Source organism: Mycobacterium sp. NTMscope_Eco_3 (genome assembly GCF_976985685.1).
On sequence record NZ_CDRJYZ010000001.1, the window covers coordinates 1605602 to 1834744 of the forward strand.

Below are 229143 nucleotides of genomic sequence, written 5' to 3' on the forward strand. Positions count from 1 at the left end.
GCGGCTGGTGCTCGGCGACGGCGCCGGGGGCCTGGCGCACTGCGAGGTGGAGCACGCCGGGCGTGACGGGCTGCGCGCGCGGGTGCTGGAGCGCTGGAGCGTCGCACCCGGGAGCCCGCCGGTGACGGTGGTGCAGGCCCTGCCGAAATCGGAGCGTTCCGAGCTGGCCATCGAACTGGCCACCGAGGCGGGCGCCGACGGGTTCCTGGCCTGGCAGGCGGCCCGCTGCGTGGCCAACTGGCACGGCGCCCGGGTCGAGAAGGGTCTGCGCCGCTGGCGCGCGGTCGCCCGTTCGGCGGCGCGGCAGTCCCGACGGGCGCACATCCCGTCGGTCGACGGTGTGCTGTCCACCGCGGCGCTGATCTCGCGGCTCCGGGACGAGGTGGCCGGCGGCGCGACGGTGCTGGTTCTGCACGAGTCGGCCACCGAGCGGCTCGCCGACCTCGACCTCGCGCGCGCGAGGACGGTGTTCCTGGTGGTCGGCCCCGAGGGCGGCATCGCCGATGACGAGATCGTGGCGTTGTCCGACGCGGGCGCGACGGCGGTGCGGCTGGGTCCGCAGGTGCTGCGGACGTCGACCGCCGCGGCCGTGGCGCTCGGCGCGCTCGGGGTGCTGACGCCGCGATGGGACGACCCCTCGAGCCTGTGAGCGCCCACAAGGTGCTGGACAAGGGCCTTCCGGCGAACACCCTGCCGCGGCGCTGCGCACTCGCGGCGTGCCGCACATTGGGGTCAGCGACGCCCCGGCGGTAGGATAAAAGCGCTAGAAAACGCCGGGATCGGCGAGCACTTCACACAAGGCAGGCATCGAAAACCACGTGACGCCCCGCGAGACCAGCGCTGCTGACGCAGCCGGAGCCCTCCAGGCCGACGCTCAAGTTCGCAGCAGCATCAATGTTCCGCCCGATACCGTCATGGGCCTGCTGGGTTCGGCAGACGAGAACCTGCGCTCCCTGGAACGCACCCTGGACGCCGATCTGCACGTGCGCGGCAACACCCTGACCATCTCCGGTGAGCCCGCCGACGTCGCGCTCGCCGAACGGGTGATCTCCGAACTGATCGCGATCGTCGCCGGCGGGCAGCAGTTGACCCCGGAGGTGATCCGGCACAGCGTCGCCATGCTGGCCGGCACCGACAACGAGTCACCGGCCGAGGTGCTGACGCTGGACATCCTGTCGCGGCGCGGGAAGACGATCCGGCCCAAGACGCTCAACCAGAAGCGCTACGTCGACGCCATCGACGCCAACACCATCGTCTTCGGCGTCGGCCCGGCCGGCACCGGCAAGACGTACCTGGCGATGGCCAAGGCGGTCAACGCTTTACAGACCAAACAGGTCAGCCGCATCATTCTGACCCGTCCGGCCGTGGAAGCCGGTGAGCGCCTTGGCTTCTTGCCGGGCACGCTCAGCGAGAAGATCGATCCGTATCTGCGGCCGTTGTACGACGCGCTCTACGACATGATGGACGCCGAGCTGATCCCCAAGCTGATGTCGGCGGGGGTCATCGAGGTGGCGCCGCTCGCGTACATGCGGGGCAGGAGCCTCAATTCCGCGTTCATCGTGTTGGACGAGGCGCAGAACACCACCGGCGAGCAGATGAAGATGTTCCTCACCCGCCTGGGTTTCGGATCCAAGATCGTCGTCACCGGCGACGTCACCCAGGTCGACCTTCCGGGCGGCGCCAAGTCGGGTCTGCGCGCGGCGATGGAGATCCTCGACAGCGTCGACGACATCCACGTCGCGGAGCTGACCAGCGTGGACGTGGTGCGCCACCGGCTGGTCTCGGAAATCGTCGACGCCTATGCCAAGTTCGAAGAACCCGACCTGACCATGAACCGGGCGGCGCGCCGGGCGTCGGGCTCGCGCGGTCGCCGATGATGATGCGGTGAGCGGGTTCCATGAGCATTGAGGTCTCCAACGAGTCGGGCATCGACGTCTCCGAAGCCGAGTTGATCAGCGTCGCGCGGTATGTCATCGCCAAGATGGACGTCAACCCGGCGGCCGAGCTGTCGATGGTGCTGTTGGACACCGCGGCGATGGCCGACCTGCACATGCGCTGGATGGACCTGCCCGGGCCCACCGACGTGATGAGCTTCCCGATGGACGAGCTCGAACCGGGCGGGCGCCCGGACGCCCCCGAGCCGGGGCCCTCGATGCTGGGCGACATCGTGCTGTGCCCGGAATTCGCGGCCAGTCAGGCCGCCGCGGCGGGGCACAGCCTGGGGCACGAGCTGGCGCTGCTGACCATCCACGGCGTGCTCCACCTGATCGGCTACGACCACGGCGAGCCGGATGAGGAAAAGGAGATGTTCGCGCTGCAGGACCGGTTGCTCGAAGAGTGGGTCGCCGACCAGGTCGAGGCCTACCGCCAGGACCGCCAGGAAGAGCGCGACCGCCGATTGCTGGACAAGTCAAGGTATTTCGACAATTGAGCCGACTCTGGATTCTGGTGGCGGCTGCCATCGCGTTCGCGCCGATCTCGATGGTCGTCGCCATCCCTGGCACGGTCGCGCAGGCGGCTCCCTGCGCCGGCGCGGGCTCCAACCCCGTGTCCTGCCAGCGCTGCATGTTCTACGTGAACGCCTATCACACGGCGAACGTGTGCAACGAGGACAAGCGCGGTGTCCAGGGCCCCCCGAGCAATGCGCCGACGCCGGTTCCGGAAGTGCCCATCCCGGCGTACGAGCCGCCCCCGGCCCCGCCGCCGGTGCAGCAACCGGTGGTCCTTCCGCCGCCCAACTCGGGTCAGAACACCGTCCCGGTGCTCGAGATCAATCCGCCGGGCCCCGATGCGCCACGCAACGCCCCGGTGGTCGCGCCGCCGAGAGGGCTCGAAGCGCCCTCGCTGGCGATCGCGGCGGCCAAGGCCGCGCCGGTGACCCGCGCTGACCCCGCCAACCCGCCGAAGCCGCCGACCGAGGTGGATTTCAACCAGCAGGTGCAGAACGTGGTGAGTTCCCACCGGCAGAACGTCGACGTCCTCAAGGTCGACGAGCACCGGTTCGTCCGGCCGCGCCACTGGGACTACCTCGACTACGACGACGCCTACCGCCGCCCGACCCTGTACAACCCGCTGAATCAGGCGATGACGTTCCGCTACTTCTACAACGGCGCCTACCAGCAGCTTTACCTCCCGCGCGGGGCGCGGATGGTGCTGGACGCCGCGACCGTCGGCGTCGTCCCCTTCACCGCGGTCGGCGACAGCTATGTCGCGTCGGGCAGCTTCTACGGCGGGGGCTCGATACCGCTCAACGGGTACAACGGGCCGCCGCCACCGGACTACAGGCCGCCGGCGCCCCCGAAGCTGTATGAGAACGTCGTCGTGTCCGTTCCCGCCAAAGGCGAGACCGTGGAGGTCGGCCACGTGGCGGTGGTGGGTCACGACGGTAGCCAACCCTCGGGCAGCCAGGACACGTTCCTGCTCGACGACTCCACCTTGGCCTGGGGACAGATCGACAACTCCAGCAGCGCCCCCGCGCAGATCCGGGTGATCAAAACCCAGCCGACGCCGGGCGTCGGCCTCACCGACGACGGCAGCTTCTTGGTGCTGCTCGCCGTTCACCACCAGGAACCCGGTCAACCCCACCAATCCGCGTGGACCATGGCGCTGCGCTTCGGTGGGTTCGCCGTGGTGGTGGGCCTGGTCGCCTGGCTGCTCAACCGCCGGCACCGCAGCGAGGACGACGCCGCTGAGTCCTCGTGATGCCCTAGGGGACTCAATGACCACATCGAGGTGTGACCGTTGACCGGCTGGTCCGAGCTGCTCGGCGCGGTCGCCTTGATCGCGCTGGGCGGGCTGTTCGCCGCGATCGATGCGGCCATCAGCACGGTGTCGCTGGCCCGCGTTCAGGAGATGGTGCGCGACGAGCGGCCCGGCGCGGTGGCGCTGTCCAAAGTGATGTCGGAACGTCCCCGCTACATCAACCTCGTTGTGCTGCTGCGGATCACGTGCGAGATCACCGCGACCGTGCTGCTGGTGGTGTTCCTTTACGACAACTTCGGGCTGACGTGGGGATTGTTCGGCGCCGCGGCGATCATGGTGGTGACCAGCTTCGTCGTCATGGGGGTGGGCCCACGCACCCTCGGCCGTCAAAACGCCTATTCCATCGCGTTGACGACGGTGCTTCCGCTGCAAGCGATCTCGTGGTTGTTGATGCCGATCAGCCGGCTGCTCGTGGTTTTGGGTAACGCGGTCACCCCGGGCCGGGGGTTGAGGAACGGGCCGTTCGCCTCCGAGATCGAGCTGCGCGAGGTCGTCGACCTGGCCCAGCAGCGTGGCGTGGTCGCGGCCGAGGAGCGCCGGATGATCCAGTCGGTCTTCGAGCTCGGCGACACCCCGGCCCGCGAGGTGATGGTCCCGCGCACCGAGATGATCTGGATCGAAAGCGACAAGTTCGCCAGCCAGGCGATCAACCTGGCGGTGCGCAGCGGGCATTCACGCATCCCGGTGATCGGCGAGAACGTCGACGACGTCGTCGGGGTCGTGTACTTGAAAGACCTTGTCCAGCAGACCTTTTTGTCGGGTGGCGGCGGGCGGACCACGCCGGTGGCGCAGGTGATGCGGCCGGCTGTCTTCGTGCCGGACTCCAAGCCCTTGGACGCCCTGCTGCGCGAAATGCAGCGCGACCGTAACCACATGGCTCTGCTCGTCGACGAGTACGGCGCGATCGCCGGGCTGGTCAGCATCGAAGACGTGCTCGAAGAAATCGTCGGTGAGATCGCCGACGAGTACGACCAGGCGGAGACGGCGCCGATAGAAGACCTGGGCGACAAACACTTTCGGGTGTCGGCGCGACTGCCGATCGAAGACCTCGGCGAGCTCTACGGCGTCGAGTTCGACGACGACCTCGACGTCGACACCGTGGGCGGCCTGCTCGCCCTGGAATTGGGCCGGGTGCCGCTGCCGGGCGCCGAGGTGACTTCGCACGGTTTGCGGCTGCACGCCGAGGGCGGCACCGATCACCGGGGGCGGGTACGCATCGGCACCGTCCTGCTCAGCCCCGTCGAATCCGACGGCTCACCCAATAGCTCACCCGACGGCTCACCCAATAGCTCACCCAATGGCGAGGAATCCCCGCAGCATGACTGAATTCCGTTCCGGCTTCGTATGTTTGGTCGGCCGTCCCAACACCGGGAAATCGACCCTGACGAACGCGCTCGTCGGGACCAAGGTCGCGATCACCTCGAAGCGGCCACAGACCACCCGGCACACCATCCGCGGGATCGTGCACCGCGACGACTTCCAGATCATCCTGGTCGACACTCCGGGTCTGCACCGCCCCCGCACCCTGCTGGGCAAGCGGCTCAACGACTTGGTGCGCGACACCTACGCCGAGGTCGACGTGATCGGGCTGTGCATCCCGGCCGACGAGGCGATCGGCCCCGGGGATCGGTGGATCGTCGAGCAGATCCGCGCGACCGCACCCAAGGCCACACTGGTCGCCATCGTCACCAAGATCGACAAGGCGCCCAAAGACCGGGTCGCCGCTCAGTTGGTCGCGGTCAGCGAGCTGGTCGGCGGCTCGGCCGAGATCGTGCCGGTGTCGGCGGTGGCCGGGACGCAGGTGGACGTCTTGACCGACGTGCTGGCCGCGGCGCTGCCGCCCGGGCCTGCCTACTACCCCGACGGGGAACTGACCGACGAACCCGAAGAGGTCTTGATGGCCGAGCTCATCCGGGAGGCGGCCCTCGAGGGGGTTCGCGACGAGCTGCCGCATTCGTTGGCGGTGGTCATCGACGAGGTCAACCCGCGGGAGGACCGCGACGACCTGATCGACGTGCACGCGCTGCTCTACGTCGAACGCGACAGCCAGAAGGGCATCATCATCGGCAAGGGCGGCGCCCGGCTGCGTGACGTCGGCACCGCCGCGCGCCACCAGATCGAGAAGCTGCTGGGCACCAAGGTGTACCTCGACCTGCGCGTCAAGGTCGCCAAAAACTGGCAGAGCGACCCCAAACAGCTTGGCCGCCTGGGCTTTTAGCGGCCGCGCCACCCGGCGAGCACGCGGATGGTCTTCAGCGACGGGTCCGCCGCGTCGGGCAGATTCATGCCGGCACTGACGCCCGAGCACAGATAATCCAGCACAGCATCATTGAGGCGTTCACCCGGCACGACGGCGGGAATGCCCGGGGGATAGGGCGTGATCTGCTCGGCGGCGATGCGGCCGGCGGCGCGGTCCGAGGGCACCGCCTCCACCCGCCCGAAGAACGCGTCGCGCGGTAATTCGACGGACTCCAATTGCATCTCGTCGGGCGACGGCAGCGCGATGCAGGGCGGCGGCTCGAACTCGTCGGCGGCGGTGCGCCATGCGCGCAGCGCGTCGGTGAGACGCCCCAGGGTCTCCTTGTCGTCGGCCATCGACAGCGTGGCCAGGATGCGGCGATGGTCGCTCATGCCCACGTCGATGTGCGCGTGCGCCCGTAGCCAGTCGGCGGCCTGATAACCCGAGGTGCCCGTTGCCGATACATCGATCAGCACCTGCATCCGGTCCAGGTCGTGGGACGCCTGCGCGCCGAGCAATTCATCGTCGAGCACGGCCACATCAGGGATGAGTTCGATCTCCTCCCGCACGCGTCGCGTCAAATCGAGTGCGGCACCAAGCAATTCGTGGCCATGCTGCACCATCTGCCGGCGCCACCCGTCCATGGCCGCGTACAAAAGGACGCTGGGGCTGGTCGTCATCAACTGATCCGCGCAGGCGGACAGGCGATCCCGATCGATCAGGTCACCCTGCAGGTGAAACACCGACCCCTGCTCGAAGCCGGCGCCCATCTTGTGCACGCTGACCACACAGACGTCCGCGCCGGCGTCCATCGCCCAGGTCGGCAGGTCCTCATGGAACGGCAGGTGCGCGCCCCACGCCTCGTCGACGATCAACGGCTTGCCGCGCCGGTGACATACCTCGGCGATCCGGGCGATGTCGGCGCACGTGCCGTACGGGCTGGGGCTGACGACGAGCGCACCGGCGGCGTCGGGGTGCTTGTCCCAGGCCTCTTCGACCTGCTCCGGGGAGGGCGGATGAGAAAAGTGGTGCGCGGCGTCCCAGCGTGGGGTGATCCAGCGCGGCTGCACACCGGAGAAGATCAGCCCCGCCACGATCGACTTGTGGCTGTCCCGGCCGACCAGCAGGCTGCCCTCGCCGCCGGCGACCGCCAACATCGCCGCCCGCACCGACAGTGAACTGCCGCACGTGGAGAACCAGGCGGTGTCCGCGCCCACGGCCTCGGCCATCAGGTCTTCGGCGTTCTTCAGGTATTTGTTGCTGGTTCGGCGGTCATCCAGGCCGCCGCTGGCCAGCACGTCGTCGAGGAAGGGCTCGCGGCCCAGGACTGCCAGGACCCGATCGTCGGTGCCGCGGCCCTGCCGGTGGCCCGGCGGCGTAAACCCGTATCGGTTCTTTTCGCGATACTCGGCCAGCGCATCGAGCAGTGGGGCGTCGGATTGGTCCATGCCGAACGTGTACCCGACTTGTCGGCCGGAAATTCCCCGCGCGACCTGGAAAGACGACGGGGCGCGGGGCGGTGTTTCAGCCGCTGGGCGCCGGTGCCTCCGGGGTGTCCGCGCTCTGGTTCCACCAGGGTTGGGGCTGCTGGCTCGCCCATCCGCACAGGGCTTCCAGCTCGGCGGCCAGCGAAATCAACATGCCCTCGCTATTGGCCGGGCCCATCAGCTGCACGCCGACGGGCAAGCCCTCGGAGGTGAAGCCCGCCGGAACGTTGATGGACGGCCACCCCAGGACGTTCCACGGGAACGTCAGCGGGCAGGCCGCGATCATGGCCCGGTCGGTGCCGAAGCCGCTCAACCGGTCGAAGGCCCGCGCCAGCGGCGGGGGCTGGGCGGTGGTCGGCGCCAACACCACGTCGACGATGTCGAAGATCGAACCGACCCGGCGCTGGTCGGCTTCCTCGTGGCGGCGGGCGCTGCGCAGAATCGCCTGCCCCAGCGCCGCGCCCATGCGCAGGTTGGACAGGGTGCGGGGGTCCAGCACGACGCCGTCGCCCAGGCGCTCCTCCCAATCCCGCAGACCCGCGGTGGACCGGGCGAGAAAGTCCCACGACAGCCGCATGCCGTAGTCCGGGTTGCCGGGCACCACGGTGTGGCCCAGCAGTTCGAGCTGGTTACCCACGGCGCGCGTCGCCGCCAGGATCTCCGGGTGCAGCTTGGGCCGGAAGCCGGTGTAGGGGAATCGGGTTGACAGCGCGATGTTCAGCGGGCCGGGCGCCTTCCCCACATAGTCGGAGGCGGTGATCGCGGGGGGCTTGTGCCGATCGCCCTCGACGTTGCCGGACGCCGCGTCGAGCACCAACGCCGCGTCGGCCACCGTGCGGGCCAGCACGCCGTTGACCGTGATGCCGTTGAACGCCTCCGGGAGCGGCCAGGTCGAGATCCGCCCGCGCTGCGGTTTGATGCCCACCAGGTGCGTCCACGCCGCGGGGATGCGGATACTGCCGGCGCCGTCGGACCCGATGGCGGCCGTGACCAGACCCGCGGCCACCGCCGCGGCGCTGCCGCCCGACGATCCGCCGGGGGTGTGCCGCCGGGACCAGGGGTTGCGGGTATGCCCGAAACCGGGCCCGCTGGTAAACGGCCACTGGCCGAGTTCGCAGGTGTTCGTCTTGCCCACGATCACCGCGCCGGCGGCCTTGAGGCGGCGCACCACCTCGGCGTCGTGCGTCGCCGGCGCGACCCGCCCCTCGGTGCCGAACGCGGTGGGCACGCCCGCAATGTCGACGTCGTCCTTGACGGCGATCGGAATGCCCAGCAGCGGGGCGGTGTCCCCGGCCGCGCGGCGCCGGTCGGCCTCGGCCGCGTCGGCCAGTGCCGACTCGGTCAGCACCACCCGGAAGGCGTTCAGCGTGGGCTGGCTGGCGTGGATGGCGTGCAGCGAACGACCCACCAGCGTGGTGGACGTCACCGAGCGGCTGGCCAGCTGATAGAGCAAATCGGTCAGCGTGGGCAGGCGCCGGCGGCCGGATCCGGGACCCGAGCCGGAAAGGGCCCCAAAACCCGACCCAGAAGCGCCAATCACGGGGTACGAGACTAACGGCGCGGATACCCGCAATGTCGCGGCGGGGTGCAAAACTATTGGGATGCGGCTATACCGAGACCGAGCTGTTGTGCTGCGCCAGCACAAGCTCGGCGAAGCCGACCGGATCGTCACCCTGCTGACCCGTGATCACGGGCTGGTCCGCGCGGTGGCCAAGGGCGTGCGTCGCACCCGCAGCAAATTTGGTGCGCGGCTGGAGCCGTTCGCGCACATCGACGCGCAGTTACATCCCGGCCGCAACCTCGACATCGTCACCCAGGTCGTCTCGATCGACGCGTTCGCCACCGACATCGTCAGCGACTACGGCCGCTACACCTGCGGGTGCGCCATGCTGGAAACCGCCGAACGCCTCGCCGGTGAGGAGCGGGCGCCCGCCCCCGCCCTGCACGGGCTCACGGTGAGCGCCCTGCGGGCGGTGGCCGACGGCCGCCGGTCCCGGGACCTCCTGCTGGATGCCTACCTGCTGCGGGCGATGGGCATCGCCGGATGGGCGCCGGCGCTGAGCGAGTGCGCCCGCTGCGCCACGCCCGGTCCCCATCGCGCGTTCCATGTCGGTGCCGGTGGCAGCGTCTGCCCGCACTGCCGCCCGGCCGGTTCGACGACGCCGCCGCCGGGGGTGCTGGATTTGATGACGGCGCTGCACGACGGCGATTGGGACTTCGCCGAAAAGACGCCGCAGTCGCACCGCAACTACGTCAGCGGTCTGGTGGCGGCGCACCTGCAATGGCATTTGGAGCGGAAGCTCAAGACGTTGCCGCTCGTAGAACGGACGTATCACGTCGACCGCACCATCGCCGATCAGCGCGCGACGCTGATCGGGCAGGATATGGACTGTGGCTAACGGGACGGTTGATGGGGACCGGGTGGGGCGCAAGTGACGAACCGCGGTTTCCCGCAGCTGCCCCCCGCGCCCGACGACTATCCGGTCTTCCCCGACAAGTCGACCTGGCCCGTCGTGTTCCCGGAGCTGCCGCCGTCCGCCGACGGTGGCCCGTGCCGGCCGCCGCAGCACATCTCCAGGGCGGCCGCGCCCAGGATCGAGGCCGAGCGGTTGCCCAACCATGTGGCCATCGTCATGGACGGCAACGGCCGTTGGGCCACCCAGCAGGGGCTGAGCCGCACCGACGGCCACCGCGCCGGGGAGGCGGTCGTCATCGACATCGTCTGTGGGGCAATCGAAATCGGGATCAAATGGCTCAGTCTCTACGCCTTCTCGACCGAGAACTGGAAGCGTTCACCCGAAGAGGTCCGCTTCCTGATGGGCTTCAACCGTGACGTGGTGCGCATGCGCCGGGTGAACCTGAATACGATAGGGGTCAAGATCCGCTGGGTCGGTTCGCGGCCGCGCCTGTGGCGCAGCGTGATCAACGAGCTGGCGATCGCGGAGGACCTGACGAAGGACAACGACGTCATCACCGTCAACTACTGTGTGAACTACGGCGGTCGCGCCGAAATAGCCGATGCCACAAAGGAAATCGCACGCCTGGCCGCGGCCGGACGGCTGAACCCGGAGCGCATCACCGAGTCGACGGTGGCAAATCACCTGCAGCGGCCCGACATTCCCGACGTGGACCTGTTCTTGCGGACCTCGGGGGAGCATCGGTCCAGCAATTTCATGTTGTGGCAGGCCGCATACGCCGAGTACGTCTTTCAGGACAAGCTGTGGCCCGACTACGACCGGCGCGACTTGTGGGCGGCCTGCGAGGAATACGCCTCGCGCGATCGCCGGTTCGGGAGCGCATAGTGCCATCACTGCAGGAGCGTCTGGCGTCGATCCTCGGCGATGTCGTTGCGCTGCAGGAGGAGACCGATGGCGCGCTGACGGTCCACCATGACGGCACCATCGCGTCGTTGCGGGTGGTGAATATCGCCGAGGACCTCGACCTGGTCTCGCTCACCCAGATATTGGCGTGGGACCTGCCGCTGACCAAGAAGATCAGCGACCAGGTGGCCAAGCAGGCGCGCGACAGCAACTTCGGCAGCGTCACCCTGATCGAGAAGGTCAATGACAAAGCCGTGCAGCGCAATTCGGGCAAGGGCGCGGCTAAAAGCGCCGACGTGATGCTGCGCTACAACTTTCCCGGCGCCGGCCTGACCGACGACGCCTTGCGGACCTTGATCCTGTTGGTGCTCGACACCGGCGCCCAGATACGCCGCACACTGACAGGCTGAATCGGGTCAGCGCCGGCAGTCTGAACAGGTGCCGAAGATTTCGATGGTGTGGCTGACGTCGGAGAAGCCATGCTTGGCGGCCACGGCCGTCGCCCACTCCTCGACCTCGTGATCGCCCACCTCGATCGTGGATCCGCAACTGCGGCAGACCAAGTGGTGGTGATGGTGCTCCGAACACCTGCGATAGACCGACTCGCCGGTGTCGGTGCGCAGCGTGTCGATCATGCCCGCCGCGGCCATCGACTGCAGCGTCCGGTAGACGGTGGTCAGCCCGATGTTCTCGCCGCGCCGGCGCAGCTCGTCGTGCAGATCCTGCGCCGAGCGGAATTCGTCGAGTGTCTCCAACAGCGTGGAAATCGCCGCGCGCTGACGGGTCGAGCGGACGCTCGCCCCTGACGTCACGGGGTGTCCTCGCTCGCGTGCGCGACGGCGTCCACCACGATGTGGGCGAGGTGATGATCGGCGAGCCGGTACAGCACTTCGCGCCCGGAGCGCTCGCCGGCAACCACGCCCGCCGCCTTCAGGATCTTCAGATGCTGACTGACCAGCGGCTGCGGCACGCCGAGCGCGTCCACCAGCTCGTGCACGCAGCGATGGGATTCCCGCAACTGCAACACGATGGCGATGCGCACCGGCGCCGCCAGCGCCCGCAACAACTCGCCCGCGGCATCGAGGATCTCCCGCGGCGGCGGGACGGGGTAATCGACCAGTCCGGAGTGCCCACCGGCGACGAGTTCGCCGTGATCGTGGGCGACCGCGTCCAGGTCCGTTCCCATGCCGCCGTCGGTGGCCGCCGGCATCGACGCAGAACGTGAGGGGGACATCATGGGAGCGGCATCACCTCGAGAAGTGCCAGGTAGTGGGGAAGTCTCCGCCGTATCGGCTGCCTCCACTGTCACATGCATGATGACGCATGTCAAAGACCGCGGCGCCGATCGCTACCATGACTGATGCTCTGCGCACGGCGGCCGACCGCCAGGCGCGCCCACCCAACCCCGGAAAGGGAGTGCACCGCCCCGTGGCGTCCGTCATCGACACCGTAGTGAACCTGGCCAAGCGGCGCGGCTTCGTCTTCCCCTCGGGGGAGATCTACGGCGGAACCCGGTCGGCGTGGGACTACGGCCCGTTGGGTGTGGAGTTCAAAGAGAACATCAAGCGCCAGTGGTGGCGCGCGGTGGTCAGCGGACGCGACGACGTCGTCGGCCTGGACTCGTCGATCATCTTGCCGCGGCAAGTGTGGGTGGCCTCGGGCCACGTCGAGGTCTTCCACGACCCGCTGGTGGAGTCGTTGATCACCCACAAGCGTTACCGCGCCGACCATCTCATCGAGGCGTACGAGGCCAAGCACGGCCACCCGCCGCCCAACGGACTGGCCGACATCCGCGACCCCGACACCGGCGAACCCGGGCAGTGGACCGAACCCCGCGAGTTCAACATGATGCTCAAGACCTACCTGGGACCGATCGAGACCGAGGAGGGCTTGCACTATCTGCGTCCGGAGACCGCGCAGGGCATCTTCGTCAACTTCGCCAACGTGGTGACGACCGCCCGCAAGAAGCCGCCGTTCGGTATCGGCCAGATCGGCAAGAGTTTTCGCAACGAGATCACCCCGGGTAACTTCATTTTCCGGACGCGCGAGTTCGAGCAAATGGAAATGGAGTTCTTCGTCGAGCCCTCGACCGCGAAGGAATGGCATCAGTATTGGATCGACACCCGGCTGCAATGGTATGTCGAGTTGGGTATCGGTCCGGAGAACCTGCGGTTGTTTGAACACCCGGCCGACAAACTGTCGCACTACTCCGATCGCACCGTCGACATCGAGTACAAATTCGGCTTCGCCGGTAACCCGTGGGGTGAACTGGAGGGCGTCGCCAACCGTACCGATTTCGATTTGTCGACTCATTCAAAGCATTCCGGCGTCGACCTGTCGTTCTACGACCAGGCGACCGACGCGCGCTACATCCCGTATGTCATCGAACCGGCGGCCGGTTTGACGCGGTCGTTCATGGCCTTCCTGATCGACGCCTACGTCGAGGACGAGGCCCCGAACGCCAAGGGCAAGATGGAAAAGCGCACCGTCCTGCGGCTGGACCCGCGGCTGGCCCCGGTCAAGGCGGCGGTGCTGCCGCTGTCCCGCCATGCCGACCTGAGCCCCAAGGCCCGTGACCTGGCCGCCGAACTGCGCCAGTTTTGGAATATCGATTTCGACGACGCCGGTGCGATCGGGAGGCGCTATCGCCGCCAGGACGAGATCGGCACGCCGTTCTGTGTGACGGTGGATTTCGACTCGCTCGAGGACAACGCGGTGACGGTGCGCCGGCGCGACGACATGTCCCAGGAGCGAGTCGCGATGAACACCGTCGCCGATTACCTCGCGGCGCGCCTCAAAGGCTGCTAGTCACTGCCGTCGCCGGGCCGCATTTGCGAATTAAGGTTTGCTTAAAAGTCCGGCCGTCGGCGGTGGCGGTGCCTTAGGATCTGCCGTGGGGCATAAGTAGATAGCCAGTTGAGCCGCGGGCGGATGTCGGGCCGTCTGACGCAGGAGCCGTTGACTCGGTCGGTTGGGGTGTGGATGATTCCCGCGTTCTTGTTCTTCCCTCCGGAAATCAACTCGGCCTTGATAGTCGGCGGCCCCGGTTCCGGTCCTCTGTTCGAGGCGGCTTCCGCGTGGGACGGATTGGCGGCGGAGCTGTCGTCCTCGGCGTCCTCGTTCAACACCGTGGTGACGGACCTGGCGGCGGGCCCCTGGACGGGTCCGTCGTCGGCATCGATGACGGCCGCCGCGGCGCCCTACGTGCAATGGCTGCTGATCGCCGCGGCGGAGGCGGAGGTGGCCGCGATCCGAGCCCGGCTGGCGGCGCTGGCGTTCGAGGGGGCGGTGGTCGCGACGGTGCCGTTGCCGGCGGTGCTGGCGAATCGTGCCCGGTTGCTGATCCTGATCGCGACCAACTTCTTCGGCCAGAACACGGCGGCGATCGCGCAGACCGAGCTTGAGTACGTCGAGATGTGGGCGCAGGACGTGGCCGCGATGGTGGGCTATCACGCGGGGGCCCAAACGCTGGTGGAGACGCTGCCGGCGTTCACCCCGCCGCCCGCGGGTCTCGGCGGCGGCGCGGCATCCGCGGGCCTGGCGGGCCTGGCCGACCTGGTGACGGCGCCCCTGACTTTAGCGTCACAGTTCTTCCAGGGCTTGTCCTCACTGGGGACCGCGTTCGCATCTCAGCTGCAGTCGGTGTTCATGGCGCTCTCGCCGGCCGTCTCGTCGCTGACGTCGTTGATGACCTCCACGCCGGTGGCGACCCTGACGACGGTGGCCCAGGCCGGAATGTACCCGGCAAGCGCGCTGATGCCGCCCATGGTGGCGCTGGCCCAAAGCACCGCTCCGGCGACCGTCGCGCCGGCGTCGGCACCGGCGCCGGTTTTGCTCACTGCCACCAACGTGGCCGGCGAGGCCCCGCACAGTTCGCATAGCGTGCTGTCCGATCTGCAACCGTTGGCCGGCGGAGGACTGGGCGCCCTCGGCGTCGCGTCGGCGGGCCTGGGGACCGCGCGGTTCGTCGGGGCGATGTCGGTGCCCGCGGCGTGGCAAGGGTCGATGCCGGCTTACGTGCCCGCGCCCGCGATGTCGGGCGTGGCCGGCGGAGCGCCGGCGACGGCGGCGACGGCGGGGGCGGCCGGCCCGGGCAGCGGCCCGCCGATGACGGCCATGCCGGTGAGCGAGAAAAACCCCAAGGGCGAGGACCGGGGCACCAAGGCCGAGGTGGTGCGGTCCCGGCCCAAAGTGGTGCCGCGGACCCGATAGTGACCGATGCCGCTGTTGCGGATGTGCATGGTGTGCACGGCGGTGAGAAACGGAAATCGATTAAGTTGGCCTGGACGCAGTCAGTCGCCGTATCGCATTGCGCGAATTCATCTAATACGTCCCGTAAAAACAGCAACGGCGCGCCCGCCCGCATGCGTTGCCCGAGGCCGAAGCGAGCGGCGCAACGCGTCGGACCCCGTCGAGCACTCGTGGCCGACCGCTCGATCCCGATCACCCTTGACCGCCTCAAGGTGCTGTGCGGCAAGGGGTTTGCGGGGAACAGGTTGCCCGGAGCCGGGTGAGTTCCCGACAGTTCCCGGCGCGCGTGGCCCACAAAGCGGCGGTCCTGACCGGCCAGGCGATGGGTCGGCGTTGGTCCGACACCGGCTCAACTTAATGGAAAATTGGCAATTCCCGCATATCTTCTTCGGTTTGTCTTACGATGTGACCGGTTGGTGTAAATAACTTCGCCACAGCGCCCGAACGCTTTGACCGGCTGTGGAAGGGGGCAGGGGTGCTTTTGCCTCTCGGTTCGCCGTTACCTGACGACACGGTGGCGGCAGTACGCGGTGAGTCCGGCGTGCTCGGTGGCTTATCGGTGCCGCTCAAGTGGGGGGTGGTCGTTCCACCGGACGATTACGACCACTGGGCGCCGAAGTCCGACGCGAGCGCCGAGACCGCGGAGGAGACACTCGACGCGCCCCGCCCGACAGCGGTCGCCGACGGCGTCTGGGGCGGGTGGGAAGGCGAAGCCGCGCCGCGGCCCGTCGGCGTCATACCGCATTCCCCGGCAGCCGGCTGAACGCCGGTAGGTAGCGAACCGAACTCGCCGCGGTAGCAGCGCGGCAACTCAGAATCGGCCGCCGCCACCCATGAAACCGCCGTCGGAAGAACCCGGGGCGCCACCGAACGACGTCGGGCTCCAGCCGCCGAATCCGCCCCGCATGCCGCCGCTGAGCAGGTCGCCGATGATGATGCCGCCGAGCATCGCGCCCATGTCACTGCCGCCGCGACGGGTGTAGGCGCGCTGCATCGTCTGCACATCGTCGTTGGCCAGCGACTGGGCATGAGAGGCCAGCGTCGACGCCGCATTGGCGTGGGCGATCGCTTCGCTCGGGTTCGTCGCGCCCATGTCCTGCGCGGCCTGCAGGTGGCGTTTGGCTTCGGCCAGCCGGGTGCGGGCTTCGGGGCCGATGCTGCCGCGGCGCGTGTCGATGTAGTCGGACACCGCGCGCACCCGTGTCTGCGCGGTGAACAACGCCTGCTCCAGCGATCGGTTGAGTCGCTCGGCGGTGGCCTGCTCTTCAGCCAGGGTGCCCAGCAGCTCGTGCAGCGCGGTGTCGGCCTTGGTCAGCTGTCCGAAGGCGCCCAGCGGATCGTCGGAACCGCCGGCGCGGGCGCTCTCGACGGCCCGGGTGGCCGCGTCGCGGGCCGCCACCAGATCGCCGGTGTGCGCGGATTTTTTCTGCAGCAGTTCGTTCGCGCGCGCGATGTCGTTCTTGATGTCGTCCATGGCCGACGGCAGCCGGTCGATCGCGTGCTGAATGTCGTTGGCCGCGTTGTCCACCGCGTCGAGCAGCGCTCGCGCCTGCCCGAGGGCCGACTCGGCGGCCCGGACGGCGTCGACCAGACCGGCTTGCCCACCGGTGACGGCGCGGGCGGCAAGCTCACGGGCGTTGCCGATGTTGCGGTCGGCGAACGTCAGCCGCTCCCTGGCCGTCGTGACATTGCCGGACACCGAAGTCAGTGCGGCGGGGCTGAAGTCGTGGTGCAGCGCCGCCAGCCGTTGCTCCGCCGGAGCGAGGCGGCTGGTGAGTTCCACATACTGCTGCGTCAGAGCGTCCAACCGTGACGCGGCGTTGATCACCAGATCGCGCAGCTGCTCGAACGCCTCGGTTTGTGACTCCAGCTCGCGGTCGGCCCGCGCCGCCGACACGATCACCTGGGTGAGCAGTTCGCGCCGCTGCGCCGGTGTCTCGGGTGTGCTGTCGTCGAGTTGCTGGCGCACCGTGAACGCTTGGGACAGAGCCGCTTTGGCATTGGTCACCGCGCGGGTGAACGGCTCGGTTCGCTCCTCGCCGAATTCGCCGACCGCCAGGTCCAGTTCGTTGGCGCTGGTGCGAAGCGCGTTGTCGACGTCCACCACCAGCGTGCGGGACAGGTCGTCGAGCGTCTCCAGCGGCAGCGCGGCCAGCGCGTCGACGTCGGTGGGGTCGACCCGGCGTGCGGCCGCCAACGCCGCGGCCCGCCGACGTTTGCCGCGATAGCGCATCACCAGCAGCAGGCCAGCCAGCGCGATGAGAATGGCCGCCAGTGTGGCCAGCAGGATCACCCGGCCCGACGAACCGGGCGACGCGTCGAGTCCGTTGGCCGCCGCGACGGCGGCGCCGCTCCAGTCGCCGCTGTGCAAGGCGGGTTCGATCTTGTTGCGCCGCAAGTTGTCAACCTGATTGGCGTTGACGCTCTTGATGGTGGACGGCACCAGGAATGCGTAGGCGCGGCTGGTGGTCGCGACGGCCAGCAGCGCGTCGTAGCCGCCCAGGTCGCTGGCGCGCACGGTGCGTTGCGCCCATCCCGTCGGCGTCTGCTCGGAGAAGTCGCCGACGTAGACCACCCACAGCCGGATGTGGCGGTCGGTGTACAGCTTGTTGACGGCGGCGGTGACCGTGCTGCGCCCGGAATCCGATAAGACTCCCGCGTTGTCGGTGATGTAGTCGGCCAACCGGAATGGCGGTTGCGCGCCGGCGGGCGGTGCCTGCAGCAGCCCGCCGCTGAGGCCGACCGTGAAGAGCGTCGCGAGCATGGCGAGCAGGCGAGCGGTGCGCATACGGCCAATCTAGCCCCGCGACGATGCAGGCCCGTAGGCCTGCTGAGGAGTGGGGCAATGCAGCACAGCCCCGCGACGATGCAGGCCCGTCGCGCCAGCCTTGGGCGCGCATTCCCTGGCAGACTGTGCGTCGGTGACCAGGAATCAGCGCGACCCCTACGACGACTTCGACCGTCAGCGACGGGTAACCGAAGCGGCCAAGACTGCGGGTCTGCCGGGCACGGAAGGCCAGCACCGCACCGACTTCGCCCGCGACCGCGCCCGGGTCCTGCACAGCGCCGCCCTGCGCCGGCTGGCCGACAAGACCCAGGTCGTCGGGCCGCGGGAAGGGGACACGCCGCGCACCCGGCTGACGCACTCCCTCGAGGTCGCCCAGATCGGGCGGGGAATGGCCGTCGGGCTGGGCTGCGATCTCGACCTGGTCGACCTGGCGGGCCTGGCCCACGACATCGGCCACCCGCCCTACGGGCACAACGGCGAGCGCGCGCTCGACGAGGTCGCTGCGAGCTACGGCGGCTTCGAGGGCAACGCCCAGAATTTCCGAATCCTGACCAGCCTCGAGCCCAAAGTGCTTGACGCACAAGGTAACAGCGCGGGGCTGAACCTGACTCGCGCGTCGCTGGACGCGGTCACCAAATACCCGTGGCCCCGCGGCGAAGGGGCGGGAAGCGCGGCCCGCAAGTTCGGGTTCTACGACGCCGACCGCGAGCCGGCGGCCTGGATGCGGTCGGGCGCACCGGAGGGCCGGATGTGCCTGGAGGCGCAGGTGATGGACTGGGCCGACGACGTGGCCTACTCGGTGCACGACGTGGAGGACGGCGTCGTCTCCCAACGCATCGACCTGCGGGTGCTCGCCGACGATGACGAGGCCGCGGCGCTGGCCAAACTGGGTGAGACCGAGTTTTCCCGGGTGCGCGCCGACGATTTCATGGCGGCCGCGCGACGGCTGTCGGCGCTGCCGGTGGTCGCCGCCGTGGGCAAGTACGACGCCACGCTCGCGGCGTCGGTCGCACTCAAGCGGCTGACCAGTGAGCTGGTCGGGAGGTTCGCCTCGGCCGCCATCGCCACCACTCGCGCGGCGGCCGGACCCGGACTGGTGCGCTACCGGGCCGAGCTGCAGGTTCCCGATCTGGTGCGGGCCGAGGTCGCGCTGCTGAAAATCCTGGCGCTGCAGTTCATCATGTCCGATCCGCGGCATCAGGAAACCCAGGCCGGGCAGCGTGAGCGCATCCACCGGGTGGCGCAGTGGCTGTACGCGGGAGCACCCCGAACCCTCGACCCGGTCTTTGCTGCGGCCTTCAACACCGCGGCCGACGACGCCGCCCGGTGGCGGGTCATCGTCGATCAAATCGCCTCCTACACCGAGGGCCGGCTGGAACGGATCGACGCCCGCCAGGCCGGTCCGTAGTGGATCGTCGCCCGCCACTCGTCCGGTCCGGGAACCGGCGCGGCCGCCGCGAGTTAGGCTGCCCGATATGAAGAAATTCAGCGGCTCTCCCTTGATGGCCTCCCTCGTGATGGGCCTTCCCGTCGTCGCCATGACTGCCTGCAGTTCACCGCAGCACGAGAGCAGCCAGCCGGGCACCACCCCGCCGGTGAAGTCCGCCGCCCCGACCTCCTCCGGGGAGACGACGACGCCGGCACCCGCCGGCGGCTCGCTCAGCGCGGAGTTGAAGACGCCCGACGGCCGGACCGCGGCCACCGCGACCTTCGACTTCACCGGCAACTATGTGACCGTCACCGTGAAGACGGTGGCGACCGGCATCCTGACCCCCGGCCTGCACGGCCTGCACGTCCACGAGATCGGCAAGTGCGAGCCGAACTCGGTGGCCCCCACCGGCGGCGCGCCGGGCAACTTCTTGTCCGCCGGCGGCCACTACCAGGCCCCCGGCCACACCGGTAAGCCCGAGAGCGGCGATCTGGCGACGCTCGAGGTGCGCCAGGACGGCGCGGCCTACCTGGTCACCACCACCGACTCGTTCACCCGCGACGACCTGCTGGCCGGTACCAAGACCGCGCTGATGCTGCACGGCGCCCAGGACACCGAGAACGCGATGGATCGCGTCGCGTGCGGTGTCATCGGAACCGGCTAGCCTTCCCCGCCGCGCCCTTAGACTGAGCCGATGTCAAGCCCGGCAGGTTCATGGAGCGAGGGCGACGGGCGCGCCCGGGGCCGCGGCCGGATTCCCGATCGCGACATCGCCGCCATCCGCGAACGGGTACGCATCGACGAAGTGGTCGGCGATTACGTGCAATTGCGGCGCGCGGGCGCGGATTCGCTCAAGGGGCTGTGTCCGTTTCATGACGAGAAGTCGCCGTCGTTTCATGTCCGCCCCAACCACGGCCACTTTCACTGCTTCGGCTGTGGCGAGGGCGGCGACGTGTACGCGTTCATCCAGAAGATCGAGCACGTCAGCTTCGTCGAGGCGGTCGAGATGCTCGCTGACCGGGTCGGTCACACCATCACCTACTCCGGCCCGGCGACCAGTGTGCAGCGCGACCGCGGAAGTCGCAGCCGCCTCGTCGCGGCCAACGCGGCCGCGGCCGAGTTCTACGCGGCGGCGCTGGAATCCGACGAGGCGGCACCGGCGCGCCAGTACCTGACCGAGCGCAACTTCGATGCCGAGGCGGCCCGTCACTTCGGTTGCGGGTTCGCGCCGTCCGGCTGGGACACACTGACAAAGCACTTGGTGCGCAAGGGTTTCGAGTTCAAGGAGCTGGAAGCGGCCGGGCTGTCGCGGCAGGGGCGCCGCGGGCCGATGGACCGCTTCCATCGCCGCCTGCTGTGGCCCATCCGTTCCTCGTCGGGCGAGGTGATCGGTTTCGGTGCCCGGCGGTTGTTCGACGACGACCCGATGGAAGCCAAGTACATCAACACCCCCGAGACGCTGCTGTACAAGAAGTCGAACGTGATGTTCGGCATCGACTTGGCCAAACGCGACATCGCCAAGGGCCACCAGGCCGTCGTCGTCGAGGGCTACACCGACGTGATGGCGATGCATCTGGCCGGGGTCACCACCGCCGTGGCGTCGTGCGGCACCGCTTTCGGCGACGAGCACCTGGGGATGCTGCGCCGACTGATGATGGACGACAGCTTCTTTCGCGGCGAGCTGATCTACGTGTTCGACGGCGACGCGGCCGGGCGGGCCGCCGCCCTCAAGGCCTTCGGCGGCGAGCAGAACCTGGCGGGGCAGTCGTTTGTGGCCGTCGCGCCGGACGGCATGGACCCCTGCGACTTGCGGCTGAAGTCCGGCGACGGCGCCCTGCGCGACCTGGTGGCCCGGCGAACGCCGTTGTTCGAGTTCGCGATCCGGTCAGCGCTCGCCGAGATGGACCTCGACAGCGCCGAGGGCCGGGTGGCCGCGCTACGCCGCTGCGTGCCCATGGTCGGCCAGATCAAGGACCCGACGCTGCGCGACGAGTACGCCCGCCAGCTCGCCGGGTGGGTCGGCTGGGACGACGTCGCGCAGGTCATCGACCGGGTGCGCGGCCAATCCAAGAACTCCAAAACCGCGGCCCGCGGCGCGGCCGGACCCAAGATGTCGCGGCGCGCGGAGCAGCCTCCCGCCGCGGCCCAGCCCGCCGCCCGTCGCCCCGACCCCCGCGACCCCACCCTGTGGCCTCAGCGGGAGGCGCTCAAGTCGGCGTTGCAGTACCCGGCGCTGGCCGGCCCGGTGTTCGACACGCTGACCGTCGAGAGCTTCACCCACCCCGGGTACGCCGCGATCCGCGCGGCCATCGAGACCGCCGGCGGCACGTCGGGCGGGATCACCGGGGCGCAGTGGCTCGAGGCGGTGCGCGACCGGGCCTCGTCTCCGTTGACGGCGGCCCTGATCAGCGAGCTGGGTGTCGAGGCCATCCAGGTCGACGAGGAGAAAATGCCGCGCTACATCGCCGGCGTGCTGGCCCGGCTGCAAGAGGTGTGGATGGGCCGCCAGATCGCCGAGGTGAAGTCGAAGTTGCAGCGCATGTCGCCGATCGAACAGGGCGACGAGTATCACGCGTTGTTCGGCGACCTGGTGGCGATGGAGGCCTACCGGCGCAGCCTGCTCGAGCAGGCTAGCGGCGACGAGTAGAGGACTCGAGCTCCTCGTCGGGCAGCGGCTCGACGTCGCGTTCCATGATGGCGGTTCGGTCGTCGATCTCCGCCAGCGTGACAAAGCCGGCGTCGGGGGAGATCCGATTCGCGATCTTGCGGCGTCCCCCTTCGATCATCGACTTGGCCACCGGGCTGCTGGTCAGCGCCTGATAGGTGCCGACGATCTGCTCGTATCGCCGACGACCGGCTTTCGAGCCCAGCACGTAACCCAGTCCCAGCACCACGACATACCGGATCAAAGCGTTCCTCCCGACTATCGATGGCTCCATCCTGCCTCACCGGGCGGGGTGCGCGCGCGGTCGACTGGGCCAAGTCGGTGGCGACCCGCTACGCCCGGCTGCGATCGACCGGGGCTCGATGGTGGCGACCCGCTGCGCCCGGCTGCGCCGCGCTTGCGATCGCCACGGGGCTCGATGGTGGCGACCCGCTGCGCCCGGCTGCGCCGCGCTTGCGATCGCCACGGGCGGCCCGCGCCAGTTGGGCGTGGTCGTGCCAGTACGCTAGAGTCGTCCCGCGATCGGGTTAGTCCCCTGTAGCTCAATTGGCAGAGCATTCGGCTGTTAACCGAAGGGTTCCTGGTTCGAGTCCAGGCGGGGGAGCAGATTTCACCAAGCGACTCGGCCGTCACTGCCCGATCGCGATATCCGTCGGATTTCCCGCCCACGCCGCCGTCGGCGCCAAACCCAGATGCTCGCGCAACGTGTGGCCGCGGTATTCGGTGCGGAAGCTGCCTCGTTCCTGCAGCAGTGGCACCACCTTGTCAACGAACTCATCGAGGCCGTGCGGCGTCAGGTGCGGCACCAGGATGAAGCCGTCGCAGGCATCCGACTGCACGTAGCGGTCGATCTCCTCGGCCACCTGCTGCGGCGTCCCGACGAACTGCTGGCGGCTGGTCACCTCGATGATCAGCTCGCGGATCGACAGGTTCTCGGCTTCCGCTCGCGCCCGCCAGGTTTGGGCGACCGTCTTGGGATCGCCGTGCCGGACCCGACCTCGCGTGATGTTCGGGTTCTCGACGGGATCGACGTCGGGCAGCGGCCCGTCGGGATCGTAGGCCGACAGGTCCACGCCCCACAGCTGCTCGAGGAACGCGATCGCCGTCGGCCCGCTGACCTGCTGCTCGCGGATGCGGCGCGCGTTGTCCTGCGCCTCACCGGGCGTGTCACCGAGCGCGAACGTCGCGCCGGGCAGGACCTTGAGCCGGTCGGGGTCGCGCCCGCGGGCGGCGGCGCGGCCCTTCACGTCGGCGTAGTAGCGCTGCCCCGCCTCGAGCGAACCGTGCAGCGTGAACAGGGCGTCGGCGTGCTTGGCGCCGAAGTCGCGGCCGTCGCTGGAGTCACCGGCCTGCAACAGCACGGGGTGGCCTTGCGGGCCGGCGGGCAGCGAGGCCGAGCCGCGGACGTCGAATTGCGGACCGAGGTGGTCGACGACGTGGATGCGGGCCGGGTCGGCGTAGGTTCCGGCGTCGACGTCGGCGATCACGGCGTCGGGCGCCCAGCTGTCCCAGAATTTGCGCGCGACGCTGATGAATTCCTCGGCCCGGTGGTAGCGGTCGGCGTGGGCGAGGAATCCGCCGCGGCGGAAGTTCTCCCCGGTGAACGCGTCGGAGGAGGTGACCATGTTCCACGCCGCGCGGCCGTCGGAAAGGTGGTCCAGCGACGCGAATTGCCTTGCCACCTCGTAGGGTTCGTTGAATGTGGTGTTGATCGTGCCGGCCAGACCGAGTCGCTCGGTCACCGCGGCGAGCGCGGCGAGCACGGTGAACGTGTCGGGCCGGCCGACGACGTCGAGGTCGTGGATCTTGCCGCGATGCTCGCGCAGCCGCAATCCCTCGGCCAGGAAGAAGAAGTCGAACAGCCCCCGCTCGGCGGTCTTGGCAAGGTGCACAAACGATTCGAACGCGATCTGGCTGCCCGCGCTCGGATCCGACCACACCGTGGTGTTGTTCACCCCGGGGAAGTGGGCGCCCAGGTGTATCTGCTTGCGCTGTCCCGCATCTCGAACGGTCATCCGGTCAGCCCCCATCGTTTGGCGATCAGTTCATGCGAGCGCAGCCGGTCGGCGTGCCGGTGGGTGACGGACGTGATGACCAGTTCGTCGGCGCCGGTGACCCGGCGCAGCAGCTCGAGCCGGTCGGCGACCTCATCGGGATTGCCGACGAATTGTGTTGCGGTGCGGTCGGCCACCAGCGCCTGCTGAGCCTCGGTCAGGGGTTCGCAGAAGTCGGGATCCGGGTAGGGGATCGCGCCCCGGCCGCTGCGAATCGAATACACCCAGTGGCCGTAGCTGGACGCGAGGTAGCGCGCGGTGGCGCTGTCCTCGGCGACCACGACGTCGGCCGACACCACGACGTACGGTCGCGCCAGTCGGGCGGACGGCCGGAAGGCGTTGCGGTACGCGGTGATTGCGTCGAGCGCGGTGCCGGGGGTGATGTGGTAGCTCGCGACGAACGGAAGTCCGCGGGCGCCGGCCACCTCGGCGCTCTGTCCCTTGGTGCTGCCGAAGATCCACGGTGTCAGCTGCGCGTGTTCGCCGGGAACGGCCCGCAGCGGATGGCCATCGACGGCGTAGGTGCCGTCCAGCATCGCTTCGATATCGGCGACCTGCTCGGCGAAATCCGCTGGCTGCGCGCACGGTTGGGCAAGCACAGACGCCTGCGCCCGCATCCGTTCGGATTTCATCAGCGGGGTTTGGTCGAACGGTGTGGGGATGAGCAGGCCGTCGACGTCCCGCCACGGCTGCGGCGCGCGGTCGGGTGGGGCGGCGAGCGCCGTGGCGGCCTCTTTGCGCCGTTGCCCGGACCGGCCCAGGCCCATGTCGATCCGTCCCGGATGCAACGCGTCCAGGATGCCGAAGCTTTCGACTACGGCGAGCGCCGTCGTGTTGCCGACCTGCACGGCGGCCGATCCGACGTGGATATGTTCGGTGGCCGCGGCGATCTGGCCGATCAGCGTCGCCGGTGACGAGCTGGCCACCGCGACGAAGTGGTGCTCGGCGAGCCAGTAGCGCTTGTAGCCCCATTGTTCGGCGTGCCGGGCCAGATCGATGGTGTTGCGCAGCGCCGTGGCGGCCTCGCTGCCGGCGCTGATGGGCGCCAGGTCCAGGATCGACAAGGGGGTGAGGCTCATGACGGCGCCGTCGCGTAGCGGTTGGGGGCGGGCGCCAGGCCGAGGCGCTCGCGCAGCGTCTCGCCCTCGCGGTAGCGGGTGCGGAACCGCCCGGCGCGCTGCAGCAGCGGCACCAGGCCGTCGACGATCGCGGGCAGATCGATCGCGTTGACCGCGGGTCGCAGCCGCACCCCGTCGGCCCCGGCGTGCTGCCAGGCGAGCAGCAGCTCCGCCAAATCGCTTGCGCTGCCACGGAAGACGTGCGCGTCGGAGGGTATGGCCGCGCCCGGCGTCAGCGGATCCTCACCCAGCGACACCACCAGATCGGCGTAGACCCGGATCGTGCGGCCCGCCGCACGTTGCGCCTGTCCGACCTCGGCCAGGATGGCACGCAGCGAGTCCTCGTCGCGTGGGGTGACAAAGACCAGGTCGGCGTTGGCGGCGGCGAACTCGTAGACTCGCGGCGCGTGCGCCAGCGCCGCCACCACCGGCTGGCCCTGGGGCGGGCGAGGGGTGATGGACGGTCCCTTGACCGAGAAGTGCTCGCCGGTGAAGTCGATGTAGTGCAGCTTGTCGCGATCGATGTAGCGTCCGGTCGCCACGTCACGGATGACGGCGTCGTCCTCCCAGCTGTCCCAGAGGCGGCGCACCACCTCCACGGCGTCGGCGGCCTCGCGAAACAGCTCGTCGCCGTCGGGGGCGGGTCGCCGGCCGAACAGCGCCGCCTCGTGTGCCGTCGGGCTCACCCGCACCTGCCAGCCGGCGCGGCCGTGCGAGATATGGTCAAGCGTCGCAATCGCTTTCGAGACATGGAACGGCTCGGTGTGGGTGACGGTCGCGACGGGGATGATGCCGATGTGTTCGGTGACCGGCGCGATGCGCGCGGCCACCAGTGTGGCGTCGGCGCGGCCGGCCAGGCGCCGGGACGAGATTTCGGGCCGGCGGCCCGGCTGCGCATCCAGGCTGTCGTCGATGGTCAGGAAGTCGAGCAGGCCACGTTCGGCGGTGGCCGCCAGCGAGGCCCAGTATCGCCCGCTGAGTTGTCCGCCGCCGGTTGCGTTGTGCGCGAAGGCGTATCGCCACGCGTGGGGGTGCCACCCGTAGCCGTCGAGTCCCACGGCCAGATGCAGTCCGGTCATGACCGGCCTGCGGAACCTGGCGTCGCGGCGCCGTCGTGCATCGTGTCCATAACCCACTGTGCAACGCCGTGGGCGACGATGCATTCCGAAGCGGGGTTATGTTCAGCGTGAGCAATACTTTGCCGAGCTCATCGCTAAAGAACGTGCCAATGCTGGTCTTTGGGGGCCGGTCCGCTCAGATGGAGAAGTCCTCGCCGTACCAAACTCCGGCTTCGGGGGGCCGGATGACGTGGTTGGTCTGCGCGCCGTCCGCCCGAGCCTCGAGTTTGGTCACCCGGGTCAGCAATGACTGCAGGCTGACACCGACGAGATCGGGCATCATCGAGTCGTCCGGACTGCCGGGACGGCTGCGGCTGATGACCTGTCCGGGCACTCCGATGACCACCGCGCTGGATGGAACCTCCTTGACCACCACGGCATTGGCGCCGATGCGGCTGTCGTCGCCGATTTTGATCGCGCCCAAGACCTTTGCGCCGGCGCCGATGATCACCCTGTCTCCGATGGTGGGATGGCGCTTGCCGGTGTCCCTGCCGCTGCCGCCGAGGGTGACACCGTGGTAGATCGTCACGTCCTCACCGACTTCCGCCGTCTCGCCGATCACCACGCCGGTGGCGTGATCGATGAACAGCCCGGGGCCCAGGACGGCGCCGGGGTGGATCTCGACGCCGGTCAGGATCCGGGTGATCTCGGCGAGGATGCGCGCGATCAGCCTCGCCCCGCGCAGCCACAGCCAGTGGTTGATGCGGTGAAACCAGATGGCGTGCACCCCGGGGTAGGCGAAGATCACCTGCAGCGTGGTCGGGGCGGCGGGGTCTCGCTCCCTGGCTGCCCGGATGTCGGTGCGGATGGCGTCGAGCATGATTAGTCGGCCAGGTCGGCGAACAGCGGCGTGCTCAGGTAGCGCTCGCCGAAGTCGGGCAGCACGACGACGACGAGCTTTCCGGCGTTCTCGGGGCGCCGAGCGACCTTCAGGGCGGCCGCCAACGCGGCCCCCGAGGAGATGCCGACCAGCAGTCCCTCTTCGGCGGCCAGCCGCCGGGCCAGGGCCATCGACTCTTCGTTGCCGACGGTGATGACCTCGTCCACCAGATCCATCGCCAGCACCGGCGGGACGAAGCCGGCGCCCAGGCCCTGGATGGGGTGCGGCCCTTTCTGTCCACCGGAGAGCACCGGGGACCCCTCCGGTTCGACGGCGATGAATTGTGCGGAGGGCTTACGTTCTTTGATGACCTGAGCCACCCCGGTGAGGGTGCCGCCGGTCCCGACCCCGGCGACGAAGATGTCCACCTTGCCGTCGGTGTCGCGCCACACTTCTTCTGCCGTTGTCTTGCGGTGGATTTCGGGGTTGGCCGGGTTCTCGAACTGCTGCGGCACGAAGTACCGTTGGTCGCTCTTGGCCAATTCCTCGGCCTTGGCGATGGCGCCGGGCATGCCCTCGGGCCCGGGTGTCAAGACGATCTCGGCGCCCAACGCGCGCAACAACATTCGCCGCTCGACGCTCATCGTCTCCGGCATGGTCAACACGCAGCGGTAGCCGCGTGCGGCGGCCACCAGCGCCAGCGCGATGCCGGTGTTCCCGCTTGTCGGCTCGAGAATGATCGTATCCGGCTTGATCACGCCCGCCTTTTCGGCCGCGTCGATCATCGCGACCCCGATGCGGTCCTTGACGCTGTTTCCCGGGTTGAAGAATTCCAGCTTGGCGACGACGTCGGCGACCGCACCGTCGGTGACCCGGTTGAGCCGGACCAGCGGGGTGTTTCCGATCAGTTCCGTGACATTCTCGGCGATGCTCATCTACCTTTTGTCTCCAACGATGTAGGACCAGGCCTCTCAGCCTGCCAGCTAATATCGAACTCTATGTTCATCTCGGTCGGGATCGCTAGCGCCGGGTAGGCGGGTCGAGCCTGATCAGGGCCGCCGCGGCTACCTCCCGCTAGGGCGTGAATCGGCTCGGACGATACGGTCATCGGTCGCAAATTTTCCTGAAAGGTCTCCGTGGTCCGCGTCTTGACGCCGCCGGACAAATACACCGAAACCGCCCTGACATGGGCGAGCGCGCGGATTTCTACAATGTCAGAGGCGTGCGGAAATCAACAACAGCGACACGAACAGTCCGCGACGCGCGACGGGACAAAGCGCAGCTGTACGGAGTGTTGCATAGTCTCCACTATAGGACAGTCGAGGCTCCCGCCCGCTTGGCTCAGCCGGGATCTGCGTCGTCTGGGCTGGTCATCGCCTCGATCTGGCTCGAGGCGATGGTTTCGGCATGATTTCCGCGCCGTGCCCTAGGCGCTCATACCCCACCCGAACAGGCGCGACGTCAGCAGCACGATGCCGAGGGAGACGGTGGCCACGACCGTCAGGCCGATGACCGCGACGACGAGCGGGCGCCAGCCGGTGCGTGCGATCTGACGGATGTCGGTGTTGAGCCCCACACCCGCAAACGTGAGCAGGAACGCCCATTTCGACACGTTGGCGAGGTTGGCGGTTTGGCCCTTGGTCAGCCAGCCGGCGGTGGCGATCGCCGACACCACCAGGAAACCGAGCACAAACTTCGGGAACTTGTTCCAGATGAACGCGGCCTTGGCCCGGGCGCCCGGCGCGATCTCGTCGGCCTGCCCGCGCGCGGCCCAATACAGCGCGAAGCCCAGCACGACGAAACCGATCAGCGCGTTGCGGGTCGACTTGACCAGCACGGCGATCTTGCCGGCGTGGTCGGAGTACAGGTAGCCGGTGGCGGTGGTTTCGGCGGTGTTGTCCACGGAAAGTCCTGCCCACAGCCCGAATTCGTGATCGGTGAGCCCGATCGCGTGGCCCAGGGGCGGCAACACGAACAGTGATACCGCGCCCAACGCCAGGATCGCCGCGATCGCGTAGCTGACATCGGAGTTGCGGGCCCGAATCGCGCCCTTGGCCGCCACGATCGCCGACACCCCGCAGATCGACGTGCCGATCGCCAACAACGAGCCGAGCTTGCCCGACAATCCGAACGCGCGGGCCACGATGATGATGATCGTTCCCGCGATGGTCATGTCCACCAGAATCTGCACCAGGCTGATCCCGCCGAGCTTGGCGATGTCGCCCAGCACGAAACGCGAGCCGAGCGCCACGATGCCGACCTTGAGCCAAAATTCGTAGGTCAGCACACCGGGGCGAAAGATCGGGTGCAGGCCAACGGTATTGGTGATGAGCAGCCCAATCACGATCGCCCACAACACGTATTCGATGTCGGGCACCGTCCAGTGCTGGTGTTTGGCCAGCGCGTTCCACCAGATCTGGGCGTGCTTGCCCAGCAACCCCACACCGATCAGCAGGAGGACGCCCGGGACATAGTCGAGCGGACGGGTACTGGTGAAGGTGGCCTCGGCAGGCGTTTCGCCGGGCTCCGCGCGCAGCGTGCTCACGCCGCTCACCACGGGACCTTCGGAAGCACGTCGGCCACCGCCAACGCGACGATCACGCCCGCCACGACGGTCGCCCACCAGTCCACCGATATCGCGCCGAGCCTCGCCGGCCCGTTCGGGCCCCGCAGCGCGTCGTCATCTGGCACGCCTTCACCCACGATGGCCACTCCTCACGCGACTCCTCAGGCGACATTGGCGGCTTGTGCAGCCGCATCCTGCTGACGGGAATCGTGGCCCGTGGCGCCGCCGCGGCCAAGTGATTGGCTCGGCCAGAATCTAGCTCGCCCGGGGCGGTCGATCAGGTTGGCAGGCCGCGCTTCTCGGCGTCGGCACGGTAGCGGTCCACCCACTCGTCGGAGCGATGGTCGGCCTGGCGTTCCAGCACCGGCTCCGGCGCCAGCTGCGGGTCAAGGCCCAGCGCCTCGAGGATGGATCCCACCACCTGGGTCAGGTTGCGCCACAACACCGGATACGAAATCTCCATCGGGGTGACGTTTTCTTCGGCGAACCAATTCCGCCAGCCCTCTTCTTGCGCGCGCAGCATGGTGACGACGTGCGCGATCGCTCCGGCGTGGTAGGTGGCGCGCGCGTCACGCGCCGGGTCGGGCCTTCCGCGCCAGACCCGTGTCTGCACCGCTCGCCAAAACGACACCGCCTGCGAGATCACGTCGGGACGGTAGACGTGAATCAGCAGCGGCTCCTCGCCCACCACGTCGCGGATCGCCGCCAGCAGGCCGTCGCCGCTGCGGTCCGGCAGGTCCTTGGCGCGGTTCAGCAGCAGCGGCGTCTGGTTCCACATCAGCTTGCCGCCCCACACCCCGTTCGGCGTCCGTCCGACGGTGCGAATGTAGGCACGCCAGATCTCGGGCGGCGCGAGGTCGGGTGTCCCCGCGTCCAGCGGATCGAGCAGGCTCAGGATCGACTCGTCCTCGACCCCGGCGAACCACTCCCGCGGCTGCGGCGACTGGCTGGTGGCCGGTAGGTACTGAAAGAACTCCTGCGGCTCGCCGGCCACGCCGGTCGCGCGCAGCGATTCGACCAGCAGCGTGCTGCCACTGCGCTGCGACGCCAACACCAGATATGACGACGGCCTATTTGTCACCCGCAGAGTCTAACCGGAAACGCCGCATCCCATCTCCGGTAGCGCGATCACGGTCAGCCTGAGTGAAACCGTTGCGTTGAACCACACTTGCCCGAACCGTGGCGTTCGGCGGGGATAGTCGAACGGGACGGTGGCCGTGAGTGCGCAACGGTTTTCGGAGCAGACGCAACGCGTCGCGAGCGACGCGTGCCGGTTCGCCCCGACTTGCGCTGTGCCGCAGGCCGGTTCCGGCAACGATGGGAGATCGGGTGCGCGCCGTCGCCACCGACCGCGTGCGCCGCCGTGGGCCATTCGTCGATTGGGTTACCGGCCGCGGCCACATTTCTTCTTGTTGATCGCAAATCTAACGCCGGGCATTGTTTTGCCCGTACATTCGCTGATCTGCGCGCACGAGCAGGCATTGGCGGCGCAGTAAAAAGTGCTGTTTGCTTGAGCGCCAGCCAATTACGAACGCATAAACGTCTGTTACGAACATGGGGGTCGAGTTGAGTCACCAGGACCGCCGTTGGGGTGGGCGAACAGCGTGAACGCGACGACCGTGGCGAAGCCCATGACCGCGTTAGGGCAATTCTTTCTGCTCAGCGCCGAGGCGTTGGTTGCCGCCGTGCGCGGTCCGTGGGCGTGGCGTGAAGTGCTCGAGCAGATTTGGTTTGTCGCCCGGGTTTCCATTTTCCCGACCATCATGTTGTCGATTCCGTACACGGTGCTGATTGTTTTCGTGCTCAACATTCTGCTCGTGGAGATCGGCGCCGGAGACCTTTCGGGCGCCGGTGCCGGCCTGGCCTCGGTGACCCAGGTGGGCCCGGTGGTCACCGCGATGGTCGTCTCGGGCGCCGGGTCGACCGCCATGTGCGCGGATCTGGGTGCGCGCACCATCCGCGAGGAAATCGACGCGATGAAGGTGATCGGCGTCAATCCCGTTCAGGCGCTGGTGGTTCCGCGCATCATCGCGGCCACGTTCGTGGCGGTCCTGTTGTACTCGGTGGTCGCGGTCACCGGGCTGACCGGTAGCTACATCTTCGTGGTCTTCGTTCAGCACGTCACGCCGGGCGCGTTCATCGCCGGGATGACGCTGGTCACCGGGCTGCCGCAGGTCGTGATCTCACTGATCAAGGCGACTCTGTTCGGCCTGTCCGCGGGCCTGATCGCCTGCTACAAGGGACTATCGGTGGGCGGCGGACCCACCGGCGTCGGGAATGCGGTGAACGAGACCGTGGTGTTCTCCTTCATGGCGCTTTTCTTCATCAACATCCTGACGACCGCGCTCGGGGTGAAGGTGACGGCCAAATGACCGATGCCGCACGCGAACCGTCGTGGTTCGTCACCCTGGGACCCAGGATGGTGGGCTCGACCCGCAAGCTGGGCGAACAGACCGTGTTCTACGGCCAATCCCTGGCCTCCACTGCCGATGCGGTGCGCCGCTACCCCGGAGAGCTGTTGCGCCTGATCGCCGAGATGGGCATGGGCACAGGCGCATTGGCCGTGATCGGGGGCACGGTCGGCATCATCGGCTTCCTCACGCTGACCACCGGTGCCCTCGTTGCGGTGCAGGGCTACGACACGCTGTCCAACATCGGCGTCGAGGCGCTGACCGGCTTCCTGTCGGCGTTCTTGAACGTTCGGATGATCGCGCCCTGCACGGCCGGTCTGGCGTTGGCGGCCACCATCGGCGCCGGTGCCACCGCGCAATTGGGGGCGATGCGCATCAACGAGGAGATCGACGCCTTAGAGGTCATGGGCATCCGGGCGGTCACCTATCTGGCCTCCACCCGGATCATCGCCGGCATCCTGGTCGTCATCCCGCTCTACGCCGTCGCCGTCCTGATGTCGTTCATCGCGGCGAAACTGCTCACGATCTACGTCTACGGGCAGTCGCGAGGCGTCTACGAGCACTACTTCGCCACGTTCCTGCGCCCCAACGACCTGCTTTGGTCGTTCCTGTCGGCTCTGGCGATGGCGACGGGTGTGATGGTCGTGCACACCTACTACGGTTTCACCGCGACCGGCGGGCCGGCCGGCGTGGGGGAGGCCGTCGGCCGCTCGGTCCGGTCATCGATGATCGTCACCGCGTTTGTGTGCCTGATGATTTCACTGTCCGTTTACGGGCAGTCCGGCAACTTCAACCTGTCCGGCTAGCCGCATGAGCAACCACACGCACCGCGGGCGATCGCAGCAGCGAAACCGGACCCGCACCAGCAGGATCGACCCAATATGGTGGGCGCCAACGCTGTTCATCCTCGTCGGCGGCCTAGTCGCGCTGACCGCGGCGTCGTTCTCCGGCAAGTTCGCGGCCTTCGTCCCGCTCACGCTGGTCTCTGACCGGGCTGGACTGGTGATGGAAGACGGCGCCAAGGTGAAGCTGCGCGGCGTCCAGGTCGGACAGGTCGCCTCGATCGGCACCGACGTGAAAACGGCCCGGCTGCAGCTGAAGATCCGCCCGGATGCCTTCAGATACCTGCCGGACAACCTCGAGGCCGAGATCAAATCGACCACGGCCTTCGGCTCCAAATACGTCGACCTGATCGTCCCTTCCCAGCCCAGCGTTACCGCCCTGAAGCCCGGCGCGGTGCTGCGCTCGCGCAATGTCACCGTCGAGGTCAACACCGTGTTCGAGAACCTGCAATCGGTGGTGCAGGCGCTCGACCCGGCCAAACTCAACGCGATCTTGTCGGCCTTCGCGCAATCGGTCCGCGGCAAGGGCGATCGGATCGGACACGCGGTCACCGACGCGAACAACGTGCTGCTCACCGTCAACTCGCGCATGGACACGATTCACCAGGACTGGAGGCTGTTCGGCAAGACCGCGGCCATCTACTCCGATGCGGCGCAGAACATCCTGTCGATCCTCGACTCGGCGGCGACCACCAGCGCGACCGTCACCGACGAGCAGCGCTCACTCGATTCCTTGCTGTTGTCGGCCGTCGGCTTCAGCCAGACCGGCATCAACGTCATCGGCCCCAACGAGTCGAACATCGTGCGGTCCATGAACCTGCTCGATCCCACCATCGCGCTGTTGCAGAAGTACTCGCCGACTTACACGTGCCTGTTCCAGGGCGCCCAGTGGTATGTGGACCACGGCGGCCGAGATGCATTGGGCGGCAACGGGTACTCGGTGATCCTGGACGCCGCGCTGCTTTTCGGCGACGACCCCTACCGATTTCCCAAACACCTGCCGAAGGTCAACGCCACCGGCGGCCCCGGCGGCAAGCCCAGCTGCGGATCGCTGCCCGACCCGAGCGCGAACTTCCCGGTGCGCGCGCTGGTCACCGACACCGGTTGGGGGGCGGCCCCGAACGAGATCCGCACCAACGTAGCCGCGGGCAATCCGTGGTGGGCCAACTGGTTCCCCACCACCAAGAACCCACCCGAGGCGCCGCGCTACTTCTGGCGCGGGGGGCAGCCGCCGCCATGAGAAGAAAGCTCTCCAGCATCGTCCTGCGCGTCGGGATCTTCACGACGGTCTGCTTGCTGTTCACCTTCGCGCTCGTCGCGGTGTTCGGCCAATTGCGCTTCGAGGATCGCACCGGCTATCAGGCCGTGTTCACGAATATCTCCGGCCTCAAGTCCGGCAATTTCGTGCGCATCGCCGGGGTGGAAGTCGGCAAGGTCGGCGAGCTGCGCCTGCATCACGACGGCACGGTCACCGTCGGCTTCGAGGTGGACAAGGGCGTGCGACTCACCGAGGGCACCAAGGCGGTCGTGCGGTACGAAAACCTCATCGGCGACCGCTATCTCGCGCTCGAAGAGAGCCCGGGGCCGCCGCGGCGACTCCCGCCGGGGGCGACGATTCCGCTGGCGCGGACCTCGCCGGCGCTTGACCTGGACGCGCTGATCGGCGGGTTCCGCCCGTTGTTCCGCGCACTGGATCCCGATCAGGTCAACGCCCTGTCCGGTCAACTCTTGCGAATCTTCCAGGGGCAGGGCGGAACCCTGGCTTCGGTGCTGTCGCAGACCTCGATACTGACCTCGACCCTGGCTGGGCGCAGCGAGCTGATCGGCGAGCTGATCACCAACCTGAACACCGTGCTGCACACCTTCGCCGCTCGCGACCACGAGTTCTCCGACGGCCTGGACAAGCTCGCCCAGCTGGTGGAGGGTCTGTCGCAGCGCAGAAACGACATCTCCACCGGCCTCGCCTACATCAACGCGGCCGCCGGCTCGATCACCGATCTGCTCGCTCAGTCCCGCCAGCCGATCAAAGACGTTGTGCACGAGACGGATCGCATGTCCGCACAGGTACTCTCCGACCGCGACTACGTCGACAATCTGCTCAAAGAGCTCCCCGACATCTACCAGGTGTTGGCCCGGCAGGGGCTCAACGGCGACTACTTCGGCTTCTACTTCTGCGAAGTGTTGCTCAAGTTGAATGGCAAGGGCGGCAACCCGATCTTCGTCAAGCTCTTGGGCCAGCCCAGTGGGCGGTGCACGCCGCGATGAAGGTGAAGATCCCCAAACTCACGTCGCCCGGCCCGCGCAACCCGTTCGTGTTGGGCGTGATGGGAACCGTCATCCTGGCCTGCGTGACCGTCGTCGCGTTCCAGTACAACAGGCTGCCCTTCATCAAGAACACGAACGACTACGCCGCGTACTTCGCCGAGGCCGGCGGCATCAAACCGGGCAACGCGGTGCGGGTTTCCGGCATGGGCGTGGGGCGGGTTTCCGACCTCCGGTTGGAAGGCACCAAGGTTCGGGTGGGCTTCACCGTGCGCGAGGGCGTCGAACTGGGCGACCGCACCGAGGCGGCGATCAAGACCGAAACCATTCTGGGCGCCAAGATGCTCGAGCTGACTCCGCGCGGAGACGGCCGGCTTTCGGGCACCATTCCGCTGGAACGCACCACCTCGCCCTACGACCTGCCGGACGCGCTGGGCGATCTGACGACCACCATCAGCGGGCTGGACACCGCCCAATTATCCGCGGCCCTAATCACATTGGCGAACACGCTGAAGGCGACGCCTGCGGATCTCAAGCCGGCGCTGGAGGGAGTCGCCCGGTTCTCGGACACCCTCAACGGCCGCGACGCACAGCTGAGGAGCCTGCTGGGCAACGCCGACAGAGTCTCGGCGGTGTTGGGCAAGCGCAGCCAACAAATCGCCGGGCTCGTCGCGAACTCCAACGCGCTGCTGGCCGCGCTGCTCGACGAACGCGATTCGCTGGACGCGCTGATGAACAATCTCACCGCGGTGTCGGGCCAGATCTCCGGGCTGGTCAACGACAACCGAAGCCAACTCAAACCAGCACTCGACAAGCTCAACGGCGTCCTCGAAATCCTGGACAACCGCAAAGACGACATCCAGAAGACGCTGCCCAAATTCAAGCGGTACGCGATGTCCTTCGGCGAATGCCTGGGTTCCGGGCCATTTTTCAAGGCCTATGTCGCCAACCTGGTTCCCGGCCAGATCGGTGGACCGGTCCTCGATGCGGACATGTACGACCGGTTCCTGGATCCCAACCAGAAGCTGCCGTCGGAGGCGGTCGATCCGCCCACCGGAACCCCACCCGTACCGCCGGAGAACGCGCCGGTGCCGCTGTGGTCACAGCCGCCGTCGCCGCCACCGTCGACCCCACCCGTGCGGACCATCCCCCCGCCCTCGCCACACGATTTCGACGAGCCGTGAACATGAGCCGGGGCACCCTTCGCAAAGTCACCGCGATCAGCCTGATCCTGACGCTGGCCGCGGCGTCGGTTCTGGTCGCGAGCAGGCTGTGGGACGACGTCGAGAAGAACACCTACTCGGCGTATTTCGCGGAGGCCAACGGTCTGTTCGTCGGGGATGAGGTCCGAATCCTCGGCGTCGCCGTCGGGGTCATCGACAAGATCGAGCCCCAGCCCACCAGCTCCAGGGTGACGTTCTCGGTCGACAAGCAGTATTCGGTCCCGGCCGATGCGCGCGCCGCCATCTTGTCCCCATCGCTGGTGACGTCGCGGGCCATCCAACTCGTCCCGGCATACTCCGGTGGCCCGAAGTTGAGCGACGGCGCGTCGATCCCGCTCAGCCGCACCGCGGTTCCCGTCGAATGGGATGACTTCCGCCGGCAGCTGGAAAAGCTGACCGACGCGCTGCAACCCACGAGCCCCGGCGGGGTGAACTCCGTCGGCGAGCTCATCGACTCGGCGGCCGACAACGTGCGCGGCCAGGGCGACACCGCCCGCGACACCGTCATCAAACTGTCCCAGGCCATTTCGGCGCTCGGTGACCACGCCGACGACATCTTCAGCACGGTGCGCAACCTGCAGCTGTTGGTATCCGCGCTGCACTCCAGCAGCGATCTGCTCGCCTCGTTCAACCAGAACCTGGCCGGCGTGACCACCCTGCTGTCGAACACCCCGAACGAGGTCGGCGCCGCGTTGAAGTCGCTGGATGGCGCGCTGACGGACGTGCGTGATTTCCTCGCCGAGAACCGCGAAGCGATGGGCGTCACGGTCGACCGGTTGGGTTCGATCACGACCGCGCTCAACGACAGCCGCGGCGATATCAAACAGATCCTGCATATCGCCCCGACGGTGTTCCAGAACTTCCTGAACATCTACCAGCCGGCGCAAAGCGCGATGACCGGCATCCTGGCGCTGAACAACTTCGCCGACATCCCGCAATTCATCTGCAGCTCGATCGAAGCGGCGTCGCGGGCGCGGTTGGCCCGCGTCTCGAAACTGTGCCTGCAGTACCTCAACCCGATCATCAAAAACCGCATCTACAACTATATTCCGGCGGGGATCAATCCGTTCGTCGGGACGCAGGCCCGCCCCAGCGAGATCACCTACAGCGAGGACTGGCTGCGACCCGGCTACACGCCGCCCCCGCCACCCGACGCGTCCCCACCGACCGACGCGCCGCCCCCGCCGCCCGAGCAGCCACCGCCCCCGCCAGCGCCGAGCGCGACGACCAACTCGCTTCAGGTCCTGCAGGATCTGATGCTTCCGACGGGGCCGTCATGAGACGCGCGGCCGCGGCACTCGTCGGAATGCTCTGCGTCGCCGCGCTTTCGGCGTGCGGATGGCGCGGTTTGAATTCGTTCAGCCTGCCCGGAACGGCCGGGGGAGGGCCGGGCTCCTACACCATTCAGGCGCAGATGCCCGACGTGGTGACCATCCAGGAGAACACCCGGGTCCGGGTCGACGACGTCAACGTCGGCAACGTCACCAGGATCGAGCTGCAAGACTGGCACGCGCTGGTCACCATGCGCATCGACGGCGACGTCCACCTGCCGGCCAATTCGACGGCCAAGCTCGGGCAGACCAGCCTGCTCGGCTCGATGCACATCGAACTCGCGCCGCCCAAAGACGAACCGCCGGTCGGCCGGCTCACAGCCGGGTCGGTCATCCCGTTGTCACGCGCCAGCCTCTATTCCACCACCGAGCAGACGTTGGCCTCCGTGTCGATTCTGCTCAACGGCGGCGGAATTGGGCAGCTGCAGGAAATCAACCAAGCGGTCGCGAAGGCATTCGCCGGCCGCGAAAACGACATGCGCAGTCTGCTCGGCCAGCTGGACGAGTTCATCGCCCGCACCAACGGCCAGACCGACGACATCATCGCCGCCGCCGAGAACCTCAACGCTCTGGCGGGTCAGGTTGCCGGCAACGACCCGGTCGTCGACAAGGCCTTGACATCCGTGCCTAAGGCGCTGGAGGTGTTGGCCAAGGAACGGGCCAAGATCGCCGAGACCATCGACCAGGTCGGCAAATTCAGCGCGATCGCCGCCGATACCGTCCATCAGAGCAGGGAATCGCTGGTACACAACCTGCGCAACATCGCGCCGGTGCTGCGCTCGCTCGCCGACGCCGGGCCCTCGCTCACCCGGGGCCTGGACGGCTTGGCGACCTATCCCTGGCCGACGTCGACAGTGCGGAATTGGTTCCGGGGCGACTACGCCAACCTCACCCTGGTGGTCGATCTGACGCTGAGCCGCATCGACCAAGGGCTTTTCACCGGGTCGCGCTGGGAAGGCAACCTCACCCAACTCGAGCTCCAGTGGGGTCGCACCATCGGCATGCAGCCGAGCCCGGTCACCGGGGGCAACCCGCTGACCTACCCGTACCACTTCGGGGGGTACTGAATGCTTCGACTGACCAGACGCACGTGGATCCAGTTGTCGATCCTGACGCTGGTGACCGTCGTCTCTTGTGGCGCAATGGCATTCAACTTCATGAAGCTGCCCGCCACATTGTTCGGGATCGGCGAATACAAGGTCACCGTGGACCTTCCGCAATCGGGTGGGCTCTACCAGACCTCGGTCGTCACCTACCGCGGCACCGATGTGGGGCAGGTCAAGTCGGTCGACGTCACCGCCACCGGAGTGCGCGCCGTGCTCGCCATGAGGTCAGGGGTCACAGTGCCCGCCGACGTCCAGGCGTCGGTGCACAGCCGCTCGGCCATCGGCGAGCAGTACATCGAGCTGACCCCGCAGCCCGGCAACGGCGGAGAACACGCCCGACCGCTGCAGGCCGGTGACGTCATCCCCGCGGGCCATGTCGACGTCCCCGTCGACATCGGGCGCCTGCTCGACATGACCAACCGTGCACTGCAAGCGATTCCGCGCGACAACCTGCGCACCGTGATCGACGAGACGAACCGCGCGGTCGGCGGCCTTGGACCCGAATTGTCCCGCATCGTCGACGGATCGACCGCGCTGGCCATCGCGGGAGGCCGGACCGTCGACCCGCTCGCCGCCCTCATCGATCAGTCGCCGGCGGTACTCGACTCCCAAGTCGAGACGTCGGGCGCGATCACCGCGTGGGCCCGCCACACCGCGGCCATCATGGCGCAGTTCAAGGCGCAGGACGCCGCGGTGCGAGACCTGCTAACGAACGGCGCGTCGGGCATCGAGGAAGGCCGCGCCCTCCTGGATCGGGTGACACCCGCGCTGCCAGTGCTTTTCGCCAACCTGGTGAGCCTCGGCGACATCGCCGTCGTCTACCGCCACGACATCGAGCAACTCCTGGTGCTGCTCCCGCAGGGCATCGCGGCCATGGCCGCGATCATCGTGCCGAGCTCCAACACCAAGCAGGAGTACCGCGGCGCCCAGCTGGACTTCAACCTCAACCTCAACCTGCCGCCCCCGTGCACGACGGGGTATCTGTCGCCGCAGCAGCGGCGCTCACCGGCCAGCGTCGACGCCCCGGACCGGCCGGCGGCCGACCTGTTCTGCCGGGTGCCCCAGGACTCGGAGTTCAATGTCCGTGGGGTGCGCAACATTCCGTGTGAGAGCAAGCCATGGAAAAGGGCGCCCACGGTCGAGCTATGCGACAGCGACGAGGAGTACGTGCCGCTCAACGACGGCTACAACTGGAAGGGGGACCCGAACGCCACGACCAGCGGTCAGGGCGTGCCGCTGTATCCCCCGGGGCAGGATTCGCGGCTGCCGGCTCCGCGGGCCACCGCGCCACCGCCCGCGCCGATAGCCGTGGCCACCTACGACCCGGCCACCGGCGACTACATCGGACCCGACGGGCGCCGCTACACCGAGTCGGACCTGGCCCACCCGCGCGCCAAGAGCTGGCAATCACTGCTCGTCCCGCAACCCTGAGAGTTCGAAGGAGCACGATGACACACGACAACGACGCGGCGACCGAGGTCGCCGAACGCCCCGGCCCGACCGAGGCCGAGGAGCGCATCGCCGAACCGGGCCACGACCCCGGCGAAAGCCGCCCACGAGGCAGGTTCACCCGCTGGCGCGAACGCGTTCAGCAGCAGCGGTTTTCGGCCGTCGTAACCGCCTTGGTCGCCGGCGGTCTCATCGTCGCGACACTGGCCGGCCTGAGCGGTTGGCTCGGCTACCGCGCCTACCAGCAGCATGACGCCCAGGCCCGCCGCAACCTGTACGTTGCGACCGCCCGTCAGGGCGCGGTGAACCTCACCACGATCAACTACACCCAGGTCGACACCGACGTGCAGCGCATCCTCGATTCGGCCACCGGCGCATTCCGGGATGACTTCGAACAGCGGTCCAAACCGTTCATGGAGGTCGTGAAGGCGGCACAGTCGAAATCCGAAGGCACCGTGACCGATGCGGGCCTGGAATCCCAAAGCGATGACTCGGCCCAGGTGCTGGTGGCGGTTGCGGTGAAGTCGCGCACGGCCGGCGGCGAGGAGGCGCCGCGGGAATGGCGGATGCGCATCGAGGTCCGATCGGTCGGCCCGGACGCCTCTGACGCCAAGGTCTCCAACGTGGTGTTCGTGCCATGACCACGGTGAGCGAGGATGTGAAAGCCGCTGTGGCCGAGGCGGAACCGGGCATCGACGATGCCGAGACCACCCCGACGCCCACACGAGACAGGCGCCCGACCGCCTGGTCGCGGATCGTCGCCTACGGGATCCTGCCGGGGTTGGCGTTGGTGCTGGCACTGGGCGCGGGTTACCTCAGGTGGTGGGCGGGGTCGTCCGCCGACCTGGCCGCGGTGCGGGCCGAATCGGTGCAGGCCGCCCGCGACGACGCGGTCGCGTTGTTGTCCTATCGCGCCGACTCGGTGGACAAGGATCTCGCCGCGGCACGCGAGCGGCTGACCGGTGAGTTCAAGGATGCCTACGCGGAGCTCACCCGGCAGGTCGTCATTCCCGGCGCGAAGGAGAAGCGCATCTCGTCGGCGGCGAAAGCCAATGCCGCGGCGTCGGTTTCGGTGACCGCGAACCACGCCGTGGCGCTGGTGTTCGTCGACCAAACCGTCACCATCGGCGACGGTGCCCCCACCGACACCCAGCCCGTCGTTCGGATGACACTGGACAAGGTCAACGGCCGATGGCTGGTTTCGCGCTTCGACCCCGTGTGATCCGAGAAAGCACATGTCCGTGCCGATTCGCTGCCCAGGCAGCGCGCTGTCCGCCGCCGTCCTTCTCGCCGGGGCCTCAACGTTGTTGGCCCCGGCCGTGCACGCCGACAACAAGCGACTCAACAGCGCGGTAGTCTCCGCCGTCTACACGCTGCAGCATCAGGCGGGCTGCACGAACGACGTCGTCAGGAACAACGCGCTTACCCTGGCCGCCGAATGGCATGCCGAAGACATGATCAACAACCGAAACATCAACGACGACACCGGCTCCGACGGATCGACGCCGCAGGACCGCGCCAATGCCGCGGGCTTCCGCGGCAGGGCGGCCGAGACGGTGGCCACCAACCCGGCCATCGCGATCAGCAGCCTCGAACTGGTCAACCAGTGGTACTACAACCCCGACGACATGGCGATCATCCGCGACTGCGCCAACACCGCGATCGGGGTGTGGTCGGCCAACAGTGTGGACCGCACCGTGGTGGTGGCGGTGTACGGGCAGCCGGATCCGCCCAGGCGGTAGGCGCCGCGAGCGTTCAGGTGACCCGCAGCGTCTCCGCGCCGTCCTGCCCTGCGGCGATCTCGCAGACGCACAAGCGCCTGCGCATCAGGTGTTGCGCATAGACCTTGTCGCGCTGATCACGCGAGAACGCGAAGTCCAGGTTGACGGGCAGCCCCGCCCAATCCACCCGCTCCTCCGCCACGCCGACGTGTCGCAGGCGGCATCGCAACGGGCAGCCGTTCTTGATGACCCGATCGGGTCCATCAGACTCCCGAGCCATATGGCGACCCCTTCAGGTGCGCGACCTTATGACTGCATCGTGCGACTCGGATGTTTCATCGGCGGATGCGCGATGTTTCCGCCGTATTACAAGTTCGACGTCAGCGGGGGAATCGGCGCTAGTAGACGTCGCGGTGGTAGCGCTTGTCGGCGCTCAGCGCCTGGACGTACGCCTGCGCCGCGTCCGGGTCGAGGTTGCCGAATTCGGCCGCGATGTCGCAGAGCGCGCGGTCGACGTCCTTGGCCATGGGGTCGGCGGTACCGCAGACGTACAGCTGAGCGCCGTCCTGCAACCAGCTCCACAGCTGCGCCCCGCGGTTGCGCATCAGGTGCTGCACGTAGATCTTGTGCTGCTGGTCCCGGGAGAACGCGAGGTCCAACTCGGTGAGAAAGCCGTCGTCGCGCATCTGCTCGAGTTCGTCGCGGTAGTAGTAGTCGGTGGCGGCGTGCTGCTCGCCGAAGAACAGCCAGTTGGGTCCGTTGTGGCCGAGCGCGCGCCGCTCCTGCAGAAAGCCGCGGAAGGGCGCGATGCCGGTGCCCGGACCGATCATGATCATGGGCGTGTCCGGGTCGCTCGGCGGGCGGAAATTGCTTGACGCCTGCAGATAGACAGCAACTCGATCGCCGGGGGAGCGGTCGGCGAGGTAGGTGGAACACACCCCGCGGCGTGGGACACCCTGGAAGTTGTAGCGCACCGGTGAGACGGTCAGGTGAACCTCGCCCGGGCACTCTTTGGGGCTCGACGAGATCGAATACAGCCGCGGCTGAAGGCGTTTGAGCACCCGCAGCCACTCGTGCGCGGACGCGATGACCGGCAGCTGCGCCAGCAGGTCGATGGACTGGCGCCCCCACGACCAATCCGCGAGCGCCCGCTTGTTTTCCGGCTTCAGCAGCTCCGCGAGTGTCGCATCGCCCGTGCGCTCCTGCACGAACCGCACCAGGTCCCGGCTGATGTGGGCGATCTCGATGCGCTCGGTGAGCGCGGAGCGCAACGACATCAGCCCGTGCTCGCCGACCTCGACCGGGGTCTGTCCGTCGAGCCCGGTGACGGACAGCCATTCGTCGACCAGCTGGTCGCTGTTGCGCGGCCACACCCCCAGCGCGTCACCGGCCTCGTAGGTCACGGTTTCTTCCGGCAGGCTGAAGACCAAGTGCCGCACGTCTTTTGCCGACTCCGGCTGGCTCAACATGGTGTTGCGGACCATGCCGGTGATCAGCGGATGCTTCTTGCTGTACGCGGTTGCTGCGGGCGGATTCGGGCGCGAGCGCGCCGCCATCGCGGAGGCGCGGGCCGGCGCCGCCGCCCTGCCGTCGCTGCCGACGGAGGTGGGTGTCCGGGTCAGCGCGTCGATGACGTCGCCCAGCCACTTGGCCGCGGAGTCGTCGTAGTCGGGTTCGCAGTCGACCCGGCCGGCGAGGCGGGTCGCGCCGAGCTCGGCGAGACGCGCGTCCAAATTGCGTCCGTGGCCACAGAAATCGTCGTAATTGGAGTCACCCAGCGCGAGCACGGCGTAGCGGGTATCGGTGAATCGCGGCGCGCTCTCGGACGTCAGCGCCCGCCACAGGCCGGCACCGTTGTCGGGCGCATCGCCGTCACCGGTCGTGCTCGTGATGAGCAACAGCTCCCGCGTCGTCGCCAGCTTGGCCGGCGGGAAGTCGTCCATGCTGTGCAAAGAGACCGGCAGCTTGGCGTCGCCCAGTTGTGCGGCGATGTCGGCGGCGAGCTCCTCCGCGGTCCCGGTCTGCGACGCCCACAGCACCACGATGGGGGCACGCTCGGGCGCGGGTTGAGGATCGGCCGGCGCGACGGGCGGTTGCTCGGCGGCCGCCATCGGAGGGGACGCCACGGGCAATGCCACCGGCTGGGGCCCGTCGATACGCGAGAACAAGCCCGCCAGTAGGCCATCCACCCACAGCCGCGTGCCGGAATCGAACGGCGCGCTCGGCGGCAGCGTGGGTACCCCCGCGGTGCGGCGGCCGGCGTCCGAGCGCAGGCCGGTCAGCATCCCGGCAAGGTAGGCGCGGCCGAGCTCGTTGAATTCCGGCTTGGGCAGCGTTGCCACACCGAGCAGTTCGCCGAGGGCGTCGACTTGGGTCATGCTGATCTCTCGTACCTGCGCGGCCGCGGGTTGCGGGGTGTCGGTGATCGCCGTTGTCGCGGCGCCCGAATCGGGTTGGGAGACGCTGACCTTCGTCAAGGTGACGGCGCACGCCTTGAACTCGGGTTGGTTGGAGATCGGGTCGACGGCATCGTTGGTGACGGCGTTGATCGACAGGTATTCGCCGAAGGCGTCGTTCCAGTGGAACGGCGCGAAGCAGTTGCCGGGGCGTACCCGGTCGCTGACGAGTGCGGGCAGCACGGCGCGGCCGCGGCGAGAAGCGATTTCGATCGGATCCCCGTCGGCAATATCAAGCCGGGCGGCGTCGCCGGGGTGGATCTCGACGAACGGCCCCGGGTTGAGCTTGTTGAGCTTGGCCACCTTGCCCGTCTTGGTCATGGTGTGCCATTGGTGCGGCAGGCGCCCGGTGTTCAGCAGGAACGGGTAGTCGTCGTCCGGCATTTCCTCGGGCGGCAGGTGCGGGCGGGCGAAGAACGCGGCACGGCCGGTGGGTGTCGGGAAGGCCAGCCGCGGCACACTGCCGTCGTCGCGGATCAACTGCGTTTGGCTGACACCGTCGTTCAGATAGCGGATCGGGTTGCGGTCGCCGTCGCTCTGCGGTGCGCACGGCCACTGCACCGGACTCTGACGCAGCCGCTCGTAGCTCACCCCGCGCAGGTCGTAACCGGTCTTCGGGTTGGAAAACCGCTTGATTTCCTCGAAGACTTCCTCGGCGGAGTCGTAACTGAACGCCTCCGAAAAGCCCATCTCGCAGGCGATCCGGGCGATGATCCGCCAGTCCGGCATCGCGGGGGCCGGAGCGGGAACCGCCGGCTGGAACAGCGTCATGTTGCGCTCGGAATTGACCATCACCCCCTCGGACTCCGTCCACAGGGCCGCCGGCAGCAGCACGTCGGCGTATTCGTTGGTCTCGGTCTCGAGGAACGCGTCCTGGGCCATCACCAATTCGGCGCGCTCCAGCCCGGCCAGCACCGTCTTGCGATTGGCCACGGAGGCAACGGGATTGGTGCAGATGATCCAGCAGGCCTTGATCTGTCCGCCGGCCATCCGGGAGAACATGTCGACGGTGCCGGTGCCGACCTCGGTGCGCAGCGTTCCGCGGGGGATGCCCCACAGGTCTTCGACGAACTCGCGGTCGTCGGCCGAGGCCACCGACCGCTGCCCCGGCAGACCCGGTCCCATGTAACCCATCTCGCGGCCGCCCATCGCGTTGGGCTGGCCGGTGAGGGAGAAGGGCCCGCTGCCGGGCCTGCAGATGGCCCCGGTGGCCAGATGCAGGTTGCAGATGGCGTTGGTGTTCCAGGTGCCGTGGGTGCTCTGGTTGAGACCCATCGTCCAGCAGCTCACGAAATTGTCGGCCTCGCCGATCATCTGGGCCGCTGCGCGGATGTCGCCCTCGGGGATGCCGGTTATTTCGCTGACCTTGTCGGGGGTGTACTGCTCCAGGAAGCTGGGCATCACCTCCCAGCCCTCGGTGAACTCGGCGATGAATTCTGGGTCGGTGTGGCCGTTCTCGACGATCAGGTGCAGCAGGCCGTTGAGCAGCGCCAGATCCGTCCCCGGGGCGACCTGCAGGAAAAGGTCCGCCTTGTCGGCGGTGGCGGTGCGGCGCGGGTCGACGACGATCAGTTTTGCGCCGGCCTTGACGCGGTCCATCATGCGCAGGAACAGGATCGGGTGGCAGTCGGCCATGTTGGCGCCGATGACGAAGAAGACGTCGGCGTGTTCGAAGTCCTGATACGAACCGGGTGGCCCGTCGGCGCCCAGCGAGAGCTTGTAGCCGGAACCCGCGCTGGCCATACACAGTCGCGAGTTCGACTCGATCTGGTTGGTGCCGATGAAGCCCTTGGTCAGCTTGTTCGCCAGGTACTGCGCCTCGATGGACATCTGACCGGACACGTACATCGCGAACGCGTCGGGGCCGTGTTCGTCGATGATCGCCCGTAACCGCCTCGCGCACTGGGTGATCGCATCGTGCATCTCGACGGGCTCCAGCGGTTCGCCGCGATCGGCGCGCGCGTACGCCGAGTCCATGCGGCCCGGCGCGCCGAGCATGTCCGCGGTGGTGGCACCCTTGGTGCACAGCCGCCCGAAGTTCGCCGGATGTTCTTTGTTGCCAACCGACTTCGTGACGTGACCGCGACCCGTTTCCGGATTCGTTGTGATCTGCAACACCATGCCGCAGCCGACGCCGCAGTACGCGCACATGGTGTTCACGGCGTTCTGCTGCGCCATGGACTCCGTGGTCACGCTTGCGTCCCTTTCGTCGAATGCGTACGGGTTAGCTCCGTATCGCGTGAGTTCATTGTGGAGCAGGCGTGTTTCGGCACCGCTCCCCGAAATTTCCCCCCGTTTACTTTTTTCTCTCAACGGCCGACACGCCGGTGTGAAATCGCCGGGGGAATTCGCGGCGGGGGATCGCGTTATCGCAGGTCACCATTGACCGTCCGCCTCGCCCGAGGTTACGTCGCGCGCCCCGCGCGACGCTTGTCAGAACGGGCTTTCCGACCAAACCAACGGAACATTCACAGTCTTCGCTAAGCTCACCGCGTGCGTCCGCTCATTGTGATCCTGCTGGTTTTGCTGGCCTCCGGTTGCGGCGCGAAGCCGGCGGCGCCACCGCAGGCCAAACCCGACACCTGCAAGGCTTCCGACGGGCCGACCGCCGACACCGTGCGGCAGGCGATCACCGCGGTCCCCATCGCGATCCCCGGCACGATCTGGGTTGAAATCGGGCGCGGCCATACCCGCAACTGCCGGTTGTCGTGGGTGCAGATCATCCCGACGATCGCCAGCGAGTCGACTCCCCAGCAGCTGCTCTTCTTCGACCACAACCGGTCGCTCGGGACCGCCACGCCGAACCCAAAGCCGTACATCACCGTGCTGCCGCCCTCGGATGACACCGTGACCGTTCAGTACCAGTGGCAGAAGGGAAATGATCAGCTGTGCTGTCCCAGCGGGATCGGAACGGTGAAGTTCCGGATCGGCCCGGACGGCAAGCTGCAAACCGTCGGCACGGTCCCGAACCAATAGCCCGTCACGCCAACGAATTCGACGACGCTTACCGGTTTCGTCCCGCCCGTCAGCTCGTGACGGCGTCTCCCAGGTTCTCCGGGTGCAGCATCTCGACGTAACGCAGCTGCTCGGGAACCCCGAAGCCGTCGACCAGTGTCGCGGCGTGCGGGCGCAGCACCCGGCAGCGGTCGTTGATCCCCCGGGTGACCGCCTTGGCGCGCTCCGTGGACAGATACCGGTGCTCGATGTACCACGCCTTGTCGTCCTCGATCACCGACAACGCGTACAGGTCGCACAGGTACCCCAGCAGTTCGCAGGCCTCTTCGTTCTCGCAGGCGTCGATCCCGGCGACGAACGCTTCGAGCACCACTCGGTCGATGTGGGCGCTCGCCGCGTGCAGCACGTGATCCTGCACCGAGTTGAACGCGTCGAATTCCGACATCTCTTTGGATTTCGCCTGTAGCCGGCGCGCCACCGACGCCAGCAGATATTCTTCGCGGTCCTCGAACATCTTGATCTGCGTACCGCGGTTGAACAGGCTGCCCTCTTCCTCACTGTCTTGGCGGGTGTCGACGATGGTTTGGATGATCGCTTCTGCCGCAGTGCGTTTGATGACGCGTTCACCGACGGTGTTGGCGGCGAAGCGCACCCATTCGACCGGGCTCATGCTCTTGATGTCGTCGGCGTACGCCGTCAGCAGCTCCTTGGCCACCAGCTGGGTCAGCACGTGGTTGTCGCCCTCGAACGTGGTGAAGACGTCGGTGTCACCCCGTAGCCCGATCAATCTGTTCTCGGCCATGTAGCCCGCGCCGCCGCACGCCTCGCGGGATTCCTGGATCGCGCGGCTGGCATGCCAGGTGTTGGCGGCCTTCAACCCGGCCGCGCGGGCTTCCAGCTCGCGCTGCTCGTCGGCGTCGGGCGCGTCCGCGCTCTGGACGTCATGGCATTTGCTGACCAGCTCGTTCTGCGCGAACTGCAGGGCGTAGGACTTCGCGATCAACGGAAACAGCCGCCGCTGGTGCACCAGGTAGTCCATGATCAGGACCTCGGAACTGTCGTCGGGTGCGTTGAATTGCCTGCGCTGCAACGCATATCGGGTCGCGATATCCAGCGCCACCCGCCCGGCGGCGCCGGCGCTGCCGCCCACGGTGATCCGGCCGCGGACCAGGGTGCCCAGCATCGTGAAGAACCGGCGGTTCGGGTTCTCGATCGGCGAACTGTAGGTCCCGTCGGGCGCGACATCGCCGTACTTGTTCAACAGGTTGACCCGCGGAACGCGGACGTGATCGAACACGATGCGGCCGTTGTCCACTCCGGGCAGTCCGCCCTTGTATTCGCAGTCCGACGTGGTCACCCCGGGCAGGTCGTTGCCGTCCTCGTCGCGGATCGGGACCAGCACGCAGTGCACGCCGTGATTGACGGGCTTGCCGTCCTCGGTGGTGATCAGCTGCGCGAAAACCGCTGCCATGGTTGCTGTTTCGGCCGCACCACCGATGTAGTCCTTACGCGCAGACGGGGTGGGGGAGTCGATGACGAACTCCTGCGTCTCGGCGTCGTAGGTCGCGGTGGTCTCCAGCGACTGCACGTCGCTGCCGTGCCCGGTCTCGGTCATCGCGAAACAGCCGCGCAACTCGAGGCTGATGATCTTGGGCACGTAGGTCTCGTGGTGGCGCTCGGTGCCCAGGTTCTCCACGGCACCGCCGAACAGCCCCCACTGCACCCCGGCCTTCACCATCAGCGACAAGTCCGACATCGCCAGCATCTCGATCATCGTGATCGCCGCGCCGACGTCGCCGGTGCCGCCGTGTTCTTTCCGGAAGCTGTCGGCGGCCGCGCCGAACGCCGCCATGATCCTCATCTGCTCCGCCACCTTGGTGCGGGCGATCACCGTGTTGGGGGTGTAGTGCGGGCGGAACAGGTCCTCGGTCAGCGTCGTCCGCATCCGGTTTCGGACATCACGCCACCGCCCGTCCAGCGCGTTGCGGAGATGTTCTGCGGTGCTTGTCGTTTCTGGCGCCATAAGCCGACAGTAATGCGCGGTTCGCGCCGCGGGGAACAAGAACGACGGTTCAGGTGGTCCGGGCCGACGTGTGGTGCTCGCCGGGCAGCGGCGAGCGCAGCCGGTAGAGCGTGAACCCGGCCGCGACGGCACCGAACAGGCAGAGCATCACCATGTCGAACACCCACCAGCCGCTGTAGTGGGTCCAGGTCAGGACGTTGGCGGCCAGCGTGTCGGTCCTGCGTAGATTCACCGTGGACGCCGAGGCCGCGAAACCCCACTGGGCCGGGACGAACCAGCTGACCTGCTGCAGCCCCCACAGGCTCACCAGCTGCACCAGGCTCCCGTTGAAGAGCGCGGATGCCAGGATCACCGGGACCACCAGCGGCAGGACTTCCCGCAGCGCCTTGCCCAGCGCCGACAGGGTGAGGCCGATCACCGCGGACACGATCGCGGTGGCCGCCGCGGTGACGTAGAGCTCGAGGGTGGGGTTGTGCAGTAACGCGGCGTCGCCCGCCGGTCCGCCCCGGACGGCGACGACGATCGCGAACATGACGGCCGTCCAGAGGGCCGCGGCCAGTCCGTACACCGTGACCTTGGCGGCCAGGTAGGCCGGCGCGGTCAGCCCCGCCTGCTGTTCACGGCGGAAGATGCGGTGCTCGAGAACCAGGGCGCGGATGGTCAGGGCCGTGCCCAGGATCACCGCGCCGACGTTGAGGGCGGCGAGGATTTCGATGGCTTCGTGCGCGTTGGCGCTGCCCGGCCCGGGCCTCGTCAGGCCCGCGTCGCCCGGTATCAGCAGCGTCAGCCCCGCCAGCGCGAACGGCAGGATCACCAGGAACGCGAAATAGCTGCGATGGGCGAGGAGCAGGCGCACCTCGCGTCGGGCCAGCACCCGGATCTGGCGGTGCCGGGGCAGCCCGGCCGGTGGCGTCCACGGCGCGGCGACCTCCGGCGGGGTCGTCAATGGTTGGGGCCGCGCGCGGAAGGCGCGGTGCGTCCCGTCGGGATCGGCGCTCACCCGGGCGAGGACCTGCGACCAGTCGCCGGTTCCCAGGGCGGATTCGGCCTGCTGGGGCGTGCCCAGGTACGCGACCTTGCCCGTTCCCGTGAGTACCAACACCTGATCGCACGTGTTGACGTCGGCGAGCGACGCGCGCGTCGAGATCGCGGCCACGACGACACAGCCGATATTGGCCTGGCGCCGCAGGACCGCCATGACGTGACGCTGCTGCGCCGGATCCAGCCCGGCGGTGGGTTCGTCGACCACGAGCAGGCTCGGCCGGGTGATCAGCTCGATCGCCAGGGCGGCGCACCGGCGCACCTCGGGTGGGAGCTTGCGGATCCGGGTGGCGCGGTGCGGCGTCAGGTCGAGCTCGTCGAGCACTTGGCCGACCACCCGCTCGCGCTGCTCGGTCGAGGCCTCCGCCGGTAGCCGAAGTTCGGCCGCGTACTTCAGGGCCTGTTCGACGGTGAGGTGCCGATGCAGCTGGTCGTCGCGCGCGACGATCCCGATGCGACTGCGCATGGATAGCGGTTCGGCGTGTACGTCGTGCCCATCGACCGTGGCGCGCCCGGCGCTGGGTGTCCTGGTGCCGGTCAGCACGGCCAGCAGCGCGGAATTGCGCGCGGCGGACGGCCCGATGACGGCGGTCATGGTGCCGGGATGCGCCGTGAACGAGATGCCCGACAGCAGCTGCTGCCCGTCGACTTCAACGCCCAGCCGGTGCGCCGTCACCCCGGTGGTGCGCGCCGCCGTTCGTAGCGGCAGGCGGAAGGTGGAGTTGGCTTCGTCGGTGCGGACGGAGGGGCGCTGGGCGCGCAGCTTCGAGGTGATCACCCGCTCGATCAGGCCGGGGCCTTTTTGTTGCTCGGCCGGTGCGACGGGTGGGTGCGTCGGTCCGACTGGTGGCTGAACGGGAGGCGGCGGCGCCGCCGGAGGAGGCGGTGCCGGTGGGGGCGGCGGTGCGGGTCGCGGGCCGGCGGGTGGCGGGGGCGCCACCACGGGCATGCGCTGGGTGGCGCTTTGGGTGGGGACCCGCGGATCGGGCCCGCCGGGCGGCGGGTGTCCCGGCGGCGCGGGTGCGACCTGGAAGGCGAGGCGCGGACCGTGCTGGGGATCGCCGATGGTGATCCCCAGGCCGTCGCGGATCTCGACCGTCGGGACTCGGAATCCGTCGACGAAGATGCCGCGGTGGCTCAGATCGATGGCCACCCACTGGGCTCCGGTGAACCGCAGCACCACATCGGGGTGCGGTGCGGGCGGCACCGGCGCGGGGCTTCCGAGGCGCTCCAGCGGGATGTCGCAGGCCGGGCCGTAGCCGACGAGCACGTCGCGTCCCGGAGCGAAGACGTACCTGGTCGGTCCGGCCCACACGGTCAGCGGGGAGGCCGGAACGGCCGAAGCCTCGGTCGGCATGGCCGCCACCTTTCGTCACCGGTCTTGAGTTGGTCTCGCCGTCAGGCGCCGGTCGCCCGTTCGGTTACGTGTTTACCCGTGCTCGCGGTCCGCTCACCAGCATTGCGGCGTTCACAGCGGGTTTCGGCGGCCCGCGAGTGAGGTGGCAAGGGAGGCATCGTCGAGCAGCCGGCGCAACACGTCGACCGCTTGCATCAATACCTGGCGGTCACCGGAGTCGAGCAGCGCCAATTGGGGTTCGATCGCCGCGGCACGGTCGGCCCGCACCGCGTTGAGCGTGCGCCTTCCGGCAGCGGTGATGCGGATTCGGACGGCGCGCGCGTCGCCGGGGTCGACCGTGCGGGTCACCAGGCCCGCTTCCTCGAGGCGGCGCACCTGCGTGGTCATCGTCGGTTGCGAACAGTGGTCGACGGCGGCGAGGTCACCGATTCGGGCCTCGCCGTGAACCTCGATGGTGGCCAGCAGCCTTGCCTGTGCTGCCGGCAGCGGCATCTGGATGCGCTGGGTGGCCAGACGGTTGAGCCGCGCGACCACGGCGAGCAGATCGGCCCCCAGTCCCTGCGCTCCCTCGAGCTTTGCGGTATCGACGACGTTGTCCATGTATCCATGGTTGCATAGCTTTGCTAAGCGAGGCCAAAATGCCGTCGCGTGCCGCGCGAACACCCTTCTGCAGCGGACACTCCCTCCGGGGACTGGCAGAATCGCCAAAGTGACCTTGCTGCGTTTCCGGCAACCTGGGGAAGGGGCGCTGCGTCCGAATGAGTTGGCACAGGCCGCGGTTATGGGGGCCCTCTGCGCGGCGATCGAGATCCTCGCCGCGGTAATCCCATTCGCTCAGGGGCTGGGCGTGCTGGGAACCGTCCCCATGGGATTGCTGGCCTACCGCTACCGTCCCCGGGCCCTGATGGCCGCGACGGTAGCCGGCGGGGTGATCGCCTTTTTGATCGCCGGACTGGGCAGCCTGTTCATGCTCGTCGACTGCGCCTGGGTCGGCGGATTGTGCGGAATCGTCAAACGCAAGGGCCGGGGCACGCCGACGGTCGCCTTGTTGTCGCTGATCGCCGGAGTCCTCTGGGGCGCCGGGTGGGTCGCGGTGCTGGCGGTGCTGACGCGGCTGCGGCAGCTGTTCTTCGACGTCATCACCGCCAATGCCAACGGGGTCGCGGCATTCCTGAATTGGGTACACCTGCAGGGCGTGGGCGACGCGCTGAAGCGATACGTCGCCGGCGGGATACACCATTGGCCGCTACTGATTTTCCCGTACATGGTCTTGTTGGTCGTCATCGTTTCGTTCATCAGCTGGTCGGCGCTGTCTCGCCTCTTGGAGCGGATGCGCAAGATCCCCGACGTGCACAAGCTGGACGTTTCCGAGGACGCGCAGGCCGGCGGCGCTCCGGTCGGGCCGGTCCCCGTGCGGCTGGACAACGTGTCGTTCCGGTATCCCGGCGCCGATCGAGACGCGCTGCGCGAGGTCAGCCTCGATGTCCGGCCCGGCGAACACATCGCCGTGACCGGGGCCAACGGCTCGGGCAAGACCACGTTGATGCTGATGCTGGCCGGCCGCGAGCCGACGTCGGGAACCATCGACCGCCCGGGCGCGGTGGGGCTGGGCGAAATGGGCGGTACCGCAATTGTCTTGCAGCACCCCAAGAGTCAAGTCCTGGGCACGCGCGTCGCCGACGACGTGGTGTGGGGGTTGCCGGCGGGGGCGCAGATCGATGTCGGCGAGTTGCTGCGCGAGGTCGGGCTCGAGGGACTCGCCGAACGCGACACCGGAAGCCTGTCCGGGGGAGAGCTGCAGCGTCTTGCGCTCGCGGCGGCGCTGGCGCGGGATCCGGCACTCCTCATCGCCGACGAGGTCACCACGATGGTCGACCAGCAGGGGCGAGACGCGTTGCTGGGCGTGCTCTCTGGTCTCGCGAAACGCCACCAGAGCGCGTTGGTGCACATCACCCATTACGACAACGAGGCCGCGTCCGCCGACCGCATCATCAGGCTCAGCGACTCGCCGGACAACACCGTCAACGTCGAAACGCCGAGCACGCCCGCGCAGACGGCTCAGGTCACACCGCGCTCGCACACGCCGGTGCTCGAGCTTGTCGACGTCAGCCACGAATACGCCAGCGGCACACCGTGGGCCAAGGTCGCCCTGCGCGATATCAGCTTCGTGGTGGAGCAGGGCGACGGGGTGTTGATCCACGGCGGCAACGGGTCGGGGAAATCGACCTTGGCGTGGATCATGGCCGGGTTGACGACTCCGACCGGCGGCACCTGCCTGATCGACGGCGAGCCCACCCACGAGCACGTCGGGGAGGTCGCGCTCTCGTTCCAGTCCGCGCGGTTGCAGCTGATGCGCGACCACGTCGACGCCGAAGTCGCCTCCGCAGCAGGCTTTTCGCATCTCGACCAGGACCGGGTGGCCGAGGCGCTGATGTCGGTCGGTCTGGACCCGGCGATGGGCAAGCGGCGCATCGACCAGCTCAGCGGCGGCCAGATGCGCCGCGTCGTGCTGGCCGGGCTGCTGGCCCGGTCCCCGCGGGCGCTGGTCCTCGACGAACCACTGGCAGGATTGGACGTCGGCAGTCAGCGCGGCCTGCTGCGGCTGCTGGAGAATCTGCGCAGGGAACGAGGTCTGACGGTAGTGGTCATCTCCCACGACATCGTCGGGCTGGAGGAGCTTTGCCCGCGATCCCTGTATCTGCGCAACGGGTCGTTGGAGACGGCATCGACGGCGGCGGGGGGAATGCCGTGACCGCGCCCGCGGACGCGAAGGCGGGAAGGACGCGGCGTACTCCCCGTCCGGTTGTCCTGCTGGTCCCGGTGCCGGGAACGTCGAAGATCCATCAACTGTGGGCCGGCACCAAACTGGTGGTGGTGCTGGGCGTTTCGATATTGCTGACCTTCTACCCGGGATGGGCGACCGTCGGGCTGATGCTGGTGTTGCTGATCACGGCGGCCCGGCTCGCGCACATTCCCCGCGGCGCGCTGCCCTCGCCGCGGCGCTGGATTTGGATTGCCCTCGCGGTGGGCGGCATCACCGCCGCGCTCGGTGCCGGCAGCCCTGTGGTCTCGATCGCCGGCGTCCACATCGGGCTGGGCGGGACGTTGCACTTCGTGCGGGTCACCGGGCTGTCGATCGTGTTGATCGGGCTGGGGGCGATGCTGTCCTGGACCACCAACGTCGCCGAAATGGGGCCGGCGCTAGCCGCTTTGGGCCGCCCCCTGCGCTGGTTGCGGATCCCGAGCGACGAATGGGCGGTTGCCCTGGCGCTCGCGCTGCGTGCCTTCCCGATGTTGATCGAAGAATTCCAGGTGCTCTACGCCGCGCGGCGCCTGCGTCCCAACCAGACACCGCGCAGCCGCCGGGCCCGCCGTCGCCAGCAGGCCCGGGACATGATCGACTTGCTCACGGCGGCAATCGTTGTGACGTTACGGCGCGCCGACGAAATGGGCGATGCCATCACCGCCCGAGGCGGTACCGGTCAGCTGTCGGCCGCCCCCGCGCGGCCGAAATTTGCGGACTGGGTGACCCTGGCCATCACCGCGGCCGCCGGGGCCACCGGGGTGGTCATCGACTCGATGCTCCAGCTTCACTAGGCGGGAAGCCGGTGCGCACCTTCGACGATCCGGGCACCTGGACCGAGCCCGGGGCGCACCACTCGGCGGCCACCGGGCTCGGAGGAAAGCCGTACGCCTCCCGCCGCCCACACCAGGCACGCCCGCGGCCCTCCCGCGGGCCGCGGCTGCTTGGCCGGCGCTGATTGCCGAACCGGAAACAGGAGGCGCAATTGGCAGCCACGTCGGTCGGCCTGAAGGAGCAGATGCTGCGGCGGCGCCCGGTGGTGGGCGCGCATGTCGCGCCCGGCGCCGCGGAGGGCCTCAAGCGCGGCATCGGCACCTTTCAGCTGACCATGTTCGGGGTGGGCTCGACGATCGGCACCGGCATCTTTTTCGTCATGTCCGTGGCCGTGCCGGAGGCCGGGCCGGGAGTCATCGTCTCCTTCCTTCTCGCGGGCCTCGCCGCCGGCCTCGCGGCCGTGTGTTACGCCGAATTGGCGTCGGCGGTGCCGGTTTCGGGTTCGTCGTACTCGTACGCGTACACCACGCTCGGGGAGGTGGTGGCGGTCGGTGTGGCCGCGTGCCTGCTGCTGGAATACGGGGTGGCTACCGCCGCGGTCGCGGTCAACTGGAGCGGCTACCTCAACAGGTTGTTGAGCAATGTGGTGGGATTTCAACTGCCACATGCCCTGTCGGCCGCGCCGTGGGATACGCAACCGGGCTATTTGAACGTGCCGGCGATAATGCTGATCGGGATGTGCGCGTTGCTGCTCATCCGCGGCGCCAGCGAATCGGCGAAGGTCAACGCGATCATGGTGATGATCAAGCTCGGCGTGCTCGTCGTATTCATGGTCGTCGCCTTTACCGCGTTCGACGCGCACCATCTGCAGGACTTCGCGCCGTTCGGCGTCGCGGGCATCGGGTCGGCCGCGGGCACCATCTTCTTCTCCTACATCGGTCTCGACGCCGTGTCCACCGCGGGCGACGAGGTGAACAACCCGCAAAAAACCATGCCGCGCGCGTTGATCGCCGCGCTGCTGACCGTCACCGGCGTCTACGTCTTCGTTGCGGTGGCCGCGCTGGGCGCGCAGCCCTGGCAAGCCTTCGCCGATCAGCAGGAGGCCGGGCTGGCAACGATTCTCGAGAACGTCACGCACGGCAGCTGGGCCAGCTCGATCCTCGCTGCGGGCGCGGTCATTTCGATCTTCAGCGTCACGCTGGTCACCATGTACGGCCTGACGCGCATCCTGTTCGCGATGGGGCGTGACGGGCTGCTGCCGGCAAGGTTCGCGACGGTGAACCCGCGCACCATGACCCCGGTGAACAACACGGTGATCGTCGCGCTGGCGGCCTCGATATTGGCCGCCTTCGTTCCGCTGCAAAAACTCGCGGACATGGTGTCGATCGGCACGCTGACCGCGTTCGTCGTGGTTTCTGTTGGGGTGATCGTCTTACGGGTGCGCGAGCCCGACTTGCCGCGGGGTTTCAAGGTCCCGGGTTACCCTGTCACGCCGGCCCTTTCGGTGGCGGCCTGCGGGTACATCCTCGCCAGCTTGCACTGGTACACCTGGATCGCGTTCGGCGGCTGGGTCTTGCTGGCGTTGGTTTTCTATTTCGTCTGGGGCCGCCACCACAGCGCGCTCAACGACGACACGGTCGGCGAGGCGTCGAGCGGCTCGCAATGATCAGGCGCTCACTGGCGCGCCGCGGCGGCGTTGGCCGCCGCCTGAGCCCGCTGTAACGTCGACGCGACGTCGCCGCGGCCCAAGAACATTTCGTCGAAATACGGCTGCAGGGCGTCATTGCCGGCGGCAAACCCGGCGCCCCCGGGGGCCGCGATGCGCGGCCCGTTCAGCACCGTGAAGAAGGGCGTGACATCGACGCCTCGGGCGGCCCAGTAGTGAAAGTAGACCGGCTGGGCCGACGACACCGCGGGGATCGCCGCACCGTAGCGGCCCAGATATTCGTTGCCCTGTCTGCTGCCCATCCAGGCCAGCACCTGGCGCACCGCGTCGGGATGCCGTGATGCCGCATTGCCCGCCGCCGCAATGCCGTTGGTGACGCTGACGCGGCCCACCGGGCCCGACGGCATCAGCGCCACACCCCAATGGAAGCGGGCGTCGCGGGCCACCGGGGCCAAGTTGTAGGTACCCGACTGGAACAGCGCCATCCGGCCGGCCAGGAATTGGTTGCGGGAAAAGTCGCCGTTGTCATTGGTGTCGGCGGCGGGAGGCGCGACGTGGTCGCGGTTGATCAGGTCAACCAGATACTGAAAGGCGGTCACGGCCCCCGGATTGTCGAATGCAAACTCGTCGCCGCGCTGAAACACGCCGCCGGCCGACCCGATGTAGTTCAGGTAGATCCCCTGGGGGTCATTGGCGGCGTTGTATGCCCACTGCCGCACCCGCCCGGCGTCGAACCCCTTGGTATCCCCGCGGTTTCCGTCGGCGTCCACGGTGAGCCGGGCGAGCATGGGCCGCAGCGTGTCGTCTCCGTCGGGGCTCCACCGCAAGATGCTCAGCCGGGCGGGGTCGATGCCGGCGGCGCCCAGCAGATCGGCGTTGTAGTACAACGCGATCCCGGCGTCGGTCAGCTGCGGCACGCCCCAAAGCGTGCCGTTGCGGGTGAACTGCCCGACGACCGGTTGCTCCCAGTCCGACGCGGCGGTGGGTCCCAGCGCCGCACCGATATCCAGCAGCCGGCCGCTGTCGGCGTAAGCCGCGAGGTAGGCGTTGGACAGCCAGAAGATGTCGTCGGCGCTGCCGCCGGCCACGTCGGTGCGCAGGGTGTTGAAGTAGGTCGAGTACGCCACCAAGTTGACGTGCACTTCGATGTCGGGATGGGCGCGGCTGAACTCCTGGAACGATTGCCGATAGGCCGTGGCGATCTGATCGTCCCAAATGCGCACCGTCACAATGGTCTTGCCGCCATGAGGCTGAGCGGAGTAATCCAGCAGCACCGCCATGGCCGCCAACAGCACCGCGACCACCCCAACCGCCGCGGCGACCAGCGTGGAAAACCGGGGCCGGGTCACTTGAGCCCCGAGACGACGATCGACGCGACGATGTGGCGCTGAAAGGCCACGAACAGTGCGACGAGCGGGGCGATGGCGATGGTGGTGGCCGCCATCACCAAGGTCCATTGTGAGTTGAACCGCGACTGCAGGTCGGCGGTTGCGACGGTGAGCACCCGCCACTTGTGCCCGCTGGTGATCACCAACGGCCACATGAAGTTGTTCCACTGCGAGACCACGGTGATCAGCGTCAGCGCGGCCAGGACTGGCCGGCTGGACGGGATCACCACGTGCACGATTACGTCCAGGGTATTGGCGCCGTCCAGGCGGGCGGCGTTGACCAAGTCATTCGGAACCATGCGAAAGTGCTCGCGCAGCAGGAAGATCGCGTAGGGCGAGCCGAACATGAACGGCAGCACCAGCGCCCAGAACGTGTTGCGCAGACCGAGCTGGGCCATCATGAGATACATCGGCACGATCGTGACGGTTGCCGGCACCATCAGCGTCGCGATGTACACCCAGAACAGCGCGTCGCGCCCGGGAAACTGCAAGCGCGCGAACGCGTATCCGGCCAGCACGGAAAAGGTCAACTGGCCCACCAGAATCACCGCCGTCATCAACGCGGTGACCGCCGCCGCGCGGCCGAACCCGGCCCCGGCCAGGTTGGTGAAATTTTCGAGCGTGGGTGGTCGCGGCAGCCGCAGCGGCGTGCTCGTGACGAATTGGTGCGCCGAGGTGAACGCGGTCATCAGCCCAAGCGCGAACGGCGCCAACGTGATCAACCCACCCAGCGTCAGCCCGGCATAGATGAGCGCGTTGGCCATGGTCGACGGTCCGACGCGCCCCCGCAAGCGGGAGGTACCCCCGCCTCGAGCCCGCATCGTTGTCGAACGGCGGCTAGGTGAGGTCATAGCTGATCCGCCGCCGGAAGTAGAGGTGCTGAAGCAGCGTGACGCCGATCAGGATCACGAACAGCACCACCGCCATGACCGATGCCCGGCCGATCGCGGCCGAACCGAAGGCCTCGGCGTAGATGCGGTGGGCCACCAGGTCGGTGCTGCCCGCCGGCCCACCGCCGGTCAGGGCGTACACCATGTCGAAAACCTGTGCGGTGCTGACGATCCCGGTCACCAGCACAAAGAAGGTCGTTGGCCGCAGCATGGGCATGGTGATGCGCCAGAACCGCTGCCACGCGTTGGCGCCGTCGGTGCGCGCGGCGGCGTGAACCTCGTCGGGGATGGCCAGCAGGCCCGCCAGGAACGACAGCGAGACGTATCCGACGTTGGTCCACACCACGACGGCCGACACGAGCGGCAGCGCAAAGCTGGGATCGGAGAGCCATTCGATGCTGTGTCCCAATACCGTGCTCACGGCCCCGTCGGTGGGAGCCAGGATCCACCGCCACAACACCGCGATCGCCAGCGGGGCGCAAATCCATGGCAGCACAAACACGGTGCGAAACAGGCCGGTGCCACGAAGCTGGCGGGCCAGCATCGACGCGGCCAGCAACCCCAACGCCGTCTGCGCCGGCACCACGATCGCCACGAAGATCGCCGTGACGATCAGCGAATTGCCGAACGCGCCGTCGGTCAGCACCGACCGCCAATTGGACAGGCCTACAAAGCGCAGCGGTCCCAGCAGATCCCACCGGCACAGGCTCAGCCAGATCACCACCAGGATGGGCAACAGCAGAAAGGAGAGGACGCCGAACAAGCTCGGCGCCAGCAGCGCATAGCCCAACGCGGTCGATCGAGGACGAATCCTGCGTTCGGCGCTGGCCATGGGGTAATTAAAGCGGGCGCTGCCGCGGTGTGGGGTGAGCGGCCGTTACGGTGGAGCCGTGACACCGAACCGGGGGATCGATGCCGACTTCCTCGACCTGCCGCGCCACGAACTGGCCGACGCCGCGCTTTCGGCCGCCACCGCAGCCGGGGCCACGTACGCCGACCTGCGGGTTCATCGCATCACCACCGAGATCGTCCAGCTGCGCGACGGCGCGCTGGAGACCTCGGTGATCAACCGCGAGGTCGGCTTGGCGGTCCGAGTGATCGTGGACGGCACCTGGGGATTCGCCTCGCACGCGGAGTTGGTGCCGTCGGTCGCCGCCGAAACCGCCAGGCGCGCGGTGCACGTCGCCACCACGCTGGCGGCGCTGAGCACCGAGCGCGTCGAACTGGCGCCCGAACCCGTCTACGCCGACGCGACCTGGGTGTCGAACTACCGCATCGACCCGTTCGACGTCTCCACCACCGACAAGATCTCCGTGCTGGAGGAGTACTCGGGGCGGCTGCTCAGCGCCGACGGCATCGATCACGTGTCGGCGGTGCTGACCGCCGTCAAGGAACAGACGTTCTACGCCGACACCTTCGGATCCTCGATCACCCAACAGCGCGTCCGGATCCAGCCCACCTTGGAGGCGGTGACCGTCGACCCCGCGGCGGGCAGTTTCGACTCCATGCGCACGCTGATCCCGCCGATGGGCCGGGGCTGGGAGGTCCTGGCCGGCGACGAGGTCTGGAACTGGACCGACGAGCTGGCGCAGCTGCCGGCGCTGCTGGCCGAGAAGGTCAAGGCGCCCACCGTCGTTCCGGGGCGCACCGACCTGGTGATCGACCCGAGCAACCTGTGGTTGACGATCCACGAATCCATCGGGCACGCAACCGAATACGATCGTGCAATCGGCTACGAGGCCGCCTACGCGGGAACGTCGTTCGCCACGCCGGACAAATTGGGCACCATGCGGTACGGGTCGCCGGTGATGAACGTGACCGCGGACCGGACGGACGAATTCGGTTTGGCCACCATCGGTTACGACGACGAGGGAGTGGCCGCGCAGAGCTGGGATCTGGTGCGTGACGGGATCTTCACCGGCTATCAGCTGGACCGGGTGTTCGCCCAGCGCCTGGGGCAGCCGCGCTCCAACGGCTGCTCGTACGCCGACTCGCCGCACCACGTGCCGATCCAACGCATGGCCAACGTATCGCTGCAGCCCGCCCCCGAGGACATCAGCACCGATGACTTGATCGGCCGGGTCGAGGACGGCATCTACATCGTGGGCGACAAATCATGGTCAATCGACATGCAGCGCTACAACTTTCAGTTCACCGGCCAGCGGTTCTTCCGGATTCGCGACGGCCACCTCGATGGCCAGTTGCGCGACGTCGCCTATCAAGCCACGACTACCGACTTCTGGAATTCGATGGAGGCCGTGGGTGGTCCGTCCACCTGGCGACTGGGTGGGGCGTTCAACTGCGGCAAGGCCCAACCCGGGCAGATCGCGGCGGTCAGCCACGGGTGTCCCTCGGCGCTCTTCCGCGGCGTGAACGTGCTCAACACCCGGACCGAGGGTGGGCGATGATCACCGCGCAGCACGTCGTCAACATCGTGCTCGACGAGGCGGCCAAGCTTGGCGGCGCCGACGAGACCATGGTGTTGGTCAGCGACAAGGTCGAGGCGACCCTGCGGTGGGCGGGCAATTCGATGACCACCAACGGGGTTTCGGTGAGCCGCAGCGTGTCGGTGATCTCCGTGATGCGCCGGGGTGCCAGCGCGCGCATCGGCACGGTGGTGTTTGCCGAGGCGGATCCGCGGGTGCTTCCCGGACTGGTGGCGGCCTCGCAGGAGGCCGCCGGCTCGGCGCCGGAGGCCGGCGATGCCGCGCCGCTGCTCGTCGATACCGGGGTGCCCGCCGACTGGGACGCGCCGGTGCCGGGCACCGGGCCACTGGTCTTCGCCGATGTGGCCGACTCCTTGGGCCGCGGCTTTCGGGGTGCGGATCGACTCTACGGCTTTGCGCACCATAGTGTTTCGACGACGTTCTTGGCGTCGTCGACCGGGTTGCGCCGGCGTTTCAGCCAGCCCACCGGTGCGGTGGAGATCAACGCCAAACGCGGCGACGCCAGCGCGTGGGCGGGTGTCGGGACGCCCGACTTCGTCGATGTGCCAATCGATTCGCTGCTCGAGCAGGTGTCCACCAGGCTGGGCTGGGCGCAGCGCAGCGTCGAGCTGCCGGCGGGGCGCTACGAGACGATCATGCCGCCGTCGACGGTGGCCGACATGATGATCTATATGGCGTGGTCGATGGCCGGCCGCGGTGCGCAGGAGGGTCGGACCGCGTTCTCGGCGCCCGGTGGGGGAACCCGGGTGGGGGAGCGGCTCACCGATCTGCCGATCACGCTGTTCTCCGATCCGATGGCGCCCGGCCTTGCCTGCACGCCCTTCGTCGCGGCGAGCAGTTCCTCGGAGACGCTGTCGGTGTTCGACAACGGTATGGAGATCACCCAGGTGGACTGGATCCGCGACGGGGTGATCAACGCGTTGGCCTACCCGCGGGCAACGGCCGACAAATACGACGCCCCGGTCGCGGTCGCCGCGGACAACCTGGTGATGACCGGGGGCACGGCCACTCAAGACGACATGATCGCGGCCACCGAGCGTGGCCTGCTGTTGACCACACTGTGGTACATCCGGGTCGTGGACCCCACCACGCTGTTGTTCACCGGGCTCACCCGCGACGGCGTGTACCTGATCGAGGACGGACGCGTGACCGCGGCCGTCAACAATTTCCGGTTCAACGAAAGCCCGTTGGACCTGCTGCGGCGGGCCACGGAGGCCGGCGTGAGCGAGAAGACCCTGCCGCGCGAATGGGGGGATTGGGCGACCCGCGCCGCGATGCCGTCGCTGCGGATTCCGGACTTCCACATGTCCTCGGTGAGCCAGGCCCAATAGATTCATTGCCGCCGGGCACGGCGCGCTCTAGCGTGTGACGAATGGCGGCTCCGGTTTCGGTTCGAGAAGACCAGCTCACGCGCCTGGTGGCGCTGTTTCCCGGGGCACCCGGCGATGCGCGCATCGCGGCGTTGATCCGGCGGGTGTGCGCGCAGACGGTGTCGCTGCCGCCGCTGCCCGCGGCCGTCGAGGTGAGCGACCCGGAATCGGATGCCGAGGTCGCCGTCGTCGAATTCGCCGAACAATTCAGCGCCGACGTCTCGTCGATCACCGCCGAGCAACGGTCCCGATTGTGGAAGCACCTCGGGGACCGCACTTTTGGGGTGGTGGTGCAGATGTACATCGCCGACTTCGTCCCCCGGGTGCGGGCCGGGCTGGAAGCGCTCGGCGTCGGCTCGCAGTATCTGGGCTGGGTGACCGGACCGGTCAGATGGGATCACGCCGCCGACCCGTCGGATCTGGTGTTCAACGACTTTTTAATCGCCGTGGCGCGAATGCGCGCGCTGGACCCGGTGACCTCGGAACTGGTGCGGCTGCGGGGCGCGGCGCAACACAATTGCCGGCTGTGCAATTCGCTACGCGAGGGCGGCGCGCTCGACTCCGGCGGTTCGGAAACGCTGTACGAGGAGATCGAGCGCTTCGAATCGTCGAGTTTGCTCGACGACCGCGCAAAAGCTGCGCTGCGGTATGCGGATGCGTTAATTTGGACCCCTGCGCACCTCGCCGCCGACGATGCCGCTGAGGTGCGCTCCCGCTTCTCCGAGGCGGAATCCGTCGAGCTCACGTTCGACGTCATGCGTAATGCCAGCAATAAGATGGCCGTGTCGCTGGGCGCCGACGCCCCGCGCGTCGAAAGCGGCACTGAGCGGTATCTGATCGACGCCGACGGGCAAACAGTATTTAGCTGACGGTGGCGGGTGCGAACCCGGTAGCCGCCCGCCATCCGGCGTTTGCCGCTGGGCCACGACGCCCGGCAGTAGGGGCCCGCAACGTTTGCGCAGCGGCGCCGCGAGCGGGTGAGCGATGTGCCCGTCCGGGGGCGAGGGCACGAAATGTTAACCATTCGTACATCGACGCGCAAGCGTGCGTTTTCGCTGTGTGAGGGGGTCATTCGCTAACTTAAGCCCCGTCGCCGACACTGAAATGACCACCGAGACGTGACGGTAGCGAAATGGCAGCGTGGCCCCCGCCGGGTAGGCCATGGGATGTACGTCATCAGCCGCCGTGCCGATGGATTTCCCGGTTCGTTGTGCAGCATTCGTAGCTTGGGTTTGCGTCGGAGCCAATTGTGTTCTGCGCGCAGAGGGAGGTTCGAACATGACAAGCAGCCGTACGCGCTCGCGCACGCGGGTGACATCGGTCTGGGCTGCCGGCCTCGCGCTGGGCGCCTCGATGCTCGGCGGCGCGGTGCTGTCAGCACCCCTGGCTTCGGCGACATGCGATTTGAGCCCCGCGGATGACCAGTACATCAACCTGCTGGCGCAGAACAACATGGTGCACACCGCCGAGTACAGCGATTGTCATGAGGCCGCCGAGGGCCGTTGGTTCGCCAATCAGGTGAAGAGCTCAGCCGATCCGTTCGCCAGGGCCAAGGATCTGGTGACGATGGTGACTAACACGACGCCGCTGAAGGCCGACAAGGCCGAGTGGGAGGTCGAGTCGGCGATCTATGTGTACGCGCCGGAAGTGATCCCGAAGATCAAGGATCAGGCCGCGAAACAAAACTGGCCGACCGAGTCCTAAACCCGCGCTTCGCGCTACGAATAACCAACGGCTGCAACAACTTTAGCTATCTGCGCTGGTGTGTTGACCTTGTCAGGTAATCGAATAGCGAGATATTGAGCAGCTGACGACGATGCCGGAAGCCGTCGTGCTGGTTGAGAGCTCGTCGATCCCATGATCGGGGCTATCGCTCGAATGGCTTTCTCGCGCCGCTCTTTTCAATCGTCTTTGTTCACCCATTGTTGGTAATGCCGCCGTTTGTCGTGCGCTCTGTCCGTGTACCCATGTGTGTGCGATAGGTGGATCAGCAAATTTCTACGCGAAGGAGTTCGAAAGATGACCGTCAGACGTACACGCTCGCGCGGGCAGATGCTGGCGTTGGGGGCTGCCGGCGCCGTGGTGGCGACGTCGATGCTGGGGGAAGCGCTGCTGTCAGCGCCGCAGGCAGCGGCCGCCTGCAACATGACCCCGAAGGACGACCAGTACATCAACCTGCTTGCTCAGAACAAGTTGATCCACTCCGCCGAGTTCAACGACTGCAACATGACCGCCGAGGGCCGTTGGTTCGCCGACCAGGTGCGCAGCGCTGACAATCCGTTGGCCGCCGGGAAGCGACTCGTGAACATGGTGACCAACACGACCCCCCTGAAGCCCGATCAGGCCGAGTGGGAGGTCGAGTCCGCGATCTTCGTCTACGCGCCGGAAATGATCCCCGCGATCAAGGGACAGGCCGCGCAAGGACCGTCCGCGGCCTAAGGCTTTGGCCGATGGGCGCCGCCGGGACGCGGCGCCCATCGCTCTGTGACTTGTGATGCGGGCGTGCGCCGCCCGACGGATACTGGCTTCGGTCTTCGACTACGGTTTCCTACGGAACTACCCCGTCGGGGGCGGTAGCTCAGTTGGTTAGAGCCGCGGACTCATAATCCGTTGGTCGCGGGTTCGAGCCCCGCCCGCCCCACCAAGTCTTTGTATGACGTCGGTTGATGCTTGTCGTTTCGCCTTCGGGTGATGCACGGTGTTTCGGCTGATGCTCGACAGCTACTTCGGCTGATCCTTGACATTCCGAAGGCCAGTCGAGCGCGGTATCAGTTGCACTGGCGGTGTCGCAGCCCCCAAGAAGGATGATCTCCTTCCCGACAAGAAGTCCGACGTATACCGGCCGAGGGAGGACATCCACTAGCCCCAGTGCGGCGGCACCTCGCTACCCGGACAATCCGCGTAGCGGCAGTTGACGTCCCGCACCCGCCTGCCGGTGACTTTGCCGTCGTTGTCGTAGCTGTATTCGACCGTGGCCTCGGCTGGGCGTCGGCAGTGCGGGCAGGCTTCCATTTCGGTTTTGAAGCGCGCCATCATGTCCTCCTGGTCGCAATGCTATTGAAGCGCGCCCCCGACCGAGCGCCGCGAGCGTAACGGCACTGCGAAAAATTAGCCTGACTTTCGCAGTGGCGTTACGCTCGCGGCCCTCAAGATCAAGGCACTGAAGTGAATTTCGGCGCGATCTCGGGTGGAATAGGGGCGGAGGGGAACCAGCGACGGTAGCGTCAGAGCTGGTCGAAAGCACATATGGGCGGGGCGATGCAACTGAACTGGTTGAGCGTTGCCGATCTGGTCGCTCAGGCCGGCGGCGATCCCTGGGCGGTCAATCAGAGTTTGCGGGCCGGTAACCCCTTTCAGATTTCCCAGTTGGCGGAGGCCTTCCATGCCGCGGGCCGATGCTCCACCGCGGCCCAAGACGAGTTCGAGCAGGCCCGCAAGCGCTTCGACGAGGCCTGGAACCACCAGAACGGCGATCACCCGATCAACGGCTCCGAAGAAGTACAGCGGCTGACCAAATCGCTTCGCCTGCAGACCGAACAGCTGCCCAAGATCGCCGCTGATCTGAAAAACATCGCCGCCATGCTGGCCGCCGCGCAAAAAGAGGGCTCCGCGGAGATCGCCACGTTGGAACGGCAGCTTCAATTGCTCGACAAACTGATCGGCGCGGCCACCAAAGATCTGCAAGACCCCACCCTCGACGCGAAGAGCCGCCGGGCACTCGAGACCTTGATCAAGGACGCCAAAGCCGACGCCGCCGATGACACGCGTGACGCCCTCAAACAGATGAACTCAATCCGCGACACCTACACGAAATCGCTGCGTCAAGCGCAGGCGAACGGGAACCTCACCCCGCAGGATGCCGCCGCGGTCGCCGAATTCAAGCCCGCGGGCTTCGGCGACGGACCAGGCTCTCCGCCCACCGACCCCAGGATCACCGGACCAGCCGGACCCCCCAAGCACGAGCAGAACACCTACGACCTACAAGACCAGTTTCAAGACGGCCAGGGCCCCACCTTCGGGGGAGATCCCCGAGATGGCTTTCCCCGCAGCCCGGCCTCGGAGCTCGCGCAAGGGCCGCCGGGCACCCGCCCGCTGCCGACCGGGACCGCGCTCGGTCCCGACGGCCATCGCTACGCGTTTTTCAGCCACCCGGATGGGACCGTGACCCCCGGGTTCAACGAATTCGCGACCAACGGATCGGTATGGGATTACACCGATCCCACCCATCCCGTGAAAGTCGGTGATCTGCCGGGGATTTACCAAGCCAGCGGCGTTTACGATCCCGCCACCAATCAGATGGTGATCGTCGGCAACACCAGCAACCGGGTCGGCGACACCACCCGTGGCATGTGGGTGTCGGGACCCATCGATCCGGCCAAACCCAACAGCTGGATCAACAACTTGCAGCGCGTCGGCACCGTCAGCCTCCCCGGCGATCGTGAAAGCCAACTGATCTCGCTCAAAGGCGGTGGATTCATGCTCGTCGGCGCGACCAACGGCGGGCCCGTGCAGGGCATCACGGCCGCCACCCCGGAAGGCCTGATGGGGGCGACACCCCAAACGCTGGTGGCCCCGAACCAGCTTCCGACGGTCTACGGGCCCACCGTCATGGGCACGACGCTCGATCCGGCGACCGGCCTCGAGACGGTTCAGCTTCGAGTGAGCACCTGGCCGCCCGGACCGACCTATGATCCCAACACGTGGACGACAACCTTTGGCGTCCAACACTAGGAAGGGTGACACCGCATGCTGAGCAGGGTGGCCCTAGCGGCGATAACAGGGACCGTTGCGGTTCTGGGCCTGGGTTGTTCCCGCAACGCCCCCGGCGTCGCGACGGCCACGCCGCCGAAATTCCCCGACCTGAACGCATTTCAAGCGGTCGATGCCGCGCCCTATACCGCCGCCGCCCGCGCCGGTGGCGCAGCCTATTTTGCGACGCCCTTCGGACTGCAGTGCATCCTGCCCAATCCGCCCAAGCCCGGCGATCACGTCAGCGCCAGCTGTGACGGACCACTACCCGGGCTGCCGGACAACGCCCCGGTCGGCGGCGACGGCTGCTCGGCGGTGGGATCGCCGTCATCGCTTCCGACGGACCTCAATCCCTACAGTTTTCAGAAGGGCACCGGGTGCCCGGTCATCACGTCGCCGCTGCTCAACGTCGGCCAGAAGATCACCAAAGGGGACATCACGTGCGTCGTGGGCGCTGACCGGCTGACCGCCTGCATCGATCCAATCCTGAACCGCGGCTTCGTACTTCAACCCGCCGGCTCGTGGACCTTCTAGCCCGCCGCCGTCCCCCGCATCGAGGCGGATGTGTTGGCAGCAAATTCGACGTAAGATTGTCTGCGTGAGTCGCATTCGCGGGTTGACGTTGGCGGCGGTGATCAGCGCCGCCGCGGTTGTCTTCGCGCCCGCTGCGGGCGCCGACCCCGGGTCCCCCTCGTACAACCAAGGCAAACAAGCCATCGACGACCAGGTCCTCAACCGCCACGTGCAGCTGCCGCCCGGCACCGACCTGTACCAGTACTGTGACCGTCTCCGCGCGAACGTCCTCAAAACCGGGATGATGGCCCGGGTCGACTCGCCGGCGGACTTCATCGCGGGGTGCCAAGACGAGGGCAACACCCTCATCGCGTCGCGCTGAAAGCCATTGCGGCCCAGAGTCTGCACGACCAGAAGCGCCAGGCGTAACGCCACGGCGAAAAATCAGCAATTATCTCGCCGCGGCGTTACGCCCGCCGAGCTCAGGGCAATCGGTCACAGACCGATGTAGACCGCCTTGGTGTTGAAATAGGCCTCGATGCCCTTGCGGCCGCGCTCGCCGCCCCACCCTGACTGCTTGTGGCCGCTGATCGGCATCGACGGGTCCGCCGCGAGTGAGGAGTTCACCCAAACCTGGCCCGCGCGAAGCTCATTCACCATCCGGTGGGCGCGGGAGAGATTCTCGGTCCAGATGGAGCCGGCCAGCCCGTAGTGCGTGTCGTTCGCGGCGGCGATTACCTCGTCCTCGTCGTCGAACGGGATCACACAACCGACCGGCCCGAAGATCTCCTCCTTGATGAGCCGCATGTCGGGTGTGGTGTTGGTGATGATCGTCGCCTCGTAGAAGTAGCCCTTGCGGTCCATCGGCTTGCCGCCGGTGATCACCTGCGCGCCGCCGGCCACGCCGTCGTTGACGATGCCTTCCACCCGTTTGCGCTGCTTGTCGCTGATCAGCGGCCCCAACACCGAATCGGGATCCTCGCTGCCGCCCATCGGCAGCATCTGGGCGAACTCGGCGAGGCGCTGCACCACCTCGTCGTAGATGCCGCGCTGGACGTAGATGCGCGACGTGCACGAGCAGTTCTGCCCCGAACCGGCGAGCAGGCCCATGCCCGCCCCCAAGATCGCCTTGTCGAGATTGGCGTCGTCGAACATGATCAGCGGCGACTTGCCGCCGAGCTCGAGCGTCAGCCGCTTGAGGTTGCCGGCGGCCGCCTTGACGATCAGCCGCCCGACCTCCGTCGACCCGGTGAACGAGATCTTGTCGACGTCCGGGTGCGCGGTGAGCGCGGCGCCCGTGGTCTCGCCGTAGCCGGTGATGACGTTCAGGACGCCGTCGGGCAAGCCCGCCTCGCGGAAGATCTCCTCGAGCTTCAGCGCGGTCAACGGCGTCTCTTCGGCGGGCTTGAGGACGGCGCTGCAGCCGGCCGCGAGGGCGGGCGCGACCTTGAGCATCGCGACGAAAAACGGCCCGTTCCAAGGGATGATGAGCCCGACGACGCCTACCGGCTCGAGCTGGGTGAAGGTGTGGTAAGTCTCCCAGGTGCCGAGCAGGCCGTCGGACACCAGATTGGCCGACTCGCCATGGATCTTGCCGACCCAGCCAGCGTAGTACTTCAGCATGTCGACCGACACCGGGATGATGTGCCGCGCGGCGGTCAGGTTCATACCGTTGTCTTGGCCCTCGAGCGCGGCGAGCTCGTCGGTGCGTTCCTCGATGATGCGCGCGGCGCGGAAGAGGACGTTCGCTCGGTGCGACGCGGGCGCCTTGCGCCACACGCCCGACTCGAAGGTCTCGCGCGCGCGGGCCACCGCGGCGTCGACGGCCGCCTGGTCGGAGTCGGGGACCTCGGTGATCAGCTCCTCGGTGGACGGGTTGAAGACCTCAATGGCGTTACTCACGGTTCTCAGTGGCCTTTCGCTCGCGAGAATGCTGTCGTTGCGCGACAGAGGTTACGCGCGTAACCAGTGGGTGTCCAGTGCGTGCGGGAGTCGGCCGGGCGCGAGTATCGGGCGGATTCTGCTGGGCGCTGACGTGCGAAAAGGCGATTCACAGCGGTTGGTCGCGGATGCGGCGCCTCCTGACCCAACGCGAATTGGCGGCTAAGTTACCTGTATGCGGATTGTTCGCCTGTTCGGTGCCGTCCTGACGATCCTCACCGCGGGCTTGCTGCTGGTGAGCCCCGCCGCCGCGCAGCCGCCGTCGAAGCTCACGGATCACATCACCGACGCCCAGGGGGTGTTGACCGATTCCGGTCGGGCCGCGGTCAGCGAGGCCATCGACCGGCTCTACCGCGATCGCCACATTCAACTGTGGGTCGTCTACGTCGACAACTTCAACCGGTTCAAGCCCGACAACTGGGCCGATCGCACCCGCAGCGCCAGCGGACTGGGCGGCCAGGATGCGCTGCTGGGCATCGCGACGAACACCAAGACGTACACGTTCACCGTGCCGCCGCAGGTGCAGGGCCCGACCGCCGCGGGGTTGGATAGTCTGCGGCGCAATCAAATTGAGCCCGTGCTGGGCGCCAAAGACTGGAGCGGTGCGGCGGTCGCCGCGGCCGACGGGTTGGACAAATTGGCGAGTTCGGCCAAGCCGGCGAGCTCGTCGAAGCCGATCTGGCCGCTGGTCGCGATCGGTGTCATCGTCGTTGCGGTTGTTGTGCTGCTTCTCGTGCTCTATCGCGCGCGTCGGCGGCGGCGCGCCCGTCTTGGCGGCGGACAGGCCAGCATTGAGGGGAGCGGTGATTCGTTGCCGCAGGCGCTGTCCACCGCGGATGCCCGGTTGCGCCAAATCTCCGACTACGTCGCCCGCCACCACGAAAGCGTCGGCGCCGAGGCGCAGGCCCGGCTCGACGAGGCCAAGCGGCATTTGGCGGCGGCGCACGGCAAGGAATCCACTAACGACGCCGAAGCGATCGCGCATGCCAACAAGGCATCGACGCTGGCCGCCCAGGCGCAGACGGCGGCGAACGCCGACGTGCTGGCAGCGCACCGCCCACGACGACGAGGTACCACGTCTAAGCGATGAGCGGTGGACTCAACAGGGATTGCACGACGCGGGTGCCGTCGTAGACGAATTTGTGCGCGGGATAACGCAGGGGCTCGACGGTGCTATCAGGGTGCACGACGAGTCCGCCGCCCGAGGGGATCCCGAGCCCGGTCGCTGCCCCTTCCAGTAATTGGATTGTCCGCGACAGCCGCCCCCAGTCGGCGCGTTCGTCGTGCACGTCGATCACCTTGGGGACGAGATTGAACACGTCGAACACGTCGGTCCCGCGTGATTCCGGCGTCTCGACGATTCCATAGCGTCCGAGCTGGACCGCGCCCGCCGAAATGCCCACCAGGACGGCCCCTTTGGTGTAGCGGTCCAGGATCGTCTGCTTCATGCCGGTTTCCTCGAAGGTGTTCCAGCCGAGGCGGACATCCCCGCCCGCGAGGACGATCAATTGGGTGTTCTCCAGGAAGGCGCGGTCGGCGGGGCCGAAGGACGAATGGATCATGCGACGGTCGGTGATCCCGACGGCATCGACGGCCGCCTCGAAGATTTCGTAGAACTCCGGCCGATCGCCGTTGGAGGCCCCGACGTAGGCGGCGCTCAACGGTTTGTCTCGGGGCAACCCGTCGAGCGCCGCTTCCAGTAGCAGCCGGCCGTCGCCCTTCCAGAACAGCAGCTGACTGTCTGCCAGTAGATACAACGGATTGAGTTGTGGCGCTGTCACTTCGGCTGATCTTTACCGGTGAGCTCATCGAACCGCGCGAGCGCGGCGTCGAGGTCTTCCTGGTCGAACGTTTCGATGCGGTCGATCAGGCCACCGCTCACAGTCAGAACGTTGACTTCGAGCCACTCGAGGTCGAAGCCGTCCTGCGAAGCACCACGCGACGACTGCGTGAAGACTGCTCCGAAATTGCTCAGCCGATGCACCGTATTGATATAGAACTTGGCTTGCGGCGCCAGCTCCCATGTGGCGCGGATGTATGGGACCAGCTCGCCGGGGGAGAACGCTCTTCCTCGGCGGTGGTCGACATTCACCCAGTCTGGCGTTGTCGTGGGGAGCTCGTGTCCGTTGAACGCGTGGAGGGCTCGCAAGATAACTGACCACGTATCCGCGTGGTCGGCTGCTTCGCCGGCGAGGTATCGGGCGTCGAGTTCCTCGAAGGCGGCATCGATATCGTCGGCGTCAAAAAAGACGTGGGCGGCGATCCGCCCGTCGGCGTGAATTTCCGCGATCCCCAGCAACTCTACGGCAAACCCCTCCTGCCGCGAGTCAGGATTGAACGAGCGGACGCGGGCGAGCGAGAGGCGCTCTCCGCGAGTCGCGATCGCCGTCAAGGATACCTGCGCAAGGCCCTCGGCCAGTGCTCGCATATTTGCCATCACGACATCGCGACCGTCCCAGAAGCCGACGTTTACCACTCGACGTCGATCGTCGACGAAACTGTCCGGGGCCAAGATCTCGGCTATCGCCGCCCAATCGTGGGTGCTCGAGCGGTCAAAGAGCCGGTGTTCTGCGCGGCTTGCCGCGTTCTCCAGGCTCCGCGTCTGGCCGTGCAGCTCATCGAACCTCGCCAGCGCGGCGTCGAGGTCGGACTCGTCGAATAGCTCACAGCGATTGATCCGATCGCCTTCGAAAGTCATCACGTCGATCACCTGCCACTCGGCGTCGAACCCCTCGGGCGAAGTCCCAACCGCGACATGGGTGATCACCACGCCAAGGTTGCCCAGGCGGTGCACGGCGGCGACGTAGAGGTGGGACTCCGACGAAAGTTCCCATGCGACAGAGAGGTATGTCGCCAGATCGCCCGTGCCGATCGGCACGAGTCGTCGATGATCGATGTTTACCCAATCAGATGTCGTCGCCGGGATTTTCCGCTGATTCAGCGCCACGAAGGCTTGGGTCACCAGCGTCCAGGTGTGGGAGTGGTTGGAGGCCTCCCCGGTGAGGTACCGCGCGTCGAGTTCTGCGATGGCCGCGTCGAGGTCGTCGGGGTCGAACACCACGCTTGCCACGATTCGGTTGTCATCGTCAATTTCGATCATGCCCAGCGCCGCAGCTTGAGATGCCTCGGGCAGCGAGCCTTGGCTTGCAAAGGTGAAACGACAGAGGGCGAGGCGTTCGCCGCGGGTGGCAAGCACGGTCGATCTCACATCAGTCATCCAGACATCGGCGCTGGCCCGCCAGTTCGCCATCTCAAGGTCTCGTCCGCGTCGGATCCCGGCGTTTAAGACGCGACGGCGATCGTCTGAGAAGAACCCGTCGGCGAGTAGTTCTGCCATTGTGTCCCAACCGCGGACGGCAAAATGCGCCAGAAACTTCTCGACAACCCGGGTTGCCGCATTATTTAGCCGCTGCGGCATCGGGCGCAATTCCTCAAACCGGGCAAGCGCTTTGTCGACATCGCTCTCTTCGTATATCTCCAACCGTGGCTCGTGGGGATCGAGCAAAAAGGAGCGGACCCATTGCAATTCGTTCCCCCGTGCATCAGTGCCTTCGATGATGGCGCTTGCGACAACGCCGTGGGCATCGAGAGCATGTACTGCCGTCGCCCAATAGCGGGCGTCTGGTACGAGGAGCCACAGCTCCTCAATCGCCCGCCGGAAGTCTCCATCCGCGAACGGGACTCGTCGATGATCGGTGTATGCAAGTCGCTCGATCATCGGTCCCGGCTCGTGGCTGTTGAGCTCGCGGAGGATGTCCAGGGCACACACCCAGGCGCTCGCGTATGGAGCCGCTTCTCCCGCGAGGTACCGCGCATCGAGTTCTGCGATGGCCGTGTCGAGTTCGTCCGCCTCGAATACGACGTATCCCGCAATTCGGTTGTTACCGTTGATCTCGACAACGGCGAACGCCGCAGCGGAATACGCCTCAGAGGACTGGTCGTGGTTTGTGAAGGCGTTGCGGAAAAGCGCGAGGTGCTCTCCGCGGATAGCGACGGTCGACGCCACGTGAGTGCTCCAGACTTCACTAGTAGCACGCCAATTCGCCATCTCTGCGTCGCGACCACGCCGAACCCCGGCATTCAACACTCGACGACGGTCGTCTGAGAAAACGTCCTCGGCGAGCAGTTCTGCCATTGCATTCCAGTCGCGGACCGCATAGTGCGCCAGGAATTTCTCGGCCACTCGGGCAGCCGCATTCACGAGCTCGGTTGTCGGCCGGCCGAACTCCTCGAACCTCGCGATCGCGGTATCCAAATCGGCCTCGTCGAACAACTCGCCCCGGCTGACCAGATCGCCTTCGAACGTGAAAAGGGCGATCTCCCGCCATTCGACGTCGGATCCGTTTTCCATGGTGCCATGCGCCCAGTGGGTGACGACTGCTCCTCGGTCGTTCATGCGATGCACCGCGAGGATGTGATTCTTGATGTCCCGGGCGAAGTCCCAACCGGCACGGAGGTATCCGATGAGGTCACCTGGCGGGAAAGCGGTCGCCCGCCGGTGGTCGATATTGACCCAGTCCTCGGTGTGGGCCGGAATCTCATACCTGTTGAGCGCGGCGTCGCCCGCCATGAGCAGCGACCACGTGTGCGCGTGGGCGGCCGCTTCGCCGGCAAGGTAGCGAGCGTCGAGCTCCTCGAACGCCGCGTCGAGGTCGTTGGTGTCGAATACGACCCGCGCAACGACTCGGTTTTCGGTGTCGATCTCGACGAGGCCGAGCACCTCGCTGTGGAACGTGTCGGGCCCCTGCTCGAGGCCGAAGAAACGGGTGCGGCCAAGGAAGAGGCGGTCGCCCCGGGTCGCGATGACGTGTGATGTCATTTTCGCAATCCCGATGTCAGCCCACGCCTTCATATTGTCGATATCGGCATCCCGGCCCAGTTGGACTCCCGCGCCCACAACCCGACGACGATCGTCACTCGAAAAGTCGTCAGCCGTCATCTCTGCCATCGCATCCCAGTTGCGCGCCGCGAAGTGTGCCAGGAAGCGGTCGCTGACTTGGCTTGCCGTGTTTTGCAGCCGCGGTGCCTGCTGGTGCAGCTCATCGAAGCGGGCGAGCGCGGCGTCTAAGTCGGTTTCATCGAAGAGCTCGGAGCGGTTGATCCCATCGCCTCGCACTGTCGAAAGGCCGATTTCCCGCCACTCAACATCGACGCCCGTATCGGAGATTCCGCGCACCACCCGGGTGACGACTGTGCCGACGGCGCTCAGCCGATGCACGGTCTCGATGTAGGCGTTCGGCGTCAGTACGTCCCACGTGGCGCGGAGGTACGGCTCAAGATCACCGGGCGCAAAGGATATTGTTCGCCGGTGGTCGATGTTAACCCAGTCTTGCGTCGTTGCGGGTAGCTCCTGACGGTTAACCGCCGTATACGCCTGCGTGATGACTTGCCACGTTCCCGCGTGCGGAGCGGCCTCGCCCGCGGCGTACCGAGCGTCGAGTTCGGCTATGGCGGTGTCGAAGTCGTCCGGGTCGAACTGCACGATCGCGACGATCCGCTCGTCGGTGTTGATTTCGGCGATGCCGAGCAAATCAGTGACGAATGCCTCGGGCCCTTGGTCTCGGCCCGAGAAGCGGAAACGCGCGAGGGCAAGGCGTTCCCCGCGGGTCGCCATGACGGTAGGTGCCCCTACTGTCCACAGGTCTGCGGCTTTCCGTAAGTCTGCGATGTAGGACTGTCGACCCTGGCGGATTCCCGCTCCCACCACGCGACGGCGATCCTCGTAGTAGAAGTTGTCAGCCAGCATTTCCGGCACGGCGTCCCACTCGCGGGCCGCGAAGCACGCTACGAAGCCCTCAGCCGCTCGAATTGCCGCGTTTTCCAGCCGCGGCGGCGCCGGCTCGCTGAGCTGGTCGAACTTCGCGAGCGCGGCGTCGATGTCTGCCTCATCGAATATCTCGGCGCGGCTGATCAAGTCGCCTTCGAACGTGATCAGATCGACCATCCGCCACTCGGCGAAAAATCCCTCTTGAGAGGCTCCGCTTAGCGAAAGGGTAACGACGATTCCGAGGCCGCTTAGTCGGTGGACGGCCTCGATGTAGATGCCGGCTTGCGGCGCGAGGTCCCACGTGGCGCGGAGGTTTGCGATCAGGTCGCCCGACGCAATTGTGATCACGTGCCGGTGGTCGATGTTGACCCAGTCCGGGGTCGTCGCGGGGAGTTCGTGCCGGTTGAGCCGGGCGAAGATCTCTACAGTGGTCGACCACGTACGCGCGTACGGCGCAGCCTCTCCGGCGGCGTAGCGGGCGTCGAGTTCGGCTATGGCGGAGTCGAAGTCGCCGGGGTCGAACGTGACGTAGGCTGCCATCTGGTTGTCGGAGTTGATCTCGACGACCCCGAGTTCCTCGGTGAGGACGCTGTCGGGCGCTCGGTCTGGGCCCGAGGAACGGGTACGGACGAGGGCGAGACGCGCGCCGCGGGTCGCAATGACTGTCGACGAAAAATTCGTGATCCCGACCTCAGCGATAGCTTGCAGGTTTGCAATTTGGGTATCTCGACCGTGTAGAACCCCAGCGTTCACCACGTGCCGGCGATCGTCGTGCGAAACATTGTCGGCCAGTATCGTCGCCACGGAGTCCCAATCGCCGCCTGCGAAGTACGCGAAGAAGCGCTCCGCCATCTGGCTCGCAGCGTTTTCCAGCCGCGGTGCCGGTCGGCTGAGCTCATCCAATCGCGCGAGCGCGGCGTCGATGTCGGACTCATCGAACATCTCGAAGCGATCTATCAGGTCGCCGTTGACCGTGTGAACGCTGATCACTCGCCATTCGGCGTGGAACCCATCTTGTGAGATCTCATGAGCCATCTGGGTGACGACCGCGCCACGGTTGTTCATGCGATGCACCGATTCGATGAAGGTGCTCAGGTCCGACCGAAGACTCCAGGCGGTGCTAAGCCACTCAGGTACTTCACCGGGCGCAATGGATGTCCCACGCCGATGATCGATGTTCACCCAATCTGGCGTTGTCGGGGGAGGTTCCCGCCGGTTCAACGCCGCGCAACTCCGCGTGATGACTGCCCACGTGCGTGCGTAGGGTGCAGCTTCGCCCGCGACGTAGCGGGTCTCGAGTTCGCCTATGGCACTGTCGAAGTCGTCCAGGTCATAGATAACGATCGACGTGATTCGCTGATCGGCGTCGACCTCGACGAGATTGAAGGCATCGTTTTGAATCGTCTCGGGGTCTCGACCGGACGCACGCACCTGGGTCAGGGCGAGGCGCTCGCCGCGGGTCGCCACGACGTCCGCAATCCCGATGGTGAAGCCGAGGTCGGCAGCCACCTGCAGATCCTTGATCACGGATTCTCGACTCCCTCGGTCCCCGGCATTCACCACTCGTCGGTGATCGGCACCGGAAAGTCTTTCGGAGACAATGGCTCCTACGGCAGCCCAGTCGCGTTCGGAGAAGTGCGACCAGAAGCGCTCGTACACCCGCGTCGCTACATTCTCGAGCTGCGCTCGAGGATGTATCTCCTCGAATTGACCGTATGCGGCATCGAGTTCGGCCATTGCGGCGTCGAGGTCTTCGAGGTCGAACCACACCTGCAGGGAGATCTGGCCATCGTTATCGATGCCATAAAGCAGCAGGAATTCGTCCTGCGGCGCCCCAGGGCCGACATCGTCCGCGCCTATCACCAATCGAGCGAGCGCCAGACGCTCGCCTCGCACGGCGATAACCATTTGGGTGACCCGCATAGGAACTTTTTCCAAAACGCGCCTGTTCAGCTGTGGAAACTCGCCCGATGGGACGTCGATCTGTCCAAACCCGACAATCTTGCGGCGGCTCTCGATGAATCCGTCCGGCGCGAAGAGTCGCTCGAACTCGTCCCACGCCTCACGATTTATCGCGGACGCCACGCGTTCGCCCGCGGGCACGCATGCGTTGTCCAACTCGACCCTCGACGGTTCTGGTCGAGCGGGTGCGCTCCGCTTCACATTCTCGCCGAGGATCGCGCGCGCCCTTTCCGCAAGCGCCGCAGCGCCTTTGCGTTCGTACAGCTCGACCGCTTGCTCGGCGGCGGCTCGCGCCGCTACGACGTCGCCGCCGCCCCCCAAAACCGTCGCCAGCGTCAGGCAGGCGTCGCCGTGATCAACCAGGGCGTCGGTGCGTTCGGCCAACGTCACCGCCGCCTCGGCGACTCGCCGAGCCGCGGCGTAGTCACCGCCGCGCCCCAGCAAGTGTGCGCGAAGGGTGCGCCACGCGATCGAGGCCTTCAGCGCGTGACCGGCGAGACGCTCGCTTTCCGAACACAATTCGTCTGCCTCGGATTCGCGGTCGAGAGCAAGATATGCGCGGCCCAACAACGCGGCGGTCTCGGCGGTATCGGCGTCTAATCCCATGCGACGAAAACCGTTGTAGGCCTTGCGCAGATGCGGTTCAGCCGCAGCCGGATCGTCGACGACGAGCTCGACGATACCGGCGAACTGCTCCACCTCCAGTAGCGCATGACGCAAGCCGAGCTCGCTAACCGTGCGCCGGGCCGAGTCGATCATCCGTCTGGCCGCGGCGGCGCGGCCGCGAAAGGCCTCCAGCACGGCCTGGCATCGCGTCGAAGTGGCCTCGACGGCAGGGGAGTCGGTCGTGATCCGAAGCAGCCGCACCACATCCAGACACCGCCCCCCGGCGCGCGGAACGGGGTTGGGGCCCCACAGCGCCGCCAGAGGAGCGCCCGCCAAAACCGCGTTTACCCGGCGGTGTTCGCCCGCGCGCCGCGCTGCGTTCAGCGCGTCGTCCAAAGCGACTTCGCAGTCGGCGATTCGTCCCAGGCGGGCGAGGCATCCCGCTCGGACGGTGTGCGCCTTGGCTTCTCCGGCGGCGTCGGCGAGCTCGGCGAGTTTGGCGGCGGCCGCGCCCAGCGCGGCTTCGACCTCGTCCAACCGTTCGGGGTGAATCAGCATCGACAATTGCCCGTCGAAGCATGTGGCCCACGCTGCGAGCCGAGCAGAATCGACTGTCGCCGCGCGCAATTGGGAGACCGCGCCCGCTGCCGACGCCACATCACCGGCGGCCAACAAAGCCTCGCAGCGCGCGACCAACAGCTCGGCGGTCTGATCGTCACGATCGGGCAGCTCGTCGTCAAGCTCTTCCAGCGCGTGCAAGGCGTGGCGGTACAGGTCGGCGGCACCTTCGTAGGCGAGTCGTGCCATCGCTTGGTCTGCCGCGCGCCGGCAATAGAAGATCGCCTTGGCTGCGTTTCCCGCCCAAGCACATTCGAAGTAGTGGTGCGCCAGCTCGGCCAGCAGATCGTCGTCGGCGCCCGGCAGCGTCTCCAGTATCGTGGCGATGCGCTGGTGCAATCGCATGCGCCGCACGGACGCCAGCTCGGCCAGCAGTGACTGGCGGACAAGAGCGTGGTTGAACCGATAGTTGCCGCCTGGTTCTTCGATGACGATGCCGGCCTTGCGCGCTTCGTCGAACGCGTCGATGAGGTCGTTGCCGACCACCTGCTCGACCAGCTCCACGGAGAACCGGCTCCCGACCACCGCGGCCGCGGCAAGCGCCTTGTTGGTCTCGACCGGCAGCCGAGAAAGTCTGCGGCTCACGGCTTCTCGAACGCCCTGCGGCAGGGTGCTCTGATCCCACGCGCCGCCACTCTCGTCGACGTGGCGCAGGGCCTCGATGAGGAAGAAGGGGTTACCGCCGGTGACCGACGCCAGGGCGTGCGCGAGTTCCTCGTCGTCGTAGCCGGCTTCGGTGACGTAGGTGGTCACGTCATCCTCGTCGAGGCCGCCGAGACTGAGCCGGTTGGCCGTGCCGTCGCGGTGAAGATCGGCGAGCATCGCCGCCAGGGGGTGGGAGCGGTCGAGATCGGTGCTGCGGTAGGTGCCGACGATCTGCACGCGGGCGTGGTCGCCGAAGCGCAGCAGGTGCCGCAGCAGGAGCAGCGTCGGCTTGGCTGCCCAGTGCAGATCGTCGAGGATCAAGAGCACCGGCGCGCTCGCGGAGGCGATCTCCAGCAGGGCAACGACGGCATCGAAAAGTGCGTACCGCTCGGTGTCGGGATCCGCGTGCGACGGGGGAGCGAGATCGGGCACCACATCGGTCAGCCCGGGCACGAGCGGCAGCAACGCTTCGACACCGCGCAGCCCCCGCAGCCGGTCAGCGCCCATGCACGGCACGAGCGAACGCAACGCTTCCGCGAACGGCTGATAGGGCGCTCCGAGGTCCTCGTCGCACCGGCCGTACAGCACGACCGCGCCCTGGTCATAGGCCCGCTGCGACCATTCACCCGCAAGGCGCGTCTTGCCGACGCCCGGTTCGCCGGCGATCAGCACCGTGCGCACGCCGCCCGTCAGCGCGCTCTGCCACGCGGACAGCAGCCCTTCGAGTTCGCGGCCACGTCCGACGAACGGCCCGGGGCCGACGAGCACCGCCGGAAGTCCGGGCCGCTCCATCGGCGTTTCGGTCGCCGCCGGCTCGGGACGCTGCTCGGCGGTTTCCAGTCGCAACTCGAAAACGTGCTCGGGCCGTGCGAGATTCCGCAGCTGGCGCATCCCGAGGTCGGTGAGCACCACGTCGTCGGCCAGCGAGTCGATGACGAGCTCGGCGGTCGCGCCCGAACACAGGATCTGGCCACCCTCGGCCAGCGACCGCAGCCGCGCGACCCGATTGACGGCCCGGCCGAAGTAGTCGCCGTCGCGGAGCTCGACCTCACCGGTATGCAGCGCCACCCGGATGCGGATGGGTTCCCGCAAGGCCCACGGTTCATGAGCGATCGCGTCCTGCAACTCAACCGCGGCCGAGGCGGCCGCAGAGGGCCGTTCGAAGACCGAGAAGGTTGCGTCGCCCTCGCCGCGCGTCTTGATCAGCCGACCGCCACGCGAGGTGACCACGTGTTCGATCAGCTCGTCGTGTCGGGCGAGCGCCACCGCCATCGCGTCGGCGTCCGCCTCCCAGGCGGCCGTCGACCCCTCGATGTCGGTGAGAAGGAACGTCACCGCCCGTGTCACCGACGGAACATGTTGTGCCACGGCAATATCCAGCGAAGAGTCCTGAGCGACGATCGCGGCCTCGAGCCGGCGAAGTTCGGGCCCGGGATCGACCCCCAGTTCGTCGGCAAGCAGCGCACGCGCCCGTTGGTAGGCGCCAAGGGCTTCGCCTTGCCGGCCGGCCCGGTAGAGGGCGAGCATCAGCTGGCCCCACCGCCTTTCGCGCAGCGGAGCATCAGCTATCGCGGCCTCGAGATCGCCGATGAGTTCCGCGGCTCGGCCCGTCGCCAGTAACGCGTCCGCCCGATCCTCCACCAGCGCGGCGTGCCCCTCCATCCACCGCGTCTTTTCGGACGTTCCGCGCCGGCCATCGGGAAGTTCGGGGATTCCGCGCCAGAGGGCAAGAGCCTCCTCGAATCGGGCCACCGCCTGGCTGGTGTCGCCCGCGGTGGCGGCCTCGCGCCCCAGTCGCGCTGCCGACTTGTAGCGCGAGGCATCAACCTCGCTGTCGGCGAGCACCCAACCCGCCCCCCGCGTCAGGACAAAGCCGTCACCCAGGATGCGGCGCAGCGACGAGATGTGGGTCTGCAACGCTTTGGCGGCGGTGCGCGGCGGATCCTCACCCCACAGCAACTCGACGAGCGCGTCGGCCGGCACAACGGAACCATCGTGCAACCCGAGCATCGTGAGGATGGCGCGAGGTTTCGCGCCCGGGATACCGACGGCCGCTCCGCCTTGCCGGACCTGGAGAGGGCCTAAAACCCCCAGTTCCACCGCTAAAAGGGTACTCACCTCGCCTATCGTCGGTGGGGCAATTCAATACGCGGTCAAGATTCAGTAAAGGCCCCAGCACCCGCGCGCCGGCAACACCACGCATTACCTTGGTGCCTATGGACAGCGACCGGAGTGACTCCGCCTTCACCTGGCAGGGCCGGCGCGAACTGGTGGGCCAGATGCACGACCAGCTCGATGAGCTGGAGGCGGCGCGCGACCAGATGGAACAACTGGTGCGGGTCATCGTCGAGCTCGGCTCCGATCTGGACCTGGACGTGACGCTGCATCGGGTCCTCAAGGCGGCGATGGAACTGACGGGCGCCCGCTACGCCGCCCTGGGTATCCGCGCACCCGACGGCAGCCTCGTTTCTTTCGTGCACGCGGGAATCGACGCCGACGCGGCGCGACGGCTCGGCGACCTCCCGGTCGGCGAAGGGCTGCGCGTCGACGATCTGAGCACTCATCCGCAGACAGCCGGGCTGCCCGCGCACGACCCACCGTTGCGGGCATTCCTCGGAATCCCGATCACGGTGCGGGCGGCCAACTTCGGCAACCTCTACCTGGCCGACGATCGGCCCGGCCGCGTCTTCACCGACTCCCAGGAGGGCGCCGTACGAGCGATGGCCACGGCGGCCGCCGCCGCCATCGACAACGCACGGCTCTTCGAGCGGGAGCGTGAAACGGCGAAATGGACGAAGGCCAGTCGCGAGATCACGACCGCGCTGCTGTCCGGCGACCCACAGACGGGGCCACTGCAGCTCATCGTCAACCGGGCGCTGGAGTTGGCCTCCGCCGAGCAGGCGATCCTGCTGGTGCCGCGGGAGCCCGAATCGCCCGTCGACGACGTCGAAACCCTGGTGGTGGCCGCAACGGCGGGACGCTACTCGTCGGAAGTGATCGGCCGGCAGGTTCCGATGGAAGGCTCCACCACGGGTGGTGTGGCACGCCGCGGCCTACCGCTGATCACCGATTCCTTCCAGTACCCGATCGAGGGATTCACCGATGTCGGTGAACGCCCGGCGATCGTCATCCCGCTGATCGCGGACGGCGCGGTGCTCGGTGTCATCGCCGTTGCGCGCGACCCGCACCAGCCCCCGTTCGGCAACGACTACCTCGACCTCGTCAGTGACTTCGCCCGGCACGCCGCGATCGCGTTGGCGCTGGCGGCGGGCCGCGAACATGCGATCAATCAGGAACTGGCCCAAGCCGATACCGTCGAGGAAGCGGTCTACGCCGCCGCCGAGGAACTGCGGCGGCTCTGGCGGGCGCGCCGGGTCCTGGCCGTCACGTTCCCGGCGTACAGCTCGTCCACGGAGACGGCCTTCGGCGCACCGCAGGTGGTGTCGGTCGGTGAGCCCACGCAGTGGGCCGACCTGCCGCCCCACACACAAGAGGCGCTCAGATCGTTGCGCGACGGCGACTTCCTCACCCCCACCGCGATCCAGCCGGGAACGGCGGGCATCGCGCTGCAGCACCCGGAGGGCGTGCTGGTCGTCTGCATCGACCTGACCGAGCAACGCCCGTTCACCCTCGAGGACCAGACCTTGCTCACCGTGCTGGCCGGCCGCCTCGGCCAGGGCCTGCAGCGGGTGCACCAAGTCGACCAGCAGCGCGAAACCGCCCTGGCCCTGCAGCACGCGATCCTCGGCCCGGCCGATCTGCCCAGCGGGTTCGCGGTGCGCTATCAGGCGGCCACCCGGCCGCTGCAGGTGGGCGGCGACTGGTACGACATCGTCGACCTCGAGGACGGGCGCATCGCGTTGGTTGTCGGCGACTGTGTCGGCCATGGCCTCGCCGCTGCCGCCGTGATGGGTCAGGTGCGCAGCGCCTGTCGGGCGCTGTTATTCGAAAACCCAAGCCCCGCTGCGGCTCTCGCGGGGATGGATCGCTTCGCCGCACGGCTGCCCGGCGCGCAGTGCACCACCGCGGTCTGCGCGGTGCTGACCCCCGACACCGGCGAACTGGTCTATTCCAGCGCCGGGCACCCGCCGCCCATCCTGGTGCACGGCGACGGCACCACCCAGATGCTCGACGACGGCCACACCATCGCGTTGGGAATACGGCGCGACTGGCCGCGCCCGGAGGCCCGCGTGACCATACCGGCGCGCGCGACCCTGCTGCTCTACACCGACGGCCTGGTCGAGCGTCGCCGCAGTCCGCTGGATCGGGGCATCTCCCGCGTCGCCGGCATCGCGCAGGACGCCCTCGGGCTGGGACTGGACGAGCTGGCCAACCAGATCATGACCCGCGTCGCGCCACAGGGCGGGTACCAGGATGACGTCGTTCTGCTGCTCTACCGCCATCCGGCCCCGCTGGAGCTGAACTTCCCCGCCGACGTCAGCCAACTCGCGCCCACCCGCAACGCTCTGCGCAATTGGTTGAGCCGCGTCCGGGTGGGGCCCGAAGAGGCGCTGAACGTGCTGGTTGCCGCCGGGGAAGCCGTCGCCAACGCGATCGAGCACGGCCACCGGCACAGACCGCAGGGCCTCATCCGCCTGGGCGCGATCGCGGTGGGCGATCAGGTGAAGTTGACGATCACGGACACCGGTTCGTGGAAGGCGCCGCAGCCGGCTTCGCACCATCGTCGCGGCCGGGGCATCCCGCTGATGCGAAGCCTGATGCACGACGTCGACATCCGGACGGCCAACGACGGAACCACCGTTCACCTCTCGGCCAGGATCACCTGATGACCACGCCGCTCACGCTCGACACCGCGCGCGGCAGCGACGGGAAACTCGTGCTGGTCGCGGCCGGGGAAATCGACCTGAGCAACATCGACGTCTTCACCCTGGCCCTGTCCACCGCCGCCACCGGCGGCGACGGGGCGCTGCTTGTCGACCTCAGCGCCGTGGAGTACCTGGACAGCGCCGCCATCAACGCCTTGGCGGCCCACGCCGACCGCATCGAGCTGGTCGCGCACCCGATCCTGATGCCCGTCCTCAAGGTCAGCGGTCTGACCGAGCTCACCGCCATCGTGCCCGCGCCGCCGACCAGGATGCGGTGACCACCCACTCGGTGCCGAATATTCTTGCGGCGCAAGATAAGGACGATTCTCGCTGGCCCATACGTCCTCCGCGTGCCACGATGGCGTGATGGCTGACGACGCGCTGAGCTCGGAACGTGAATTCAACGAGGACAACATCGAGGAGTTCCGCCGCAACGGCGGCAAGGTCGGGGGGCAGTTCGAGGGCTTCCCGCTGCTGTTGCTGACGTCAGAGGGGGCGCGCAGCGGCGCCCAACGGGTCAACCCCGTCGCCTACTTCGACATCGACGGCAAAATCTATATCGTCGGCTCGGCGGCGGGCCGGGACAAACATCCCGCCTGGGTGCACAACATCCGCGCCATTCCCGACGTGTCCATCGAGATCGGCTCCGACGCTCCCAAGTCGGTGACCGCGCGCGAATTGCCGCGCGAGGAAAGGGATTCGATCTATCCCGTCATCGTCGAGCGCGCACCCGGCTTCGGCGAATACCAGCAGCGCACCGATCGCGTCATCCCGGTCTTCGAATTGATGAGCGACTGAAGACCCTCGCTGCCAACAACATTCAAGCCCGTCAATTCGGCACACTAACGCACCGACTGCCGCACAATGATGTGCGCGGGTCTGGCCCGATGCGACGAGCCATCACCGCCCGCCCTGCCCGAAGACAAAGTGAGGTCGGCGATGAGACAGTATCTGCGGCGCTCCCTGATCGGCGCCTTCGCCCTCGCGCTGGCCGGGTTACCGGTAACGGTGCCCGGGACGCCGGCGATCGCCCGCGCCGACGGTGACTGCGCCCCGGGCTGGGGCTGGAGCGTCGAGTTGAATGAGTGCGTGTTCCTGCTGCCGGCCGCAAATGGACCGGGCGGCCCCGGCGGCCCGGGTGGCCCCGGTGGACCGGGCGGCCCCGGCGGACCTGGAGGACCCGGCGGACCGGGCGCGCCCGGCCACCCCGGAGCGCATTAAAAGCCCCGTCTAGCTGCGGCGACGCAACGCTCGCACCGGGGATCTCGCCGGATGGTCGGCCGCTGGGAACTCCACCGGCCCATCGGTCGTTATACCGGCTAAGTAACCGGTGATTCCGAGGGGGACAAGCGCCGCATGCCACGCACAGACAACGACACCTGGGATCTCGCGACCAGTGTGGGCGCGACCGCCACGATGGTGGCAGCCGCCCGGGCGATCGCGACCAACGCCGACAACCCGCTGATCGAGGACCGGTTCGCCGAGCCTCTGGTTCGTGCCGTCGGCGTGGACTTCTTCACTCGCTGGGTCTCCGGCGACTTGGTCGCCGCCGACGTCGACGACCATGAATCCGGCTGGAAGCTCGAACACATGCCCGCCGCGATGGCCGCCCGCACCCGTTTCTTCGACTCGTTCTTCCAGGCAGCGACGCAGGCCGGGATCCGGCAGGCGGTGATCTTGGCGTCCGGCCTTGATGCGCGCGCCTACCGGTTGGCCTGGCCGGCCGACATGACGGTGTTCGAGATCGACCAGCCGCAGGTGATCGACTTCAAGGCCACCACCTTGGCGCAGCTGGGCGCAGCGCCGCAGACCGAGCTGCGCACGGTCGCTGTCGATCTGCGTAACGACTGGCCAAAAGCCTTGGTGGACGCGGGCTTCGACACGAGCCGGCCCACGGCATGGATCGCGGAGGGCCTCTTCGGTTATCTACCGCCGGAGGCCCAAGACCGCCTACTGGACAACATCACCGCACTGAGCGCTGACGGCAGCCGGCTGGCGTGCGAAGCTATTCCAGACATGTCCGAGGTAGACACCGAGAAGGCGCACGAGATGATGCGAAGGGCCACCGCGAAATGGCGTGAGCACGGCTTCGACCTGGAATTCGGCGATCTCGGCTACCAGGGCGAGCGCAACGACGTCGCCGTCTACCTGGACAACCTGGGATGGCAGTCGGTCGGCGTCCAGATGAGTCAGCTGCTGGCCGACTCCGGCCTCGAGTCGATCCCGCAGACCAACGACTCCGTCTCGGTGGCCGACACCATCTACTACAGCTCGGTGCTGGCCAAGTGACTGCACCGCAGCGCCGCGGGCTCAATGAAGCGGTCACGCGGATGTGGAGCTTTCTGGCGCCGGCCTATGACCTGCCGTTTCTGCAACAGTGGGTGTATCGGCCGCCGCACAACGAGGTGATAGGTCAGCTGCGCAACCACGGGGCGCGAAAGATCGCTGATATCGCCTGCGGCACAGGGATTCTCAGCGACCGCATTCAGCGTGAACTGAATCCGGACGAGATCTATGGCGTCGACATGTCCGACGGCATGCTCAACCAAGCCCGGGCCAGATCGGATCGGGTGCAGTGGTTGCGCGGTCCGGCCGAACAACTTCCGTTTGACGACGGTGCGCTCGACGCCGTCGTGACGACCTCGGCATTCCACTTCTTCGACCAGCCCGCGGCGTTGCGCGAATTCCATCGCGTGCTCGCGCCGGGCGGACTGGTGGCCGTCTCGGCGCTGAGCACGCGGCGACCGCGGCTGCAGTCATCAGCGCAGAATCGGTGGAAGCCGCAACACAACACGTCGGCGCCCGAGATGCGGGCGCTGTTCGAAAACGCCGGGTTCGTGATCAGCGACCAGCACCGGATCCCGCGGCCGGTATGGACGCGCCTGGTGTCCGATCTGCTGACCGTCGGCACCAAAAGCTGAGACTCGCGTCGAGCACGAAATGTGTTTGTCGCCAACGGTATAGACGACGCTGCCCGCCTCGCCAATCGGCGAGGCGGGCAGCGCGTTCAGCGATCTTTACAGCGGAATCCAGACCCCGAAGAAGTCGAATCCCCACTGGTTGAAACGGGGGTTCCAGTACGGCGTTTCCTGGTAGCCCCAGTAGTTGATCGGGCCATAACCCCATGGACCGCCAGGCGGGGGGAGCGGCCGATCCCACGCCGGTCGCGGCGGCGCGCCGGGGCCCCACGGGCCAGGCCCGTCGCCCCACGGGGCGCCGTGGAAGTAGCCCCGCTGGTCATCGCCATGCCACGGACCACCGGGACCACCGGGACCGGCGGGTCCACCCGGGCCGCCGGGCCCGCCGGGTCCGCCCGGGTGATCGGGACCTGGGCCCCCGGGTCCGCCCGGGCCGCCCGGGTGATCGGGACCGGGCCCGCCGGGCCCACCCGGGCCTCCGGGACCACCGGGATGATTGGGACCGCCAGGACCGCCAGGACCACCGGGCCCGCCCGGACCACCTGGGCCGCCGGGACCACCAGGGCCGCCGGGATCATTCGGCCCGGTGGGAGCGTGAAAGCCCCCGGGTTGCGGTGCGCCATGACCACCGGGGCCCGGTGGCGGCCCGCCCGGTGCGGCGTTGGCAAACCCGGCGCCCATTCCCAAGGCCGCAGCACCGAGCGCTCCGGCGATGGTCACCCCTCCGACAAGTTGCTTCAACTTCACGATGCTTCACCTATCCACTAGGGACTTCTTCCACCAGGGATGCGTTCGGAACCTCCCCCTGGCACAACCCAGACGCTAGATAGCTTTCCTATGGACTAGCTGTGTTTGGCCCCTGCAGTGTGTGGGTGGGTAGCCGGACGCGCCGGTTTGGCAAGGCTAGGTTGGCTAGTCGGCCACGGTTTTCCTCTATATCGTTGCCGCCGTGTCGAGTACGTCACATCCCGCCGAACCGCACGTCGGATCGGTGTCGTCGAAGCTGAATTGGTTGCGCGCGGGCGTGCTGGGCGCCAACTACGGGATCGTCTCCACCGCGGGCATCGTCGTAGGCGTCGCGGCGGCCACGACCCTGCGAGGCCCGATCTTGACCGCCGGCAGCGCCGGACTGGTCGCCGGAGCGGTGTCGATGGCGCTCGGAGAATACGTATCCGTCAGCACCCAGCGCGACACGGAAAAAGCGCTGCTGCGCCAGGAGCGCCGCGAACTGCGCGACGATCCCGCTGCCGAACTGGACGAGCTCGCCACGCTCTACGAAGCGAAAGGCCTGACGGCGGCCACCGCCCGCACCGTGGCAGAGGAACTCACGGATCAGAATCCGTTGCTGGCCCACGCCGAGGTCGAACTCGGCATCAATCCCGACGAGTTGACGAATCCGTGGCAGGCGGCGTCGTCGTCGGCGCTGTCATTTGCGATCGGCGCCCTGTTGCCGTTGATCGCCATCCTGGCCCCGCCGACCACGTGGAGGATCCCCGTCACCATGGCGGCGGTGCTCGCGGCATTGGTGGTCACCGGCGCGGTCTCGGCCGGTCTGGGCGAGGCGCCAAAGCTTCGCGCCGTGCTCCGCAACGCCATCGGGGGCAGCCTCGCGCTGACGATCACCTACGTGATCGGTCACCTGGTAGGCGCCGCCATCGACTGACCGGCACGGCGCATTCGCCGACTGGAAGCGCAACTGTAACATTCACGGTTGCGGGTCTCAGCAGGGTTCCGCGATCCCCTGACGCGAAGGGTCATGCAGTGGCCGAGCCCAATGTCGTTCCGGATGAAGCTCGATGGGCGGAACCGGCGCCGTATTTCGTTCGCGACGAAAAGTATTTCGTGCCAACGCGAATCGCGCGCGGCGGCTGGGGTCCATCGCTCAGCGGCCACGTGGTCGGCGGGCTCCTGGCGTGGGCGGTCGAGCGGGCCGCTCCGGACGCGCACCTGCAACCGGCGCGGCTGACCGTGGACCTGCCCCGGCCCACGGCGCTCAAACCGCTCGAGGTGCACACCGAGGTGCGCCAGGACCGACGGCGATTGCGGCTGGTCGAGGCCGTCATCATTCAGGACGGCGCCCCGGTGGCACAGGCCAGCGCGCTGTTCTTGCGGCGCGGACCCCAGCCCGGCGGACAGGTCTGGTCACCTCCGGTGCAGATGCCGCCGCTACCGTCGGGCCAGGATTACCCGACGCTGTTCATGCGCACCTACGGCTGGGGCTCGGGGGTGCAGAACCCCGACCCGGACTGGCCCCAGACCGAGGGCCCGAAATACACCTGGTTGCACGAGGATCGCCCGTTGGTCGACGATGAACCGCTGTCCGCCTTCACCCGCGCCGCGATGGCCGGAGACATCACGGCCTCGACCGCCAACTGGGGCACCAACTCCCTGGAGTTCATCAACGTCGACTACACGCTGACGCTGGTCCGGCTGCCCGAGGGCGCGCACATCGGGCTGGCCTCCCTCACGCATCACAGCCACGACGGGGTGGCCAGCGGCTCCGCGGTCCTGGTCGACGAGAAGGGCCCGATCGGCACCGGGGTGTCGGTCGCCGTCGCGCAGTCGGGATTTCGTCCGCCCTCCACCGACCCGTCGGTGCGGTGACGTTGGCTGGGAACGGCACGTTCTGGGCGTTGATCGCCGATGCGGCGCAACGGGATTCGAACCGGCCGCTTCTCGCCGACGAGCATGGGCGCAGCCTGACCGCACGCCAGCTTCACGACGCAGCGTGCGCAACCGCCGCCGCCCTCGCCGAACGGGGGGTCCGCGCGGGAACCGTGGTGTCCTGGCAGCTGCCCACCACGCTGGAAACCATGGTGGTGATGGCCGCGCTGGCCCGGCTCGGTGCGGTGCAAAACCCGATCATCCCGTTGCTGCGCGAGAGCGAGGTCGGCTTCATCACCGGCCAGTTGAACACCGAATTCTTTGTGGTACCGGAGGTTTGGCGCGGCTTCGACCACGGCGGCCTGGCTCGCGACTTGGCGCGGGACAAGGGTTTTGAGGTCGTCGCCCTTGACCTGGAAACGCCCCCGGCCGGCGAGCTGCGGCTGCCCCGCGACCACCCCGGCTCCCTGCCCGCGCCCCCGAGATCGGCTGACGACGCCCGCTGGGTCTACTACTCGTCCGGGACCACCGCGGCTCCCAAAGGGATCCGCCACACGGACAGCTCGGTCATCGCCGGCTCGGCGGGAGTGGTGGGCATGGTGGGGGCCACGAGCAGCGACGTGGACCCCATCGCCTTCCCGATCGCTCATATCGGCGGGGCGGCGATGCTGGCCACCGCGTTGCTGACCGGCATGCGGCTGGCGCTGTTCGAGTCGTTCGACCCCGCGACGACGCCGCTGGCCATCGCCGCCCACAACCCGACGTTCCTGGGCACGGCGACCCCGTTCTTCGTGGCGTTCCTCGAAGCCCAGCGCGCCCACGGTGATCGGCCGCTGTTCTCGTCCGTGCGGGGTTGTCTGGCGGGAGGCGCGCCCATCACCGCCGAATTGGGGCGGCAGGTCCGCGAAACCTTCGGCATCGCCGGGATCGCCAACGCGTGGGGGATGACCGAGTTTCCGTGCGCGACTTCGCCTTCACTGACCGCCCCGCCGGAGGTGCTCGACCACACCGTCGGCCCGCCGGTGCCCGGGGTCAAGGTCCGCGTGGTCGACGGCAGAGAAATCGAACTGGGCGCCGGGCAGGAAGGGGAGCTGCGACTCAAAGGGCCGCAATGTTTCCTCGGCTATGCCGATCCGACGCTGGACGTCGAGGCGTTTGACGGCGACGGCTGGCTGCGCACAGGCGATCTCGGCCTGATCGATGCCGGCGGCAACGTCCGCGTCACCGGTCGCACCAAAGACGCGATCATCCGCAACGCGGAGAACATCTCCGCCCTCGAGATCGAGAATGCGCTCGCCACCCATCCCGCCGTAGCCGACGTCGCCGTCATCGGGATCCCCGACCCACGCACCGGCGAACGCGTCTGCGCCGTCGTGGTACCCGCCACACCCGACGGTGTGACATTGGAATCCCTTGTGCAACACTGCCAATCGCGGGGGCTGAGCCGTTACAAGCACCCCGAACATCTCGTGGTCGTCGACACGCTACCGCGCAATCAATTCGGCAAGGTGATCAAGAAGGACCTGCGCGAGACCTTCGGGTGACAATCCCTGCTCGCCGCGGGCGTAACGCCACGGCGAGATTCCGCTAAATTTTTCGCCGTGGCGTTACGCCCGCGGTGCGGTTCCCGCGGTTCCCGCGGTTCCCGCGGTTCCCGCGGTTCCCGCGGTTCCCGCGGTTCCCGCGATTCCTCGGCGGCGACGGCCCGCGCTATAGCCCCTTGGGCGCATCGCGAACCGCCTGCACCGCCGCGGCGTCGCCGTCGAACTCGACCTGCGCCGCGCGCCCGACGGAGAACAGCAACAGCTCCGCGGGCGCGCCGGTCACCGTGACCGCCGGGCCCTGACCTGCGGTGAGCAGCGTCTTGCCCTCCGGGGTGCGCAACGCCACCCGGGCGGGCACCTTGGCGAGGGTCAAACGGGCCATCAGCGGCAGGGTGCGCCGCAACATCGTGCTCAGCGCGGGCTCCAGCGCGCGCGGCTGCCAGCCCGGCTGCGCGCGGCGCACGTCCTCGTGATGAATGAACATCTCGGCGACGTTGGCCACCGGGTCGAGCAGCTTGAGCGGTGAGTAGACCGGCGGGCCGGCGGCGACCTTGTCGACCAGCGCGTCCCACTCGTTTCGCTCGCTCACCTGGGTTTGCACCTTGGCGGTGTGGGAGGCGAAGAACGGGATCAGGATGCCCGGGGCGGCGTCGAGGCGATACTCCCGGATCACCAGGTGGGCGGCCAGGTCCCGCGTCGTCCAGCCCTCGCACAGGGTGGGCGCGTCCGGACCGACGCCGCGCATGGTGTCCACGAGGGCGGCGCGTTCGCGTTGAGCAACAGACATGCGTTCAGCGTAGAGCGCTCACCCCCGAGCAGAACGGGTCCACCGAGCACCGACGGCCGGCGGCTCGGTAAATTTGAGACCGTCCGGCCCTGGAAAGGAGATGTAGGAGAAGCCATGAACGCGCGCGTCGAGCAGTTGGAGTTTCAGGCAGAGGCTCGCCAACTGCTGGATCTGATGGTCCATTCCGTCTACTCCAACAAGGACTCGTTCCTGCGGGAGCTGATCTCCAACGCCTCCGACGCGTTGGACAAGCTGCGGCTCGAGGCCTTCCGCAACAAGGACCTCGACGTCGACACGTCCGACCTGCACATCGAGATCGACGTCGACCACCAGGCGCGCACCCTGACCATCCGCGACAACGGCATCGGCATGACCCGCGACGAAGTGGTCGACCTGATCGGCACGCTGGCCAAGTCGGGCACCGCCGAGCTGCGCCAGCAACTCCGCGAGGCCAAGAACGCCAAGAACGAGGCCGCCTCAGAGGAACTCATCGGCCAGTTCGGCATCGGCTTCTATTCGAGCTTCATGGTGGCCGACAAGGTCGAACTGCTGACCCGCAAGGCCGGCGAGAGCGACGCCACCAAATGGGAATCCAGCGGCGAGGGCACGTACACGATCGAATCGATCGACGGTGCGCCGCAGGGGACGTCGGTCACCCTGCGCCTCAAGCCCGAAGACGCCGAGGATGAGCTGCACGACTACACCTCGGAGTTCAAGCTCCGCGGCCTGGTCAAGAAGTACTCCGACTTCATCGCCTGGCCCATTCGCATGCAGGTCGAGCGCCGAGAACCGGCCAGCGAGGAGGGTGGCGAGGAGACCGTCACCATCGAGACCGAGACCCTCAACTCGATGAAGGCCCTGTGGGCCAGGCCCAAAGACGAGGTCTCCGATGAGGAGTACAAGGAGTTCTACAAGCACATTGCGCACGCCTGGGACGACCCGCTCGAGGTCATCGCGATGAAGGCGGAGGGCACCTTCGAATACCAGGCGCTGCTGTTCATTCCGTCGCACGCGCCGTTCGATCTGTTCAACCGCGACGCCCAGACGGGCATCCAGCTGTACGTCAAGCGCGTGTTCATCATGGGCGACTGCGACCAACTCATGCCCGAATACCTGCGCTTCGTCAAGGGTGTGGTTGACGCACAAGACATGTCGCTCAACGTCTCGCGTGAGATCCTGCAACAGGACCGGCAGATCAAGGCCATCCGGCGCCGGTTGACCAAGAAGGTCCTGTCCACCATCAAGGATCTGCAGACCGAGCGCCCCGACGACTATCGGACGTTCTGGACCCAATTCGGCAGGGTCGTCAAGGAAGGCCTGCTGTCGGACTTCGACAACCAGGAAACGCTGCTGCAGATCTCGTCGTTCGCCTCGACACACAGCGAGGAGGAGGCGACCACGCTCGCCGAGTACGTCGAGCGCATGAAGGACGGTCAGACGCAGATCTTCTACGCCACGGGGGAGACGCGTCAGCAGATCCTCAAGTCGCCGCACCTCGAGGCGTTCAAAGCCAAGGGCTACGAGGTGCTGCTGCTCACCGACCCGGTCGACGAGGTCTGGGTGGGAACGGTGACCGAATTCGACGGCAAGCCGCTGCAGTCGATCGCCAAGGGCGAGGTGGACCTGGGCGCCGAGGGCGAGGAGAGCGAGGCCGAGCGCGAAGAGCAGCAGAAGGAATTCGCCGACCTGCTCACCTGGATGAAGGACACCCTGGCCGACCACGTCAAGGAGGTTCGGCTCTCCACCCGCCTGACCGACTCACCCGCCTGCCTGATCACCGACGCCTTCGGGATCACTCCGGCGCTCGCGCGCCTCTACCGCGCCTCGGGGCAGGACATCCCGGTGGGGAAGCGGATCCTCGAACTCAATCCGAACCACCCGCTCGTCACGGGCCTGCGCCAGGCGCACCAGGACCGCGGTGACGACCCGTCGATCGCCGAGACCGCCGAATTGCTGTACGGCACAGCGCTTCTCGCCGAGGGTGGCGCGCTCGACGATCCGGCACGGTTTGCCGAGATGCTGGCCGATCGGTTGGCCCGCACGGTGTAGACCGGGCTGTCGCCGCCAGATGACGAAGTTTTGCGGATTGAAACGCCGCGGGCGGGGATAATTAGGTCCCATGGCTGAGTTTCGCGTCATCGACCCGCACGGGCGGGTGGTCGCGACGAAGAATTTCGCCAACGCGGAGGCCGCCCACGCCTGGTTCGTCCACTCGGTCGGCGGCAACACCGAGCTGGGCTGGCGCATGGAGGTCAACGACGACGGGCAGTGGGCCTTCTTCGATGACACCGAAGGCTTTACCGCCCCGGTGAGCCGCCGGCCGATGAAGCGCTGAATCGACGATCGACGCGCGCGGGCGGCACGTAGGCTCCCCCCATGCATGTCGACGCGATGACGACGCCCCAGCCGCTCGGTCAAATCGGCGAGCTTGCCCGCCGGACCCAATCCGCCGGCTTCTCCGGTCTGTTGTTCACCGAGACGGGTCGCACCGCCTACCTGAACGCCGCCGTCGCGTCGCAGGCCGCGCCCGATCTCGAACTGTCCACGGGTGTCGCGGTGGCCTTCCCGCGCAGCCCGTTCGTCACCGCCGCCGCGGCATGGGAATTGCAGGAAGCGACCAAGGGAAAGTTCCGGCTGGGTTTGGGAACTCAGGTGCGCACCCACGTCGTGCGGCGCTACGGCACGGCATTCGAGCGGCCCGGGCCCCGGCTGCGCGACTACCTGCTCGCCGTGAAGGCGTGTTTCGCGGCGTTTCGCTCGGGGACGCTCGACCACCACGGCGACTTCTACGATCTCGACTTCATCACCCCGCAGTGGAGCCCGGGCCCCATCGGCGCTCCCGACCCGAAAGTCGATATCGCGGCGGTGAATCCGTGGATGCTGCGGATGGCCGGCGAAGTCGCCGACGGGGTGCACGTCCACCCGATCGGTGAGCCGGGATACCTGGCCCGTCACGTGCTGCCGACGGTCGCCGAGGGGGCGGCGAAGGCCGGACGCCCGGTGTCGGACCTCGCGATCATCGTGCCCGTCATGACGATCGTCGGTGACAGCGACGAAGAGCGGGACAAGCAGCGCGAAGTCGTGCGAGCCAGCATGGCGTTCTACGGCAGCACGCCCAACTACGCGTTCATTTGGGATGAGGCCGGTTTCGAGGGGACGACCGCCCGGATCCGCGAGAAGCAGAAGGCCGGAGACTTCGCCGGCATGGCGGCCCAGGTCAGCGACGACCACATCGCCGTCTTCGCCACCGAGTCAAGCTGGGACGGGTTGGCCGACGCGTTGACCGACAAATACGCCGGCATGGCGACTCGTTTGGTGATGTACAACTCCGTGGCCGACCAAAATCGCTTCGAGCGCTACGGCGAGGTGGCCCGCCGCATACGGCACCGCCAACAGGCTTAGGGCAGAAGGCGTTTGGGGTCGGCGTGCCCGGGCCGCTACTGCTTGTCGACCTTGGCGGCGATCTGATTGGCGATGGTGACGCCGAGGTCCCCGACGTCCTTGCGGCACGCGTCGACGTCGATGACGACGTTTCGGCGGGCCGTCAGGGCCCGCTGACAGGGCATCGTGACGTTCGTGCCGTCCCCGTTGACGGTCACGGTCACCGGAGCGCTCAGCACCCCATTGGCGTTGGACACCGAGCCCACCTTCCACTGGAGTTCGGGGTGGGTGCCGTCGGCGGGGACGGTGTCCTGGCGGTTGGCGCAGGCGGGCCAGCGCTGGGATGACGTGGTGAAGAAGGCGTTCGCCTGTTCGGGGGAGGGAAACAACACCACAAACTGGTAGACGTCAGGGCTTTCGAGTTGGCTGGCGCCGGTGGAAGTCGGCGCGAGGTCGTGGTAGCCGTACACGGCGGTGCTTCCGCTGTCGGCGTATTCGGAGGCCAACCCGGCATGGATCGTGTACTTGCATTCGGGCGGGAAGGTGTAGTCGGTGCGGTGCACCGGGTCTTCGCCGAGGTTGGTGAACGGCGGATCGCTCGTCGTTCCCCTGGTGCCCAGCGCGCTGTCGATGTCGTCGGGCGTGAGCATCACATCGGGCAGCGCACCCTTCGCGAGGGGAGTCTTCGGCGACGCGGTGGTGCCGCTCGACGACGCGGCGGTGTCGCCCGCGCTGCTGTCACCGCAGCCGGCGACGAGGATCCCGGCAGCAGCGACGGCGACGGCGGCAGTTAGCTGGCGCATGGTGGGTGCCCTTCCTGCTTGAGCCGACTCCTCAGAGGTCGTTTGCGGGGAGCATACGACAGCACCGGGCGTGGCGTGCCGGTTCGAAGCGAAGCGCTATCTTCGCGGGGTGTCCGCAGTGAACTTCGCTTCCGTCGCGCCGATCGTCCCCGTTCGAAATCTCGATGTCGCCCTGGACCGCTACCGGCGACTCGGGTTCGACGCGCGCGCATACGACGGCCCGGACCGCTACGGCTTCGTCGACCGCGGGCCGGTGTCGCTGCACCTCACCGAATGGGACGAACACGACCCGTTGCGCACCGCCGCGAGCGTGTACTTCTACGTCAGCGACGCCGACGCCCTCCACGCCGAGTGGTCCGCGCTGGAGAACCTCGAGGGCCGCTTGGTCGCGCCGCAGGACACGCCCTACGGCTTGCGAGAATTCGCCTATGTCGATCCCGACGGCACCGCGCACCGGGTCGGCTCGCCCCTGGCCTGATCAGGCCGTTTCCCTTGAGAGACTAGGGTTTTCGTCACCCGACGGGGCGGAAGTGGCCTGGCTGTGGGCCAGCGCCACCGTCGCCGCCGCCATCACGGCGATCGAAATGCCCAAGGCCACCAGGCCGGCGCCGTCGGTGTGCAGCGTCTCGCCCAACACGGTGACGCCGAGCATCGATCCGACGACGGGCTCGGCGACGGTCACCGCCGGAAGCGACGCGGTGAGCGGGCCGGCCCGAAACGCCGATTGCTCCCAGGCGGTCGCCGCGATCGCCAGTGCGATCCACACGTACATCTCGGGCGTCCGCACCAACGCCGGGACGCCGCGGTCGAGCTGGTCGACGACGCCCTTGGTCACGACCGAAAACAGTCCCCACAGCGAACCGGACATCAGGCCCAGCAACAACGCGGCGACCGAACCCGGGAACATGCGCGCACCGATCACACACAGGATCAGTGCCGGGCCCATGACCAGGGCCACGATGGTCCAGGTCTGCACCGACCCGCGCGGGGTCCCCGCCTGAGGGTCACCGACCGTCACGATCACCGCGACCGCGGCCACCAGCAACGCGGCCCAAATCGCTTGCCGGCGTGTGACTCTGCGGTGGTTCGCCCTCGCGCTGATGACCAACGCGAACAGCAGCGACGTCACCAACAGCGCCTGCACGAGCACCACCGAGCCCACGCCCAGCGCCGCGGCCTGGAACCCGAAGCCGGCGGCGGCCACCAGGCTGCCCGCCCACCATCGGCGATCGCGCAGCAGCCGGCGAAACAGCGCGACGGTGCCGACCGGTTGGTCGGTGACCTGTTGAGCGGATCGCTGCTGGGCGACGTCTCCGATGCCCACCATCAAGGCGGCCGCAATCGCGAGCGCCGCGGCAATGGCTGTCTTGTCCACTGGTCCTTCCCTCGACGATCAACCGCTTGCGCCGCAACGGCTTTGCGGTAGTGACGTCACGGCGCCCTGGTCGCAGGGGCAACATGCCCCTCCCCGGCGGGCCGACGCGCCCGGTGTGACCTCCGTGGTCATGGGGGCGGGTGATGCCGCGACGCGCGCGTCAGCTGTCGCGCCGGATCTTGAGCGCGGTGGTGATCATGGGAATCTGCAGGGGCAGCCGCGCCAGGGCGACGATCCGCATCGCCCACGGCTTGTTCCACCACAACCGGACCATGTTGACGTTGCCCGGGAAGACCCCGACGAACAGGGCCACGGCGGCCAGCGCGGCGGTTCGCCGGGTGCGTCGCGGCACCAGCAGCGCCCCGATCGCCAGCTCCGCCACTCCGGATCCGTAGGTGTAGAGCCGCGGGCTGCCGGGCAGTTCGACGGGGATGATCGAGTCGAACGGTTTGGGCGCGACGAAGTGCAGGGTGCCGATACCGAGCAGCATTGCCGCCACACGGTAGGCGAGTTGCTGGGTGGCGTCACCGCCAGCGAGGGGTTTGGTTGTCATGAAGACATTGTGCCCATTGCGTCCACTGCTTACGCCCGGTCGGCGTCGGTGAAGCGGATGATGCCGCGGACATTGCGCCCCTCGAGCATGTCGCGGTAGCCGTCGTTGATCTCCTCGAGGCTGTACTCGCGCGTGACCATGTCATCGAGGTTGAGCTGACCCAACTTGTACAGCTCCAGGATCGCCGGAATGTCGTGCTGCGGGTTGCCGCCGCCGAACAGGCTGCCCTGCAAGCTTTTCTGCATCAGTGTCAGCCCCGCCAGGTTGAGGGTGGTGTCGGTGGCCATCACGTTGCCCATGGCCGTCAGCACGCACGTGCCGCCCTTGGCCGTCAGACCCATCCACGCCTCGACGTCGCGGCCGTCGCAATGACCCACCGTGACAATCACTTTGGGGCACATCGCCCCCCACGTCGTCTCGGCGATGGCTGCGGCGGCGGTGGCGACGTCCGCGAAGGCTTCGGTCGCACCGAACTTCAACGCCTGCTGGCGCTTCCATTCGAACGGATCGACCGCGAAGATGCGGCGAGCCCCCGCGATGCGGGCGCCCTGTATCGCGGCGATACCGACGCCGCCGGCGCCGACGACCGCGACGTCCTCTCCGGGCCCGACCGCCGCGCTGCGCACCGCCGAGCCATAGCCGGTGGTCACCCCGCAGCCCACCAGGCAGGCCACGTCGAACGGGATCGCGGGGTCGACCTTGACCACCGAGGTGTGGTGCACCACCACGTAGGGCGCGAAGGTGCCCAGCAGCGACATCGGCACGACATCGCGCCCCTTGGCCGTCACCCGGAAGGACCCGTCGCAGACCGACGCCCCCGACAGCAGCCCCATGCCCAAGTCGCACAGGTTGCGCAGTCCGACCTGGCACGGCGTGCACTTGCCGCAGGACGGGATGAACGACATGACCACGTGGTCGCCGACGGCCAGGTGCTCGACGCCGTCGCCGACCTTGGTGATGATGCCGGCGCCTTCGTGCCCGCCGAGCACCGGGAAGCTCGGGATGGGGAAGTCACCTGTCAGCAAGTGGTGGTCGGAGTGGCACAAACCGGCCGTCTCCAACTGGACCGTCACCTCGCCGCGGCGGGGATCGCCGATCTCGATTTCGTCGATCACCCACGGTTCGTTGAGGTCCCAGACCAAGGCGCCTTTGGTTTTCAACGGGGAGGCCTCCTGCAAACGTGTACTAACCGCTTAATTGTTAGCGCGGTCACAGACCGGCCCCCACCGAACTTAGACCAATACTATTGTCTATACAGTATTTGAAACGATTCGCCGCGACTGAACGCCGCCAGACCGCTCGAGGTTGAAAACATGGGTACACCCGTAATCGTCGGAGCCGTCCGAACGGCGATCGGCCGTTCCTTCAAGGGAACGCTTGTCAACACGCCGCCCGAGACGCTGATCACCGCGGTGCTTCCCGAGGTGGTGCGCAGATCCGGTGTCGACCCGGCCGCCATCGACGACATCATCTTCGCCGAATCCCATTACGGCGGTGGCGATCTCGCGCGGTACGCGGCCACCGCGACCGGCCTCGAGCATGTCCCCGGCCAGTCGGTCAACCGGCATTGCGCGGGCAGCCTCACCGCGATCGGCAACGCGGCGGCCCAGATCGGCTCCGGCATGGAACGGGTGCTGATCGCCGGCGGCGTGCAGTCGCTGTCGATGACACCGCTGACCAACTGGCGCATCCCCGGGCCCGAGCTGAAGTTCGAGGAGCGCTGGATGCCGCCGACGCACGTCGAGACGCCCGACGCGCCCGCCAAGGACATGTCGATCACGGTCGGCTGGAACACCGCCCAGACGGTCGGCATCACGCGCGAGGAGATGGACGCCTGGGCGGCCCGCTCGCACCAGCGGGCCGTCGCGGCCCAGGATGCGGGCAAGTTCGTCGACGAGATCCTGCCGCTGAAGATTTCGCAGGCGGACGGTTCGGTCATCGAGTTCGCCGTCGACGAGCACCCGCGTCGCGACACCACCGTCGAAAAGCTGGCCGGCCTCAAGGTGTTGCACCCCGAGATCGAGGGCTTCTCGATCACGGCGGGCAACAGCAGCGGCACCAACGACGCCGCGGCCGCGGTCGCGCTGGTCGATCGCGACTACGCCGAGGCCGAGAAGCTCAACGTGATGGGCACGGTCAGGGCGTGGGCCGCCGCGGGCGTGCCGCCGCGGGACTGTGGCCTGGGTGCGGTCAAGGTCATCGGGAAGGTGTTGCAGCGCGCCGGGTTGTCGCCTGGCGACGTGGCGCTGTGGGAGATCAACGAGGCGTTCGCGTCCGTGCCGATCGCGGCGTGCCGGGAGTACGGCCTCGACGAGGAGAAGGTGAACTTCTCCGGCAGTGGTTGCAGCCTCGGCCACCCCATCGCGGCTTCCGGCGCGCGCATGGTGACCACGCTGGCGTACGAGCTCGCCCGCCGCGGCGGCGGTATCGGCGTCGCGGCGATGTGCGCCGGCGGCGGCCAGGGCGGCGCTGTCGTCATCGAGGTCTAGCGCGGGTCGGCCCGCCTTCAGGTCCAGCCTCGCGTCAGTTACAGAACGTGTAGCCGATGAACTGGGTGCCGCGCGTGTCGCCGCTGGCGTAGTTGGCGAAGTGCACCGCCGGTTTTCCGTCGTACTGGGTGTTCATCTGCTGCACGGTCGGCGGTGGGACGTCTTTGGGGAACGCCAGGATCATGTCGGCGAAGATCTCCAGGCCGGCCTGGCAGATGGCCTCGCGCCGGGGCGGCTGCGGATTCCACGCGTGCACCGCCACCGGCTCGGTCAGCTGAGATCCGGTCGCGCAATTCGGGTCGCAGAGCTTGAACACGGCCGTGCCGGTCCCGTCGGCGCCCTGGGGTCCCCAGGAGATCCACGACATGTCCTCCAGCGCAATCGCCACGCTGGCGCAGCCCAGGACGTTGAGTTTCTTGGGACGCGGGACCGGCGGGACAGATGGGTTGTAGCAGCCGGGGATGGCGAAGCTCTCCGGCGCCGACGGCGGTGGGCTGGTAGTGGGGCCCGTCGCGCGTTGATTGCCTTCGGTTACCCGCACCCCCACGACGGCCAATACCCCGACCAGCACCACCGCCGCAATGCCGATCGCGATCAAGCGCCGCCGCGAGATGTGCCGCAACCGCTGCGATAAAGGAACGTTGGCGTTGCCGCTCACGTCCACCAGATTACGGACGAATTCTTCGTCGGGGGTGGCGCCCGCCCGGCGCAGCTTCTCAGGGTAAAGTTGGTCATCACTGCCAACTTATTGAGGATTCCGTGGAGACACCGATGAATGATCATGATCTGGCCGCGCGGCTGGCCGCCGAGGCCGGTCAGCTGCTGCTCCGGGTCCGGCAAGAGTTCGCCGATGCGGAGGCGAGCGAACGGAAAGCGGCGGGGGACAAGCGATCCCACGACTTTCTGATGGCGGCGCTCGCCGCGGAGCGCCCCGGTGACGCGGTGCTGTCCGAGGAGGGCGCCGACAACCCGGTGCGGTTGCGCTCGGAGCGTGTCTGGATCGTCGATCCGCTGGACGGGACGCGGGAATTCTCCGAGCTCGGGCGCGACGATTGGGCGGTGCACGTCGCGCTCTGGGAGGCCGGCGAGCTGACTGCCGGCGCCGTGGCGCTGCCGGCGCAGGGCATCACGTTCGCCACTCCCGACATCGCGTCGCCCCCGGCGGCGCCGGGCAAGCCGCGCATCGTGGTCTCGCGCACCCGCCCACCCGCCATCGCGTTGAACGTCCGGGACGCCCTGGACGGCGTCCTGGTCGAAATGGGTTCGGCCGGCGCCAAGGTGGCGTCGATCGTCCAAGGCTTGTCCGATGTGTACGTGCACGCCGGAGGCCAGTACGAATGGGACTCCGCGGCCCCGGTGGCGGTGGCACGCGCCGCAGGGCTGCACACCTCCCGTATCGACGGATCCGCCCTGGCCTACAACCAGCCGGACCCGAACCTACCCGACCTCGTGGTGTGCCGTCCCGAGCTCGCGGAAGCCGTACTCGCGGTTACCCGTTGACATTCCCGCCGGCCTGCGTCCAAGCGATCGCTAAACCGTGACGAAGTCGGCCATCATGGCCATGTCCTCGTGCTCGAGGTTGTGACAATGCACCAGATAGGTTCCGCGATAGTCGGTGAACCGCACGATCACTTCCACGGCTTCGGCCGGTGCCACGTCGATGGTGTCTTTCCAACCGTGATCGAAGCGCCCCGGTGGCCTGTTGTTGCGCGACACGACTTGAAACGGGTTGAGGTGGACGTGGATTGGATGCCGGACATCGGTGATGAAACGCCAGATTTCGACGTCGCCGATGCGCGGTGTCGCGACCGGGGAGCCGGGCGCGTAGGGCTTGTTGTTGATCGTCCACACACCGGATCGGCCTTGTCCGAACAGGAAGGTGCGGGTGGTGGTGGCACGCCTGCGGTCCAGGGGAGCGCAGGTTTCGCTGAGCCGTTCGGGAACGGTTGATTCGTCCGATCGGTCGGTGCCGATGACGTCGAAGCGCATCACCTGCGTAGTGGTCTGTGTACCAAGGGTGTTGAGGAGCCGTACCCGGGTGCCGGGATGATAGCGCGAGAAGTCGATGACGACGTCGAAGCGTTCGGCCGGCGCGATGTCAATCTCGTCATGCGTGACCGGACCGGCCAGAAGGCCACCGTCACTGCCGATCTGGGTGAATGCCGGTCCCTCGGGTGGCGGTGGGTCGAGCCGCAATCGGTAGCGGCGGGCGTTGGAGGCGTTGAGTATTCGGAATCGATACCGCGCGGGGTCGGTGTCCAGCACGGGCCACGGCGCGCCGTTGACCAGTACGACGTCGCCCAGCACGCCGTTCATATAGGGGGCGGCGACGTCACCTCCGTCGGTGAGCGGGTACTGGAACGAGCCGTCCGCGGCGAACGATCGATCGGTGATCATCAGAGCGATGTCGCGATCACCTTTCGGCAGTGGGAGGTCGGCCTCTTCATCGTCGTGGACGATGTGAAATCCCGCGAGCCCTCGCCAGACGGCTTGGCCGGTGTAGCCCATTCGGTGGTCGTGATACCACAGCGTCGCCGCGCGTTGCTGCATGGGGTAGACGTATTCGCGTTGCCCGACAACGGAGTTGCGTGACATCCCCGAGCCCATGCCGCTGTCGGCGTCAGTAATCTTCGCGCCCTGGGGCTCGATGAGGTCGAGCGGATAGCCGTCACTGTCGGGTGGGGTGTGGCCGCCGTGAAGGTGCACAGCGACGGGAACGGGCAAGGCGTTGTGGTGGCGGATCACGGTGCGCCGACCCGACCGAGAGACGATTGTGGGCCCGGGAAAGGTTCCGCCATACGTCCAGGCGTGCGTCGTGAGGCCGGGCAGTATCGGCAGATCGGCGGCGCACTGGGTGATCTCGTAATAGTCGCTCGCGGCGTCGCTGGCGATGGGGGACAGCTGAATTGGGATCGGCAACCGCGCTTGGTAACGCGGCGGCGGCGGTACCTGGCTGCGCAGCAGCTTGCCGGGCTCGGCGGGACCCAGCGCCATCTGCGCCGCGGGCCATCCCGCTCCTGCGACACCGACGGCCGCCGTGAGCAGGCCGGCGCGCAGCAGGGTGCGCCGCTTCACGGCGTTACCTCGCCGGCGGCGGGGCGCCGAGCCGGTAGCGGTGTACGCCAGATCGCCATCGCCACTTGGACAATCCCGGCGACGAGCAGCACACCGAGCGGGATGTGTACGGCGGTCAACCGCAATTCGCCCGCGGCGAACTCGGCGACGAGCAACAACGTCTGCGCCACGCCGCCCAAGAACGCGCCCCGCGGGCCGCCGAGGCGCCAGTCCAGGCGAGGATGACGACTTGCACCGCGGACGTGATGGTGATCGCTCTCGCCACGAGCGCGTGCAGCATCAGCGCGTCGTACTGGCCGCCGAGAAAGTCGCCCGCCAAGATTGCCTGTACGAGCGCGAGCGCCACCATCAACGCGGTGCTGGCGCGCGCCAACAGCAGCGGCGCACGTGCGGTCGGGCCTTGCCGCACATCGGCGTTCACAGGACCGCCGGGTGTGCTGCGATCGCGACACCGAGGGCGGCGCAGTTCAGCGCCAGCAGGAATCCGCCGAACATCATCTGACCGCTGATGTCGTGGGCCAGCACGTGGGTGTACACCGCACACACGAAAAAGATCACCAGCCCCGCGGCAGCGGCAATGCCTATCGCGGGAATCCACAGGCCCACAATGAGTCCGACGGTTCCCAACGTCTTCAGGGTGCCGATAGGAAACCTCAACCACGACACCGGCACGCCCGCGCTTTGCATCCCGGGCAGAATCGGCGCAAAGTGCACTAGCGCCGCGACACCCGAGAATCCATCGAAGGCGATCGCAATGAATGTCACGATCAGATATGCGGTGTGCACCGTGCCCTCCTCTGGCGATTCATCGTTTCGGTATCGAGTCAGAGTCTTTGGCGGACAGTGCCTCTCGGCGCACCATTTGCCAAAGGGTCGGGGTGGACTGGGTCGTCGAGACGACCACGGTGCGGCCGACGGAAGTCGAGTCGGCGACGAGGGAAACCAGATAGTCGGCCAAGTCGAAACGTGCGGTGAACGCTCCCACCGGCTCGACGGGTCCGCTGATGTAATCGGTCGGTTCGGGCAGGTCGAACAGGCCGGACGGCCGAACGATCGTCCAATCGAGGCCGCTGCCGCACACGATGGATTCCATCCGGCGCATGTCGTCGTACACCGTCTTGCCGATCGTCGTCCTGATGACGGGGTCGACCAGTCGCACCATGAGCGGGGCGTGAAGGCGTCGCGTGGGATGTACCGACGTGGAACTCACGACGATGAGGCGGCGCGTCCCCGACGCACGCATTGCGTTGACGATGTTGGTCGCTCCGGCCGAATAGGTGTCGACCCGGCGGCGGGTGAACGGCACCCCGAGCGCCGAGACCACGGCGTCGGTTCCCGCGATGACCGCATGGACGGCGGAGTCGTTCCGCACATCAGCCCCCACAACCGTCAATTGCGGGTGGGCGATCGGGAATTCGTGTGGATGACGCGTCACGGCGGTCACGGCGTGGCCGGCAGTCAGCGCGCATCGGACGGCGAGTCGACCGGTTGGCCCGTTGGCGCCGAAGATGACCGTCTTCATCGTTCACTTCCCCAAGTAGTCACGATTTATGATTATCACGCTACATGACAATCATGTGTGGTGCCAGACGTGAATGGAGGGGGACTGAGGCCGGCGCTGAATCGGCGTCGGCAGCAAGGTGGCGGTGATTTCGCGTCGTATGACGCGGGGAAGCGGCTGACGAGCGCTTTGCTCGTCGCGCCGCTCGGTCAATGACCGGCGATCATGCCAATTGGGGATGAACTCCGGGAATGAGCCCTGCGCCCGTGGCGACGCGTTGAAGAAGGCGGCGCAGCGTGGCACGTTCTTTCGCGGACAGCGGCGCGGCTATTTCGTTTTCGAGGTCACGGCCCTGCTCATGCAGTGCGGGCAGCAGGCGGCGGGCCTTGGCGGTGAGCGTGACAGCGACCGCGCGCCGATCCTCCGGGCGCGGCAACCGCTTTGCGAGCCCTCGCTGTTCAAGCTGGTCGATGACCACGACCATGGCATTGCGGTGGATCCCGAGGCGTTCGGAGAGCTGACGCTGGGACTGGCCGTCGGCGCTGGCCAGTGCCAGCAGAACTGCGTACGTGCGGGGATCGGCCCCTATCGATGAAAGGCGGCGCTGGAAGTCGCTGCTGACATAGGCGCCGAGCTGCGCGAGGAGAAACGGGATTCGTTCGTCGAGTTCAGCGATGCCGGAGTGGTGTTCACTCATCGGCTTGGGCAACGTCGGCTCCTCGAGGTACTGGACTGTTTGCGCCGCAAAGCTTTACGTGTGAAGCGTTGCCGGCGCAAGGATTATCATCCTACAAGATCGTCATCGGCCGGTACAGTTTCTCCGCGGTTGCCGGTCGCGCGTAGTTCCCGTCGCGCTCGCTCCCCAAAAGAGCCCCTGCGCATAAGGGCGTCTCAGAGCAAGGCCTGCTGCCACGACAGGACGCGTTCGGCCAGTTCGGGTCCGCGGTCCTCTTGGATGAAATGACTGGCGTTGATGCGGGCGTGCGGCTGGCCCGCGGCGCCGGGAATGTGCTTGATCAGCGGTGTGTCCGCCTGCCCCAGGATGGGGTCGCGGGCGCCGAAGATGGCAAGGAACGGCTTGTCCCACCGGCCGAGCGCGTCCCACGCCCGCCTGTTGGCCGGAATCGCCGGATCGGTGGGCGAGGTGGGGACCAACTGGGGGAACGCGCGGGCCCCGGCTTGATACGTCTTGTCGGGGAAGGGGGCGTCGTACCCCGCCCGCACCTTCGAGGACACCCGGCGGACGGTCCCGGCGCCGACGATGCGGCCCGCGGGCAGCACGGGGGAGTAGCGCGCAAAGGCGCGCCAGGCGTGGAAGGCGGCCGGGGTGCGCCGTTGGGCGGTGGGCAGGAACCCGTTGGACACCACCAGCCGCCCGACGCGGTCAGGCTGCTCGGCGGCGATGCGCAGCCCGATCAACGATCCCCAGTCCTGCACGAACAGCGTGACATCGGTGAGGTTGAGGTGCTCGAACCACATCATCACCCATTCCACGTGCCGCTGGTAGGTGTAATCCTCGGTCCGGCTGGGCTTGTCCGAACGACCGAAGCCGATCAGGTCGGGCGCGAGCACGCGGTTCCCGGCGTCGGCCAGGGGCGTGATCATGGTGCGGTAGAGATAGCTCCACGTGGGCTCGCCGTGCAGCAGGACGATCGGGGGCCCTTCGATCGGCCCCTCGTCGAGGTAGTGCATGCGCAGCGGCCGGGTGTCGCTTGCTTTGACGTCGAGGTAGTGCCCTACGAACGGGTAGCCCTCCAGGTTTTCGAATCGGGAGTCCGGGGTTCGCAGCACATGCATATCAGCTCCTCCGGTGAACCGGCACCTCTGCTAGCCTCTCTCGCCGGCGCGCTTTCGTCTAGTGGGAGATTCATTGAGCTAGGCCGCGCAGGCCACTAAACTGGCTTATTCATGGCAATTCGGCGCGCGGTTCTGCTCATAGCCGACATCGGCGGTTACACGCATTACATGCAGTGGAACCGGACGCACCTTGCCCATGCCCAGCTGACGGTCGCCGGCCTGCTGGAGTCGGTCATCAACGCCGCCAAGGGTCTGAAACTCGCCAAGCTCGAGGGCGACGCCGCGTTCTTCTGGGCGCCGGACACCAACGCCAAAGTGGTGGTGTGCGAGCGGCTGTCACGGATGCGCACGTCGTTCCTGGAGCGGCGGGAGCGTCTGAAAAACGACATCGCCTGCCAGTGTGCGAGTTGCTCGCAGCTGGAGAACCTGTCGCTCAAGTTCGTCGTGCACGTGGGCGAGGTGGCGGATCAGAGGGTCAAACGCCATACCGAGCTCGCCGGCCTCGATGTCATCCTGGTGCACCGAATGCTGAAAAACACGGTGCCGGTTGCCGAATACGTGCTCATGACCGATCCCGTCGCGGCATGCCTCGACGAGCAGATGCGTGGGCTGTGCACACCCATGCTCCACGTGTTTGACGGCATCGGCGAAACATCGACGCACTACATCGACCTCGCGGCGCTGCAGCTTCCGGCCGTGGCGCCCGAGCGCAGCTTGTTGCGCCGACTCGGCGCGACGATGAAGCTCGAGTTCAACACCCTGCCGTTCACCCTGGGCATGAAAGAGCCCGCCGAAGGGTTCCGGAACCTGGGGCGAGGGGCCGAAGAAATCTCCGCGTAGCCGAAGGCCGCGCCCGCGGCGCTATCGAGCCGCGGCGAGGGCGCGGCCCATGCGCGACACGGCCTCGGTGAGGATGGCGCGCGAGGTGGCGAAGTTCAGTCGCACGTGCCCGGCTCCGCCCGTGCCGAACACGTGGCCGGAGCTGAGCGCCACCCGGGCGTGATCGAGGAACCAGCGGGCGGGTCCGGACAGGTCGGCCACCACCGCGAGGCCATCGCTGACCTCTTCGTCGACACCGAGTGCTCGGCAGTCCAGCCACGCGAGGTAAGTGCCTTGTGGCCATTGGTATTTCACGCCTGGAAGGTGCTCGGCGATCAACTCGCCCAGCAGTTTGCGGTTCTCGTCGAGGCCCCTCAGCGTCGCGTCGAGCCAATCGTCACCGCTGCGAAACGCCTCGGCGTGGGCGATGACGCCGAGGTGGCTGGGCCCGTGACTGACCTCCTCCGGCATCCGGTCCAGGTCGGCGGCCGCCTGCGGCCCGGCGATGGCCAGGGCCGCCTTCAGTCCGGACAGATTCCAGGCCTTGGACCCCGACGTCAGCGCGAAGGCGTTCTCCGCTCCGGGGACGGTCAGGAAGGGGGTGAACCGCGATCCCAGCAGGATGACGGGCGCGTGAATCTCGTCGGACACCACCCGGACGCCGTATCGGCGCGCGAGCTCGGCCACGGCGCGCAGCTCCTCGGCGGTGTGCACCGTGCCGGTCGGGTTGTGCGGATTGCACAACAGGTACGCCACGTTCCCGTGCGTCGCGCGGGCCCGGGAAAAGGCCTCCTCCAACGCGTCCAGATCGATCCGCCCATCGGCGAGCGGCGCTTCGATCACCCGGCGGCCGTCGTGCGCCACGAACGCGTAAAACGGTGCGTAGACAGGGGGATTGACGACGACGGCGTCACCGCGATCCGTGACCAGGCGCAGCACCTCGACGATGCCGAGCATGACGTCGGGAACGAGCGCGGTGCGGCCCACCTCCAGGTCATGCCACTGCCAGTGCCGCGCCGCGAACGCGCCGACCGCCTCCGCCAGCGCCGTGCCGCAGGGGTATCCGGTGTCGCCGTTGTCGACGGCCCTGCGCAGCGCCTCGGCCACCGTCGGCGGCAGGTTGACGTCCATCTCGGCGACCCACAGCGGCAGGACGTCGGCGGGGTGTGCACGCCATTTCATGCTGGTGCGAAGCCGCAGTTGCTCGAGCGTGAGCTCCTCGAGGGGATTAAACGTCACTCGGGCAGATTAGGTGGCGAACGCGTGCTTCGGAATCGTCAACGGCAGGTCGACCGAGCTGAGCAATCCCGGCTCGGCGGCAACGACATAGGGCACGGCATTGACGACGCGCATCGCGGTGGCGACCATGGCGCCCGCCCCCGAGGTCATGCCCGCGATCCCGGCCCTGCCGGGATCGCGCAACGTCGCCGCCAGGGTGCAGTCGAGGTCGGGGTCGCCGGTGATCGTGACGCGATAGGACAGATCGCCGATCCCGGTGGGCCAGTCGGGCGCGACGTCGTGGGCCAGCCGCGTGACGTGTTCGATGACGATGGCCTCGCGACCGCCGACCACCCCGATCGCCTGCATCCTCAGCGCGCCACAGGTTCCGGCCTCGACGGTACCCATCGCGACTTCCAGCGTCCGGTTGGTGACGGCGCGATCGAAACTCTCGCGGACTTCCTGGACTTCGGCCCCCAACGCGTCGGCGATCAACCGGATCTGCCCCTGCCATTCGCCGGCGATCGCGCCGGGATAGCTGATCCAGGGTTGGTAGTCGAGCGGACGGCCGAAACCCAGCGCGTCGCTCATGATGTCGGGCACCCCGTAGTCGTCGTAGAGGCCGATCTCGAAAGAGTGGATCTTTTCGATGAACGACGACTGGGTGGACAGCACCAGCGGCAGGTAGTCGGCGGCGAAGCCCGGCTCGATCCCCGACGCGTACAGCGACGCCTGGCCCTGCTTGGCGGCGGCGACGAGTTGGTCGCGCCATTCCGCGGGTTCGTAGGCGTGCGGGTTGACCAGCCGCGTGGTGCTGGTCGTCACGACGTTGATCCCGGCCTCGAGCAGCCTGACGTAGTCGGGGATGGCCAACGCGTCGCGTTCCGGGCCGCTGGCCGCGTAGATGACGCAGTCGGGCTTCAGCGCGATCAGCGCGTCAGCGTCGTTGGTGGCTTCCAGGCCGATCGGCTCGCCCCCGGCCAGTTCGCCCGCGTCCTTGCCGACCTTTTCGTCCGAGTGCACCCAGACGCCGGCCAGTTCCAGATTGGGGCGCCGCGAGAGGGCGCGGATAGCGATTGAGCCGATGCCGCCGGTCGCCCACACCACCACGCGATGTGTTGTCATCTCGTTCCTCCTCAGGTTCATCCGCCCGCCGGCGGTGTAAGGCTAAGGGCCGCCGCGCTTTTCGTGTGTTCGCGACGTGCGCGCCAATGCGGGTGGTTTCAGGTTAGGAAAGCAAGCACTATCTTAACGAACAAATTTTAGGTTAGTCTGCAGCGGTGAGCGCCGAATCAAGATTTTTCCCGCCTCCGGGCGACGATTCGGGACCGCGCTGTCGCTGCGAGGCGGGCACTTCACCCGATCCTCGGCGGAGCGCGGGCGGGAGTTGATGTTCACGCTCAGGTTCGACATGCGCGCCCCCGGGTGGGGCGCGCCGCCCACCGATCTGTATGCGGCGGCCATCGACATGTGCGCGTGGGCGGAGACGCGCGGCGCCGTGATGTCGGTGCTTTCCGAGCACCACGGCGCCGACGATGGCCACCTGCCGGCGCCGTTGCTGCTGGCGTCGGCCATCGCGGCCCGGACCCGAACGCTGGCAATCCTGCTGGCGGCGGTGCCGATTCCGTTGTGGGACCCGGTCCGGCTGGCCGAGGAAATGACCGTGCTGGACCTGATCAGCCGGGGGCGGGTCTCCTATGTGTTCGGCGTCGGGCACCGCGGCGAGGAGTACGACCACTTCGGCGCCGACATGGCCACCCGCGGGCGAAAGGCGGACGAAATCCTCGCCGTGCTCGGCCCGCTGGTTCGGGGTGAGGCCGTCGAATACCAGGGCCGCACGGTGCGTGTCACGCCCGCGTGCGCGTCGCCCAACGGGCCGATGATGCTCATCGCCGGGGGCACCGAAGCCGCCGCGCGGCGCGCCGGCAGGCTCGGCCTGGGCTTCGTGTCCCAAACGGATTCGCCGGCCCTCAAGGATTTCTACGAGGCGCAGTGCCGGGCCCACGGGCATGAACCCGGCATCGTCCAGTTTCCCGTCCCCGGCCATCCCACAACGGTTTTCGTGGCCGACGACGTGGACCGGGCCTGGGATGTCCTGGGTCCGCACCTGGTGCACGACGCCGTGATGGCCGCTTCCTACCGCCCCGATGACGACTCGGTGGCCAGCATCACCCGGGCCGACAGCGTGGACGCAATGCGCGACGAGGGCGGCCCCTACCGCATCTTCACTCCCGACGAGGCAACCGAGTACGTCCGTGGCGGCCGGCCGCTGCCCCTGCACCCGTTGTGCGGCGGCATCGCACCCGACGTTGCCTGGCCCTATCTAGAACGCGCCGCGCGCGCCGCCACCCGTGCGCACGATTCAGCGGGGCCGCGAGAGTGAATTCCACGACGCCGTGGCGGCGTGTCGCGTCGCAGGATTCACCCTCGGCGCAGAACAGGTGAGGAGAAGCGCTATGCGGGTTGTCGTGTGGTCCACCGGCGGCGTCGGCAAGGTCGCGATCGACGCCGTCCGCCGACGCCCGGATCTGGAACTCGTTGGGGTATGGGTACATTCGGCGGACAAGGTCGGTCGCGACGCCGGCGAGCTGGCCGGCGGCGACCCGCTCGGCGTGACGGCCACCGACGACGCCGACGCCCTGATCGCCCTGGCCCCGGACTGCGTGGTGTACGCGGCCAGCGGTCCGGAGCGCGACGGGGCGGCAGTGCCCGACTATGTGCGGCTGCTGACGGCCGGCATCAACGTCGTGTCGACGTCGTCGACCAGCCTGGTGCATCCGCCGTCGTATTTCGCCCCGGACTGGCGCGACCAGCTCGAGGCGGCGGCCACGGCCGGCGGTGCCTCGTTCTACGTGTCGGGCATCTTTCCGGGATTCGCCTCCGATCAGCTCGCGCTGCTGATGACGACGCAGTCGAAGCGCATCCGGACCATCACGGCCAGCGAGGTCGCGCTCAACGACCACTACCCGGTGGCCGACGTGATGATGAACGGGATGGGGTTCGGTCGTCCGCTGGATTTCCAACCGATGCTCGCCACGCCCGGCTTCATCGAAATGGCTTGGAAGGCACCGATATACCTGATCGCCAGCGGACTCGGGGTCGAGGTGGAGGAGCTGCACGGCGCCCTCGACCGGCAGGTGACCGATCGCGACATCGAGGTGGCGTTCGGCACCGTCAAGGCGGGCACCTGCGGTGCCGTGCGGACCCGGGTGGCGGGCGTGGTGAACGGCCGCGAGGCCATCGTCATCGAGCACGTCATCCGGATGGCCCGCGACGTCGCGCCCGATTGGCCGACCTCGGAGTCCGACGCCACCTATCGGGTCGACATCGACGGCGATCCCGACGTGCACTGCGAGATGACGATGGGGGAGGCCGCGGGCCACGGCGCCGGGCACGCCGCCATGGCGTCGACGGCGATGCGGGTCGTCAACGCGATCCCATATGTGGTCGCGGCGCCCGCGGGCCTGCTCAGCTCGCTGGACATTCCCATGACGCTGCCGCTTTACGCCTTCGACTGAAGGTGTAACGTGCATCACCAAGATTAGGCCACCTAGGAGTCTGCCGTGTACACACTGCGCTTCGACATGCGCGATCCCGAATGGGCCGCGGCCCCAACCGATCTGTACGCCGCGGCGCCCGAAATGGCCGCCTGGGCCGAGGAGCACGGCGGTCTCGCCGCCGTGCTGTGTGAGCACCACGGCTCCGAGGACGGCTACCTGCCGTCACCGTTTTTGCTGGCCTCGGCGGTGGCGGCGCGCACCCAGCGCCTGGCGCTGAGCCTGATCCTGATCCTGCCGTTCTACGAAACCGTGCGCCTCGCCGAGGACATGGCGGTCCTCGACATCATCAGCAACGGGCGGGCGTCCTACATCTTGGCCCTGGGGTACCGGCCCGAGGAGTTCGAGCACTTCGGCGTGCCCATCAAGAAGCGCGGCCGCGTCTGCGACGAGAAACTCGCGCTGCTGCGGCGACTGCTCGCCGGTGAAACCGTGGTCGAAGACGGGCGGCGGATCACGGTCACGCCGCGCCCGCTGACCCCCGGGGGCCCCGGCCTGATGTGGGGTGGGGGAACCCTGGCGGCGGCCCGCCGGGCCGGCAGGTACGGCCTGGGCATGCTGGGCAACGCCAACGCGCCGGGCATCCGGGGGGCCTACGAGGAGGCCTGCCGCGAGCACGGCCACACGCCGGGCCCGACGATGTTTCCCGACCGCAACACCCCCTCCGTCGTGTTCGTCGCCGAAGACGTCGATCAGGCGTGGAAAGAGATCGGCGATCACCTGCTGCACGACGTGAAAACCTATGCCGCGTGGAACCCCGGCGACGAGACGACGGCCGGCTTCTCGCACGTGAACACCGTCGACGAGCTGCGCGAGACCGGCACGTCGCACGTGATCATCTCTGTCCCCGAGGCGATTTCGCGGGTGAAGGCCGGTCAGGTGCTCAACCTGTCGCCGCTGTGCGGCGGGCTGCCCCCGGACATCGCGTGGACCTATCTCAAGCGGGTGGGCGAGGTCGTGCTGCCCGGGGCTCTATCGTAATTTTTCGGCGGTTAGCGCGGTTGGTTCGGGACGCCCGGGAACAGCTGGCCGGGCGGCTCGGTGGTCACCCAGCCGCCCAGCTTCGTCACCAGGTGGGGCGCGAAAACGGCGCCGTAGAGGACGTTTCCGATGACCACCACCGCGACGACGGACAGGATCGACGAGGCGACGCAGTTCTTCGCCCGGTTCTGCGCCCACATCTCGATGACGTTGCGTCCTTGGGCGTCGGTGCGGCCCAGCAGGTAGGTGAAGAGCATCATCTGGATGCCCATCGCCAGCGAGTCGTAGAGCGGGTACTGGTGCAGGGTGCCCTCGCGGATCGCGAGCCCGGGAATCACGCGGCCGTAATAGAACACGCCGAGTTTGGCGCCCAGGAACCCGTTGAAGAACAGCGCCCAGCAGAAGCCGACGACAAGGCCGACCACCAAGAGCGTTTGGGGCCTGCGCCAGTTGAACCGGGCGGCCACCCATCGCCCCAGCGCCGCGCCGGTCACGGCCGGCAGCACGAAGTAGGAGACGTAGCCGACGGGTACGAACAGCGGCAGCCCACCCCACGTCATGTTCAGCGGCCACCACGACGGCATCCGGGGGATGGCCGGCGGGAACTGCGCGTACATCGCCCAGTCGTAGGGGGCCTCGATCCACGAGAACGACATCGCCGAGATGCACAGCAGCAGAAGGGGGTGCACGCGCCGCTGGCGAACGCTCAGATAGATCCCCAGGGCGGTGAATGTGATGCCCCCGACGAGCGCGAAGTCGCTGGCCGCCTGCATCACCGGTGTCATCGGGGAGCTCACTGGTCGCGCCCTTGGCTGCGGCGTGCCTGGGGGTCGAAGCGCAGCACCAGCCCGAAGATCACGACGATCAGTCCGAACAGCGTGCCCAGCATGATGACGGCGCCCACAGTCGCAACCCCTTCCGATTCGAGCTCGACTCGTTAGATAGTGCACACTATCCTAAAGGCAGTCAACCATCGGGTGAGGAGGCAGCGACGTGGCCCAGCGGCCGTCCACCACGAAACGCAGCGCGGCGTCGGCCTCGGTGCGCCGGCCCCGCGGCGCTCCGCGCCAGCTATTGCTCGACACCGCCCGGGCCCGCTTCGCCCGCCAGGACTACCGCAGCACGACGACGCGTGAAATCGCCCAGGCCGCAGGGGTTACCGAGCACCTGTTGTTTCGCCACTTCGGCTCCAAGGCGGCGTTGTTTCGTGAGGCGCTCGTCCTGCCCTTCACCGATTTCGTCGAGGAATTTCGCCAGACCTGGCAGTCGGTCGTCCCGGAGGAGACCGACGAGGAGGAGCTGGCGCGTCGTTTCGTGGGGCAGCTCTACGACGTGTTCGTCGAACATCAGGGTCTGCTGCTGACCCTGATGGCTTCCGAGGCGCTGTCCGAGAAGGAAAAGGCCGACGCCGGCATCGCCGAGATCCGGCAGGCGGTCACGGCGCTCGGTCAGATCAGCGCCGAGGGCATGCACCTGCGCGGGCTGCGCTCGGACCATCCCGACCTGCCCGCCCATTCGACGGTCGCGATGATCGCCGGCATGGCGGCGTTGCGCTCGACCTACTTCGGGACCGAGCCGCCGTCGAGGGAGACCATCGTCGACGAACTCATCCAGGCCATCTTGCACGGCTTCCTGCACAGGAACGGCTGAGCTCTCCAAAGACCGCTCTACTCAGAGGAATTGGTTCATGACAGACACGAGCGCGATCGAGTTGTACTACGACCCCTTCGACTCCGCGATCGATGACAACCCGTACCCGGTGTGGAAGCGGATGCGCGAAGAAGCGCCGCTGTATTACAACGAGAAGTACAACTTCTACGCGGTGAGCCGCTACGACGACGTGGCACGCGAGCTGCCGAACTGGCAGACCTACCGATCCGGCCGGGGCACCACCGCCGATATCTTGTTCGCCAATATCGAAGTGCCGCCGGGCATTCTGCTGTTCGAAGATCCGCCGCTGCACGACCTGCATCGGCGCCTGCTCTCGCGGGTTTTCACGCCCCGGCGGATGCTGGCCGTGGAGGATCTGGTGCGCGGATTCTGTGTCCGCGAGCTGGACCCGCTGGTCGGCGCCGGGAGGTTCGACTTCATCGCCGATCTCGGGGCGATGATGCCGATGCGGACCATCGGCTACCTGCTGGGCATCCCCGAGGCCGATCAGGAAAAGATCCGAGACCGCAGCGTCGCCAACATCGAATTGTCGAAGGACAGCGACCCCGCTGCGGTCGATGCGAACGTTTTCGCGAATTCCATTGCCCTGTTCGCCGAGTACATCGAATGGCGGGCCAGTCATCCCTCCGACGACCTGATGACGGAGCTGCTGCGGGCCGAGATCGACGAGCCCGACGGGACCCGGCGCCCGCTGTCGCGCACCGAGGTGCTGGCCTACACCGCGATGATCGCCGGCGCCGGGAACGAGACGACCGCCCGGCTCATCGGTTTCATGGGACAGCTGCTGTCGGATCACCCCGAGCAGCGCCGCGAGCTCGTCGCCGAGCCGTCCCTGATCCCGGGCGCGATCGAGGAGACGCTGCGCTTCGAACCCCCGTCGCCGGTCCAGGCGCGGTATGTGGCGCAGGATGCCGAGCAGTACGGCCGTGTGGTGCCCGAGGGTTCATTCATGTTGCTGCTCAACGGTTCCGCCAACCGCGACCCGCGGCGGTTCGCCGATCCGGACCGTTACGACATCCACCGGCAGGCGGGCGGCCACCTCAGCTTCGGGCAGGGCCTGCACTTCTGCCTGGGCTCGGCGCTGGCCCGGATGGAGGCGCGGGTGGCCTTCGAAGAGGTCCTCAAACGCTGGCCGGACTGGGAGGTCGACTACGCCAACGCCGAGCGCGCGCACACCGCGAGCGTGCGTGGGTGGGCGCGCCTGCCCGTCGTGACGGGATAACTTTCGGCCCGTTCGCCCGCGAGCGTGACTGTGCGGTCACGCTCGGCGCCGAACGTGACTGTGGCGTCACGCTGGGCGCGGCTAAGGCGCCGCTAGGGCGCGGCTAGGGCGCGGCTAGGTGTGATGTCCAGGGACATTGTCCCGTTTGGTATCGGTGAGCCTGTGTGACAGGTGAAGGCCTCCGGTTATGAAGTGGAGCTGTCTAGAAACCGCTTCATCAACCAGGAGGCCTTCGTGTCCCACGCTAACGCTGCTTTGACGCCACGCGCTCGTTTGAGGCTTGCTCGCCTCGTCGTCGAGCAGGGCTGGACCTACGCCGCGGCAGCCAAGATGTTCATGGTCGCCCCACGAACCGCCAAGAAATGGGCCGACCGATTTCGAACCGAACGGGTGGCCGGGATGGCCGATCGCAGCTCGCGGCCCCGTGTCAGCCCGACCAGGACCGGGCCACGCATGGTGCGGCGGATCGTGCGGTTACGGTGGCGTCACCGGCTTGGTCCAGTACAGATCGCTGGCCGGCTCGGTGTGCCGGCCTCGACCGTGCATGCGGTGTTGACCCGCTGCCGTATCAACCGGCTGTCCTACATCGACCGCGTCACCGGCGAGCCATTGCGTCGTTACGAGCACGCCTCGCCCGGAGCGCTGGTCCATGTCGACGTCACCAAGTTCGGCAACATCCCCGACGGCGGCGGGCACAAGTTCGTGAGCCGACAAATCAGCAAGCACAACGCCCGACAGACCGCCCGGCGCACTGGCCAGCGCGGCAAGGACTATCGCCCCCGGATCGGAACGGCGTTCGTGCACACCGTCATTGACGATCATTCCCGGATGGCCTACGCCGAAATCTGCGCGGACGAGAAGGCGGTCACAGCGATCGGCGTGCTGCAGCGCGCCGTGGCGTGGTTCACCGACCACGGCGTCACCGTCGAACGAGTCCTCTCAGACAACGGCTCGGCCTACAAGTCCTACGCATGGCGTGATGCCTGCGCCGAGCTGTGCATTACCCCGAAGCGAACCCGTCCATACCGACCGCAGACCAACGGCAAGATCGAGCGATTCCACCGCACTCTGGCCGACGGCTGGGCCTACGCTCGACTCTACGAATCAACCCAACAGCGCGACACCGCTCTAGCCGGCTGGCTGCACTTCTACAATCACCACCGACCCCACTCCGCCATCGGAGGCCAGCCACCGGTCACCCGACTGACCAACCTCCCTGGACATCACAGCTAGGGCGCGCTCTGGTCGACCAGCACCGCGCCGTCGGGCTGGTTTCCCAGCGTCTGCAACGGAATGTCGTCGCCCTGGGCGGTGAGGCGCACGATCTGCGCCAGTTGTTCTGGGGCGTCGCACTGCAGATAGTGGTCGGCGCCCGGCACCAGCCAATACCGGTTGCGGCCGGGCTTGTTCCTCAGATACGTCTGCCACACGTGGTTGGGAACCCGCAACGGTGCCACGTTGTCGTGGACGCCCCACACCACGGTGGTGTTGACATCGCTCGTGGAAAGCGTTTCCAGCCAACTGGTTTCGTCGGCGGCGCGCTCGTTGAGGTATTGGATGGTGTCGGGCAGCACGCGGATTCCGTCGTTGTGGGCGAAGCATTTGGCCAAGGCGGCGATCTCCGGATCGTCCAATGTCCGTCGCGGCATGAACGTGCTGGCGCCCATCCCGGCCGCCAGCATCTCCGGCGTCGTCGCCGCCGCGGTGGCGCGCCCGGTCCCGGGATCGAGTAGCGCGGTCTGGAACGCGGTCAGATTCGAAAGTGGAAGGTAGATATTGGCATTCGTCACGATCAGGTCGGCGGGCACCGCGGGCGGATCAAGGGCCGCCAGCATGCCCAGCGCGACCATGCCGACGCTGCTGCCGCGGTCGTGGGTGAGCATGCGGTAGTCGGTGAGTTGCCACACCTCGGTGATGGCGTAGACCAGCAGCCGGGCGTCGTCGTAGAGCGAGTACACGTACGGCGCGGGCGGTTTGTCGGAGAGCCCGTAGCCGGGAAAGTCGAGCAGGTAGATGTCGAACTCCGCGGCGAGCTCGGCGGTCAGGGCGAAGTAGTCGATGCTCGACGTCGGAAAGCCGTGCACCAGCACCAGCGCGGGCGCGCCGGGGGTGCCGCACCGGCGGCTGAAAATCGCGACTTCTCTGGCATCGTTGGCCGCGGTGGTCGACCGCCAGCGAAGTTCGGTGCCGCCGTTTTGCCACTGCGCGAAGATGTCCAAGCTGTCAGCCTCTCAGAGGAGATCGCGGCAAACAACCGCGACGACTAAGGGCATGTCACGTGGATGCCGAATCTCACGTCGCGCACACCGCTTTGCCCGGGCGTGGTCGCCTGGCCCGTGCCGGTGATCGTGTAGCTCTTACCGTCCTTGGTCGCCTGCACCTGCGTCGGCGAATTGGTTCCCTGATAGGGCAGCTGATACTGGCCATTGTCGAGCTTGAGCGAAATCGCGAAGCCGTCCACGGTGGGGGGCCGTTCGTCCGAGACGGCCAGGGACACCGACGCCGCGTCGTCGTGCACGCTGATGCGGGTCGTGAGGTCTCCCGATTCCGGTGGCGACGCATTCGGTTGGGCCGCCGAGCTTGTGCAGTCGACCGCGGCGATGAGCGTGTGCTTGTTCCCGTCGATCATGACGGTCGTGCTCGTCAAGGCCGGAGTCGAACTTGTGGGAGCGGCCGGGTGACTTTCCTTGCCGGAACAGGCCGGCAGACTCGCCCCCAGTGCCAGCGCACCGAGCGCGGCAGCCGCACGAACGATCCACCGCTGAAGGTTTGTCATATCGGTCCTCCGTTAGACGGTCATGAGGACTATAGAACCTGGCATCCTGATTCGATACGTGTTTATATAGACCAATGTCGAATCAAACCAAGGAGTGTTGCCCCGCGCTGGGGGCGGCCGCCCTGGCCGAGCCGCAAGCCGCGCAGCTGGCGGCGATGTTCAAGGCGCTCAGCGATCCGGTGCGGTTGCGGCTGTTGAGCCTGGTCGCCAGCCACCCGGGCGGTCAGGCCTGTGTGTGCGAGATCTCCCCGACATTCGACGTGTCGCAGCCGACGATCTCCCATCACCTGAAGACACTGCGGTCGGCGGGCCTTTTGGATTGCGAACGACGCGGCACGTGGGTGTACTACTGGGTGGTCCCCGAAGCGTTGCAACAACTTTCGTCGGTGTTGCATGTTGACGCCCTGTCGGCCGCGGGATGCGGGTCATGAGCCAACCGGTAAGCGCGCGGCTATCGACGTTGGATCGCTTCCTGCCGGGATGGATCGCGATGGCGATGGTGGTCGGCCTGCTGCTGGGCCGGCTTGTCCCGGGCCTGGGAAAAGCCGTGAGCGCCGTTCAGGTCGACGGGATCTCCTTGCCGATTGCGATCGGGCTGCTGGTGATGATGTACCCGGTCCTGGCCAAAGTGCGGTACGACCAGCTGGACACCGTGACCGCGGATCGCAAATTGATGGTGACATCGCTGGCGCTGAACTGGCTGGTTGGACCCGCGGTCATGTTCGCGCTCGCCTGGCTCCTGCTGCCGGATCTACCGGAGTACCGCACTGGGCTGATCATCGTGGGGCTGGCGCGCTGCATCGCCATGGTCATCATCTGGAACGACCTCGCCTGCGGTGACCGCGAAGCCGCCGCCGTCCTGGTCGCGCTGAACTCGATCTTCCAGGTCGTCATGTTCGCCGCCCTGGGCTGGTTCTATCTGTCGGTGCTGCCGGGGTGGTTGGGTCTGAGCACCACCGGAATCGACGTGTCCGCCTGGCAGATCGCGAAATCGGTGCTCATCTTCCTGGGGCTGCCGCTGCTGGCCGGGTACCTGTCGCGCCGTCTGGGCGAACGCACCAGGGGCCGCGGTTGGTACGAGGGCCGCTTCCTGCCCCGGATCGGGCCCTGGGCGTTGTATGGGTTGCTGTTCACCATCGTCATTCTCTTCGCGCTACAGGGCCACCAAATCACCTCCCGGCCTTGGGATGTCGCCCGAATCGCGTTGCCGCTGCTGGCGTATTTCGCGATCATGTGGGCGGGCGGATATGCGCTGGGGGTGCTGCTGCGGCTCGGCTATGCGCGCACCACAACCCTGGCGTTTACCGCCGCCGGCAACAACTTTGAGCTCGCGATCGCGGTGGCGATCGCGACCTACGGCGCCGCCTCGGGTCAGGCCCTGGCCGGCGTGGTCGGACCCCTGATCGAAGTTCCGATCCTGGTCGCGCTGGTTTACGTTTCCCTGGCCTTGCGCCCGCGGCTCTTTGGTGCGGCCGACAGTTCCCGGTCGAGCGCCGACAGGCCCAGCGTTCTGTTCGTCTGCGTGCATAACGCCGGTCGTTCTCAGATGGCCGCCGCGCTACTGCGCCACCTGGCCGGCGACCGCATCGACGTCCGTTCCGCCGGAACCGAACCCGTCGATCAGATCAACCCCGCGGCGATGGCCGTGATGGCCGAATGGGGCATCGATATCACCGACGTCCCGAAGGCACTCGACGCCGACGTGGTCCGGGCGAGCGACGTGGTGATCACGATGGGCTGCGGTGATACCTGTCCGTTCTTCCCGGGCGTCTCGTACCGCGATTGGCCCCTGCGCGATCCCGCCGGCCAGCCGGTCGAGACGGTGCGGGCCATCCGCGAGGACATCGCCGAGCATGTGTATGCCCTCATCCGGGAGCTGCTCGGGATCACGATGACGATCGATGTACCCGCCACGAAAGGACGGTAACCATGTCGCGTATTCAACTGGCCCTCAACGTCGACAACCTCGACGAGGCGATCACGTTCTACAGCAAGCTTTTTGACGTCCAGCCGGCCAAGATCAAACCCGGCTACGCCAACTTCGTCGTTGCCGACCCACCGCTCAAACTGGTGCTGCTGGAAAACGCCGGCCACGGCGGCACCCTCAACCATCTCGGGGTCGAGGTCGCCTCCAGCGACGCCGTGCTCGCCGAGAACAGGCGGCTCGCCGAGACGGGACTGCTCACCGACGAAGAGGTCGACTCGTCCTGTTGCTACGCCACCCAAGACAAGGTGTGGGTGAGCGGACCGGGCGGTGAGCGCTGGGAGATCTACACCGTGAAGGCCGATTCCGAGACGTTCGGGCCCGCCGACGAATCGCAGCCCACCTGCTGCGCCTCGTAGGCGCCGATGGTGGACAGCGGATCCTACGTGGCGCCGCCGGACGGGGGATGGAGTTCGGCGAGGGCCTGCAGGTTCTCCAGGTAATGCGGCAGCGAGGTGTGGCGGAACGCGGCGCTGACGATGGTCGCGCCGTGCGCGGCGGTCTCGCCGACGAGGTCGCGGGTCCGTTCCGGCTCGCCGATCGGATCCAGCAGCGCGGGAGGCGGCAGAACGACGGCGAAACCGGGGCCGAACTCGAAGCGGCTCAGCCAGTCTCGCGCCTGGCGCAGGTTCACGTTGAACGGTGCCCACCCGTCGGCGAGGGTGGCGGCGCGGCGCAGCGATCGCAGCGTTTGCCCGCCGATCCAGATGGGGACGTGGTCCTGCGTCGCGCAGGGATCGACGACCATGCCGCCGAAGGAGTAGAACTCGCCGTGGTATTCGGGTTCGGGTGCCGACAGTGCGGCGCGCAGGGCCCGCAGGGCGTCGTCGGCGCGCCGACCGCGGTCGTCGAACGGCGCGCCGAGCAGATCGAACTCGGCTTTGAGGCTGCCCACGCCGACCCCCAGGATCACCCTGCCGCCGCTGACCTGGTCCAGGGTGCCGTAGCGTTTGGCGATCTCGAGCGGGTGGTGGTAGCCGAGCACCAGCACGTTGGTGGCCAACCGAATTCGTCGCGTGCGCGCGGCAAGGTAGCCGAAGGTCGCCAGCGGGTCCCAATAGCGGGTGCCGCGGCGGTCCGTCTCGGCCGCGGGCAGCGCAATGTGCTCGCTACAGGTCAGGTGGTGGTAGCCGAGCCGATCGGCGGCCTCGGCGATCTGCGCCAGGTCCTCGATGGTCGCGTTCTTTTCCCAGTCGCCGCTGCTCTGGGGGAACATCGTCACGACCGGGGTGGCCACCGACAGTTTGGCCGGCCGGCCGGTCATAACGTGCTCTTCCCAGGATGATTCATACCGGGGTAGATTCTAACAGTGCTCGAATCTGGCACGAGTCGACCGGCCGCTGCGAGTAAGCGAGGGTCGCGATGACGGCCGCGGTGCGCCGACCCTATGGCGAACTCGACCGCGCGCGCGTGGTGGCGTCCCTGCGGGATTTGGCCTGCCGCGTCGGCGTGCAGGGCGTGACGATGCGCGAGTTGGCGGCCGAGCTCGGCGCCGCGGTGCCCTCGGTGTATTACCACGTGCCGGGCAAGCAGGCCTGCCTGGATCTGCTCGCCGAATCGGTGCTGGCCGACATCCCGGTCATCGAGACGGGGCCGTGGGACACCCGGCTGGCCGAGCTCTACTGCGCCGCCCGCGAAGTCATCCTGTCGGTGCCCGGCATCGCGGGCGTCCTGCAAACCGGCGGCGGCGGCGAGTCGGCCCGTCGGCTCGACACGCTCAGCCGATCGCTGCTCGCCGAGGCGGGCCTGACCAAACCGGTTGCGGCGGCGGCCCATTCGGTGTTGTACACCTATCTGCTCGGCTCGGTGGGCCTGCAGGAGACGCGGCCCGGGCAACGAGGGAAGCGCCAGGCCGCCAACCACTTTCGCGCGGGCCTCGAGGTGATCATCGCCGGAATCAGGGCCTCGCTACGAGGAGGAACGGATCGGCGATGAGCATTGCCAAACCCACGCTGGTGAAATCCCTGGTCCCACAGAACCTGGACACCGCGGCCGACCGCGACGCGGCCGCCGTGCTGGACCCCGACACCTTCGTCACCGGCGCCCCGTACAACGCGATGACGAGGCTGCGGACCAGCTCGCCGGTACACCCGGTGCAGCTGCCCGGGTTGCCCAGGGCGTGGCTGTTGACCAAACACGCCGACGTGCGCCTGGTCAGCCGCGATACCGACACCTTCAGCAGCAGCAAGGGCAACACACTGGTGGAGGCCGAGGCCGGCCCCAACTCGGCGATGCTGCCCGGCATCGATCCGCCGCGTCACATCCACTTCCGCAAGCTGATCAACCAGGGCTTCACCGTGCGCAACGTGCAGCGGCTGGAGCCGCGGATGCGGCTCGTGGCCCGCGACATCGTCGACACCATCATCGACAAGGGCGAATTCGACGCCGTGACAGACATTTCCGCCGAGATGTCGCTGCAAGTGATCGCCGACGTGCTCGGCGTTCCCGCCGAGGACCGGATGGACGTCTTCCGCTGGAGCAACGCCATCGGCAGCCTGGGCATCGAAGATCCCGACTACGCCCCCACGCCGGAGGCGCTGGGCCAGGCCGCCGCCGAAATGTTCGCCTACTGCGGGGAATTGGTGGAGCATCGGCGCAAGCACGGCCTCACCGGCGACATCTTGTCGGCGCTGCTCGCCGCGGAGGTCGACGGCGAAAAGCTCAACCGAGACCAGCTCAACGAGTTCTTCCTGTTGCTGGCGATCGCCGGCAACGAAACGACCCGCAACACGTTGAGCCACGGCATCTTGGCGCTCGCCGAGCACCCCGAGCAACAGGCGCTGCTCGCCCGCGATCCCGCGGCGATCAAGCCCGCGGTGGAAGAGCTGTTGCGCTGGGCGACCCCGGTGATGCACTTCCGGCGCACCGTGACCCGCGACGTCGAGATCCGCGGGCAGCGAATCCCCTCCGGCGACTGGGTGCTGATGCACTACCTGTCCGCCAACCGCGACGAGGACGTCTTCGACCGGGCGGACCAGTTCGACATCACCCGCCCCGACGCCGGTCACGCCGCATTCGGGGGCGGGGGAGTGCACTTCTGCCTCGGCGCGCAACTGGCCCGGCTCGAGCTGCGCGTCATGCTCGAAGAGCTCTATCCGAACGTGCCCGGCCTGGCCGTCACCGGACCGCCCGACCGGCTGCGCTCGTCGTTCTTCCACGGCATCAAAAGGCTGCCGTGCACAACGTGATTCAGCCGCGCTCCACCGGACGGGACGGATCCGAACTCCACTCCGACCACGACCCCGGATACAAGGCCGCCTCCCGCCCCATCGCGGCGAGCGCCGCGATCGCGACCGTGGCGGTGACACCCGACCCGCAGTAGGCGCCCACCGTGTCGTGACGCTCGATCCCGCGATCGGATAACAGTTGCGCAACTGCATCCTCGCCGAGGAACGTGCCATCGGCCCCCAAGACCGCGACACTGGGAAGGTTCTTCGCGGCGGGAACGTGTCCCGCGGCGGCGTCGAGGGGTTCCACGTCACCGCGGTAGCGCTCCGGCGCTCGCGCATCGAGCAGCGTCACGGTGCCCTCGGCCACCCGCTCGGCCGTCAGCGTGGGACGGCTCCCGGCGTACAAATCACCGTGCGGCACAGTCACATTGCCGGTCGGCGGTTCGACGGGTCCGGCCTCGAGACCGTAGCCGGCCGAGCGCCAGGCGGCCAAGCCGCCGTCGAGGATGCGGACGTTTTGCAGTCCGGCCGCGCTCAGCACCCACCATGCGCGCGCGGAACCGGCGCGGTTCCAGTCGTCGTAGGTCACCACCGGCGCGCCCTGCCGGATCCCCCAGCGACGCGCGGCGGCCTCCACGTCGCGTCCCGACGGCAGCGGATGGCGGCCGCGGCCGGAGATCGAGTGGTCGCTGAGCTCGTCCTCGAGCGAGACATACACCGCCCCGGGAATGTGGCCGTCCAGGTAGGCCGCGCGCCCGTCGGGTTCGTCGATCCTCCACCGCACGTCCAGGACGCTCACCGGGTCGCCGGCCTCGATGATGCCGGCCAACTCGGCGGCGGTGATCAACACTTGATCGCGTGCTTGCACCGGCTCCTCCTTGTCGTCTGTATCGAGACTAGCCAGCCGAATGGCACGGTGTGAGCGGCTATGCGGTCCGTTCGGAGGCGCCGCCGTCAAAGGCCGGCGCACCCATCGACGCCAGCATTCCGGTCGCGGCCCGATGCCAGGTGAAGTCCTCGGCGCGGCGCCGCGCGGACATGCGGCGTTGCCGTTCGGGCCGGCCAGCGATGGCGCTGACCGCTTTTGCGATGGCGGCCGGGTCGTTGTCGGCCGACGCGCCGCTGTCCGGGGTGATGATCTCGGTCAGCGCCGACGTGCGCGAGACGACGGCCGGGGTTCCGCACGCCAGCGACTCCAGCGCCGCCAGCCCGAAGGTTTCGTGCGGTCCCGGGGCCAGCGTCACATCGGCCGAGGCCAGCAGTTGCGCCACGACGTGGCGATCGGAGATGAAACCGGTGAAGTCGATCGGTAGCCGCGCGGCCTGGCGTTGCAGCCGGGCCCGCAACGGGCCCTCGCCCACCACCACGAGCCGCGCGTCGACGCCGGCGTGGCACAACGCGCCCAGCGCGTCGATGCTGCGGTCGACGCGCTTTTCCACCGACAGCCGGCCGCAGTGGACCAGCAGCAGCTGTGTCGGCGCCGCCCAGCGCCGGCGCACCAGATACGAGTGGCGGCGCGGGTGGAACGTCTGTAGATCCACGCCCAGCGGGACGGTGACGGTGTTGCCGGCGCCGATCCGGTCGAATTCCTCGCGCGCGAAACCGGTGGTGCACACCACGGTGTCGTAGTTCGCGGCGGTGCGAGCGTTGGCCACGTCGGCGAACTTCCGCGCGGCCCGGCGCGGAAGGATTTGGCCCACAAGGCGATCCAGGCGTTCATGGGAGATCATCAGCGTCGTGGCGCCGTGATCGCGTCCCCACCGGCCCAGCGACCGCAGCGTGAGCCGGTCCGACACCTCCAGCGCGTCGGGTCGCAGCGCCGCCAGCAGGGCCTTGACGGGTCCCGGCATCACCGCACGGTAGCCGCCGGTGAAGGGAATCAGCCTGGCGGGAAGGGTGATTCGCACCACGCCGGTGTACAGCTGGACGCGCCCGGCGCGCTGGCCGGGAACGATCAAGAAGACCTCGTGACCGTGGGCGCAATATTCGGCGCCCAGCCGGTCGATCGCGGTGCGCAGGCCACCGGAGCGAGGGCCGTAGAAATTGGCGACCTGTACAACGCGCATTAGGCGAGGACACGCGGTGCGCATGTGCACTCACCAATGCCGACCCGACGCCCGCCTGAACAGTCTGTGAATTTCGCTTGCGCGCGGCGCTATCTGGTCGCCGGCGACCCGAACCAGCGGCGCAACGCCGCGCGCAGGGCCTCTGCGTGCGTCGCCCCGAACCCGTCGGCCGCCCATGCCACATAGCCGTCCGGCCGGATCAGCAGCGCCGCGGCGGGTGGCTCGGCGACGCTCGCGGCGACGACATCGACGCGGCCGGCCCAGGCTTGCGCCGCGTTCGCGAAGCCGCCGCCGAGGTCGAGCAGGACCGGCCGGCCATCGTGGAGAACTTCGGCCACCCGTCGGCCGTCATCGAGGGTCAGGTCCGGCACGAGGTGGCCCGACAGCGGGTGGTCGTCGCCCACGTCGTACCGCACGTCGGACCCGGCGAGCAGCGCCGCCATGTGCCGTTGTACGTCCGGGAAGGTGAAGAGCTCGCCCAACAGCGTTCGCAGCGCGGCGACTTCGGGCCCCGGCGCCATGAGCGCGATCTGGGACAGCGAATGCATCATGACGCGCTGACCGACCGGATGGCGCTCGGACTGGTAGGTGTCGAGCAATCCGGGCGGCGCCGTGCCGTTGATCTCGGCGGCCAGCTTCCAGCCCAGGTTCACGGTGTCCTGCAGCCCCAGGTTCAGCCCCGGACCGCCCATCGCGCTGTGCACGTGCGCGGCGTCGCCGAGCAGCAGGACCCGGCCGTCGCGGTAGCGTTCGGCGTGCCGGGTGTTCTGCCCGTTGATGCGCCGAAGGGCGTGCGGCCCCGGTCCTTTCGGCTCCTCGAACGGAACGTCGACACCCAGCACGCGGCGAGCGCTCTCGCGCAGCTCGGCCAGACTCATCGGCACCTCATCCACCGGCGGGCCGAATTCGATGGTCCCGAGCAGCGCACGACCCGGCTCGAACTCGGCATAGATCATCCCGCCTCGGTCAAAGCGACTGTGCCCGAAGCGAAGCGGACCGAAGCCCGGAACCTCGATGCTGGCGATGTCCGGGCGGCGGTACTCGTCGGGAATGTGCACGTGGGCTAGCCGACCGACCATCTCTGAGGTGGTGCCGGGAAAGTCGATGCCCAGGGACTTGCGCACCAGGCTGCGCCCGCCGTCCGCTCCGACGGCGTAACCGGCGGCGATGGCGTAGTCGCTTTCGGGTGACGAGACGTGCAGCGCAACGGATTCCGGCCCCGGCACGATCCCGACGAGGCCATGGCCCCAGCGCACATCCACCCCGAGGTCGCGGGCCCGCTTCTCGAGCAGCCGCACGAGCCGGGGCTGAGGCATGAGCATCGCGTACATCGGGTTGTCGTGGCCCTCGGAGAAGACCAGCGGCATGGCCGCGAACATCCATCCCGGGCTGGGCTGGGGCGGCCCCTCGTCACCGGTGAAGTCCTGATACATCCCGCGCATGTCGAGCATCCGAACGACTTGTCCGACAAGGCCGTTGGCCTTCGGTTCGGAGCTGGGCCCGGGGAGGACGTCCAGCACGACGGGCCTGACACCGGCCAAGGCCAGCTCGCAGGCCAGCATCAGCCCGTTGGGGCCGGCGCCGGCGATGACGACGTCGGCGTGTTCGTCAGCCATGGGCTGCCTTCTTTCTGGGGGGTTCCGGTAGCCCCGCCTCGACGTCGGCGAAGCCCGAGCGGATCAGCGCGGTGATCGCCACCGGGGGATCGGCCCACGCATAGGCGTCCGCCGCGGCGTCGCCGACGGCCCGCACGACGGCCATGACCAATCGCGGGTACAGATCATGCTTCGGGTCCGTGCCGGTGCGTTCGGCGATGACGTGGAGGAACTCGTCGAAAAGGTGCTGCGGCACCGAGTTTCGAACCTGTGGCTGCATGAGCAGCTTTCGCACCTCGACGAGTTCCTGGCGGCTGGGCGCCCGGTTCTCGTCGCCGTACACGTCGCCGAAGTCGTCCTCCAGCGGCTCCAGCACGGCGTGGGTGATCGCCGTCCACAGTGGCTCGTCGGCGGGGCGCGCGCGCAGCAATGCGATGCTGCGGCGCAGGCGTTCGGCTTGCCGGTAGGCCACCGCCTCATATTTGCCGCTGAAGTAGTTGTTGAACGTGCGCAGTGAGACGCCCGCCAGGTTGGCGACGTCTTCGCGCGTCACGTTGTCCAGCCCGCGCTCGAAAGCCAGGCGCAGGGCGGCATCGCTGAGCGCGCGACGGGTGTCGGCTTTTTTTCGCTCGCGCAGTCCGGACATAGGTGCCACCGTACGCAAAACATGCCCGATAGGCAATATTGCCCGGAAGGCAATTTGCGTTGAGTGTGCGCTGAGGGCTTCCGGAGTGAAGCCACGGCGGCGACCCGCCGTGAAAGGCCGACCAGGATTCACTCGCAGCGCCCAGGATTCACACTCGCCGCGACGGCGCGCGGACATTCACCGCAGGAGCCGAGAGCGCCTAGCGCGCACCCCAATCCCAGCGCGGCGTCGTGATCAGCGTCTGGCCGCCGATGCGTGTTTCGCCCTAGTCCTTGTACAGCTCGATCTCGAGGGCTCCGTCGGAGTCTTCGCTCAGCGGCACGGCGTCCAGGAACTCCAGCAGGGAGCGGGAGTGGGTGACCACCACCACCTGGGACTTGGCGGCGGTGGTGCGGATCAGCGACGCCAGCGGCGCCACCAGGTCCGGGTGCAGCGAGGTCTCCGGCTCGTTGAGCACCATCAGCGACGGCGGTTGCGGGCTGAGCAGCGCCGCGGCCCACAGCAGGAAACGCAGTGTGCCATCGGACAATTCGGCGGCCCGCAACGCGCGCAGCATGCCGCGCTGTCGCAACTGAAGGTCGAAGAGCCCGTCGTGGATGGCCACCGAGAGGGTGGCGCCGTCGAACGCCTCGGCGACGGCGCGGCTCAGGTCGTCGAACCCCGCTTCGAGGATCGTCTGGATCGCGGCCGCGAGGTCACTGCCGTCGTCGGAGAGCACGGGGGTGCGGGTGCCGACCTGCGGGTGCCGCGCGGGCGCCCCGCCGTCGACCCGGAACCCGTCGTAGAACCGCCACCCGCGCAGCCGTTCTCGCACGGCCGCGAGCTCGGGAAGCGCGTGCGGGTGGGCGTATTCGGCCAGCACGCTGTGATACGACGGCAGCGACCGGGACAGCTCGTCGAAACCGTTGCCGTCCTCGGCGCTGGCCTCGGCGAACACCCGGGACCGGCGCACCAGCGTCGTGCTGGGCCGCAGCACCGGGCCGGCGAACAACAGCTCCCGTTTGATCTCCGGATCGCGGGCGAACACCGACTTCCCGACGGACTGCGGGATGCCCAGATCCACCAGATAGCCGAAATCGTCTGCGGCGAAGCCCATTTCGAGGGACACGGGCCGGGTGCGCACGGTGCCCTCGGTCTTGCCGGTGCGTCGCGCACCGGCCACCTGCTCGGGGCCGGCCCACAGCACCGACTGCAGCCCGCCCTCGCGGGCGAGCGACCCGATCACCTCGCCGCGCCCGCAGTCGGCCAGCAGTCGCAGCGCGCGGTACAGCGACGACTTGCCGGACCCGTTGGCGCCGGTGATCACCGACAGCCGGCCCAGCGGCAGGATCACCTCGCGCAGCGAGCGATATCCGCGGATGGCGACCGTCTGCAGCATGCGGCCGACTGTACGGTCGGCCACCGACGGGCCCCTATTCGTCCTCGTCCTCGTCGGCCGCGGCGGCGAGGAGTTGCACTTCCTCGAGGTCCATCTCGTTCTGCAGCTCGCGCAGCACGATGTCGTCGATCAGGTTCTGGTTGCGCAGCGCGGTGATTTCGCGGCGCTTGTGTTCGAGCACACCCAAACGCACCTGTCGGACCTTCTCGCGGCCCTTGAGGATGCGGTGGTCTGGCGAGCCGTCCTCGGTGGCCAGCACCAGCGCGGCCTTCTCCTCGTACTCGATTTGCAGCCGCCGGCGCAGGTCGTCGCTGATGCCGACCTCGTCGGCGACCGTCGGCAACGCGGCGAGGGCGGCCTGGGACCCCCGACAACGCGCGAGTTGCAGTTCCTCGGCGTGGGTGGCGTCCTCGGGCATTTTCGCCCATCGGACCACGGCCGGCAGGGTGCTGCCCTGGACCAGCACGGTCACCAAAATGACGACGGTCACGATGAAGATCAGCAGGCTGCGGTCCGGGAACGGCGTGCCGTTGAGCGTGGTCATCGGCACGGCGACCGCGGCGGCCAGCGATACGGCCCCACGGAATCCCGCCCAGACGGTGACGAACCGCTGGCGCCAGTTGACCCGACGTTCGCGTTGCGCTTGGCGTCGGTCGATGAGCCGGATCAGCAGCGTGGTGATCTCGCCCCAGAAGATGCGGGACACGATCACGACGGCGGTGACCACCAGCGCGACGAACAGGGCGTGGCGAATGCCGCCGTCGACGCCGGCGATGCCGCGCAGCGCGCCCGGGATCTGGACACCGACGAAGACCCATAGCGAGCCGTTGAGCAGGAAGGTCGCGATGTCCCAGAAGGCCGAGGACTGCAGCCGCGAGCGCGCGCGGATCACCACGGGTCCGGCGTAGGCCAGCACCAGCGCCGACACCATCACCGCGACCACCCCGCTGCACTCCATCGATTGGGCGAGCAAGAACGCCGCGAAGGGCGTCACCAGGCTCAACGCCCCCTCCTCCTGGGGTGCGTCGATTCGCTTGCGCAGCAGGGTGACCGCGCCGCCGACCAGCAGGCCGGCGGCGATGCCGCCGAGGTAGGAGCCGATGAACCGGGCGGTCACCTCGGGCGGGCTGATCGCGGCCCCGCCGATCGCGACGTGGACGCTGACGGCGAACAAGACCAGGGCGGTGCCGTCGTTGATGAGACTCTCGGCCTTCAGCACGGTCAGCGACCGCCGTGGCAGCTTCTTCGCGAGACCGGCCACCGCCGCCGCGTCGGTGGGCGACAACACCGCGCCCAGCACGCCCGCCGCGTGCGGATTCATGCCCAACGCCCGGGCCGTCCACGACACCGCGACCGCGGTGGCGATCACCAGGGCGACGCTGAGGAACACGATGATGCGCGCGTTCGCCCGGATCTCGCGGAAGCTGGTGTTCAGGCCCTCCCAGTACAGGATCGCGGGGAGAAACAGCAGCAACACGATCTCGCCGTTGACTCGCACGTGACCGAAATGGGGGACCAGACCCAGCAACACGCCCATCAGGATGAGCAGCACCGGGGGACCCACGCGATAGCGCCGACCGATGACCGTCCCCACGATGACGGTGGACACCAGGGCGACGATCAGTTCGAGGCCAAACACCAGCCCATCCTGCCGGATGAGACGGTGGGCGGCTGCGCGGGCCGCGCGACCCAATGTCGACCCGTCGGGGTCACGCGCGATGGTGTCGGCGCCTATCTTCGGACTGGATCAGACCTATTAGGCTCCGGAGCGGAATTGAAGGGGGATCTGGTGAAGGTGAGGCTGCTGGCAACAGTCGCCGTGCTCATGTTGTCGTCGGTGGTGGGCTGCCACTTCGCGTCCCGGAATCCGCCGTCGACCAAAACCCTCCAGGTCCCCATGACCGAAGTGCTGACGCAGAGCGAGATCAGCCAGAGCATCACCCTGGACGTCGGCAACACGTTGGTCGTGGAGTTGGGTTCGAACTACACCACGCCCTACCGGTGGACGCCCGACACCAAGATCGGCGATTCGGCGATCGTCAGGCAGCTCAGTCACGAGTTCGTGCCGCCGGCCTCTGACGCCTTGGGGGCGCCGGGCACCGAGACGTGGACGTTCGCGGCCATGCGGCCCGGGACCACCACCATCGTCGCGACGTACAACAGCTTTGTGGACAAGGACGCCAAACCGGGGTGCGTGTACACCCTCACCGTGACCGTGCGGTAAGTCCTTGCGGCGGTAGCGGTTACGCGACGGCGACCTGGCGTTGGCGCGCGTAGATTTCGGCGAGGAATTGCTCGACGGCCACCGCGGTGTGCGCGGCGCGGACCGAGCCGAAAATGTCGAAAGCGTGTTGCGTGAAAGGCAATTCGGCGTAGAGCACCGGCTGCGCGCTGGCTCGGCGCAGCTTTTCGACGAACGTGCGCGCCTGTTCGACGTAGGCCAGTGAGTCGTTGCGGCCGTGCAGGACGAAGAACGGGGGAGCGTCGGCGTTGACGTGGTTGACCGGCGACGCCGCTTCGAACGTCTGCAGGTGCGTCGAGGGCTTTTGCTTGATGATCGACTTGATCAGCAGCCCCGGCATCATCGGGTGCAGCGTCTTGTCGAATCGGGTGAAGTCGTAGATGCCGTAGAACGGCACGGCCGCCTGCACGCGGGTGTCGACGTCCTCGAAGCCCGGCTGGAATTGCGGGTCGTTGGGGGTGAGCGCGGCCAGCGACGAGAGGTGGCCGCCGGCCGAGCCGCCGGTGATGACGATGAAGTCGGGGTCGCCGCCGTATTCGGCGATGTGTTGTTTGACCCAGGCGAGGGCGCGCTTGACGTCGACGATGTGGTCGGGCCAGGTGTTGCGCGGGCTGTGCCGGTAGTTGATCGCCACACAGATCCAGCCCAGTTCGGCGAGGTGGCTCATCAACGGATGCGCTTGCCCGCGTTTGTTTCCCGTCGTCCAGGCGCCGCCGGGGATCTGGAAGAGCACCGGGGCCTTGCCGGCCGGGTCGAGATCAGGGCGCCGCCAGATGTCGAGGTGGTTGGCGCCGCCGAATTCGCCGTAGCTGATGTTGGAGTCGTGGGCGTAGTCGCGGTAGATCCGCAGCATCCGTAGCAGTCCCGGCGTCTTGGCGGTGCCGCTGCCGCTCGGCCGGCGCCACAGGCTGGCCGATTCGGTGAGCCGGTCGGCTCCCAGCCCGCTGTCCAACGCCTCGGTCAGCGGCACGTTGGCGCGATGGCCCGCGCGGCTCAGGTTCAGCAAGCCGAGCGCCGAGAGCCCGGCGACCAACCAGGCCGTTATCCGCACGGGCCGCGTCAGGCGGCGTGCCGTCAGGGCCAGCCCGCCGAGCTGGCTCACCAACGTCTGCAGCGGCAACTCGGTGACGACGAGCCCGACCATCCAGGAGTACAGCGATGGGTAGCCGCCGCGCGCCAGGGGGCGGTAGGCGTTGAGGGTGGACGCCGCCGTCACCGCGGTGACCGCCAGCGACCCTATTTGCCGGGTGAGGTGGGTGATTCGAGCTGTCCGCATTGCCTCACCTTACGAAACGTGTGGGTTCGTGTCGGATCCGCTAGCGCCGGTGCTAGCGGATCCGGGACGGTCACATTGGTCTGGAGAGGCGGCCGGGCTCCGGGGAGCGTGGCTTTGGGGCCTCGTGTCTTCCCGCGCGCTCTCCGGGTGGGGATGAGTGACTCGCGAAAACGCTAGCGCCCGTGCTACTAAACCCGGCGTGAACCACTACACCTACCGCGTTGCCTGGTCACGGCATTACGACCGATACGACGCCTCGTGTCTTGAGTTGCCGTTCATGCGGCGCGAGGGGCGGACGGCGCCGGAGGCGATGGTTGAGATCGAGGAGGCCGTCGACCGGCACGTTCAGGCCATGCTGGCGTGCGGCGAAACGCCGCCGATCCCGATGGCGGACCGCAACTACAGCGGCACGATTGTCGTCCGAACGTCCCCGGAGCTGCACGGCCGCCTGGCCGTGGAAGCCGCTGAACAGGGAGTGTCGATGAACCAGTGGGTGGTCCAGAAACTGGCCGGGCGGCGACCCAGCGACACCTTCGGCCTGTCCGGATGGGATTAGCGCGCGGCTACGACGCCTCTGCCCTGCTCTCCAGGTCCTTCACCGGGGCGGGGTCGTTCTCGGTCAGGCCGACCTTCGCGGCTCCGCCGGGCGAGCCGAGCTCGGTGAAGAAGTCGGCGTTGATCTGCAGGTATCCGCTGTGCTCGTCGGGCAGGTCGTCTTCGTAGAAGATGGACTCGACCGGGCACACCGGCTCGCAGGCGCCGCAGTCCACGCACTCGTCGGGGTGGATGTAGAGCATCCGGGCGCCCTCGTAGATGCAGTCGACCGGGCATTCCTCGATGCATGCCTTGTCTTTGATGTCGACGCAGGGTTCGGCGATCACGTAGGCCACGAATGTTGTCCTTCCGTCTGGCTAGCGGGGTCGGCCGGCTGCGGGCCGCAGCAACTCGGTCAGGCTGGCTAATTTAGCGCGGCGGCATCCGCGCGGCTCACCGGCCCTTTCGAGGCGGCAATGTCCCCATGCTTCCGGTCCGCGCGGGGCGTGAGTAGAGGTTTGGCGTTGTGGTGTCACAAGCTATAGTTGTGGTCACACGATTTGATTGTGAGCGCCGCGCCATGCCACTCAGCCCTCGGCTGCCCGAACTGTCCTCGTTCGAGGCGTTTTTGGCGATCGCCGAGACCGGTAGCCTCGGCCGCGCCGCGCGCGAGCTGGGACTGACCCAGCAGGCGATATCGCGGCGCCTGGCCACCATGGAGGCCCAGATCGGCGTCACCTTGGCCGTCCGGACCACGCGCGGGTCGCAATTGACGCCCGCGGGCCTGATCGTCGCGGACTGGGCGACCCGCCTGCTCGACGTCGCCCACGAGATCGACGCCGGCCTGGGTTCGCTGCGCAAGGAGGGCCGCGAACGCATCAGGGTGTCGGCCAGCCAAACGATCTCCGAACAGCTCATGCCGCACTGGCTGCTGTCCCTGCAGGCCGATGCGGCGCGGCGCGGCGAAACCGCGCCGCAGGTCATTCTGACCGCCACCAACAGTGACCACGCCATCGCCTCGGTGCGCGACGGGACCGCCGATCTCGGGTTCGTCGAAAACCCGGGCACGCCAAAGGGTTTGGGTAGCTGCGTGGTGGGGGAGGACGAGCTGGTGATCGTCGTCCCGCCGGACCACAAGTGGGCCCGACGGTCGCGGATCGTGACCGCGCGTGAGCTCGCGCAGACGCCCTTGGTGTCTCGCGAACTCCATTCCGGCATCCGCGATTCGCTGGCGGCGGCGCTGCGCCAGGTGCTCGGCGAGGACACGCAGCAAGCCGCACCCGTGCTGGAGTTGACGTCGTCGGCGGCGATGCGCGCCGCCGTCCTGGCCGGCGCGGGCCCGGCGGCCATGAGCCGGCTGGCGGTGGCCGACGACCTGGCGGTCGGCCGGCTGCACGCGGTCCACATCCCCAAGCTGGATCTGCGCCGCAAGTTTCGGGCCATCTGGGTCGGCGGGCGTACCCCGCCGCCCGGGGCGATCCGCGACCTGTTGAGTCACATCATCAGCCGCGCAACGGCATAGCACGCTCGGCGGGAAGGGGAGGGGCCGGGAGCGCTCAGGCCGCGGCGTCGGCGGCCAGCGCCTCGTCGTAGCGGTCGAGCACGGTCTCGGCCACCAGCCGGTGCGCGCCCAGCGGGGCGGCCATTCGAATGCCGTTGTCGCGGGCGAAGGTTGACACGCCGTCGGTGATGAATCCCGGCGCCAAGAACCACGGCGCGATCACCAGCCGGCGCGCGCCGCGGCGGCGCAACTGGTCGGCGGCCCGGGCCACCGACGCCTCGGGCCGGGTGGCGAATGCCGTTGTGGCGCTGGCCCATCGGGTGCCGGCGGCCAGTCGGGACGCCACCTTCGCGGTGCGCGCGTTGGCGGCCAGGTTCGACGAACCGATCGCGACCACCATCACCCCGAGGTCGTCGTCGAGGGGCGAAACCCCGACCTCGGTCAGGCGCTCGCGCAGGACGGTGACCAGGCGGTCGTCCTCGCCGAGCACGTCGGCCTGCCGTATCCCGTGGGCGCCGGCGCGGGCGATCTGCTCGGGGATGTCGAGGCGCGCGTGGTAGGCGCTGGCCAGCAGCAACGGCGCGACGACGGCGCGGCGGCTGTCCGGCAACCCGGCCAGCACGTCCACGAAGTTCGGGGCGTTGAGCTCGAGGAACGCCAGCCGCACGTCGAGGTCCGGCCGCATCCTCCGCAGCCGGTCGGCCACGGCTTCGGCGTTGGCGCCCGACCGGGGGTCGCGGCTGCCGTGCGCGGTGAGGACGAGGGTGCTCACCGCAGGTCGTCCTCCTCGGCGCGCAGCGCCCAGGACGCGAAAGCCTCACCGGCGTCGCGCTTTTCGAGGTATTTGCGGGTCACCCGGTCGATGTAGTCGCCCAGCTCGTCGCTGGTGACCTTGTGCTGGCGCAGTTTTCGGCCGAAGCCGCTCTGCTCGCCCAGGCCGCCGCCCAGATGCACCTGGAAGCCCTCGACCGAATTGCCGTCGCCGTCGTCGATCCACTGGCCCTTGAACCCGATGTCGGCGACCTGGATTCGGGCGCACGAGTTCGGGCAGCCGTTGAGATGCACGCTGATCGGCGCGTCCAGCCGGGACTCGACATCGGCCAGGCGCTGTTCCAGCTCGGGCACCAAAGTCTGGGTGCGAACCCGGGTTTCGGCGAACGACAGCTTGCAGTACTCAATTCCGGTGCACGCCATGGTGTTTTTGCGCCACGACGACGGCCGCGACGGCAGGCCCAGCGCGTCCAGGCCCGCGACCAGCTCGTCGACCTTGTCGTCGGCCACGTCGAGGATGACCAGCTTTTGGAATGGGGTCCACCGCGCCCGGTCGGAGCCGGCCTTTTCCATCAGGTCGGCCACGGCCGACAGGGTGCTGCCCGACACGCGCCCCGCGATCGGTGCGACGCCAATAGCGTTGCGGCCGTTCTTGATTCGCTGCACGCCGACGTGGTCGATGGTGTGCTTGACCGGCGTGGGGGCCGGGCCGTCGATCAGCCTGCGGTTGAGGTATTCGGTTTCCAGGACGTCACGGAATTTTTCGACGCCCCAGTCCTTGACCAGGAACTTCAGCCGGGCCTTGGCGCGCAGCCGCCGGTAGCCGTAGTCGCGGAACAGCTGGGTGACGGCCTCCCAGACGTCGGGCACCTCGGCCAGCGGAACCCAGACGCCGAGCCGCTGGGCCAGCATCGGGTTGGTCGACAGGCCGCCGCCCACCCACAGGTCCAGGCCGGGGCCGTGCTCGGGGTGGTGGACGCCGACGAACGCGATGTCGTGCGTCTCGTGGGAGACGTCCTGCAAACCGGAGACCGCGGTCTTGTACTTGCGCGGCAGGTTGGCGTACTCGGGGTTGTTCAGCGAGCGGCGGACGATCTCGTCGATCGCGGATGATGGGTCGAGCACCTCGTCGAGCGAGTCGCCGGCCAGCGGCGAACCGTGAATGCCGCGCGGGCAGTCGCCGCACGCCTCGGTGGTCTGCAGCCCGACGGAGTCGAGGCGGCGCCAGATCTCGGGGACGTCCTCGATGCGGACCCAGTGCAACTGCAGGTTTTCCCGGTCGCTGATGTCGGCGGTGTCCCGGGCGAATTCGGTCGAGATCTGGCCCAGTGTGCGCATCGTGTGCGCGGTCATCGCCTTGCCGTCGGAGCGGACCCGCATCATGAAGTACTTGGCTTCGATCTTGTCGGTGTTCTCGTCGCCGGTCCAGCTGCCGTCGTAGCCCTGCTCGCGCTGGGTGTAGAGGCCCATCCAGCGGAAGCGTCCGCGCAGGTCGGACTTGTCGATGCTGTCGAAACCCTGCTTGGAGTAGACGTTGATGATGCGGTCGCGGACGTTCAGCGGCCCATCGTCGTTCTTGATCTTCTCGGTGTCGTTGAGGGGTTCGCGATCCCCCAGCGCCCACTGACCCTCATTGCGGGTCTTGACGGGACGTGCGGTGGTCATGCGGTGTATCTCCTTCGCGAACTTCCTCGCGGCGGCTCAGATTGGCGGCGGGCGGCCAGAGGCGGGCAGGGCCTTCGTGGCTACCGGGCATCGCGATGATGTTGGGTCTGTGGCACCCGCAGGTTCGTCATTGGACCCACGGGTCGCGATTTCCATAGTGCACGAGCTACGGCGACGTCAGTAGAGGTGCGATTGTTGTGGGGACACAACCGCTGGTTGTGTGCGCTGCTTCACGTCTTTGCCTTTGGCGGCCAGAGGGATTGGCCGCGGCACCGGTCGGACTCGCAGTAGTGTGGCCGCTTATGAGCTCCTCCGACGTCCACGACGTGATCATTGTTGGTTCGGGTCCTGCGGGGTATACCGCGGCGTTGTATACGGCGCGGGCGCAGTTGGCGCCGGTGGTGTTTGAGGGGACGTCGTTTGGTGGGGCGTTGATGACGACGACCGAGGTGGAGAATTATCCGGGTTTTCGTGACGGGATCACGGGTCCGGAGTTGATGGATCAGATGCGGGAGCAGGCGCTGCGGTTTGGGGCCGATCTGCGGATGGAAGACGTCGAGTCGGTGTCGTTGCGGGGTGCGGTGAAGTCGGTGACCACCAGCGAGGGCGAGACGGTGCGCGCGCGGGCGGTGATTTTGGCGATGGGCGCCGCGGCCCGCTATCTGGGGGTGCCTGGTGAGCAGGAGTTGTTGGGGCGTGGGGTGTCGTCGTGTGCGACTTGTGATGGGTTCTTTTTCAAAGATCAAGACATCGCGGTGATCGGTGGTGGGGATTCGGCGATGGAGGAGGCCACGTTTTTGACCCGTTTTGCCCGCAGTGTGACGTTGGTGCATCGGCGCGAGGAGTTTCGGGCGTCGCGGATCATGTTGGAGCGTGCGCGGGCTAACGACAAGATCACGTTTGTGACCAATAAGGCGGTCGAGGCGGTGCAGGGTGCCGAGACGGTCACCGGGTTGCGGCTGCGTGACACGGTGACCGGTGAGGAGTCGACGCTGGCGGTGAGCGGGGTGTTCGTGGCGATCGGTCATGACCCGCGCTCGGAGTTGGTGCGCGAGGTGCTCGAGACCGACGCGGACGGGTATGTGTTGGTGCGTGGGCGTACCACCAGTACCTCGCTTGAGGGGGTGTTCGCCGCCGGGGATCTGGTGGATCGCACCTACCGCCAGGCCGTCACCGCCGCCGGCAGCGGCTGTGCGGCCGCCATCGACGCCGAACGCTGGCTCGCCGACCACGAAGAAACCGACGTGGACGCCTCCGTGACGCCGGCGCTGGGTCGAGAGTCGTTGCGTAGCTGAGGTTTACACCGGCAGGTGAGCGGAAGTCGTTCTGCGACCGCCGAGGTGGGCCGGCAGCCGGGTGTATCCGTGCAAGTTGATCAGCCCTCGCGGTTGTGGGGGACCGGTCAGGCGCAGCTCGGGGAAACTCTCGAACAGTGCGCGCAGCGCGGTCGCCCCCTCGATGCGGGCCAGGGCGGCCCCGAGACAGGCGTGGATGCCGGATGCGAACGCGAGGTGGTCGCGTGCGTTGGCCCGGGTGATATCGAAAGTCGTTGGATCGGTGAACACCTTCGGGTCGCGGTTGGCGCCGCCGAGGAACAATCCGACCATGTCGCCGTCCGCGATGTGGGCGCCGGCGATTTCGACGTCGCAGTTCGGGGTGCGCGCGGTCATCTGAACCGGGCTGGCGAGCCGCAGGATCTCCTCGACCGCGGACGGCCACAGGTCCGGATTGTCGTGCAGCAGCGCCAATTGCTCGGGGTGCTGCAGTAACAGGACAATGCCGTTGCCGATCAGGTTGACCGTCGTCTCGAAGCCCGCGCCGACGATCAGCGCGGCGTTGGCGGTGAGTTCGCGGTCGGTCAGCGAGCCGTCGGCGGCCATGCGGCCGAACGGATTGTCGCTCTGCTGGGCGGCGCGCAGCCTGTGGAAGTGCTCGAGCAGGTAGTCGTCGGCGCCGCGCAGCCCCTCGATGGCATTGCGGTAGGTCTTCCAGTCGATCCCGATATCCAGCAGCGGGGAACCGCTGCGGCCCCACCCCAGCATGCGCGGATACGAATCAGGCGGCAGGCCAAGGATTTCGGCGATGATCGCCACCGGCAGTTGCGTCGCGAAGTCGGCGATCAAATCGGGCTGCGGTGTCGCGGCGATGCGCTCGATCAACTCCATCGTCACTTCGGCGACCCGGGTGTCCAGCGAGTCGATCGCCCGCGGGGTGAAGCTTTGTGCCACCAGTTGGCGGTAGCGGTTGTGATCGGGCGGATTCACGATCACCATGGCGGGCGGTTCGACCGGGTTGGCCACCCCGGGGTCGGTTTTGGCGATGAGCGCCTTCAGCGGGCGGGGCAATTCCATCTCGGTCGGCGAGGTGACACCAAAGCGCTTGTCCCGCAGGATTTGTCGACACACGGCGTGGTCGACACTGGCCCACACGTACGGGGAGCGCACCACGCGTCCGCGCGCCCGGATCTGCTCCATCAGCGCATAGCGGTCATCGCCGGCCGTTCCGCTGCGCAGCAGCAGCGCCAGGGGATCGCCGCGGCGGGCCTGAACGGCGAAGTACGCCCGCGGCACGCCGTGCATGGCCGCCCACCGGGCCCTGAGTCCGACACGCATACGGATCCCTCCCGGAACCTCAACCCCGCTCGCCCCTGCGATACAATGAGACCATAAATGTCTCGCATGTCCTGATCGCTACGATACGACGACCGCGACGAGCGGGCAAGGAGGATTCGTGACCTCGACGCGAACGGCGGAATTCGTGCGGCGACTCACCGAACCCGATCCCGTCGTGCTGGCGCAGGTCGACAACCCCGACGAGATCACCGCCCGCATCCTGGCCGCCACCGCCGAACAGGCCGAGCTGGTGGGGATGCGCCGGACCACCATGGAAGACGTCGCGCGGCGCAGCGGCGTCGGGCGCGCCACCCTGTATCGGCGGTTCCCGACCAAGGCGGCGCTCGTCGATGCCGTCGTGCTGGCCGAGGCGCGCCGCTTCCTCGAGGGCGACGCGCAGGCCTGGGCGCGGGGCGCGACGCTCGAAGACCGCATGGTCTACAGCACGGTGTTCTCGGTGACGTTCATGCGCGAACACGCCTTGCTCAAGAAGCTGCTCCGCACGGAGCCCGAAACGATTCTGCCCAGCCTGACCATCGACGCGGGCGCCATCCTCGACTTCGCCACCGAGCACGCCATGGGGCTGCTGCGCGCCGCGCTCTACGGCACCTCGAAAACCACGGCCGCTCAGGAGCGCCACCTGCGCACCGTCGCCGAACTGCACACCCGGCTGACGCTGTCATTCATCGTCACCCCGCACACCGGCATCAACCTGGCCACCATCGACGACACCCGCACGTATGTGCGCAACTACCTGATGCCGATGGTCACCGGGCCGAGCTAATCGGCTGCCTTTGGCGAGGTGGGCACTTCGTATGGTCGTCCGGCCCGCGGCGGCACCGGATTACCGCCCGCTAACCCGGCGGCGTGAGATGGGCGGTGACGATCGGGGTGACCCGCGCAACGAGTTCGTCCACCGGAGCCGACGCGATCGGCTCGACCTGCAGGACATGGCGCAGGTAGGCGATGCCCAGGAGTTGGCCCATGGCCATATCGACACGCAGTTCGGTGTCCGACCCCGCCAGCAGCTTGGCCATCTGCGGGTACAGCTGGCCCTGAATGAACTGACGCACCAGGGCGGCCGACTCGTCGTGGGTGGCGGCGCCCCGCAGGATCGCCAGTAGGGAAGCGCGGGAGTCCGGCTGCTCCCACGCTGTGAAGAACACCCGCGTCAGGCGCGCGCCGATTTCGTCGCGGTCGTCGTCGGCGATGTGCGCGCTGATCTCGGCCGGGTCGAACGGCCACCCCATCGTGGACCGGAACAGCTCGGCCTTGCTGCCGAAATAGTGCCGGATCAGCGCCGGGTCGACTCCGGCGCCGGCGGCGATGTCGCGGACCGAGGTCTTGTCGTATCCCGAATTGGCGAACAGCCGTCGCGCGGTCGCCACGATGTCGTTCCGGGTATCGGGGTTGCCCGGGCGTCGTCCAATGGGGGGCACAATCCAGAAATTCTACAGTCGTTGACTTCCGGATGCCCGGGAGTTAGCGTGGACTCATAAATTCCCCAAGTGAGGAGTTAAGGAAGATGCCAGCACCGCGATGGGTCGCCCGGGCCAACAAGGTCGGCCTCAATCGGTTCACAAAGTTCATCGCCCCGTGGGCGCCGGGATGGGGAGTGGTCGTCCATCGCGGACGTAAATCGGGGCGCACCTTCCGCACCCCGCTGTGGGTCTTCCGCCGCCACAACGGATTTGTGATCGCGCTGACGTACGGCCCCGAAACCGATTGGGTGCGCAACGTTCTCGCCGCGGGGGGCTGCGAACTGCAGACCCGGCGCCGGCGGTATCAGCTCGGCGCCCCGGTCGTGTTCCGCGACGAGGACGCGACCGACATGCCGGCGTTCATCCGGTTCATGCTGCGCAAGGTGATCAAGGCACCGGAGTTCCTCCGCCTCGACATCGTGAACCAATTGGCAACGGCGCGTTGACGATGGACCTACCGAGCAGCCCGCTGGGGGAACTGGATCCGCAATTCGAGAAGCTCGGACTGGAGGTGGCCGCGTTCACGTTCGGGCTGCCGGGAACGAGCGTCCGCGAAAAGCTGCTGCAGACCGTGACGCTCGACATCTGCCGCGCCCATCTGGGCCTGGCCTTCCGGATGCACGTCACGGCGGCGACGATGCACGGTGTTACCTACGCCGAATTGTTGGCCGCGATCCGGTTCGTCGCCCCGTACTCGGGTTATCCCGCGGCGGCGGACGCGCTGGCCCGTCTCACCGAGATCGCGGCCGAGATCGGATTGGACACAAGCGATCTCGGCGAACAGCCGGAGACCGGCGCGGTGAACGACGCCGCGGGGCGCCCCGACATCGCCGACGAATGGACCGCCAAATTCGTCGACTGGCAGCTATCGCGGGCGTGGTCGGAGGATCTGTTGAGCAGGCGCGAGCGCGCCATCATGGCGCTGACCTCCGATGTCGGCCAGCGGGATCTCGACGAGTCGCTGCGCCGCCACGTCGAACTCGCGCTCGACGCCGGTCTCAGCGCCGAGGACGTCCGTGACGTGATTCGCTTCTGCGCCGAGTACGGCATCGGGCGCGCCGCGGCGGCCCTGCGGGCGCTCGACAACGTGCTTGTCCGCTAGGGCATTTGACGGGATTACGCGTCACCCGACGCGAACACCACATCGGGGTTGAGGATCCCGGCTGGGTCGAAGCTGGCCTTGATGCGGCGCATCAGGTCCACCTTGACGGGGTCCTCGAGTTCGACGAAGTACGGGGCCTTGGCGCGCCCGAGGCCGTGCTCGCCGGAGATCGCCCCACCCAATTCCATTGCCAGCGCGAAGATATCGGTCAACAGCTTCTTCCGTGTCGCGGGGTCCGGGCAGAAGATGGCCAGGTGCACGTTGCCGTCGCCGGCGTGCCCGCATCCGGCTGCGGCGCCGCCGGCCGCCGTCGCCAAATCGCGCGCGGCGGACAGGAACTTCGGCATCGCGCCCCGCGGCACGACGGTGTCGATGAGGTCGTCGGCGTTGAGCGCCTTGAGCGTCCAGAACGCCTTCTCGCGCGCCTCGATGAGCTTGCGCGCCGCACCGCCGTCGAGCACATAGGCGTCGACGGCGCCCAACTCGGCGAGCAGCTCACCCGTCGTCTCGACATCCTCGTCCAACCGGTCGGCGGTCCGGTTCTCAAGCGCCACAACGAGATAGGCCTGGCAGCTGTCGCGGACGTCGTCGGGAACGCCGAGCTCCAGGTTCTGGGTATGGACGAGCGCGGCCATCGTCACGTTGTCGATGTATTCCAGGATGTAGGGAGCCATGCCGCTGGCGAGGATCTTCGGCACCGCCTGCATGACCTGGTCGAAGTCGGCGAACGGGGCCAGCACGGTGGCGCTGTGGTCGAGCCGCGGATGCAGCTTGACGACCACCTCGGTGGCCAGCGCCAGGGTGCCTTCGGAGCCGACGATGAGCTGGGTCAGGTCGTAGCCGGTGGAGACCTTGGCGATCTTGCCGCCGGTGCGGATGAGCTCGCCGGTGGGCAGCGCGGCCTGCAGCCCGAGCACGTTGTGGCGGGCGATGCCGTACTTGACCGCGCGCATGCCGCCGGCGTTGGTGCCGACGTTGCCGCCCACGCTGGACGACAGCTCGCCGGGGTGGACCATGTACCGCAGCCCGGTGCCCGCGGTCGCGGCGTCCAATTCGGTGAGCGTCACGCCGGGCTGGACGACGGCGACCTGGTTGGTGACGTCGACCTCCAGCACGGCGTTCATGCGCTCGAACGAGATCAGCAGCCCGTCGGCGCGGGGGATCGCCCCGCCCGACAGGCCGGTTCCCGAGCCGCGGGCCGTCACCGGAACCTGGTTGTCCGAGGCGGCCCTGAGCAATTGCGCCACCGCGTCGGCGGTCGCGGGCTTGGCCAGGTACGCGGGCCGTTGCGGGGGGTTGGTCAGCACCTCGTCGTGCGCGTAGTCGTCGGAGATGGCGTCGCCCGTTAGTATGTGGTGCGCGCCGACGATCGTCGCGAACCGCGCTGTCATGTCGGTCATCGAAGGCCCACCTTCTCCCGTCGGACAGGCACTCACTGTATCGGGAGGGTGGGGGACGCCGGCGCACCGTAGTTGCGGCCGACGCTGCCGTGCGGTTGCGACACGCGTGAGCCTGCGCACGTTATGTCGATGCCCGATTCGGGAACACGCGGGCTGGACTGTCTTCAACGTTGCGGAAGGATTGCGCAGTGGTTTCCTCGTCCCGCGGTTCGCGGCTCGGTACCCGGTTCGGGCCGTATGAGCTGCGATCGCAGATCGGTGCCGGGGGAATGGGCGAGGTCTATCGGGCCTACGACACGGTTAAGGACCGGATGGTCGCGCTCAAGCTGTTACGTGGCGAGACGGCCGCGGACCCTGGCTTCCAGCAACGTCTTTGGCGCGAATGCCGGAAGGTGACGCGGCTGCAGGAGCCGCATGTCCTGCCGCTACACGATTTCGGCGAGATCGACGGGGTGCCGTTCATCGACATGCACCTGGTCGACGACGGGGGCAGCCTCAAGGACCTGCTGCGCGAGCAGGGCGCGCTGGAGCCCTCGCGCGCGGCGTCGATCACCGCGCAGGTGGCGCGCGCGCTGGACGCCGCGCACGCGGCCGGGTTGGTGCATCTCGACGTCAAACCCGAAAACATCCTGCTCACCCACGACCACTTCACCTACCTGGCCGACTTCAGCATCGCCGAAGCCGCAGGCGACGAGTCCCTTTCGCGCACGTACATGGCGCCCGAGCGGTTCACCACCGGACGCGTCGGGGCGCAGACCGACGTCTACTCCCTGGCGTGTGTACTCTACGAGTGCCTCACCGGCCAGCCGCCGTTCGAGGGCGCCGACGCGGGGGAGCTCAAGAGCGCACACCTGCTGTCGCCGGCGCCGCGGCCCAGCATCATGCGCCGTGGTGTCGGCCGGGACTACGACGACATCATCACGCGGGGCATGGCCAAACAGCGCACGGCCCGGTACGCATCCGCGGGCGAACTTGCCCGCGCCGCCAGCGAGGCAGTGTTCGCGGCGTACGAGCCGGTTTCGGTTGCGGCGGGCGTGAGCGGGCCGCCGCGGACGCGCCCGCTGCCGATGGTGTCGCCGGATTTCGTTGACGCCGGCGACGGCCCGGAGTCGCCTCCCGCGGCGTCGCGGCCGGCGCGTCGGCTGATTGAGGGCCGCGCACCGCTCGTGGTGACCGCGGTCGCGACGGTGCTGCTGATCGCCGGGTTGGTGCTGTCGGTGAAATCCGTTGTCGGGACTCATCACAACACTTCGGCCGCGCCGCCTCCGACAGTGCACTCGGCGGCGCCTCCCGCCCCGTCGACCCCGCCGCCACCGTTGACGCCGACGCTGTCGCGTCCGGTGAAGGGCGCCGACGGGCTGGGGTTTGTCGGCGAGACGGCCCGCTGCGACCCGGGCAACCCGCCGGCCGCCGTGGTGCGCACCGCCCAGTCACTGGCCGTGGTGTGTCAAAACCTCAGCGGGACTTACTATTACCGCGGCGAGCGGATTCGCGATGGCGCCCACATCGAGCTTTCCAATGCCAAGCCCGTCGAGGACGGATTCGACGTCACCAACCCGGTCGACGGCGTGGTCTACGAGGTTCGCCCGCACCGGCTGCGGATCATCAGCTACGGGCACGTCGATTCGTCGGAACCCGTGCTGCAGTACGCGACGGCGTCGTAATCACTGGGAAGGCAACGTCTTCGGCTTACCCGGCCATGCCAACGCGGCGGGAGCCACATGTCTTTCGTGGGCTAGCGGATGTGATAGCGGTTTGCACACGATCCCGGTGCAAGCACGGCCGAAAGCATTGGTTGCCAACGGCTCTGCTTGAGCCGCGGTATCGACACGGCGTGGCTGGCGAGACCGATTCCCGCACCCAGGATGGGCCAGATCGGCCAGAAATAGGTGGCGTCGGTCGTCAGGGCGACGGCCGCCCAGACGGTGAGCACGACGACGACCATGGCCAGGTACGCGGCGAGGTGGGCGCGCACGCCGCGACGGGCCGCGGCGACGCGGGCGGCGCGCCGGCGGGGATCGTGGCGCCGGATGCGATCGACCGGCAGGTCGGCGAGGAGTTCGCGGAGTTCCTGGTCGGTCTGCGTCTGGAAAGCGGCTTGGAGCCGTCGGTCGTACTCGTCGATCTGCAGGTAGCCCTGGGCGAGGGCCTGGCCGAGCAGGTCGGCCGTGCGCTCCCGGTCGCGAGTGCCGGCGAGCGTGGATGTGGTCTCAAGCAGATTCGTCATGTCGTCTCCTTGGTCGCCGATGTGAATGTCATTAACATAGACCTTAATGTTAATGTCGTCAACATGGCTGTGAAGCGGTCGACCGTGCGCCGGCGGGAGAGCTATCACCACGGTGATCTCAAGCGCGCGCTCACCAGCGCGGCGCTGTCGCTGGTGGCCGAGAAGGGGCCGAAAGGGTTCACCCTCACGGAGGCGGCGCGCCGCGCCGGGGTCAGCGCCGCGGCGCCGTACCGGCACTTCGCCGACAAGGCCGAGCTGTTGGCCTCGGTCGCCGAACAGGGATTCCGTGACCTGCACGCCGAGTTGGCCGCGGCGGCCGATCGCGTGTCGGATCCGAAGGAACGGGTGACGGAGCTCGGGCGGGCCTACGTGCGGTGGGCCATCGCCCATCCCGATCACTATCAGGTGATGTTTGGGGCGTCGCTGAAGGCCGAGCAGGGCCTTGCGGTGGCCGGCGCGCAGGCGTTCGGGGACCTGCTCGAGGCGATCACCCGGTGCCAGGAGGCCGGGATCGTCGCGGCTCAGGATCCCCGCGAGGTGGCCGCGCCGCTCTGGTCGCTGGTGCACGGCATCGCGTCACTGGCCATCGGCGGCCACCTGCGCGCGGTGGGTATCACCCAGGCTCCCGAGGAACTGGTGGATGGTGTTGTCGCTCAAGCGCTTTGAGCGATCACCACGGCCGTTCTGTTTCCCGGCTGGCTCCCGGGGTGAAGGTGACCGGGAGCTTGCCCAGCCCGGTCATGCTCGGGTTGCCCAGGTATTGGTGGACGTTTTCGACGTCGACCTGATAGTCGGGGATGCGGTCGAGGACGGCCTTGACCATCACCGCCGACATCAGCCGGGCGAGGTGCGATCCGATGCAGCGGTGCGGTCCCAGCCCGAACGCGACGTGGCGGTTGGGCGCGCGGTCGAGGATGATCTCGTCGGGCCGGTCGAACTCGGTTTCGTCGTGGTTGGCCGAGAGCCAGCTGAGGACGACGCGGTCGTTCTTTCGCAGGCATTGGCCGCCGAGGACGATGTCGTGAGTGACTGTGCGGCTGAGGGTTTGGTTGACGGAGAAGTAGCGCAGGAATTCGTCGGTGGCGGTGCGGTAGAGGTCGGGGTGGTCGATGAGTTGCTGTCTGAGATCGGGGTGGGTGCCCAGGTGTCTTAGCGTCAGTGCGGTCTGGGAGGTGGTGGTGTCGACGCCGCCGCCGATGAGGTTCCACAGGATGTTGAGCAGCTGTTCGTCGGTGAGGCGATGGCCGTCGAATTCGAATTGCAGCAGGAAGCTGGTCAGGTCGTCTTCGGGGTTGCTGCGTCTGGCCGTGGCGAATTCGATGACGTCTTGCATCATGGCGGGCACTTTGGCGATCGCGTCGGCGTACTCGTCGCTGTCCTGCGGGACGGCCATGACGGAGTGAAAGAGGTTGGCGTACAAGTGCCAATTGTCGTAGGGCAGGCCCATTAGCTTCATGGTCAGGATGGCCGGGACCGGGCTGGCGTAGTCGAGCACCAGGTCTATCTGTCCTGTTGTGATTTGTTGGTCGAGGAACCAATGCGCGGATTGCTCCATGAACGGCTTGAGTTTGTCGACGGCGCCGGGGGAGAAGAACGGGGCCAGTGCGTGGCGGAGGGCTTGGTGGTAGGGGCCGTCGACCTCGCCGATGCCCAGGGCGGGTTGGCCGTCGGGGCGCGGGACGCCCATCTCGCCCTGGTAGTCGACGCCGTCGGGCGCGTGGGGGTCATATTTGTGGGCGAAGGTGTCGTCGTCGCGGGCGGTGTGGCTGACGGCGGCGTAGCTGCTGAGGTACCAGAAGCCGTTGTAGTTCTCATTCCAGGCGACCGGACATCGTTGTCGCAGTTCGGCATTGACGGCCAGCTCGTTGAGGTTGAACGCGTCGGAATGATGGTCGAAGTCGACGGTGGCGTCGGGCCGGGCCTTCGGGCGTGTGACCATCGAAAAGCTCTCCCACGGAAGCGGTCTGCTTAGTTGGCGGTGACGGGCGCGTATTGGTTTATCTTTGCATTATTGCGCTATTGACTGGCGTGGAGAAGCTTGGTTATAGCGCGGTAGCGATTGCGTTCGTCAGGGGTCTGACTTGCTGCGGAGGTTGGGTTGAGTAGTCATCGAACGGTTTTCAATCACGTTGGGTTGTGCGTGTCGGACCGCGGGCGGTCGCGGCGCTTCTACGAGGGTCTGCTGGGGTTTCAGTTCTGGTGGGAGCTTGACCCGCCCGATGGTGCGACGTCCCAGCTGGTTGGGCTGCCAGAGCCGCTTGGCGTGCACGCGACCTATCTGGTGCGGGATGGGTTTGTGCTCGAGCTGATGGACTACTCGAAGCGGCAGGTTAATGCCGGCTCGGAGCGGGTGATGGATCAGATCGGGCTGACGCACATCTCGTTCTCGGTGTCGGATCTTCCCGGAGTGCTGGCCCGGGTGGCCGAGCTCGGGGGATCGGTAGTCGATTCGTCAGTGTCCGCCGGCGCCGCGATGATCAGGGGTCCGGACGGGCAGTTGCTGGAGTTGCTTTCGGACGGGTGGTTGAAGGCTCTGCCGCCGCGGCCTCGTAATGGGTGATCCGTCCACTTGTCGGTGCTCTTCTATATACAGTTCTGTTCAGTTCAGCACGACGAGTTGAGGAGCGCGGGCGTGATCACCGGTGAGTTGAGAAGCAAGGTCGACCGGGTCTGGGACGCGTTCTGGTCCGGCGGCATCTCCAATCCGCTGGAAGTGATCGAGCAGATCACCTACCTGTTGTTCATTCGCAGGCTCGACGACCTCGAAACGCTCGCCGAACGCAAGGCCCGGGTTAGCGGGAAACCGCAGGAAGCGCGCTTTAGCCCCGACCAGCAAGACCTGCGGTGGTCGCGGTTAAAGAACGAGGAGCCGGCCGTGATGTTCGCGACGGTTGGGCAGAAGGTGTTCCCGTTCCTGCGGACCCTTGGCGGCGACGGATCGACGTACGGCGAGCACATGGAGGGTGCCCGGTTCACCATCCCGACGGCGCAGCTGCTGTCGCGGGTGGTCGACCTGCTCGACGAGATCCCGATGGCTGACCGCGACACTAATGGCGATCTCTACGAGTACATGTTGTCCAAGATTGCCAGTGCGGGTCAGAATGGACAGTTCCGAACACCGCGGCACATCATCAAGTTGATGATCGACATGACTGCCCCGGAGACTGCTGACGAGATCTGCGACCCGGCGTGCGGCACCGCTGGCTTTCTGGTGGCCGCGTCGGAGTACGTACGGGAGCAACACCCGTCGGTGCTGACTGACGCCGATCAGCGAAAGCACTTCCATGGCAGCATGTTTCACGGCTATGACTTCGATTCGACGATGCTGCGCATCGCCAGCATGAACATGCTGATGCACGGCATCGAGTCACCGGACATCCGGTATCGCGATTCGCTCTCGGAGGGAGCCAGCGAGGACGCCGAAAAGTACACGCTGATTCTCGCCAATCCGCCTTTTGCGGGATCGTTGGATTATGAGACAACATCGAAAGACCTACAGCGAGTGGTCAAGACGAAGAAAACTGAGCTGCTGTTTGTGGCTTTATTCCTGAAGCTGCTTAAGCCAGGTGGCCGTGCGGCAGTGATCGTGCCCGATAGTGTGTTGTTCGGAACGTCTAAGGCGCACAAGGATCTTCGCCGAATCTTGGTGGAGGATCAAAAACTCGATGGAGTGGTGAAGCTGCCCTCGGGCGTGTTCCGTCCCTACGCGGGTGTGTCGACCGCCATTCTGCTGTTCACCAAGACCAACTCGGGCGGGACCGACCAAGTCTGGTTTTACGACGTCACCGCCGACGGTTTCTCGTTAGACGACAAGCGGACCCCGGTTGAGGCCAACGACCTACCAGATGTCCTGGCGCGGTGGGGAGAACGTACTGGGTCTGAATTCGAGCGGTCACGGACTGAGCAGTCGTTCTGTGTCAAAAGACGACATAGTGGCGCAAGCTTATGACCTGTCGCTGAACCGGTACAAGGAAATTGTCCGCGGTGAGGCCAAGCACCGGCCGCCGCTGGAGATCATCGCTGAGATCGAGAAGCTGGAGGGCGAGATCGCTGTCGGGCTGGCGGAGCTGAAGGCGATGCTGTCGTGAATACGGTGGTGTTGGGGGACGTTCTAACCGACGCGCAGCCAGGCTTTGCCTGCGGTCAGCAGGACCCTGACGGAGTTTTTCAGTTCAGGATGCATAACGTTTCCAAGAGCAGCAACGTCGATCTCCAGAAGCGTCGCCGGGTTCCGCCCGGCGCGCATCGACAGCTGGAGCGCTTTCTTGTTAAGAAAGACGACGTGCTGTTCAACGCGACGAACAGTCCCGAAAATGTCGGGAAATCTATTGTTGTCCCGCCTTTGGACGAACCGGCAGTCTTTAGCAACCACTTCATTCGCCTCAGGCCTAAACCAGAGAGACTAGTGCCTAGCTTTCTATGGCGCTGGCTGCAGTGGAGATTTCAACGCGGCGAGTTCCGGGCAATGTGCCGGCAATGGGTGAACCAGGCAACCGTCAGCCGTGAATCCCTGCTGGCGTTGGAGATATTTTTACCTCCCGTCCACGAGCAACACCGCATTGCGGCGATCCTTGAACAAGCCCAGAAGCTCACCGAGCGGTACCAAACGATGAGGGCTGTTTTCGACGAGCTGATAGCTGCTATTTTTGCAGGCATCGTCAACGGACCGGACATCCCGAGACAGGATTTGCGGGGTTTGGGAGTGGACTTCAAGTCCGGTAAAAATATTATTGGTTCCGCCCAAGATTCGCACCCAACAAATCGAGTGATCAAAGTCAGCGCGGTTTCATCGGGCGTGTTTGATCCGGCCGAATCGAAACCACTGCCGCAGACGTACCGACCACCCCAAGACCATCGAATACATAAGAACGATATCCTCTTCGGGCGCGCTAGCGGATCCATTGACCTACTCGGCGCAACCGCAGTCGTAGATCAAGAGTGTGTAGATTTGTTCCTGCCCGATAAAGTATGGCGCCTTGTGATTTCTCCAGAGCATTTGACGACACACGAATTTATATTTGGTGTCTTGCGGTCGTCGGACTTTCGTTCATTCGTTCGTCACCACGCGAGCGGTGCTGCAGGCGTCAGAAACATCGGAAAGTCGACGGTGTTGAGTTATTCGGCTCCCGTGCCTTGCGCTTCCGCGCAACAGATGTACTCGGACCGAGTTGTGGCTATACGCAAACAGATGCAGAAGGCTTCAAGTGCAGCGACGATAGCTGCAGAGCTATTTGAAACCCTCCAATCCCGCGCCTTCTCGGGTCAACTGTGAGCTAGCCATATGTCCAACTTCACCTTTCTGCATGCGGTCAACTGGCCGGAGATGCACGCCGATTGCGCCCGGGCAGAGAGCTACGCCACCAACGATCCCCGAGCCTCGTGCGTTTACAGCCGCCGCGCAGTCGAGCACTTGGTCAAGTACTTGTACGACGTCCTGGCACTGCCGATTCCGTACAAGGACGACCTTGCCGCCAAGATCAATGACGCGAAATTCAAGTCGAAGATCGACGGCAGGATCGCCACCAAGCTGAATCTGATCCGCAAGTTGGGCAACACGGCGGTGCATGACACTCGGGCGATCCCGCCGCGCGCCGCGTTAGAAGCGTTGCGCGAGTTGCACCACGTGATGCTGTGGGCGGCTTTCCGGTATTCGACGAAACCCCAAGCGGTACCGATGAAATCGGCCTTCGACCCCATGGTCGCAGCCAAGACCGCGCCGCTGACCCGGCAGGAAGTCGCCCAACTCGCGGCGAAGTTCGCCGCCCAGGACGAAGCCCACGCCAAAGCCCTGGCGGAGAGGGACGAACTGGCGGTGCAAAAGGACGCGGAAATCGCCGCCCTGCGGAAGGCGGTGAAAGAGGCGCAGGCTGCCAACCAGCAGACCGACGACCGCGACTACAACGAGGCCGAGACACGCGACCGGTTCATCGATGTCATGCTCGCAGAGGCCGGCTGGCCCCTGACTGACAGTAAGGACCGCGAGTACCCGGTCACCGGAATGCCTACCGTCGACGGCAAGGGTTTCGTCGATTATGTGCTGTGGGGCATCGACGGCCTGCCGCTGGCAATTGTGGAAGCCAAACGCACCACCAAGAGTCCGCATATCGGTCAGCAGCAAGCCAAGCTGTACGCCGATTGTCTAGAACAGATGACTTCCCGGCGACCGGTCATCTTCTATACCAACGGTTTTGAGCATTGGATCTGGGACGATGCCGCCGGCTATCCGCCACGCGAGGTGCAGGGCTTTTACAGCCGAGACGAGCTGGAATTGATGACGCAGCGTCGCCAAACCCGCAAAGCGTTGACCGACATGCCGATTGACTCCGCCATCGTGGAGCGACATTACCAGCAGCGGGCGATCCGAGCCATCGACGACGCGTTCACCGCCAACCAGCGCGAAGTCTTATTGGTGATGGCTACCGGCGCCGGGAAGACTCGCACGGTCATCGCGCTGGTGAAGCAGTTGATGGAAGCCAACTGGGTCAAACGAGTGCTGTTCCTCGCAGACCGCACCGCATTGGTCACCCAGGCCGGAAACGCTTTCAAAGCGCACCTTCCAGATGCCACCACTGTCAATTTGGTGACCGAGAAGATCACCGACGGTCGTGTATACGTGTGCACCTATCCGACGATGATGAACCTGATCAACGACACCGATTCCGGCATAAGGAAATTCGGGAGCGGCTACTTCGACCTCGTCGTGATTGACGAGGCCCATCGGTCCGTCTACCAGAAATACCGAGCGATCTTCGACTGGTACGACTCCCTGCTGGTCGGCCTGACCGCCACTCCGAAGGACGAAGTCGACCACAATACCTACCGGCTATTCCACCTCGAAGACGGCGTCCCCACCGACGCCTACAGCCTCGACGATGCCGTCAAAGAAGGCTTCCTGGTTCCCGCGGTTGGAATATCCGTCGGCACTAAGTTCTTACGCCAAGGCATTCGCTACGCCGACTTGTCCGAAGATGAGAAGGACGAATGGGATGCCCTCGACTGGGGCGACAGCGATCCGCCGGACGAGGTTAGTTCGGAGGAAATCAACCGATTCCTCTTCAACGAGGACACCGTTGACAAAGTCCTCGCCGAGCTGATGAGTAAAGGTCATCGCGTCGCCGAAGGCGACCGGCTCGGCAAGACAATCATCTTCGCGAAGAATCAAGACCACGCCGAGTTCATCGCCCGCCGCTTTGACATTCAGTACCCGCAATACGGCGGACAATTCGCCCGCGTCATCACTCACGGCATGAGCTACGCGCAATCGTTGATCGACGACTTCTCCGTCACCGAGAAGGCCCCACACATCGCGATCTCGGTCGACATGCTCGACACCGGAATCGACGTTCCCGACGTCGTCAACCTGGTCTTCTTCAAACTGGTGCGCTCCAAAACCAAGTTCTGGCAGATGATCGGCCGCGGGACCCGCCTGCGCCCTGACTTATTCGGCCCCGGTCAGCACAAGCAGAACTTCTACGTCTTCGACTTCTGCGGCAATCTCGAATACTTCAGCCAAGACCTGCCCGGGTCCGAAGGCTCCCTGCAAAAGTCGTTGAACCAACGGCTCTTCGAAACCCGGCTGGGATTGATCACCGCCATCGACCACGCCTGGCCGCCGCAGCAGCCCGACCCTGCCGAAGGGCAGGGCACCGAAACCGAGCGTGGGCTGCGGGTAGACGTCGCGTGGTCGCTGCACCAGACCGTCGCCGGTATGAACCTCGACAATTTTCTGGTCCGGCCGCACCGCAGGTTGGTCGAGGAGTACGCGCAGTGGCCGGCATGGAACGCGTTGTCACTGGAAACCGCCGGTGATGTCGCCGAACAGCTCGCCGGGCTGCCGTCGGCGCACAAGGACGACGATGAGGACGCCAAGCGCTTCGACATGCTCATCCTGCGCCGTCAACTTGCCCAACTCGAAGGTGACGCCGTGGCCGCCGAACGGCTGCGTGAACAGGTCCAGAACATCGCCACCGGGCTGCTGAACCAGACCGCGATCCCTTCCGTTGCCGCGCAACAGATTCTGCTTGAGGAGGTCGGCAGCGAGGAATGGTGGGTCGACGTCACCCTGCCCATGCTCGAGGCCGCTCGGCGGAAAATACGTGGCTTGCTGCGCTTCCTAGAGAAGACCAAGAAGGTCGTCGTCTACACCGACTTCGCCGACGAGCTCAGCGAATCCAGCCTTGTCGACCTTCCCGGCATCACGCCGGGCACCAACTGGGAGCGTTTCCAGGCCAAGGCGAGGGCGTACCTCAAGCAGCACCAAGACCACGTCGCCCTGCACCGGCTTCGGCGCAACAAGCCGCTGACTCCCAATGACCTGAAAGCGTTGGAGCACATGCTCGTTGACAGCGGGATCGGTGATCAGGCCGACATCGATCTGGCCAAAGAACAATCCCACGGCCTAGGCCTATTCATTCGTTCACTCGTCGGCCTGGACCGTGAAGCCGCCGCGGAAGCCTTCGGCGCGTACCTCGACGGAAGCCGGTTCAACAGCGACCAGATCCGGTTCATCAACCTCATCGTCACCGAACTCACCGCCAACGGCATCGTCGAACCCGCCCGGCTCTACGAATCGCCCTACACCGACCACGCACCCACCGGACCGGACGACGTCTTCGGCGATGCCGATGTGGACAACATCGTCGCAATCCTCAGAACGGTGCGGGATAACGCGGCACCCGAAGGGGGTGCGGCCTGATATGGCCTGGAACGAAGCGAAAGGGCCAATGGACAGCGACGATTCGAGCAAGCTGCTGTGGGCTTTAGATAAGGCCATCGGTACAGCGGGCGGCCTAGCGAGACAGCGGGTCGAGTGGCTTCGGCGAAGCAACCCGCACTTATCGGATGCTCAGTTGCTGAAGAAGATCAACGTTGCGTTCTCTTCGGCGGTGACGAGCACAGGTGCCGCGACGGGAGCCGTTGCTGCAGCACCGGGTGTGGGTACCGCCGCAGGCCTACTAGCCGCGGCTGGGGACACGTCGTGGTTCCTTGCTGCGGCCGCCACCTACGTGTTGAGCGCCGCTGAACTGCGGGGGATTCAGGTTGAGAGTTTTGAACACCAACGTGCGCTCGTTTTGATGGTGCTGGCAGGTGGAGGTGGATCGACGTTCCTCACCAAGGCAGCCGGCCGGACCGGTCCGCACCTGGGGAAGGTGGTGACGAACGCGGTACCGTTGTCGACGATCCGGTCGATCAATAAAGTTCTTGGCGCAAATTTTGTGACGAGGTACGGGGCTCGGCGCGGGATCGTGGTGATTGGCAAAGTCGCACCGTTCGGCGTCGGCTTTGCGATCGGCGCCGGGGGAAATCTGGTCATGGCTCGCGGTGTCATCAAGTCGGCGAAACGCATGTTCGACTCCGCCGAAACGCTCAATGCAGCAGAGAGCGACTAGAGGTATGCGGCCCAGCCCCCACCTCCTGCAAGCCAGCATCCGATAAGCGCGCTCGTCGGTTGAGACGTCGCCACGCACCAGACCATTTCTGTCGGCAGTTGAGCGCACCTCCGAAACCACACCGCCGTGTCGGTAGTTAGGGCTACTATCCGTCGTGGTCCGCATCCAGGATCATCACTGAGCGAGCAGGAGTGAACAGGTGGCCGAGGCTGAGGAAACTGTTGAAGCGCGTCTTCTGAGGAAGGCCATCAACCTTTTCACGTTCCTCGGCAGAACCCAGCAGTTGCTCGTTAAGCCGGTGCGGAACGCCGAAAACTACGAGAAGCTGATGTGGTTCGGTGAACTGCCTGACCACTCGGCGATCCATACCGCTCACCGAACGGCGTCTCCGAATGCCGAGACTCCGATCCTCGCGGTGGACCGCGTTGGGAAGATCGACCCGCCCGAGCCGCCAGGCCGGCTACGACAATGGCTCACCGGCGAGATCGACAACGTCGACCAGCCGCCCACCCTTCGCGAGGCGATCAACAGCGAAAGACCTCGTCAAGCGGACGATGACTCCACCGATGAGCCTGACCTCGACCTCCACCGAATCGAGCTAGGCGACGCACCTGAGATCACCGAACTCTTCGGCAACTGGCTGACCGACTGGCAATTGTGGGCCGACCGAGAGCGGCACGACGCCGCTGCGCGTGATGTCTACAAAGAATTGTTCGCCATCCACCTATCGTCGACCGACCATAGCGAAGAGTTCGAGCTGGTCCTGGGCGTGGGCTGCCTGTCCTGGCGTCCACCCGGCCACGAGCAGGTTCGGCGACATGTCACTACGGCGCCGGTCTCGATCGGATTCGACGAGAGCACCGGGACCCTGGCGGTGACCCAGGTACCCGCGCCCGAAGCCGTCTCGATAGAGCTCGACATGTTGGATCCGGCGTTGATTGCTACGCCGGCCAAAATTGACGAAATCAGGCAGCTGGCCGCCGGGTACGAAGGGCACGTCCTCGACAAGACCGGCATGGGCGACGTATGCCGACGCCTCATTCATCGCCTCGATGCCGACGCGGAATACGACGACGAAGGCCTGGCCCCCCCGAGCACCGCTTCGCCTCGCGGTGCCTATGCACCCGCGCTGATCCTGCGCCGGCGGACCAACCGTGGCCTCGTTCAGATTTACGAAAGCATCGTCGCCCAACTTCGCGCCGCGTCGGAAGTTCCCAGCGGCATCCTGCCTCTCATCGACCCAGACAGACAGCCGGCCGAGGAGCCGAACTCACTACCGGGCGCGGTCGTGTCGATCGGCGATGAAGACTTCCTTCCGCTACCCGTCAATGACGCCCAGCGCCGAATCATCAGTAGAGTCGATCAGACCGCACAGACTGTTGTGCAGGGTCCGCCCGGCACCGGCAAAACGCACACCGCTGCAGCCTTGGTATCGCACCGGCAAAACGCACACCGCTGCAGCCTTGGTATCGCATCTCCTCGCCAAGGGCTTGCGTGTTCTTATCACCGCACACACGGACCGAGCGCTGCAAGAAGTCCGAATCAAGCTCCCGCGGGAAATCCAATCCCTGGCTGTATCAGTCATCGGCCAATCACGCTCGGACATGGCAGATCTCCGCACCGCGGTCGATAACATCTCACGACGTGCAGATGAGTTCGACATGGCCGATTCGGCCAAGGCGATTGACACGCACCTCGCCAAGATCGAAAAACTACGCAGACAACGAGCTGAGGCATACAGCCGCCTCATCACTATCCGCCGGCAAGAGGTGGAGACACGTGATGACGGACCAGAAGAGGGCACCCTGGCGGCGATCGCCTATCGCCATCTTCGGGAAGAACCGGACTTTGCCTGGATTCGCGAATTCGATATCGACCAAGATGCTTCCGGTGAGTCCGTCTCTACTGAAGACATCGTTCGGTGGCGCGCACTGCTGCGTGACCCAGACATCCTTGCCAACGAGGACGAGGCGAGTCGACTCCTACCTGACCTTTCAGCTCTGCCCTCTCCAGCCGGGTTCGGTGCGCTGGTAGACGCCGAATCGCTGGCAAACCGACAGAAAGACCATTATCAGAACCTGCTGGCGCACGAGTCATTTGAGTTTGTAAGGTCGTTAGCTCCGCAGCTGCGTGAAGAACTTCGCGCTCGAGTGTTCGAACTAGCCGACCACGCACTAGAACTCGAGCGACGCGAAGAATCGTGGATGAATGATGCACTTCACGACGTCCGCGCTGGTAAGCAACAAATGTGGCTGGCCCGCTCAGCGCAGCTGAAACAGCTCGCCGACCAAGCATCAGCTCTGATCCAGCGGTTTGGTCCCACCGCCACCATCACTGTTATGGGCGGAGACATTGACGTCCATCAGCAGATAGCCAGATCGCTTATCGAGCATCTAGATTCAGGTAACAAGCTGAAGGTTCTTCCCGATGGATCGCCAAAAATCGGTCCGTTCACTGCGAAAGCCGTAAAGCTGGCCGAGCCCTTCTTCACGCAAGTGAAGCTCAATGGATTGCCCATAGTGACACGAGAGCAACTCGGCCACTTTATCGACTGGGTGGAAACCGGAAGGTTGGTCAGCGCGATGGAACACGCATGGCCGATCAATGTCGTAATTCCCGATGAAGACACGTTCGATGAAAAGGTTCAGTGGCACAGAACCGAAGTGGCACAACTGGACAAAGTTCTCGCGCTGGGAGACCAGATCCAGGTGGAGCGCGCCTGGTTTGAACGCAACGATCTGCCCGTTCCTGACTGGAACAACCTTGATGCAATCCGGCGATTCTCGAGGCTGGTAGAGGCTGCTGCCGCCGCCGATGCCGCCGTCACCTCGAGAGCGCCCATCGATGACCTCATTCATCGCTTGAAGTCACACGAGCAGTTGGGGAACCATCCATCGGTTGTCGTGGATCTTCAAGGCGCAGTGGGAAAGCGAGACGTTGCAGGGTATGTCGCGGCACACGAGAGATTGACCCACCTGCACGCAATCTCGGATTCGATCGCGGAACGCGAGCGAATCCGTGCCCTTCTAGATCAGTTAGCACCGCGCCTCGCAGAGGCCGTCGCCGCAGAGCCTTCAGACACCGTGTGGGACGCCCGGCTTGAGCGATTCGAACAAGCCTGGCGATGGGAGATGACAGGACGTTGGCTCCTCGCCCAGGAGAGCGAAGACTCGAATGCACTCAAGGTCAGATTGAATGCCCTCGAACAACAGATCAGGAGCGAGGTCGAACTCCTCGCGGCCGAGCGAGCATGGCAGCACGCGGTTGCCCCTGGCCGCCTTACGGGCGCTGCTCGAGCGAACTTGACCCAATACGCACAACTCGTTGCATCTTTGGGTAAGGGTACCGGCAAGTACGCCGCGAAGAAGCGGGTCGAGATCGCGGAAGCGATGGACCGCTGCCGCCCCTCAGTGCCCGTGTGGGTTATGCCCATCTACCGAATTGCCGAGCAGATGCGCGTTCAGCCAAATTTGTTCGATGTCGTTATCGTCGACGAAGCGTCACAAGCCGGGCTCGAAGCATCCTTCCTGCAATATCTCGCACCGAAGATTGTGGTGATCGGTGATGACAAGCAGGTTTCACCGTCTGCGGTGGGCGTTGACCAGCAGCAGCTGCGCGACCTGGCCAACTTGTATCTTGCCGACGACACCTATATCGCTTCGTGGCTCGATCCCAAGCGAAGCTACTTCGACGAGGCAAACATGCGCTTCGGCGGCCGGATTACTCTCACCGAACACCGTCGCTGCGTCCCCGAGATAATTGGATTCTCGAACCGGATTGCGTACGAGCCAGAGGGAATTCGCTTGGTCCCTGTACGCCAGTTCGGCGCGGAGCGGCTTGAGCCGATCAAGGTCGTTCACGTCGTCGACGGCGTCGAGTTGGACAACAAAACGAACAAAGTCGAAGCAGATGCAATTGTCGATCAGATCCGAAAGTGCTTAGCAGATCCCCAGTATGACGGGGCGACGATCGGCGTGATCTCGCTGCTCGGAAAGGAACAAGCCAGGTTAATCGAGCACAAACTGCTCGACGCTGTTCCTCCCGAAGAATGGGCGGCACGCGAATTACGTTGCGGCGACGCGTCTGACTTCCAGGGATCAGAGCGCGATGTCATGTTCTTATCGATGGTGAAGGCGCCGACCGCCGACCGCCGACTGAGCGCTCTCACTGCTGTCCAGTACGTTCAACGCTTCAACGTGGCGGCATCACGTGCAAAGGATCAGATGTGGGTGTACCACTCGATGCCGCGTGAAGCTTTGTCGAACCCTGAGGATATGCGGTATCAGTTGCTCGATTACTGCTACGGCGTCGCGAACCGGTCGCGTAACGAACTTAATGCTCCAGCACCGGGGTTCGTTCCGGAAGACGTCTTAGTGCCGCCCTTTGATTCGTTGTTCGAACAGCGGATATTCAACCGGATAGTCGACCGCGGCTATGCCGTGATACCCCATTACCCCGCTCTCGGTTACAACATCGACCTCGTCGTGGTTGGAGCCAAGACAAGACTCGCAGTCGAATGCGATGGCGACTTCTGGCACGGCCCTTCGCAGTACGAAGCCGACTTGGCGCGTCAACGCGAGCTAGAACGCTGTGGGTGGGAGTTCTTCCGTGTCCGGGAATCTGTGTTTTACGCGGACATGCCTGGTTCTCTTCAGAGACTGTGGCAAACGCTCGACGAGCTCGACATCCGTACGGCGGATTGGCTCGATCAAGAACTCGCTGATGCCACCGATGACGTAGTGGACGGTCTTGATCTGGCAGATAACTCGGGGCTGGTCATCCAACCGGGTCCGGAAGTACGAGCTGGCGACGCACCGGCGCCTGCTGTTGACGCTGGTATTGCTGTGTCGTTCGAGTAGACAATCAGTACCCGCGGACAATAATTTCAAAGGTCAGCGGCATGCCGTGCAGCCAGTTTGGGACGCACGGTGCTGAGCGGCTCAGCGGTGTAGTGGTCTCGATCAAATCCTTGAGAATCGCGTCAGCGCCGTCGAATTGATGGGCTCTCTTTTGAAGATCTATGACGACTTCGAGTGGACACCACCGTCCGTATTGGCGGAGCTCGCGCACAACAAACGTCCATGGCTCTACTACCTCGCGACGGCTGTGCGCTTCGACTCCGGCACCGTCCGACCCGCAGACGATGGGGACGGCGAGAATCCACCACTGGGACCGCTGCATGTCATCACGGCCGTGCACCCGAATTCACACCCTGACAGCGCTGAGAACGCCGTGCGGATGGCAGTCCTCGACAGCGAGCTCGTCAGACGTGGCGTCGAGGCCTTACCTGCTGTCGGAGTCAGTTTCGATGACAACCATCGGGAAGACAGTCGAGCGATATTCGGCTTCACCGACAACGAAGCCCGCGCACTCGGGCGGAGGTTCGGGCAAGTCGCGATATTTGGGTGGCGCGGCCGACAGTGGTCAGTATTGGCTTGCGCCACCGATCGGATTGAACGCCGGGCGTGGCGGTGGGAAGTCAACGAAGGCTATTGCGCCGAAGGCTTTGTCAGACCAAGCGGGTAATACTCAAAGCGCCAAGGGCGATAACCGGACGGCCCCGCGGCTCGAATCACGTGTGTTCATGGCCCGGAAGGTCAAGGGGTTTGCGAGCTTCGAGGTCAAAAATTGCACTCTGCCGGTTGCGCTCACCGTGCGTCACGGCCTCCGTGCGATCCTGCATGTTTGTGGAGATGTCGGTCTTAAATTGGCGATTCTCATCTGTCCACACGCCGACGTAGTTGTCTGGATGCTCGGGCCCGAGCACATTCCGATGTTTGCGGATGTATTCAATGAAATAGTCGTCGAGCTTCACCGATATCTCCCTTCGTGCCATGGTTTTCAGGCAAACCGTGCAGTCTGCGCAAGCCGGCCCGGATATCGTCATCCGGGCCGCATCCGGTAAGGCGGTGGTGCCACCGGCGCGGGCCAATGTCTCGAAGTCCCATCAAGGGGTCGGGGTGAATCATCGGGCTCTCAAGAAGTTTCGGGGAAGGATGTAAGTCTCACCGGGCTAGCGGGTGTGGGCAGTGAGTTTGTTCCCTTCTCGACGCCATAGTCGACGGCGGTAGGCGCCGGCAGATCCTTAGCTCAGCTTCAAGGCGGCGAGACCGACTCGGTCGTGGCTGTGTACGCCGCCCATGATGTCGAATTAGGCGGTCGTTGTGGTCGCCGGCACGTCCGAGGGTCCGCCATCACTCACAGAGTCCCCGCAAGATTGTCGCGCCCCCGGTGAGCCGCATGAGGGCATCGATCGTTGCCTCACGGCTAGGCGGAAACTCCTCGAGCCACACTCGAAGCGTCACGTCGGCCGCTGGTGGGAATCTGCTCGACAGCCGGGTGACCTCGCGGTCCCGCCATTCGAACAAGGCTCGTTGATCGTCCATCACTTGCGCGAGCCGCCCGGCCTGCTCTCGCTGACGCTCGGGTGGCGCAGAGCCGTGAACACAATATCCGTTCATGATGCTGTGTCGTCCCAGCGGAAGATTCATTCGGTATTTCGATCTGATGGCATCGTTGACGGAGCGGCAGTGTTCACACGCCAACCAGGCCCACTTCGAGGTGCCGCCGGCTGTTCCGCGACCGCAGATGAGACACAGGTCTCGCTCTTGGGAGACGTCGTATCCGTCCCATTTCTCGGGTCTGTCCTCGCACGGGCATGATTGCCACCTGCCTGATATTGGTCCCCGCACCCGGCCGCATGGGACGTGGACCGACAGTTCCGTCAGCCGCTCTGTCGGCGCGAGATTCGGTGCTATGGGTGCTTCGGGCGACTCCACTTGATCCGAGCGCGACCCGGTATCCAGTGTGTCGTGTAACCGCGCAAACGCGTCGACCGACGTTTCGATACCAGGCGGCCACTCGCGTTGCCAGATGCGCAGCGGGACGTCGGCCTGGGCCTCGAATTTGCTTGCCAGTCGGTGGTATTCGCGTTCACACCACTGGCGCACGCGGTCGTCGCCGTGTGCGAAAGCATGGAACCAACCGCGGCGATCCTGTGGTTCCACCGAGACCACCCTCCCGTTCGTGAGGGCGTACCGGGTGAGGGCGAAATCCTGATCTCCATACTCGTCCCGCATACCAGCGATCGTGTCGTTTGCTTGGCGGCATGCCTTGCAGGCCAGCCATTCCCAGCGTGACGTGCCGCCGGCTGTCGCCGTCAGACAGATTACGCACAGCTCCTGCTCCCGGGAGACTGCACAGCCGTCCCATTCCTCCGGGTCGTCCTCGCAGGAGCACGACTGCCAGCGTCCCCCGCTGACCGGACCCCGCAACTCCCCGCACGCAATATGCACAGACAGCTCGGTGATACGGTCGCGCAGTGCGGCGTCACTGGCGCCAAGTTCGTCGATCGTCATCTCTCGTCTCCTGGCGACGCCACTGTCGGGCGTCCACCGCTTGCACGCAGGGGCGCATGCCAGCTCTTCCCCTGAGGCACCATGCGGCGATCGCGCGGTTGCCGGGACGGCGGGTCAGGTACCCGAACTGCCGTCCACTCATGAGCCAACATCAGGTTAAGTTAGGGCACTGACAAGGCCGATGTCCCTGAACCGCCTCGAACCGATCCTGAAGCATGCCGGATGCGACGCGGCAGGTTGGGATCGGAGGCGGTCGCCAATTTTGGCCGTCTACGGGATAGTCCTATGCCCGGAGACCGTGCAGCTCAGCCCGCGGTAGGGCGCTGCGCTGCCGCCCGCTCGGCCCAGAACTGTGCACCAGCCAAATCCGGAGGATCCACCAACTGACTAAGCAGTGCGGCGAGGTTATTCATCGCGTTGACGTCGCCCGCTTCAGCGGCGATCTGCAACCAGTGCCGCGCTGCAGGTAGATCGGGCGGATTCCATTGCATCAACAGGCCGGCGAGTTTGGACATCGCGCCGATGTGACCTGCGGCGGCCGCGACCTCCCACCACCGGCGAGCTGCTCCAGGATCAGGCGGATCCGAGTGATTGAGGAGCAACAGTCCCAAGCTCATCATTGAGTCAGCATCCCCGGCGGCGGCTGCTGTCTCCCACCACTGCCGCGCTGCACCAAGATCCGGCGGCGCCATCCTCGCAGCGAATAGGTAACCGAGGTTATACATCGCCCCGCTATGCCCACCCTGGGCGGCCTTCTCATACCAGGTCTGTGCCGCTGCCAAATCCGCTGGCTCCCAATACTTCGTGAGAAGCCGACCGAGATTGAACATGGCCGTGACGTCGCCGTGTTCCGCCGCCTTCTCCCACCAGCGGCGTGCGCCTCGCCTATCGGGTGGATCCACCGACCTGAACAGCAAGGTGCCCAAATGACACATGGCCTCGGGGTTGCCGGCATCTGCGGCCTTTTGCCACCACGCACGAGCAGCTTCCACGTGAGGCGGCTCGGCACGTATGAGCAGAGAGCCCAAGTCGATCATCGCGTCTGCATGTCCCAGCGCCGCGGCCTTCTCCCACCAAGATTGGGCCGCCCGACGATCGGGCGGATCCCACATCGTCAGCACACGACCAAGTTCGGTCATCGCGACCGGTTCGCCCGATGCGGCGGCTATCTCAAGCCATCGGCGAGCCGGTGCGAGTTCAGGAGGATTGGCGAGCACGAGAAGGCCAGCCAGGCTGACCATTGCCGCGTGATGTCCCGCGTGCGCCGCCTTCTCCCACCACGAACGCGCGCCCGCAAGATCCGGGGGATGCGACGAAGCGAGCAGGATGCCCAAGTCATACATCGATTGGACGTGTCCGACACCGGCAGCCTTCTCGTACCACCCGCGCGCAGCCGCCGCATCCGGCGGTGCACATCGGTACGCCAATAGGACCGCCAGATCGTGCATGGCTTCCGCGCTCCCAGCAGCGGCCTCGCCCTCCAACCGAGCCCGCTCGGCGACAACTTCTCGGTCCGTCATCGGCGCAACCTAATCCTTAGCGACCACATCCATTAACTCCATTCGTCGACTATCGCCCGGATCGATGGGTGAACGCTGCCGTAACTCACCAGGCGGATATCCAAGCCGGCGTTCTCCGTGATGGCGAGTGCGCGGTTCATTGCGTCGTCGATCCATGCATCAGCATTACCGAAGGCACCGCCGCCCAATCGGGTCAGCAATACCGTGTTCGAACCGCCGGAAGCGGCTTGCTCGACCGCGGCCAGAACTGTCGCCTCGTACGCCCCTTCGAGAACCAAGCGCGCAAACGATTCCCACGCCGGTGCATCGACCGACGAATACTTGACGGGAAGTGCCGAGCAGAACGCCTGTGACACGATCCGCCGTTCGCTGCCAGACACGTCGGTGACCTCGACGTTGCGGTGCAACCCAATTGCGAGTTGCGCCCGCAGCGTGTCGCGCAGATCTTCGGAGGCTTGTGCAAGCAGATCGGTAATCGCGCGCAGCCCGTCCTCCGTGCACAGTGCATAGCCGTTACGCATAGTCCAGAGATCGGTGGCAGGTCGTCCGAGCGCCGATGAGAGTGCTTCACCCATGGGCGCCAGTGCGTCGAGCTGGCGGTCGCGGGTTTGGCCGATCCCATTATCAATCGGTACGCAGTAGTTGCGGAAGATCGTGGCGGCGCCGGCCGCAATCGCGCAAGCTGGGCCCTGAGTGGGGTCGTGGGCGTACCCCGAAACGCCTTCTTCGGGAGACACGGTGTGATGGACCATTTCCAGAAGGTTGAACTGCGAGGCAACCTGAAACAACGCACCCGCGAATTCGGGCTCGGCGTGTAGCGCCCTCGCGTCTCCGACGAGGTAGGTCACGGTAGAGCGTTGCGCGGTTGCGTTGTTCACCCGTGCACGCAGTTCGGCCAGCGTGGGGATCGTCAACTCTCCGCATGCATACCGCTTATTGTTAGCCGTCGATACCAATTCGTTGTGCTCGACGCGCAGTCGCTGCTGTGTCCAGTCATACGGGCCTTCGCGGAAACCCATGAGGCGTTCGAACCAGTCGCTCATGCTGGACCCTCACCACTAAGAACGGCGCCTTCGTGGGTGACGACATACATCGGCTGCGTCCCGTCCAGTTCGAGCTTCCAGGTTATGACCTCGAGGTATTGATACCGCAGGTTGATATGGAAGGTGCCACGCAACTCGGGTGTGGAGAAGCAGAGATTGGACTGGGGCAACTCGTGGAGGAGATCGGCGGTCACCGTGGCCTCGGGTACAGGTGCCGCGTCGAGTACGCCTGGCCAAGGGGTTATTTTCGCAACCAGTTGCTGATCGAACGTCATGCGCAGATCATGCCAGCACACAGCGACAAAGTTCCGGCGGACCGATGCCAGCCCTGAATTACCGAAGGTTTCTGTTTGTTGCTTTGCTTGAAAGTGTCAGACGTCCAATTTGGGAGGAGTTCGCTTCATAAGTTGCCGTCCGCGGCGGCATGGCGAACCTGGGATGGAACCGGATGTGGCACCGGTCTGCGCGTTACTAATACGCCGTCGGCCACCTTTCGCGGGCGCATAAGGCGACATTGAAATCAGACTTCTTGAAATTTTTGATTCTGGCTCGGGTGTGTGCTTTGAGTGAGCTTTCTACACCATTGATCCGTGGCCCTCACGGCGAGCTAACCAGCATGTCTTTCCACGTCTTCGGCGTTTTCGCCCGCACCAAATCCGACTGCCGATACATCTGCCCATCCGGCGCAACATACCTTCCCGTGCCCGGGTCATAGTGCAGCACCGCAACTGAAGGCGACACACCAGAACCGTTGGTGCCAAACGCGCTTGGCGCCGCGGGCACGGCATCCGCATCGGGCGCCGTCGGCGGCCGGTTGAGCGACCCCGGCGCCGGCGGCCCCGGCGGTGTCCCAGCGGGCGCCGCCCCAGGCGGCAATGGCGTCCCGTCCACAGCCCCGAACGTCCGCTGCTCGATACCAGCCCGGTCATCCGGCGGCAAACCCTGCGACAGCAGATTGGGATCCAGTGGATACGGCCCCAGCCGCATGCTGCCGCTCTGCAAGCGGCACATACTTTTTGTCGCTGTTGCAGATTTCGACTGTGGGAGCGCGCTTTCCGGGCATTGTTAATGCAGGGATAGTTGCGCGCCCCGCGGACAGAGATCGGCGAGTCCTGCGGCAGTTTGCAATACAGATTGTCCGGGGTGTCGGCCTCGCTCATATCGGCGGGGGAGCGCCACTGCGAGGGTGGTAGGAACCCCACAACAGTGCTGCGCGGCAACGCACCTCACGCCGACGTCCAAGTCGCGGTGTCGATGCTCGCCCCGATAACACGACGAACCAGGCTGTCCAGTGCGTCCCGACAGTGGCCGTTGAAACCGACCGCCAGGCCGAATCTAAACTCCAGGAACCCCCATCGAAAGGGAATACGCGTGACCCGCATGCCGCTCGCCAACGCAGACGAGCAACCCGAACGCATCAAAGAGCTCCTCGAACGCCCCGGCACCCTCGACGTGCTCCGCCTGATCGCCAACGCCCCCAACGTATTCGAAGAGTGGGCGCAGATGGCCGGCCAGCTCTTCGAAAGCCCGACCTTCAGCCCGCGGATGCGCGAAGTGATCATCCTGCGGGTGGCCCACCTGCAGGACTCGCCCTACGAGCTCGCCCAGCACGTGGCCTTTGCCCGAAAGGCGGGGCTCACCGACCTACAGATCGACGCCCTCCAGAACAGAGCGAACATCGACACGGCCGGCTTCAGCGACGACGAACGCCTCGTCATCGCCACCGTCACCGAACTGTGCACCACCCGCCGCCTGTCCGACGACTCCTTCGGCCAAGCCCACGCCCTCCTCGGCGACGAGGCGCTCACGGAACTGCTGATGATCGTCAGCTGCTACTACGGCCTGGCGCTGGTGCTCAACGCCGTCGACCTCGACATCGACGCCCCCGCATGACCCGCATCCCGTACCGCGAACCCCAAGACATGCCCGAACTCGCCCGCGAATTGACCGCGCGGCGGGGCAATCTCAACGTGTACCGCGCGCTGGCCAACGCCGAGAAGGTGTTCACCAGTTGGATGGTGGCCGGCGACGCCGCCCTGAGCAGCCCGGTGCTGCCGAGGAGGCTGCGCGAACTCATCGTCCTGCGCACCGCGTATCTCATGGACTGCGCCTACGAGCTCGGCCAACACAGAGACGTCGCGCAAACGGTCGGGATCGACAGCGACACCATCGACGCGCTGACCTCCGAATCCGATTGGCAGACCGGCGATTTCGACCCCACCGAGCTGGCCGTGCTGCGCCTGACCACCGAGCTGGTCACCACCCGCCGCGTCGCGGCCGAGCTTTTCGCTCGAGTGCACGACGCCCTCGGGTCGGAGGCCACCATGGAGGCGCTGATGGTCATCAACCGCTATGCGGGCCTGGCCCTGATGCTCAACGCGCTCGACGTAGACCTCGACGACACGGCCCGGCTCCCCATGCCGCCGACCCGATGACGCGACGCTAACCTGCGGTTCCTCCACCAGCCAATCGGCGTTCCCGTAATCTCCACGATGTGGTGGTGCGCAAGCAGCCGTCGACCCGCCTATCGGCCGAGGACTGGCTCGAGGTGGGCTACACCGTGCTCGCCGAAGAGGGTGTACGCGCGCTCAAAGTCGAACGCCTCTGCCAGCAGGCCGGTGTCACCCGCGGCAGCTTCTATTGGCACTTCGAAGACATCGACCACTACCGGGCCGCGCTCGTCGAATCGTGGAACAAGTTTCTCGAACGCGACCGCCAGGCGCTCTCCGAGCTCGACGAGCTGCCACCCCGGGAACGCCTGTCGGCCCTGACGCACACCCTGGTCAGCCCCCAGTACTGGGTGCTCGAGCGGGCGATGCGCGAGTGGGCCCGCCTGGACCCGATCGCCGCCGAGAACATCCGCGCCGCCGACCGGCTCCTGCTGCGCACCGTGGTGAAGGCCTACCACGACTACGGTTTCAGCCTCGAGGACGCCAGGCTGCGCGCTGAGCTGACGTTCGCCGCCGGCATCGGGCTGCTGCACCTCACCAGTTCGCCCGAGCAGGCGCAATCGCTGTCCCAACGGGAGCGGTTCCTCGACCTCATGCTCTCCGAGGTGGGCGTCGCGCGCTCAGATCATTGAGATCGGCGAGATCTTCGCGCCAATCGCCAACGCCCCGGCCAACTCTCGGCTCGTGTCGTAGTCGAACACCACATGCCCCGACGCGATGTCCACGTCGCGCTTGGCGCGCTGCAGCGGGCTGGACAGGAAATGGGCGCTGGCGCCGGACGCTTCCATGAGATCGGCGATGATCGCCCGGCACTCGTGCACGGTGCGCGCGGCCGCCAGCCGGGCGTCGGCCCGCACCGACCGGCTTACCCGCTCGCCGCTGACCACGATCGTCTCGATCTCGTCGGCGGTCGCCGCGATCAGCGCCCGCAGCGCGCTCAGCCGCACCCGGGCATCGCCGAGGCGGATCTGCGCGGCCGGCTGATCCTTTTGCGCCACCCCGCTGTAGGCCAGCACCCGTCCGCCGAGCCGCTCGGCGAACAGCTCGGTCACCCGTTCGGCCGCCCCGAGCACGGGCATCGACGCCGTCAGCGCCAGCGCGGGAACCATCGGCCACCGGTACGTCGGGACCCCGTGCGCACGCGCGCCGGGCGCGGTGCCGCCGTAGATGTCGGCCACGGCGACCAGCCGGTGCTCGGGGACGAAGGCGTCGTCGACGACCAGGTCATGCGAACCGGTGCCCCGCATCCCGGCCGTGTGCCAGGTGTCGACGACCTCGACCTGGTCGGCGGGCAGCACCACGAGCGCCGGATCGATTCCGTCCTCGCGCTCGATCAGCGCGCCGACGATCATCCAATCGGCATCCATCGCGCCCGTCGCCCACGACCACCTGCCGGTCACCCGCACGCCGGCGTCGGCCGGGATGCCGCGGCCGGTGGGGGCCAGGGGAGCCGGCGCCAGCACCGGTCCGGACGCGAACACCTCCTCCTGCGCCCGCGGATCGAACAACGACAGCATCCAGTTGTGCAGCGCGTAGAAACCCAGCGTCCAGGCGCTCGAGGCGCAGCCGTGCGCCATCCGCCGAATCGGTTGCAGCAGTTCGGGAAACGAGGCCTGCAGGCCGCCGAAACGCGACGGCAGCAGCAGGCGGAACAGGTCGGTCTGCCGGAAATCGCTGACGGTCGCCGCGGGGAGGCGCCGCGACCGCTCGGCCTCCTCGGCGCGATCGGCCAGCCGCGCGACGAATTCGTCGGTGATGCCGTGCAGGGGACGGCTGTCGACCACGGACATGCCGACGACCGTAACATACTTTTTAGTATGTAGGTGGCCGGTTGTTACCATCGCCCGGTGAGCGATCGCCAAGGCGGGCTGCGATCACGCCGCGACATCCTGAAGATCGCCGGTGTCATGCCGGTGGTTCTCGGCGCCGCCGCCGTCCTGCCCGCCCCGCGCGCGGCCGCCGGCATCGCGGGCATGTCCGTCTTCCTCGACCCCGGCCACAACGCCGTCAACGACGCCTCGATCAACCAGCAGGTGCCCAACGGCCGCGGCGGCACCAAGCCCTGCCAGACCTCGGGCGCCGCGGCCGGCGACGGCTATCCCGAGCACACGTTCGCCTGGGCGGTGGTGGGGCTGGTCAGCGACGCGCTGAACCAGATGGGCGTTCGCACCCAGCTGTCGCGCGACAGCGACAGCGGCGTCGGCCCGTGCATCGACCAACGCGCGGCGGCGGCCAACGCCATGCGCCCGGACGCGATCGTGAGTGTCCACGCCGACGGGGGACCCCCGTCGGGCAGCGGATTCCACGTCAACTACTCGAGCCCGCCGCTGGGCGACGTCCAGGCCGGGCCCGCCGTGCAGCTGGCCCACGCGATGCGGGATGCCTTGGCCCAGTCGGGTTTACCGCCGGCGAACTACATCGGCTCCGACGGCTTGTACGGGCGCGACGACCTGGCCGGGCTGAACCTGGCTCAGTACCCGGCGGTCCTTGTCGAACTCGGCAACATGAACAACGCGGGCGACGCCGCGCGGATGCAAAGCGTGGACGGCCGGGCGGCGTACGCCGTCGCGGTCACCCGGGGGATCGTCGCCTTTCTCAGCGCCAAAGCGCCGGCCGGCTGACTCAGCTGCCGAAGCCCCCGCCCGTCGGCGCCGGCGCCGGGGCTGCCCCGCCCGTGCCGAGGTGGCTGGAGGCGAAGGCGACGCCTTTGTCGATGATGGAGCCGTCGTCGGCGTAGGTGTTGTGGGCGGCGAAGTTCATGCCGTCTGAGCAGACGGGGTCTTCGACGGCGCAGACTTTGAGGGTTTTGTCTTGGTACATCGGGCCGATGACGACGGGGGGTTCGCCTAAAAAGTTCATGGCGCGCACGTTGGGCATGCCGAAGAGCACGACCGAGGAGACGTGGTTGGCGACCGCGGGGTCGAGCGGTTTGGGGACGGTGGCGGGGTCGATGCCCTCGGGCACGGCGGCCGAGGTGACAAAGCCCATGACGGCTGCGCCTTGGGAGTAGCCGCCGAGGACCATTTTGGTGTTGGGGCAGTCGTGGGCCATGGAATTGACGTGGGCGCCGGCGTCGCGGATGCCGTCGATGCCGGTGTCCCATTGGTCGGTGGCGGGGTAGTTGACGGGGTAGACGTCAAAGGAGCGGTCGCCGACGCGTTGGTGCAGGGCGTCGACGAAGGCTTGGCCGGTGGGGCCGACGCCGGGTTCTTCGCCGGTGCCGCGGGCGAAGACCACTTGCACGTCGGGACATTGGGCCGCGGCGGTGGGGATGAGGGAACCGGAGACGGCCGAGGCGGCCATCCCCGATGCTGCGATGACTACTGCTGGACCAAGAGAACGAACAATGCGACGCGGGATCATGCCGTCCAACGTGCCCATGCGAGCCCCTCCCAAACTGTCAACTTGCCGACGATTTCGTGACGTTTTCCTGTATACCGGGGCGCAGCGGCGGGCGGTGGATGGCGGCTTCGTCGCCGCCATCGGACCGACGTAGCCATTGCGCACTCGGGTTACGAAAAAACACTTTAGGCCGTCGTGTGATGTCGTTTGTCGAGGGTAGCCGCACATCGCGAGACACGGCCAATCGAGGGGCTGGCGACATGGCAACGGGCGAAACGGGTTTCGGCGAGGTCGCCTTCGATCCTCTTTCCGTTCAACACCACTCGGCGACGGCGGGCCCGGCGACTCCGACATTGCTGAGCGAGCGCACAGGTGTCGGCATGGTCACATACCGGCAACGCTCAGGTGCGCTCGGCGTGGCGCCCTATTAGAGTGACGTATCTTAGGGAAAGCTTATGATTCGTTAAGTACGGAAACAGGTAGCACGGAGCAAGGCTGTGAACACAGACCGTTTCGACGCAATCATCGTAGGTGCAGGTTTTGGCGGCATCGGCGCCGCAATTCAGCTCAAACGCCTTGGCTTCGACGACTTCGTCATCCTCGACCGCGAGGACGACCTGGGCGGGACCTGGCACGTCAATCACTACCCGGGCATCGCCGTCGACATCCCCTCCACCACGTACTCGTACTGGTTCGAGCCCAAGCCGGACTGGTCACGGCTGTTTGCGCCCGGCGCCGAGGTCAAGCAGTACGCGGTGGACGTCGCCGACAAGTACGACGTGCGCCGCCACATGCGGTTCAACAGCACCGTTGAAGGCGCCGAGTGGGACGAGGACGCCGAGGTCTGGCGGGTGGCGCTGGCCGGCGGCAAAAAGCTGACCACCCGCTTCCTGATCACCGCGACCGGCTTCCTGTCCCAGCCGCGGCTGCCGGACATCCCCGGCATCACCAGCTTCGAGGGCAAGATCGTCCACACCACCGCGTGGGACCACGACTACGACTGCACGGGCCGGCGCATCGCGGTCATCGGGACCGGCGCCTCGGCGGTTCAGCTCATTCCCGAGCTGGCCAAGCAGGCCAGCGACCTGACCGTCTACCAGCGCACCGCGACCCACATCATCCCCAAGCCCGACTTCGAGTTCCCGCCGGCGGTGCGACGCCTGTTCGCCCGGCTGCCGGCGGCGCAGCGCGCGCTGCGGTGGGTCACCGACATCATCTTGGAAATCATCATGGTCGTCGGGGCGCTCCACTATCGGGAGTCGCGGGGGCGCGGCAACATTTCGGCCGCCGACCTGGCCAAGATCAACCGATTCCGGTGGATCCGGGACAAGGAACTGCGGGCCAAGTTCACCCCGGACTACGACTGCGGCTGCAAGCGGCCCACGCTGTCCAACAGCTTTTATCCCGCGTTCGCCAAGCCGCACGTGCACCTGGAGACCAACTCGATCGAACGGATCGAGCCGGACGGCATCGTCACCACCGACGGGCGCAAGACCGTCATCGACACCCTGGTCCTGGCGACCGGTTTCGACCTGTGGGAGGCCAACTTCCCGGCCATCGAGGTGATCGGCCGCAAGGGACGCAATCTCGGTAAGTGGTGGCGCGAGACCAGGTTCCAGGCCTACCAGGGCGTCTCCGTGCCGTACTTCCCGAACTATTTGGGCCTGGCGAGCCCATTCGCCTTCTCCGGACTGTCCTTCTTCCACACCATCGAATACCAGATGCGGCACATGGACCGGCTGCTCGGCGAGGTCAAGCGCCGGGGCGCGACGACCTTCGAGGTGACCGAGGAAGCCAACGACCGGTTCATGGAGCGGATGACCAAACTGCTGGACAGTTCGGTGTTCTACAGCGGCGACTGCGCCACGTCGCGGTCGTACTACTTCAGCCCCAGCGGTGAGGCATCGCTACTGCGGCCCACGTCGACCCTCAATTCGGTGCGCGAAGCGCAGACCTTCCCGCTCAGCGACTACGTGATCGCCTAGCGCCTCAGCGGCGCGCCGATCCGGTCAACGGTTGCCCGTTGGCGGACTGCAGCAAGCAGATGACGGTGCTCGGGGTGGGGTTGGCGCCGGTGCGGTCCTGGTTCGAGTCGATGAGATACGTGATCGAAAAGCGGCCGCTGTCAACGGATTGGCCGGTGTAGGGGGCGAGGCCGGCGTTGCAATCCTTGTTGGCGACCGTGGCGATGGCGGCGTCGACGGCCATCGGGGCGCGCAGATACACCTCGGCCAAATGCGCTGTCGCACAATCGACCACGGTGACGTCGACGCGGCTCCCGTCGGCCGGCGGCAGGTCGGCCACGCACTCACCGGCCCGCAGGTCGATCCACTTCTCGGTGTGCGAGCCCGGTGGCGACGGCGCGGCGGTGGCAGCGGCGGTGGTACCCAACATGGCCGCGACGGCGAGGGCGCCCACCGGGTGAAGGCGTGAAGCCCGCATCGCAGCCTCCCTTGCTCTTAGCGGTGCAGTTTAGGAGGTGTCGGTCAGCGCCGGGTCCGGTTTTGCCGAAGACATCGACAGGAAGCCGCGCACGCAGCGCGCGGCCAGCCACCAGTTCGCCGGCTTCTTCATGTCCAGCCCGCCCAGGAGCTGTTTGACCATGGTCAAGCTGTCGCAGTAAATGCGTTCGCAGACAAGCGTTTCCGTGTCGTCGAAGACGAAGTAGGCGGTCATGCGGACGCGGAAGCGGCTGCCCGTCGGCGGGACCTTGCCCAGGTAGCCGCGGTGCGTGCCCATCAACCAGAATTCGACAATCACGGCGTCCGCGCTGTGCCGCAGCGCGATGATTTCGTGATCCTGATCGGGAAACGCCGTCCGGGTGTCGGCGTAGTAGCGGCGCACCGCCGCGTCGCCGTCGTGCACGAGCATCTGGGGAATCAACTCGTAGCGGGGATGCGGGAATGTCGACAAGACGTCGTCCCAGTCTTGGCGGACCTCGTCGTGAAAATGGTCGAGCACGAGTTTCTGGCGGGCGGCCAGCACCTCGGACGGCGGAAACGCGGGGATGGTCACGTGGTCAGCGTAAGCCCGCGCTCTGCGTCTGCTCGCGAGAAAAGGTGAGGAGAGGTGGCCTAGCGCGGGGGAGTCCAGGCGACCGGCAGGGTCTTGATGCCGTGGATGAACTGCGACAGCAGCCGCGCCGGTTCGTCCGTCGCGACGATGTCGGGGATCTCGCGGCGCAGTTCGTCGAAGACCACCCGGATTTCGCGACGAGCCAGGTTGGCGCCCAGGCAGAAGTGCGCGCCGCCGCCGCCGAAGCCGAAGTGGGGATTGGGGGTGCGGGCGACGTCGAACACCCAGGGATTGCCGAACGTCGACTCGTCGCGATTGGCCGAGTTGTACCACAGCGTGGCCTTGTCGCCGGCCTTCATCTTGGTGCCGGACAGCTTGAAGTCCCGGGTCAGGGTGCGGCGCATGTAGATCACCGGCGACGCCCAGCGCACGATCTCCTCGACGGCGGTGGGCGCCAGGCGGTCGAAGTTGGACCACCACTTGTCCCGCTCGGCGGGATAGCGCGACAGCGCCAGCACGCCGTGGCTGATCGCATTGCGCGTCGTCTCGTTGCCGGCCACCACCAGCAGGATGAAGAACGACGCGATCTCCGCCGACGTGAGCCGTTCCCCGTCGACCTCGGCCTCCACCAGGCTGGTGGTCAGGTCGTCGTGGTGATTGGATCGCCGGTCCTCGGCCAGCGCGCTGGCGTAGGCGCCGATGTCCATCGACACCTGAAGGAACTCCCCGAAATCCGTGGCCAGGTCCGGGTCGCCGAACCCGAGAATCACGTTGGTCCAGTGGAAGATTCGCTGATGGTCCTCCTCCGGGATGCCCATCATGTCGCAGATCACCTGCAGCGGCAGCGGACCGGCGAGCTCGCTGACCAGCTCGGCCTCCCCGTCGGGATGGTTGGCGATCAACGAGGCGACCAACCGGCGGGCCCGCTCGCGGACCGACGCCTCGATGCGCGCCACCACCTTCGGGGTGAACGCACGACTGACGATCGAGCGCAGCCGCTGATGCCGCGGATCGTCGAGCACGATCATCGAGCCGAAGTACTCGCTGATCTCCGGGGTGTTGTCGTTGATCGTGATGTTGGGGCTGGAGCTGAAGATGTCCGGATGACGGCTCGCGAAATACACGTCGTCATGCTTGGTCAGCGCCCAATGCCCGTCGCCCGGTTCGAATCCCTCGTACTCGACCGCCGGCCAGAACGAGATCGGCGCCTCGCGGCGCAGCGTGGCGAAGGTGCCGTCGCGGTAGTCGTCGTCCAGCGCCCAAAAGTCCAGCGACTCGAGGTGGATGTCGGCCAGCGGAATGTCGGGCGGTGGCGCCCCGTTCGTCCGCGCCGCCAGGCCTTTCCTGGGACCCGTCTTGAGGCTCACCTGGACCTCCTCGTGTCGTGCGGGGACTGCCCGGTCAGTGGGTGCAGACCGTTCTGGCGGGCGTGCCGACGGTGGCCGTCGCCGCGCTGACCACGTTGCCGTCGACCAAGATCTTGCAGGAGATGGGGCCCGGCCCCTGCGCGCTGATGGTGAACACCTCCCCGCCGAACCCGGTGAACTCCGTCGACCAGGGCAGCGGCGCATTCACCTGATGCAGCTGCCCGGTGTCGGTTTGGTAGTAGATGAATTCGGCGACTGCGGGCCCGTTGACCTCGTAGCGGATCTGCGGCATCTGGGGCAGGGCGTGGGCCACGCCGCAGGCATTCGCGAACCCGAAACCGACGGCCAACATGATCGCAGGTCCGGTCAGGTGCTTCGTCATGAATTGCATCGTGTCACCACGGGCGACGGTAGGGAAGCTTAATGTGAAGTTCCAAGCGGGGGCCTGGTGAGCTGGAAAGGTGGCGGTAAGGCATGGCGGGACACGGCGCAAAGCGTGTGGTGGTGTTCGGCACGGGTTTCGTCGGCAAGATGGTGATCCCCGAGATCGTCAAACATCCGCTGTTCGAATTGGTGGGCGTCGGTGTCAGCAACCCGAACAAGGTCGGCCGCGACGTCGGCGAGATCTGCGGAATGGGCGAGAAGGTGGGCATTCTCGCGACCGACGACATCGACGCGCTGATCGCGCTGAAGCCCGATGCGCTGGTGCATTACGGCCCGACGGCCATGCACGCCAAAGAGAACATCCTGCTGATCACCCGGTTCCTGCGCGCCGGCATCGACGTGTGTTCGACGGCGATGACCCCGTGGGTGTGGCCGACGATGCACCTGAACCCGCCGAACTGGATCGAGCCGATCACCGAAGCCTGCGAACTGGGCGAGTCGTCCTGCTTCACCACCGGCATCGACCCCGGATTCGCCAACGACCTCTTCCCGATGACGCTGATGGGCCTGTGCTCCGACATCCGGCGCGTGCGCGCGTCGGAACTGCTCGACTACACCAACTACGAGGGCGACTACGAATTCGAGATGGGCATCGGTCGCGAGCCCGAATTCAAACCCATGCTGCAAGACCGCGACATGCTGATCTTCGCGTGGGGCGCCACCGTCCCGATGATCGCCCACGCCGCCGGCATCATGCTCGACGAGATCACCACCACCTGGGACAAGTGGGTGACACCGACGGAGCGCAACTCCGCCCGGGGCGTCATCAAACCCGGCCACGTCGCCGCCGTCCGGTTCACCATCAACGGCGTGTACCAGGGCGAGACCCGCATCCAGCTCGAACACGTCAACCGGATCGGCCTCGACGCCGCCCCGGACTGGCCGACGGGCCACGACAACGACGTCTACCGCGTGGACATCGAGGGGACCCCGAGCATCTTCCAGGAGACCGCGTTCCGGTTCACCGACGGCTCCGGCCGGGACGCGGCCGCGGCCGGCTGCCTGGCGACCGGGCTCCGCGCCCTCAACGCGGTGCCGGCGGTCAACGACCTGCGGCCCGGCTGGGTCACCCCGCTCGACCTGCCGCTCATCGCCGGCGCCGGCAACATTCGCTGACCGGCGCACAGCGGCCACATAGCTGCCGCCGACACCGGATACAGGTTTTGGCGGCACAATGAGCGTTTAGGCAATGGGCGCTGGCCGGGCGCGAATTGGTGCTGCGAGCAACGGGGATCGAACTATGGCCAATGGAGCCGGGACCGCACTGGGCCTATCGATCGGTGCCACCAACCTGGCGGCCGCGACCGCCGATAACGCCATCACCCGCAAACCCGTCCTGACGCTGTATCCGGACCGCCCCGCCGAGATCGGCATCCCCGCCGAAAACCCCGGACTGCAAGGGCCGGGCGTGGTGGTCACCGGCTTCGTGAACCGCATCGGCGACCCGCGCGGCATCGTGGCCCCCGACGGCTCGGTGCACCGCAGCGAGGTCTTGCTCGCCGACGGGTTACGGGCGCTGGCCTACGCCGCGACCAGCGGACGCCCGCTGCCCGACGACGTCGCGGTCACCTACCCGGCCCACTGGGAGTCGCCCGCGGTGGAGGCCCTGGGCGCCGCGCTGAGCGAGATCCCCGAATGGTCGGGGCGCGCGCGCCCGATCCTGTTGATTCCCGACGCCGCCGCGACGCTGCTCGCGGTGCGGGCCCACCCGGGCATACTCGCGCGTGGGACCGTGGCGGTGTGCGATTTCGGCGGCAGCGGCACCAACATCACGTTGATGGACGCCGACGGCGACTACCGGGCGCTGGCGCCGACCGTGCGGCACCACGATTTCTCCGGCGACCTGATCGACCAGGCGCTGCTGGGCGTCGTCGTGGCCAACATGCCGACCACCGGCGCATTCCCCACGGGCACTGCGGCGATCGGCTCGCTGAGCCGGCTGAGGAGCGGCTGTCGGGTCGCCAAGGAACAGCTGTCCTCGAGCGCCGCGACGACGCTGACCAACGGGCTCACCGGGGCGCGCGGCGAAATCCGGCTCGCCCGACACGAGCTCGACGACGCGATCCGCCCGGCGCTCACCGGCCTCCTCGCGCGGCTGGATGAAACGTTGGCGCGCAACGGAATCCGCGACCTCGTCGCGGTGGTCGCGGCGGGCGGCGGGGCGAACCTGCCGGCCGTCACCACCACGCTGGCGCAGCATTTTCGCGTCCCGGTCGCCACCACCCCGCGGCCCCAACTCGCCGCGGCGGTCGGCGCCGCCTTGCGCGTGGCGCACGGTGCCGGTGACGCGACGTCTGCGGCACCCGCCGCCCCCGCCACCGCGACGGCCCGGGCGGCGAGACCGGATCGCACCGCGACCGCCCAGGTGCCGCCCGCGAATCCCGCGCCCATGCCGATCCGGGCCTGGTCGGCCACGGCTCACCAGTCGCGCGTCATACCGGACGGCGTCGCGCCCGACGCGGACGCGGCGACCACGCGCATCGCCGCCCCGGCCGCGCGGCGCAAGGGGCTGTTCGCGCGGTGGCGCCTGCTGCCGGCGGCCGCGCTCCTGATCACCGCCGCGGCGGTGCTGCTGGTGGGCACCGCGCTGGCCGTCGGGCTCAACTCGCAGGACAAATCGGCGACGACGCCCGCGCCCGCGCTGACCACGACGCCGGCCGCCCCGGCGCCGCAAAGCGCGACCGCCGAACCCGGGCCCGTGGACGTTCCGGTGCCGTCGACCTCCGATACCAACCCGCCGGCCGAGACCGAGACGCCGATGACCACGACGCCGCGGGCAACTCCTCAGGCGGCCCCGCCCGCACCTCCGATGGCGCCGCGCCGCGCGGCGCTCCCGCCGATTCCACCGATACCCGTGCTCAACGAGCCCATCCCCGGGCTCGACCGGGTCAACCAGATCATTCAGGAGATCCAGGGCGGCCTGGGCATCAACGCGTTGCCTGCCCACTGACCCGCGTTCGGGAATTACCTTTCGGTGATACCTTTTTCGCCCTTGTTCTCCGCGGTCGCGGCTTCCCTCAGCTTCTCGTTGAGGGCCTTGTCCTTGTCGATCTGTTCCTGCAGGTCCTTTTCCTCGCGACCCTCGTCGGCATTCGCCTGGGCGTCCGTGCCCTCGGCGACTTCGTGCTTGGGATTGCCGTCCTCGTCCAGCCACTCGTTGACCGCGGTGCCGGACACGCTTCCGCCGGTGCCGGGCAGCACGATGGTGGGCTTGTCCTCGTAGGCCTCCATCATTTTGGCGGCCTCTTTTTTGTCGTCCTCGTCCGGCTCCGGCTTTTCGGTCATTCGTTGCTCGTCGTCCTGACCGGACGATTTATCGTCCTGCACGCTCATGCAGCTACCCCCTTGCATCGCAGATTCGACGATTGCTGGGGATTACCCGTTGCGCGGCCGTGCCGAAACTCTCCTCAGCGCGACCCGTCGCCCTTGACCAGCACAACCAGGGCCTGCGGGATCCGCATCGGCTCGGGTGCGCTTGACAGGCGCTCGGCGACCGAGTCCTGCAGCTGCTCGACGAATTGCGCGGCCCGCGGGTCGTGGATGCCGCCGTCGAGGGCCCGCACCAGGGCGGGGAACAGCGCGGACCGCGCGAACGCCGCCCACTGGGCACCGAAAGCGTGCGCGTCGTGGTCGGTCTGGAAGCGGGCCCAGAACCGATCCTCGGCGTTGAAGATCTCGAGGTGCTCGATCATCAGGCCTTCGAACCGCCCCTTGGGGGCGAACGGGGCGCGAAAGTCCTTCTCGTTGCGGGCGAAGGTGGGAATGATCATGCGCCGCAGCTCATCTGGGTTCAGCAGGCCGTCGCGCGCCTGTTCGTCCAGCGCCCCGACGATCGCGTCGAGCAGCGGCGCGAAGCCTGCCGTCTCGTCCTCGTCGGCGGCCAGCGTCAGCGCGACCACCCGGCCCGCCGGCGCCAGTTCCCGCCCGCGAAACGCCACGAAGTTATGCCAGTCCAGCGCGGCCTGGTCGGAATAGGCTGACCGCACCGCGTCGTCGGTGGTGCGCGAGACGTGCACGTGATCGGGCACCTCGCAGGGTGTTCGGCTCAGCCACTGCGTCGCCCAGGACGTCCAGCCCAGGTTGACGGTCTTGGACGGCACGATCTGGTTGTAGAAGGACCGGCCGATCGCCGAGGTGAACGTGGCCCCGTCGAGGTGCAGGTAGCTTTCCGGGTCGTCGGCTACCGTGCCGAACAACGCGGTGAAGTCGTTGTGCGGTACGTCGGTGTGCGCCACCAGGATTGCGTGGTCGTGGCTGGTGCGCCGGCGCAGCACCGCGATGGCCGACGACAGCGGTCGCAGCGAATTGTGGCCGTTGGCGGCGCCATAGTCGGCGAGGACGATGGGCTGCGGCGAGCGGGGCAGCGCAACGTGTTCCGCGGCCCGCTCGAACACCGCGATTGCCTTCGCCAGGCCGGCCGCCCGCAGCCGCGACGCCTCGGTGAAGGTCGGCTCGGGGCGGACCACAATGCTCGATTCGGGCATCGGCGGTTCGGGCTGCATAGGGCAACGATAATGGTTGGGCCGGTGGTCAGTTCGGCGTGCAGATCAGTGGCCGCGCGCCACCCACTCCTCGTAGTGCACGATCTCGTCGCCGATGGTGGTGCTGTCGCCGTGGCCGGTGTGCACCACGGTGTCGCCGGGCAGGGTACCGAGCCGCCCGGAGATCGACTGCAGAATCGTCGGGAAATCCGAAAAGGAGCGGCCGGTCGCGCCCGGCCCGCCGGAGAACAGGGTGTCCCCACTGAACACCACACCGAGCTCCGGCGCGTACCAGCACACCGAGCCGGGGGAGTGCCCGGGCGTGTGCAGCGCCAGCAGCTCGGTGCCGGCGACATCGATCGTGTCGCCGTCGGCGATCGTGCGGAAGTCCTTGTCCGGGTGTGTCATTCGCCACAACACGTCGTCGCCGGGGTGCAGGAGGACCGGCGCGTCCAGGGCCGCGCCGAGTTCGGGCGCCACCGTGACGTGGTCGTTGTGACCGTGGGTGCACACGACCGCGATCACGTTGCGTTTGCCGACGGCGGCCAGGATGGGCTCGGCGGCGTGCGCGGCGTCGAACACCACGACGTCGGAATCGCCGCCGACGATCCAGATGTTGTTGTCGACTTCCCAACTGCCGCCGTCGAGTTCGAACGTTCCGTGGGTGACCAGGCGCTCGACGGCGTTGTCCGCGGCCGCCATCAGAGCACCACCACCGAGCGCAGCACCTCGCCGCTGTGCATCCGGTGGAACGCCTCCTCGATGTCGCCGAGCCCGATGCGTTCGGAGACGAACTGCTCGAGCGGCAGCCGGCCCTGCAGGTACAGGTCGATCAGCGTGGGGAAGTCGCGTTCGGGTAGGCAGTCGCCGTACCACGACGACTTCAGCGAGCCACCGTGGCTGAAGAAGTCCACCAGCGGCATCTCCAGCGTCATGTCGGGGGTCGGAACACCAACCAGCACAACGGTTCCGGCGAGGTCGCGGGCGTAGAAGGCCTGCTTGTACGTTTCGGGGCGGCCCACCGCGTCGATCACCACGTTGGCGCCGAACCCGTCGGTGAGGTCCTGGATGGTCTTGACCACATCGAGTTCGCGGGCGTTGACGGTGTGCGTGGCGCCGAACTTGCGGGCCCAGTCCAGCTTGGTGTTGTCGGTGTCGACGGCGATGATGCGCCGCGCGCCCACCAGCGCCGCGCCGGCGATCGCCGCATCGCCGACGCCGCCGCAGCCGATCACCGCGACGGTGTCGTCGCGGTTGACCGCGCCGGTGTTGATCGCCGCGCCCAGCCCGGCCATCACGCCGCAGCCCAGCAGCCCGGCGACCGCCGGGTCGGCCTCCGGATTGACCTTGGTGCACTGGCCGGCCGCCACCAGCGTCTTGTCGGCGAACGCCCCGATGCCCAGGGCGGGCGTGAGCTCGGTGCCGTCGGTCAGCGTCATTTTCTGGGTGGCGTTGAAGGTGTCGAAGCACAGGTGCGGCCTGCCGCGCTTGCAGGCCCGGCACTGGCCGCACACCGCGCGCCAGTTCAGGATCACGAAGTCGCCCGGCGCCACATCGGTCACCCCGGGGCCGACGGCCTCGACCGTGCCGGCGGCCTCGTGGCCGAGCAGGAACGGGTACTCGTCGTTGATGCCGCCCTCGCGGTAGGTCAGGTCGGTGTGGCACACCCCGCACGCGATGACGTCGACCAGCGCCTCGCCCGGCCCGGGGTCCGGGACGACGATGTCCACCAGTTCGACGGGTTCGCCCTTCTTGCGTGAAATCACGCCGCGCACTGTCTGACTCATGGCCTCCAACCTACTGTTTGCCGCCATACATCTCGCGGCGGGCTGTCCACCCATCGGGCCGGTGTAGCGTCGCAGGGCGTGACGGCTTGGGAGACCACCGAAGAATTCACCGAACGAATCGCCTCGACCCTCGACGGCGCCAGCCTCACGATCTTGCTGAGCATCGGGCACCAGACCGGCCTGCTGGACACCATGGCCGGACTCGCGCCGTCGACCAGCGCGCAGATTGCCGAGGCGGCCGGGCTCAACGAGCGCTACGTGCGCGAGTGGCTGGGCGGCATGACCACCGGCCACGTCGTCGAGTACGACCCCGACACCGCCACCTACTCGCTGCCCCCCCACCGCGCCGGCGTGCTGACCCGCGCCGCCGGGCCCCAAAACCTCGCCGTGGTAGCCCAATTCCTGCCGCTGCTCGGCGAGGTCGAGCAGAAAATCATCGGCTGCTTCCGGGCCGGCGGCGGCCTGCCCTACAGCGAGTTCCCGCGCTTCCACCAGCTGATGGCCGAGGAGAGCGGCGCGATGTACGACGCCTCGCTCGTCGACGTCGTGCTGCGGTTGGTGGACGGCCTCGTCGAGCGGCTGCGCGCCGGCGCCGACGTGGCGGACTTCGGCTGCGGCAGCGGCCACGCCATCAACGTGATGGCGCAGGCGTTTCCGGCCAGCCGCTTCACCGGCATCGACTTCTCCGAGCAGGCCATCGCCACCGGAATCCGCGAGGCCGCCGACCGCGGCCTGACGAACGCCACGTTCGAAAGCCACGATCTGCCCGAGTTGGACAAGGTCGAGGCCTACGACGTCATCACCGTGTTCGACGCCATCCACGATCAGGCTCGACCGGCGCGGGTGTTGGAGAACATCTACCGGGCGCTGCGGCCCGGTGGCGTCCTGCTGATGGCCGACATCAAGGCGTCGAGCCGGCTGGAGGAAAACGTCGGCGTGCCGATGAGCACCTACCTGTACACGACGTCGCTGATGCACTGCATGACGGTGTCGCTGGCATTGGACGGCGCCGGGCTGGGCACCGCCTGGGGAACGCAGCTGGCTGTCGCGATGCTCGGCGATGCCGGATTCGACGACGTGCGGGTCGCCGAGATCGAAGCGGACCCGATCAACAACTACTACATCGCACGGAAGTGATGGCGGCCCTCGACGCTCTGGCCGACTGGCCGGTCGGGGCAGCGGCCGCCGCCGTCGTCGGGCCCGGGGGGGTGCTGGCCGGCCACGGCGACGCCGAGCGGGTGTTCGAGCTGGCCTCGGTGACCAAGCCGCTGGCGGCCCGGGCCGTGCACGTCGCCATCGAGGAGGGCGCCGTCGACCTGGACACGCCCGCCGGCCCGCCCGGTTCCACCATCCGCCACCTGCTGGCGCACACCTCGGGTCTGTCGATGCACTCCGAGAAGGTGCTGGCCGCGCCCGGCGCCCGCCGCATCTACTCCAACGAGGGCTTCACCGTGCTGGGCCAGACCGTGGAACGCGAGACCGGCATCGACTTCGCCCGCTACCTGGCCGAGGCGGTCTGCGAACCGCTGGGCATGGCGGCGACCCGGCTCGACGGGGGCGCGGTGGCCGCCGGGTTCGGCGCGACCTCGACCGTGGCGGACCTGGCCGCGTTCGCCGCGGACTTGCTGCGCCCGGTGACGGTCTCGGCGGGCCTGCACGCCGAGGCCACGACCGTGCAATTTCCCGGTCTGGACGGCGTTCTGCCCGGATACGGGGTGCAGCGGCCCAACGATTGGGGGCTCGGTTTTGAGCTGCGCGACGCGAAATCGCCGCACTGGACCGGCGCGCGGAACTCGGCGCGAACGTACGGCCATTTCGGCCAGGCAGGCGGGTTTATCTGGGCAGATCCGGAGATCGAGCTCGCGCTGGTGGTGCTTACCGACCGCGAATTCGGGGAGTGGGCGCTGCGGCCGTGGCCGGAGATTTCCGATGCCGTGATAGCCGAATACAGCTAATTCGGACTGCACACTAGCGCAACACGGGTATCACGAGGCACAATAGACACGCACGACACAGAAAAAATCGAAGATTTCAGCAAGCTGCCCTGCTTGTCGGGTCCACAGGCCGTTGGGGAAGACGTCCCTCGTGGAACCGAAGGAGCAGGAAATGCGAGCGTCGAATCAATTCGCCGACGTGACGACCGGCGTGGTGTACGTGCACGCTTCGCCCGCGGCGGTGTGCCCGCATGTCGAGTGGGCGTTGTCGTCGACCCTGGGGGCCAAGGCGAACCTGAACTGGACGCCCCAGCCTGCGATGCCCGGTCAGCTGCGCGCCGTCACCAACTGGGTCGGTCCCGTCGGCACCGGCGCCAAGTTGGCCAACGCGTTGCGCTCCTGGTCCGTGCTGCGGTTCGAGGTCACCGAGGACCCGAGCCCCGGTGTCGACGGCCATCGGTTCAGCCACACCCCGCAACTCGGCCTGTGGAGCGGGGCGATGAGCGCCAACGGCGACATCATGGTCGGGGAGATGCGGCTGCGGGCGATGATGGCCCAGGGCGCCGACACCCTGGCCGCCGAGCTGGATTCCGTGCTGGGCACGGCCTGGGACGAGGCGCTCGAGGCGTATCGCGATGGCGGCGACGGCGGCGAGGTGAGCTGGCTGAGCCGGGGGGTCGGTTAGTCGGTTGGCGGCGCGCCTCTCTGGAAGCACTGGGCGACTCTCCAGGCAGCTAGCACATCCGCTAGCGCTTATGGTTCCTGGAGAACGCGACCTATCGCTCGGCCGGCCGCAGGATCTGCAGAGCGCCCGGCACCACCGAGATCTCGGCCGGCAACGGGCACGCGAAGTCTCCGTCGGCGTAGACGTTGATGCCGGGGCACTCGACGTGGATCGATCGGGCCCGCGCGGTGCTGACCTCGTCGAGGTTCACGTGCGTGCCTTTCATCACGGTGGGGAACAGGCGGACCAGTTTGGTGCGGGATGCCGAGTGCACCATGGTGATGTCGAGCAGGCCGTCGGTGTAATCGGCGGTCGGACAGATCCGCATCCCGCCGCCGTAGCTGCGGGTGTTGCCGAACGCGGCCAGCGTGATGTCGGCGTTGATCTCCGTGATGCCGTCGAGCACCATGCGAAAGGGTAAGAGCCGCAACTGGGATAGCTCGGCGAGCATTGCGGCGTAATAGCGCAGCCGTCCGTGCGGCCAGCGCATCCGGTTGGCGCGATCGGTGACCAGCGAATCGAAGCCGGTGGCCGCCACGGTGCCGAACCATTTGCTCACCCCGTCGCTATCCGTAATCCGGCCCAGGTCAATGGTTTCGGACCAGCCGTCGACGATGACGTCCGCGGCCGCCTCGGCGTCCTGGGTGGGGATCCCGAATGCGCGGGCGTGGTCGTTACCGGTCCCGGCGGGCACGATTCCGGCGGGAATGTCGGTGCCCGCCAACACTTGCAGCGCATTGGAGAACACGCCGTCGCCGCCGGTCACCATGACCGCGTCGGCGCCCTTCTCCAGCGCCGCGGCGACCAGGTGCCGCGCGTCTTCGGCGTCGTCGCCGACGATTTCGACGACCTCCACGCCCCGCTTGTGCAGGCGGGCGATCGCGAGCTGGGCGGCACGCACGGCGGCGCCGTGCCCCGAGACCGGGTTGGTCAGCGCGATCACCTTGCCGATCTCGCGCCGGCGCAGCGGTGTCACGGAATCAGCTTGCCGGGATTGAGGATTCCGGCCGGATCCAAAGTCGCCTTGACCGCGCGTAACACCTGCACTCCCAACTCGCCGATCTCGTCGCGCATCCACGGCCGGTGGTCGGCGCCGACCGCATGGTGGTGGGTGATCGTCCCGCCGGTGGCCATGATCGCATCCGAGGCGGCCTTTTTGGCGGTCTTCCACTGCTCGATCGGATTGCCGCGCTGCCCCGCGACGACGGTGAAGTACAACGATGCGCCGGTGGGGTAGACGTGCGAAATGTGGCACATCACCAGCGCCGGGGTGCCGGTCTCGGCGAGCGAGTCGGTAAGTGCCTGGGTGACAGCGGCTTTCAGCTCGGTGACGTTCGACCAGTCGGTGGCGGTCTCCAGCGTCTCGCACAGGGCACCGGCCGCGAGCAGCGAGTCGCGCAGGTAGGGAGCGCCGAACCGGCCGCGCTCCCACGCCCGCGCGGGTCCCTCGCCCAGCGAGGTTCCGCCACGAGCCGCGAGCAGCGCGCCGGTTTCGGCGTGCCGGCTTTCGACGTGCTCCTCGGTGCCCTCGAACATGGTGATGGCCAGGCATCCGCCGGTGATCTGGGACTCGCCGATCGCCTCGGTGGTGGCCAGGTTGACCCCCGTCTCGGCCTCATCGGACAGGCGAACGACGGTGGGGCCGGTGGCATTCTGGGTGATGGCCCGCAGGGCCGCGGCGCCGGTCTCGAAGTCGGGGAACGACCAGGCCTCGTAGCGCACGGCCGCCGGGGCGCGGTGGACCCGCAGCCGCACCCGGGTGATGACGCCCAGGGTTCCTTCCGAGCCGATCAGCAGCTGGCGCAGGTCGGGGCCCGCGGCCGATTCCGGTGCGCGACCCAGATCCAGGGTGCCCACCGGGGTGATCACGCGCAGCCCGCGCACCATGTCGTTGAACCGGCCGTAGCCCGCCGAGTCCTGCCCGGAGGAGCGGGTCGCGGCAAAGCCGCCGATGGTGGCGTACTCGAAGCTCTGCGGGAAATGGCCGAGCGAAAACCCTTGCGCGCCAAGGAGTCGTTCGGCGTCGGGCCCGGTGACGCCTGCTTCGAAGACGGCCTGGCCGGACACCTCGTCGAGCGAGATCAGTCGATCGAGACGACGCAGGTCGAGCGAGACGACGGCGCCGAACTCGCCGCGATGCGGATCCAGGCCGCCGACCACGCTGGTGCCCCCGCCGAAGGGGACGACGGCGATGCGGCGCTCGCTGCAGTGCCGCAGGATCGCGGCGACGGCGTCCTCGTCGGCGGGTAGTAGCACGGCGTCGGGCGCGTCCTGCGGGCCGGGTTGAGTGCGGTTGAGCAGGTCGACGGTGGACTTGCCGCCGGCATGCAGCAGCCGATCGGAGTCCGCGGTGCGGCAGTAGTCGGCGCCGACGATGGCGGCCAGCGCCTCCCGGTCCGTCGGCGACAACGCCGACGGGCGCAGTTCCACCTGGTCGGGCTGCAGTTCGGCCGCGGGGGACCCCTCGACCCCCACAGCCTGCTGCAGCAACGACCGGATCCCTTCCGAGAGGGGCTTGGCCGCGGCGGGATCTCCCCACGCGTTCCATTTCATGGGCGGTAAGAGCCCCTCGGGATGCGTCATGCGTTACAGTATTACATATGTTGTCAATCCGTAACGAGCTGGATGTCGGTGAGCGGATCCTCGCGGCGGCCGCCAGCTGTGTGGTCGACTTCGGTGTGGACCGGGTGACCCTCGCCGAGATAGCCCGACGCGCGGGGGTCAGCAGGCCGACGGTGTACCGGCGCTGGCCGGACACGCACTCGGTGGTCGCGGCGCTGTTGACCCGGCACGTCACCGACGCGATGAGCGACGCGCCCCTGCTCGGCGACGACCGGGAATCGCTTGTGCGACAAATCGTTACGGTGGCCGACCTGCTGCGCCGCGACCAGCTGGTGACGTCGGTCCTGCACTCGGAGCTCGCGACCACCTACATCACCGAGCGGCTCGGGACCAGCCAGCGCATGTTGATCGAGGCCCTGGCCGCCCGCCTCCGAGTCGCCCAGCGCCACGGCAGCGTCCGGGGCGGCGACCCGGTCCAGATGGCCACCATGGTGTTGCTGATCGCGCAGTCGACCATCCAGTCGGCGCGCATCGTCGAACCGATGCTCGACGCCGACGCCCTGACCGCCGAACTTGCCCACTCGCTGAACGGATACCTGTCGTGATCCCCGACCCGACCGCCCTGAACGCCGCGCGGCGCACCGCCGACCTGACCGCGCTCGCCGAGGGCGAGCCGTTGGACGTCGTGGTGATCGGCGGCGGTATCACCGGCGCGGGGATCGCGTTGGACGCCGCGGCGCGCGGGCTGCGGGTGGCGCTGGTGGAAAAGCACGATCTGGCGTTCGGCACCAGCCGCTGGAGCTCCAAACTCGTCCACGGCGGGCTGCGCTACCTGGCGACCGGCAACGTCGGCATCGCCCGCCGCAGCGCCATCGAGCGCGGAATCCTGATGACCCGCAACGCCCCCCACCTCGTCCGGGCGATGCCGCAGCTGGTGCCGCTGCTGCCGTCGATGGGCCCGGGCACGCGGGCGCTGGTGCGGGGTGGGTTCCTGGCCGGTGACTGTTTGCGGGCGCTGGCGGGCACGCCGGCCTCGACGCTGCCCCGGTCGCGGCGGGTGTCGGCACGGCGCGTCGTGGAGATGGCGCCGACCGTGCGACGCGACGGCCTCGACGGCGGATTCCTGGCCTACGACGGACAATTGGTCGACGACGCCCGACTGGTCACCGCGGTCGCGCGCACCGCGGCGCAGCACGGCGCCCGGATTCTCACCTACGTCTCGGCTTCCCAGGCCACCGGCACCTCGGTGCGGTTGACCGATGCGCGCACGGGCGAGTCCTTCGACGTCACGGCTCGTGCCGTCGTCAACGCGGCCGGGGTGTGGGCGGGGGAGATCGACGCGTCGCTGAAGTTGCGGCCCAGCCGCGGCACGCACCTCGTGTTCGACGCCGCCGCGTTCGGCAATCCGACTGCGGCGCTGACGATTCCGATTCCCGGCGAGCTAAACCGCTTCGTGTTCGCCATGCCCGAACAGCTGGGCCGGGTCTACCTGGGCCTGACCGACGAGGCGGCGCCCGGACCGATTCCTGACGTGCCCCAACCGTCGGTCGACGAGATCACGTTCCTGCTCGACACCGTGAACACCGCGTTGGGGACCCGGCTCACCGCCACCGACGTGATCGGCGCCTACGCCGGGCTGCGCCCGCTGATCGACACCGGCGAGGGGCGCACCGCCGACGTCTCCCGCGAACACGCCGTCGTCGAATCGGCGTCCGGGGTGATCAGCGTGATCGGCGGCAAGCTGACCGAATACCGTTACATGGCACAGGATGTGCTGGATCGCGCCGTCCGGGTGCGGCGACTGCGCGCCGCGAAATGCCAGACCCGCAACCTGCCGCTGATCGGGGCGCCGGCCAACCCGGGGATCACGGCGGCGCCGGACGTTGGGCTGCCCGAGTCGCTGGTGTCGCGCTACGGCGCCGAGGCGGCCAAGGTCGTCGCGACCGCCACCTGTGAGCGGCCCACCGAGCCGGCCGCCGACGGCATCGACGTGAGCCGTGCGGAATTCGAGTACGCGATCACCCACGAGGGTGCGCTGGAAGTCGGCGACATCCTCGACCGGCGGACGAGGATCGGCCTGGTGCCGCGCGACCGGGAAAGGGCCGTCGCGGTGGCCGAGGAGTTTCTGGCGCGGTTCGGCTAGGGCGCCCTTCTCATGTCTTCGTACCACTCGCCCGATCCGCTTGTTGCACACGGCGATTGCGGCCGCGCCCGACCAGGCCGCCGTCGGCGGTGAACAGGGCGGCGCCGAGGGGGATGCCGCCCTCGGCCAGCCCGGGCCGCGGTTCCTCGAACGCGATGTGCAGCATTGCCGGTGCTGAGAGGCTCACGTGTTGATCCTCCACTACGCTGCGGTGCAGGGATAGGCGATCTCGATACTTGGGATCCGTCGCATCGGAAGGGGGCGAGATGGCGTCTCGGACTCCCGTGCTCATCGTCGGTGCCGGAGCGGCCGGGCTCGCCACCTCCGCTCTGCTCGCCAAGTACGGGGTTCGGTCGATGCTGATCGAGAAGCGACGCGAAGTCTTCATCTATCCGAAAGCCCGTAACCTGAGCTTTCGCAGCCTGGAGATCTTGCGCGGACTGGGGCTTAGCGACCAGGCGCACGCGGTCGCCGACGGTGTTTCCGGCATGGTGGTCAAGCCGACGCTGAACAGTGTGGACCAAGCGCCCGCCATGGACGTCGACGCCATCTTCGCGCCTTTCGCGGGACTCAGCCCGGAACCGCCCGCGCAGTATTGCCCGCAGAGCAAGCTGGAGCCGATGCTGCTCGCCGATACCCGCCGGCGAGGAAGCGAGGTCCGCTACGGAACGGAGCTGGTGTCGCTGGAACAGGACGAAGCCGGTGTGACAGTGCTTGTGCGGGAGCGTGATTCGCGAGATACCGAGACGGTGCGGGCCGGGTACCTCGTCGCCGCCGACGGCGTGCACAGCCCCATCCGCGACTCGCTCGGTGTGACCACGTCGGGGTACGGCGCGCTACCGATCTTTGTCCTTTTCGTCTACTTCAAGGCGTCCTGGAGACGGTTCGTTCCGGGTCTGGGCGATGGGGACGGCGTGCAGGTCAAGAACCCCGACGTGGACGGGATCTTTCTGGTGGCCGAGGGCGACCTCGGCATGTTCATCACCACCTACCTGCCGAGAGAAGGGGAGACCGCAGAGCAATTCACCCCCGAGCGGTGCGTCGAGCTGCTCACCAAGGCCGTCGGCGAGCCGATCGACATCGACGTCATCGAGATTGCGCCGTGGCAACCGTACGAGCGAGTCGCTGACCAATTTGCCCGCGGGCGAGTATTTTTCGTTGGCGACGCCGCCCACACCATGCCACCTTTCAAGGCCGGGGGCGCCAACACCGCCATCCAGAGCGCGGACAACTTGGCCTGGAAGCTCGCCGCGGTGGTGAACGGCTTGGCCGATCCCGCCTTGCTGAGCACCTATCACGCCGAGCGGCACCCGGTCGGACGCTTCAACGCGCGCCAGTCGCTCACCGGCCCGTCGTTGGCGCTGCTCAGGCTGGATGACGACCGGCCCCAATTGCCGCCGGACGAGGAGGCGCCGATATTCGCGTTGTTGGCGGGCTATCAATACCGCTCGGCCGCAGTCATTTCCGGTGCGCCGGTGCCTGCGGACCCGGACGCCGTGTCCCTGGTGGAGGAGCTGCGGGGGCAACCGGGCACAAGGGTTCCGCACGTGTGGGTGCGCGACGGGGTGTCGACGCTCGATCTGCTGGGCCCCGGGTTCACCGTGCTGACCACCAACGAGCGATGGTGTGCCGCCGCCGCTTCGGCGTCGGTGGCCGCGCATCGCCTCGATAGCGACGAGTGGGCGACCATAACCGGACTCGGGCCTTCGGGTGCGCTGTTGGTGCGCCCGGACGAATTTGTCGCGTGGCGCGCGGAGACGCTGCCGGCCGATCCGGAAAGCGCACTACGCCAAGCGCTCTCGACAATTTTGGGTCGGCCGCGGGCGTAACGTGGCGGCGACTTCTGTCGCGATTTTTCGCCGTGGCGTTACGTCCGCGGTAAGTAGGTGACTTACAGCGGGATGTTCTTGTGGCGGCCGCGGCGCGCGGGTGCCTGCGCCAGCGCTTCGGTGAGCTTGCTGCGGGTGTGCGACGGGTCGATCTTCTCGTCGACCACGCCGATCTCGATGGCGCTGTCCACGCCGCCCGCGATCCGTTCGTGCTCGGCGGCCAGCTCGTCGTGCAGCGCCTCCCGCTCGTGTTCGGGAGCGGCGGCCAGCTTCTTCTTGTGCAGAATGCCCACGGCGGCCTTGGCGCCCATCACCGCGACCTCGGCGTCCGGCCAGGCGTACACCTTGGTCGCGTTGAGCGAGCGGGAGTTCATCGCAATGTAGGCCCCGCCGTAGGTCTTTCGGGTGACCAGGGTGACACGGGGAACCGTGCACTCGCCGAACGCGTGCAGGAGCTTGGCGCCGCGGCGCACCACGCCGCCCCACTCCTGGTCGACACCGGGCAGATAACCCGGCACGTCGACGACCACCACCAGCGGGATGCCGAACGCGTCGCACAGACGCACGAAACGTGCCGCCTTCTCGGCGCTTTCGGAGTTCAGGCAGCCGCCGAGGCGCAGCGGGTTGTTGGCCAGCACGCCGACCGTGCGGCCCGACAGCCGGCCCAGCCCAATCACCATCGACGGCGCCCAGTTGGCCTGGAACTCGTCGAACGGCGTCTCGTCGTCGAGGATCGCGGTCACGATCGGGCGCACGTCGTAGGCCCGCCGCGCCGACTCGGGCAGCAGCGCGTGGATGTCGGTGTCACCGGCCTCGGCCTTGTTGCGGTCGAAATGGCCCTGCTGGCAGAACAATCCGACCAGCCGGCGGCCGCGCTCGTAGGCGTCGAGCTCGTCGTCGGCGACGATGTGGCACACCCCGGACTTCTTGTGGTGGGTCTCGGGACCACCGAGCGACGCCATGTCGACGTCCTCGCCGGTGACGCTGCGCACCACGTCCGGGCCCGTGACGAACACCCGGCTTTCCGGCGCCATGACGACGACGTCGGTCAGCGCCGGCCCGTAGGCGGCGCCGCCGGCCGCGAAGCCGACGACCACCGAGATCTGCGGGACGTAGCCGGACGCCCGGATCATCGCCTCGAACACCAGGCCCACCGCGTGGAGTGCCTTCACGCCCTCGGCCAGCCGGGCCCCGCCGGAGTGCCAGATGCCCACGATCGGGCTCTGCTCCTCGATGGCGGTGTCGTAGGCGTTGACGATGTGCGTGCAGCCCTCGATGCCCATGGCGCCGCCCATCACGGTGCCGTCGGTGCAGAACGCGATGGTGCGCACACCGTTCACGGTCCCGGCGGCGGCAAGCACGCCGGAGCGGTCACGCTCGTGCAGCAGTTCGACGCTGTCGTCGTCGAAGAAATTGCTCAAGCGCAACAGCGGGTCGCGGGGGTCGAGCGACTCGCCAACCGCCTCGGGGGCCGTGATAGTCATCGCAGGTCTCCTGATTCCGGTGTGTTGCTTGGGATTTAGTACCGCCCGAAGGCGATGGCCACGTTGTGTCCGCCGAATCCGAACGAGTTGTTGATGGCGTAGTCGTAGTTGCCGGGGCGGGGTTTGCCCGCCACCACGTCCAGGTCGATCTCGGGGTCGAGGTTTTCCAGGTTCAGTGTGGGCGGGACGACCTGGTCGCGCAGCGCGAGCACGGTCAGGATCGATTCCACGGCACCCACCGCGCCCACCGAGTGGCCCAGGGCCGCCTTGGGTGCGTAGACGGCCGCGTTGCCGCCGTGGGGGCCCAGCGCGTTGTTGATGGCTTTGCCCTCGGCGACGTCACCGACCGAGGTGCCGGTGGCGTGCGCGTTGACGTGACCAATGTCGCTGGGGGTCAGGCCGGCGAGCTGGATGGCGCGGGTCATCGCGTGCCCGGCGCGTTCGCCGTTGGGGTCCGGGGCGACCATGTGGTAGCCGTCGGAGGTGATGCTGGCGCCCATGATGCGGGCCAGGATGTTGGCGCCGCGGGCCTTGGCGTGCTCTTCGGTCTCGATGACCATCAGGGCGCCGGCCTCGCCGAACACGAATCCGGTCCGGTCGCGGTCGAACGGGCGACAGGCGCCGACCGGGTCGTCGTTCTTGGTGGACATCACGATCCGCATCTGGGCGAACGCCGCGATCGGCACCGCTTCGATCCGGGTCTCGACGCCACCGCAGATCGCGATGTCGGCCTCCCCGAACACGATGTTGCGCCACGCCTGGGCGATGCCCTCGGAGCCGGACGCGCACGCCGAAATGGGCGTGAGGACCCCGGCTTTCGCGTGCCGTTCCAGGCCCACCGCCGCGGCCGCCCCGTTGGGCATGTACTTCTGCACGCCGAGCGGGGAGACGGCCTTCATGCCACGAGCGCGCATGTCGTCGTAGCTGAAGACCATCTCCTCCGACGAACCCAAACCGGTACCGATCGACACCAGCAGGCGGTCGCTGTCGACCTCGGGCGAGCCGGCGTTCTCCCAGACCCGCCGGCTCAAGATGGTCGACATCCGCTGCAGGTAGCCCGACCGGCGCAGCTCGACGCGGGTCAGCTGGCTATCGAACTCCTCTAACAGATGACCGCCGATGCGCACCGGCAGGTCAAACTCCTCGACGAACGGATCCTCGAGTTTGCGGATACCACTTTGGCTGTCCAGCAACAGCTTCCAGGTGGTCTCGGCGTCAGTCGCCAGTGCGGTCGTCATGGCAACGCCAGTGACGACCACGTTCGGGAGTGTCTTCCCGGTAACCAGCTCTGTCATGGGTCTTGCGAACGTTCCTTTCGTGCTTCGTGGTGATCGCTCTCCCGGCGAGGCCGGGGGAAGCGGGTCACCACCTTCCGTGGTGTCCGGCTCCTCCTCGGGCCCTTTGCGGCCCGCGTCGTCGCCGGACGCCAGCTTTAGTAACGCCCGAAGGCGAGTGCCACGTTGTGGCCACCGAAGCCGAACGAGTTGTTGATCGCGTAACGGAAATCGCCGTAGCGAGGTTCGCCCGCAACAACATCCAGGTCGATCTCGGGATCGGGGGTTTCGTAATTCAGGGTGGGCGGGATGACGCCATCGCGCAGGCTCAGCACCGTGAGCACCGACTCGAGAGCCCCGACCGCACCGATCGAGTGGCCCAGCGCCGACTTCGGCGCGTAGACCGCCGCCTGCTGGCAACCGGCGACCCGGATGGCGTTGGCCTCCGCGGTGTCACCGATCGGCGTGGCGGTCCCGTGGGCGTTGACGTGGTCAACGTCCTTGGGGGACAACCCCGCCAGCTCGAGCGACCGCGTCATCGCCCGACCCGCACGCACACCGTCGGCCGCGGGGGCCACCATGTGGAACGCGTCCGACGTGATGCCGGCGCCCATCAACCGGGCCAGCGGCTTGGCGCCGCGGGCCTTGGCGTGCTCCTCGGTCTCGATGAGCATCAGCGCCCCGGCCTCACCGAACACGAAGCCGTCGCGGTCCTTGTCGAACGGCCGCGATGCGCGCTCGGGCTCATCGTTGCGAGTCGACATGGCCCGCATCATCGAAAACGCCGCGATCGGCAGCGCCTCGATGGGGCCCTCGACGCCACCGCACACGGCGACGTCGGCGTCACCCATGACGATCTGGCGCCACGCGTGGGCGATCGCCTCCGAGCCCGACGAACACGCCGACACCGGGGTGATCACCCCGGCGCGGGCGCCGAGCTGCAGACCCACCACGGCGGCGGCGCCGTTGGGCATGATCATCTGCACGGCCAGCGGCGACACCTTGCGGGGGCCGCCCTCGTTCATCAGGTCGTAGCTCTCCACGATCCTTTCGGCGCCACCGAGGCCGGTGCCGACCACGACCGAGAACCGGTCGGGGTCGAGCTCCGGGTTGCCGGCGGTCTCCCACAGCTGGGTGCTGAGCATCTTGGCCAGCCGCTGGACGTACGACATCCGCCGCATGTCGAGCCTGCTCATCTGCTCGTCGATGGGCTCCTTGAGGTGTCCACCGATCTTGACGGGCAGGTCCCACTTGGTGATGTAGTCGTCTTCGAGGACGTGGATGCCGCTTTCGCCGGCCAACAAACCCTTCCACGTGCTCTCGACGTCCGGCGCGATCGACGTCGTCGCCGTGACGGCGGTTACCACAACGCTGGGGTAACCGCCGTTAGCAGTGGAAGGCTTACTCACTTGGTGTCCGCTTCCAGCCTTGCCTTGACGTTGGCGACCGCGTCGGGGTTCTCGGTCTCCAGCTTGGCGCGCAGCGCCTCGGCAGCTTCGGGGTTCTCTTCCTCGAGCTTCTGGATGTAGGAGACGACGTCACCGACGGTGCGCAGACCGGCGAGGTCCTCGTCCGGGATCTTGACGCCGTACTTGTCCTCCGTCTGCACGGCGATCTCGACCATCGACAGCGAGTCGATGTCCAGGTCGTCGACGAACGACTTCTCCGGGGTGACCTCGGAGGGCTCGATACCGGTTACCTCTTCGATGATCTCGGCGATACCGGCGATGATTTCTTCCTGGCTGACAGCCACAGCGTGCTTCCCTTCGTAATGTGTTGTGAGTTAGTCGAACTGACGTGTTATGTGGTTGTACTGGATGCGGCTGACTTACAGCTCAGCCAAAGCCTCCAGGTCTGCGGGCGACTTGACGGCACGAGCCGTAACTCCCCGAAGTTCTCGTTTGGCGATACCGGTGAGCGTGCCCGCAGGCGGGAACTCCACGGCCGCACCAACTTCCAGCTCGCGCAGCGTCGCGGTGCACAGGTCCCAGCGCACCGGCTGGGTCAGCTGAGCGACGAGCGCCTCCATCGCCGCGGCGGCCGAGGTGACGGGCTTGCCGTCGCGGTTCGACAGCAGCGTCGCGGTGGGCTCGGCCGTCTGGACGGCGGCCGCCGCGGCGGCGTAGCCGTCGAGCGCCGACGCCATGTACTTGGTGTGGAACGCGCCGGCCACACCCAGCGCGCGCACCCGGGCCTTGGCCGGGGGGTCTTCGGCGAGCTTCTCCAGCGCGGCCAGCGATCCGGCGGCGACGATCTGCCCGGCGGCGTTGCGGTTGGCGGGGAACAGGTCGAGTTGCTCGAGGCGGGCCAGGACCTCGGCCTCGTCACCGCCGAGCACCGCGGACATGCCGGTGGGCTCGACGGCGCACGCCTTGGCCATCTCGGCGCCCCGCGTGGCGGCCAGGGCGACGGCGTCGTCCGCGGCCATCACGCCGGCGATCGCGTAGGCGGCGATCTCACCGACGGAGTGGCCGGCCACGACCAGGTCTTGACCGGCGAGCAGGCCGCGCTTGGCCAGCTCCTGGTGGGCGAGCAGCGTGGCGGCGACGACCAGCGGCTGGGTGACCGCGGTGTCGGTGATCTCGTCGGTCGATGCGGTGGTGCCCAGGCGCACGAGGTCGAGGCCACTGGCCTTGGACCACAGCGCCAACTGGTCAGCGGCGCCGGCGAGCTCCAGCCATGGCGAGAGCATCCCCTCGGTCTGCGAACCCTGTCCGGGCGCAAGCAATGCAATCACGTGTTTAAGAGAACACTGTGGAAACGGTTTTGGCGGGTGTAACAGATTATGAACCTCGTCTTAGGTTTTTGTGTACACCCTACAAAACGGCTCCGTAAGCTACGGGTTTGATATCGTCCCGCGACCTGTCGCCTGGGTCACTATCACCCGGTTTGACCGGCGACAGCCCCTTTGAGCGGCAGCGGAACCGCGGGCATGGCGTTGTTGGCGGCGCTGGGGGGATTCGTCGGATAGTTGAGTTGGCCCACCGTCGCCGCCACTCGCAGCACATATGCATCACGCGGCTGCATGGGATCACGGCCGGTGAAGTCGGTGATCCGCTTGAGTCGGTAGCGCACCGTGTTTGGATGAACGAACAACTTTCTGGCACAAGCTTCAATCGCGCCGCCACAATCTAAGTAAGCGTCAAGAGTCTCGATCAGCGTCGGGCCGGCGTCGGCCAACGGCCCCATCACATCGGTGTGCAGCGCCACGATCGCCGACGCGTCGCCCATCAGGGCCCGCTCCGGCAGGAGCTCACGGGCCGGCACGGGGCGCGGCGCCCCGCGCCAGCCGCCGACGGCGTTCATCCCGGAGATGGCCTCGCTGGCGCTGTGATAGGCCGCCGTCAGCATGGGCGCCGTCGGCCCGACCACCACGGGGCCGTCGGCGAACGCGACCAGCAGATCGCCGAGAAACTTGTCGGTTGGCGACAATTGCCCGGACACGATGGCGACCAGCCAGGTGCCGTGCACGTCGGTGAGGGCCGCGCGGCCGTGTTGTGCGGCGATGTCGCGGACGCGCTGACTCGCGCGCTCACTGTCGCCCGGGCCGGTCGACCCGTCGCGTCCGGGGGCAGGGGTTCCGACCACCACCGTCGCCGGCGCCGTGGTGTCCCAGTTCAGCGCCGCCGCCCGGGACAGCAGCTCCGGGCCGGTGTCGCCGCGGACCACCGCGTCGACCACGCTGGCCTCCATCCGGCTGTCCCAGGTGCCGCGGGCCTCGGCGGCGTCGGCGTACGCGCCGGCCGCGGTGAACGCCAGGTCGCGGGTGTACTTCAGGATGCCCACGGTCAGCGCGGTCAGCTGCTCCTCGGAGCGGGCCAGCAGCGGGACGACCTCCTCGAAGATGTCCATGGTGACGCGGACCATGTCGACGCTGTGGCGCAACGCGATGCGGCGCTGCAGCTCCTGGGGCACCAGCTCGAAGGCCTGCGCGGTGTAGCTGACGTTGCTGTGCGGATCTTGCATCCACTCGACGAAGTTGACGACGGCCGTCTGCACCACCAGCGCCACGCTGGCCCGCTGGGACGCCTCCAGGTCGGCGAAGAACGGCAACCGATCCTGCATGGCGGCGACCGCCTCGGTGGCCAGCCGCCCGGAGTACTGCTTGAGCCTCCGCAGCACCGATTCGGGCACCGCGTCCAGGTTTTCGAGCGGCGACCGGGGGTGCTTGGCGAACGGACCGGCGAAGGGGTTGTCACTCACCCCTAAAACCTACGCGACTTTTCTGGAAGTTTCCGCCAAAGGCGGCGCGTGGCGCGTGCGGGGTGGGTCCCCTCGGGCGCCGAGCGTGACGCTGGTGTCACGCTCGACGCCCAACGTGACGCTGGCGTCACGCTCGGCGAGGAAGCCCAAGGGGTGAATGGCCCGGGGAACGGCCCGGCGGGCGACCGCCGCCCTTAGGCCACGCCCGGGTCGGACGTCTGCTCCGGGGCGGCCTGGACGTCGTCGATCCGATACTGGCGGGCGGCGGCGACCGGCACCGAGGGGTCGATCTCACCGTCGCGCGCCAGCGCCTCGAGCACGGCCACCACCTGCGACTCGGCGTCGGTGTTGAAGTAGCGCCGCGCCGCGGGCCGGGTGTCGGAGAAGCCGAACCCGTCGGTGCCCAGGGTGACGTAGGTGCCCGGCACCCACGGCCGGATCTGCTCGGGAACCGCACGCATCCAATCCGAGACGGCGACCACCGGGCCGACGGCGTTCGACAGGGCCTGGGTGACGTACGGGACGCCGGCCGGCCGGTCCGGATGGCGCAGCCTCGCCCTGTCCATCGCGACGCCGTCGCGGTTCAACTCGCCCCAACTGGTCACCGACCACACGTCGGCGGCGACGTCCCATTCGGCTGCTAGCATCTTCGCGGCGTCCAGGGCGGCCGGCATCGACACCCCCGACGCCAGGATCTGTGCCTTGTTGGCGCGCTGCTCGGTGGCGGCGTGGTAGCGGTACAGGCCCCGCAGCACGCCCTCGGGATCGAAGTTTTCCGGCTCGGGCGGCTGCGCGTACGGCTCGTTGTAGATGGTGATGTAGAAGAACACGTTCTCGGGGTCCTGCCCGAACATCCGGGCCAGCCCGCTTTCCACGATGTAGGCAATCTCGTAGGCGAACGCCGGATCGTAGGCGACCACCGCCGGATTGGTGCTCGCCAGCAGCAGCGAATGCCCGTCGGCGTGCTGCAGGCCCTCGCCGGTCAGCGTGGTGCGTCCCGCGGTGGCGCCCAACAAAAAGCCGCGCGTCATCTGGTCGGCGGCCGCCCACAGGCCGTCACCGGTGCGCTGGAACCCGAACATCGAATAGAAGATGTAGATCGGGATCATCGGCTCGTTGTGCGTCGCATACGAGGTGCCGGCCGCGATGAACGACCCCACCGACCCGGCCTCGTTGATGCCCTCGTGCAGGATGTGGCCGACTTCGCTTTCCTTGTAGGCCAACATCAGATCGGCGTCCACGGCGGTGTACAGCTGGCCGTTGCGGTTGTAGATCTTCAGCGACGGGAACCACGAGTCCATGCCGAAGGTGCGGGCCTCGTCGGGAATGATCGGGACGATCCGCGGCCCAACCTCCTTGTCCCGCAACACTTCCTTGAAGGTGCGCACCGTCGCCATGGTGGTGGCGACCTCCTGGGTTCCCGATCCCTTCTTCAGCGCGGCGTAGATGTCGCGGCTGGGGAGCCGCAACGCCTTGGCCTTCGTCGGGCGCTCGGGAACGTAGCCGCCGAGCGTGCGCCGGCGGTCGATCATGTAGCGGATCTCCGGGGCGTCGGAGCCGGGGTGGAAGTAGGGCGGCAGGTACGGATCCTCTTCCAGCTGGGCGTCGTTGATCGGTATCCGCATGGCGTCGCGGAAGTCCTTGAGGTCTTGCAGCGCAAGCTTTTTCATCTGATGCGTGGCGTTGCGGCCCTGGAAGTGCGCGCCCAGCGAGTAGCCCTTGATGGTCTTGGCCAAGATCACCGTGGGCTGCCCCTTGTGGTCGACGGCGGCCCGGTAGGCGGCGTAGACCTTGCGGTAGTCGTGGCCGCCGCGCTTGAGATTCCAAATCTCGGAGTCGCTCATGTTCGCGACGAGCGCCTTGGTGCGCGGGTCGCGCCCGAAGAAGTGGTCGCGCACGTAGGCGCCGTCGTTGGCCTTATAGGTCTGGTAGTCGCCGTCGGGCGTGGTGTTCATCAGGTTCACCAGCGCGCCGTCGCGGTCGGCGTGCAGCAGGGCGTCCCACTCGCGTCCCCAGACCACCTTGATGACGTTCCAGCCGGCGCCGCGGAAGAACGACTCGAGTTCCTGAATGATCTTGCCGTTGCCGCGCACCGGGCCGTCGAGGCGCTGCAGGTTGCAGTTGATCACGAACGTCAGGTTGTCCAGGCCCTCGAGCGCGCCGACGTGCAGCAGGCCGCGGCTTTCCGGCTCGTCCATCTCGCCGTCGCCCAAAAAGCACCACACGTGCTGGTCGGAGGTGTCCTTTATGCCCCGGTCGTGCAGGTAGTGGTTGAACCGGGCCTGATAGATCGCGTTCATCGGGCCCAGACCCATCGACACCGTGGGGAATTCCCAGAAGTCGGGCATCAGCCGCGGGTGGGGGTAGGACGGCAGGCCGCCGCCGGGGTGGCTGTGCTCCTGGCGGAAGCCGTCGAGTTGGTCGGTCGTCAGCCGCCCCTCCAGGAACGCCCGCGCGTAGATCCCCGGGGACGCGTGGCCCTGGATGAACACCTGGTCCCCACCGCCGGGATGCGACTTGCCGCGGAAGAAGTGGTTGAAGCCGACCTCGTAGAGCGCCGCGGACGACGCGTAAGTCGAAATGTGGCCTCCCACACCGACTCCCGGGCGCTGGGCGCGGTGCACCATGATGGCGGCGTTCCAGCGGATCCACGCCCGGTAGCGCCGCTCGACGTCCTCGTCGCCGGGGAACCACGGCTCCAGTTCGGTCGGGATGGTGTTGACGTAGTCGGTGGACGTCAGCGAAGGAATGGCAACGCGCTGCTCGCCCGCCCGTTCCAGCAGCCGCAACATCAGGTAGCGCGCCCGCGACGGGCCGGAGCGCTCCAGCAGTTCATCGAAGGACTCCAACCACTCCGAGGTCTCTTCGGGATCGATGTCGGGGAGGTAGGAAGCCACCCCCTCGCGGATCACCCGGACGCGGTCGGGTTCGGTGGCGTTGTTGGGACTTGTGGCCAGGTCGTGGCGCACGAATTCGGTTGTCAACCCACTACTCCTGTAATTGGCGGGATGTGTGACGTGAGGGCGGGTCGCACCCTCTCCACCATCGTGCCGCACCGGTGTTTCGGGCGGGCAGCCGCCATCGAATACCCGATCGGGCACACCAACTCGGCGTGTATGGGGCGGGTGTACAAGCCACCCGGTAACGTCAGGCCCGTGCTCATCCGGTGGCGTGCCGTCCCCCCGAGGCAGGTGGGGGCTTTCCCCCGGCGTGGCGCTTTGGCCCTTGGCTGTGTCGCCGCCGCGCTGATGGGCATCGTGGGATGCACCTCCGTCACCAACGGAACGGCGACCCCGGACACCAAAGTGGCCCCGGCCTACCGCCAGTCGGTGTCCGCGTCGGTGTCGGCCTCGTCGGCCACGTCGAGCGTCCGGGAGTCCCAGCGCCAGCAGTCGCTGACCACCAAGGCGGTGCGCACCGCCTGCGCCTCGCTGATCACCACCAGCAAGAACGCGATCGACAAGACCAACGAATTCGTGCAGGCGTTCAATTCGGGCCGCGGCACCGGCCCCACCGAGGGCCCGGCGATCGACGCCCTCAACGACAGCGCCACCACGGTGGCCAACAGCTTCAGTGACGCGATGTCGCAGCAGATCAAGGACGCGTTCAACGCCTACATCGACGCCGCGCACTCGGTGGCCAACGCCATTGGCACACACGCGGGGACGTCGGAATTCAACAAACGCGTCGATCAGCTCAACGACACGAAAAAGAAGGCGATCAAACTCTGCTTGGCAACGTAATGAGGTGGCAGTGTGAACCGGGTTCGCGCTGTGCGACGATAATCCCGAATCGCACATCGCGAGGGAATTGAAGGAGGCTCCACGGTGGTCGCGGCGGATGACGCCCCGAGCTACGCTCGCAAACTGGGCATCCAACGGGACCAAGTTGTCCAGGAGTGGGGCTGGGACGAAGACACCGACGATGAGATCCGCGCGGCGGTCGAGGAGGCTTGCGGCAGCGAACTGCTCGACGAGGACACCGACGAGGTAGTCGACGTCGTGCTGCTGTGGTGGCGCGACGGCGACGGCGACCTGGTGGACACGCTGATGGACGCGATCGGCCCGCTCGCCGAGGACGGCGTGATCTGGGTGCTGACCCCCAAGACGGGAAAGCCCGGGCACGTGCTGCCGGCCGAGATCGCCGAGGCGGCCCCCACCGCCGGTCTGATGCCGACCTCGTCGGTCAACCTGGGCGATTGGGCCGCCAGCCGGTTGGTGCAGCCCAAGTCCCGGGCCGGGAAGCGTTGATGTTGCCGGTCGGCACCGCCGCCCCGGACTTCACTCTGCGCGACCAGAACCAACAGCGCTTCACGCTGAGCTCCTACCGCGGCGCCAAGAACGTTCTGCTGGTGTTCTTCCCGCTGGCGTTCACCGGGTTCTGCCAGGGCGAGCTGGACCAGCTGCGGGATCACCTGCCCGACTTCGAGAACGACGACAGCGCGACGCTGGCGATCTCGGTGGGTCCGCCGCCCACGCACCGGGTCTGGTCGCTGGACAGCGGCTTCACCTTCCCGGTGCTGTCGGATTTCTGGCCGCACGGCGCGGTCAGCCAGAGCTACGGCGTGTTCAACGACGACGCCGGCTACTCCAATCGCGGGACGTTCGTCATCGACCGCTCCGGGATCATTCGATTCGCCGAGATGAAGCAGCCCGGCGAGTCACGCGATCAGCGGCTGTGGACCGACGCCTTGGCGGCCTTGAGGGCCTGATTTTGGGGACTTGGTCGGCGGGCGGGTAGCCTGCCCGCAGCAACGGGCGCGTAGCTCAGTGGTAGAGCTCTGGTTTTACACACCAGCGGTCGGCGGTTCGATACCGTCCGCGCCCACCAATTTTGGCGGCTCGCGAGTGTAACCTGGCTGCGATTTTTGGCCCCGGATTTCGCCGTGCCGTTACGCTCGCGAGCGGCCCTCGGGGTGTTCGGGCCCCGATATCCAGGACCTGGCGCCGGCGAGCACCGCGGCGTGCACCGCTCGGGCGATCCGGGCGCCGAACACCGAGCGCGGCCCGCCGTAGGTCTCCTCGGCCCCGTCCGTCGGGCAGTGCACGACGACCGCGTCCGACGCCGTTCCGGTGGCGCGCACCCCGGCCTCGTGCAACGCCTGCGTCTTGGCCTCCGTGGCGGTGGCCACCGCGTTGACCAGGGCCGCCCCGGACAGCCGCACCGGCACCGCGACCACGATGTTGATGGTCCCCACCCGGTAGCCGTCGCCGTCGGTGAGCGGCCGGTACTCGACGATCTCGTAGTCGGTGAACGCCGTCGTGCGCAGGCCGGCCGGCACCTCCCGGCGGAAGTGCCGGTCGGGGGCGGCCGCCCAGGCCGGGCTGGAGAGCCCGACGGTCGCGGTCGCGTGCACGCCGCCGTCGGCGGCGCGGTGGTGGTGGGTCACGTCGACCGCGGTGAGCAGCCCGCAGCCGGCGCCGACAAGCCCGAGCGCGGCGCCGATCTCGGTCAGGTGGCGGTCCGGGTCCGTCCGGTCGTAATCCAGGGGGACCGTCGCGTTGACCAACCAGTCGCGGGTGCCGACGCCGCCGCCGAGCGGGCCCGACGAGATGCACAGCCGGGGCTCCCCGAATTCCCAGACGAGCAACGGGATCGGCCGAGAGTGCTCCACCCGCGCGGTCAGCCTGGGATCCATGCTCACATCCTCGCGTGCCGGTGCGCGCTCGGCGCACCGGGGCGCGCGGGCGACTGTCAGTGGCCCGGCCGTGTTGAATCATCGTCATGACCCAACAAGGACCCCTGAACATGCCTCTTGAAGAGGCGATGCGGACCCAGCGCGCGATCCGTCGCCTCAAGTCCGATCCCGTCGACGACTCGCTCGTGCTGCATCTGCTCGAACTGGCGATGAAGGCGCCGACCGGTTCCAACGCGCAGAACTGGGAGTTCATCGTCGTCAAGGACCGTGAGGTAGTCGCGAAGCTCGGTCGCTTGAATCGCACCGCCATGAGCGCCTTCGGTCCCATCTACCGGCGAACCCTGCAGCGCCGCGGGGACGACAAGATGCTGCGGGTATTGAAAGCTGTGCGATGGCAGGCGGACCACTTCGACGACATCCCCGTGGTCGTGGTGGCATGCCTGAAGGGTGTCGTTGCGCCCTGGCCCCCAATAGGTGCGAGCAGCGCCTACGGATCCATCTATCCCGCGATTCAGAACCTGTTGCTGGCGGCACGCGCCGCCGGGTTGGGTGCGGCGTTGATCACCATGCCGCTGTGGAGCACGCTATTGGCAAGGCGCGCCTTGGGTTTGCCGCGCAATGTGATTCCGTGCGCGGTGATTCCCTTGGGCTGGCCGATCGGCAAGTACGGTCCCACCACGCGTCGGCCGGTCGGAGAACTCGTTTCGCTGGACCGGTACGGCAACCGGGCGTTTCTGTAGCCGTCGCTGGTGTGTTCGGGCGAGGCCCCTGAACGGCCTGGCGGGCAAGGCGGCACTATGAAACGCGTGAAACCGTTCCGCATCGATGTTTCCGACGAGGTTCTCGACGATCTGCGCGCGCGGCTGGCCCGAACCCGTTGGCCCGAGGCCGAATGCGTCGACGACTGGAGCCAGGGCATGCCGCTGGCCTACACCCGCGAGCTGGCCGACTATTGGGCCAACGACTACGACTGGCGGGCGCGGGAGGCGGGGCTCAATCGCTTCGACCAGTTCATCACCGAGATCGACGGGCTCGACATCCATTTCATCCACCAGCGCTCGCCGCACGCCGACGCCTTCCCGTTGGTGATCACCCACGGCTGGCCGGGCTCGATCGTCGAGTTTCACAAGGTGATCGAGCCGCTGACCAACCCCGCATCGGGACGCGCCGAGGACGCCTTCCACGTCGTCTGTCCGTCGCTGCCGGGCTACGGGTTCTCCGGTAAACCCACCGGCGCGGGGTGGGGCGTGGAGAAGATCGCCGAGGCGTGGGAAACGCTGATGCTGCGCCTTGGCTACGACCGCTACGGCGCCCAGGGCGGCGACTGGGGCGCCGCGGTCACCACCCAGATCGGCCGCAATCGGGGCCACTGCGCGGCCATTCACCTGAACATGCCGGTCGGTAGACCCACCAAGGAAGCGCTGTCGAACCCCACCGAGGAAGAGCAACGAGCGATGGCCGGGTTGGCCAATCACCGCAAATGGGGCACCGGGTATTCCAAGCAGCAGTCGACCCGGCCGCAAACGCTGGGCTACGGGCTGGCCGATTCGCCGGTGGGCCAGCTGGCGTGGATCGTCGAAAAGTTCTGGGACTGGGCGGATTGCGACGGGCATCCCGAGAACGCGGTGAGCCGCGACGAGCTGCTCGACAACGTGATGGTCTACTGGGTGACCAACACGGCCGCGTCCTCGGCCCGCCTGTACTGGGAGAGCTTCGCGGTCTGGGGTAGGGGCGATCGCGTCGAATTGCCCACGGGCGTCGCGGCTTTCCCCGGCGAACTGCTCAAGGCGCCGCGCAGCTGGTGCGAGCCGGTCTACAACATCACCCACTGGACCGACATGCCGCGCGGCGGGCATTTCGCGGCGTTCGAGGAACCGGAGCTGTTCGTTGAGGATCTCCGTGCGTTCTTCGCGACCGTGCGCTGACTTGCCTTTCGCGAGTGTGCATTTCACGACGCGACACGCCGAGAGCGCGTCGTGAAATGCACACTCGGGCGGGCTTAGGTCCGGCGGGGCTTAGGTCCGGCGGGGCTTAGGTCCCGGACGGGGCGAAGAACTCCAGCGCGATGCCGTCGGGGTCGCGGAAACTCAGCCCCGAGCCGTAGGGCGCATCCACGATGCCGCCGTGGTCGATGCCCAGTTCGCCCAGCCGGGTGACCCAGTTCTCCAGCTTGGCGCGGCCGGGGCAGCCGAAGCCGACGTGGTCCAGGCCCACCCGCAGTTCGTCGAATCGTTCGTCGGGCGCCCGGCGATCGTGCTGATGAATGCCGAAGACCGTGCCGCCGTCAAGCATCCACACCAGATGCCGGAAGCCGGCGTCGGTGTGCTCGTCGAGAACCGGGTCGGCGCCGAACAGGTTGCGGTACCACGGGCCGCTGACCTCGATATCACGCACCGTGACCGCGACGTGGTTGAGCGCTGGGAAAGCCATGGTGTCGACTCTAGCCCTCGACGGGCCGGCGGCTCCGGCGTTCCCGGGATCGCCTGTCCCACAGGCAAAGCGACACGACCCTCGCTTTCTCGCCGATGCCTCATGGGGCTCGTGAATTCCGGTGTGAGACGCTGCCGAGGTGTTTGCGACGCGCACCCGCCTGGCCGGCGTGCTGGTCGGCTACCTGGCCGACCGCGCGCTGGGCGACCCGCGCCGGGGCCACCCCGTCGCCGCGTTCGGCCGGGCCGCCGCCGCGTGGGAGAACCTGACCTACCGCGAGAGCAGGAGCGCCGGCGCCGTCCACGTGGGCGTGCTGATCGGGTCGCTGGGCCTGCTCGGCGCGGCGGCGCAACGGGCCGCGGGGCGCGGCGGCCGGCCGTGCTCGATCGCGATGACCGCCGCGGCCACCTGGGCCTGCCTAGGGGGAACGTCGTTGGCGCGCACCGGGCTGGCCATGTCGGAGCTGCTGGAGCGCGGCGACATCGAGGGCGCCCGCGCGCTGCTGCCGTCGCTGTGCGGGCGCGACCCCGCGTCGCTGGACGGTGCGGGCCTGACCCGGGCGTCGCTGGAATCGGTCGCCGAGAACACCTCCGACGCCCAGGTGGCGCCGCTGCTCTACGCGGCCGCCGGCGGCGTGCCCGCGGTGCTGGCGTACCGCGGCATCAACACCCTGGACTCCATGGTCGGCTACCGCTCGCCGCGCTACCTCCGATTCGGCTGGGCCGCAGCCAGATTGGACGACGTCGCCAACTACCTGGCCGCGCGGGTGACCGCGTCGCTGGCGGTGGCGTTGGCGCCGCTGGTCGGCGGCTCACCGTCGGGCGCGGCGCGGGCGTGGCGGCGCGACGCCGGCCGCCATCCCAGCCCCAACGCCGGTGTCGTCGAGGCGGCGTTCGCGGGGGCGCTGGGTGTGCGCCTGGGCGGGCCCACCCAATACCGCCACGAGCTGCAGATCCGGCCCACGCTCGGCGACGGCCGGGAGCCCACGGTGGCCGACCTGCGACGGGCGGTCACGCTGTCGTCGCTGGTGCAAGCGGGCGCCACGCTCGTGGCCGGGGTGCTGGCCGGTTACCGGCGGCGGCCGTAACGGTCGGCGAGTTTGTCCTCCACCGTCCGCGGCGCCTGTTCCGCCGGCTCCGCCTCCGATGAGGGGCCCTGCTGCTTTTCCTGGCGGCGGGCCCGGATCTCGGAATACGCGAAGTAGCCCAGCCCGATCGGGGCGAGGATCCCGAACGCGATCCACTGGATGCCGTAGGACAGGAACGGGCCGGCATCCAGCTGCGGCACACCGACCACCCCGAGCCCACCGGGCTGACCGTCGACCAACTGCAGATAGGGCCCGGCCAGCGGGACCTTGGTCAGCACCGCGACCTGACTGGTGTCGATCGAATACACCTGCTGCACACCGCCTCCCACGAACGGATCCTTGCCCGCGGCGGCGGGCTCTGAGTTGCGCAGCCGCGCCGTGATGGTCACCGTCTCGGCCGGCGGGCGGGGGATGGGCGGAACACGAGATCCCTCCAACGGGCGCACGTAACCGCGGTCGACCAGCACCGTGGGTCCGCCGTCGACGACGAAGGGCGCGAGCACCTCGAACGCCGGTTTGGAATCGATCACCCGCAACCGGGCCAGCACCTGGACGTTGGGCAGGTAATGGCCGGTCGCGGTGACCTGACGCCACTGCTGCCCGGGGGCCGCCGAGTTCTGCTGCGGCAGCAGGGATTTCACCGGGACGGGCGCGGTGTTCAGGGAGTGCTCGATCTGGTGGTTCTCCTGCGAGGTCCTGCTGTGCTTTCCCAGCTGCCACGGCGCGAGCACCGTGAAGCACAGATAGGCGAACGCGATGACCACCAGTGCCAGCACGATCCAGCCGGGGCGCAGCACGAACGCCAGCCTGCGCATCACCCCGACCCGTTCTGCGCGAGGCGTTCGTCGACCCAGTCATGCAGGCCGGGCAGCGCGGCCTCGATGACGGCGTAGACGCGTTCGAAGTCGCTTGCGTCGCCGTAGTAGGGGTCATCGACGTCGGGGGTGTGCGCGCCGGTGCGCGGATCGAAAGACCGCAGCATCTTGACGCGGTCCTCGTCGGCGCCCAGGTGCCGCAGCATCCGGGCGTGGTTGCGGTCCAGGGCCACCACGAGATCGGCCGCCAGGTGCTCGGCGTCGACCTGCGCGGCGTGGTGCTCGGTCGGGTAGCCGTGGGCACGCAGCACGCCGGCGGCCCGCTCGTCGGCGCACTCGCCGACGTGCCAGTTGCCGGTTCCGGCGCTGCTCACCCGCACCGCGTCCGCCAGACCCCGGCGGCGCAGTTGGTCGGCGAACATCTTCTCGGCCATCACCGATCGGCAGATGTTGCCGGTGCACACGAACGTGACGTGCAGCGGCTCGCGCTCAGACACCCAGGGCCCTCCGCAGCTCGTCGATGGTCGCGGCGTGCGTCACCCCGCTGAACGTGTCCGCCTTGCCGTAACCCCAGCCGACCACCACGGTGTCGATGCCGTGCGCGGCCGCGCCGTGCACGTCGTGGCTGCGGTCACCGACCATCAGCACCCGTTCGGGCAGCGGCTCCAGCTGCGAAAGCGCATGGGCGAGCACCTCGACCTTGGCTTTGCGGGAGCCGTCGGGGCTCGCCCCGGCGATGACTTCGAAATGCTGGTCGAGCCCGAAGTGGGCGAGGATGCGCCGCGCGGTGGGTTCCAGCTTCGAGGTGGCCACGGCCAGCCGGACGCCGGCGGCGCGCAGGTCGACCAGCAGCGCCTCGATGCCGTCGAAGAGCGCGTTCATCGCCCACCCCCGGGCGCCGTACTCGGCGCGGAAGGCCGCGATCGCCTCCTCGGCGTCGTCGCCGAGCTCCATCGACCGGAAGGTGTCGTCCATCGGCGGGCCCACGATCTGGGCGACGAGGTCGCCGGGGGGCACCGGGGCGCCGATGTGGTTGAGCGCATGCAGGAAGCTGGCCACGATGCCCTCCGCGGAGTCAGTCAGCGTGCCGTCGAGATCGAAGATCACCAGCTGCGCCCCTGGGGCTTGGCGATCGGTGGACGTTGTGCCTGTCACCTCACCATTGTCCTCGATGGGCGCGGGCGGGTGCGACGGTGTTGCCGGTGTTCGTCCGGCCCGCCCGCGCGGCGCACTAGTGTTTCACGGATGGCGAGTCTGAACCTGAGCCCGCCTGCGGCGCGCTATCACGGTGATCAGGCCGTCGCGCCCGGGATGCTGGATTTCGCCGTCAACGTCCGTCACGGCCAACCGCCGGAATGGCTGCTGCGACGGCTGGCCGCGCGGCTGCCCGACCTGGCGCGCTACCCCAGCAGCGACGACGTCCACGCGGCGCAGGACGCGGCCGGCGCACGGCACGGCCGGGCCCGCGAGGAGGTGCTGCCGCTGGCCGGGGCGGCCGAGGGGTTCGCCCTGCTGGGCAACCTGCGCCCGGCGCGGGCGGCGATCATCGCGCCGGCGTTCACCGAGCCGGCGGCCGCGCTGACCGCCGCCGGGGTTCCGGTGCACCACGTGGTGCTGCGGCCGCCCTTCGGCCTCGCGGGTGCGGCCGTCCCCGAGGACGCTGACCTGGTCGTCGTGGGCAATCCCACCAATCCCACCTCGGTGCTGCATCGCCGCGAGGAGCTACTCGCGTTGCGCCGGCCCGGCCGGATCCTGGTGGTCGACGAGGCCTTCGCCGACTCGATCCCAGGCGAGCCGGAGTCGCTCGCCGGTGACGCGGTGCCCGACGTGCTGGTGCTGCGCAGCCTGACCAAGACGTGGGCGCTGGCCGGACTGCGGGTGGGCTACGCGCTGGGGTCACCGGAGGTGTTGGCGCGCCTGACCGCAGCGCGGGCGCACTGGCCGGTGGGCACGCTGCAACTGACGGCCATCGCGGCGTGTTGCGGTCCGCAGGCCGTTGCCGACGCGGCGGCCGGGGCGGCGCGACTGGGCCAGCTGCGCGCCGAGATGGTGGCCGGGCTGGCGTCGGTGGGCGCCGAGGTGGTCGACGGCCGGGCCCCATTCGTGCTGTTTCGCGCGCAGGAGGCCGTTCGATTGCGAAATCGACTGCACGACAGGGGAATTGCCATCCGTCGCTGTGATACGTTCGTCGGCCTGGACGAGCGGTACCTGCGGGCCGCGGTGCGCCCGGAGTGGCCGCTGCTGGTGCAGGCGATTTCGGAGGTGTGCCGGTGAGCGTGACGCTGGCCGATGTCATCGCGGTGCTCGACGAGGCCTACCCGCCGCGGCTCGCCGAATCGTGGGATTCGGTCGGCCTGGTGTGCGGTGACCCCGGCGACGTGCTGGAGTCGGTGACCGTCGCGGTCGACGCGACGCCCGCGGTCGTCGACGAAGTCCCCGACGCGAGCCTGCTGCTGGCCCACCACCCGCTGCTGTTGCGGGGGGTGGACACCGTGGCGGCCAGCACGCCCAAGGGCGCGCTCGTGCACCGGCTGATCCGGACCGGGCGTTCGCTGTTCACCGCGCACACCAACGCCGACTCGGCTAGCCCGGGTGTGTCCGATGCGCTGGCCGCCGCCCTCGGGCTCCGTGTCGAGGCCCCGCTGGAGCCGGCGACCGGCGCGCCCGGCCTCGACAAGTGGGTCATCTACGTGCCCAAGGAGAACGCAGAAGCGGTGCAGGCGGCGGTGTTTGAGGCAGGGGCCGGTCACATCGGCGACTACTCGCATTGCAGCTGGAGCGTCACCGGTATCGGGCAGTTCCTGCCGCACGACGGCGCCGCGCCCGCCGTCGGCAGCGTCGGCAACGTCGAGCGGGTCCCCGAGGACCGGTTCGAGGTCGTCGCGCCCGCGCGGGCCCGGGGGCCGGTGCTGGCGGCCATGCGCGCCGCCCATCCCTACGAGGAGCCCGCGTTCGACATCTTCGCGATGGTCCCGCCGCCCAGCGACGCCGGGCTGGGCCGCATCGGCACGCTGGCCCGCCCGGAACCGTTGCGCGACTTCGTCTCCCGCGTGCGCTCCGCGCTGCCGCGGACATCGTGGGGGGTGCGGGCGGCGGGTGATCCCGAGATGCCGGTGTCGCGGGTCGCCGTCTGCGGCGGCGCCGGCGATTCGCTGCTGGCCGCCGCGGCCGGCGCCGGGGTGCAGGCCTACGTCACCGCCGATCTGCGGCACCACCCGGCCGACGAGCATCGTCGCGCCTCCGATGTCGCCCTGATCGATGTGGCACATTGGGCAAGTGAATTCCCATGGTGTGAACAGGCCGCCGGCCTGCTGCGGTCACGTTTCGGTGCGGAGCTTCCGGTGCGAGTGAGCTCGATTCGCACCGACCCTTGGAATGTCGAGCACGGTGACAACGAGTCCGGGGGAGAAGGGTCATGAAAGCCGAAGTAGCACAGCAACGTTCGCTGCTCGAGTTGTCGAAACTGGATGCCGAGCTGTCCCGTATCACGCACCGGGCCGCGCATCTGCCGGAGCAAGAGGCGTGCCGGCGGCTGCAGGAGGAATACGATGCCGCCGGCGACCGGCAGGGCGCGGTGCGGATTGCCCTGGAAGACATCGACGCTCACGTCAAACGTCTCGAATCGGAGATCGATTCGGTGCGCCAGCGCGAGGATCGTGACCGGGCGCTGCTGCAGTCGGGGGCGACCGACGCCAAACAACTCGCGGACCTTCAGCACGAGCTCGAGACCTTGCAGCGTCGCCAGACCAGCCTGGAAGATTCCCTGCTGGAGGTGATGGAACGTCGCGAGGAGCTGCAGGCCCAGCTGGACGCCGAGCAGCGTGCCGTCGAGACTCTGGAGGCCGACATCGCCGACGCGAAGCAGGCCCTCGACGCCGCGCTCACCGAAATCGCCGAAGCCCGCGAGCTTCATTCGTCGCGACGCGACTCGCTGAACGCCGCACTGGACCCCGCCCTGTCCGCCCTGTACGAACGGCAGCGCGCCGGGGGAGGGCCGGGCGCCGGGCAGCTGCTGGGCAAGCGGTGCGGGGCCTGCCGGATCGAGATCGACCGCGGCGAACTGTCCCGCATCTCGGCGGCCGCCGAGGACGATGTGGTGCGCTGCCCGGAATGCGGCGCGATCCTGCTGCGGGTCAAGGGGTTCGACCAGTGAAGGTTGTCATCGAAGCCGACGGCGGATCACGCGGAAACCCCGGGCCGGCCGGGTACGGCGCCGTGGTGTGGACCGAGGACCGCGCGAGCGTGCTGGCCGAGAACAAGCAGGCCATCGGCCGGGCAACCAACAACGTCGCCGAATACCGCGGCCTGATAGCCGGTTTGGACGACGCCCTGAAGCTCGGCGCCACCGAGGCCGCGGTGTACCTGGATTCCAAGCTGCTGGTGGAACAGATGTCCGGGCGGTGGAAGGTCAAGCACCCCGACCTGATCGAACTCAACGCCCAGGCCCGACGCCTGGCGGCGCGGTTCGACACGATCAGCTACTCGTGGATTCCGCGGGAGCGCAATTCGCACGCCGATCGGTTGGCCAACGAGGCGATGGACGCTGCGGCCGAGGCCAACGGTGCGGCGGCAAAGTCCGAGCCGGCCGGCACACCCGAGCCCCCCGGCGCCGACGCGGCGAAAACCGTTGCGGCACCGGCGCCGACGGCGGCACCGGCACCGGCACCGGCTCCGGCGGCGCCCGGCTGGACCGGCGCGCGCGGCACCCCCACCCGCCTGCTGTTGCTGCGCCACGGGCAGACGGAGCTGTCGGTGCAGCGCCGCTATTCGGGCCGCGGCAACCCGGCGCTCACCGAAGTGGGGCGGTGGCAGGCCGACGCGGCGGCGCGGTATCTGGCCCAGCGCGGCGGGATTTCGGCGGTCTTCGCCTCCCCGCTGCAACGGGCGTACGACACCGCGGCGGCGGCCGCCAAGGCCCTGGGACTTGATGTGACGGTCGACGACGACCTGATCGAGACCGACTTCGGGGCCTGGGAGGGGTTGACGTTCGGCGAGGCCGCGGAGCGCGACCCCGAACTGCACCGTCGTTGGCTGCGCGACACCAGCACCGCCCCGCCGGGCGGCGAGAGCTTCGACGCGGTGCTCGACCGGGTGTCGAGCATCCGTGACCGCATCCTCGCCGCACATCACGGCACGACGGTGCTGGTGGTGTCCCACGTGACGCCGATCAAAATGTTGCTGCGGGAGGCGCTGGACGCCGGGCCCGGCATCTTGTACCGGCTGCACCTCGACCTGGCGTCGCTGAGCATCGCCGAATTCTATTCCGACGGAGCCTCTTCGGTGCGGTTGGTGAACCAGACGGCGTATCTAGCCGGCTGAGGGCGACGCGCCGCCGTAGTCGCCGAAGGACCACAGGTTGCCTTCGGGATCGCGGACGGTGAATTCGCGTGCGCCGTAGTCGGTTTCGGCCAGCGGCCGCACCACCTCGGCCTTATGCTGCAGCACCCGTTCGTAGAGCGCGTCGGGATCGGCGGTGACGACGTAGCCGCCGGCGGTGCCCGGTTCGCGGCACCACTGCGCGTCGGGCTTGTGGGTGCCCAGCATGATCCCTCCGCTGCCGTGCGGCCAGTTCAGTTGCGCGTGATCGACGGTCTCGCCCTGGCCGTAGCGGGCCGCGAGGACGAAGCCGAATGTCTCGACGTAGTAATCGATCAGCTTGGGTGCGTCATGGGCCTGCAATGTCAACCAGACGGTCGGATTCGAAGCGGTCATGGTCCCACTGTGCGCCGAACGAGTGGCCGCCGTCTTGAATGTTTCGGAACTCATCGGCCAGCCACCGCCGCGGCGGCACACCGACGAACCGGACGAATTCGCGGGTCAGGTGCGCCTGGTCGCTGTACCCGGTGGCGGCCGCGATCCCCGCGAGGCCGACGCGTCCGTACCGGCGCGCCGACGCCGCGATGCGCGCCGTCGCGTGCTGGAACCGCATCAGCATCGCCACCGTCTTGGGCGAGCGGCCGACCTCCTGGCCGAACAGCGTCGTCAGGTGCCGGGTGGTCACGCCGACCGTCTCCGCCACGGCGGCCACCGGTATCCGGCCCCGGCTGCGCTCCAGCAGGTGCCAGGCATACGCGACCTCGGGACGCACGGTCGCGCTCTCGCGGCGCCGCCGCGCCTCGATGAGGTAGCGGGCCACCACGGCGAACGCGTCCGGCCAGCCGTGCGCCTCGGTCACGCGATCATGCAATTCCAGGCCGCCGCGATCCAGCACGGCGGTCGCGTCGTAGTCGGTCACGGGAAGCTCGGCGCTCGGCACGCCGAACAGCGCGCGTGATGCGAGAGGATGCACCGCCAGCTGCACGCCCGCCTGGCCGCGGCGCTGCCGCACGTGGCTGGCCTGCACGTGCAGCCCGCTCAGCAGCAACGGGTTGGGGCGCGCGACGGCCAGTGCGTCGGCGGTGTCGCCGGCTTCCACCCCGTCGTCGAGGCTGACGATGAACGTCAACATCGAGGACGGCATGCCGCGGTGCACGGTCTCGGGAACATCGAAGGTCCGGTATCCGACCATCGACGTCACGCCCGGCGCGCTGTGCGGCGGTGCCACGCGGTATTCCGAGCCCCGGTCCATCGCTCCACGCTAACGCCGTACCGGTCAGCTGTGCAGGTGCAGCCGCTCGCCGTGCGGGCCGAAAATCACGATGGCCTCCACCGGCCCGTCCACCACGCCGAACCAGTGCGGCGTCCACGTCGAGAATTCGACGGCCTGGCCCGGGTCGATGGTGAAGTCGCGGTCGCCGAGGATGAGCCGCATCCGGCCGGAAAGCACGTACATCCAGTCCTGCCCCTCATGCACGGGCAGGTCGGCGGGCGGGTTGCGCCGCCGGGCGCTGACGCGAACCTTGAACGCGTGCAGGCCGCCGGCGGGACCCTGGCGGGTCAGCGGCCAGTAGGTGACGCCGTGGTGGGTGTGCGCCGCGCCGCGCACCCGCGGGTCCGGCGGTGACGAGGTCTGCAGCAACTCGTCGGTGCTCACCGAGAGAGCCCGGGCCAGCCGCGGCAGATGATCCAGCGCCAGGCGGCGTTTGCCGGACTCGAGCCGGCTGAGCGTCGAGACGTCGATGCCCGCCTTCTCGCCGACCTCCTGCAGCGTCATGCCCCGCTGCACGCGCAGCTCCCGCAGCCTCCGCCGCACCAGGAGGTCGATGTCGGGGTCGGTTTTTGCCTGCATGGCAATTCAGCTTGGCAACTCCTGGCGGAATGGGCAAGCTCGCGGTATGGACAGTTCTTGCAAACCCGATGACGCCCAGCAGTTCTGGGAAGAGCGCTACCGGTCACTCGAGCGGGTGTGGAGCGGACGGGTCAACCCCCGGCTCGCGGAGGTGGCCGCCGACCTGGCGCCGGGCCGAGCACTCGACCTGGGCTGCGGAGAGGGAGCCGACGCGCTGTGGCTCGCCGACCGCGGGTGGCAGGTGGTGGCCGTCGACGTCTCGGACACCGCGCTGCAACGCGCCCGCGCGGCCGCATCGGCGCGGAATATGGCCGCCCACATCGAATTTCAGCGGCACAACCTCAACGAGAGCTTCCCGCAAGGGATGTTCGACCTGATCTCTGCCCAGTATTTTCATTCGCCGGCCCGCCTCGACCGGGAAAACGTGTTACGGAACGCCGCCGGCCGCGTGAATCCCGGTGGCGTGCTGTTGATCGTCGACCACGGGGCGGTGCCGCCGTGGGCGCAGCACCACGATCACTCCTTCCTCGGCATCGAGGAGGTGATCGCCTCGTTACGGCTGGATTCGACCGCCTGGACTCGGTTACGGGCCGACTCCGTCGAGCGCGAGATGACCGTCAACGGGGAAACGGCCAGGGTGCCCGACCACGTGATCGCGTTGCGACGAGACGAATGATCCTCACGCCGCGTCGTGAAAGATCAGCCCCATCGCGTAGCGCTGCCCGGTGCGAACCACGGACACACCATGGCGCACCGGCGCCGCGGACCAGCCGCGGGCCGAGGGCACCGGCCGCTCCCGGGTGGTGAAGACGTAGCCGTGCCCCTGCGGCAATTGCGTTGCGGTGCCCCGGGATTGAGCCCGCAGTCGCTGCTCGACCAGCAAAAATTCACCGCCGGTGTAATCGGTGGCCGGGTCGCTGAGGTTGATCACCACCTGCAAGGGGAACACCAAGTCCCCGTAGAGGTCCCGGTGCAGCGCATTCCAGTCGCCCGCACCGTATTTCAGCATCAGGGCCGTGGACCGGGTCTGGCCGGCGGCGTGGCAGGCCGCCAGCCAGTCGTCGAGGCGGTCCGGCCAGGGTGCGTCCCGGCCCAGCCTGCCCCACCAATCGCGGGCGATCGGCAGCAGCCGGGGATACAGCGCCTGTTTGAGATCCTCGATCGGTTCGGGGTAGGGCGCGTGGAAATAGCGGTACTGCCCGGACCCATAGCGCTTGGGCGCCATGTCGATCGTGGAACGGAACAGGGCGTCGTCGGCGTAGAGCTTGCGCAGCCGCGCCGCCTCGCTGGGCGTGACCAGTCGCGGTAGCAGCGCCCCGCCGTACTCGTCGACCGCGGCGGCGATAGCCTCCCAATCGCCTGAATCGACACGCCTTTTCCACCGGGACATCCGCGTCCTTCCGATTCGTGACCCGGCTCCACGGTAAACGGTTGCTGGCCCCGGCCCCGCGCAGCGGGTACCGTTTATCGTCGCGGACGAGTTGGCCGGGCGGCCGCGGGCCGTCGCAAGGCGGTTCGAGGAAAGTCCGGACTTCACAGAGCAGGGTGATTGCTAACGGCAATCCGAGGTGACTCGCGGGAAAGTGCCACAGAAAACAGACCGCCACCCTCGCGGTGGTAAGGGTGAAACGGTGCGGTAAGAGCGCACCAGCATCCCGGGTGACCGGGGTGGCTCGGCAAACCCCACCCGAAGCAAGGCCAAGAAGGCCGCACCGCTGGTGCGGCCGCGCAGGCGTTCGAGGGTTGCTCGCCCGAGCCTGCGGGTAGGCCGCTCGAGGCACCCGGTGACGGTGTGTCCAGATGGATGGTCGCCGCCGCACCGCCGTTGCTCACGCGCGGCGGTGGGGAACAGAATCCGGCTTACAGGCCAACTCGTCCGCCTTCAGCCTCCGCGAAACTGCAACCAGCGACCCGTTCGCCGAGTGGGGGCGTCGGTAGTTGCAGTCTCGCGACCGGGTTAGTGGCCCGCCTTGCGCACCGCTTTGGCGAGTTTGCGTAGGGTGCCGTCGAGTTCGCGGCGGCACCGCTGCGCCAAGTCGGCCTCCCGCTGATACAGCAGCCCGTACGTGAAAGTGTCTTCGCCGGCGGCGTGGGCGATCTCCGCCTCCTGGCGCAGGTGTTCACGGCTGACCACGCTGTCTTGATGATCGCCGAGCAGCGACTGCACGGCCTTGGCCTGCTCGGACACCTTCGCCGCGCCGGTGGCGGCCGCGGTGTACCGAAGACGCTTGGCGCGCTTGCGGATTCGGTGTATCGCTTCGTCGCGGTGGTGGTGGTCGCCGGGCTGCTCCCGCGCGGCCCGGGCGGCGGCCTTCGCTGCCTTGCGGACCTTCTTGTAGGCGGCGTCGATGGTCACCGGGGCCTGTTCCTCGGCCGCGGCGGCGACGGGGGTTTGGGCAGCAATCGTCTCCAGGGAGTCGAGCAACCGGAAGTAACGCTGCGAGCGCATCGCGATCAACGACCGGCGCAGCCCGGTCTGGTAGCGACGCTGGGCGCCCCCGACCAGGCGTTCGCGCACCGGACCGCGCACCAATTCCGGTGCGAGCCCGTCCAAGTCACGCTCGTATCGCTCGGCGAGCACCTCGGCGTCGCGCGCCATCCCCAAGATCCCGGCGAGCTCACGCAACTCGTCCAGCACCCATCCCTCCTCGGGCAACCCGAACGAATCCTGGTAATCACGCAGCAGGCTGCGCAGCTTGCGGGTGGTCACCCGCATCTGGTGGATGGAGTCATACGCGTCGGCGCGCACGGCGCGATCCCACACCAGCAGCTCGCGGACCTGCTCGGCGATGGCGCGCTGCAACGGATCCTCGGACGGCTGCGCGCCGTCGGGCGGTGGCGGGGTGCCGAGCACCCGCGCCAGCTTGGAGCCGTGCCCGGCCGGCGCGGCACCGGCGTCCAGCAGCCGGTTGCTCAACCGGTTCAGCAGCTCGGTGCCGGCCGCCCCGTTGGATTGACCGCCCGCTTCGAGCAGCTCCAATTCCCACTCCCGCCACTCCAGCTCGGTGGGCGGCGCACCGGTTTCATCGGCGGCGGCTCCGGCGCTGTCATCGGAGCCCCGCGTCGACCATGCGGTGACGTGGTCGTTGCTGAACTCGGCCAGCGCGACGCCCGCGGCGTCGTACAACACCTGGCTCTCGCGCTCGGTGGTGATGCGCGCGACCGGCTGCAGCGGCCGGTCGCGGACGATCGCCAGCACGACGTCCGTCAACTCGGTGGGCACGGCGTTGTTCCCGTCGGGGCCGGATGCGTCCAGCGGCGCGCGGACCTCGGTGCGCGCGTCGGGCCCGGCCGGCAGCTTGAGGTGCCACCCCGCGTCGGAGCCACCGGTGCGGCGGCGCAGGGTGATCTTGTTGCGCGCGAGGTCATGTGCGGGCGTGTCGAAGTACGTCGCATCCAGGGTTTGCGTCGGCGACTTCTCGACGTGGGCGACCGCGGCGATCCCTTCGAACGACGGGGACACGGTGGACTCGACGACGTCGAACTTGCGCTCTACCTCCAGGTGACGCGAGGTCTGCGGCGTTTGTGCAGGCATCTTTCGCTCCGTTGACGGCGCGTCGCCGCGGCCTTGAACGCGGTGGACGGTGGGGGATGAGACCCATAGCCTGCCACACCGCGGTGACGGCGCTATGGCGGCGGCGGAGGAGGGGGAGGAGCCGACGTGTCGTCCTCCGGCAGCGGCGCATAGGCCGCGGGCGGCGGGGCATAGCGGGCGATGTTGTCAGCGATGTTGGTGCAGCCACTCACCGAGACGCGTCGGCCCGCGCCCACGCACACGGTCGCCTCGACCCGATCGGCGGAGGGCACCGCGGTAAGGATTGCGGGGACGGACACCACGCCCGAGAACACCAGCAGTGCGGCAAGCCCGCGGCGGCGGTTCATCTGCACTCTCCTTCCGACCCCTCAGTGCATTGTGCCGTCACAGCGCGGCGGGCGGGCCGAGAATGTGAATATCGCTGGGGCGGCGGGGCCGGAAAGCGTTAGGCCGTGTGCACGTTCGGGGTGCGGACGTGTTCGGGGCGAAGGCCCCGCCCGAAGGCGATCGGCGGGATGGATCGCAGCGGGCCCCGACCCACGATCGCGGGGATCGGGATAGGTGACAGGTCACCACCGTTCAAATTGGGCGCGATCACCCGATCCTGGGCGAACACCTGGATCGCCTGGATGACCCGGGCGGGCAGCTCCCGCCGGCGCTGCACCTTGGCGAGGTCGGTGTCGCGCAGCCGTCCGTTGCTCAGTGGGACGCTCAGGATGTTGGCCGCCGCCACCGCGTCGGCGACGGCGAGGTTGATCCCGACGCCGCCGATCGGCGACATGGCGTGGGCGGCGTCGCCGATGCACAGCAGGCCGGTGCGCCACCACGTCTCGAGCCGGTCCACCCGCACGTCGAGTTGACTGGTCTGGTCCCAGGAACGAAGGTCGTCGACGTGTTCGCGTAGCTGTGGCCGCGCCGCCACGACGCGCTCTTTGAACGCCTCCAGCGACCCGTCGCGGGGGTCGGACCCCTTCGGCATCAGATACGCGATCTGCCAATAGTCGCCCCGGTAGATCAACGCCATGGTGAAGCCCTTGCGGGCCACCCCGTACAGCTCCTGCGGATCGCCGGGGCGCCAGTTGAGCCGAAACCACAACACGTCCATCGGGGAGTGCGCCGCAGCGGTCTGCAGCCCGGCCGCGGCCCGGACCGCGGATTTGCGCCCGTCCGCGCCGACGACCAGGTCGGCGCGGACCTCCAGGTCGGGTGTGCGCGCCCCGATCACGCGATCGCCGTCGAAGATCAGGTCTTTGACTTCCGCGTTGCGGATCAGCGTGAATTCCGGGTAGGCAGAGGCCTTTTCGGCGAGGAAGTCGAGGAAATCCCACTGCGGCATCAACGCGATATACGGCTGTTTGAAGCCCAACCGCTTGAGCACACCGAAGTTGCCGAAGGTGCGAATCGTGCCGTCGGTGTCGAACGCGACACGGTCGATTTTGGTGTGCGGCAGGCGCAGGAGCTCATCGACGAGCCCAAGCTCGTCCATGATCCGCAGGGTGCTGGGATGCACCGTGTCGCCGCGGAAGTCGCGCAGGAAGTCATTGTGCTTCTCCAAGACGACAACCCGGACCCCGGCGCGGGCGAGCAGGAGCGCGTGAACGAGGCCGGCGGGGCCCCCACCGGCAACACAAACCTGGGTCTGAAGGACTTCCGCCACGGCCCGACCCTACCGCGGGCCTGCATTTGTTTGGCGCCTGATTCGCGCGTGCGCGGCGCGCAAACCCCTTATGGTTTGCGATACGAATACCGCTCGCCTTGTGCGGTGGTCGACGAAGGAGCGTTTGCATGGGGTCTTGTGTTCGCCCGGCAGCCCGGGCCGTTGCCGGCGGAATGGCGGCCTGCGCGGCCAGTGTGGCAATGCTTTTCGCGACAGCCGGTTCGGCCGCCGCGGACGTGCCGATGGACGATCCGGAGCCGGCGCCCACGTCGCAACCCAATTGCACGGCCGCCGATCTGGCCCAGGTCTCGTCGGGCGTCGCCGCGGCCACGTCGGCGTACCTGTTCACGCACCCGGACGTCAACGACTACTTCACCAGCTTGAAGGGCCAACCGCGCAGCGACATGCGCGATCAGTTGAAGCAGTACATGGATGCCAACCCGCAGACCCACGCCGACCTCGAGGGCATCCGCCAGCCGCTGACCGACTTCCAGAATCGGTGCCGCTGAAGCCTTCCGGTCAGCTGGCCGGCGGCGGCCGCAGATGCATTGCCAGGTCGCTCAACTCGAGGATCGTCTGAATCTCGGTGTCGCGGAACGGCCGTCCGTCGGGTCCCAGCAAGTCGTGAAACCATTCCTGCGGCATCGCCGGATCCGGGTTCGGGTGGTCCCAGGAGTCCCAGGGAAAGTACGTCTGCGTTTTCCCGGCGACGAATCCCCAGTTGAATGCGCCGACGTTGGCGCGCTTCGCGATCGGCAGGATGTTTTGCACCGTGCTGCCCAGCGGCCGGGCCATGTACTCGGTGCATAGGATCGGGCGCCCCAGCGGGACGAGCTCGGCGATGCGCCTCTCGAACGCCGCCGGCTCGCCGTAGCAGTGGAAGGTGATGACATCGGAGTTGTCGAGCTGGATCCCGGCGATGACGCTGCGGCGCGCCGGGTCGGCCCACTCGCCGTGCCACACGCCGCTCGTCAGCGGCTGGCGGGGATCGACCGACCGCGCCCACTCGAACACCTGGGGGAGCAGGTTGGCGACCAGGTCGACCTTGTCTTTGCGTTCCACCGAGGCGTAGGTGTCCGCCGGATTGTCCGGCTCGTTCCACAGGTCCCAGCCCAAAATGCGGTCGTCATTGCGGAATTGGGTCAGGACTCCGGTGACGTAGCCGCGCAGGGTGCGGACGTAGCCGCGGTCATCGAGGCGCGCGGCGCCCGGGCTCTGCACCCAGCCGGAGTTGTGGATGCCGGGCCGGGGCGCGGGCTGCGGGCCCGGCTTGGGGAACGGATCCCAACACGAATCAAACAGGACGAACAGGGGTTTGATGTCGTGGCGGGCCGCGATGTCGACGAACCGCGCGAGACGGCCCTGGAACCCTCGGTGGTCCTGCGCCCAGAGCAGATCGTGCAAAAAGACCCGCACCGCGTTGAATCCATTTGTTTGGGCCCAACCCAATTCGGTGTCGATGCGCCGGGGATCGAAGGTATCGGCCTGGAACATCTCCAGCTGGTTGATGGCGTTGGACGTGATGTAGTTCGCGCCCACCGGCCAGGCTTGCGCCTGATACCAGCGGTTGGCCCGCTCGGGCGACCACCGGCTTGCCTGCGGCGAGGTGCGAGGCGGCTGCGCGGACGCGTGCGGTGTGCGGGCCAAAACGATGCCTCCTGCCACTAGCAGCGGGAACTTCAGCACCGTTCGACGGTGTACGAAGCCACCACGGTCCCCCCGGTCGATGTGGTCCACCTTTGCTCTTTAGAGTCCGGATCGTCTCCTAAGAGCAATCGTACATGCCTGCCACACAACGTTTTTCGGCGGTTTCGTTGTGACCGGGGTAACGTTGTCAACGAGGCGGGACCCTCAGATCGGCGGTCCGGGCGCGCACCGCGGCGTGCCGGCCATCGTGCGCTGACGCGCGGGGTCAGAAGCAGTGCTCGTCGGCGGGGAAAACCCCTGCGGCGACCTCGTGCGCATATTGCGTTGCGGCCCGGCGCAATTCCCCGCCGATGTCGGCGAACCGTTTGACGAAGCGGGCGGCCTTGCCGCTGCTCATGCCGGCCATGTCCTGCCACACCAGCACCTGCCCGTCGCAGTTCGGTCCGGCGCCGATCCCGATGGTCGGAATCGTCAGCTTGCCGGTGATCTGGGTGGCCAACTCGGCCGGCACCATCTCCATCACCACGGAGAACGCCCCGGCCTCGGCGACGGCGATCGCGTCCGCGACGGTCTGTTCGGCCGCGTCGCCGCGGCCCTGGACCCGGAAGCCGCCCAGGCTGTTCACGCTCTGCGGGGTAAACCCGATGTGCGCCATCACCGGGATGCCCGCGGCGGTCAGGCAGGCGATCTGTTCCGCGACCCGCTCACCGCCCTCGAGCTTCACCGCGTGCGCGCCGCCCTCTTTCATGAACCGGGTGGCGGCGGCCAGCGCGGCGGCGGGCCCGGCCTCGTAGCTGCCGAACGGCAGGTCCGCGACGACCATGGCGTGCTGGGCGCCGCGCGCCACGCCGCGGACCAACGGAATCAGTTCGTCGATCGACACCGGCACGGTGGTGTCGTAGCCGTAGACGACGTTGGCCGCCGAGTCGCCGACCAGCAGGACCGGGATGCCGGCCTCGTCGAAAATGCGGGCGGTCGAATAGTCGTAGGCCGTGAGCATCGCCCACTTGTGCCCTTCGGCCTTCATCTTCTGCAGGTGGTGGGTGCGGATCTTGGTGAGCGGCTGCGCGGGCGCAGACGAATTGGCACCGTAAACGTTGTGCTCAGACATCATTGTCCCTAGTGGGTGGTCGGGTCGATCCTCGTGGCCCAAAACGGGTCCCCGGGTTCGTCTGACGGTGTCATTCTGCCATTTCTTCGGCGCGGTTGAAACGGCGCGACAGTGTGAGACAGGCCATGCTCCGCGCGCGGCGGTGCCGCTGATCAGGATCTCAGGTTTCCTCTGGCAGCATATGTTGGCATGGGTTCGTCTCGCCGCGGCACGAGCGCGCGCACGCTGCTGATGTGGACGTCGATCGCTGCCGTGGCGCTGCTTCTGGCGGGCTGCGAACGCGTGGTGCTGGGACGCGCCGTCATGTCCGAACCCAAGCTGGGCCAGGCGGTGGAGTGGACGCCGTGCCGGGCCGCCAACCCGAAGGTCAAGCTCCCGGCCGGCGCGTTGTGCGGCAAGCTCGCGGTGCCGGTCGACTACGACAACCTCGACGGCGACGACGCCACGCTGGCGATGATCCGTTTCCCCGCGACCGGGGACAAGATCGGCTCGTTGGTGATCAACCCCGGCGGGCCCGGGGAGTCCGGCATCGAAGCGGCGCTGGGCGTCGTCCAGTCCCTGCCCAAGCGGGTCCGCGAAAGGTTCGACCTGGTGGGCTTCGATCCCCGCGGGGTGGGCGCGTCGCGCCCGGCGGTCTGGTGCAACTCCGACGCCGACAACGACCGGCTGCGCACCGAGCCGAACGTCGACTACAGCCCGGCCGGTGTGGCCCACATCGAGGACGAGACCAAGCAGTTCGTCGGCCGCTGCGTCGACAAGATGGGCAAGGGCTTTCTGGCCAACATCGGGACGGTCAACGTCGCCAGGGACCTCGACGCCATCCGGGCCGCGCTGGGCGACGACAAGCTGACCTACCTCGGCTACTCCTACGGCACCCGGATCGGCTCGGCCTACGCCGAGGCCTACCCGAACAAGGTGCGGGCGATGATCCTCGACGGCGCCGTCGACCCCAACGCCGATCCCATCGAGGCCGACCTGCGGCAGGCCAAGGGATTCCAGGACGCGTTCAACAACTACGCCGCCGACTGCGCGAAACAACCGAACTGCCCGCTGGGCACCGACCCGGCCAAGGCCGTCGACGTCTACCACAGCCTGGTCGACCCGATGGTCGACCCCAACAACCCCATGGTCGGCCGGCCGGTCCCGACCAACGACCCGCGCGGACTCAGCTACAGCGACGCCATCGTCGGCACCATCATGGCGCTGTACTCACCGAACCTGTGGCATCACCTGACCGACGGCCTCTCCGAACTCGTCGACCATCACGGCGACACCCTGCTCGCCCTGGCCGACATGTACATGCGCCGCGACTCGCACGGCCACTACACCAACGCCACCGACGCGCGGGTGGCGGTCAACTGCGTGGACCAGCCGCCGATTACCGACCGGGCCAAGGTGATTGACGAAGACCGCCGCTCCCGGGAGATCGCACCGTTCATGAGCTACGGGCAGTTCACCGGCCACGCGCCGCTGGGCACCTGCGCGTTCTGGCCGGTACCGCCGACGAGCAAGCCGCACACCATCTCCGCGCCCGGCCTGGCGCCGACGGTGGTGGTGTCGACGACCCACGACCCGGCGACTCCCTACAAGGCCGGCGTCGACCTGGCCAACCAGCTGCGCAGCTCGCTGCTGACCTACGACGGAACCCAGCACACGGTCGTCTTCCAGGGCGATGGCTGCATCGACAACTACGTGACGGCCTATCTGGTCGGCGGCACGACGCCGCCGAGCGGCGCCAAGTGCTAGCGCCGAACGTGTACTCACGGCGGGATTTTCGTCGATTCGTCGCCGTGGTTGCACGCTCGGTGCGGGCTCGAACCGGCTGAGAGCCGAGACCAAGGCGTAATCGTTTCGCGCTGCCACGGGGACCCGCGGCTGCAACGATGACAGCCATGTCGCGCCTGAGACCCGTGAGCTCGGCGCTGCTTTCGTTCGGCCTTGTGCTGGGCGGTTCGGCCGTCGCCGCGCTGCCGGTGGCCGGCGCCACGCCCGAACCGGGCGCGGGGCAGACCCCGGCCCCGAACCCGCCGGCGGCCGCGGCGCCGCAGGGCTGGGGGAGCTGCGGCCAATTCGTCTCGGACACAAGCGATATCCCCGCCGCGCGGTGCACCACGGTGTCGGTCCCGATCGACTACAACAACCCGGGCGGCGCCCAGGCCAAGCTGGCGGTGATCCGCGTGCCCGCGACCGGGCAACGAATGGGATCGCTGCTGGTCAATCCCGGTGGTCCCGGCGGCTCGGCGGTCGACATGGTGGCCGCGATGGCGCCGGACCTGGAGAACTCGCCCGTCGGCCGCAACTTCGATCTGGTCGGCTTCGACCCGCGCGGCGTGGGCCACTCCACTCCTTCGCTGCGCTGCCGCACCGACGCCGAGTTCGACGCGTATCGGCGAGAGCCGATGGTCGACTACAGCCCGGCCGGCGTCGCGCACATCGAGCAGCTCTACCGGCAGCTGGCCCAGCAATGCGTGAACCGGATGGGCGCCGCGTTTTTGGCCAACGCGGGCACCGCGTCCGTCGCGCGTGACATGGACGCGGTGCGCCAGGCGCTGGGCGACGAACAGATCAACTACCTGGGATACAGCTACGGCACCGAGCTGGGCACCGCCTACCTGGAGAAGTTCAGCAACCACGTGCGGGCGATGGTGCTCGACGGTGCCATCGACCCGACCGTCGGCCCCATCGACGAGAACGTCAACCAAATGGCCGGATTCCAAACGGCTTTCAACGACTACGCCACCGACTGCGCCCGCTCGCCGGGCTGCCCGTTGGGCACCGACCCGTCGCAGTTCGTCGCCCGCTACCACGCCCTGGTCGACCCGCTGGCCACCAAGCCGGGCCGCACCGCGGACCCCCGCGGGCTGAGCTACGCCGACGCGACCACCGGCACCATCAACGCGCTCTACACGCCGACGCACTGGAAATACCTGACCAGCGGCCTGCTCGGCCTGGCCCGCGGCACCGACGCCGGCGACCTGCTGCTGCTCGCAGACGACTATCAGGGACGCGGCCGCGACGGGCACTACTCGAACGACCAGGATGCGTTCAACGCGATCCGGTGCGTCGACGCCCCGAATCCGACCGACCAGGCCAGCTGGGTGACCGCGGATCAGCGGATCCGCCAGGCGGCGCCCTTTTTGAGCTACGGGCCGTTCACCGGAAACGCTCCCCGCGATTTGTGCGCGCTGTGGCCCGTCCCGCCGACGTCGGCGCCGCACGCCGCACCGCCCATGGCGCCGGGCAAGGTCGTCGTCGTCTCCACCACGCACGACCCGGCGACCCCGTATCAGGCCGGGGTGAACCTGGCCCGCCAGCTGGGCGGCCCGCTGATCACCTACGACGGCACGCAGCACACGGCGGTGTTCAACGGCGACCAATGCGTGGACAACGCCGTGGTGCGTTACCTGGTCGCGGGCACCCCGCCGCCGGCCGGCTACAGCTGCCGGTCCTGACCAGCGAGCGACGGCCCCGCGGCGGCCATCGCAACGGTTCTGAGCGGGCATCGGTAACGCAGATTTAACAGCCGTTGCATACTGTTCGAGTTATGGATCGCCAGAAGGAATTCGTGCTGCGCACGCTCGAGGAACGAGACATCCGCTTCGTTCGGCTGTGGTTCACCGATGTGCTCGGCTTCCTCAAGTCGGTCGCCATCGCCCCGGCCGAACTCGAAGGCGCCTTCGAGGAGGGCATCGGCTTCGACGGATCCTCGATCGAGGGCTTCTCGCGGGTCTCGGAATCCGACACCGTCGCCAACCCCGACCCGTCCACCTTCCAGGTGCTGCCGTGGGCCTCGCCCAGCGGCCACCACCACTCGGCGCGGATGTTCTGCGACATCACCATGCCGGACGGCTCGCCGTCCTGGGCGGACCCGCGGCACGTGCTGCGCCGCCAGCTGCAGAAGGCCAACGACCTGGGCTTCTCCTGCTACGTGCACCCCGAGATCGAATTCTTCCTGCTCAAGCCGGGCGCCGACGACGGGACGCCGCCGGTTCCGGTCGACAACGCCGGCTACTTCGACCAGGCGGTCCACGACTCCGCCTCGAACTTCCGCCGCCATGCGATCGAGGCGCTGGAGTTCATGGGCATCTCGGTGGAGTTCAGCCACCACGAGGGCGCGCCCGGCCAGCAGGAGATCGACCTGCGCTTCGCCGACGCCCTGTCGATGGCCGACAACGTGATGACGTTCCGTTACGTCATCAAGGAAGTGGCGATCGACAACGGCGCCC

General features: G+C 67.5%; 208 protein-coding genes, 3 tRNA genes, 1 other RNA gene, 5 pseudogenes and 1 riboswitch (2 of these 218 only partly in view). Of the genes and pseudogenes, 117 read left to right on the forward strand and 100 right to left on the reverse strand.

What is annotated here, in order from left to right; all coding sequences use genetic code 11:
* The 6 genes from AC0KTM_RS07420 to era form a co-directional block, all read left to right on the forward strand.
* Window positions 1–649: the 3' portion of a 16S rRNA (uracil(1498)-N(3))-methyltransferase gene (locus tag AC0KTM_RS07420; protein ID WP_472415284.1), read on the forward strand. The gene continues 113 nt to the left of window position 1, outside the view; only the last 649 of its 762 coding nucleotides appear in the window; its start codon lies off the left edge, out of view; the stop codon is at window positions 647–649.
* 169 nt (window positions 650–818) lie between these two features.
* Window positions 819–1877 (forward strand): PhoH family protein, encoded by a 1059-nt coding sequence (locus AC0KTM_RS07425; protein ID WP_225326912.1) that lies wholly within the window; start codon window positions 819–821, stop codon window positions 1875–1877.
* 20 nt (window positions 1878–1897) lie between these two features.
* Window positions 1898–2431 (forward strand): rRNA maturation RNase YbeY, encoded by a 534-nt coding sequence (gene ybeY, locus AC0KTM_RS07430; protein ID WP_225326911.1) that lies wholly within the window; start codon window positions 1898–1900, stop codon window positions 2429–2431.
* A 50-nt stretch (window positions 2432–2481) separates the two neighbouring features.
* The gene (locus tag AC0KTM_RS07435; protein ID WP_255641426.1) at window positions 2482–3702 is read left to right on the forward strand and encodes a hypothetical protein; all 1221 of its coding nucleotides are present in this window, start codon (window positions 2482–2484) and stop codon (window positions 3700–3702) included.
* 39 nt (window positions 3703–3741) lie between these two features.
* A complete protein-coding gene (locus AC0KTM_RS07440; RefSeq protein WP_472415286.1) occupies window positions 3742–5088 on the forward strand; it encodes a hemolysin family protein in 1347 nt (448 codons plus the stop codon).
* Window positions 5081–5980 (forward strand): GTPase Era, encoded by a 900-nt coding sequence (gene era / locus AC0KTM_RS07445; protein ID WP_238957740.1) that lies wholly within the window; start codon window positions 5081–5083, stop codon window positions 5978–5980. The genes AC0KTM_RS07440 and era overlap by 8 nt, the downstream gene beginning before the upstream one ends.
* On the opposite strand, the gene AC0KTM_RS07450 is transcribed toward era, so the two are convergent.
* Both AC0KTM_RS07450 and AC0KTM_RS07455 read right to left on the reverse strand, forming a co-directional pair.
* On the reverse strand, window positions 5977–7449 hold the full coding sequence (locus AC0KTM_RS07450) for an aminotransferase class I/II-fold pyridoxal phosphate-dependent enzyme (protein WP_238957741.1): 1473 nt from the start codon (window positions 7447–7449) through the stop codon (window positions 5977–5979). The two genes, era and AC0KTM_RS07450, sit on opposite strands and share 4 nt — an antisense overlap.
* Window positions 7450–7525: 76 nt before the next feature.
* Window positions 7526–9028, reverse strand: coding sequence for an amidase (locus AC0KTM_RS07455; RefSeq protein ID WP_238957742.1), 1503 nt, complete (start codon window positions 9026–9028; stop codon window positions 7526–7528).
* Between the two features lie 61 nt (window positions 9029–9089).
* Here AC0KTM_RS07455 and recO point away from each other — a divergent pair, with 61 nt between their 5' ends.
* From recO to AC0KTM_RS07470, 3 genes are read left to right on the forward strand one after another with little or no spacing between them, the layout of a single operon-like run.
* Window positions 9090–9887: a DNA repair protein RecO gene (gene recO, locus AC0KTM_RS07460; protein ID WP_225326906.1), complete on the forward strand. Its 798-nt coding sequence runs from the start codon at window positions 9090–9092 to the stop codon at window positions 9885–9887.
* A 33-nt stretch (window positions 9888–9920) separates the two neighbouring features.
* Window positions 9921–10790 carry a decaprenyl diphosphate synthase gene (locus tag AC0KTM_RS07465; protein WP_225326905.1) on the forward strand — a complete coding sequence of 290 codons (870 nt, stop codon included), beginning with the start codon at window positions 9921–9923 and terminating at the stop codon, window positions 10788–10790.
* Entirely contained in the window at window positions 10790–11218 is a 429-nt protein-coding gene (locus AC0KTM_RS07470) for a hypothetical protein (protein WP_225326904.1), read from the forward strand. Before AC0KTM_RS07465 ends, AC0KTM_RS07470 begins: the two co-directional genes overlap by 1 nt.
* A 6-nt stretch (window positions 11219–11224) precedes the next feature.
* Here the strand turns inward: AC0KTM_RS07470 and AC0KTM_RS07475 are convergent, their stop codons facing one another.
* Together AC0KTM_RS07475 and AC0KTM_RS07480 are read right to left on the reverse strand one after the other, a co-directional pair.
* Window positions 11225–11620 (reverse strand): Fur family transcriptional regulator, encoded by a 396-nt coding sequence (locus tag AC0KTM_RS07475; RefSeq protein ID WP_238957743.1) that lies wholly within the window; start codon window positions 11618–11620, stop codon window positions 11225–11227.
* Entirely contained in the window at window positions 11617–11994 is a 378-nt protein-coding gene (locus AC0KTM_RS07480; RefSeq protein WP_472417395.1) for an ArsR/SmtB family transcription factor, read from the reverse strand. Before AC0KTM_RS07480 ends, AC0KTM_RS07475 begins: the two co-directional genes overlap by 4 nt.
* 230 nt (window positions 11995–12224) lie before the next feature.
* Here AC0KTM_RS07480 and AC0KTM_RS07485 point away from each other — a divergent pair, with 230 nt between their 5' ends.
* The 3 genes from AC0KTM_RS07485 (at window position 12225) to AC0KTM_RS07495 (ending at window position 15822) form a co-directional block, all read left to right on the forward strand.
* Window positions 12225–13616 carry a glycine--tRNA ligase gene (locus tag AC0KTM_RS07485; protein ID WP_472417397.1) on the forward strand — a complete coding sequence of 464 codons (1392 nt, stop codon included), beginning with the start codon at window positions 12225–12227 and terminating at the stop codon, window positions 13614–13616.
* A 174-nt stretch (window positions 13617–13790) separates the two neighbouring features.
* A complete protein-coding gene (locus AC0KTM_RS07490; RefSeq protein WP_472417399.1) occupies window positions 13791–15020 on the forward strand; it encodes a PPE family protein in 1230 nt (409 codons plus the stop codon).
* A gap of 514 nt (window positions 15021–15534) precedes the next feature.
* Entirely contained in the window at window positions 15535–15822 is a 288-nt protein-coding gene (locus tag AC0KTM_RS07495; protein WP_425326378.1) for a hypothetical protein, read from the forward strand.
* A 48-nt stretch (window positions 15823–15870) separates the two neighbouring features.
* On the opposite strand, the gene AC0KTM_RS07500 is transcribed toward AC0KTM_RS07495, so the two are convergent.
* Complete coding sequence (locus AC0KTM_RS07500; RefSeq protein WP_472415288.1) at window positions 15871–17847, reverse strand: TPM domain-containing protein; 1977 nt, start codon at window positions 17845–17847, stop codon at window positions 15871–15873.
* A 133-nt stretch (window positions 17848–17980) separates the two neighbouring features.
* Here AC0KTM_RS07500 and AC0KTM_RS07505 point away from each other — a divergent pair, with 133 nt between their 5' ends.
* From AC0KTM_RS07505 to dnaG, 3 genes are all read left to right on the forward strand, one after another.
* The gene (locus tag AC0KTM_RS07505; protein WP_472415290.1) at window positions 17981–19255 is read left to right on the forward strand and encodes a deoxyguanosinetriphosphate triphosphohydrolase; all 1275 of its coding nucleotides are present in this window, start codon (window positions 17981–17983) and stop codon (window positions 19253–19255) included.
* A 67-nt stretch (window positions 19256–19322) separates the two neighbouring features.
* Complete coding sequence (sodC, locus tag AC0KTM_RS07510) at window positions 19323–19940, forward strand: superoxide dismutase[Cu-Zn] (protein ID WP_225329745.1); 618 nt, start codon at window positions 19323–19325, stop codon at window positions 19938–19940.
* A gap of 30 nt (window positions 19941–19970) precedes the next feature.
* Window positions 19971–21923 (forward strand): DNA primase, encoded by a 1953-nt coding sequence (dnaG, locus tag AC0KTM_RS07515; RefSeq protein WP_472415292.1) that lies wholly within the window; start codon window positions 19971–19973, stop codon window positions 21921–21923.
* Here the strand turns inward: dnaG and AC0KTM_RS07520 are convergent.
* A complete protein-coding gene (locus AC0KTM_RS07520) occupies window positions 21907–22185 on the reverse strand; it encodes a hypothetical protein (RefSeq protein ID WP_225329747.1) in 279 nt (92 codons plus the stop codon). The two genes, dnaG and AC0KTM_RS07520, sit on opposite strands and share 17 nt — an antisense overlap.
* Window positions 22186–22472: 287 nt before the next feature.
* Between AC0KTM_RS07520 and AC0KTM_RS07525 the strand changes: the two genes are divergently transcribed.
* Window positions 22473–22545 (forward strand) — tRNA-Asn (locus AC0KTM_RS07525).
* Between the two features lie 25 nt (window positions 22546–22570).
* Here AC0KTM_RS07525 and AC0KTM_RS07530 read toward each other — a convergent pair.
* The 8 genes from AC0KTM_RS07530 to stf0 form a co-directional block, all read right to left on the reverse strand.
* Window positions 22571–23956, reverse strand: coding sequence for an NtaA/DmoA family FMN-dependent monooxygenase (locus AC0KTM_RS07530; protein ID WP_472415294.1), 1386 nt, complete (start codon window positions 23954–23956; stop codon window positions 22571–22573).
* Complete coding sequence (locus AC0KTM_RS07535) at window positions 23953–25074, reverse strand: LLM class flavin-dependent oxidoreductase (RefSeq protein ID WP_472415296.1); 1122 nt, start codon at window positions 25072–25074, stop codon at window positions 23953–23955. Before AC0KTM_RS07535 ends, AC0KTM_RS07530 begins: the two co-directional genes overlap by 4 nt.
* Window positions 25071–26192, reverse strand: a complete 1122-nt coding sequence (locus tag AC0KTM_RS07540; protein WP_472415298.1) for an LLM class flavin-dependent oxidoreductase — start codon at window positions 26190–26192, stop codon at window positions 25071–25073. Before AC0KTM_RS07540 ends, AC0KTM_RS07535 begins: the two co-directional genes overlap by 4 nt.
* 175 nt (window positions 26193–26367) lie before the next feature.
* Complete coding sequence (gene cysE, locus AC0KTM_RS07545; RefSeq protein ID WP_225329751.1) at window positions 26368–27051, reverse strand: serine O-acetyltransferase; 684 nt, start codon at window positions 27049–27051, stop codon at window positions 26368–26370.
* Between the two features lie 2 nt (window positions 27052–27053).
* On the reverse strand, window positions 27054–27986 hold the full coding sequence (gene cysK, locus AC0KTM_RS07550; protein ID WP_225329752.1) for a cysteine synthase A: 933 nt from the start codon (window positions 27984–27986) through the stop codon (window positions 27054–27056).
* 491 nt (window positions 27987–28477) lie between these two features.
* Complete coding sequence (locus tag AC0KTM_RS07555) at window positions 28478–29608, reverse strand: YeiH family protein (protein ID WP_472415300.1); 1131 nt, start codon at window positions 29606–29608, stop codon at window positions 28478–28480.
* A complete protein-coding gene (locus tag AC0KTM_RS07560) occupies window positions 29602–29754 on the reverse strand; it encodes a hypothetical protein (RefSeq protein ID WP_472417593.1) in 153 nt (50 codons plus the stop codon). The genes AC0KTM_RS07555 and AC0KTM_RS07560 overlap by 7 nt, the downstream gene beginning before the upstream one ends.
* 140 nt (window positions 29755–29894) lie before the next feature.
* Window positions 29895–30698 (reverse strand): trehalose 2-sulfotransferase, encoded by an 804-nt coding sequence (stf0, locus tag AC0KTM_RS07565; RefSeq protein WP_225329754.1) that lies wholly within the window; start codon window positions 30696–30698, stop codon window positions 29895–29897.
* A gap of 523 nt (window positions 30699–31221) precedes the next feature.
* Between stf0 and AC0KTM_RS07570 the strand changes: the two genes are divergently transcribed.
* Genes AC0KTM_RS07570 through AC0KTM_RS07620 form a run of 11 tightly spaced genes read left to right on the forward strand, consistent with a single transcriptional unit; the run spans window position 31222 to window position 41983 of the window.
* Window positions 31222–31989: an MlaE family ABC transporter permease gene (locus AC0KTM_RS07570; protein WP_225329755.1), complete on the forward strand. Its 768-nt coding sequence runs from the start codon at window positions 31222–31224 to the stop codon at window positions 31987–31989.
* A complete protein-coding gene (locus tag AC0KTM_RS07575) occupies window positions 31986–32834 on the forward strand; it encodes an ABC transporter permease (RefSeq protein WP_225329756.1) in 849 nt (282 codons plus the stop codon). Before AC0KTM_RS07570 ends, AC0KTM_RS07575 begins: the two co-directional genes overlap by 4 nt.
* Window positions 32835–32838: 4 nt before the next feature.
* Window positions 32839–34110, forward strand: a complete 1272-nt coding sequence (locus tag AC0KTM_RS07580; protein WP_225329757.1) for an MCE family protein — start codon at window positions 32839–32841, stop codon at window positions 34108–34110.
* A complete protein-coding gene (locus AC0KTM_RS07585) occupies window positions 34107–35135 on the forward strand; it encodes an MCE family protein (RefSeq protein ID WP_225329758.1) in 1029 nt (342 codons plus the stop codon). Before AC0KTM_RS07580 ends, AC0KTM_RS07585 begins: the two co-directional genes overlap by 4 nt.
* A complete protein-coding gene (locus AC0KTM_RS07590; protein WP_472415302.1) occupies window positions 35132–36316 on the forward strand; it encodes an MCE family protein in 1185 nt (394 codons plus the stop codon). Before AC0KTM_RS07585 ends, AC0KTM_RS07590 begins: the two co-directional genes overlap by 4 nt.
* A gap of 2 nt (window positions 36317–36318) precedes the next feature.
* Window positions 36319–37635 (forward strand): MCE family protein, encoded by a 1317-nt coding sequence (locus AC0KTM_RS07595; RefSeq protein WP_255642172.1) that lies wholly within the window; start codon window positions 36319–36321, stop codon window positions 37633–37635.
* On the forward strand, window positions 37632–38753 hold the full coding sequence (locus AC0KTM_RS07600) for an MCE family protein (RefSeq protein ID WP_472415304.1): 1122 nt from the start codon (window positions 37632–37634) through the stop codon (window positions 38751–38753). Before AC0KTM_RS07595 ends, AC0KTM_RS07600 begins: the two co-directional genes overlap by 4 nt.
* Window positions 38754–40223 (forward strand): MCE family protein, encoded by a 1470-nt coding sequence (locus AC0KTM_RS07605; protein ID WP_472415306.1) that lies wholly within the window; start codon window positions 38754–38756, stop codon window positions 40221–40223. It abuts the gene before it with no gap.
* A gap of 17 nt (window positions 40224–40240) precedes the next feature.
* Complete coding sequence (locus AC0KTM_RS07610; RefSeq protein WP_225329763.1) at window positions 40241–40882, forward strand: Mce protein; 642 nt, start codon at window positions 40241–40243, stop codon at window positions 40880–40882.
* Window positions 40879–41463, forward strand: a complete 585-nt coding sequence (locus tag AC0KTM_RS07615; protein WP_472415308.1) for a hypothetical protein — start codon at window positions 40879–40881, stop codon at window positions 41461–41463. The genes AC0KTM_RS07610 and AC0KTM_RS07615 overlap by 4 nt, the downstream gene beginning before the upstream one ends.
* A 13-nt stretch (window positions 41464–41476) precedes the next feature.
* Window positions 41477–41983, forward strand: a complete 507-nt coding sequence (locus tag AC0KTM_RS07620; protein WP_472415310.1) for a CAP domain-containing protein — start codon at window positions 41477–41479, stop codon at window positions 41981–41983.
* A gap of 13 nt (window positions 41984–41996) precedes the next feature.
* On the opposite strand, the gene AC0KTM_RS07625 is transcribed toward AC0KTM_RS07620, so the two are convergent.
* Both AC0KTM_RS07625 and AC0KTM_RS07630 read right to left on the reverse strand, forming a co-directional pair.
* Window positions 41997–42209, reverse strand: a complete 213-nt coding sequence (locus tag AC0KTM_RS07625; RefSeq protein ID WP_308011593.1) for a hypothetical protein — start codon at window positions 42207–42209, stop codon at window positions 41997–41999.
* A gap of 151 nt (window positions 42210–42360) precedes the next feature.
* A complete protein-coding gene (locus AC0KTM_RS07630; RefSeq protein WP_225329768.1) occupies window positions 42361–46596 on the reverse strand; it encodes a bifunctional nitrate reductase/sulfite reductase flavoprotein subunit alpha in 4236 nt (1411 codons plus the stop codon).
* Between the two features lie 330 nt (window positions 46597–46926).
* Between AC0KTM_RS07630 and AC0KTM_RS07635 the strand changes: the two genes are divergently transcribed.
* Window positions 46927–47394, forward strand: a complete 468-nt coding sequence (locus AC0KTM_RS07635) for an LppP/LprE family lipoprotein (RefSeq protein ID WP_225329769.1) — start codon at window positions 46927–46929, stop codon at window positions 47392–47394.
* Between the two features lie 49 nt (window positions 47395–47443).
* On the opposite strand, the gene AC0KTM_RS07640 is transcribed toward AC0KTM_RS07635, so the two are convergent.
* The 3 genes from AC0KTM_RS07640 to AC0KTM_RS07650 form a co-directional block, all read right to left on the reverse strand.
* Window positions 47444–49396, reverse strand: a complete 1953-nt coding sequence (locus AC0KTM_RS07640) for an acyl-CoA dehydrogenase family protein (protein ID WP_472415312.1) — start codon at window positions 49394–49396, stop codon at window positions 47444–47446.
* 49 nt (window positions 49397–49445) lie between these two features.
* Window positions 49446–51794 (reverse strand): ATP-binding cassette domain-containing protein, encoded by a 2349-nt coding sequence (locus AC0KTM_RS07645; RefSeq protein WP_472415314.1) that lies wholly within the window; start codon window positions 51792–51794, stop codon window positions 49446–49448.
* A gap of 111 nt (window positions 51795–51905) precedes the next feature.
* The gene (locus AC0KTM_RS07650; RefSeq protein ID WP_225330307.1) at window positions 51906–52394 is read right to left on the reverse strand and encodes a MarR family winged helix-turn-helix transcriptional regulator; all 489 of its coding nucleotides are present in this window, start codon (window positions 52392–52394) and stop codon (window positions 51906–51908) included.
* Between the two features lie 109 nt (window positions 52395–52503).
* Here AC0KTM_RS07650 and AC0KTM_RS07655 point away from each other — a divergent pair, with 109 nt between their 5' ends.
* The 4 genes and pseudogenes from AC0KTM_RS07655 (at window position 52504) to AC0KTM_RS07670 (ending at window position 57037) form a co-directional block, all read left to right on the forward strand.
* The gene (locus AC0KTM_RS07655) at window positions 52504–54546 is read left to right on the forward strand and encodes an ABC transporter ATP-binding protein (RefSeq protein WP_238957751.1); all 2043 of its coding nucleotides are present in this window, start codon (window positions 52504–52506) and stop codon (window positions 54544–54546) included.
* On the forward strand, window positions 54543–55391 hold the full coding sequence (locus AC0KTM_RS07660; protein ID WP_472415316.1) for a CbiQ family ECF transporter T component: 849 nt from the start codon (window positions 54543–54545) through the stop codon (window positions 55389–55391). Before AC0KTM_RS07655 ends, AC0KTM_RS07660 begins: the two co-directional genes overlap by 4 nt.
* Window positions 55392–55396: 5 nt before the next feature.
* Window positions 55397–55486, forward strand: a pseudogene (locus AC0KTM_RS07665) (hypothetical protein); the annotation flags it as partial.
* 129 nt (window positions 55487–55615) lie between these two features.
* The gene (locus AC0KTM_RS07670) at window positions 55616–57037 is read left to right on the forward strand and encodes an amino acid permease (protein ID WP_472417401.1); all 1422 of its coding nucleotides are present in this window, start codon (window positions 55616–55618) and stop codon (window positions 57035–57037) included.
* 8 nt (window positions 57038–57045) lie between these two features.
* Here AC0KTM_RS07670 and AC0KTM_RS07675 read toward each other — a convergent pair whose 3' ends face one another.
* The 3 genes from AC0KTM_RS07675 to AC0KTM_RS07685 form a co-directional block, all read right to left on the reverse strand.
* Complete coding sequence (locus tag AC0KTM_RS07675; RefSeq protein WP_238957753.1) at window positions 57046–58386, reverse strand: extracellular solute-binding protein; 1341 nt, start codon at window positions 58384–58386, stop codon at window positions 57046–57048.
* The gene (locus tag AC0KTM_RS07680) at window positions 58383–59189 is read right to left on the reverse strand and encodes a carbohydrate ABC transporter permease (protein WP_425326377.1); all 807 of its coding nucleotides are present in this window, start codon (window positions 59187–59189) and stop codon (window positions 58383–58385) included. The genes AC0KTM_RS07675 and AC0KTM_RS07680 overlap by 4 nt, the downstream gene beginning before the upstream one ends.
* Window positions 59190–59262: 73 nt before the next feature.
* Window positions 59263–60147, reverse strand: a complete 885-nt coding sequence (locus AC0KTM_RS07685) for a carbohydrate ABC transporter permease (RefSeq protein ID WP_472415318.1) — start codon at window positions 60145–60147, stop codon at window positions 59263–59265.
* A gap of 58 nt (window positions 60148–60205) precedes the next feature.
* Between AC0KTM_RS07685 and AC0KTM_RS07690 the strand changes: the two genes are divergently transcribed.
* From AC0KTM_RS07690 to AC0KTM_RS07715, 6 genes are all read left to right on the forward strand, one after another.
* Entirely contained in the window at window positions 60206–61723 is a 1518-nt protein-coding gene (locus AC0KTM_RS07690; RefSeq protein ID WP_225330314.1) for a TldD/PmbA family protein, read from the forward strand.
* On the forward strand, window positions 61720–63093 hold the full coding sequence (locus tag AC0KTM_RS07695; RefSeq protein WP_472415320.1) for a metallopeptidase TldD-related protein: 1374 nt from the start codon (window positions 61720–61722) through the stop codon (window positions 63091–63093). The genes AC0KTM_RS07690 and AC0KTM_RS07695 overlap by 4 nt, the downstream gene beginning before the upstream one ends.
* Window positions 63094–63134: 41 nt before the next feature.
* Window positions 63135–64001, forward strand: coding sequence for a carboxymuconolactone decarboxylase family protein (locus tag AC0KTM_RS07700; protein WP_472415322.1), 867 nt, complete (start codon window positions 63135–63137; stop codon window positions 63999–64001).
* Between the two features lie 409 nt (window positions 64002–64410).
* Window positions 64411–64836 carry a hypothetical protein gene (locus AC0KTM_RS07705; protein WP_225330317.1) on the forward strand — a complete coding sequence of 142 codons (426 nt, stop codon included), beginning with the start codon at window positions 64411–64413 and terminating at the stop codon, window positions 64834–64836.
* A 315-nt stretch (window positions 64837–65151) separates the two neighbouring features.
* Window positions 65152–65571: a hypothetical protein gene (locus tag AC0KTM_RS07710; protein ID WP_472415324.1), complete on the forward strand. Its 420-nt coding sequence runs from the start codon at window positions 65152–65154 to the stop codon at window positions 65569–65571.
* A gap of 128 nt (window positions 65572–65699) precedes the next feature.
* Window positions 65700–65776 (forward strand) — tRNA-Ile (locus AC0KTM_RS07715).
* A 215-nt stretch (window positions 65777–65991) separates the two neighbouring features.
* On the opposite strand, the gene AC0KTM_RS07720 is transcribed toward AC0KTM_RS07715, so the two are convergent.
* Window positions 65992–66165 carry a 5'-phosphate oxidase gene (locus AC0KTM_RS07720; protein ID WP_472415326.1) on the reverse strand — a complete coding sequence of 58 codons (174 nt, stop codon included), beginning with the start codon at window positions 66163–66165 and terminating at the stop codon, window positions 65992–65994.
* Window positions 66166–66390: 225 nt separating this feature from the next.
* Here AC0KTM_RS07720 and AC0KTM_RS07725 point away from each other — a divergent pair, with 225 nt between their 5' ends.
* The 3 genes from AC0KTM_RS07725 (at window position 66391) to AC0KTM_RS07735 (ending at window position 68776) form a co-directional block, all read left to right on the forward strand.
* The gene (locus AC0KTM_RS07725) at window positions 66391–67863 is read left to right on the forward strand and encodes a putative alpha/beta hydrolase (RefSeq protein ID WP_472415328.1); all 1473 of its coding nucleotides are present in this window, start codon (window positions 66391–66393) and stop codon (window positions 67861–67863) included.
* A gap of 15 nt (window positions 67864–67878) precedes the next feature.
* Window positions 67879–68415 (forward strand): hypothetical protein, encoded by a 537-nt coding sequence (locus AC0KTM_RS07730; RefSeq protein ID WP_472415329.1) that lies wholly within the window; start codon window positions 67879–67881, stop codon window positions 68413–68415.
* Between the two features lie 64 nt (window positions 68416–68479).
* Window positions 68480–68776, forward strand: coding sequence for a hypothetical protein (locus AC0KTM_RS07735; RefSeq protein ID WP_238957757.1), 297 nt, complete (start codon window positions 68480–68482; stop codon window positions 68774–68776).
* A gap of 113 nt (window positions 68777–68889) precedes the next feature.
* Here the strand turns inward: AC0KTM_RS07735 and AC0KTM_RS07740 are convergent, their stop codons facing one another.
* On the reverse strand, window positions 68890–70296 hold the full coding sequence (locus AC0KTM_RS07740; protein WP_225330099.1) for an aldehyde dehydrogenase family protein: 1407 nt from the start codon (window positions 70294–70296) through the stop codon (window positions 68890–68892).
* Between the two features lie 214 nt (window positions 70297–70510).
* Between AC0KTM_RS07740 and AC0KTM_RS07745 the strand changes: the two genes are divergently transcribed.
* The gene (locus AC0KTM_RS07745) at window positions 70511–71425 is read left to right on the forward strand and encodes a TPM domain-containing protein (protein ID WP_472415331.1); all 915 of its coding nucleotides are present in this window, start codon (window positions 70511–70513) and stop codon (window positions 71423–71425) included.
* Here AC0KTM_RS07745 and AC0KTM_RS07750 read toward each other — a convergent pair.
* Entirely contained in the window at window positions 71415–72116 is a 702-nt protein-coding gene (locus AC0KTM_RS07750) for a Type 1 glutamine amidotransferase-like domain-containing protein (protein WP_472415333.1), read from the reverse strand. The two genes, AC0KTM_RS07745 and AC0KTM_RS07750, sit on opposite strands and share 11 nt — an antisense overlap.
* Window positions 72113–82033, reverse strand: coding sequence for a BTAD domain-containing putative transcriptional regulator (locus tag AC0KTM_RS07755; RefSeq protein WP_472417403.1), 9921 nt, complete (start codon window positions 82031–82033; stop codon window positions 72113–72115). Before AC0KTM_RS07755 ends, AC0KTM_RS07750 begins: the two co-directional genes overlap by 4 nt.
* Window positions 82034–82149: 116 nt before the next feature.
* Between AC0KTM_RS07755 and AC0KTM_RS07760 the strand changes: the two genes are divergently transcribed.
* From AC0KTM_RS07760 to AC0KTM_RS07785, 6 genes are all read left to right on the forward strand, one after another.
* Window positions 82150–84720, forward strand: a complete 2571-nt coding sequence (locus AC0KTM_RS07760; protein WP_472415335.1) for a SpoIIE family protein phosphatase — start codon at window positions 82150–82152, stop codon at window positions 84718–84720.
* Window positions 84720–85037 (forward strand): STAS domain-containing protein, encoded by a 318-nt coding sequence (locus AC0KTM_RS07765; RefSeq protein ID WP_225330094.1) that lies wholly within the window; start codon window positions 84720–84722, stop codon window positions 85035–85037. The genes AC0KTM_RS07760 and AC0KTM_RS07765 overlap by 1 nt, the downstream gene beginning before the upstream one ends.
* An 88-nt stretch (window positions 85038–85125) precedes the next feature.
* Complete coding sequence (locus tag AC0KTM_RS07770; protein WP_472415337.1) at window positions 85126–85557, forward strand: nitroreductase family deazaflavin-dependent oxidoreductase; 432 nt, start codon at window positions 85126–85128, stop codon at window positions 85555–85557.
* A 141-nt stretch (window positions 85558–85698) separates the two neighbouring features.
* Complete coding sequence (locus AC0KTM_RS07775) at window positions 85699–85980, forward strand: hypothetical protein (RefSeq protein WP_238957762.1); 282 nt, start codon at window positions 85699–85701, stop codon at window positions 85978–85980.
* Window positions 85981–86115: 135 nt separating this feature from the next.
* Window positions 86116–87048, forward strand: coding sequence for an SAM-dependent methyltransferase (locus AC0KTM_RS07780; protein WP_238957763.1), 933 nt, complete (start codon window positions 86116–86118; stop codon window positions 87046–87048).
* Window positions 87045–87680, forward strand: coding sequence for a class I SAM-dependent methyltransferase (locus AC0KTM_RS07785; RefSeq protein ID WP_472415339.1), 636 nt, complete (start codon window positions 87045–87047; stop codon window positions 87678–87680). Before AC0KTM_RS07780 ends, AC0KTM_RS07785 begins: the two co-directional genes overlap by 4 nt.
* Before the next feature lie 96 nt (window positions 87681–87776).
* Here AC0KTM_RS07785 and AC0KTM_RS07790 read toward each other — a convergent pair whose 3' ends face one another.
* Window positions 87777–88424: a chitin-binding protein gene (locus AC0KTM_RS07790; RefSeq protein WP_472415341.1), complete on the reverse strand. Its 648-nt coding sequence runs from the start codon at window positions 88422–88424 to the stop codon at window positions 87777–87779.
* Between the two features lie 202 nt (window positions 88425–88626).
* Here AC0KTM_RS07790 and AC0KTM_RS07795 point away from each other — a divergent pair, with 202 nt between their 5' ends.
* The 3 genes from AC0KTM_RS07795 (at window position 88627) to AC0KTM_RS07805 (ending at window position 91825) form a co-directional block, all read left to right on the forward strand.
* Entirely contained in the window at window positions 88627–89340 is a 714-nt protein-coding gene (locus AC0KTM_RS07795; RefSeq protein ID WP_472415343.1) for a VIT1/CCC1 transporter family protein, read from the forward strand.
* A gap of 98 nt (window positions 89341–89438) precedes the next feature.
* Window positions 89439–90281, forward strand: coding sequence for a thioesterase family protein (locus tag AC0KTM_RS07800; protein WP_472415345.1), 843 nt, complete (start codon window positions 89439–89441; stop codon window positions 90279–90281).
* A 2-nt stretch (window positions 90282–90283) separates the two neighbouring features.
* Window positions 90284–91825, forward strand: a complete 1542-nt coding sequence (locus AC0KTM_RS07805) for a class I adenylate-forming enzyme family protein (RefSeq protein WP_472417405.1) — start codon at window positions 90284–90286, stop codon at window positions 91823–91825.
* A 166-nt stretch (window positions 91826–91991) separates the two neighbouring features.
* On the opposite strand, the gene AC0KTM_RS07810 is transcribed toward AC0KTM_RS07805, so the two are convergent.
* Window positions 91992–92612, reverse strand: coding sequence for a TIGR03085 family metal-binding protein (locus AC0KTM_RS07810; RefSeq protein ID WP_472415347.1), 621 nt, complete (start codon window positions 92610–92612; stop codon window positions 91992–91994).
* A gap of 114 nt (window positions 92613–92726) precedes the next feature.
* Here AC0KTM_RS07810 and htpG point away from each other — a divergent pair, with 114 nt between their 5' ends.
* The 3 genes from htpG to AC0KTM_RS07825 all read left to right on the forward strand — a co-directional run bounded on the left by htpG (window position 92727) and on the right by AC0KTM_RS07825 (window position 96014).
* Window positions 92727–94661, forward strand: a complete 1935-nt coding sequence (htpG, locus tag AC0KTM_RS07815) for a molecular chaperone HtpG (protein WP_472415348.1) — start codon at window positions 92727–92729, stop codon at window positions 94659–94661.
* Window positions 94662–94731: 70 nt separating this feature from the next.
* Window positions 94732–94947, forward strand: a complete 216-nt coding sequence (locus AC0KTM_RS07820; protein WP_225329506.1) for a hypothetical protein — start codon at window positions 94732–94734, stop codon at window positions 94945–94947.
* 41 nt (window positions 94948–94988) lie between these two features.
* Window positions 94989–96014 (forward strand): TIGR03617 family F420-dependent LLM class oxidoreductase, encoded by a 1026-nt coding sequence (locus AC0KTM_RS07825; protein WP_472415350.1) that lies wholly within the window; start codon window positions 94989–94991, stop codon window positions 96012–96014.
* A 35-nt stretch (window positions 96015–96049) separates the two neighbouring features.
* Here the strand turns inward: AC0KTM_RS07825 and AC0KTM_RS07830 are convergent, their stop codons facing one another.
* A complete protein-coding gene (locus tag AC0KTM_RS07830; RefSeq protein ID WP_472415352.1) occupies window positions 96050–96796 on the reverse strand; it encodes a sensor domain-containing protein in 747 nt (248 codons plus the stop codon).
* Between the two features lie 118 nt (window positions 96797–96914).
* On the opposite strand from AC0KTM_RS07830, the gene AC0KTM_RS07835 reads away from it, so the two are divergent.
* Complete coding sequence (locus AC0KTM_RS07835; RefSeq protein WP_472417407.1) at window positions 96915–97274, forward strand: bleomycin resistance protein; 360 nt, start codon at window positions 96915–96917, stop codon at window positions 97272–97274.
* On the opposite strand, the gene AC0KTM_RS07840 is transcribed toward AC0KTM_RS07835, so the two are convergent.
* The 3 genes from AC0KTM_RS07840 to AC0KTM_RS07850 form a co-directional block, all read right to left on the reverse strand.
* Entirely contained in the window at window positions 97275–98171 is an 897-nt protein-coding gene (locus tag AC0KTM_RS07840) for a DMT family transporter (protein WP_472415354.1), read from the reverse strand. It lies immediately after the preceding gene.
* Between the two features lie 160 nt (window positions 98172–98331).
* Window positions 98332–98724 (reverse strand): DoxX family protein, encoded by a 393-nt coding sequence (locus AC0KTM_RS07845; RefSeq protein WP_225329510.1) that lies wholly within the window; start codon window positions 98722–98724, stop codon window positions 98332–98334.
* Window positions 98725–98753: 29 nt separating this feature from the next.
* Window positions 98754–99884: an NDMA-dependent alcohol dehydrogenase gene (locus AC0KTM_RS07850; RefSeq protein ID WP_472415356.1), complete on the reverse strand. Its 1131-nt coding sequence runs from the start codon at window positions 99882–99884 to the stop codon at window positions 98754–98756.
* Between the two features lie 153 nt (window positions 99885–100037).
* Between AC0KTM_RS07850 and AC0KTM_RS07855 the strand changes: the two genes are divergently transcribed.
* Window positions 100038–101213, forward strand: coding sequence for a thiolase family protein (locus AC0KTM_RS07855; protein WP_472415357.1), 1176 nt, complete (start codon window positions 100038–100040; stop codon window positions 101211–101213).
* 34 nt (window positions 101214–101247) lie between these two features.
* Here AC0KTM_RS07855 and AC0KTM_RS07860 read toward each other — a convergent pair whose 3' ends face one another.
* A complete protein-coding gene (locus tag AC0KTM_RS07860) occupies window positions 101248–101811 on the reverse strand; it encodes a hypothetical protein (RefSeq protein ID WP_472417409.1) in 564 nt (187 codons plus the stop codon).
* A gap of 173 nt (window positions 101812–101984) precedes the next feature.
* Between AC0KTM_RS07860 and AC0KTM_RS07865 the strand changes: the two genes are divergently transcribed.
* The gene (locus tag AC0KTM_RS07865; RefSeq protein ID WP_472415358.1) at window positions 101985–102713 is read left to right on the forward strand and encodes a 3'(2'),5'-bisphosphate nucleotidase CysQ; all 729 of its coding nucleotides are present in this window, start codon (window positions 101985–101987) and stop codon (window positions 102711–102713) included.
* 30 nt (window positions 102714–102743) lie between these two features.
* Here the strand turns inward: AC0KTM_RS07865 and AC0KTM_RS07870 are convergent, their stop codons facing one another.
* From AC0KTM_RS07870 to AC0KTM_RS07895, 6 genes are all read right to left on the reverse strand, one after another.
* Window positions 102744–104288: a multicopper oxidase family protein gene (locus AC0KTM_RS07870; protein ID WP_472415359.1), complete on the reverse strand. Its 1545-nt coding sequence runs from the start codon at window positions 104286–104288 to the stop codon at window positions 102744–102746.
* Complete coding sequence (locus AC0KTM_RS07875) at window positions 104285–104458, reverse strand: hypothetical protein (RefSeq protein ID WP_472415360.1); 174 nt, start codon at window positions 104456–104458, stop codon at window positions 104285–104287. Before AC0KTM_RS07875 ends, AC0KTM_RS07870 begins: the two co-directional genes overlap by 4 nt.
* Window positions 104459–104705: 247 nt before the next feature.
* Window positions 104706–105074, reverse strand: coding sequence for a DoxX family protein (locus tag AC0KTM_RS07880; RefSeq protein WP_472415361.1), 369 nt, complete (start codon window positions 105072–105074; stop codon window positions 104706–104708).
* 19 nt (window positions 105075–105093) lie between these two features.
* Window positions 105094–105810 (reverse strand): NAD(P)-dependent oxidoreductase, encoded by a 717-nt coding sequence (locus AC0KTM_RS07885; protein WP_472415362.1) that lies wholly within the window; start codon window positions 105808–105810, stop codon window positions 105094–105096.
* A 202-nt stretch (window positions 105811–106012) separates the two neighbouring features.
* Complete coding sequence (locus AC0KTM_RS07890) at window positions 106013–106498, reverse strand: MarR family winged helix-turn-helix transcriptional regulator (protein ID WP_238957780.1); 486 nt, start codon at window positions 106496–106498, stop codon at window positions 106013–106015.
* 182 nt (window positions 106499–106680) lie between these two features.
* The gene (locus AC0KTM_RS07895) at window positions 106681–107586 is read right to left on the reverse strand and encodes a haloalkane dehalogenase (RefSeq protein ID WP_225329519.1); all 906 of its coding nucleotides are present in this window, start codon (window positions 107584–107586) and stop codon (window positions 106681–106683) included.
* A 111-nt stretch (window positions 107587–107697) separates the two neighbouring features.
* Here AC0KTM_RS07895 and AC0KTM_RS07900 point away from each other — a divergent pair, with 111 nt between their 5' ends.
* Entirely contained in the window at window positions 107698–108426 is a 729-nt protein-coding gene (locus AC0KTM_RS07900) for a DUF2652 domain-containing protein (RefSeq protein WP_225329520.1), read from the forward strand.
* Between the two features lie 21 nt (window positions 108427–108447).
* On the opposite strand, the gene AC0KTM_RS07905 is transcribed toward AC0KTM_RS07900, so the two are convergent.
* Window positions 108448–109587 carry a MalY/PatB family protein gene (locus tag AC0KTM_RS07905; RefSeq protein ID WP_472417411.1) on the reverse strand — a complete coding sequence of 380 codons (1140 nt, stop codon included), beginning with the start codon at window positions 109585–109587 and terminating at the stop codon, window positions 108448–108450.
* A gap of 66 nt (window positions 109588–109653) precedes the next feature.
* A complete protein-coding gene (locus tag AC0KTM_RS07910) occupies window positions 109654–110748 on the reverse strand; it encodes an NAD(P)H-dependent amine dehydrogenase family protein (RefSeq protein WP_472415363.1) in 1095 nt (364 codons plus the stop codon).
* Between the two features lie 265 nt (window positions 110749–111013).
* On the opposite strand from AC0KTM_RS07910, the gene AC0KTM_RS07915 reads away from it, so the two are divergent.
* The 3 genes from AC0KTM_RS07915 (at window position 111014) to AC0KTM_RS07925 (ending at window position 114161) form a co-directional block, all read left to right on the forward strand.
* The gene (locus AC0KTM_RS07915) at window positions 111014–112006 is read left to right on the forward strand and encodes an LLM class flavin-dependent oxidoreductase (protein WP_472415364.1); all 993 of its coding nucleotides are present in this window, start codon (window positions 111014–111016) and stop codon (window positions 112004–112006) included.
* 73 nt (window positions 112007–112079) lie between these two features.
* Window positions 112080–113141, forward strand: a complete 1062-nt coding sequence (locus AC0KTM_RS07920; protein ID WP_472415365.1) for an NAD(P)H-dependent amine dehydrogenase family protein — start codon at window positions 112080–112082, stop codon at window positions 113139–113141.
* A gap of 45 nt (window positions 113142–113186) precedes the next feature.
* Window positions 113187–114161 carry an LLM class flavin-dependent oxidoreductase gene (locus AC0KTM_RS07925; protein WP_472415366.1) on the forward strand — a complete coding sequence of 325 codons (975 nt, stop codon included), beginning with the start codon at window positions 113187–113189 and terminating at the stop codon, window positions 114159–114161.
* Between the two features lie 11 nt (window positions 114162–114172).
* Here AC0KTM_RS07925 and AC0KTM_RS07930 read toward each other — a convergent pair whose 3' ends face one another.
* Window positions 114173–114958, reverse strand: coding sequence for a spirocyclase AveC family protein (locus tag AC0KTM_RS07930; protein WP_472415367.1), 786 nt, complete (start codon window positions 114956–114958; stop codon window positions 114173–114175).
* A gap of 196 nt (window positions 114959–115154) precedes the next feature.
* Here AC0KTM_RS07930 and AC0KTM_RS07935 point away from each other — a divergent pair, with 196 nt between their 5' ends.
* From AC0KTM_RS07935 to AC0KTM_RS07945, 3 genes are all read left to right on the forward strand, one after another.
* A complete protein-coding gene (locus AC0KTM_RS07935; RefSeq protein WP_472415368.1) occupies window positions 115155–115811 on the forward strand; it encodes a TetR/AcrR family transcriptional regulator in 657 nt (218 codons plus the stop codon).
* 37 nt (window positions 115812–115848) lie between these two features.
* Entirely contained in the window at window positions 115849–117054 is a 1206-nt protein-coding gene (locus AC0KTM_RS07940) for a cytochrome P450 (RefSeq protein WP_472415369.1), read from the forward strand.
* A 234-nt stretch (window positions 117055–117288) separates the two neighbouring features.
* Window positions 117289–118287, forward strand: a complete 999-nt coding sequence (locus AC0KTM_RS07945) for an IS481 family transposase (RefSeq protein ID WP_238956983.1) — start codon at window positions 117289–117291, stop codon at window positions 118285–118287.
* Here AC0KTM_RS07945 and AC0KTM_RS07950 read toward each other — a convergent pair.
* The gene (locus AC0KTM_RS07950) at window positions 118284–119273 is read right to left on the reverse strand and encodes an alpha/beta fold hydrolase (RefSeq protein WP_472415370.1); all 990 of its coding nucleotides are present in this window, start codon (window positions 119271–119273) and stop codon (window positions 118284–118286) included. The genes AC0KTM_RS07945 and AC0KTM_RS07950 overlap by 4 nt on opposite strands.
* Before the next feature lie 44 nt (window positions 119274–119317).
* Window positions 119318–119830, reverse strand: a complete 513-nt coding sequence (locus AC0KTM_RS07955) for a lipoprotein LpqH (protein ID WP_472415371.1) — start codon at window positions 119828–119830, stop codon at window positions 119318–119320.
* A gap of 74 nt (window positions 119831–119904) precedes the next feature.
* Here AC0KTM_RS07955 and AC0KTM_RS07960 point away from each other — a divergent pair, with 74 nt between their 5' ends.
* The 3 genes from AC0KTM_RS07960 to AC0KTM_RS07970 are packed head-to-tail and all read left to right on the forward strand — an operon-like array spanning window position 119905 to window position 122173.
* Window positions 119905–120261: an ArsR/SmtB family transcription factor gene (locus AC0KTM_RS07960; protein WP_472415372.1), complete on the forward strand. Its 357-nt coding sequence runs from the start codon at window positions 119905–119907 to the stop codon at window positions 120259–120261.
* On the forward strand, window positions 120249–121757 hold the full coding sequence (gene arsB / locus AC0KTM_RS07965) for an ACR3 family arsenite efflux transporter (protein WP_472415373.1): 1509 nt from the start codon (window positions 120249–120251) through the stop codon (window positions 121755–121757). Before AC0KTM_RS07960 ends, arsB begins: the two co-directional genes overlap by 13 nt.
* A 2-nt stretch (window positions 121758–121759) precedes the next feature.
* Window positions 121760–122173, forward strand: a complete 414-nt coding sequence (locus AC0KTM_RS07970; RefSeq protein WP_238957793.1) for an ArsI/CadI family heavy metal resistance metalloenzyme — start codon at window positions 121760–121762, stop codon at window positions 122171–122173.
* A 23-nt stretch (window positions 122174–122196) separates the two neighbouring features.
* On the opposite strand, the gene AC0KTM_RS07975 is transcribed toward AC0KTM_RS07970, so the two are convergent.
* Entirely contained in the window at window positions 122197–123078 is an 882-nt protein-coding gene (locus tag AC0KTM_RS07975; RefSeq protein WP_238957794.1) for an LLM class F420-dependent oxidoreductase, read from the reverse strand.
* A gap of 98 nt (window positions 123079–123176) precedes the next feature.
* Between AC0KTM_RS07975 and AC0KTM_RS07980 the strand changes: the two genes are divergently transcribed.
* A complete protein-coding gene (locus AC0KTM_RS07980) occupies window positions 123177–123749 on the forward strand; it encodes a TetR/AcrR family transcriptional regulator C-terminal domain-containing protein (protein WP_238957795.1) in 573 nt (190 codons plus the stop codon).
* Window positions 123746–125002, forward strand: a complete 1257-nt coding sequence (locus AC0KTM_RS07985; RefSeq protein WP_472415374.1) for a cytochrome P450 — start codon at window positions 123746–123748, stop codon at window positions 125000–125002. Before AC0KTM_RS07980 ends, AC0KTM_RS07985 begins: the two co-directional genes overlap by 4 nt.
* A gap of 1 nt (window position 125003) precedes the next feature.
* On the opposite strand, the gene AC0KTM_RS07990 is transcribed toward AC0KTM_RS07985, so the two are convergent.
* The 6 genes and pseudogenes from AC0KTM_RS07990 to AC0KTM_RS08015 form a co-directional block, all read right to left on the reverse strand.
* A complete protein-coding gene (locus AC0KTM_RS07990; RefSeq protein WP_472415375.1) occupies window positions 125004–125852 on the reverse strand; it encodes a sulfurtransferase in 849 nt (282 codons plus the stop codon).
* 58 nt (window positions 125853–125910) lie between these two features.
* On the reverse strand, window positions 125911–127050 hold the full coding sequence (locus AC0KTM_RS07995) for a glycosyltransferase (RefSeq protein ID WP_472415376.1): 1140 nt from the start codon (window positions 127048–127050) through the stop codon (window positions 125911–125913).
* 89 nt (window positions 127051–127139) lie between these two features.
* Window positions 127140–128666: an FAD-dependent monooxygenase gene (locus AC0KTM_RS08000; protein WP_472415377.1), complete on the reverse strand. Its 1527-nt coding sequence runs from the start codon at window positions 128664–128666 to the stop codon at window positions 127140–127142.
* Window positions 128659–129291 carry a TetR/AcrR family transcriptional regulator gene (locus tag AC0KTM_RS08005; protein WP_472415378.1) on the reverse strand — a complete coding sequence of 211 codons (633 nt, stop codon included), beginning with the start codon at window positions 129289–129291 and terminating at the stop codon, window positions 128659–128661. Before AC0KTM_RS08005 ends, AC0KTM_RS08000 begins: the two co-directional genes overlap by 8 nt.
* Window positions 129292–129490: 199 nt before the next feature.
* Window positions 129491–130669 (reverse strand): annotated as a pseudogene (locus AC0KTM_RS08010) (AAA family ATPase).
* Window positions 130670–130703: 34 nt separating this feature from the next.
* The gene (locus AC0KTM_RS08015) at window positions 130704–132308 is read right to left on the reverse strand and encodes a Na+/H+ antiporter (protein ID WP_472415379.1); all 1605 of its coding nucleotides are present in this window, start codon (window positions 132306–132308) and stop codon (window positions 130704–130706) included.
* Between the two features lie 150 nt (window positions 132309–132458).
* Between AC0KTM_RS08015 and AC0KTM_RS08020 the strand changes: the two genes are divergently transcribed.
* Window positions 132459–132893 carry a protease inhibitor I42 family protein gene (locus AC0KTM_RS08020; RefSeq protein WP_225329543.1) on the forward strand — a complete coding sequence of 145 codons (435 nt, stop codon included), beginning with the start codon at window positions 132459–132461 and terminating at the stop codon, window positions 132891–132893.
* 19 nt (window positions 132894–132912) lie between these two features.
* Here AC0KTM_RS08020 and AC0KTM_RS08025 read toward each other — a convergent pair whose 3' ends face one another.
* Entirely contained in the window at window positions 132913–134187 is a 1275-nt protein-coding gene (locus AC0KTM_RS08025; RefSeq protein WP_472415380.1) for an alpha/beta hydrolase fold domain-containing protein, read from the reverse strand.
* Between the two features lie 199 nt (window positions 134188–134386).
* On the opposite strand from AC0KTM_RS08025, the gene AC0KTM_RS08030 reads away from it, so the two are divergent.
* Window positions 134387–134743 (forward strand): type II toxin-antitoxin system HicB family antitoxin, encoded by a 357-nt coding sequence (locus AC0KTM_RS08030; RefSeq protein WP_238957805.1) that lies wholly within the window; start codon window positions 134387–134389, stop codon window positions 134741–134743.
* Window positions 134744–134750: 7 nt separating this feature from the next.
* On the opposite strand, the gene fdxA is transcribed toward AC0KTM_RS08030, so the two are convergent.
* The gene (fdxA, locus tag AC0KTM_RS08035) at window positions 134751–135077 is read right to left on the reverse strand and encodes a ferredoxin (RefSeq protein ID WP_472415381.1); all 327 of its coding nucleotides are present in this window, start codon (window positions 135075–135077) and stop codon (window positions 134751–134753) included.
* 224 nt (window positions 135078–135301) lie between these two features.
* On the opposite strand from fdxA, the gene AC0KTM_RS08040 reads away from it, so the two are divergent.
* Window positions 135302–136243, forward strand: coding sequence for a LysR family transcriptional regulator (locus AC0KTM_RS08040; protein WP_225329546.1), 942 nt, complete (start codon window positions 135302–135304; stop codon window positions 136241–136243).
* Between the two features lie 34 nt (window positions 136244–136277).
* On the opposite strand, the gene AC0KTM_RS08045 is transcribed toward AC0KTM_RS08040, so the two are convergent.
* Both AC0KTM_RS08045 and AC0KTM_RS08050 read right to left on the reverse strand, forming a co-directional pair.
* The gene (locus tag AC0KTM_RS08045) at window positions 136278–136994 is read right to left on the reverse strand and encodes a sirohydrochlorin chelatase (protein ID WP_472415382.1); all 717 of its coding nucleotides are present in this window, start codon (window positions 136992–136994) and stop codon (window positions 136278–136280) included.
* Window positions 136991–138658, reverse strand: coding sequence for a nitrite/sulfite reductase (locus tag AC0KTM_RS08050; RefSeq protein ID WP_472415383.1), 1668 nt, complete (start codon window positions 138656–138658; stop codon window positions 136991–136993). Before AC0KTM_RS08050 ends, AC0KTM_RS08045 begins: the two co-directional genes overlap by 4 nt.
* A gap of 302 nt (window positions 138659–138960) precedes the next feature.
* Between AC0KTM_RS08050 and trxB the strand changes: the two genes are divergently transcribed.
* Window positions 138961–139953, forward strand: coding sequence for a thioredoxin-disulfide reductase (gene trxB, locus AC0KTM_RS08055; protein WP_472415384.1), 993 nt, complete (start codon window positions 138961–138963; stop codon window positions 139951–139953).
* Between the two features lie 3 nt (window positions 139954–139956).
* Here the strand turns inward: trxB and AC0KTM_RS08060 are convergent, their stop codons facing one another.
* The gene (locus tag AC0KTM_RS08060) at window positions 139957–141270 is read right to left on the reverse strand and encodes a cytochrome P450 (protein WP_472415385.1); all 1314 of its coding nucleotides are present in this window, start codon (window positions 141268–141270) and stop codon (window positions 139957–139959) included.
* 118 nt (window positions 141271–141388) lie between these two features.
* Between AC0KTM_RS08060 and AC0KTM_RS08065 the strand changes: the two genes are divergently transcribed.
* Window positions 141389–142054 carry a TetR/AcrR family transcriptional regulator gene (locus tag AC0KTM_RS08065; protein WP_225330196.1) on the forward strand — a complete coding sequence of 222 codons (666 nt, stop codon included), beginning with the start codon at window positions 141389–141391 and terminating at the stop codon, window positions 142052–142054.
* Window positions 142055–142124: 70 nt separating this feature from the next.
* Here the strand turns inward: AC0KTM_RS08065 and AC0KTM_RS08070 are convergent, their stop codons facing one another.
* Window positions 142125–142709 (reverse strand): TetR/AcrR family transcriptional regulator, encoded by a 585-nt coding sequence (locus AC0KTM_RS08070; protein ID WP_472415386.1) that lies wholly within the window; start codon window positions 142707–142709, stop codon window positions 142125–142127.
* Window positions 142710–142795: 86 nt separating this feature from the next.
* On the opposite strand from AC0KTM_RS08070, the gene AC0KTM_RS08075 reads away from it, so the two are divergent.
* Window positions 142796–143197, forward strand: a complete 402-nt coding sequence (locus AC0KTM_RS08075; protein ID WP_472415387.1) for a nitroreductase family deazaflavin-dependent oxidoreductase — start codon at window positions 142796–142798, stop codon at window positions 143195–143197.
* Window positions 143198–143199: 2 nt separating this feature from the next.
* On the forward strand, window positions 143200–143853 hold the full coding sequence (locus AC0KTM_RS08080) for a carboxymuconolactone decarboxylase family protein (protein WP_472415388.1): 654 nt from the start codon (window positions 143200–143202) through the stop codon (window positions 143851–143853).
* A gap of 14 nt (window positions 143854–143867) precedes the next feature.
* Here AC0KTM_RS08080 and AC0KTM_RS08085 read toward each other — a convergent pair whose 3' ends face one another.
* Window positions 143868–145253 (reverse strand): FAD-binding oxidoreductase, encoded by a 1386-nt coding sequence (locus tag AC0KTM_RS08085; protein WP_472415389.1) that lies wholly within the window; start codon window positions 145251–145253, stop codon window positions 143868–143870.
* Between the two features lie 188 nt (window positions 145254–145441).
* On the opposite strand from AC0KTM_RS08085, the gene AC0KTM_RS08090 reads away from it, so the two are divergent.
* The gene (locus AC0KTM_RS08090) at window positions 145442–146917 is read left to right on the forward strand and encodes a serine/threonine-protein kinase (protein ID WP_472415390.1); all 1476 of its coding nucleotides are present in this window, start codon (window positions 145442–145444) and stop codon (window positions 146915–146917) included.
* Between the two features lie 71 nt (window positions 146918–146988).
* Here AC0KTM_RS08090 and AC0KTM_RS08095 read toward each other — a convergent pair whose 3' ends face one another.
* Window positions 146989–147480 carry a DUF1707 domain-containing protein gene (locus AC0KTM_RS08095; RefSeq protein ID WP_472415391.1) on the reverse strand — a complete coding sequence of 164 codons (492 nt, stop codon included), beginning with the start codon at window positions 147478–147480 and terminating at the stop codon, window positions 146989–146991.
* A 69-nt stretch (window positions 147481–147549) separates the two neighbouring features.
* Here AC0KTM_RS08095 and AC0KTM_RS08100 point away from each other — a divergent pair, with 69 nt between their 5' ends.
* Window positions 147550–148146: a TetR/AcrR family transcriptional regulator gene (locus tag AC0KTM_RS08100; protein WP_472417413.1), complete on the forward strand. Its 597-nt coding sequence runs from the start codon at window positions 147550–147552 to the stop codon at window positions 148144–148146.
* A gap of 4 nt (window positions 148147–148150) precedes the next feature.
* Here AC0KTM_RS08100 and AC0KTM_RS08105 read toward each other — a convergent pair whose 3' ends face one another.
* Window positions 148151–149419, reverse strand: a complete 1269-nt coding sequence (locus tag AC0KTM_RS08105) for a cytochrome P450 (RefSeq protein ID WP_472415392.1) — start codon at window positions 149417–149419, stop codon at window positions 148151–148153.
* A gap of 159 nt (window positions 149420–149578) precedes the next feature.
* Between AC0KTM_RS08105 and AC0KTM_RS08110 the strand changes: the two genes are divergently transcribed.
* From AC0KTM_RS08110 to AC0KTM_RS08145, 8 genes and pseudogenes are all read left to right on the forward strand, one after another.
* A complete protein-coding gene (locus AC0KTM_RS08110; RefSeq protein ID WP_472415393.1) occupies window positions 149579–150040 on the forward strand; it encodes a VOC family protein in 462 nt (153 codons plus the stop codon).
* Between the two features lie 72 nt (window positions 150041–150112).
* Window positions 150113–151568 (forward strand): annotated as a pseudogene (locus AC0KTM_RS08115) (type I restriction-modification system subunit M).
* The gene (locus AC0KTM_RS08120) at window positions 151565–152752 is read left to right on the forward strand and encodes a restriction endonuclease subunit S (protein ID WP_472415394.1); all 1188 of its coding nucleotides are present in this window, start codon (window positions 151565–151567) and stop codon (window positions 152750–152752) included. Before AC0KTM_RS08115 ends, AC0KTM_RS08120 begins: the two are co-directional and overlap by 4 nt.
* Before the next feature lie 9 nt (window positions 152753–152761).
* Window positions 152762–156175, forward strand: coding sequence for a DEAD/DEAH box helicase family protein (locus tag AC0KTM_RS08125; protein WP_472415395.1), 3414 nt, complete (start codon window positions 152762–152764; stop codon window positions 156173–156175).
* 1 nt (window position 156176) lies between these two features.
* Window positions 156177–156869 (forward strand): hypothetical protein, encoded by a 693-nt coding sequence (locus AC0KTM_RS08130; RefSeq protein ID WP_472415396.1) that lies wholly within the window; start codon window positions 156177–156179, stop codon window positions 156867–156869.
* 199 nt (window positions 156870–157068) lie between these two features.
* Window positions 157069–158502, forward strand: coding sequence for an AAA domain-containing protein (locus tag AC0KTM_RS08135; protein ID WP_472415397.1), 1434 nt, complete (start codon window positions 157069–157071; stop codon window positions 158500–158502).
* 28 nt (window positions 158503–158530) lie between these two features.
* Entirely contained in the window at window positions 158531–161728 is a 3198-nt protein-coding gene (locus AC0KTM_RS08140) for an AAA domain-containing protein (RefSeq protein WP_472415398.1), read from the forward strand.
* Window positions 161729–161879: 151 nt separating this feature from the next.
* On the forward strand, window positions 161880–162395 hold the full coding sequence (locus AC0KTM_RS08145) for a DUF3293 domain-containing protein (protein ID WP_472415399.1): 516 nt from the start codon (window positions 161880–161882) through the stop codon (window positions 162393–162395).
* Between the two features lie 46 nt (window positions 162396–162441).
* Here the strand turns inward: AC0KTM_RS08145 and AC0KTM_RS08150 are convergent, their stop codons facing one another.
* The 6 genes and pseudogenes from AC0KTM_RS08150 to AC0KTM_RS08175 form a co-directional block, all read right to left on the reverse strand.
* Window positions 162442–162684 (reverse strand): hypothetical protein, encoded by a 243-nt coding sequence (locus AC0KTM_RS08150; RefSeq protein ID WP_472415400.1) that lies wholly within the window; start codon window positions 162682–162684, stop codon window positions 162442–162444.
* Window positions 162685–163063: 379 nt separating this feature from the next.
* A complete protein-coding gene (locus AC0KTM_RS08155; RefSeq protein WP_472415401.1) occupies window positions 163064–164227 on the reverse strand; it encodes a hypothetical protein in 1164 nt (387 codons plus the stop codon).
* Between the two features lie 31 nt (window positions 164228–164258).
* Window positions 164259–164373: riboswitch (SAM riboswitch) on the reverse strand.
* Between the two features lie 159 nt (window positions 164374–164532).
* Window positions 164533–165747, reverse strand: a complete 1215-nt coding sequence (locus tag AC0KTM_RS08160; protein WP_472415402.1) for a tetratricopeptide repeat protein — start codon at window positions 165745–165747, stop codon at window positions 164533–164535.
* A gap of 32 nt (window positions 165748–165779) precedes the next feature.
* The gene (locus AC0KTM_RS08165; RefSeq protein WP_472415403.1) at window positions 165780–166790 is read right to left on the reverse strand and encodes a hypothetical protein; all 1011 of its coding nucleotides are present in this window, start codon (window positions 166788–166790) and stop codon (window positions 165780–165782) included.
* A complete protein-coding gene (locus AC0KTM_RS08170) occupies window positions 166787–167065 on the reverse strand; it encodes a hypothetical protein (RefSeq protein ID WP_472415404.1) in 279 nt (92 codons plus the stop codon). The genes AC0KTM_RS08165 and AC0KTM_RS08170 overlap by 4 nt, the downstream gene beginning before the upstream one ends.
* A 322-nt stretch (window positions 167066–167387) precedes the next feature.
* A pseudogene (locus tag AC0KTM_RS08175) lies at window positions 167388–168007 on the reverse strand (virulence factor Mce); the annotation flags it as partial.
* A 163-nt stretch (window positions 168008–168170) separates the two neighbouring features.
* On the opposite strand from AC0KTM_RS08175, the gene AC0KTM_RS08180 reads away from it, so the two are divergent.
* The 3 genes from AC0KTM_RS08180 to AC0KTM_RS08190 all read left to right on the forward strand — a co-directional run bounded on the left by AC0KTM_RS08180 (window position 168171) and on the right by AC0KTM_RS08190 (window position 169872).
* Complete coding sequence (locus AC0KTM_RS08180; protein WP_472417415.1) at window positions 168171–168683, forward strand: carboxymuconolactone decarboxylase family protein; 513 nt, start codon at window positions 168171–168173, stop codon at window positions 168681–168683.
* Window positions 168680–169225 (forward strand): carboxymuconolactone decarboxylase family protein, encoded by a 546-nt coding sequence (locus AC0KTM_RS08185; protein WP_472415405.1) that lies wholly within the window; start codon window positions 168680–168682, stop codon window positions 169223–169225. The genes AC0KTM_RS08180 and AC0KTM_RS08185 overlap by 4 nt, the downstream gene beginning before the upstream one ends.
* Before the next feature lie 113 nt (window positions 169226–169338).
* Window positions 169339–169872, forward strand: coding sequence for a TetR/AcrR family transcriptional regulator (locus AC0KTM_RS08190; RefSeq protein WP_225330583.1), 534 nt, complete (start codon window positions 169339–169341; stop codon window positions 169870–169872).
* Here the strand turns inward: AC0KTM_RS08190 and AC0KTM_RS08195 are convergent.
* Window positions 169861–171030 carry an acyl-CoA dehydrogenase family protein gene (locus tag AC0KTM_RS08195; protein WP_472415406.1) on the reverse strand — a complete coding sequence of 390 codons (1170 nt, stop codon included), beginning with the start codon at window positions 171028–171030 and terminating at the stop codon, window positions 169861–169863. The genes AC0KTM_RS08190 and AC0KTM_RS08195 overlap by 12 nt on opposite strands.
* Before the next feature lie 117 nt (window positions 171031–171147).
* Here AC0KTM_RS08195 and AC0KTM_RS08200 point away from each other — a divergent pair, with 117 nt between their 5' ends.
* Window positions 171148–171861: an Rv3717 family N-acetylmuramoyl-L-alanine amidase gene (locus AC0KTM_RS08200; RefSeq protein ID WP_472417417.1), complete on the forward strand. Its 714-nt coding sequence runs from the start codon at window positions 171148–171150 to the stop codon at window positions 171859–171861.
* Between the two features lies 1 nt (window position 171862).
* On the opposite strand, the gene AC0KTM_RS08205 is transcribed toward AC0KTM_RS08200, so the two are convergent.
* Window positions 171863–172621, reverse strand: coding sequence for a cutinase family protein (locus AC0KTM_RS08205; protein ID WP_472415407.1), 759 nt, complete (start codon window positions 172619–172621; stop codon window positions 171863–171865).
* 221 nt (window positions 172622–172842) lie between these two features.
* Between AC0KTM_RS08205 and AC0KTM_RS08210 the strand changes: the two genes are divergently transcribed.
* Both AC0KTM_RS08210 and AC0KTM_RS08215 read left to right on the forward strand, forming a co-directional pair.
* On the forward strand, window positions 172843–173013 hold the full coding sequence (locus AC0KTM_RS08210) for a hypothetical protein (RefSeq protein ID WP_472415408.1): 171 nt from the start codon (window positions 172843–172845) through the stop codon (window positions 173011–173013).
* 66 nt (window positions 173014–173079) lie between these two features.
* Entirely contained in the window at window positions 173080–174567 is a 1488-nt protein-coding gene (locus tag AC0KTM_RS08215) for a flavin-containing monooxygenase (RefSeq protein ID WP_472415409.1), read from the forward strand.
* 4 nt (window positions 174568–174571) lie between these two features.
* On the opposite strand, the gene AC0KTM_RS08220 is transcribed toward AC0KTM_RS08215, so the two are convergent.
* From AC0KTM_RS08220 to AC0KTM_RS08235, 4 genes are all read right to left on the reverse strand, one after another.
* Window positions 174572–174976 (reverse strand): hypothetical protein, encoded by a 405-nt coding sequence (locus tag AC0KTM_RS08220; protein ID WP_472417419.1) that lies wholly within the window; start codon window positions 174974–174976, stop codon window positions 174572–174574.
* A gap of 78 nt (window positions 174977–175054) precedes the next feature.
* On the reverse strand, window positions 175055–175597 hold the full coding sequence (locus AC0KTM_RS08225) for an ester cyclase (RefSeq protein ID WP_472415410.1): 543 nt from the start codon (window positions 175595–175597) through the stop codon (window positions 175055–175057).
* Window positions 175598–175656: 59 nt separating this feature from the next.
* Window positions 175657–176964: a cytochrome P450 gene (locus AC0KTM_RS08230; protein WP_472415411.1), complete on the reverse strand. Its 1308-nt coding sequence runs from the start codon at window positions 176962–176964 to the stop codon at window positions 175657–175659.
* Window positions 176965–176998: 34 nt separating this feature from the next.
* Window positions 176999–177346 (reverse strand): MmpS family transport accessory protein, encoded by a 348-nt coding sequence (locus tag AC0KTM_RS08235; protein WP_472415412.1) that lies wholly within the window; start codon window positions 177344–177346, stop codon window positions 176999–177001.
* A gap of 92 nt (window positions 177347–177438) precedes the next feature.
* Here AC0KTM_RS08235 and AC0KTM_RS08240 point away from each other — a divergent pair, with 92 nt between their 5' ends.
* Both AC0KTM_RS08240 and AC0KTM_RS08245 read left to right on the forward strand, forming a co-directional pair.
* Window positions 177439–178524, forward strand: a complete 1086-nt coding sequence (locus AC0KTM_RS08240) for an NAD(P)H-dependent amine dehydrogenase family protein (protein WP_225328992.1) — start codon at window positions 177439–177441, stop codon at window positions 178522–178524.
* A gap of 124 nt (window positions 178525–178648) precedes the next feature.
* Window positions 178649–180358: an Hsp70 family protein gene (locus AC0KTM_RS08245; protein WP_472415413.1), complete on the forward strand. Its 1710-nt coding sequence runs from the start codon at window positions 178649–178651 to the stop codon at window positions 180356–180358.
* A 14-nt stretch (window positions 180359–180372) separates the two neighbouring features.
* Here AC0KTM_RS08245 and AC0KTM_RS08250 read toward each other — a convergent pair whose 3' ends face one another.
* The 4 genes from AC0KTM_RS08250 to AC0KTM_RS08265 all read right to left on the reverse strand — a co-directional run bounded on the left by AC0KTM_RS08250 (window position 180373) and on the right by AC0KTM_RS08265 (window position 183676).
* Window positions 180373–180741 carry a hypothetical protein gene (locus AC0KTM_RS08250; RefSeq protein WP_472415414.1) on the reverse strand — a complete coding sequence of 123 codons (369 nt, stop codon included), beginning with the start codon at window positions 180739–180741 and terminating at the stop codon, window positions 180373–180375.
* A 74-nt stretch (window positions 180742–180815) separates the two neighbouring features.
* On the reverse strand, window positions 180816–181910 hold the full coding sequence (locus AC0KTM_RS08255; protein ID WP_472415415.1) for a class I SAM-dependent methyltransferase: 1095 nt from the start codon (window positions 181908–181910) through the stop codon (window positions 180816–180818).
* 45 nt (window positions 181911–181955) lie between these two features.
* Complete coding sequence (locus AC0KTM_RS08260; RefSeq protein WP_472415416.1) at window positions 181956–182591, reverse strand: MBL fold metallo-hydrolase; 636 nt, start codon at window positions 182589–182591, stop codon at window positions 181956–181958.
* Window positions 182591–183676, reverse strand: a complete 1086-nt coding sequence (locus AC0KTM_RS08265; protein WP_238957834.1) for an S-(hydroxymethyl)mycothiol dehydrogenase — start codon at window positions 183674–183676, stop codon at window positions 182591–182593. Before AC0KTM_RS08265 ends, AC0KTM_RS08260 begins: the two co-directional genes overlap by 1 nt.
* 78 nt (window positions 183677–183754) lie before the next feature.
* On the opposite strand from AC0KTM_RS08265, the gene AC0KTM_RS08270 reads away from it, so the two are divergent.
* The 3 genes from AC0KTM_RS08270 to AC0KTM_RS08280 all read left to right on the forward strand — a co-directional run bounded on the left by AC0KTM_RS08270 (window position 183755) and on the right by AC0KTM_RS08280 (window position 186295).
* Window positions 183755–184813: a class I SAM-dependent methyltransferase gene (locus AC0KTM_RS08270; protein WP_472415417.1), complete on the forward strand. Its 1059-nt coding sequence runs from the start codon at window positions 183755–183757 to the stop codon at window positions 184811–184813.
* Window positions 184813–185631, forward strand: coding sequence for a serine hydrolase domain-containing protein (locus AC0KTM_RS08275; RefSeq protein ID WP_472415418.1), 819 nt, complete (start codon window positions 184813–184815; stop codon window positions 185629–185631). Before AC0KTM_RS08270 ends, AC0KTM_RS08275 begins: the two co-directional genes overlap by 1 nt.
* A 151-nt stretch (window positions 185632–185782) precedes the next feature.
* The gene (locus tag AC0KTM_RS08280) at window positions 185783–186295 is read left to right on the forward strand and encodes a DUF3145 domain-containing protein (RefSeq protein ID WP_038538591.1); all 513 of its coding nucleotides are present in this window, start codon (window positions 185783–185785) and stop codon (window positions 186293–186295) included.
* 91 nt (window positions 186296–186386) lie between these two features.
* Here AC0KTM_RS08280 and AC0KTM_RS08285 read toward each other — a convergent pair whose 3' ends face one another.
* Window positions 186387–187310 carry a diacylglycerol kinase gene (locus tag AC0KTM_RS08285; protein WP_472415419.1) on the reverse strand — a complete coding sequence of 308 codons (924 nt, stop codon included), beginning with the start codon at window positions 187308–187310 and terminating at the stop codon, window positions 186387–186389.
* Entirely contained in the window at window positions 187307–188887 is a 1581-nt protein-coding gene (locus tag AC0KTM_RS08290) for an FAD-binding oxidoreductase (protein WP_472417421.1), read from the reverse strand. The genes AC0KTM_RS08285 and AC0KTM_RS08290 overlap by 4 nt, the downstream gene beginning before the upstream one ends.
* A gap of 47 nt (window positions 188888–188934) precedes the next feature.
* Here AC0KTM_RS08290 and AC0KTM_RS08295 point away from each other — a divergent pair, with 47 nt between their 5' ends.
* Window positions 188935–189501, forward strand: a complete 567-nt coding sequence (locus tag AC0KTM_RS08295) for a TetR/AcrR family transcriptional regulator (RefSeq protein ID WP_225329002.1) — start codon at window positions 188935–188937, stop codon at window positions 189499–189501.
* Entirely contained in the window at window positions 189498–191039 is a 1542-nt protein-coding gene (locus AC0KTM_RS08300; RefSeq protein WP_472415420.1) for a glycerol-3-phosphate dehydrogenase/oxidase, read from the forward strand. The genes AC0KTM_RS08295 and AC0KTM_RS08300 overlap by 4 nt, the downstream gene beginning before the upstream one ends.
* Before the next feature lie 34 nt (window positions 191040–191073).
* Here AC0KTM_RS08300 and AC0KTM_RS08305 read toward each other — a convergent pair.
* Window positions 191074–191205, reverse strand: a pseudogene (locus tag AC0KTM_RS08305) (nucleoside deaminase); the annotation flags it as partial.
* A gap of 100 nt (window positions 191206–191305) precedes the next feature.
* Here AC0KTM_RS08305 and AC0KTM_RS08310 point away from each other — a divergent pair.
* A complete protein-coding gene (locus AC0KTM_RS08310; protein ID WP_472415421.1) occupies window positions 191306–192868 on the forward strand; it encodes an FAD-dependent monooxygenase in 1563 nt (520 codons plus the stop codon).
* A 62-nt stretch (window positions 192869–192930) separates the two neighbouring features.
* Here the strand turns inward: AC0KTM_RS08310 and AC0KTM_RS08315 are convergent, their stop codons facing one another.
* The 7 genes from AC0KTM_RS08315 to aceE form a co-directional block, all read right to left on the reverse strand.
* Window positions 192931–194352, reverse strand: a complete 1422-nt coding sequence (locus AC0KTM_RS08315; RefSeq protein WP_225329004.1) for an acyl-CoA carboxylase subunit beta — start codon at window positions 194350–194352, stop codon at window positions 192931–192933.
* Between the two features lie 35 nt (window positions 194353–194387).
* Window positions 194388–195647, reverse strand: a complete 1260-nt coding sequence (kasB, locus tag AC0KTM_RS08320; protein ID WP_472415422.1) for a 3-oxoacyl-ACP synthase KasB — start codon at window positions 195645–195647, stop codon at window positions 194388–194390.
* 137 nt (window positions 195648–195784) lie between these two features.
* Window positions 195785–197035 carry a 3-oxoacyl-ACP synthase KasA gene (kasA, locus tag AC0KTM_RS08325; protein ID WP_225329006.1) on the reverse strand — a complete coding sequence of 417 codons (1251 nt, stop codon included), beginning with the start codon at window positions 197033–197035 and terminating at the stop codon, window positions 195785–195787.
* Window positions 197032–197379, reverse strand: a complete 348-nt coding sequence (gene acpM, locus AC0KTM_RS08330) for a meromycolate extension acyl carrier protein AcpM (RefSeq protein ID WP_008255908.1) — start codon at window positions 197377–197379, stop codon at window positions 197032–197034. The genes kasA and acpM overlap by 4 nt, the downstream gene beginning before the upstream one ends.
* A 75-nt stretch (window positions 197380–197454) precedes the next feature.
* Complete coding sequence (locus AC0KTM_RS08335; protein ID WP_238957838.1) at window positions 197455–198363, reverse strand: ACP S-malonyltransferase; 909 nt, start codon at window positions 198361–198363, stop codon at window positions 197455–197457.
* 143 nt (window positions 198364–198506) lie between these two features.
* Window positions 198507–199829, reverse strand: a complete 1323-nt coding sequence (locus AC0KTM_RS08340; RefSeq protein WP_238957839.1) for a PucR family transcriptional regulator — start codon at window positions 199827–199829, stop codon at window positions 198507–198509.
* A 194-nt stretch (window positions 199830–200023) separates the two neighbouring features.
* Window positions 200024–202813, reverse strand: coding sequence for a pyruvate dehydrogenase (acetyl-transferring), homodimeric type (aceE, locus tag AC0KTM_RS08345; RefSeq protein ID WP_472415423.1), 2790 nt, complete (start codon window positions 202811–202813; stop codon window positions 200024–200026).
* A 171-nt stretch (window positions 202814–202984) separates the two neighbouring features.
* Here aceE and AC0KTM_RS08350 point away from each other — a divergent pair, with 171 nt between their 5' ends.
* The 4 genes from AC0KTM_RS08350 to AC0KTM_RS08365 all read left to right on the forward strand — a co-directional run bounded on the left by AC0KTM_RS08350 (window position 202985) and on the right by AC0KTM_RS08365 (window position 204659).
* On the forward strand, window positions 202985–203572 hold the full coding sequence (locus AC0KTM_RS08350; RefSeq protein ID WP_225329035.1) for a hypothetical protein: 588 nt from the start codon (window positions 202985–202987) through the stop codon (window positions 203570–203572).
* An 84-nt stretch (window positions 203573–203656) separates the two neighbouring features.
* Entirely contained in the window at window positions 203657–204079 is a 423-nt protein-coding gene (locus tag AC0KTM_RS08355; RefSeq protein WP_225329010.1) for a DUF3052 domain-containing protein, read from the forward strand.
* On the forward strand, window positions 204079–204540 hold the full coding sequence (locus AC0KTM_RS08360; protein ID WP_472415424.1) for a peroxiredoxin: 462 nt from the start codon (window positions 204079–204081) through the stop codon (window positions 204538–204540). Before AC0KTM_RS08355 ends, AC0KTM_RS08360 begins: the two co-directional genes overlap by 1 nt.
* Window positions 204541–204584: 44 nt before the next feature.
* Window positions 204585–204659 (forward strand) — tRNA-Val (locus AC0KTM_RS08365).
* Window positions 204660–204720: 61 nt separating this feature from the next.
* Here the strand turns inward: AC0KTM_RS08365 and AC0KTM_RS08370 are convergent.
* Window positions 204721–205443, reverse strand: coding sequence for an adenosylcobinamide amidohydrolase (locus AC0KTM_RS08370; protein WP_472417422.1), 723 nt, complete (start codon window positions 205441–205443; stop codon window positions 204721–204723).
* A gap of 134 nt (window positions 205444–205577) precedes the next feature.
* Between AC0KTM_RS08370 and AC0KTM_RS08375 the strand changes: the two genes are divergently transcribed.
* Window positions 205578–206207 (forward strand): nitroreductase family protein, encoded by a 630-nt coding sequence (locus tag AC0KTM_RS08375; RefSeq protein WP_472415425.1) that lies wholly within the window; start codon window positions 205578–205580, stop codon window positions 206205–206207.
* A 57-nt stretch (window positions 206208–206264) separates the two neighbouring features.
* Window positions 206265–207392: an epoxide hydrolase family protein gene (locus tag AC0KTM_RS08380; protein ID WP_472415426.1), complete on the forward strand. Its 1128-nt coding sequence runs from the start codon at window positions 206265–206267 to the stop codon at window positions 207390–207392.
* Between the two features lie 106 nt (window positions 207393–207498).
* Here AC0KTM_RS08380 and AC0KTM_RS08385 read toward each other — a convergent pair whose 3' ends face one another.
* The gene (locus AC0KTM_RS08385) at window positions 207499–207897 is read right to left on the reverse strand and encodes a VOC family protein (RefSeq protein WP_472415427.1); all 399 of its coding nucleotides are present in this window, start codon (window positions 207895–207897) and stop codon (window positions 207499–207501) included.
* Window positions 207898–208036: 139 nt separating this feature from the next.
* Between AC0KTM_RS08385 and AC0KTM_RS08390 the strand changes: the two genes are divergently transcribed.
* Entirely contained in the window at window positions 208037–208984 is a 948-nt protein-coding gene (locus tag AC0KTM_RS08390) for a cobalamin biosynthesis protein (RefSeq protein ID WP_238957846.1), read from the forward strand.
* Here AC0KTM_RS08390 and AC0KTM_RS08395 read toward each other — a convergent pair.
* Genes AC0KTM_RS08395 through AC0KTM_RS08405 form a run of 3 tightly spaced genes read right to left on the reverse strand, consistent with a single transcriptional unit; the run spans window position 208966 to window position 210954 of the window.
* Window positions 208966–209799 carry an SURF1 family cytochrome oxidase biogenesis protein gene (locus AC0KTM_RS08395; RefSeq protein ID WP_225329017.1) on the reverse strand — a complete coding sequence of 278 codons (834 nt, stop codon included), beginning with the start codon at window positions 209797–209799 and terminating at the stop codon, window positions 208966–208968. The genes AC0KTM_RS08390 and AC0KTM_RS08395 overlap by 19 nt on opposite strands.
* Window positions 209799–210296, reverse strand: a complete 498-nt coding sequence (locus AC0KTM_RS08400; RefSeq protein WP_225329018.1) for a low molecular weight protein-tyrosine-phosphatase — start codon at window positions 210294–210296, stop codon at window positions 209799–209801. Before AC0KTM_RS08400 ends, AC0KTM_RS08395 begins: the two co-directional genes overlap by 1 nt.
* Entirely contained in the window at window positions 210289–210954 is a 666-nt protein-coding gene (locus AC0KTM_RS08405; protein ID WP_225329019.1) for an HAD-IA family hydrolase, read from the reverse strand. The genes AC0KTM_RS08400 and AC0KTM_RS08405 overlap by 8 nt, the downstream gene beginning before the upstream one ends.
* Window positions 210955–211044: 90 nt before the next feature.
* Between AC0KTM_RS08405 and cobC the strand changes: the two genes are divergently transcribed.
* From cobC to AC0KTM_RS08425, 4 genes are read left to right on the forward strand one after another with little or no spacing between them, the layout of a single operon-like run.
* Window positions 211045–212073, forward strand: a complete 1029-nt coding sequence (gene cobC / locus AC0KTM_RS08410) for an Rv2231c family pyridoxal phosphate-dependent protein CobC (RefSeq protein ID WP_472415428.1) — start codon at window positions 211045–211047, stop codon at window positions 212071–212073.
* On the forward strand, window positions 212070–213218 hold the full coding sequence (locus AC0KTM_RS08415; protein WP_238957848.1) for a Nif3-like dinuclear metal center hexameric protein: 1149 nt from the start codon (window positions 212070–212072) through the stop codon (window positions 213216–213218). The genes cobC and AC0KTM_RS08415 overlap by 4 nt, the downstream gene beginning before the upstream one ends.
* Window positions 213215–213952, forward strand: a complete 738-nt coding sequence (locus AC0KTM_RS08420) for a zinc ribbon domain-containing protein (protein ID WP_472415429.1) — start codon at window positions 213215–213217, stop codon at window positions 213950–213952. Before AC0KTM_RS08415 ends, AC0KTM_RS08420 begins: the two co-directional genes overlap by 4 nt.
* Entirely contained in the window at window positions 213949–215118 is a 1170-nt protein-coding gene (locus AC0KTM_RS08425) for a bifunctional RNase H/acid phosphatase (RefSeq protein WP_472415430.1), read from the forward strand. The genes AC0KTM_RS08420 and AC0KTM_RS08425 overlap by 4 nt, the downstream gene beginning before the upstream one ends.
* Here the strand turns inward: AC0KTM_RS08425 and AC0KTM_RS08430 are convergent.
* The 3 genes from AC0KTM_RS08430 to AC0KTM_RS08440 all read right to left on the reverse strand — a co-directional run bounded on the left by AC0KTM_RS08430 (window position 215107) and on the right by AC0KTM_RS08440 (window position 216967).
* Window positions 215107–215511 carry a VOC family protein gene (locus tag AC0KTM_RS08430; protein WP_238957849.1) on the reverse strand — a complete coding sequence of 135 codons (405 nt, stop codon included), beginning with the start codon at window positions 215509–215511 and terminating at the stop codon, window positions 215107–215109. The two genes, AC0KTM_RS08425 and AC0KTM_RS08430, sit on opposite strands and share 12 nt — an antisense overlap.
* A complete protein-coding gene (locus tag AC0KTM_RS08435; RefSeq protein ID WP_472417424.1) occupies window positions 215465–216307 on the reverse strand; it encodes a helix-turn-helix domain-containing protein in 843 nt (280 codons plus the stop codon). The genes AC0KTM_RS08430 and AC0KTM_RS08435 overlap by 47 nt, the downstream gene beginning before the upstream one ends.
* An 84-nt stretch (window positions 216308–216391) precedes the next feature.
* Window positions 216392–216967 carry a helix-turn-helix domain-containing protein gene (locus AC0KTM_RS08440; protein WP_472415431.1) on the reverse strand — a complete coding sequence of 192 codons (576 nt, stop codon included), beginning with the start codon at window positions 216965–216967 and terminating at the stop codon, window positions 216392–216394.
* A gap of 46 nt (window positions 216968–217013) precedes the next feature.
* On the opposite strand from AC0KTM_RS08440, the gene AC0KTM_RS08445 reads away from it, so the two are divergent.
* The gene (locus AC0KTM_RS08445) at window positions 217014–217643 is read left to right on the forward strand and encodes a class I SAM-dependent methyltransferase (RefSeq protein ID WP_238957851.1); all 630 of its coding nucleotides are present in this window, start codon (window positions 217014–217016) and stop codon (window positions 217641–217643) included.
* Between the two features lie 3 nt (window positions 217644–217646).
* Here AC0KTM_RS08445 and AC0KTM_RS08450 read toward each other — a convergent pair whose 3' ends face one another.
* The gene (locus AC0KTM_RS08450; RefSeq protein WP_225329027.1) at window positions 217647–218357 is read right to left on the reverse strand and encodes a 2OG-Fe(II) oxygenase; all 711 of its coding nucleotides are present in this window, start codon (window positions 218355–218357) and stop codon (window positions 217647–217649) included.
* Window positions 218358–218444: 87 nt separating this feature from the next.
* On the opposite strand from AC0KTM_RS08450, the gene rnpB reads away from it, so the two are divergent.
* An RNA gene (gene rnpB, locus AC0KTM_RS08455) (RNase P RNA component class A) lies at window positions 218445–218846 on the forward strand.
* 78 nt (window positions 218847–218924) lie between these two features.
* Here rnpB and AC0KTM_RS08460 read toward each other — a convergent pair.
* From AC0KTM_RS08460 to AC0KTM_RS08470, 3 genes are all read right to left on the reverse strand, one after another.
* The gene (locus tag AC0KTM_RS08460; protein WP_238957852.1) at window positions 218925–220502 is read right to left on the reverse strand and encodes a CYTH and CHAD domain-containing protein; all 1578 of its coding nucleotides are present in this window, start codon (window positions 220500–220502) and stop codon (window positions 218925–218927) included.
* A 92-nt stretch (window positions 220503–220594) separates the two neighbouring features.
* Window positions 220595–220849, reverse strand: coding sequence for a hypothetical protein (locus tag AC0KTM_RS08465; RefSeq protein WP_225329029.1), 255 nt, complete (start codon window positions 220847–220849; stop codon window positions 220595–220597).
* Between the two features lie 98 nt (window positions 220850–220947).
* On the reverse strand, window positions 220948–222159 hold the full coding sequence (locus tag AC0KTM_RS08470; protein ID WP_238957853.1) for an FAD-dependent oxidoreductase: 1212 nt from the start codon (window positions 222157–222159) through the stop codon (window positions 220948–220950).
* Between the two features lie 128 nt (window positions 222160–222287).
* On the opposite strand from AC0KTM_RS08470, the gene AC0KTM_RS08475 reads away from it, so the two are divergent.
* Window positions 222288–222668, forward strand: coding sequence for a heme-binding protein (locus tag AC0KTM_RS08475; protein WP_425326373.1), 381 nt, complete (start codon window positions 222288–222290; stop codon window positions 222666–222668).
* Between the two features lie 10 nt (window positions 222669–222678).
* Here AC0KTM_RS08475 and AC0KTM_RS08480 read toward each other — a convergent pair whose 3' ends face one another.
* Together AC0KTM_RS08480 and panB are read right to left on the reverse strand one after the other, a co-directional pair.
* A complete protein-coding gene (locus AC0KTM_RS08480) occupies window positions 222679–223887 on the reverse strand; it encodes a glycoside hydrolase 5 family protein (RefSeq protein ID WP_238958037.1) in 1209 nt (402 codons plus the stop codon).
* Between the two features lie 184 nt (window positions 223888–224071).
* Window positions 224072–224917: a 3-methyl-2-oxobutanoate hydroxymethyltransferase gene (panB, locus tag AC0KTM_RS08485; RefSeq protein ID WP_472415432.1), complete on the reverse strand. Its 846-nt coding sequence runs from the start codon at window positions 224915–224917 to the stop codon at window positions 224072–224074.
* A 189-nt stretch (window positions 224918–225106) separates the two neighbouring features.
* Here panB and AC0KTM_RS08490 point away from each other — a divergent pair, with 189 nt between their 5' ends.
* The 3 genes from AC0KTM_RS08490 to glnA all read left to right on the forward strand — a co-directional run.
* The gene (locus AC0KTM_RS08490; protein ID WP_472415433.1) at window positions 225107–226663 is read left to right on the forward strand and encodes an alpha/beta hydrolase; all 1557 of its coding nucleotides are present in this window, start codon (window positions 225107–225109) and stop codon (window positions 226661–226663) included.
* 137 nt (window positions 226664–226800) lie between these two features.
* A complete protein-coding gene (locus AC0KTM_RS08495; protein WP_238957856.1) occupies window positions 226801–228369 on the forward strand; it encodes an alpha/beta hydrolase in 1569 nt (522 codons plus the stop codon).
* A gap of 92 nt (window positions 228370–228461) precedes the next feature.
* Window positions 228462–229143 carry the 5' portion of a type I glutamate--ammonia ligase gene (gene glnA / locus AC0KTM_RS08500; protein WP_225330047.1) on the forward strand. The gene runs 659 nt beyond the window's last position, so only the first 682 of its 1341 coding nucleotides appear in the window; it begins with the start codon at window positions 228462–228464; its stop codon lies beyond the right edge, outside the window.

Excerpts from the sequence above, each read along its gene's own strand:
- AC0KTM_RS07500 (WP_472415288.1), bottom strand. The coding sequence starts at position 17,847 with ATGCGCACCGCTCGCCTGCTCGCCATGCTCGCGACGCTCTTCACGGTC.
- AC0KTM_RS08465 (WP_225329029.1), bottom strand. The coding sequence starts at position 220,849 with ATGAACCGCCGCCGCGGGCTTGCCGCACTGCTGGTGTTCTCGGGCGTG.
- AC0KTM_RS08495 (WP_238957856.1), top strand. The coding sequence starts at position 226,801 with ATGACAGCCATGTCGCGCCTGAGACCCGTGAGCTCGGCGCTGCTTTCG.
- panB (WP_472415432.1), bottom strand. The coding sequence starts at position 224,917 with ATGTCTGAGCACAACGTTTACGGTGCCAATTCGTCTGCGCCCGCGCAG.
- AC0KTM_RS07940 (WP_472415369.1), top strand. The coding sequence starts at position 115,849 with ATGACAGACACGAGCGCGATCGAGTTGTACTACGACCCCTTCGACTCC.
- AC0KTM_RS08450 (WP_225329027.1), bottom strand. The coding sequence starts at position 218,357 with ATGTCCCGGTGGAAAAGGCGTGTCGATTCAGGCGATTGGGAGGCTATC.
- AC0KTM_RS07895 (WP_225329519.1), bottom strand. The coding sequence starts at position 107,586 with ATGCATGTGCTGCGAACCCCGGACTCCCGATTCGAAAACCTGGAGGGC.
- AC0KTM_RS07620 (WP_472415310.1), top strand. The coding sequence starts at position 41,477 with ATGTCCGTGCCGATTCGCTGCCCAGGCAGCGCGCTGTCCGCCGCCGTC.
- AC0KTM_RS08265 (WP_238957834.1), bottom strand. The coding sequence starts at position 183,676 with ATGAGTCAGACAGTGCGCGGCGTGATTTCACGCAAGAAGGGCGAACCC.
- AC0KTM_RS07765 (WP_225330094.1), top strand. The coding sequence starts at position 84,720 with ATGACCACGCCGCTCACGCTCGACACCGCGCGCGGCAGCGACGGGAAA.
- AC0KTM_RS07865 (WP_472415358.1), top strand. The coding sequence starts at position 101,985 with ATGAATGATCATGATCTGGCCGCGCGGCTGGCCGCCGAGGCCGGTCAG.
- AC0KTM_RS08050 (WP_472415383.1), bottom strand. The coding sequence starts at position 138,658 with ATGACCACCGCACGTCCCGTCAAGACCCGCAATGAGGGTCAGTGGGCG.
- AC0KTM_RS08250 (WP_472415414.1), bottom strand. The coding sequence starts at position 180,741 with ATGAGCGTGCAGGACGATAAATCGTCCGGTCAGGACGACGAGCAACGA.
- AC0KTM_RS07775 (WP_238957762.1), top strand. The coding sequence starts at position 85,699 with ATGAGACAGTATCTGCGGCGCTCCCTGATCGGCGCCTTCGCCCTCGCG.
- AC0KTM_RS07490 (WP_472417399.1), top strand. The coding sequence starts at position 13,791 with ATGATTCCCGCGTTCTTGTTCTTCCCTCCGGAAATCAACTCGGCCTTG.
- cysK (WP_225329752.1), bottom strand. The coding sequence starts at position 27,986 with ATGAGCATCGCCGAGAATGTCACGGAACTGATCGGAAACACCCCGCTG.
- AC0KTM_RS08155 (WP_472415401.1), bottom strand. The coding sequence starts at position 164,227 with ATGACGATCGACGAACTTGGCGCCAGTGACGCCGCACTGCGCGACCGT.
- AC0KTM_RS07435 (WP_255641426.1), top strand. The coding sequence starts at position 2,482 with ATGGTCGTCGCCATCCCTGGCACGGTCGCGCAGGCGGCTCCCTGCGCC.
- AC0KTM_RS07955 (WP_472415371.1), bottom strand. The coding sequence starts at position 119,830 with ATGACAAACCTTCAGCGGTGGATCGTTCGTGCGGCTGCCGCGCTCGGT.
- AC0KTM_RS07450 (WP_238957741.1), bottom strand. The coding sequence starts at position 7,449 with ATGGACCAATCCGACGCCCCACTGCTCGATGCGCTGGCCGAGTATCGC.
- AC0KTM_RS08195 (WP_472415406.1), bottom strand. The coding sequence starts at position 171,030 with ATGTCCGTGGTCGACAGCCGTCCCCTGCACGGCATCACCGACGAATTC.
- AC0KTM_RS08395 (WP_225329017.1), bottom strand. The coding sequence starts at position 209,799 with ATGCGCAGGCTGGCGTTCGTGCTGCGCCCCGGCTGGATCGTGCTGGCA.
- AC0KTM_RS08440 (WP_472415431.1), bottom strand. The coding sequence starts at position 216,967 with ATGCAGGCAAAAACCGACCCCGACATCGACCTCCTGGTGCGGCGGAGG.
- AC0KTM_RS08275 (WP_472415418.1), top strand. The coding sequence starts at position 184,813 with ATGGCGGCCCTCGACGCTCTGGCCGACTGGCCGGTCGGGGCAGCGGCC.
- AC0KTM_RS08125 (WP_472415395.1), top strand. The coding sequence starts at position 152,762 with ATGTCCAACTTCACCTTTCTGCATGCGGTCAACTGGCCGGAGATGCAC.
- AC0KTM_RS07705 (WP_225330317.1), top strand. The coding sequence starts at position 64,411 with ATGACAAGCAGCCGTACGCGCTCGCGCACGCGGGTGACATCGGTCTGG.
- AC0KTM_RS07760 (WP_472415335.1), top strand. The coding sequence starts at position 82,150 with ATGGACAGCGACCGGAGTGACTCCGCCTTCACCTGGCAGGGCCGGCGC.
- AC0KTM_RS08220 (WP_472417419.1), bottom strand. The coding sequence starts at position 174,976 with ATGTTGGGTACCACCGCCGCTGCCACCGCCGCGCCGTCGCCACCGGGC.
- era (WP_238957740.1), top strand. The coding sequence starts at position 5,081 with ATGACTGAATTCCGTTCCGGCTTCGTATGTTTGGTCGGCCGTCCCAAC.
- AC0KTM_RS08475 (WP_425326373.1), top strand. The coding sequence starts at position 222,288 with ATGGGGTCTTGTGTTCGCCCGGCAGCCCGGGCCGTTGCCGGCGGAATG.
- AC0KTM_RS08000 (WP_472415377.1), bottom strand. The coding sequence starts at position 128,666 with ATGGCTGACGAACACGCCGACGTCGTCATCGCCGGCGCCGGCCCCAAC.
- AC0KTM_RS07830 (WP_472415352.1), bottom strand. The coding sequence starts at position 96,796 with ATGCGCCAGCTAACTGCCGCCGTCGCCGTCGCTGCTGCCGGGATCCTC.
- AC0KTM_RS08255 (WP_472415415.1), bottom strand. The coding sequence starts at position 181,910 with ATGCAGCCCGAACCGCCGATGCCCGAATCGAGCATTGTGGTCCGCCCC.
- AC0KTM_RS07905 (WP_472417411.1), bottom strand. The coding sequence starts at position 109,587 with ATGAAATGGCGTGCACACCCCGCCGACGTCCTGCCGCTGTGGGTCGCC.
- AC0KTM_RS08260 (WP_472415416.1), bottom strand. The coding sequence starts at position 182,591 with ATGGCGGCCGCGGACAACGCCGTCGAGCGCCTGGTCACCCACGGAACG.
- AC0KTM_RS07920 (WP_472415365.1), top strand. The coding sequence starts at position 112,080 with ATGCGGGTTGTCGTGTGGTCCACCGGCGGCGTCGGCAAGGTCGCGATC.
- htpG (WP_472415348.1), top strand. The coding sequence starts at position 92,727 with ATGAACGCGCGCGTCGAGCAGTTGGAGTTTCAGGCAGAGGCTCGCCAA.
- AC0KTM_RS08420 (WP_472415429.1), top strand. The coding sequence starts at position 213,215 with ATGAAAGCCGAAGTAGCACAGCAACGTTCGCTGCTCGAGTTGTCGAAA.
- AC0KTM_RS08445 (WP_238957851.1), top strand. The coding sequence starts at position 217,014 with ATGGACAGTTCTTGCAAACCCGATGACGCCCAGCAGTTCTGGGAAGAG.
- AC0KTM_RS07910 (WP_472415363.1), bottom strand. The coding sequence starts at position 110,748 with ATGACAACACATCGCGTGGTGGTGTGGGCGACCGGCGGCATCGGCTCA.
- AC0KTM_RS07595 (WP_255642172.1), top strand. The coding sequence starts at position 36,319 with ATGAGCCGGGGCACCCTTCGCAAAGTCACCGCGATCAGCCTGATCCTG.
- AC0KTM_RS07585 (WP_225329758.1), top strand. The coding sequence starts at position 34,107 with ATGAGAAGAAAGCTCTCCAGCATCGTCCTGCGCGTCGGGATCTTCACG.
- AC0KTM_RS07820 (WP_225329506.1), top strand. The coding sequence starts at position 94,732 with ATGGCTGAGTTTCGCGTCATCGACCCGCACGGGCGGGTGGTCGCGACG.
- AC0KTM_RS07540 (WP_472415298.1), bottom strand. The coding sequence starts at position 26,192 with ATGACCGGACTGCATCTGGCCGTGGGACTCGACGGCTACGGGTGGCAC.
- trxB (WP_472415384.1), top strand. The coding sequence starts at position 138,961 with ATGAGCTCCTCCGACGTCCACGACGTGATCATTGTTGGTTCGGGTCCT.
- AC0KTM_RS07985 (WP_472415374.1), top strand. The coding sequence starts at position 123,746 with ATGAGCATTGCCAAACCCACGCTGGTGAAATCCCTGGTCCCACAGAAC.
- AC0KTM_RS07630 (WP_225329768.1), bottom strand. The coding sequence starts at position 46,596 with ATGGCGCAGCAGAACGCCGTGAACACCATGTGCGCGTACTGCGGCGTC.
- AC0KTM_RS07960 (WP_472415372.1), top strand. The coding sequence starts at position 119,905 with ATGTCGAATCAAACCAAGGAGTGTTGCCCCGCGCTGGGGGCGGCCGCC.
- AC0KTM_RS07640 (WP_472415312.1), bottom strand. The coding sequence starts at position 49,396 with ATGGCGCCAGAAACGACAAGCACCGCAGAACATCTCCGCAACGCGCTG.
- AC0KTM_RS08060 (WP_472415385.1), bottom strand. The coding sequence starts at position 141,270 with ATGCGTGTCGGACTCAGGGCCCGGTGGGCGGCCATGCACGGCGTGCCG.
- AC0KTM_RS07580 (WP_225329757.1), top strand. The coding sequence starts at position 32,839 with ATGAGCAACCACACGCACCGCGGGCGATCGCAGCAGCGAAACCGGACC.
- AC0KTM_RS08235 (WP_472415412.1), bottom strand. The coding sequence starts at position 177,346 with ATGACGAAGCACCTGACCGGACCTGCGATCATGTTGGCCGTCGGTTTC.
- AC0KTM_RS08290 (WP_472417421.1), bottom strand. The coding sequence starts at position 188,887 with ATGAAATGGAACGCGTGGGGAGATCCCGCCGCGGCCAAGCCCCTCTCG.
- AC0KTM_RS07695 (WP_472415320.1), top strand. The coding sequence starts at position 61,720 with ATGATCACCGCGCAGCACGTCGTCAACATCGTGCTCGACGAGGCGGCC.
- AC0KTM_RS08200 (WP_472417417.1), top strand. The coding sequence starts at position 171,148 with ATGCCGGTGGTTCTCGGCGCCGCCGCCGTCCTGCCCGCCCCGCGCGCG.
- AC0KTM_RS08490 (WP_472415433.1), top strand. The coding sequence starts at position 225,107 with ATGGGTTCGTCTCGCCGCGGCACGAGCGCGCGCACGCTGCTGATGTGG.
- AC0KTM_RS07535 (WP_472415296.1), bottom strand. The coding sequence starts at position 25,074 with ATGAGCCTCACCCCCTTGTCGATCCTGGACCTGGCGCCCATCAGCGCC.
- recO (WP_225326906.1), top strand. The coding sequence starts at position 9,090 with ATGCGGCTATACCGAGACCGAGCTGTTGTGCTGCGCCAGCACAAGCTC.
- AC0KTM_RS08075 (WP_472415387.1), top strand. The coding sequence starts at position 142,796 with ATGCCAGCACCGCGATGGGTCGCCCGGGCCAACAAGGTCGGCCTCAAT.
- AC0KTM_RS08185 (WP_472415405.1), top strand. The coding sequence starts at position 168,680 with ATGACCCGCATCCCGTACCGCGAACCCCAAGACATGCCCGAACTCGCC.
- ybeY (WP_225326911.1), top strand. The coding sequence starts at position 1,898 with ATGAGCATTGAGGTCTCCAACGAGTCGGGCATCGACGTCTCCGAAGCC.
- AC0KTM_RS07745 (WP_472415331.1), top strand. The coding sequence starts at position 70,511 with ATGCGGATTGTTCGCCTGTTCGGTGCCGTCCTGACGATCCTCACCGCG.
- AC0KTM_RS07700 (WP_472415322.1), top strand. The coding sequence starts at position 63,135 with ATGGCGGCTCCGGTTTCGGTTCGAGAAGACCAGCTCACGCGCCTGGTG.
- AC0KTM_RS07970 (WP_238957793.1), top strand. The coding sequence starts at position 121,760 with ATGTCGCGTATTCAACTGGCCCTCAACGTCGACAACCTCGACGAGGCG.
- AC0KTM_RS08240 (WP_225328992.1), top strand. The coding sequence starts at position 177,439 with ATGGCGGGACACGGCGCAAAGCGTGTGGTGGTGTTCGGCACGGGTTTC.
- AC0KTM_RS08160 (WP_472415402.1), bottom strand. The coding sequence starts at position 165,747 with ATGACGGACCGAGAAGTTGTCGCCGAGCGGGCTCGGTTGGAGGGCGAG.
- AC0KTM_RS08005 (WP_472415378.1), bottom strand. The coding sequence starts at position 129,291 with ATGTCCGGACTGCGCGAGCGAAAAAAAGCCGACACCCGTCGCGCGCTC.
- AC0KTM_RS08080 (WP_472415388.1), top strand. The coding sequence starts at position 143,200 with ATGGACCTACCGAGCAGCCCGCTGGGGGAACTGGATCCGCAATTCGAG.
- AC0KTM_RS07855 (WP_472415357.1), top strand. The coding sequence starts at position 100,038 with ATGGGTACACCCGTAATCGTCGGAGCCGTCCGAACGGCGATCGGCCGT.
- dnaG (WP_472415292.1), top strand. The coding sequence starts at position 19,971 with ATGTCAAGCCCGGCAGGTTCATGGAGCGAGGGCGACGGGCGCGCCCGG.
- AC0KTM_RS07650 (WP_225330307.1), bottom strand. The coding sequence starts at position 52,394 with ATGGACAACGTCGTCGATACCGCAAAGCTCGAGGGAGCGCAGGGACTG.
- AC0KTM_RS07680 (WP_425326377.1), bottom strand. The coding sequence starts at position 59,189 with ATGGCCAACGCGCTCATCTATGCCGGGCTGACGCTGGGTGGGTTGATC.
- AC0KTM_RS07900 (WP_225329520.1), top strand. The coding sequence starts at position 107,698 with ATGGCAATTCGGCGCGCGGTTCTGCTCATAGCCGACATCGGCGGTTAC.
- AC0KTM_RS08360 (WP_472415424.1), top strand. The coding sequence starts at position 204,079 with ATGTTGCCGGTCGGCACCGCCGCCCCGGACTTCACTCTGCGCGACCAG.
- AC0KTM_RS08435 (WP_472417424.1), bottom strand. The coding sequence starts at position 216,307 with ATGGTCGGATACCGGACCTTCGATGTTCCCGAGACCGTGCACCGCGGC.
- AC0KTM_RS08205 (WP_472415407.1), bottom strand. The coding sequence starts at position 172,621 with ATGGGCACGTTGGACGGCATGATCCCGCGTCGCATTGTTCGTTCTCTT.
- AC0KTM_RS08460 (WP_238957852.1), bottom strand. The coding sequence starts at position 220,502 with ATGCCTGCACAAACGCCGCAGACCTCGCGTCACCTGGAGGTAGAGCGC.
- AC0KTM_RS08040 (WP_225329546.1), top strand. The coding sequence starts at position 135,302 with ATGCCACTCAGCCCTCGGCTGCCCGAACTGTCCTCGTTCGAGGCGTTT.
- sodC (WP_225329745.1), top strand. The coding sequence starts at position 19,323 with ATGAAGAAATTCAGCGGCTCTCCCTTGATGGCCTCCCTCGTGATGGGC.
- AC0KTM_RS08130 (WP_472415396.1), top strand. The coding sequence starts at position 156,177 with ATGGCCTGGAACGAAGCGAAAGGGCCAATGGACAGCGACGATTCGAGC.
- AC0KTM_RS07845 (WP_225329510.1), bottom strand. The coding sequence starts at position 98,724 with ATGACAACCAAACCCCTCGCTGGCGGTGACGCCACCCAGCAACTCGCC.
- AC0KTM_RS08085 (WP_472415389.1), bottom strand. The coding sequence starts at position 145,253 with ATGACCGACATGACAGCGCGGTTCGCGACGATCGTCGGCGCGCACCAC.
- arsB (WP_472415373.1), top strand. The coding sequence starts at position 120,249 with ATGCGGGTCATGAGCCAACCGGTAAGCGCGCGGCTATCGACGTTGGAT.
- AC0KTM_RS07590 (WP_472415302.1), top strand. The coding sequence starts at position 35,132 with ATGAAGGTGAAGATCCCCAAACTCACGTCGCCCGGCCCGCGCAACCCG.
- AC0KTM_RS08165 (WP_472415403.1), bottom strand. The coding sequence starts at position 166,790 with ATGAGCGACTGGTTCGAACGCCTCATGGGTTTCCGCGAAGGCCCGTAT.
- AC0KTM_RS08380 (WP_472415426.1), top strand. The coding sequence starts at position 206,265 with ATGAAACGCGTGAAACCGTTCCGCATCGATGTTTCCGACGAGGTTCTC.
- AC0KTM_RS07720 (WP_472415326.1), bottom strand. The coding sequence starts at position 66,165 with ATGGCGCGCTTCAAAACCGAAATGGAAGCCTGCCCGCACTGCCGACGC.
- AC0KTM_RS07615 (WP_472415308.1), top strand. The coding sequence starts at position 40,879 with ATGACCACGGTGAGCGAGGATGTGAAAGCCGCTGTGGCCGAGGCGGAA.
- AC0KTM_RS07670 (WP_472417401.1), top strand. The coding sequence starts at position 55,616 with ATGCTGCGGCGGCGCCCGGTGGTGGGCGCGCATGTCGCGCCCGGCGCC.
- kasB (WP_472415422.1), bottom strand. The coding sequence starts at position 195,647 with ATGACAGAGCTGGTTACCGGGAAGACACTCCCGAACGTGGTCGTCACT.
- AC0KTM_RS08280 (WP_038538591.1), top strand. The coding sequence starts at position 185,783 with ATGCGAGCGTCGAATCAATTCGCCGACGTGACGACCGGCGTGGTGTAC.
- AC0KTM_RS07825 (WP_472415350.1), top strand. The coding sequence starts at position 94,989 with ATGCATGTCGACGCGATGACGACGCCCCAGCCGCTCGGTCAAATCGGC.
- AC0KTM_RS08385 (WP_472415427.1), bottom strand. The coding sequence starts at position 207,897 with ATGGCTTTCCCAGCGCTCAACCACGTCGCGGTCACGGTGCGTGATATC.
- cobC (WP_472415428.1), top strand. The coding sequence starts at position 211,045 with ATGGCGAGTCTGAACCTGAGCCCGCCTGCGGCGCGCTATCACGGTGAT.
- AC0KTM_RS07780 (WP_238957763.1), top strand. The coding sequence starts at position 86,116 with ATGCCACGCACAGACAACGACACCTGGGATCTCGCGACCAGTGTGGGC.
- AC0KTM_RS08245 (WP_472415413.1), top strand. The coding sequence starts at position 178,649 with ATGGCCAATGGAGCCGGGACCGCACTGGGCCTATCGATCGGTGCCACC.
- AC0KTM_RS07530 (WP_472415294.1), bottom strand. The coding sequence starts at position 23,956 with ATGACCGTTCGAGATGCGGGACAGCGCAAGCAGATACACCTGGGCGCC.
- AC0KTM_RS07810 (WP_472415347.1), bottom strand. The coding sequence starts at position 92,612 with ATGTCTGTTGCTCAACGCGAACGCGCCGCCCTCGTGGACACCATGCGC.
- AC0KTM_RS08105 (WP_472415392.1), bottom strand. The coding sequence starts at position 149,419 with ATGGTCACACGCCCGAAGGCCCGGCCCGACGCCACCGTCGACTTCGAC.
- AC0KTM_RS07685 (WP_472415318.1), bottom strand. The coding sequence starts at position 60,147 with ATGGCCAGCGCCGAACGCAGGATTCGTCCTCGATCGACCGCGTTGGGC.
- AC0KTM_RS08180 (WP_472417415.1), top strand. The coding sequence starts at position 168,171 with ATGCCGCTCGCCAACGCAGACGAGCAACCCGAACGCATCAAAGAGCTC.
- AC0KTM_RS08025 (WP_472415380.1), bottom strand. The coding sequence starts at position 134,187 with ATGCGGACAGCTCGAATCACCCACCTCACCCGGCAAATAGGGTCGCTG.
- AC0KTM_RS07605 (WP_472415306.1), top strand. The coding sequence starts at position 38,754 with ATGCTTCGACTGACCAGACGCACGTGGATCCAGTTGTCGATCCTGACG.
- AC0KTM_RS07995 (WP_472415376.1), bottom strand. The coding sequence starts at position 127,050 with ATGCGCGTTGTACAGGTCGCCAATTTCTACGGCCCTCGCTCCGGTGGC.
- AC0KTM_RS07645 (WP_472415314.1), bottom strand. The coding sequence starts at position 51,794 with ATGCCGACCGAGGCTTCGGCCGTTCCGGCCTCCCCGCTGACCGTGTGG.
- AC0KTM_RS07610 (WP_225329763.1), top strand. The coding sequence starts at position 40,241 with ATGACACACGACAACGACGCGGCGACCGAGGTCGCCGAACGCCCCGGC.
- AC0KTM_RS08375 (WP_472415425.1), top strand. The coding sequence starts at position 205,578 with ATGCCTCTTGAAGAGGCGATGCGGACCCAGCGCGCGATCCGTCGCCTC.
- AC0KTM_RS08310 (WP_472415421.1), top strand. The coding sequence starts at position 191,306 with ATGGCGTCTCGGACTCCCGTGCTCATCGTCGGTGCCGGAGCGGCCGGG.
- AC0KTM_RS08095 (WP_472415391.1), bottom strand. The coding sequence starts at position 147,480 with ATGACGAATCTGCTTGAGACCACATCCACGCTCGCCGGCACTCGCGAC.
- AC0KTM_RS07980 (WP_238957795.1), top strand. The coding sequence starts at position 123,177 with ATGACGGCCGCGGTGCGCCGACCCTATGGCGAACTCGACCGCGCGCGC.
- AC0KTM_RS07575 (WP_225329756.1), top strand. The coding sequence starts at position 31,986 with ATGACCGATGCCGCACGCGAACCGTCGTGGTTCGTCACCCTGGGACCC.
- AC0KTM_RS07885 (WP_472415362.1), bottom strand. The coding sequence starts at position 105,810 with ATGAAGACGGTCATCTTCGGCGCCAACGGGCCAACCGGTCGACTCGCC.
- AC0KTM_RS07975 (WP_238957794.1), bottom strand. The coding sequence starts at position 123,078 with ATGACCGGCCGGCCGGCCAAACTGTCGGTGGCCACCCCGGTCGTGACG.
- AC0KTM_RS08210 (WP_472415408.1), top strand. The coding sequence starts at position 172,843 with ATGGCAACGGGCGAAACGGGTTTCGGCGAGGTCGCCTTCGATCCTCTT.
- AC0KTM_RS07915 (WP_472415364.1), top strand. The coding sequence starts at position 111,014 with ATGTTCACGCTCAGGTTCGACATGCGCGCCCCCGGGTGGGGCGCGCCG.
- cysE (WP_225329751.1), bottom strand. The coding sequence starts at position 27,051 with ATGCTCGACGCCATCCGCACCGACATCCGGGCAGCCAGGGAGCGAGAC.
- AC0KTM_RS08295 (WP_225329002.1), top strand. The coding sequence starts at position 188,935 with ATGTTGTCAATCCGTAACGAGCTGGATGTCGGTGAGCGGATCCTCGCG.
- AC0KTM_RS08170 (WP_472415404.1), bottom strand. The coding sequence starts at position 167,065 with ATGACGTTCGATCAGCAACTGGTTGCGAAAATAACCCCTTGGCCAGGC.
- AC0KTM_RS07710 (WP_472415324.1), top strand. The coding sequence starts at position 65,152 with ATGACCGTCAGACGTACACGCTCGCGCGGGCAGATGCTGGCGTTGGGG.
- AC0KTM_RS07730 (WP_472415329.1), top strand. The coding sequence starts at position 67,879 with ATGCTGAGCAGGGTGGCCCTAGCGGCGATAACAGGGACCGTTGCGGTT.
- AC0KTM_RS08140 (WP_472415398.1), top strand. The coding sequence starts at position 158,531 with ATGGCCGATTCGGCCAAGGCGATTGACACGCACCTCGCCAAGATCGAA.
- AC0KTM_RS07725 (WP_472415328.1), top strand. The coding sequence starts at position 66,391 with ATGCAACTGAACTGGTTGAGCGTTGCCGATCTGGTCGCTCAGGCCGGC.
- AC0KTM_RS07770 (WP_472415337.1), top strand. The coding sequence starts at position 85,126 with ATGGCTGACGACGCGCTGAGCTCGGAACGTGAATTCAACGAGGACAAC.
- AC0KTM_RS07480 (WP_472417395.1), bottom strand. The coding sequence starts at position 11,994 with ATGGGAACGGACCTGGACGCGGTCGCCCACGATCACGGCGAACTCGTC.
- AC0KTM_RS07600 (WP_472415304.1), top strand. The coding sequence starts at position 37,632 with ATGAGACGCGCGGCCGCGGCACTCGTCGGAATGCTCTGCGTCGCCGCG.
- AC0KTM_RS08315 (WP_225329004.1), bottom strand. The coding sequence starts at position 194,352 with ATGACTATCACGGCCCCCGAGGCGGTTGGCGAGTCGCTCGACCCCCGC.
- AC0KTM_RS08430 (WP_238957849.1), bottom strand. The coding sequence starts at position 215,511 with ATGACCGCTTCGAATCCGACCGTCTGGTTGACATTGCAGGCCCATGAC.